Source organism: Pseudomonas sp. WS 5051, from assembly GCF_012985715.1.
Classification (GTDB): Bacteria; Pseudomonadota; Gammaproteobacteria; order Pseudomonadales; family Pseudomonadaceae; genus Aquipseudomonas; species Aquipseudomonas bubulae.
The window spans coordinates 1-228,368 of record NZ_JAAQWV010000003.1; the positions used below are offsets into that span (position 1 = coordinate 1).

Consider the following 228,368-nt stretch of genomic DNA (forward strand, 5'->3'; position numbering starts at 1 on the left):
TGCTGATAATCTTGTTGACTATCAGTCTGACTCCACAAGCACCCACACGAATTGCTTGATTCAATTGTTAAAGAGCGGTTGGTCAGCTTTCGCTGTACCGAGGCGCGCATTCTACAGCAGCCTCTGTATCTGTCAAGCGGTTATTTTAAGATGTTTTCAAAGTTTCCTCTGTAACATCAACCACTTGCGCTTTCGATCTCTCGTTAGCGGGAGGCGAATTCTACAGCGTTACACGCTGCTGTCAACACCTCATTTCCTGCTTCGATGACTTGAAGCTGACACCGCCGAAAACCATCCAACTCATTGAAACTCAAGGAGTTTTCCGTTTCGACTGCGCCGGAAGTGGGGCGAATTATAGACAGTTACAATTCCGAGTCAAGGGTTAATTGAACAAACCTATCAATTAACCCTAAACCCCAGCATTACTCGGCTTTCAGGGTGATTCGCGCGAAAGCCTTCTTACCTGCCTGACACACATGGGTGGAACCCAATGCATATATATAGGTGCGATCAACCACTTCACCATCTATACGCACACCACCCGACCCCAGCAGGTCGCGCGCCACTGCAGAGTTCTTCACCAGGCCCGCTTTATTAAGGACAGCAGCAATAGGCATATCCTCAGTAGCAGTCAGTTCAACCTCCGGCAGATCATCAGGCAGCTCGCCATCCTTCATCCGGTTACCGGCGCCACGATGCGCATTGGCAGCAGCCTCCTCACCGTGGAAGCGGGCAACAATCTCTTCAGCCAGCTTGATCTTGATGTCTCGAGGATTGGCACCGGCTTCGACTTCAGCCTTGAATGCATTGATTTCGTCCATGGAACGAAAGCTCAGCAATTCAAAGTAACGCCACATCAGAGCATCAGGAATGGAAACCAGCTTGCTGTACATCACGCCTGGCGCTTCCTGGATACCGACATAGTTACCCAGGGACTTGGACATCTTCTTGACGCCATCCAGACCTTCGAGCAAAGGCATGGTCACAATACACTGAGCTTCCTGACCGTAGCCGCGCTGCAACTCACGACCCATCAGCAAGTTGAACTTCTGATCAGTACCGCCCAACTCAACGTCTGCCTTGAGCGCAACCGAGTCATAACCCTGCACAAGCGGATAAAGGAACTCGTGAATCGCGATAGGCTGATTGGTGGTGTAGCGCTTGTCGAAGTCATCGCGCTCAAGCATGCGAGCAACGGTGTATTGAGAGGTAAGCCGAATGAAGTCGGCAGGCCCCATTTGATCCATCCAGGTGGAGTTGAATGCCACCTCGGTTTTTGCCGGATCAAGGATCTTGAACACCTGAGTCTTGTAGGTCTCGGCGTTCTCGAGCACCTGCTCACGCGTCAGCGGTGGACGGGTTGCGCTTTTGCCACTTGGATCACCGATCATCCCGGTGAAATCACCAATCAGGAAGATCACCTGATGACCCAGTTCCTGGAACTGGCGCAGCTTATTAATAAGCACGGTATGACCCAAGTGCAGATCGGGCGCCGTAGGGTCGAAGCCGGCCTTGATTCGCAACGGCTGACCGCGCTTGAGTTTCTCGACCAATTCAGACTCGACCAGTACCTCTTCGGCACCCCGCTTGATTAGCGCTAGCTGCTCTTCTACCGACTTCATATCAGACCCGTAAGGCTCAAATTCAAAGGGAACCAACGATACAAGATCAGGGACTAATTACAAGTTCCGGCAGGCATACGGCCGACTATCCGCGCGCGAATGGTTCGCAGACTTGCTTCAAGGGCGATTTGGTTATATTTTATACAGTTATTTCATATTCATTGTGTCAGTCATCTTTTCCAATTCATCCTTATCTCAAAGTCAAAATCATCTATGACCAGTCAACCGCCTAAAGCGCCACCGCTTTATCCGAAGACCCACCTGCTTGCCGCAAGTGGTATCGCCGCCCTCTTAAGTCTGGCCTTGCTGGTATTTCCCTCCAGCGAAGTAGAAGCCAAAAGAACGACCCTGAATCTGGAGCTGGAAAGCCCGGCAGAACAACTGACACAAGATCAAGACGCTGCAGATCTCGTTCAAGCCACAAATGAAGCGAATCCATCGCCATTTGCCCAGATTGAACAGCAGGACAGCGCCCCGGTAGCGACCGCCAAAGTCGAGCCAGAAGTTGCCCCTGCCCCAAGCCACCGCGAAGTGATCGTCAGCAAGGGCGATACGCTTTCAACCCTGTTCCAGAAGGTCGGCCTGCCTGCGACCTCCGTGCATGAAGTACTGGCAAGCGACAAGCAAGCCAAGCAGTTCAGCCAGCTCAAGCACGGCCAGAAACTCGAATTTGAAATGAGCCCCGACGGTCAGCAGCTGAACAAGCTGCACAGCCAGGTCAGCGACCTGGAGACCATCACCCTCAACAAAACCGCCAAAGGCTATACCTTTCGCCGCGTGACCACCCAGCCGACCATGCGTTCGGCGTATGCACACGGCGTGATCAGCAGCTCCCTGTCTGTTTCGGGTCAGCGCGCAGGCTTGCCACACAGCACCACGATGGATATGGCCAAAGTATTCGGTTACGACATCGACTTCGCCCAGGACATTCGCCCTGGCGACCAGTTTGAAGTGATCTATGAGCAAAAAGTGATCAACGGCAAAACCGTTGGCACCGGCAATATCCTCTCTGCACGCTTTACCAACCGCGGCAAAACCTTCACCGCAGTGCGCTATACCAATAAACAGGGGATCAGCAATTACTACACCGCTGATGGCAGCAGCATGCGCAAGGCATTCATCCGCACACCGGTGGACTTTGCCCGTATCAGCTCGCGCTTTTCCTCAGGCCGCAAGCACCCGATCCTGAACAAGATCCGCGCCCACAAAGGTGTGGATTACGCAGCGCCACGCGGTACTCCAATCAAGGCTACCGGTGACGGCAAAGTGCTTCTAGCCGGCCGTCGGGGAGGCTATGGCAACACCGTGATCATTCAACACGGCAACACCTACCGTACCCTTTACGGGCACATGCAAGGCTTCGCCAAGGGCGTGAAAACCGGCGGTTCGGTCAAGCAGGGCCAGGTGATTGGCTATATCGGTACTACCGGCCTTTCGACCGGCCCGCACTTGCACTACGAATTCCAGGTTAACGGCGTACACGTTGACCCGCTGGGCCAGAAACTGCCGATGGCCGACCCGATCGCCAAGGCCGAACGCACCCGCTTCCTGCAGCAGAGCCAGCCGTTGATGGCGCGCATGAACCAGGAAAAGGCCACTCTTCTGGCCTCGAGCAAGCGCTAAGCCATGGCCCTCTATATAGGCGTGATGTCCGGAACCAGCCTGGACGGTATGGACATTGCCCTTATAGAGCTGGAGGCAGGCATCAGATTGCTCGCCACCCATTACACCCCCATGCCGAAGGCCTTGCGCAGCGAGTTGCTTGGCTTGTGCGCCAGCGGCGCAGATGAAGTGGCCCGCTGTGCAATTGCCGAAAACCACTGGGTCGAGCTGGCGGCTCAGGGCGTCAACACCCTTCTCGCACAGCAACAACTCTCCCCTGCTGATATCCGCGCAATCGGCAGTCATGGTCAGACCATTCGCCACGAGCCCGCCCGGGGCTTTACCGTGCAGATCGGCAATCCGGCACTGCTGGCCGAACTGACTGACATCTGCGTCGTCGGTGATTTCCGTCGTCGCGATGTGGCTGCCGGGGGCCAGGGCGCGCCCTTGGTTCCTGCGTTCCACGAGGCCTTGTTCACAGGTGAAGGCGGCAACCGCGCGGTACTGAACGTAGGCGGCTTCAGTAATCTGAGCCTGATAACCCCCGCCCTTCCCGTTGCAGGATTCGACTGCGGCCCCGGAAACGTCTTGCTGGATGCCTGGATACAGGAAAAACGTGGCGAACTCTATGACCGCAACGGCGACTGGGCAGCCAGCGGCAAGGTTGAACCGCTGCTGCTCAACGCCCTGCTCAGCGACCCGTTCTTCCAGACCCAGGGCCCAAAAAGCACAGGCCGTGAGGTATTCAACCTCGCATGGCTGAAGCAGCACCTGTTCAATCTGCCGACCTTTCCTGCCGAAGACGTTCAAGCAACCTTGCTGGAACTCACCGCACAGACCATCGTGCAGTCGCTGCAAACAGCCCAGCCACACACGGACGAGCTGCTGGTATGCGGTGGTGGCGCCCATAACGCAGCCTTGATGGCCCGCCTTGGCGATTTGCTTGCACCCGCTCGAGTGAGCAGCACCCAGGCCAAGGGGGTTGACCCTGACTGGGTTGAAGCCATGGCCTTTGCCTGGCTTGCCCACTGCTGCCTGGAAGGCATCCCCACCAACCGCCCCAGCGTTACCGGCGCACGCGGCCTTCGCGTGCTGGGCGCCATCTACCCCGCCTGACTCCTCCGCCAAACGCCAGACAGCAAAACGCCGCGAATCGACGCGGCGTTGAGTTTAAAGCCTGTTAATGCAATCAGATCGAGAACGACGAGCCGCAACCACAGGTGGTGGTGGCATTCGGGTTCTTGATTACAAAGCGCGAGCCTTCCAGACCTTCCTGATAATCCACCTCGGCACCCGCCAGGTACTGGAAGCTCATGGGATCGACCACCAGGCTAACGCCTTCGCGCTCAACCAGGGTGTCGTCATCGGCCACTTCTTCATCGAAGGTGAAGCCATACTGAAAACCGGAACAACCGCCGCCCGTAACGAATACGCGCAACTTCAAACGATCATTACCCTCTTCATCGACCAGGCTCTTCACCTTGTGCGCAGCACCTTCGGTGAATTGCAAAGCCATGGGGGTGAAGGATTCGACGCTCATGCTGACTATCTCCCGGCGTTATGCCGCCATAATGCGTGATGACGCGCATTATCCGCTTCTCCTAGAAAAGCGGTCAACTATTCATAAGTAGCAACGGCAAGCGAAGCACTGCCCGCTTGCCGTTTGAAGCCGCAAATCTACGCTGCAGTCAAGGCAACATCCCAGCATGGGACAAGCCCAGACGCTCATCCAGACCGAACATGATGTTCATGTTCTGCACGGCCTGGCCAGACGCGCCCTTGACCAGGTTGTCGATCACCGACAACACCACCACCAGGTCGCCATCCTGCGGACGATGCACCGCAATACGGCATACGTTGGCACCGCGAACGCTACGGGTTTCAGGGTGGCTGCCAGCCGGCATCACATCGACGAAAGGTTCGTTGGCATAGCGCTTCTCGTACAAGGCCTGCAGATCAACGGAGCGATCAACCACGGTTGCGTACAGCGTGGAATGGATACCACGGATCATCGGCGTCAAATGCGGAACGAAGGTCAGCCCCACATCCTTGCCCGCTGCGCGGCGCAGACCCTGACGAATTTCTGGCAAATGACGATGACCTTTAACGGCATACGCCTTCATGCTTTCTGACGTTTCGGCATACAGCGCGCCCACACTGGCACCCCGACCGGCACCGCTCACACCTGACTTGCAGTCAGCAATCAACTGCGTCGTCTCTGCAAGACCGGCCTCCAATAGCGGCAGGAAACCCAACTGCGCCGAGGTCGGATAGCAACCTGGCACAGCGATCAAGCGGGCCTTTTTGATTTGCTCGCGGTTCACTTCCGGCAGGCCGTATACGGCTTCGTCCAGTAATTCTGGCGCACCGTGGGGCTGACCGTACCACTTGGCCCACTCTTCGGCATCCTGCAGACGGAAGTCAGCAGAGAGGTCGATAACTTTGGTGCCTGCGGCCAGCAGTTCACCCGCCAGGGCATGGGCTACGCCGTGAGGTGTAGCGAAGAACACCACATCGCACGCGCCCAGGGTTTGCGTGTCCGGCACGCTGAAGGCCAGGCCGTCATAGTGGCCGCGCAGGTTGGGATACATATCGGCAACCGGCAGGCCCGCCTCGGATCGAGAAGTGATGACTACCACTTCTGCCTGCGGATGCTGTGCCAGCAAACGCAGCAATTCGACCCCGGTGTAACCCGTGCCGCCGACAATACCGACCTTGACCATAACCTGCCCTCAACGAAACCACTGGAAAGCCTTTGATAATAGGGTCAGCGCGCCCCTGCGACAACCGCCAAGGTGACTCACAGACGCTCTACTACTACTATTTGATCTACCGTGAACCTGGGAATAACTAAAAATGCTTTATCTATGGCTAAAAGCCTTCCACATCATCAGCATTGTCTGCTGGTTTGCAGGCCTTTTTTACTTGCCCCGCCTCTTTGTTTACCACGCACAAAGCGAAGATTCCGTCAGCAAAGAACGCTTCAGCATCATGGAACGCAAGCTGTATCGCGGCATCATGGGGCCTGCAATGATTGCGACCCTGATCTTCGGCGGCTGGCTATTGTGGCTAAGCCCAGGCTTTCTCAGCCAAGGCTGGATGCACGCCAAGTTGACACTGGTGTTTCTGCTGATTGGTTATCACCATATGTGCGGCGCACAGGTAAAGCGTTTTGCCCGTGGTGAAAACAAACGCACTCACGTGTTCTACCGTTGGTTCAACGAAGTACCGGTGTTGTTCTTGCTGGCTATCGTAATTCTGGTGGTGGTCAAACCGTTTTAAACTCACATCCTGACTAGCCGAGGTTATCCAATGTCGCTGCCCGCCCTGCTTGAACAACGCTTGCGCCTGCCGGTAGTTGCTGCGCCCATGTTTCTGATTTCCAACCCGCAACTGGTGCTGGCCTGCTGTCGCAACGGGGTAGTGGGCAGCTTCCCTGCACTCAACCAGCGTGAAAGCAGCGGGTTCAAGGCCTGGCTGGAAGAGATCGAAGCCGGGCTCGCCACATTGGATAACCCTGCGCCCTACGCCGTGAACCTGATCGTGCACAACAGCAACCCACGGCTACAGGCGGACCTGGCGATCTGCATCGAGCACAAGGTACCCATCGTCATTACCAGCCTGGGCGCAGTCAAAGAGGTGGTGGATGCCGTCCACAGTTATGGCGGGCTGGTGTTCCACGATGTCACCACCCGTCGTCATGCCGAAAAAGCCGCAGAAGCCGGGGTCGACGGGCTGATTGCCGTCGCCGCCGGAGCCGGTGGCCATGCGGGCACCTGGAGCCCGTTTGCATTGCTGGCCGAAATTCGCCAGTTCTTCGACAAAACCGTATTGCTCTCGGGTTGCCTGAACCACGGCCACGAAATCCTGGCCGCGCAGATTATGGGCGCAGACCTTGCCTACCTCGGCACGCGCTTTATCGCTACACAAGAGAGCCAAGCGCCTGATGCCTACAAAGAGATGCTGCTGGCATCCCGCGCTGCCGATATCATCCACACCCCGGCAGTGTCAGGGGTACCCGCCAGCTTTATGCGCCAAAGCCTTGAAAATGCAGGTTTCGACCTTGCGGCACTCCAGGGCAAAAGCGAAGCCAGGCTCAAACCGCTGACCGATGAAGCCAAAGCATGGAAAACGGTCTGGTCTGCGGGCCAAGGCGTAGGAGAAATCCACGATCTACCCACCACCGATCAATTGATTGCACGCCTCGATGAGGAATACCGCAAGGCGCATAACCTCACTTCGACGCTGGCCCGACATTGGCCGCATCACTGACAGCACCAAGCCCGCCAATCCCGGCGGGCTTTTGTTAAACACATCCGGACAAGGAAGCCACCATGCCCGAGCTGAGCCTGGACAAAACCCCTCAAGAACACTACGCACCGCTTGACCCTTTGGGATTCAGCGGCCGGATCGGGCGTTTACGGCTACTGGCCTGGAGCATGATCATCAGCATCATCGCCATGATCACGTCACTGCTGGTGCTGCTTGCCGTCAAGGTTTCCCCCACGCTTGGCATTACCTGTGGTGCAACGCTCACATTGGCCTACTTCATCATCAGCCTGAGAATCAGCGCCCAGCGTTTACACGACATAAACTGGTCTGCCTGGATGCTGTTGCTGCATCTGGTGCCAGTGGCCAATCTGGTTCTGTCCCTCATGATGCTGCTGATGCCCGGCACGCCCGGCCCAAATAAATATGGCCCGCCGCCACCGCCCAACAGCCGGGCCGTCAACGTGCTGGCGGCAATCACGATCTTTTTGATTGGATTGGGCATTTGCGCGATGGTTGCCGTGCTGGCTTTGGGCCTGATGACTGCGGTGATCAACGCAGTGAACAGCAACAGCCTGTAGACTGCGTGCCTTAATGAACGCGTTAACGCCAGGGACATCATTGTCACCGGACTGTACCGTTGCAATGGAGAACAGCATGACCCGTTACGCTTTAATCACTGGCGCCACCAGCGGCATTGGCCTGGCCCTGGCTGAAGCCCTTGCCCGACGTGGGCGCAGCCTGATTTTGGTGGCCCGCCAACGGGATGCGCTGGAAACCATTGCCCTTGAGCTGACCCAGCGTTTCGGTATCGAGGTGTTGTTCCGCGCCTGTGATCTTGGCGAGCCCCTGCGCCTGTCCGGTTTTTTGCTCGAACTCGAAGAAGGCGATCGTCAGATCGACCTGCTGGTCAACTGCGCGGGCATAGGCACCTGCGGGCCGTTCCTGGCCCACGACTGGAGTGCCGAACAAGATCTGATCGAGCTCAATGTGCTGGCGCTCACCCGCTTGTGCCACGCCGTCGGCAATATGATGGCCGTCCAGGGCGGCGGGCAAATTCTCAATGTAGCTTCGATCGCCGCCTTCCAGCCCGGGCCCTGGCTCAGTACCTACTTTGCGAGCAAGGCCTATGTGCTGCATTTTTCCGAAGGTTTGCGCGAGGAAGTGAAAAAAACCGGCATCAAGGTTTCAGTCCTTTGCCCCGGCATCACCCGCACCCGCTTTTTTGATGCAGCCAACATGAATACCGACGCCATCAAGCAAAGTACCAGCGCCATGACCCCAGAAGAAGTTGCGCTCTACACTGTGCGCGCACTCGACAAAAACAGGGCGATCATCATTCCCGGGCGGCGCAATCGCTGGATAACTCGCTTGCCACGCCTGCTCTCACGCTGGATGACGCGAAAAATAGCCGCCTCAGTCAACAAATCCTACTGCCCTCGTTAACGAGGCTGGGCGTAACTGACTGCCCTGAGTACACTCAGACCGGACTTCACTCACGGAGACACAGCTTTGGATACTCTGTTCACCAAGATCATCAACCGCGAAATACCCGCCAAGATCATCTATGAAGACGATCAAGTGTTGGCTTTTCACGATATCGCCCCACAAGCACCGGTCCACTTTCTGGTTATCCCGAAAAAACCGATCCGCACGCTCAACGACCTGACCGAAGAAGACAAGCCGCTGGCAGGCCATATCCTGTTCACGGCACAGCGTCTGGCCAAAGAGCTGGGCTGCGAAGACGGCTTTCGCGTGGTGATGAACTGCAATGAAAAGGGCGGTCAGACCGTCTACCACATTCATATGCATGTTCTGGGTCAGCGCCAGATGAACTGGCCGCCGGGTTGATTGATCAATAACTATGACGCGTGAGCCCGATGGCTCTCGCGTTCACCCGTGATCCAACGCAAACCCCGGCTGCGGGATTGGGGTAAACTGACCGCCGTGATTTTTTCCGGAGGTAAGCATGACTACCCAACGTCACTACTCGCCGATTGACCGTCTTCTGTTACAAGCCGATACCGCCTTGCGAACACTGCTGCCGTTCAGCGGTCAGCCGCATCGGCCGTCGCCTGCCATCGTCAAACCTGAACACCCTTTGGACCCACAGGCCAAGCGTCATGTTGCCGGTCTGATGCGTATCAACCATACCGGCGAAGTCTGTGCTCAAGCCTTGTATCAAGGCCAGGCGCTGACAGCCAAGCTTCCCCATGTGCGTGAGGCGATGGAACATGCCGCGGAAGAAGAAATCGATCATCTGGCCTGGTGTGAACAACGCATCCGTCAACTGGATAGCCACCCCAGCGTGCTGAACCCGTTATTTTACGGCATGTCCTTCGGGATAGGCGCCGCTGCCGGCTTGATTAGCGACAAAGTCAGCCTGGGGTTCGTGGCAGCGACTGAAGATCAGGTGTGCAAGCATCTGAACGAGCATCTTGAGCAACTGCCGCCTGAGGATGAAAAGTCCCGGGCAATTCTTGAGCAAATGCGTATCGACGAAGAACAGCACGCAGAGTCCGCGCTCAATGCCGGCGGTTTTCGCTTCCCTGCCCCGGTGAAGTTCGGCATGAGCCTGATGGCCAAGGTCATGACCAAAAGCACCTACCGGATCTGACAGCACAGTCTTTGTGCAAGCAGGCCAGTTTGCGATTCAAGCGCCGCGGCCTTTCTGTCTAACCGTGGTCAGGCCATCGCGAGCAAGCCCGCTCCCACAGGGGTTCTGCGAAGCACAAAAAAAGGCGGCTACCGTGAGGTAGCCGCCTTTTTATATGCCGAGAATTTACGCCATGTTGCGCGCGTAGAAAATCTCGAGCATTTCGTGTTTCACCCGTTCAGTGACCTGGGCGCGCTGTTCAACCGACAGATTGCTGGTGGCATCGCCGAACAGGTAGTTATCCAGTTCGAACTCCTTGAGCAGCATCTTGGTGTGGAACAGGTTTTCCTGGTACACATTTACGTCGGTCATCTGGTAACCGTCGCGGGTGTCTTCGGAGAGGTAGTTCTGGATCGAATTGATCTCGTGATCGATAAAGTGCTTTTTGCCTTCCACGTCACGGGTGAAACCCCGTACACGGTAATCGACAGTCACGATATCCGAATCAAACTGATGGATCAGATAGTTGAGAGCTTTAAGCGGTGAAATAACGCCGCACGTCGACACGTCAATATCCACACGGAATGTTGCAATCCCATCAACCGGATGAATTTCCGGGTAGGTATGCACCGTGATATGGCTTTTGTCGAGGTGAGCCAGGATGGTCTCGGGCAGCGGGCCTGGGGACTCTTCGATCTGGCTTTCGGTAGGTATTACCGGCTGCTCGGAGATCAGAATAGTCACGCTGGCGCCTTGGGGGTCGTAATCCTGACGGGCAATGTTCAGGATGTTGGCACCAATGATATCAACCACATCTGTAAGGATCTGCGTCAGGCGCTCTGCGTCGTACTCTTGATTGATGTACTCAACATATGCCTGCTGGTCTTGCGGGGTTTCCGCATAACAGATGTCATAGATGTTGAAGCTCAAGGTCTTTGTCAGGTTATTGAACCCGTGGAGCTTGAGTTTGCTTTTCACCGTTATAAAACTCTCTATGTCGATGCGGCTCGGCCGCGTGATCCAGCATGCCCGTCAAGTGCGTGGGACGCACCTGCGTAGGACGGTTAACACCTCTTCGCGATGGCGATTTTGGTTATCTGTTCGGACATGCGGCCGGGAATCAACCCCGCCACTACCCTGAAAAAAGTGGCGCATTATGCAGACGTCAGCGACTGATCGCCAGAGTCTGCATCGCTTTTATGAAAATTGAATGTCCGCTCAGGCCAGTTCAATAATTTCATAGTCATGGCTGATGGCAACACCCGCAGCGCCGAGCATGATCGAAGCCGAACAATACTTCTCGGCCGACAGCTCGATGGCGCGCTTGACCTGGGCTTCTTTCAAACCACGACCCTTGACCACAAAGTGCAGGTGTATTTTGGTGAACACCTTTGGATCTTCGGTGGCGCGCTCAGCCTCCAGAAACGCTTCACAGCTCTCAACCGCCTGACGCGACTTCTTGAGAATGCTGACCACGTCAAAGTTGCTGCAGCCGCCGAGGCCCAACAGCAGCATTTCCATCGGACGCACGCCCAGGTTGCGACCGCCACTCTCAGGCGGGCCATCCATTACAACAACGTGGCCACTACCGGATTCGCCCAAAAACATGGCTTCGCCAGCCCATTGAATGCGTGCCTTCATCGCCCAGACTCCACTGTTTTAAAAGGGGCGCCAGCTTAGCACAGGGCCAGAAACTCATAACTCGCCGCACTGAAGCGTTTCTCCGATAAGCCACTCTGAAAATTCTACTAACCACACAGAACCTGTCTGGTAAGCTGGCGCCAAATAGCCGGCGCCAGCCAGCTAGCACTCTATATAAAAATAGATCTGACCCTTACTGTGCCAGCTTTTCGGGAAACAACCATGGTTGCTCTTACTCCCATACCCAAGATCAAAAACCTCGACAAGTTTTTGACTTTTTGCCAGCGCAAACGCTACCCCGCCAAGAGCAATATCATCTGCGCTGGCGAATCTTCACACACCCTGTTTTTCATCATCAAAGGCTCGGTAACGGTTTTGATTGAAGACGAGGAAGGTCGTGAAATGATCATTGCCTACCTCAATAGCGGCGACTTTATCGGCGAGCTGGGTCTGTTTGAACAGGCAGGCCAGGAGCAGACGCGCAGTGCATGGGTTCGAGCCAAGACCGAGTGCGAAGTTGCTGAAATCAGCTACCCAAAATTCCGAGAGTACACCCAGCAAGAACCAGAAATTCTTTACGCGATGAGTGGCCAAATCGCACAGCGCCTGCGCAACACCACACGCAAGGTCGGTGATCTTGCGTTCTTTGATGTCACCGGAAGAGTGGCTCGCTGCCTGCTGGAACTGTGCAAGCAACCGGACGCCATGACCCATCCCGATGGCATGCAAATCAAGATCACTCGGCAGGAAATCGGCAGGATTGTCGGCTGTTCGCGAGAGATGGTAGGACGCGTACTCAAAAGCTTGGAAGAACAGAACCTGGTAAGCGTCAAAGGCAAGACCATGGTGGTGTTCGGTACGCGCTAAACCTTGAGCAAGGGCGCCAGGAGCTGTTGATAACTGGCACTCAGGCGCTCAAAGAAATCCGGAGCGGCAAAGGCCTCGTGCAGCGCAATATGGCTGTCGGCCATGCAATATTGCTCCAGATCGCATAACCGATTGAATCGATTGACTGCAGCCACCATCGACTCACGTTCGTTATCCACCAGCAAGGCACCGTGCACAAGACCGACAGGGCGCTGCCCGCCTTTGCTCTGGCGCCAGCGCTGGGCGGTGCCTACCAGTTTTCGGGCATTGAGATTGACGTTGAAGCGACCATCACAAAACGCGCCTTCAACCTCCCCCAAAGACGCCTCCCCACCCAATTGCGTCAACAAATCACAGATGGGCTCGCACAAACGGCGATAAGCCGTTTCGATACGCCCATGATCGCCTTCACTGGGTAAAGGTGCGTAAACCAGGGCAATATTGACGGTCGATGCCGATTGCGGAACGGGTTCGCCACCGGTTTCACGCAGCAGGATTGGCCAGCCATTGGCAGCCAGTTCGACACTGGCCTGCTCAAAACCGGGCAGGCGACTCAAGCGCCGTGGCATGACCAGCGCCCGGTCGGTGGGCTGCCAGAACAGCACACCCGCCTCGCACTCACCAGCACACACAGATGCCAGTAAATCCTGTTCAGCCTTGAGGCCGGCTTCGACGGTGAGTTGCTGAATGGGTGTCATGGGATTCCTTATCAGACACTGAGCCCTTGTGGGAGCGGGCTTGCCCGCGATTCAGGTGCCGTGGCCTGACAGGCAAATCGCACTGATGCTATCGCGAGCAAGCCCGCTCCCACGGGGGGGGGGATTGGGTCAATCCAGGGTCGAGCCCGTCACTGCAGTAGCACGCTCAGGGAAGAACAAGCGCTGCAGTTCATTGCCCGGGTTTTCGGCACGCATAAAGGCTTCGCCCACCAGGAACGAATACACTTCGCTGATTTCCATCAACTCCACATCCGCCCGGTTGAGAATGCCGCTTTCGGTAATCACCAAGCGGTCACGGGGAACGCGCGGCAACAGGTCCAGCGTGGTTTCCAGGCTGACTTCAAAGGTGTGCAGGTTGCGGTTGTTGATACCCACCAGCGGTGTGTCGAGGGTTTTAAGCGCACGTTCAAGCTCATCGCCATCATGCACTTCCACCAGCACATCCAGCCCGACGCTTTTGGCAACAGCCGCCAGCTCGGCCATTTTTACGTCGTCCAGGGCAGAGACGATCAACAGCACACAGTCGGCGCCCAACGCCCGGGCTTCGACGATCTGGTAAGGGTCGATCATGAAGTCTTTGCGGATAACCGGCAAAGTACTCGCGGCACGTGCCTGCTGCAGGTACGCATCGGCACCCTGGAAGTAGTCGATATCGGTCAGCACTGACAGGCAGGTAGCGCCACCTGCCTGATAGCTTTTAGCAATCTCGGAAGGCACGAAGTGCTCGCGAATCACACCCTTGCTCGGCGATGCCTTTTTGATTTCAGCAATCACCGCGGGCTGTTTTTTCCTGGCCTGCGCCAGCAAGGCACTGGCAAAACCACGAACAGGATCAGCCTGAGCGGCCAAACGCTCAAGTTCAGCCAGGCTTACCCGCGCACTGCGCTCGGCAACCTCCTGAACTTTACGCGCCAGAATATTTTCCAGAACGGTTGGCACACTCATGCTTCATTCTCCTGCTTGAAAATCGCGGTAAAGGCGCCGAGCTCTTCGAGCTTTTCCCGGGCCAGCCCGGTATGCAGCGCGTCGTGGGCCAATTCCACACCTTCTTTGAGTGTGTAGGCAAGGTCCGCGGCGTACAGAGCAGCACCTGCATTGAGTACAATCATTTCAGCCGCTTTCTGGCCTGCTTCGGTTTTGCGCCGCCCCAAGGCATCACGGATCAGCTCCAGCGATTGCTCCGGGCTGTCGACCACCAGGCCAAACAGGCTTTGGCTCTTGATGCCAAGGTCTTCAGGCTGAACCCAATACTCCTTGATTTCACCTTTATGCAATTCCGCTACAAAGGTCGGTGCTGCCAGGCTGAACTCATCCAGGCCATCCTGCGAGTGCACCACCAGCACGTGCTTGCTGCCCAGACGCTGCAACACTTCAGCCAGGGGCCGGCACAGCGCCTGATTGAACACGCCGACCACTTGATGCAATACACCAGCCGGATTCGTAAGCGGGCCAAGCATATTGAACAGGGTACGCAGGCCAAGATCGCGACGAGGGATGGCCGCATGTTTCATGGCGCCATGATGGCATTGTGCGAACATAAAACCGATGCCCACGCTGTCAATGCAGCGGGCAACTTGAACCGGGGTCAGGTTCAGGTACACACCGGCCGCTTCCAGCAGGTCGGCACTGCCGCTTTTACCGGACACCGCGCGGTTGCCATGCTTGGCCACCGTGCAGCCAGCGGCCGAAATCACCAACGCCGAAGCGGTGGACACGTTGAAAATATTCGCGCCGTCGCCGCCGGTACCAACGATATCGACCACGCCGTCCAGGGTCTTGAGTTCAACCTTGTCTGCCAGCTCGCGCATCACGGTCACGGCACCGACGATTTCGTCGATGCTTTCGCTCTTCATGCGCATGCCCATCATGAACGCGCCAATCTGCGCCTCGGTGCATTGACCGGTCATGATGTCGCGCATCACATCACGCATTTCATCGGTGGTCAGGTCGAGGTGACCGACGATACGGTTCAGGGCTGTCTTGATATCCATTTGAAGTCCTTAGCGCGTGCCGCCGGTTTGTTTAAGAAAGTTGGCAAACAGTTCATGACCCTGTTCGGTCAGGATCGACTCAGGGTGAAACTGCACCCCTTCGATGTTCAGCGTCTTGTGGCGCAGGCCCATGATCTCGTCGACCGAGCCATCTTCAAGCTGGGTCCAGGCCGTCAGCTCCAGGCAATCCGGCAGGGTGTCGCGCTTGACCACCAACGAGTGGTAACGGGTCACGGTCAGCGGATTGTTCAGACCCTGGAACACTCCGGTATCGAGGTGATAAACCGGACTGGTCTTGCCGTGCATCACCTGGCGCGCGCGTACCACATCGCCGCCAAAGGCCTGGCCGATGGACTGATGGCCCAGGCACACGCCCAGGATCGGTAGTTTGCCCGCAAAGTGCTTGATGGCTTCAAGAGAGATGCCCGCCTCATTCGGCGTGCATGGACCGGGCGAGACCACAATGCGCTCGGGCTGGAGCGCTTCGATCTGGGCCACGGTCAACTCATCGTTGCGCACCACCTTGACCTCGGCACCCAACTCGCCGAGGTACTGCACAACGTTGTAAGTAAAAGAGTCGTAATTATCGATCATCAGCAACATGTTGCTAAACCTCTGAATTCACTGACATTCAAAACTGTTTTCAGAATGCATTACCCGCAGTTTCGATTGCTGGATTGAACACACCAACCGAGGGGTAGCCATTCAGGAAAACGCAGGGGGCAGGTCCGGCGAGGCCGGCAGAGAAATATTAGGCGCGCCAACGCCAACGGCCATGGGCCTTGAGAACTCGCATAAAGAGTTTGCTGATGATCAACACAGGAAGGGTCTCATTTCTACGTCATGGCACAGTAACGTAGCCTTGCAACAGGTGCAACACGGGGCAGCACATACGGGGAAAAACACCTGTTAAGTACTTTGTGACTTTGTTTTGCATGAAACATTTAATACAGATTGTCTTGCTAAGGTCTATAACCCAAATAATAAAAACAGGTCGTCACATGCGCAGGTTTTCCCTAATTATCCCCCTGGCGGGATGTATCTTGTCCGTCGTCAGTGAACGAGCAGTTGCAGCACCCTCCCCGTACTCCACCATGATTGTGTTCGGCGACAGCCTGAGCGACTCGGGGCATTATCCAGGGGTAGGCAGTGGCATGCGTTTCACCAATCTCACCGGACCGACGTACAAGGAATACCGGGGTGAGGAATATGCTGGCGTTGCGCCCACTCGGCTGGGCATAAAACTGGGTATCGCACCCGCAGATCTGCGCCCGTCCACATCGCCGGGTAACTTTCTCACCGGGGAACCCGACGGCAACAACTGGGCGGTGGGCGGCTATCGCACAGACCAGATACTCAATTCCATCAAGACCGAGTCAAAGGTCGCCTTCCCGGATGACTGGGCCTTGGTCGGCGGCTACGTCCTGCGCAGCAAGCCTGGCTACCTTGTGCAGAACAGCTTCACGGCTGACCCCAAGGCGTTGTATTTCATTTCAGGTGGCGGCAATGACTTTCTCCAAGGCAAGGTCACCAACCCCGCCGAAGCAGGCCAAGCCGCACAAAGGCTGGCGGCAAGCGCCCACACCCTGCAACAGGCAGGGGCACGCTACATCATGGTCTGGCTGCTGCCCGATCTTGGCCTCACGCCAGCCGTTTACGGTACACCCACACAGGCTGGCACCAGCGCCCTGAGCGCTCTGTTCAATCATGAGCTAACCCAGCAACTGGCGCAGATTGACGCCGAGGTGATCCCCCTCAATATCCCGCTGCTGCTGCGTGAAGCCATCGCAGACCCCACCCGTTATGGCCTGGCACTGGGGCAGGACCTTGTCGCGACCTGTTTCAACGGCGAAGAGTGTACGGAAAACCCGCAGTACGGCCTCAACAGCGCAACCCCCAACCCGGCCAAACTGCTGTTCAACGACTCGGTACACCCCACCGAGACAGGGCAACAGCTGATTGCCGACTATGCCTACTCATTGCTGGCCACCCCATGGGAGCTGACCTTGTTACCCGTCATGGCCCAAGGCTCGCTAAACGCCCATCAAGACCAACTGCGTCACCAATGGGCTGGCGATAACGGCCATTGGCAAGCCGTTGGCCAATGGAGACCCCTGCTCGCCGGTGGCGGGCAACGCCTGGAAATCGACAAGCAGGCCACGTCCGTGAGTGCCGATGGCAAAGGCTACAACCTGAACATCGGCACCAGCTACAGGCTGGATGAAACCTGGCGATTTGGCGTTGCAGGCGGGTTTTACCGGCAACGCCTGGAGACCGGAGCCAATGAATCGGACTACAAGCTCAACAGCTATATGGGCAGCGTGTTTGCCCAATACCAGCACAGTCACTGGTGGGGTGATGCCGCACTGACTTTGGGCAGGATGGATTACGACAGCCTAAAGCGTAAATTCGCGCTTGGTGTGGGTGAAGGCATGGAGCAAGGCCAGGCCGACGGACATCTGCGGGCATTAAGTACACGCCTGGGGTATGAAATCGCACAGGCTGCAGACCTGTGGCAGCTGTCGCCTTTTATCAGCGCCGACTACTCGCGGGTGGAAGTTAACCGCTATGAAGAAAAGGGCCGACGTTCGACTGCATTGAACTACGAAGAGCAGACACTGGTTTCAAAGCGCCTGGGCGCGGGTTTGCTCGCCAGTTACCAGGCCACCCCACAGACTCTGCTGTTCGGCGAAGCCGCCCATGAGCATGAGTTCCAGAGCGATACCCAGCGCCTGAATACCGCGCTCAACAGCCTGCCCAACAATCGCTTCAAACTCGAAGGCTATACGCCGCCAAGCAACCTCGGGCGTATCAGCCTGGGGGCTAGCCACAGGCTGACCGCCGACCTCAGGCTGCAGGCGACTTATAACGTAAGGAAAAGTGATGGCGTGACGCAACAGGGCGCCAATATCGGGCTAAGTCTGAATTACTAAAGCCTGTGGAAGGGAGCGGGCACGCTCGCTCCCACAAGCCGGTTGCAGGTTTTTAATCCCGCGGGGTGTGCTCGGCCAGGGCCACGGCACGGAACATTGCTCGGCGCTTGTTCAGCGTTTCTTCCCATTCCAGGGCCGGGACCGAATCAGCAACAATGCCGCCACCGGCCTGCACATGCAGCTCTCCGTCCTTGATCACTGCAGTACGGATCGCAATCGCTGTATCCATATTGCCGTTCCAGGCGAAGTAACCCACAGCCCCGCCATACACACCGCGCTTGACCGGTTCCAGTTCGTCGATGATTTCCATCGCACGAATTTTCGGTGCGCCAGACAACGTACCCGCCGGCAGAATCGCCCGCAGTGCATCCATCGCTGTCAGCCCGCTTTTAAGCTGGCCGGTGACGTTGGACACAATGTGCATGACGTTGGAATAACGCTCGATCACCATTTTCTCGGTGAGCTTGACCGAACCGACTTCAGATACACGACCCGTGTCATTACGGCCCAGGTCGATCAGCATCAGGTGCTCGGCGATTTCCTTGTCATCACTGAGCAGGTCTTCTTCAAGCGCCAGATCAGCCTCTTCGGTTGCGCCACGCGGACGCGTGCCGGCAATCGGGCGTACGGTAATCAGATTGTCTTCAACCCGTACCAGCACTTCCGGCGAGCTGCCCACAACATGGAAGTCGCCAAAGTTGAAGAAGTACATATACGGCGTAGGGTTGAAGCAGCGCAGAGCGCGATACAGGTCGATGGGCGCAGCCTTGAAGTCGATGGACATTCGCTGCGAGGGCACTACCTGCATGCAATCGCCCGCAAGGATGTAGTCCTTGATGGTATCGACGGCTTTCTCGTAATCGCCCTGGGTGAAGCTGGAGCGAAACACCGGGTCAGCCGACTGCTGCGCTGTAAAGTCCAGGCCGCGACGCGGGGTAATCGGTTGACGCAGTTGTTCAAGCAGCGCCTCAAGCCGGGCCTGGCCTTCTTCATAAGCCTCAGGCTGAGCCGGGTCGACCAGCACAATCGCGTGCATCTTGCCCGCCAGGTTGTCGAACACCACCACGGCGTCCGATACCATCAGCAAAATATCCGGCACACCCAGAGGATCGGGGTTCGGGCACTTGCCCAGGCGTTTCTCCACATAACGTACGCAGTCATAGCCGAAATAGCCCACCAGGCCACCGTTGAAACGCGGTAAGCCGGCGATGGTCGGCACGTTGTAACGGGCCTTGAACTGCTCGACGAAGGTCAGTGGATCCTCAACCTCACAGGCTTCGATCTCGACACCGTCATGGGTCACGCTGACCTGATGATCATGCACACGCAACACAGTGCGGCATGGCAAGCCAATAATCGAATAACGCCCCCACTTCTCGCCGCCCTGCACCGACTCCAGCAAATAGGAGTTGGGCTGATCGGCCAGCTTCAGGTAGATCGACAACGGCGTGTCGAAGTCAGCCAGGGTTTCGCGTGCAAGGGGGATACGGTTATAGCCGGCAGCGGCCAAACGCAGGAATTCTTCGCGGATCATGAGGTGCCTCGTGGTCTGAGGGTAAAACGGTCAGGTATGCAAACGTGCCGACTGCGCGGCCAGATTCAAGTCAGGCGCGCCAACGCCAGCGGGCCAGGGCCTTGATGACTTTCATCCAGAGTTTGCGGGTGACCACCACGATGGAATCTCTTCGAGAGGGGGAAACAGAATTGCCCAACGTTATCTCAGGCGCAGATTCTAAGCAACCGGCTATCAGCTCTTGCAGGTTACCAATCACCATATCCGGTGACTCTTCTTCAATCGGGCGACCGTGGTTGTAGCCGTAACTCAGCGCTACGCAACGAACGCCGGCAGCCTTGGCGGCCAGCACGTCATTTCGCGAATCGCCGACAAATATCGATTGCGCGGGAGTGGCGCCAGCCATTTTCATTACAAACAGTAAGGCGGCAGGGTCGGGTTTTGTCTGTGGCAGGGTGTCGCCACCGATAATCCAGCGAAAAAACCGTCCCAGTTTCAACTCATCCAGTAATGGCGCCACGAAGCGTTCGGGCTTGTTGGTGATCAGGGCCATTTCAACACCCTGCTTTTGCAGCCACTTGAGGCTTTCACGCACACCGGGGTAGACCTTGGTGTGTGCATGGCCACCGTCGTAGGCTTCCATGAAAATTTCCAGTGCCTGTTCGGCCTCTGTGTCATCAACACCACTGCCGTCCATATTCCCGGCCAGGGCACGGCGCACCAGCATGGGCGCGCCGTTACCGATCCACAGCCGTACGTTTTCACTCCCGGCGGGCGGACGACCGAGCTTGAGCAGCATGGCCTCCACGGCAACGGCCAAATCCGGTACCGAATCAATCAGGGTGCCATCCAGATCGAACATCACCAATTTTGGCAGCTGCCCCTGGAGTAGCTGCTCAAAGCGGCTCATGGGCGGGCCAACGCAAGCTCGGCACGCATTTTCTGAATCACTTCTTCATAGTTTGGCGTGTTGAAAATGGCGGAGCCGGCGACAAAGGTATCGGCACCGGCTTCAGCGATTTCACGGATATTGCCAACGTTTACGCCGCCGTCGATTTCCAGGCGAATCTCGCGACCGCTGGCATCGATCAGGGCACGGGCTTCGCGCAGTTTGTTGAGCGTGCCGGGAATGAATTTTTGCCCGCCAAAGCCCGGGTTCACGCTCATCAGCAAGATCATGTCGACCTTGTCCATCACGTACTTGAGCACATCCAGCGGGGTGGCCGGGTTGAACACCAGACCTGCCTTGCAGCCGCCTTCGCGGATCAGTTGCAGGGAGCGGTCGATGTGCTGGGTCGCTTCGGGGTGGAAGGTGATATAGGTGGCGCCGGCTTCGATAAAGTCGCCGATGATGCGATCGACCGGGCTGACCATCAGATGCGCATCAATCGGTGCGGTGACGCCGTACTTGCGCAGGGCGGCGCAGACCATCGGGCCGATGGTCAGGTTGGGTACGTAATGGTTGTCCATGACATCGAAGTGAACGATATCAGCACCCGCGGCGAGTACGTTGTCCACTTCTTCGCCGAGACGGGCGAAATCGGCGGAAAGAATCGATGGGGCAATAGCGAAGGGCTGCATGACGCACCTTTTAGTGGGCTAAACACGGTGGCGCGCATTGTATACCGCTGGCTATGTGCCGCACACCGTAGCAGCGATGATTGGCCATTTGTAGCAGCTGCCGAAGGAACGAGGCTGCGTTCGGTTGCGCAGCGACCGTAAACCCTCAACCCCGGTTTTAGATGACACACCGTGTTGCCTGTTTTTACGACGGCTTCGCCGCCGAACGCAGCCTCGTTCCTTCGGCAGCTGCTACGCAAAGTGCAATATCCGGTTAAGTGTTCACTTTGATACTTGCCGATGGCTGATCTAGCGTTAGAAAAAAACAGACCGAGGGCAAAGGATTGCCAATTTCAAACAACGCTTGTCACCTGCGCACCGGGCGCTACTCCGAACCTGGCCACATATACCTGCTCACCGCCGTCACCGAGCTACGGCGACCCGTATTTACCGACTTCCATCTAGGCCGTCTTGTGGTGAACCAACTCCGGCATGCTCACGACGACGGCATCGTCAGGTCCATCGCCTGGGTGGTCATGCCTGACCACTGCCACTGGCTCGTAGAGTTACGTACCAAAACCCTGGGCGAGTTGATGTGCCGATTCAAGTCACGCAGCAGCATTACGGTCAATAAAGCATGCCGATCCAGTGAGCGAATCTGGCAAAGGGGCTATCACGACAGGGCTGTCAGACAGGAAGAGGACATTAAAAACATCGCCCGCTACATCATCAAAAACCCGATCCGCTCTCAACTGACCTCGCGGATCGGTGATTACCCCCTGTGGGATGCCTGCTGGATCTAGACCCGAGCCGTACGCATTTTCTCGCTACGCCCACGCAACCACAGCAGGAGCCGATAACTCACAGAGAGCAAAAACATTTCATCTCAACCGTCATACCCTGACAAATACTGATCAACCCATTACGCTGCCGGTACTACTTCTGGCCTGGAATAACCGATGTTTTCTTATCGTCTGGCACTACCGGCTTTGTGCCTGTCGCTGATATTGCCGTTCGCCCTGCCAGTGCTTGCAGCCGATACCAAGCCCCAAGTCGAGCCAGAACCCGCAGTTCGCGCACCCCTGCCCGAGCGCAGTCTGGAAGATGCGGCGGCCCTTGAGCGGCAATTGCCGCAACATGAGCAACAACAACTGCAAGCACCCAATGACAGTTTTCTCGCCCTGTGGAAGCCCGCAAACAGCAGCGCCCCCGAGGGTGCGGTCATCATCATCCCCGGAGCCGGTGAAACCGCTGACTGGCCACTGACCGTCAGCCCTCTGCGCAACAAGCTGCCGGACGCCAACTGGGCCAGCCTGAGCCTGAGTCTGCCGGACATGCAAAGCGAAGCCAGCCAGCCGCGCGAAGCCGAACCAGAGAAACCTCCTGCTGCAATTGCGACAGACAGTAGCAGCAAGGCAGCCACCACCACGGCCAAACCCATCGAGCAGGCCGCCAGTGACGGCACCGAAAGCACGGAATCCGAAGCGGCTCAAACCGGGCAAGACCTGGACAAGGCCGATGCCGAGCGCATCTTCGCCCGTATTGATGCAGCGATTGCCTTTGCCCAGCACCAGAACATGCGCACTGTCGTTCTGCTCGGCCATGGTTCCGGGGCCTACTGGGCGTCGCGTTATATCAGTACCAAGCATCCTGCCCAGATCCAGAAACTGATCATGGTGTCTGCCCGCAAACCTGTGTTGGCAGAGCCGGACCTGAGCCAGTTGACCCCGGCCCTCAACGTGGCGCTGCTGGATATCTTCTATAAAGACCAACCCCTGGCCCGCGAAGCCGCCCTGCAAAGATTGCAGGCCAGCAAGCGAGCCAACGGGTCGAATTTCAAGCAGGTCGGATTGTTCGCCACCCCGGGCAACCGGGATGGTGAACAGGAGCAGTTGTTTCGCCGTGTACGCGGCTGGCTCAGCCCGCAACCTGTGGATAAGTAAACTGCGCTAAAAACCACGCCGTTCACGGATCGAGGCGTAGGCCTGGTGCAGTTCACGGGTTTTTTCCGTGGCCTCGCGCACCTGCGCCGGGCCCGCACCGCTGCCGGCAACCTTGTCCGGGTGATGACGACTGAGCAGGCGCCGATAGGCTCGCTTGATTTGCTCAGGATCACTGGCTTCGGTCACCCCCAGCAGAAGCAGCGCTTGCCGGTAGGTACCGCCACGGGTCGCCAGCGGTTTTGGCTGAGGCTCATGTTCGCCACCCAACACCAGAACCTGTTGGCGGGTCCAGCCCAGCCAGCCCCCCCAAAGCACTATCAGCTCACGTTCCTGGGGAGCCACCCGGCCATCGGCCAGGATCATTCGCCAGCAGGCACGCAATACACCTTCTGCCGCATGAGGCTGAGCCTTGAGCCGTTTCAGGTAACCGCGCAGCGAATCAGTACCGGATTTGCCACGGTTGAACGCGGCAATGGCACGCTTTTGCGCTGCAGGCTCCATATCGAGCTGACGCATTTCCAGCCGCGCCTGCTCGATATGCTTGCCCACCACCTGTCCGCCGCTTTTGGCCAGACGACCGAGCAACACAAACAACAACTCATCGTTGCGCAGCACCGGCCGGGCACCAAAACGCTCAAGCAGATCGGCCCAACTGTGCAGTTGCAAGCGCCGGTCGAGCGCCTGCCCCAGTAAAGCACCGAGCATGGCCCCCGGAATACTGGCTATGAAAAAGCCTGCTCCGGCTCCGATCAGAGTCCCTGGCCACAACATGCTAGCGCGCGTCCTTGATCAACGACTCGACCTCGGCCAGGCGCTCGTGCGTCCCTACATCCACCCAATGCCCTTGCAATCGCTCACCTGTCACTTGCCCTGCCGCCATGGCGTTACGTAATAGCGGTGCCAGTTTGAATGCACCCGCCGTACAGCCCCTGAACAGATCGGGGTGAAGCACGGCGATACCGCTGTAGGTCAGCGTATCGGCACCCGACATGCCATCTTGAACCTGTCCGCCGCTCAAGCTGAAATCACCGCTCGTGTGGTGTGCCGGGTTATCCACAAGAACCAGATGAGCCAGCCCGGTCAACGGCTGACGCAAGGCAGCAAACTCGTAATCGGTCCAGATATCACCGTTCACCACGGCAAAGGGTTCATCGCCAAGCAACGCCAGCGCCTGGAAAATTCCGCCACCGGTCTCTAGCGGTTCGCCTTCCGGGGAGTACTGGATGCTGACACCAAACTGCGAACCGTCGCCCAGATGATCTTCAATTTGCTGACCCAGCCAGGCATGGTTGATCACAATGTCGGTAAAACCTGCCGCGGCCAGCGCCCGCAAGTGGTACTCGATCAACGGCACGCCACCCACACGCACCAAGGGCTTTGGTGTATGCAGGGTCAGTGGCCGCAAGCGCTCGCCCTTACCGGCGGCCAGAATCATCGCTTTCATGCATCGACCTCGCTGACCAGCCCCAGGCTGCTGAACAACTCACCCAGCTCTGCCAGCTCGGGACGTCGCGCCAGCACAGCTTCTATATAAGAGAAGAAGCGCGGTACATCGGCCAGATAGCGTGGTTTACCATCGCGATGACAAATGCGGGCAAAAATGCCGATCACTTTCAAATGCCGCTGCACACCCATCAGGTCGCTGGCGCGCAAGAATTCTTCAAAATCGCGCTGCACCGGGATGCCCAACGGCAGCGCCAGCTTCCAGTAATCCTGCAGCCAGTTGCGCACACGCTCTTCAGGCCAGCTCAAGAAGGCGTCCTTGAACAGGCACGTAATGTCGTACGTCACCGGGCCATACACTGCGTCCTGGAAATCCAGCACCCCAGGATTGGGAATGCTGAGCATCAGGTTGCGCGGCATAAAGTCGCGGTGCACCAGCACTTTGGGCTGCGCCAGGGCACTGTCGATCAGCAGCGTACTGACCCGTTGCCAGACGGCCTGTTGCTGCTCATTGAAATCCACCCCCAGGTGAGCTCGCACGTACCACTCGGGGAACAGCTCCAGCTCGCGACGCAACAAGGCCACGTCATAGCTGGGCAAAGGCTCGGTCATCGGCAATTGCTGAAAGGCCAGCAAGGCTTCAATGGCATCCTTGAACAACTCGTCGGCGTTGCTGCTGTTGATCACGTCCAGGAAGGTCTTGTTGCCCAGATCGTTGAGCAATAGAAAGCCGCGATCAAGATCCTGAGCGTAAATTTTCGGTACGTTAATCAGGCAAGTTCGCAAAAAATCAGCAATATCGACGAAAGGTTTGCAGTTTTCCTGGGGCGGCGGCGCGTCCATGACAACAAAACTGCGGCCCTCGCCCTCCCAGCGAAAATAGCGTCTGAAGCTCGCATCGCTACTGGCAGCAGTCAACGTGGCCGGGGGCACAGCTCCCCAACCCTCATTCTCGAACACGGTTGCCAGCTGCTCATCCAGCCAAACTTTCAGGTGTTGCAGGCGTACATCTTGGTCAGGCATTACAAGGGTCTCCGACGGCGCTAGCCGTCAAGCGGGTCATGCTTTATTATCCAGAATCTTTTCCAGACCATCGATAGGCGTGCGGTCCCCCACCGCGGGCTGATGGCACGCAGGAAGCCCGGACTAATAAGATGGCATTGAAATCCCCCGCGTTTCGTAAAAAATTTCCGTTGCTGGTAACCGGCAGTTTGCTGGCCATGCAACCTCTCGCCACGCCGTTCGCGTTTGCCGAGGAGCAGTATGACTGTTCCGTGTCGGCTACGGGGGGCTGGGATTGCGCACCAAAAACCAACGTGGCGCAACTGCCACCGCGTCCTGCGCACGGTGACGGGTCTGTGGGTGCCAGCGGTGAAACCAGCGAGCAGGCCAAACAGGCCCCGCTGGTCACCGAGGCCAAAGGCCGTGGGCTCAAGGCGCGCAGTGACGATTACAGTCACCTCGACTGGGTGCCCCGGGACAAGCTGACCGCTGCCCAGTTGGCCGAAACCGGCCCGTACTGCTCCGGTTCGTACGTAGAGCCCATCCGTCCGGGCATGAACGACCCCACCAGCAAAAGCGACGCCCCGACCTTTATCGGCGCCAAAGCCTCCCGCTATGAGCAGGAAGAGCAGGTTGCGACCCTGGCCGGTGACGTAGTCATGCGCCAGGGCAGCATGCAGATCGAAGCCGACGAAGCCAGCCTGTACCAGGCTGAAAGCCGTGGCGAGCTCAACGGCAAGGTACGCCTGCGTGACAACGGCGCACTGATCGTCGGCGACCACGCCGATGTGCAACTGGACACGGGTGCGGCCAAGGTCGACAACGCCGAATATGTGCTGCACAAGTCGCGCATCCGCGGCAGTGCGCTGTATGCCAAGCGTGCCGAAGACTCGATCATCCGCCTCAAGGATGGTACCTACACCACCTGCGAGCCAAACAGCAACGCCTGGCAGCTCAAGGGCAATAACATCACGTTGAACCCGGCCACCGGTTTCGGTACGGCCACCAACGTAACGCTGCGGGTCAAGGACATTCCGGTGTTCTACACCCCGTACATCTATTTCCCGATCGACGATCGCCGCCAGTCCGGTTTCCTGCCGCCGTCCTTCAGCAGCAGCACCGACACCGGCTTTATGCTCGTGACCCCGTACTACTTCAACCTGGCACCCAACTACGATGCCACGTTGTACCCGCGCTACATGACCAAGCGCGGCCTGTTGATGGAAGGCGAGTTCCGCTACCTGACCGAATCGAGCGAAGGCCAGTTAGGTGCCGCGTACCTCAACGACGACAACGACGACCGCAAGCGCCAGACCGACTACACCGACAAGCGCTACATGCTTAACTGGCAGCACAAGGGTGGTCTCGACTCCCGTGTACTGACCGAAGTCGACTACACCAAAATCAGCGATCCGTATTACTTCCAGGACCTGGAAAGTGACCAGATCGGCGTTGAAAGCCGTGACTACCTGAACCAGCAGGGCGCCGTCAGCTACCGTGGCGATGACTACACCGCCAAGCTGAACGTGCAGGCCTATCAACTGGCTACCGTTACCCAGATCACGCCTTACGACATGTTGCCGCAGCTCACCCTCAACGGGATGCTGCCAACTCACCCAGGTGGCCTGAACTTCGCCTACAACACCGAACTGGTGCGATTCGATCGCGACTTGGAAACCGGTAAGTACACCAACGAAGACGGCACCACAGCAGATCGTCTGGACACCAACGTGAAAGGCCTGGCCCGTGCCAACGGTACGCGCATGAATCTTGCACCTAGTGTCAGCCTGCCGCTGAACTGGAGCTATGGCTTCCTGACGCCGTCCCTGAAGTACATGTACACCCAGTACGACCTGGACTTGGATGGCACCGGAAAGTCTGAGCTGCCCACTGGCCAGAAATTCGATAGCTCGGTCAACCGCAGCGTGCCAATCGCCAGCGTCGACAGCGGCCTGTACTTCGACCGCAACACCAACTGGTTCGGTACCAACTACCGCCAGACCCTCGAGCCGCGTGCGTTTTATCTGTATGTCCCAGAGAAAAATCAGGATGACATCCCGATCTTCGACACCAGCGAAAGCACCTTCAGCTATTCCTCGCTGTGGCGTGACAACCGCTTTACCGGTACTGACCGTGTAGGCGACGAGAACAAGCTGTCGCTGGGTCTGACCAGCCGCCTGATCGAAGACAACGGCTTTGAGCGTCAACGCATCAGCGTGGGCCAGGCCTACTACTTCAAGGACCGCAAAGTTCAGTTACCGGGCATTGACGCAGACCGCAAGGATGCTACATCCAGCGTGTCCCCTTATGCCCTTGAATACGCCTATCGCTTCAACCGCGACTGGCGTGCGACTGCTGACTACAACTGGGATCCGGAAACCCGCAGCCCGCGCTCAGGCAGTGCGATGATGCACTACCAGCCTGAAGACAACCCGAACAAGGTGGTCAACGCAGGCTTCCGCTACCGCAACGACCAGGTGCGCTACGACCAGTACACCGGCAAGTGGACTGTGGGCGGTGGCGACTATCTGTCCCCGGGTGATCCTGGCTACATCAAGGATTACTACAAGATCAAGCAGCACGACTTCTCGGTTATCTGGCCGATCGTGCCGCAATGGAACGCCATCAGCCGCTGGCAGTACGACTACAACCGCAACCGTACCCTGGAAGCCTTCGGTGGCTTCGAGTACGACAACTGCTGCTGGAAGCTTCGTCTGATCAGCCGTTACTGGGTATCCAACGACGAGTACACCCAGGAAGCCCCTCAAAACGAGAAGGGCGACCATGGTCTCTTCCTCCAAGTTGTGCTGAAAGGTCTCGGTGGCGTTGTTGGCACCAAAGTAGAGAGCTTCCTCGACAAAGGCATCCAAGGTTATCGTGAACGTGAAGATCAAGCTTTCTGAGTGTCTGCGCCCGCTAATGCTGGGCGCGTTGTTCCTGGGTACTGCAGCCAGCGCTGCAGTACAGCCCCTGGATAAAGTGGTGGCCATCGTCGACAACGACGTGATCATGCAGAGCCAACTGGACCAGCGTGTCCACGAAGTTCAGCAAACCATCGCCAAGCGTGGCCAGGGCGTACCGCCTGCCAGTGTTCTGGATCAGCAAGTGCTTGAGCGCCTGATCGTCGAAAACCTGCAACTGCAGATCGGCGAGCGTTCAGGCATTCGCATCACGGACGAAGAACTGAACCAGGCTATCGGCACCATTGCCCAGCGCAACAACATGACCATCGAGCAATTCCGTCAGGCCCTGGCCCATGACGGTCTGTCGTATGAAGATGCCCGTGAACAGGTGCGTCGCGAGATGATCATCAGCCGTGTGCGTCAACGCCGCGTGGCTGAGCGCATTCAGGTCACGGATCAGGAAGTGAAAAACTTCCTGGCCTCGGACCTGGGCAAATTGCAGATGTCCGAAGAGTTCCACCTGGCCAATATCCTGATCCCGACGCCTGAAAGCGCGAGCTCGGAAGCCATCCAGAACGCGGCAAAGCAAGCTGAAGAGGTCTACAACAAGCTCAAACAGGGCGCTGACTTTGCCCAAATGGCCATCGCCCGCTCCGGCAGCGACACGGCACTGGAAGGTGGCGACATGGGCTGGCGTAAAGCTGCTCAACTGCCTCCCCCTTTCGACCGCATGCTCAGTGAGATGCCTGTAGGCGACGTTACACCTCCAGTGCGCACGCCAGGCGGCTTCATCATCCTCAAGCTGAACGCGAAACGCGGCGGTGGATCAGTGGTGGTGGACGAAGTTCATGTCCGTCATATCCTGATCAAGCCAAGCGAAATTCGTACTGAAGCGCAAACCAAGGAACTGGCAGCCAAAATCTACGACCGCATTACGTCGGGCGAAGACTTTGCCACCCTGGCCAAGACTTACTCGGAAGACCCGGGCTCCGCCCTCAACGGCGGCGACCTGAACTGGGTTGACCCGAATTCGCTGGTGCCCGAGTTCCGCGAAGCCATGGCAGACACTCCGCAAGGTGTGCTGTCCAAGCCGTTCAAGACCCAATACGGCTGGCATGTTCTGGAAGTCCTTGGCCGTCGTGCCACTGACAGCACCACCCAGGCGCGCGAGCAACAGGCTATGAACGCTCTGCGTAACCGCAAATACGATGAAGAGCTGCAATCCTGGCTGCGTCAGATCCGCGACGAAGCCTATGTTGAAATCAAGCTGCCAGGCGCAACCGGTACTGACAGCGCAGGCCAGGCCGCGCAGTGAACACACAGCGTTTTGCCCTGACACCCGGCGAACCGGCAGGCATAGGTCCCGACCTGTGCCTGCTACTCGCCTCGCAACACCAGCCACACCCCCTGATCGCCATCACCAGCTGCGACCTGCTCCTTGAGCGGGCCGCGCAGCTCGGTGTGGCTGTCAGCCTGTTACCGGTCGAGCCGGGCAACTGGCCCGATCAGCCGGCTCCGGCAGGCAGCCTGTACGTGTGGGACACCCCGTTGAACGCCACGGTTACCGCCGGCAAGCTGGACAAGGCCAACGCAGCCTTTGTGCTGCAAACCCTCACACGCGCCGCCCAGGGCTGCGTGGATGGCGACTTTGCCGGCATGATCACCGCCCCGGTGCACAAGGGCGTGATCAACGAAGCGGGCATCCCGTTCTCCGGGCATACCGAATTCCTCGCCGACCTGACCCATACACCGCAGGTCGTGATGATGCTTGCCACCCGCGGACTGCGCGTGGCACTGGTCACCACTCACCTGCCCCTGCGTCAGGTCAGCGATGCAATCACCCCCGAGCGACTGATGCGGGTCACCCGCATTCTGCACGCCGACCTAAAACAAAAATTTGGCATCGCCCGGCCGCGCATCCTGGTTTGCGGGCTCAACCCCCATGCAGGTGAAGGCGGCCATTTGGGCCACGAAGAAACAGATACCATCGAACCAACCCTGGAGCGCCTGCGCAGCGAGGGCATGGACCTGCGTGGCCCGCTGCCTGCCGACACTCTGTTTACCCCCAAATATCTGGAACACTGCGACGCAGTGCTGGCGATGTACCACGACCAAGGCCTGCCCGTACTCAAGTACAAAGGGTTTGGTGCCGCAGTCAACATCACCCTGGGCTTGCCGATTATCCGCACCTCTGTCGACCACGGCACCGCCCTGGATCTGGCGGGTAGTGGCAAGATCGATACCGGCAGCCTGCAAGTCGCCCTGGAAACCGCCTACCAGATGGCCGAGACCCGTATATGAACGAGCAATACCAACACAAGGCGCGCAAGCGCTTTGGTCAGAACTTCCTGCACGATGCCGGGGTTATCGACCGCATCCTGCGCGCCATCAACGCCAAGGCTGGCGAACGCCTGCTGGAAATCGGCCCGGGCCAGGGTGCCCTCACCGAAGGCATTCTCAACAGCGGTGGCCAGCTCGACGTTGTGGAGCTCGACAAGGATCTGGTGCCGATCCTCAACCGTCAGTTTGCCGGCATGAGCAACTTCACCCTGCACCAGGGTGATGCCCTGAAGTTCGACTTCAAGAGCCTCAATGCTGCCCCTCGCACCCTGCGCGTGGTTGGTAACCTGCCGTACAACATCTCCACGCCGCTGATTTTTCACCTGCTGAAAAACGCCGAGCTGATCCGCGACATGCACTTCATGCTGCAAAAAGAAGTGGTTGAGCGCATGGCCGCCGGGCCTGGCGGTGGTGATTGGGGTCGTCTGTCGATCATGGTTCAGTACCACTGCCGCGTCGAACACTTATTCAACGTAGGCCCGGGTGCATTCAACCCGCCGCCGAAAGTTGATTCAGCGATTGTCCGTCTGGTGCCCCACGAAGTGCTGCCGCATCCGGCCAAAGACCACCGCCTGCTTGAGCGCGTGGTTCGCGAAGCCTTCAACCAGCGCCGCAAGACCCTGCGCAACACCCTCAAAGCCTTGCTCAGCAACGCTGAAATCGAAGCCGCAGGCGTCGATGGCAGCAAACGCCCGGAGCAACTCGACCTGGCCGCCTTCGTGCGCCTGGCCGACAAGCTCAGCGAGCAACCGGTCGTGGCGCCCGCCGCCGACTGATCGCCGAGAAAAAACGGGTACCCGGCCAGACGCCACGTCTAGCCGGGTACCCGCTGTTTGGCCTAGACTCAGGCATCAGTTTTATCCCGAACTGTGTCTTCGCTTTCAAGTAAGGCCTCTCGCATGCACGATCCCCGCTATCTGGTCGACGTCAGCGTCGTCACACGTTACCTGCCAGAACAATCACAGCCCGAGCATCAGCGCTTTGCCTTTGCGTACACCATCACGGTACGCAACAACGGTTCAATACCTGCCAAGCTGTTGTCACGGCACTGGGTAATCACCGACGGCGATGGTCATGTAGAAGAAGTCCGTGGCGCCGGTGTTGTAGGACTGCAACCCAAGATTGATCCCGGCAGCGAGCACACCTACAGCAGTGGGTCGGTCATCACAACCAAAGTCGGCACCATGCAGGGCAGCTACCTGATGCATGCCGATGACGGTCATGAGTTCAAAGCCATTATTGCGCCCTTTCGCCTGGCGGTACCCGGAGCCCTGCACTGATGGCGGTGTATGCCGTTGGCGACTTGCAAGGCTGCCTGAAACCGCTCAAGCGCCTGCTCGAACGCGTGGCCTTCGACCCCACCAAAGACAAGCTCTGGCTGGTGGGCGACCTGGTCAACCGCGGTCCCGAATCACTGGAAACCCTGCGCTTTCTGTATCGCATGCGCGAGTCGCTGGTGTGTGTACTGGGCAACCATGACCTGCACCTGCTGGCCGTGGGGCGCAATATCGAACGCCTGAAAAAAGGCGACACTTTGCGCGAAATTCTCCAGGCCCCCGATTGCGATGAGTTGTTGAACTGGCTGCGTCAGCAACCGCTGCTGCATTACGATGCCGAGCGTGAGGTTGCACTGGTGCATGCCGGAATACCGCCCCAGTGGACGCTGAAAAAAGCCCTCAAATGCGCCAGCGAAGTCGAACAGGCGCTGCGCGATGACAACCTTGTCGGCCCCTATCTCGACGGCATGTACGGCAACGACCCGGCCAAATGGGATAACGGACTGACCGGCGTTACCCGGTTGCGGGTTATTACCAACTATTTCACCCGTATGCGGTTCTGCACCCGGGACGGCAAGCTCGACCTGAAAAGCAAAGAAGGCGTAGGTACTGCACCGCCCGGCTTCGCTCCATGGTTCAGCTACAAAGAACGCAAAACCCAAGGCCTCAAGATCATCTTCGGGCATTGGGCAGCACTGGAAGGCAACTGCAAGGAACCCGGCATCTTCGCACTCGATACCGGCTGTGTCTGGGGCGGCGCCATGACCCTGCTCAATGTCGACACCGGCCAACGCCTGCTCTGCGATTGCGACGATCCAACACTTGCCGTACCCGGCATTGCCCCACACTCCGCACCAACTTCCCAACCCTTGGGCGCCAGCCAGCCGCGCCCGCTTTCAGGCCACAGGAATTTCCCATGACCGAATTCAAACGCATCCCGCCAGAACAGGCTCAGGCCCTGCGCGAACAAGGCGCCGTAGTCGTCGACGTGCGTGACCCGCAAGCTTTCGCCGCCAATCACATCAGCGGTTCAAAACATCTGGATAACCACTCGCTGCACGATTTCATCGCCAACGCCGACCTCGACGCCCCTCTGATCGTGGCCTGCTACCACGGCAACTCCAGCCAGAGCGCTGCGGCGTATCTTGTCGGCCAGGGCTTTAGCGAGGTCTACAGCCTGGATGGCGGCTTCGAGTTGTGGCGTACCACTTACCCGGACGAAACCGCCCAAAGCCCGGGCGAATAATATTTTTATCAGCCCCAGCCCCCGTGATCAGAGGGCTTGGGGCCTGCCTGACCAACGGTCTAAGGCAACAATTCACGCATCTGACCTTGACCTCCCGTATTACCAACTATCCTTTACCTCAGGCCATCCAAATCTGGGGAGAGCCGGTACACCGGCGAATGGATCATCGGTAGTAACTTCAAGGGGTTAGCCACCTTGATGGTGTCCTGGGGGGTACACAGCAGCTGAAATGCTGCTGCATGCCAGCACTCGAACTGACCGATCTATCGCCGACTCCACGTATCGAGCGAGGTGACGTCATGAGTATTTTTAGCCACTTCCAACAACGCTTCGAGTCCACACGCCAGGAAGAGCTTACGCTCCAGGAATATCTTGAGCTGTGCAAACAGGACAAAAGCACTTACGCCTCAGCCGCGGAACGGCTACTGCTGGCCATTGGCGAGCCGGAACTGCTGGACACCTCAACCGACTCCCGGCTGTCGAGGATTTTCTCCAACAAGGTGATTCGCCGCTACCCGGCCTTTGAAGACTTCCACGGAATGGAAGAATGCATCGACCAGATAGTTTCCTACTTCCGCCATGCCGCACAGGGCCTGGAAGAGAAAAAACAAATCCTTTACCTGCTGGGCCCGGTAGGGGGCGGCAAGTCATCCCTTGCCGAGAAGCTCAAACAGTTGATTGAAAAAGTCCCCTTCTATGCAATCAAGGGCTCACCGGTTTTCGAGTCGCCTTTGGGCCTGTTCAACGCCACCGAAGATGGCGCGATCCTCGAGGAAGACTTCGGCATTCCCAAACGCTACCTGAGCACCATCATGTCGCCGTGGGCCACCAAGCGCCTTGCCGAGTTTGGCGGTGATATCAGCCAGTTCCGCGTAGTAAAACTGTACCCGTCGATCCTCAACCAGATCGGTGTAGCCAAAACCGAACCCGGTGACGAAAACAACCAGGACATTTCGGCCCTTGTAGGTAAGGTCGATATCCGCAAACTGGAAGAATTCCCGCAGAACGATGCCGACGCCTACAGCTACTCGGGCGCTCTGTGCCGGTCCAACCAGGGCCTGATGGAGTTCGTCGAGATGTTCAAGGCACCCATCAAGGTGCTGCACCCACTGCTGACGGCTACCCAGGAAGGTAACTACAACAGTACCGAAGGCTTGGGCGCGATTCCGTTTACCGGCATCCTGCTTGCCCACTCCAACGAATCGGAATGGCATACCTTCCGCAACAACAAGAACAACGAAGCGTTTATCGACCGGATCTACATCGTCAAAGTACCGTACTGCCTGCGTGTCAGTGACGAAGTGAAAATCTACGACAAACTGCTGTTCAACAGCTCACTGGCCAAAGCCCATTGCGCACCCGACACCCTGAAGATGCTGGCCCAGTTCACCGTACTGTCGCGCCTCAAAGAACCGGAAAACTCCAACATCTACTCCAAGATGCGGGTTTATGACGGCGAGAACCTCAAGGACACCGACCCGAAAGCCAAGTCCATCCAGGAGTACCGTGACAACGCGGGTGTGGACGAAGGCATGAATGGCCTTTCGACCCGTTTTGCGTTCAAGATCCTGTCCAAGGTATTCAACTTCGACCCCCACGAAATTGCCGCCAACCCGGTGCACCTGCTTTATGTGCTCGAACAGCAGATCGAACAGGAACAATTCCAGGCCGAAACCCGCGAGCGCTACCTGCGTTTCCTCAAGGAATACCTGGCGCCGCGCTACATCGAATTTATCGGCAAGGAAATCCAGACCGCTTACCTGGAGTCCTACAGCGAATACGGGCAAAACATCTTCGACCGTTATGTGCTCTACGCCGACTTCTGGATTCAGGACCAGGAATACCGGGATCCGGAAACCGGCGAAATCCTCAACCGCGTGGCCCTCAACGAAGAGTTGGAAAAAATCGAGAAACCGGCCGGCATCAGCAATCCGAAAGATTTCCGCAACGAAATCGTCAACTTCGTACTGCGTGCCCGGGCCAACAACAACGGTAAGAATCCAACCTGGCTCAGTTACGAGAAACTGCGGGTGGTGATCGAGAAAAAAATGTTCTCCAACACCGAAGACCTGCTGCCGGTTATCAGTTTCAACGCCAAGGCAAGCAAAGAGGACCAGCAAAAACACAACGACTTTGTTACTCGAATGGTCGAACGTGGCTATACCGACAAACAAGTGCGGCTGCTCTCCGAGTGGTACCTGCGGGTCCGCAAGTCGCAGTGAGGCAGTTGTAAGCCTCAAGCCTCAAGCTGCAGGAAAAGGCATGGGTAAATGCCTGGACTTGCAGCTTGCAGCTCACAACTTGAAGCTGCCCGGAGGGCCTAATGAGCTATGTGATCGACCGACGCCTCAATGGCAAGAACAAGAGCACGGTTAACCGTCAGCGTTTTCTGCGTCGCTACCGTGACCACATTAAAAAGGCCGTAGAAGAGGCCGTGGGCCGCCGCTCCATTACGGATATGGAACATGGCGAGCAAATCAGCATCCCTGGCCGCGATATCGATGAGCCGGTGATGCATCACGGGCGTGGTGGCAAGCAAACCGTGGTTCACCCCGGCAACAAGGAGTTTACCAGCGGCGAACATATCCCCCGGCCCCAAGGTGGATCGGGAGGTGGCGGCGGCCCTGGCAAAGCGGGGAACTCCGGCGAAGGCATGGACGAATTCGTGTTCCAGATCACTCAGGAAGAGTTCCTCGAATTCATGTTCGAAGACCTCGAACTGCCCAATCTGGTCAAACGCAACCTGACCGGCACCGACACGTTCAAAACCGTACGTGCCGGTATCAGCAACGAGGGCAACCCGTCTCGTATCAACATCATTCGTACCTTGCGCTCAGCTCACGCTCGACGCATCGCGCTGTCCGGCAGCAGCCGGGCGAAACTGCGGGAAGCCAAGGCCGAACTGGAGCGATTAAAACGCGAGGAGCCCGATAACTTCGGCGATATCAAGACCATCGAGGCCGAAATCGAGAAACTCAGCGCCCGCATTCATCGCGTGCCATTTCTCGACACCTTTGACCTCAAGTACAACCTGTTGATCAAACAGCCCAACCCCAGCTCCAAAGCCGTCATGTTCTGCCTCATGGACGTTTCAGGCTCCATGACCCAAGCCACCAAAGACATTGCCAAACGCTTTTTCATCCTTCTGTACCTGTTCCTGAAGCGTAACTACGACAAGATTGACGTAGTGTTTATTCGCCATCACACCAGCGCACGAGAGGTGGACGAAGAGGAGTTTTTCTATTCCCGGGAAACCGGCGGCACTATCGTCTCCAGCGCACTCAAACTGATGCAGGAGATCATGGCCGAACGCTACCCCACCAACGAATGGAACATCTACGCAGCCCAAGCCTCTGACGGAGACAACTGGAACGACGACTCACCCATCTGCCGCGACATTCTGATCAACCAGATCATGCCATTTGTGCAGTACTACACTTATGTAGAGATCACCCCGCGCGAACACCAGGCGCTCTGGTATGAGTACGAACGCATCAGCGAGGCGTTTTCCGACACCTTCGCTCAACAGCAACTGGTCTCGGCCGGCGATATTTATCCGGTCTTCCGTGAACTCTTCCAGCGCAGGTTAGTGACATGACCGCCAAAGAGAATAAGCGCCAACCCATCTCCACCGGCTCAGAGTGGACCTTTGACCTGATCCAGGCGTATGACCGCGAAATCGGCCGCCTGGCTGGCCGCTATGCGCTGGACACTTACCCCAACCAGATTGAAGTCATCACCGCCGAACAAATGATGGATGCCTACGCATCAGTGGGCATGCCGCTGGGTTATCACCACTGGTCCTACGGCAAACACTTCCTTAGTACTGAAAAATCCTACACTCGGGGTCAGATGGGTCTGGCCTACGAAATCGTTATCAACTCAGACCCCTGCATTGCCTATCTGATGGAAGAAAACACCATCTGCATGCAGGCATTGGTGGTGGCCCACGCCTGCTATGGCCACAACAGCTTCTTCAAGGGCAACTACCTGTTCCGCACCTGGACTGACGCCAGTTCGATCATCGATTACCTGGTATTCGCCAAGCAATACATCATGCAATGTGAGGAACGCCACGGCATCGATGCGGTGGAAGACCTGCTCGATTCCTGCCATGCCTTGATGAACTACGGTGTGGACCGCTACAAAAGGCCTGACCCGATCTCTGCCGAGGAGGAGCGCCGTCGACAAAAGGAACGCGAAGAGCACCTGCAAAAACAGATCAACGACCTGTGGCGCACCATCCCCAAAAGCGCAGACAAGCTCAGCGAGAAGGACAACGCCCGTTTCCCCGAAGAGCCTCAGGAAAACATCCTCTACTTCCTGGAAAAACACGCCCCGCTGCTGGAGCCCTGGCAGCGCGAAGTTGTACGTATCGTGCGCAAAATAGCCCAGTACTTTTATCCGCAGCGGCAAACACAAGTGATGAACGAGGGGTGGGCGACTTTCTGGCATTACACCTTGATGAACGACCTGTACGACGAGGGCCTGGTGACCGAGGGCTTTATGATGGAGTTCCTCATTTCCCACACCAGCGTGGTGTTCCAGCCCGGCTTTGACAGCCCTTACTACAGCGGTATCAACCCCTACGCGCTTGGGTTTGCGATGTATTGCGATATCCGGCGCATATGCGAACACCCGACCGAGGAGGATCGTTACTGGTTCCCGGACCTTGCGGGCAGCGACTGGCTGTCGAGCATCAAATTCGCCATGAGCAGCTTCAAGGACGAGAGTTTTATCCTGCAATACCTCTCACCCAAAGTGATCCGTGACCTGAAGCTGTTCAGCATCATGGACGACGATCAAAAAGACGACCTGCTGGTGCCAGCCATCCACGACGAAAATGGCTACCGCATCATTCGCGAAACCCTGGCCGCGCAATACAACCTGGGCAATCGCGAACCCAATATCCAGATCTGGAGCATCGACCGCCGGGGCGACCGTTCACTGACCCTGCGTCACCAGCAACATGACCGCAAACCCCTGGGCGACTCCACCGAAGAAGTTCTCAAGCACTTACACCGCTTGTGGGGCTTCGACATCCACCTGGAAACACTGCAAGGCGACCAGGTCATGAAGGTCCACCATGTCCCGCCAAAAGGCGACCACGGCGAGATTGACCGCGGTCGCCTGGATATGGGAGCCATTCACCTGTAAAGCAGGCCTCCGTTAGCACGGCACACGCGCTATCCTGTCGCGCTAACGGAGGTTTTTTATGAAGATCTATAAAGTTGGCGGCGCAGTGCGCGATCGCCTGCTGGGCAAGCCTGTCACCGATATTGACTGGGTGGTGGTGGGCGCAACAGCCGAACAAATGCAGGCCTTGGGCTATCGCCCTGTTGGTTCTGACTTCCCGGTATTTCTTCACCCCAAGACGGGTGACGAATATGCACTGGCCCGCACCGAACGCAAAAGCGGGCATGGTTATGGGGGCTTTGTTTTTCACGCCAGCCCCGACGTCACCCTCGAAGAAGACCTGATCCGTCGCGACCTGACCATCAATGCGATGGCAGAGGACGAGGCTGGCAACGTAACCGACCCTTACCATGGCCAGCGCGACCTTGAAGCCCGCATTTTGCGCCACGTTTCCCCCGCATTCGCCGAAGATCCCCTAAGAGTACTGCGCGTAGCCCGATTCGCTGCGCGCTACGCCAGCCTGGGCTTCAGCATCGCTCCCGAGACTCTGGAGCTGATGCGCCAACTGTCCCGGTCCGGCGAATTGCAAGCCTTGACCCCGGAACGCTGCTGGAAGGAAATTTCCCGCGCCCTGATGGAAGATCAGCCTCAGGTTTTTATCGAAGTGCTGCGCAGCTGCGACGCTCTTGAAGTACTGCTACCCGAAGTGAACGCCCTGTTCGGCGTCCCTCAGCCCCCCGCCCATCACCCGGAAATCGACAGTGGTGTACATACCCTCAGCGTGCTGGAGCAATCGGCGCTGCACAAGCAACCGCTGACGGTTCGCTGGGCTTGTTTACTGCACGATCTGGGCAAGGGGCTTACGCCAGAGAAAGACTGGCCAAGGCATATTGCCCACGAACACAAGGGACTGCGCCTGATCAAGGCGGTCAATGAACGCTATAAGGTGCCGAGGGACTGTCAGGAGCTGGCATTGCTGGTAGGCGAATACCACACCCACGGCCATCGCGCCCTTGAGCTCAAGGCTTCGACGCTACTGGAATTGCTGCAGCGCTTCGACGTATACCGTCGGCCACAGCGGTTCGAGGAGTTTATCGTAGCGTGCGAGATGGACGCCAAAGGCCGCCTGGGCCTGGAAGACCGACCCTACCCGCAGGCCGACTACCTGCGCGGCGCGGCGCGGGCCGCCCTTTCGGTAGCGGTGCAGCCGTTACTGGAGCAGGGTTACAAGGGCCCCGAACTGGGCGAAGCACTCAAGCGCGAACGGCTCAAGGCACTACAAGCTTACAAGGATGCGGCGTAGTGCAAACCTTGTGGGAGCGGGCTTGCTCGTGATTAGGGCACCACGGTCTTACACTCAGACCGCATCGACGCCATCGCGAGCAAGCCCGCTCCCACAAAAAAGCAGCAACCTGCAGCCCATTCAATCGACTCTCAGCCCGCCAGCATCTCCAGCGGCGTCAAGGACTCCCCCCGCCACTCGAAGGCTGCAGGCGCAAGCACCTGCTCGATCTGCGCCTCGGCCCAAATCTGCGCAAGCGTCTTGCCCACACCGGGATGAACTTTGTCTGGGGCAATCAAAGACAGCGGCCACAACACAAAAGCGTTCTTGAGGATTTCGGCACGGGGCAAGGTCAAACCGTCAAAGTTGCCCACCAGATCGCCAAAGAACAACACGTCGATATCCAGCGGCAAACCTTTGCGATCTTGAGCGTAACGCCCGTTATCAGCTTCGATCAGCTTCAAACGACGACTTAACTCAACCAGTGGAAAATCGGTTTTTGCCGACACCACGAGGTTGAAAAACGGCCCGCTCTTGATACCCACCGGCTGGCTTTCAAACACCGCCGAACAGCGCATCTCCTGCAAGAATCCGCTCAGCGCTTCCAGCCCTGCCAGCAAGTGCTTTTCACGCTCGACATTACTGCCCAGCCCGAGATAAACCTGAGTTAGCGACATCCGCGCTCAATCTCCACGCCCACCCCAGTGGCCGCCGCAACTGCGCCGGGCTTGGTCAGCTTGAGGTGCAGCCAGGGGATAGTGAACTCACTCATCAACACTTCGGCCAGTCGCTCTGCAAAGGTCTCCACCAGCTGGAATTGAGCCTGCTCGGCGAACGCCTGAATTCGCGACGAAACGCTCGCATAATCCAGCGCCAACGTCAGATCATCGCCAGCCGCAGCTGGACGGTTATCCCACGCAAAACTCAGATCAAGGCGCAGACACTGACGGATGCCACGTTCCCAGTCATAAGCACCGATTACGGTGTCAACTTCCAGGCCTTCGATAAACACTCTGTCCAAGCACTCTTCTCCGCAGCACGACAAGGGCGCAAAGCGCCGTTAGAATCAGGGCGTCCTCGCCCGGAATAGTTAGCATGTTTTGGTTACTGGCGATCCTCGCCTACCTGCTCGGCTCTCTGTCCTTTGCCATTTTGCTCAGCCGCCTGACGGGAACCCCCGACCCGCGAATGAGTGGCTCCGGCAATGCCGGCGCAACCAACATGTTGCGTCTGGCCGGCAAAAAACTTGCCGTCCTGACCTTGCTCGGTGACCTGTGCAAGGGGCTTTTGCCCGTCCTGCTGGCCAACCAACTGGATCTCTCGCTCCAGGACCAGGCCTGGATCGGCGGCTGCGCCGTTGTAGGTCACATGTACCCTGCCTACTTCCGCTTTCGCGGCGGCAAGGGTGTCGCCACGGCGGCCGGCATGCTGCTGGGACTGTATCCCCCTGCTGCACTGTTGGCAGTCGCCGCATGGCTGCTGACCTTCCAGCTGACCCGTACCAGCTCACTGGCGGCGTTGATCGCCACTCCCCTGACCCTGCCATTGCTGGCCTGGCAAGAGCCTGCCGCGCTACTGCCAATGAGCGCCTTGACGGCGCTGATTGTATGGCGCCATCGCGGCAATTTACGCGACCTGATGGCCGGGCGCGAACGGCATTTCTGAATCTTGCCCGTGAAAAATCTTCACGCCGGCTCCAGCCCCCATTCTCACAGGGGCTGCAGCTGCTCCATCGGCCAGCGTGCCTGCACGCTGATCGCCAATGATTCGTGCTGACCGGCCTGCAAGCGCTGACAACCCGCAAACGCAATCATCGCGCCATTATCCGTGCAAAATTCCGGACGGGCGTAATACACATTGCCCTTCATCTCACCGAGCATTTTCTCAAGGGAAACGCGCAGCGCCTTGTTGGCACTCACCCCGCCTGCAATCACCAGGCGCTTCATGCCTGCATGCTTCAAGGCACGCTTGCACTTGATGGTCAGCGTTTCAACCACGGCCTGCTGGAACGCCAGGGAGATATCGCAACGGGTCTGCTCAGTGTCGTCGCCCTCTGCCACACAACGCTGCCAGGTGTTCAGGGCAAACGTCTTGAGGCCGCTGAAGCTGAATTGCAGGCCCGGACGGTCTGTCATGGGCCTGGGGAAGACAAAGCGTCCTGCAACGCCCTGGGCGGCCAACCGCGCGATCTCAGGGCCACCCGGATAGTTAAGCCCCATCATCTTCGCGGTCTTGTCGAACGCTTCACCCGCGGCGTCATCCAGTGTCTCGCCCAGCAACTCGTATTGGCCGATGCCATCAACGCGAACCAGCTGCGTATGACCGCCCGAGACCAACAAAGCGACGAACGGAAATTCCGGAGGTTGCTCTTCCAGCATAGGGGCCAGTAAATGGCCTTCCATGTGATGCACGCCAAGGGCCGGAATGCCCCAGGCAAACGCCAGCGCCTGAGCGCAAGAAGCCCCAACCAGCAGGGCTCCAACCAATCCCGGGCCCGCCGTATAGGCAATTGCGTCGATCTCGGTAGGCACACAGTCGGCCTCGGCCAGCACCTGACGAATCAACGGCAGCATTCGCTTGACGTGATCTCTGGAAGCCAGCTCCGGTACCACACCGCCATAGGCGCGGTGAAGGTCGATCTGACTGAACAGTGCATCGGCCAAAAGCCCGCGTTCACTGTCGTATAGCGCGACGCCGGTTTCGTCGCAGGAGGTTTCTAATCCCAGTACTAGCATGGGTTTACGCCTTGTAGAGGCTAAATTCGAAGGCGCGCATAATAGTCGCCACTCCCGCCCCCGGCCAGCGGTTTTCGATCAGAGGCTTTGCATTCCGGGCGATGAGGGGTTAACATCCGCAACCCTTAAAAACCGACGTCTTCCAACGCGATTTTGCCTTGAGACGTTGACCCCGGTAATGAATGAAGGTAGCTCTGGATGCCAGCCGTCAAAGTAAAAGAGAACGAACCCTTCGACGTAGCTCTGCGTCGTTTCAAGCGCTCCTGCGAAAAAGCCGGTGTTCTGGCTGAAGTTCGCAGCCGCGAATTTTACGAGAAGCCGACTTCTGAGCGTAAGCGTAAAGCAGCAGCTGCTGTTAAGCGTCACGCGAAGAAAGTTCAGCGCGAGCAGCGCCGCGCCGTTCGTCTGTACTAATACACAGACGTTCGTTGCACGCTTCTGCCAAGCCCGGCCTAAAGCCGGGCCGTAGGCAGTTGTTGCAAGTTACATGCTTTATCGTCAAGGCCGCAGATGCGACCGCGACAAGCGTTACAACACGTCAGACCTGGCCTAATAGCCAGCGGTGCACGTCTTTACTGACGAGCCTTCCAAGGCTACCGACGAGCACACCTCTCTGATTATCCTTAAAGACGATCAGCCCAAGGCACCTCTCCAGTGCCTGCTTATGAGCTATCCGAGACCAGCCATTGGTCAGTGCCGGACTCAGAGCGTGACATTTATCGATCCCGTCGACTCTGATTAATATGAGTAGAGCGGATTTCGACAGATACACTTCCCCGAGATAATTGAGCAGACGCCCCACGATCGAGCAGAGCTTTTGCCTGCACGCACGATGACCAAGCTCTTTATTCGGACCCAATTCTGCGCAGTGATGACGAGAACGCCATGGCCGGGTTAATCCCCCAGAGCTTTATTGACGACCTTCTGAACCGTACCGATATCGTCGATGTCGTCAGCTCGCGCGTGCAAATGAAGAAAGCTGGCAAGAACTACACCGCCTGCTGCCCCTTCCACAAAGAAAAAACCCCGTCGTTCAGCGTCAGCCCGGACAAGCAGTTCTATTACTGCTTTGGCTGCGGCGCTGGCGGTAACGCCCTCGGCTTCATCATGGACCATGACAACCTGGACTTCCCCCAAGCTGTCGAAGAACTGGCCAAAGCTGCCGGGATGGAAATCCCACGGGAAGAAAGCGGCCGGGCGCACAAACCTCGGCAACCGACTGACTCCCCGCTATACCCGCTTCTTACTGCAGCTGCTGACTTTTATCGCCAGGCCTTGAAAAGCCATCCGGCACGAAAAGCAGCGGTGGACTACCTGAAAGGCCGAGGCCTGACCGGCGAAATCGCTCGCGACTTCGGCTTGGGCTTTGCGCCACCAGGCTGGGACAACCTCTACAAACACCTGAGCAGTGACACGCTGCAACAAAAAGCCATGATCGACGCTGGCCTGCTGGTCGAAAACGCCGAGACCGGCAAGCGTTACGACCGCTTTCGCGACCGGGTAATGTTTCCGATCCGCGACAGCCGTGGCCGCATCATCGCTTTTGGTGGCCGGGTGCTCGGCGACGACAAGCCCAAATACCTGAACTCCCCGGAAACCCCGGTCTTTCACAAAGGCCAGGAACTGTACGGGCTGTTCGAAGCACGCAAGTTCAATCGCAGCCTCGACGAAATCATCGTGGTTGAAGGCTATATGGACGTCATTGCCCTGGCCCAGCAAGGCCTGCGCAATGCTGTCGCGACACTGGGCACCGCTACCAGCGAAGAGCACATGAAGCGCCTGTTTCGTGTGGTGCCCAGCGTGCTGTTCTGTTTTGACGGCGACCAGGCCGGCCGCAATGCGGCATGGCGCGCACTTGAAGCCACGCTGCCCTGCCTGCAGGACGGGCGCCGCGCACGCTTCCTGTTTTTGCCCGAAGGTGAAGACCCGGACACCCTGGTGCGCTCTGAAGGCACCGATGCCTTCAAGGCCCGTATCAACCAGCATGCCCAGCCGCTGGCAGACTACTTCTTCCAGCAATTGACCGAAGAAGCCGACCCTCGCTCGCTCGAAGGCAAGGCCCATATGGCCACGCTGGCAGCACCGCTGATCGACAAAGTCCCGGGCGCCAACCTGCGGACCCTGATGCGTCAGCGCCTGAGCGAAATAACCGGCCTTACCAGCGAAACCGTCAGCCAGCTGGCACAAAATACGCCCGCAAAAATCCAGGCACAGCCAACCTATGACCCGGGCATTGATTACGATGCAATGCCCGACTACAGCGACTTCCAGCAACCGGACATGTACATCCCCCAACAGGAATGGACCCCGAAAAAGACCGGCGCTGGCGGCAAAAAGTGGGAAAACAAACCCTGGGACAAAAAAGGCAAGCGCGGCGCCGAACGCGAGCAGGCCTGGATCCCGGTAGGTGTTGAACCCCCGACCCTGACAGCCCTGCGCACCCTGCTGCATCACCCGCAACTGGCCAAAAAAGTTGAGGACGCCGGGCACTTTGCTGCAGAAGACCAGACTAATAATCAACTACTGATTGCTCTGGTCGAGGCTGTACAGAAAAATCCTAAGCTAAGCTCTATTCAGCTACTGTCCCGCTGGCACGGCACTGAACAGGGCCGTTTGCTGCAAAGACTGCTGGAAAAGGAATGGCTAATTGATGCCGATAACCTTGAACAACAGTTTTTCGACACCATAACTAGCCTGTCAGCTCGCCAACGCGAGCGAAATCTAGAGCAACTTCTTCGAAAAGCACGTCAAGGCGAGCTAAGTAGCGAGGAAAAAAATCAGTTACGCGACCTTTTAAGTCGCAATAATCCTGCATCAAACCCGACCTCAACTGGCGCGTGAGGTCATAGCTAAGGTATAATCCTCGGCTTGTTTTTTGCCCGCCAAGACCTTCAGTGGATAGGGTGTTATGTCCGGAAAAGCGCAACAGCAGTCTCGTATCAAAGAGTTGATCACCCTCGGCCGTGAGCAGAAGTATCTGACTTACGCAGAGGTCAACGACCACCTGCCCGAAGATATTTCAGATCCGGAGCAAGTGGAAGACATCATCCGCATGATTAATGACATGGGGATCCCCGTACACGAGAGTGCTCCGGATGCGGACGCCCTTATGTTGGCCGATGCCGACACCGACGAAGCAGCAGCTGAAGAAGCGGCTGCAGCGTTGGCGGCAGTAGAGACCGACATTGGTCGTACTACCGACCCTGTGCGCATGTATATGCGTGAAATGGGCACGGTAGAACTGCTGACACGTGAAGGCGAAATCGAAATCGCCAAGCGTATCGAAGAAGGCATCCGTGAAGTGATGGGCGCAATCGCGCACTTCCCTGGCACGGTTGACCATATTCTCTCCGAGTACACTCGCGTCACCACCGAAGGTGGCCGCCTGTCCGACGTTCTGAGCGGTTATATCGACCCGGACGACGGTATTGCGCCGCCCGCAGCCGAAGTACCTCCTCCTGTCGACACCAAGGTGAAAGCCGAAGGTGATGACGAAGAGGACGACAAGGAAGATTCCGGCGAAGACGAGGAAGAGGTCGAAAGCGGCCCTGATCCGATCATCGCGGCCCAGCGCTTTGGCGCTGTTTCCGATCAGATGGAAATCGCTCGCAAGGCCCTGAAAAAGCACGGTCGCGGCAGCAAGCAGGCAATTGCCGAGCTGGTTGCACTGGCTGAGCTGTTCATGCCGATCAAACTGGTTCCGAAGCAATTCGAAGGCCTGGTTGAGCGTGTTCGCAGCGCCCTGGAGCGTCTGCGTGCACAAGAGCGCGCAATCATGCAGCTGTGTGTACGTGATGCACGCATGCCGCGCACCGATTTCCTGCGCCTGTTCCCGGGCAACGAAGTCGACGAAAGCTGGAGCGATGCGCTGGCCAAAGGCAAAAGCAAATATGCTGAAGCCATTGGTCGCCTGCAACCGGACATCATCCGTTGCCAGCAAAAGCTCTCTGCTCTGGAAGCAGAAACCGGCTTGAAGATTGCCGAGATCAAGGACATCAACCGTCGCATGTCGATCGGCGAGGCCAAGGCCCGCCGCGCGAAGAAAGAAATGGTTGAAGCCAACTTGCGTCTGGTGATCTCCATCGCCAAGAAGTACACCAACCGTGGCCTGCAGTTCCTCGATCTGATCCAGGAAGGCAACATCGGCTTGATGAAAGCGGTAGACAAGTTTGAATACCGCCGCGGCTACAAATTCTCGACTTATGCCACCTGGTGGATCCGTCAGGCGATCACTCGCTCGATCGCCGACCAGGCCCGCACCATCCGTATTCCGGTGCACATGATCGAGACGATCAACAAGCTCAACCGTATTTCCCGTCAGATGTTGCAGGAAATGGGCCGTGAACCGACCCCGGAAGAGCTGGGCGAACGCATGGAAATGCCTGAGGATAAAATCCGCAAGGTATTGAAGATCGCTAAAGAGCCGATCTCCATGGAAACCCCGATCGGTGATGACGAAGACTCCCATCTGGGTGACTTCATCGAAGACTCGACCATGCAGTCGCCAATCGATGTTGCTACCGTTGAGAGCCTTAAAGAAGCGACACGCGACGTACTCGGCGGCCTCACAGCCCGTGAAGCCAAGGTACTGCGCATGCGTTTCGGTATCGACATGAATACCGACCACACCCTTGAGGAGGTTGGTAAACAGTTCGACGTTACCCGTGAGCGGATTCGTCAGATCGAAGCCAAGGCGCTGCGCAAGCTGCGCCACCCGACGAGAAGCGAGCATTTGCGCTCCTTCCTCGACGAGTGACAACAAAACCCCCGGCCCTGCCGGGGGTTTTGCTTTACAGCTAAAAACCTCCTGCTCCCTCCCCTCTGCCACAGCCCGACTACACTGGATGCATCCAGGTGTATTGAAGGGATGCGTATGTCACGCTTGCTGGCTACCCTGCTTCTGTCACTTCTCGTTTGGACCTCTGGCGCCCAAGCCCTGACGTTCACCGATGAAGAACAGCAATGGCTCAAAGAGCACCCCGAACTGCTCCTCGGCATCGATACCACATGGCCGCCTTTTGAGTTCCTCAACGCACAGGGCACCTATACAGGCCTCGCTGCCGACTATGTAAACCTGATCACCAACCAGTTGGGCGTAAGCGTCAAGCAAGTCGCTGCGTCAAGCTGGAGCGAAGTCCTGGAGCAAACCAAGGAAGGCAAACTCGACTGGTTACCCGGCGTCATGTCGACCCCCGAGCGGCAAAAACGCCTGGCATTTACCCGGCCCTATCTGGACTTCCCCATTGTCATCCTCGCCCACAAGGGCGGCGCGGCGCCTAAAAATATCCAGGAACTCTACGGCCTCAGAGTGGGTGTAATTGAAAACTACGCCCCCCACGAATTACTGCGCGCTCAACACCCTGACCTCAACATCGTCGCCCTGCCCAACGTCAGCTCGGCGTTGCAGGCTCTGGCCACGGACCAGGTGGATGCCATGGTGGGTGATCTGGCTTCCAGCGTATGGAGCTTGCGCCAGCTCAAGCTCGATGGCCTGTACGTCAGCGGGGAAACCCCGTATCGCTTTCAATTGGCCATGGCCGTTCCTAAAAACCAGACCGTTCTGCTAGGACTGCTGGACAAGGTGCTGGCCAATATAAGCCCGAGTGAAACCCAGCGCATTCAGCAGCACTGGGTAGGCGATATCAACGATTACCGACCCCTGTGGCGCACCCTGCTGCTCTATGTCCTGCCTGGCATACTGCTGCTGATCATCATTTTGTTCGTAGTCATCCGCATCAACCGACGCCTGAGCTCCGAGATTTCCCGGCGAACCACCCTCGAACAGGAACTGCGCAGCAGCGAGGATCACTACAAGGGGTTGATTGAAAGCCTTTCGGCTATTGCCTGGGAAGCACAGCTGGACAACGACACCTATACCTATGTCTCCCCCCAGGCCGAAGCCTTGCTCGGCTATCCAGTCTCTGACTGGCTAAGCCCGGGGTTCTGGAAACGGGTCGTTCACCCCGATGACCTGCCCAGAATCCAGGCCTGGCGTAAAAAAGAGATCAGCGCAGGCCACGATCACAGCTTGGACTATCGGGTGATCACCGCAGAGGGCAACATCCTCTGGCTACGGGACATTGCCAGTATCACGACCCACAATCAGCAAGCCGTGGTTCGCGGCTTGCTGATCAATATCAGCGAAACCAAGCAGACTGAAGAAGCCTTGCTTCTTTCCGAAGAAAAGTTTGCCAAAGCTTTTCATGCATCGCTGGACGGCCTTTTGCTGAGCCGTCAAAGCGATGGCCTGATACTCGAGATAAACGAAGGTTTCAGCCGGGTCATCGGCTATGACAGTGCCAGTGCCTTGTACCACTCAACCCTGGAACTGCAATTGTGGGTCGACCCCCATGAGCGCCGTGAATTGCTTGCGGTCCTGGAAAAAAACGGCTTTGTGCGCGACTTCACCTGCCATATCCGACACAAGGACGGGCAAGTTCGCCTCTGTGAAATCTCCAGCTACCCGTTGCTGATCGGCGCCGACGACTGCATTTTGACCATCGTCCACGACATTACCGAACGGCATCAGATGCAGGAAAAACTTCTGCAAACAGCCACCGTGTTCGAGAGCACGGCCGAAGGCATCATCTTTACCGATCCCGAGCAAAAAATTACCGCGGTCAACCGGGCCTTCGGCGAAATCACCGGTTACTCCGAAAGTGAAGTCCTGGGCCAGACGCCGCGCATGCTGGGGTCTGGCCGACACGACAAACTGTTCTTTGCAACCATGTGGTACCAGCTATCGACCGCTGACAACTGGCAGGGCGAAATCTTCAACAGACGCAAAAACGGTGAAATCTACCCCAGCTGGATGACCATCAGCGCCGTGCGCAACAACAATGATGTGGTGACACATTTCGTCGCCGTATTTTCTGATATTTCCACCCTCAAACTGGCCCAGGAACGCCTTGATCACCAGGCCCACCACGACCCGCTGACCAACCTTCCCAACCGTTTGCTGTTTGAAAGCCGGGTGCGCCAGGTACTCTCCGATCAGCGGCGCAATGATCAACATAGCGCGGTGCTGTTTCTGGACCTTGATCGCTTCAAGAACATCAATGACAGCCTCGGGCACCCTGTGGGCGATCAGTTGCTGAGGGGCATCGCAGCCCGCCTCACCGAACAATTGCGCGACATCGACACGGTCGCCCGTCTTGGCGGCGATGAATTTATCGTCCTGCTGCCTGGGCTCAAACACCCGGAAGATGCACAGAAGATTGCCGAAAAGCTGCTGAACAGCTTCAACGAACCCTTTCTGACCGACGAAAGCGAACTGTTTATCAGCGCCAGCGTCGGTATCAGCATCTACCCGGATGATGGCGACGACGTGGCCACACTGATCAAAAATGCCGATATCGCGATGTACCACTCCAAACTCAAAGGGCGCAATCGCGTCGAACGTTACAGCCACGACCTTAACTCCCAGACCAGTGCCCGCATCCTTCTGGGCCAGGAACTGCGCCGCGCCCTGGAGCGAGGCCAGGTCTCACTGCTGTATCAGCCCAAAGTCCGGTTGCGCGACCATACGCTGGCTGGCGCCGAAGCACTGTTGCATTGGAACCACCCTCTACTCGGAGGAATCTCACATGAGCGCTTGATTCATCTGGCAGAAGAAAACGGCATGATCATTCAAATTGGTGACTGGATGCTCGAGCGTGCGTGCCAGCAACTGTGCTCATGGAATCAACTGTACAAGCCCTTTGGACCCATCTCGGTCAACCTTGCCAGCGCCCAATTACACCAGCCGGGGCTGATGGCGCACATTCAGCAACTGCTCGAAACCTGCAAGCTCAAACCCGAGAGCCTGAAACTGAAAATCACCGAAACTTTTCTCACCGGCCAGACCGAAGCGGCATTTGATGCCCTGCATCGGCTCAAACAACTGGGAGTAAAACTGTCCATCGACAATTTTGGTACTGGCAACTCGTCCCTCAGTTACCTGAAGCGCTTGCCGTTGGACACGTTGAAAATCGACCCGTCATTTGTACATGGCTTGCCCGACGACCCCCATGATGCTGCCATCGTGCATGCCATCATCGCGCTGGGGCACAGCATGCACTTCACCATCATTGCCGACGGTGTTCAAAACCGGGAACAACAGATTTTCCTGGCGCAGGCAGGTTGCGAACTGATCCAGGGCGAGATCGTCAGCCCGCCGTTACTTCCCGAAAAATTTGCAGCAACTTTCCTTCACCTGGCAATTTCAGATCTTTCGGATAGCACTACTTAGAAACCATCGTTATAATCCGCGACCTACTGAGGGCCTATAGCTCAGTTGGTTAGAGCAGGGGACTCATAAGTGCGCCGTAAGATGGCGCAAAAACGTTGTGGTTAATAGCCACCCCCTTGTGACAATAGGGGTAAAGCAGCGGCTTACCGGAAGGGGAAACCCCGCAAGGGACAAGAGCATGCCGTGAAAAGGCTTCCTGCGGAGGATCTCAACTCCAATAGAGGGGGTCAGCTAGGGCAGGTCATGGTTAAGGCTGGATTGCTTGAAGCCAAGGTGAAGCGTGGGTAGGTCGTAACTGGGGTGGCACTGAGATTGACGCCACTCCCTTCGGTTGCGGGAGGACGATTATGAGTCTCCTGCATGTCACACCGGAGGCGCTAGCACAGGTAGTGTGAAAGACAACCGAAATGGCAACCTAAAACCTGAGCACGTTTTTTGCGTTAACTGCGGGATCACCTAAAGGGAGTAATCCCCATGGTGACGGAAGGCTCGTAGTACCCGATAGACCTGGGCCGGTAGCATAACGGTTAATGCAGCGGACTCATAATCCGTTGAGTGGGGGTTCAAATCCCCCCCGGCCCACCACTTTTAGTGATTGGCTCATGACATCGCCACGCCGCCGCACCCGGATCTCATGCGACCGACTAATCCTCGGTGAAGGGGAAGGGGCCTAGGATATTTAGTCTCTAGGATCGTGGAGGTATGCGTGATGCAGTTAAAAAGCTTCACGAGAATCGAGGCAATCAGGAAGGCGAACGCCGACCCTACCTACGTGAATGATCGACTTTACCGCCTGATGTTCAAGGAAGACTTGTACATCGCGGCCTACGAGAAGATCAAGAGCAAACCGGGCAACATGACGCCGGGTGTGGATAAAACGACCCTCGACCAGTTCTCGACCACTACAGTCAAGAATATGATCGAGAAAATGAAGAACGAAAGTTTTTCATTCAGGGGCGCCAGACGGGTACTCATCCCTAAGGCCAATGGCAAAACACGAGCATTATCTGTTGCGCCACCCACCGACAAAGTCGTTCAAGAGGTCATGCGAATGATCTTGGAGGCCATATTCGAACCAACGTTTAGTAGTAACAGCCACGGATTTCGGTCGGGAAGGAGTTGTCACACCGCTCTAAAGCAAATCCGCGACACGTGGTCGGGAGTAACCTGGATAATCGAGGGAGACATTAAAGGCTGCTTCGACAACATTCAGCATGACCTCCTAATCAACGCGCTACGGACACGCATTAAAGACGAGAGATTCATCACTCTGATAAGGAAAGCGCTGAACGCGGGCTACTTTGATAACGGGGTCTTTTTCTCTGGTTCACTCGGGACGCCTCAGGGGAGCATTATCTCTCCCATGCTGGCCAACGTGTTCCTGCACCAGCTTGACCAGAAAGTGGAAGAGCTGATCAAAGAACACAACATCGGGGAAGAAGATAGAAAGGCAAGAAACCCGGAATATCGTCGCCTAGTATCGAGACGCGAATTCCTACAGAAGAAGGCAGACACGGCTCAGGGAGCCGAACGTGATCTGTTGATCGAGCAAATCCGCGAGATCAAAAAGGCCACATTGAAACTCCCTCCAACACTTGTGTCTCGCAATGGATTCATTAGAGTGAAGTACGTTCGGTACGCCGACGATTGGGTCGTAGGCATCAACGGGCCGAGGGAACTAGCTGACCGACTGCGTGTGGAGATTGGTGATTACCTTCAAAATCTGGGACTCGAACTCAGCATGGAGAAGACCCATATCAGGCATGCGAAATCGGAGCCGGCAAGATTCCTAGGAACCTCCTTCAGGGTAGGCTCCACAAGTCCGAAGATCATGCGGGTCAAGCGAAACGGCAAATGGTTCACCAAACGGGTGGCAGGTTGGACACCATTGATGTACGCCCCTGTGACGGACATCGTGGCAAAACTCAGCTTGAAAGGATTCTGCAATCCTCAGGGCGAGCCTACTACCATCAATAAGTGGATCTATCTGGACGACTACCAAATCGTTGAGCAGGTGGGGAGTGTGTGGAGAGGTATCTGTAACTATTATTCCTTCGTGGACAGGTTCAGTAACCTAAGTAGAATCCAGTACATTCTGCAACACGCAGCAGCCAAAACCCTGGCAACCAAACATAGGTCGTCAAGGAGTAAAATCTTTTCGAAGCACGGGGCGAAACTCCGAGTAAGAGTGATGAATGCGGCTGGCGAGGAAGTGAAACAAGTGGCAATGCCGCTCGTGAGAAGTTGGAACGCAAAACCAAACCGATTTATGATCGGCGAAGTGGACACCAACTTCCTGGAGAGGAACCTACGCTTGCGAACGCGATCCAAATTAGGATCACCTTGTGTTATCTGCGATAGCGACGACAGAGTAGCAATGCACCACGTGAAACATATTAGGAAGCTGGGAAGCAAGGTGGCGGGGTTCACAAGGGTCATGGCCGTCCTTAACCGGAAGCAGATCCCTGTATGTCATGAGTGTCACCACAAGATCCACCGTGGCGAATACGACGGCATATCCCTATCCAGCTTTGCGCACCCACACGTGGCAGCAGCCTGACGAATATCTGGAGAGCGCAGTGCTTGGAAACCTGCACGCTGCGTTCGGAGGAAGCTAGTTGATGTCCATGAGTTTCGATGACCTCAACATCGTGGCTCCGGGATCCGGTTAGCCATCCTACTCCCTTGGTCGTAGGTTCGAGTCCTACTGGGCCCACCAAACTCAAAGCCGCGCACTGCGCGGCTTTTGTGTTTCCGGGGTTTGGGATTTTGCTTTTCAAAACGCCCAGAAAACCGGTTTGCGTCCACAAAACGTCCACAGGCCAGCTCTATAGTCCTTTCGTCGGCTTACCCTGCATCCCAGGTTAGACAGTGAGCCGATTAGCCGGCATTATCGGCTCACTATATGAGCCGAATATATTCATTAATCGGCTCATAGACGAGTAAAGCCCATGAACGATTCCCCCTGGATCTGGCAACAGCCCGGCTGGCCAAACTTTAGCTGGCAAGCTGAGATGCTTAACCCGCTATTGCGTGCCTGTACCCAGGCTCAGGGCCGTTTGCTGGGGATGATTGGCGCTGTCGGAAGTGATAATGAAGCGCTCAACAGCCTGGACACCATGCTGCAAAACATCGTTACCTCATCAGCCATTGAGGGCGAACAGCTGAATGCAGGCTCTGTACGTTCATCCCTGGCTCGCCGCATGGGGCTGACCGGAACAGGTCGCACAACTGCACGCTCCGAAGGCTTGGCACAATTGTTGTTCGATGCCACAAGTGCGCATCAACGCTTGCTGGATCTTGAACGCCTCTATAAGTGGCACTGCTGGCTGTTCCCCGGCGAGGACAAGCTGTTGGCCCGCCCACTGCACACTGGCACGCTGCGCGGCGAAGAACCCATGCAGGTAGTATCCGGGCCCCTCCACCACCCCACCGTGCATTTTGAAGCACCACCACGTGCCGGGCTGGAAGAGCAACTGGGCGACTTCCTCACTTGGTTCGAGAGCAGCAGAATCGATGTCAGCCTTGATCCTTTACTACGTGCTGGCATTGCCCACTTTTGGTTCGTTACCTTGCATCCGTTCGATGACGGCAACGGCCGCCTCACTCGCACGCTCACCGATTTGGCATTGGCCCAGAGTGAGCAGCAATCCATCCGCTTCTATGCCATGTCAGCCAGCATTCTTGATGACCGCACCGGTTATTACCGAATTCTGGAGTCCAGCCAGAAAGGCACACTGGATATCACTCCTTGGTTGCAGTGGTTTCTAGCCACGCTGCTTAAAAGCCTGGAGCAAGCCCTTGCCCGGATTGAACGAGTATTGAGCAAGGCCCGTTTCTGGCAACTACACCGCGACCAGGCCCTGCTAGCCGAACAGCTCAAGGTGCTGAACCACCTGCTCGACGGTGGCGAACGCGGCTTCGAGAACGGTATAAACGCCGCTCAATACCAAGCCGTGACCAAAGTCTCCAAGGCTACCGCGACCCGCCACCTAGGTGACCTGCTTGCGAAAGGCTGCATCACTCGCCTGCCTGGCAGTGGGCGCAGCACACGCTACCAAATTCAGTACGGCGTCAGCCTCCAAGGTGACCAGACACTGAGTAGCAAACTCGACTAAGACCAACAATCACGCAGCCCCTGGAGCCACCCTTGCCTGACACCCGCCCCCCTGCACTGGATGAAATCGACCGTCAATTGATCGCGGCCTTGCAGCTCAATGCCCGGGAAAGCGTGGCAATGCTGGCACGCCAATTGGGGATTGCCCGCACCACCGTGACATCACGCCTGGCGCGGCTGGAGAAAACCGGGGTGATTACCGGCTACGGGGTTCGCTTGGGCCAGCGCCTGATTGATGGCGGCCTGCAGGCCTATGTCGGGATTACCGTGCAGCCACGCTCCGGCAAGGACGTGGTGCGACGCTTGAGTGCGATGGCCCAGGTGCAGCAACTGTGCGCAGTCAGTGGCGAATTCGATTACGTGGCTTGGCTGCGCAGCGATTCACCCGAGCAGCTGGACCAGTTGCTCGATCAGATCGGCAGTGTCGAAGGCGTCGAGAAAACCACCACCTCAATCATCCTCAGCAGCAAAGTTGATCGCGGATAAGTCACATCGACTAGCCGCTTCGTCATATTGACTAAATAAAAGTCATAACGACGACAGTTTGCGTCTTATTTACGTGTTCTGCGCTGCCTATCATGGTGCCTGTCTTTTTCTATACTCAAGGTAAAGCTTGGGTCGCCAGCAAGGTCAGCCATGAACAAGAATAATCGTCACCCTGTCGACGGTAAAAAACCCGTCACCATCTTCGGCCCGGACTTCCCGTTTGCCTTCGATGACTGGATCGAACACCCCGCTGGCCTGGGCAGTATTCCCACACATAAACTTGGCGCTGAGGTAGCGATTGTCGGTGCTGGCATGGCCGGGATGGTGGCGGCCTACGAGTTGATGAAGCTGGGCCTCAAACCCGTGGTATATGAAGCCTCGAAAATGGGTGGGCGCCTGCGCTCGCAAGCCTTTGAGGGCAGTGAAGGGGTGATTGCCGAGCTCGGCGGCATGCGCTTTCCGGTGTCTTCAACAGCGTTTTACCACTATGTCGACAAGCTGGGGCTGGAGACCAAACCCTTCCCCAACCCGCTGACCCCAGCTTCCGGCAGTACGGTTATCGACCTCGAAGGCCAAACCTTCTACGCACAAAAACTGGCGGATCTGCCTGCCCTGTTTCAGGAAGTGGCCGACGCCTGGGCCGATGCGCTGGAGGAAGGTTCGCGCTTTGGCGATATTCAGCAAGCCATCCGTGACCGCGACGTCCCTCGCCTCAAAGAGCTGTGGAACACGCTGGTTCCTCTGTGGGACGACCGCACGTTCTACGACTTCGTCGCGACCTCCAAGGCCTTTGCCAAACTGTCATTCCAGCACCGCGAAGTGTTTGGCCAGGTGGGTTTCGGTACTGGCGGATGGGATTCGGACTTCCCCAACTCGATGCTGGAAATCTTCAGGGTGGTGATGACCAACTGCGACGACCATCAGCATCTGGTCGTTGGCGGTGTCGAGCAAGTGCCACTGGGAATCTGGCGCCACGCCCCCGAACGCTGTGCCCATTGGCCTACAGGCACCAGCCTGAGTTCGCTGCACAACGGCGCACCTCGCACCGGGGTCAAGGCGATCTCTCGCACACAAGATGGGATGTTTTCCGTCACTGACATTCTCGGAGTCACACGCCCCTACGAAGCCGTGCTGGTCACATGTCAAAGCTGGCTACTGACCACCCAGATCGAATGCGAAGAGTCGCTGTTCTCACAGAAGCTGTGGATGGCCCTTGACCGTACGCGCTACATGCAATCATCGAAAACCTTTGTCATGGTCGACCGCCCGTTCTGGAAGGACAAAGACCCGGAAACCGGCCGCGACCTGATGAGCATGACCCTCACCGACCGCCTGACCCGTGGTACCTACCTGTTCGACAACGGCGACGACAAGCCGGGGGTGATATGCCTGTCGTACTCGTGGATGAGCGATGCGCTGAAAATGCTCCCGCACCCTGTGGAAAAGCGCGTGAAGCTGGCCCTCGACTCGCTGAAAAAGATTTATCCGAAGGTGGATATCGCCAGCCGCATCATCGGCGACCCGATCACCATTTCATGGGAGGCAGACCCGCATTTCCTGGGCGCCTTCAAGGGTGCACTGCCGGGGCATTACCGCTACAACCAGCGGATGTATGCGCACTTCATGCAACAGGACATGCCTGCAGAACAACGCGGGATCTTTATTGCCGGCGATGACGTGTCGTGGACCCCGGCCTGGGTTGAGGGCGCGGTGCAGACTTCATTGAACGCGGTCTGGGGCATCATGCATCACTTTGGCGGCAGCACCCATGCGGCCAACCCGGGGCCGGGAGATGTGTTCCACGAAATTGGCCCGATTGCGCTGCCGGATTGACCCCGCAGGGTGAATTGATTCCAGTGGGAGCGGGCTTGCTCGCGATTCAGGCAACGCGGTGCATCAGGCATATCGGGTGGATGATATCGCGAGCACGCCCGCTCCCACACCAACAGTCAACACCAGGAGAACCCCATGCGCATTGCCCTTTACCAATGCCCGCCTCTGCCCTTGGATGTTGCGGGCAATCTGCAGCGTTTGCGTGAAACAGCCCAGCAAGCCGATAACATTGACCTGCTGGTGTTGCCCGAAATGTTCCTCACCGGCTACAACATCGGCGCGCAAGCCGTAGCCGAACTCGCACAAGCCCACGACGGCGACGCCGCACAGCAAATTGCCAAACTGGCCAAAGCCACGGGCATGGCCATTGTGTACGGCTACCCCGAGCGCGGTGCAGACGGACATATCTACAACAGTGCACAGTTGATCGACGCACACGGCAAAAGTCTGTGCAACTACCGCAAGACTCACCTGTTCGGCGAACTCGATCACTCGATGTTCAGCCAGGGCCCCGACTCATTCCCGGTCATTGAACTCAACGGCTGGAAGCTCGGCCTGCTGATCTGCTACGACCTCGAGTTTCCGGAAAACACCCGCAGGCTGGCCCTGGCCGGAGCTGACGTGATTGTGGTACCCACCGCGAATATGGTGCCCTTCGAGTTCATCGCCGATGTCACCGTGCGTTGCCGCGCTTTCGAAAACCACTGCTATGTAGCCTACGCCAACTACTGTGGCCATGAAGGCGAGATCCATTACTGCGGCCAAAGCAGCATCGCCGCACCCAACGGCAAACAGATTGCCCTGGCCGAACAGGATGAGACCCTGCTGGTGGCAACGTTGCAACGCCAACAGCTGACTGATGCAAAAAGCGGCAACTTTTACCTCGCAGACCGTCGGCCCGAGCTATATGGCGAGCTGAGCAAGGGCTAAATCCGCTAGCATGAGCGCTTCTCTGTTCCGGAAGTGCCCATGCCTGCGCTGAACCACCCTCACACCCAACGTCTGACCCTTGAAAACGGCCTGACCCTCTGCTTGCGCCACGAGCCGCGCCTCAAGCGCTGCGCGGCCGTTTTAAGGGTCGCCGCAGGCAGCCATGATGTGCCTGCGGCCTGGCCGGGCCTGGCGCACTTCCTTGAACACTTGCTGTTTCTGGGCACCGCACGCTTCCCGGCGGCAGACAACCTGATGGCCTGGGTACAGCGCCACGGCGGTCAGGTCAATGCCAGAACCTGCGAGCGACATACCGACTTTTTTTTCGAACTGCCCATGGGTGCTTTCGAAGGGGGTCTTGAACGCTTGTGCGACATGCTCGCCCATCCGCGCATGACTCTGCCTGACCAACTGCGTGAACGTGAAGTGCTACATGCCGAATTTATTGCCTGGGCCCGTGAGCCTTCGGCACAGCGTGAGATCAAACTGTTCCAGCCATTGAACCCGGCCCATCCACTGCGCGCATTCCATGCCGGTAACCGTTATAGCCTGCCAGTACCTCGCGCGGGTTTTCAGCAAGCCCTGAAAGGTTTCTACCAGACCTTTTATCAGGCCGGACAAATGACCTTGAGCCTGAGCGGCCCGTCGGCAATCCGTGAACTGAGCACCCTGGCCGAGCGCTGCAGCACTGTGTTGCGCCCCGGCAAAGCCGTGCAACAGGCCGATGCACCCGCCTTGATGACCGGTCAGCAGCGACATTATCAACACATTGACGGCTCGCGCCTGAGCCTGATGTTTGCCCTGGAACAGCTGCCGCCGGAGTCTGACAAGGCGCTGGAGTTCCTGTGCAACTGGATCAATGCCGACAAAGCCGGCGGTCTGTTCGCACAGTTACGCCAGCAGCAACTGATCGACACCCTTAAGGCCACGTCGCTCTACTGTTTCAAAGACCAGGCACTGCTACAGATTGAGTTCACTGCAACCAACGCCATTGCCCAACATGCCACGCTAATCAGTGACACCTTCCATGACTGGCTGGGGTTCTTCCGCGCACAACAGGACTGGCCTGCGTTACGTGAAGAGTTCTGTCTGCTGCAACAACGCCAGCAAGACATCAGTGGCGCACTGGAGCTTGCTCGAAGTGACTGCAAGCAACATGTGCCCGGCTTATCGGATCAAGGCGTAACAACCCTCAAGGTCGTACTGGGGCAGCTGCAGCCAGAGGCAATGCAGTTATCGCACCATGCCTGGCAACTGCCAGCGCCCAATCCATTTCTGCAAGCAGCGAAGGAGCCGGTGAGTGCCGGCCTGATTCGCGGGCAAACCAGCGCTCACCGTGGTTTGCGCACCTTTGCCCAGGATCGTTTGCGCAGTCGCCGCGACGTGTCTGCCATGAGTTTCAGCACGGCAATACCCAACCTCAGCGGCGAAGCAGCGATTTACCTGCGCTGGCGTTTGCCCGCTACACCTGCCGACAACCCGATGCCTGCGCTGCAGAACAGCCTGCGCCCGTTGATCCAGGATGCTCGTGACGCTGGTGTCGAACTTTCGCTCAACGCTTTGGGCAATGACTGGCTGCTGAAGATGTACGGTTACCACGAGCCGATGCCCGCCATTCTGGAAAGCGCCCTGCGTACGCTCGCCAGCCCGTGCACCGGGCAATCAGCCGGCACGCCCCCTGAGGCGACGTTGATGCCCATTCGCCAACTGCTCAAGCGCCTGCCCGAACTGTGCCCGCCCGCTGGCGAAAGTGACGGGGCCCACAATTGGTCAGAAACACGCTGGGACGGGCTGGCAGTCGGCCTGCCATCTGCCACACAGGCCTTGATTGGCCCCGTGCTGAACAAGGTGCCTGGTACCCCGGATGCGCAACTGACGCTTCAGTCCGGGCATCCTGTCGAGCGCCATTGGCACACAGTACCCTGTGATTCCAGCGAACACGCACTGCTGCTGTTTTGCCCGGCCGCCGAGGCCACAGTGGCGGGCGAAGCTGCCTGGCGTCTGCTTGCCCAAGTGGCGCAAACCCCGTTCTATCAACGCCTGCGGGTTGAACTGCAATTGGGATACGCGGTGTTCAGTGGCTTGCGCCAAATCAATGGCCAAACCGGCCTGCTGTTTGGTGTGCAATCGCCCCACGCGAGCACGGCACAAATCTTTGAGCACATCCGTAACTTCCTCGTAGATTTGCCAAATCTGGTCTCGGCACTGGATGAAACATCTTTCACCCAGGCCCGCGCCGCCCTGGCACAGCAATTCTCAAGTGAGGCCCTGGGCGTGTCCCAGGCCAGCGAATTGCTATGGCAAAGCAAGCTGGCAGGCCACCCGTCGGATTACCTGACAGCCCTCTACACTGCGCTTATGGCGCTGGATCAAGACACTACACTCAAGGCTGCGCAGCAAACCACACAACCTGACAGCCGCTGGTTATGTGTGGCTACCGGTCCTGTAACTGAAACGTTTTATCCAGGAAGAAGCTGATAATTACCAACCCTGCAAAGGGCTTTCTTCGACATTGGGCGTTCAAAAAGCGTCAAATTTAGTAACATAGCCACCTAAGCTTTTGAACATCTCCTTCGGGAGCTGGACTAATCAAGAGACACTACTCACCCACCCGCTGAAGGAGTCATGTTATGGCTTGGACTAAACCTGCTTACACCGACCTGCGTATTGGCTTTGAAGTCACCATGTACTTCGCTAGCCGTTGATCTGCTTCTTCACTGAGCAGAGCAACCCAACGCCTCGGTTCGCCGGGGCGTTTTTATTTCCAGATTTGCAAGAGAACACGCCATGTTTGTCCAGATTCTAGGTTCCGCCGCTGGCGGTGGTTTCCCGCAGTGGAACTGCAACTGCGTCAACTGCGCGGGTTTTCGTGATGGTTCGTTAAACGCCAAGGCACGTACCCAATCGTCGATTGCGATCTCCGACGACGGCGTGAACTGGGTGCTGTGCAACACCTCGCCCGACATTCGCGCGCAACTCCAGGACTTCGCCCCGATGCAACCGGGCCGTGCCCTGCGTGATACCGGGATCAGCGCCATCATTCTGATGGACAGCCAGATCGACCACACCACCGGCCTGCTGAGCCTGCGCGAAGGCTGCCCCCACGAAGTCTGGTGCACTGACATGGTCCACGAAGACCTGAGCACCGGTTTCCCGCTGTTCACCATGCTTAAGCACTGGAATGGTGGCCTGAACTGGAACCGCATCGAGCTGGAAGGTTCGTTCACCATCCCGGCCTGCCCCAACCTGCGTTTCAGCCCGCTGCCCCTGCGCAGTGCCGCGCCGCCGTATTCGCCGCATCGCTTCGACCCGCACCCGGGCGACAACATCGGCCTGATCGTCGAAGACCTGCGCACCGGCGGCAAACTGTTCTACGCCCCCGGCCTGGGCAAGGTTGACGCACCCTTGCTGGAAATCATGGCGGGCAGCGACTGCCTGCTGGTAGATGGCACCATGTGGGACGACGACGAAATGCAGCGCCGCGGCGTAGGCACCCGTACCGGCCGCGAAATGGGCCATCTGGCGCAAAACGGCCCCGGTGGCATGCTCGAAGTGCTTGAGCAACTGCCCGAGCAGCGCAAAGTGCTTATCCACATCAACAACACCAACCCGATTCTCGACGAAGACTCCGCCGAGCGTGCCGAACTGGTTCGCCGGGGGGTTGAAGTGGCCTTTGATGGCATGAGTATCGAATTGTAAAAGCTGAATCTGTAGCAGCTGCCGAACGCAGCCTTCGGCAGCTGCTACAAAGGCATCACATTTTTTTGGAGGCACCAGATGACCCAAGCCCCACTCTCTACCACCGAATTCGAGGCCGCCCTGCGGGCCAAAGGCGCGTATTACCACATCTACCACCCCTATCAGGTGGCAATGTACGAAGGCCGCGCGACTCGCGAGCAGATCCAGGGCTGGGTCGCCAACCGTTACTACTACCAGGTCAATATCCCGCTTAAGGATGCCGCGATCCTGGCCAACTGCCCTGACCGTGAAGTGCGCCGCGAGTGGATTCAACGCATGATCGACCACGACGGCGCGCCCGGTGAAGACGGCGGCATCGAAGCCTGGCTGCGCCTCGGTCAAGCGGTTGGCCTGGACCCGGATCAACTGCGCTCTCAAGAGCTGGTCCTGCCCGGCGTTCGTTTTGCCGTGGATGCCTACGTCAACTTCGCCCGCCGCGCTACATGGGAAGAAGCCGCCAGCAGCTCGCTGACCGAAATGTTTGCGCCGCAAATCCATCAGTCGCGCCTGGACAGCTGGCCCCAGCATTACCCGTGGATCGACCCCGCCGGCTACGAATACTTCCGCACCCGGTTGGGCCAGGCCCGACGCGACGTGGAGCACGGGCTGGCAATCACCCTGCAGCACTACACTACTTATGAAGGCCAGCAGCGCATGCTGGAAATCCTGCAGTTCAAACTCGATATCCTGTGGAGCATGCTCGATGCCATGACCATGGCCTACGAGCTGGACCGCCCGCCCTATCACAGCGTGACCAGCCAACGTGTCTGGCACAAAGGAATCACCCTATGAGCTTTGATCGCAGCAGAATCCCGACCTGGCGCACCGGCTATCGTTACCAGTACGAGCCCGCGCAAAAAGGCCATGTGTTGCTGTACCCCGAAGGCATGATCAAGCTCAATGACAGCGCGGCCCTGATCGGCGGCCTGATCGACGGCCAGCGCGACGTCGCGGCCATTATTGGCGAACTGGACAAACAGTTCCCCGGCGTACCCGAGCTCGGCGCAGATATCGAGCAATTTATGGAGGTCGCTCGTGCAGAGCACTGGATCGAACTTGCCTGACAGCCGTATCCCGCCCAAGCCTGAAGTCGGCCTGCCGCTGTGGCTGCTGGCTGAATTGACCTACCGCTGCCCGTTACAATGTCCGTATTGCTCCAACCCTCTGGACTTCGCCCAGCAGGGCAAAGAACTGAGCACCGAACAGTGGATCAAGGTGTTTCGCGAGGCGCGGGAGATGGGTGCAGCGCAACTGGGGTTCTCCGGTGGCGAGCCACTGGTGCGCCAGGATCTGGCAGAGTTGATTGGCGAAGCGCGCAAGCTGGGTTTCTATACCAACTTGATCACCTCGGGCATCGGCCTGACCGAGCAAAAGATCAGCGACTTCAAAAAAGCCGGGCTGGACCATATCCAGATCAGCTTCCAGGCCAGCGACGAGCAGGTCAACAACCTGCTGGCCGGCTCGAAAAAAGCCTTCGCGCAAAAGCTCGAAATGGCCAGGGCCGTCAAGGCCCACGGCTACCCGATGGTGCTGAACTTCGTCACCCATCGGCACAACATCGACAAAATCGACCGCATCATCGAGCTGTGCATCGCCCTTGAAGCCGACTTTGTTGAGCTGGCCACCTGTCAGTTCTACGGCTGGGCCCAGCTCAACCGTGTCGGCCTGCTGCCGACCAAGGAGCAACTGGTACGGGCTGAGCGCATCACCAACGAATACCGGGCCAAACTGGAAGCAGAGGGTCACCCCTGCAAGCTGATCTTCGTGACGCCGGACTATTACGAAGAACGCCCAAAAGCCTGCATGAACGGCTGGGGCAGCATCTTTTTGACCGTCACACCTGACGGCACGGCCCTGCCGTGTCATGGTGCCCGACAAATGCCGGTCGAGTTCCCCAATGTGCGTGACCACAGCATGCAGCACATCTGGTACGACTCGTTTGGCTTCAACCGTTTTCGTGGTTATGACTGGATGCCCGAGCCCTGCCGCTCGTGCGACGAGAAAGAAAAGGACTTCGGCGGCTGCCGTTGCCAGGCCTTTATGCTCACCGGGGACGCCAGCAATGCGGACCCGGTGTGCAGCAAATCGCCCCAACACAACCTGATTCTCAAGGCGCGCGAAGAAGCCGAGCACGCCACCCAGACCATCGAACAATTGGCCTTCCGAAATGAACGAAACTCACGTCTTATCGCCAAAAGCTGAGCCCTTCAGCGCCGCACTCGCCGTAGCCGCCGGGGTTGATTTCGCAGAATTGCGAGTCGGCCCGCAAGGCCTGTTCTGGAACGAATATCGTCCACAGGATGCGGCCTCGCGCATCTGGCACTGGCGCGATGGCCAGGCCCACTGCCTGACGCCCGCTGGTTTCAGCGCACGCAGCCGGGTCTATGAGTACGGCGGTGGCGGGTTTTGCCTGAGCGATAACGCCGTGGTGTTCGTCAACGAAACCGATCAGCAGCTGTATCTGCAACCTCTGGAAGGTAGCGCCCCGCAGGCACTGACCCAGGGTGAATGCCGCTACGGCGGCGTGCAGTTTGCCGGCGGGCAGGTGCTGGCAGTCGAAGAAACCGGCGACCAACACCGACTGGTCAGCATCGACCTGGGCACCCTTGAACGTCAGATCCTGGCTGAAGGTGCCGACTTCTACGGCGCACCGGCGCTGAGCCCTGACGGCCAGCGCCTGGCCTGGGTCGAATGGAGCCGCCCACACCAACCGTGGACCTCTACCCGTTTGATGCTGGCCGATGGCCAAACCGCCGGGCGCTGGAACACCGCGCAGTGCCTGGCCGGTGATCTTGATGAGGAATCGCTGCAACAGCCGCGTTTCGACGAACATAACCGGCTCCATTGCCTGACCGACCGCGCAGGTTTCTGGCAGCCCTGGGCCGAGTCTGGCGAAGGCCTGGTACCCGCGCCCAGCGCGCGCGCCGATCACGCCCCGGCCCCTTGGCAACTGGGCACCAGCACCTTTGTGCCGCTGGGAGAGCAGGCCTATCTGGCCAGTTGGACCGAGGACGGCTTCGGGCGACTGGGCATCCGCACAGCTGACGGCAACCTCGAAGACTTCACCGGTGACTACAGCCATTTTCGCAGCCTGGCATGGGATGAGGCATTTATCTACTGCATCGCAGCATCGCCGATACGCCCTTCAGCCGTGATCCGTATCTGCCGTGCCGAGCATAAGGTGGAGGTACTGGCAGGTGGCATTGCACCGCTGCCCCCCGAACGTATCAGCCGCCCGAGAACTCTGCGTTATCCCTCTGGAACGGGCCATGCCCACGGTTTTTTCTACCCGGCTATGAACGGCGAAAAAAAACCGCCCCTGCTGGTATTTATCCACGGCGGTCCGACTTCGGCCTGTTACCCGATGCTCGACCCGCGCATTCAATACTGGACCCAGCGCGGCTTTGCCGTGGCTGACCTCAACTATCGCGGCAGCACCGGCTATGGCCGTGAGTATCGTCAAGCCTTGCATTTGAATTGGGGCGTGGTGGATGTCGAAGATGCCTGCGCGGTGGTCAGTTATCTCACCGAACAAGATCTGATTGCTCCCCGCCGTGCGTTTATTCGTGGCGGCAGCGCGGGGGGTTACACCACCTTATGCGCGCTGGCATTCCATAAAGTGTTCCGGGCGGGTGCCAGCCTGTACGGGGTCAGCGACCCAATTGCGCTGACGCGGTCCACCCACAAGTTTGAAGGTGACTACCTTGACTGGCTGATTGGCGATCCGGAGCGCGACGCTGAACGCTATGCAGCGCGCACTCCGTTGCTGTACGCCAACCAGATCAGCGTGCCGGTTATTTTCTTCCAGGGTGAGCTGGACGCTGTAGTGGTGCCGCAACAAACCCGCGACATGCTCCAGGCCCTGCAATACAACGGCATCCCGGCCCAGGCCCATTACTACCCGGACGAACGCCACGGCTTTCGCAAGGCCAGTAACCAGGCCCATGCACTGGAACAGGAATGGTTGTTTTATAGCCAGGTGATGCAGGCCGATACATAACTGTAGTCGCTGCCTGGTTACCGCTTGGCGATAATCCACACCGCATGCACGATGCCCGGGATATAGCCGCACAGGGTCAGCAGAATATTCAGCCAGAACGCACCGGCAAAACCCACCTGCATAAACACACCCAGCGGTGGAAGCAGAATGGCAAAGATGATTTTAATAAGATCCATATGCGCAGCTCCCTGATAGTGGCGGGCCAGAAATGGCCCTGCTTCTAATCGACTCCAGGCGCAAGCCAAAGGTTCAGACTGAACTTATCCACAGACAAAAAAAACGCCCCGTACCGAAGAAATCAGGCACGGGGCGATGCGTTATACCGCGAGACGGTTCTTTAAATTCTGTGTAACGGCTGCAATCAGACGGCAACCCCGCGACGGCACTGCAATTGCGCCGTTCGAACCCGGGAAAACGCCCGGGCCAGACGCAGCAGCATTTCATCGATATTGCCCTTGCTCACACACAGGGCCGGGGTAAAACGCAGGCAGTCGGGCTGCGGGGCGCTGATCAGCAAGCCCTCATACAACGCCGCCTTGACCACAGCGTCTGCCGAGTTATCCGACAAGGTCAGACCCCAAAGCAGACCCTGGCCGCGTAATTCGCCCTGTGCATAACTATTTGCCAACCTGCCCAAACCCTCGCGCAGGTGTTGCCCCGCGTCGCGAACCTGCTGCAGAAAGCCCTTGTCCAGCACGGTATCCAGCACCGCCAACCCCGCTGCGCTCATCAAGGCATTGCCATGATGGGTACCGCCCAGCTCGCCGGGCTCCAGGCAACAGGCCTTGCCCCGAGCCAGCAATGCGGCCACTGGTACACCGCCGCCCAGGCCCTTGCCTAACGTAATGATGTCGGCGCGAATGGCGTAATTCTGTTCTGCCAGCAAGGTGCCGCAACGCCCCACGCCGGTCTGCACTTCATCCAGGATCAGCAAAATGCCCAGCTCGCGACACAAGCGCTCAACACCCTTGAGGTAGTGCTCAGTCGCCGGAATCACCCCGGCTTCGCTTTGTACCGGTTCCAGCATGATGGCCACGGTCTGCGCATCGACTGCCGCATGCAGCGCCGGCAAATCGTTGAACGGCACATTGATAAAACCCGGCAACTGCGGCTCGAAGCGGTTATCCACAGATGCGCTGCCCGAAGCCGACATCGCGCCAAAGCTGCGACCGTGGCAGCTGCGGCTGGCCGTGATGATCCGATGGGCGCCACCGCGATGCAGCTGGCCCCATTTGCGTGCCAGCTTGATCGCACCTTCATTGGCCTCAGCGCCGGTGTTGAGCAAATGCACCTGATCACTACCGGTGCTTTCACACAAGCGCTGCGCCAGGTTCAACATCCCGCGGTTTAAAAAACCTGCACCCGGGTTTAGCAACGATTGCGCCTGCTCGGTCATTGCCTTGACCAGCACCGCCGGGCTGTGGCCCAGGCTGTTGGCCGCACTGCCCTGGATAAAATCCAGATATGCACGGCTGTCGCTGTCCCACATCCATGAGCCCTGGCCGCGCACAAACACTTGGGCTTCACGCTCAACGCAGGGCATCAGGCAGTCTCGGGACGGGTGGTTGCCAGCTTTGGATGGCGCAGAGTGGGCGGCCATTTCTTCGAGGCTGGGGGAATGGCGACGCAGGTTAAACAGGTTCATGCACGCGGACCTTGTGACCATAAACAGATTCGATTTGCAACCGCCGACGCTTCATGGGAAAGGTAAACCTCTGCTCGGGTTTATTGTCCTGCCTATGTAAAACGCCGTTGCCTATCAGCATCTCTGGCTCGATGAGCCTTGTGGAATGGGCGTAGACTAGGCGCCGGCAGGCCGTTGAGCCATTTCGTTTTTTAAGCATTTTCGATAAGTATTACTTATGGATTTCAAGCAACTGCGTTATTTCGTCGCGGTCTATGAAGAAGGCCATGTGGGCCGTGCCGCCGAGCGGCTTTGCATCTCGCAGCCAGCCCTCTCCCAGCAGATCCGTCAGCTCGAACACAACCTTGATGTGAGCCTGTTCGAGCGCAGCAGCAAGCGCCTGCTGCCTACTTTGGCAGCACACACGCTGTACAACCACGCGCTGCCCTTGCTCGACGGATTGCAGCGAGCCAAAGAGGCTCTGCACAACTTTCAGGGCCAGGCCCTGCGCACCATTGCCATCGGTGTATTGCAAACTGTGCATACCAGCCTGGTGCCGCAGATGCTGGAGCGTGTACGTCAGGCCCAACCCCATTTGGTGGTACAGATCTACGAGCTCACGGGCATAGAGATCGAACGGCGCCTGCTGAATGGTTCACTCGACATTGGCATCAGTTACCTGCCGCCACGCCAGCCTGGGCTGCACGCCATGATGCTTTACGAAGACGAACTGCAACTGGTGATCCCGGCGGATCATCCGTTGCGCGAATTCAAGAAAGTGTCCTTGAGCCAGGCGGCAGAGCTGCCGATGTTGCTGCTGGGGGAAGAGTTTCAGGTGCGCCAGATCTGGCAAGCCCAGCTTGCCAATCTGGGCCGTCGCCCGCAGGTGCAGGCCGAGCTCAACACCATGGCGGGGATCCTCGACAGCCTGCCCCATAGCAAGCTGGCCACTGTCTTGCCAGGGCGCTCGCGTCATCAACACGACGACAAGGCGCTGCTGTGGAAGCCGCTGAGCGAGCCACGGGTACCGCTGCAAGTGGGGCTGGTGTGTCGCGATGTGCAACGCCAGCAAGCCACTTTGGGACTGCTGCGCACGTTGCTTGAAGATGTGATGCAGGGCGATGAAGGGGCGCTGTAGCTGGCCACCTTGTGGGAGCGGGCTTGCTCGCGATTCAGGCGACTCGGTGCTCCAGGAAGACCGTGGTGATGCGATCGCGAGCGAGCCCGCTCCCACAGGAACTGGGAAATCGAGAAAATTCTGACGCACAAAAAAGAAAACCCCGCCGAGGCGGGGTTTTGCAGACTGTTTCCCTGACATCCTTTTCACTCCGCCATCCTGGCAGAATCCTACGTGTCCGTGTTGTTGCTTTGAGCTTCCTGCTCTACGTCCATGGAAAGTAGATTACCCCTGGATCCAATCTGCCGATATGGGAGATTGTCAGCATGTAATGTAAGCAAATGCTTACAAAACACTAAACAGGTTAAAAGTGTGCTTCGTCCAGCAGGTAAAGCGACTCGCTACCCGCCTTGACCGACGCGCTCAGCGAGTGGATACGCGGCAGCAAACGGGCGAAATAGAAGCGTGCCGTGCCCAGCTTGCTGGCATAGAAGGCTTCATCGGCCTCTTTACCCAACGCGGCCCTGGCCATCAACGCCCACATGTACGCATACGTTGTGTAACCAAAAACCTGCAGGTACTCAACGGAGGCTGCGCCGATCTCGTTCGGGTTGTTTTGCGAACGGTCCAGTACCCAGGCTGTCAACTGGTCAAGTGTGTCCAAAGCCGCCGCCAGTGGCTGGGTAAACTCGTTCAGGTCGCTGTTGGCGGTGGCGATGAACTGACGGATTTCATCAGCAAACTGGCGGTAGTAAGCCCCGTGGTTGCCAACGATCTTGCGCCCCACCAGATCCAGCGCCTGGATACCGTTGGTGCCTTCGTAGATTTGCGTGATGCGCACATCACGCACCAACTGCTCCTGGCCCCACTCGCGAATATAGCCGTGGCCGCCGAACACCTGTTGGCCATGCACGGTGGTTTCCAGGCCCAGATCAGTCAGGAAGGCCTTGGCCACCGGGGTCAGCAAAGCCACCAGGCCATCGGCGCGCTCACGCGCTGCCGGGTCTTCACTGAACTTGGCGATATCCAGCTGGTTGGCAACATAAGTAGAGAAGGCCCGACCGCCTTCGTTCGAGGCCTTCATGGTCAGCAGCATGCGTCGGACGTCGGCGTGAACGATGATCGGGTCCGCCACTTTATCCTTGGCCACTGCGCCTGTTGCAGCGCGTCCCTGCAAGCGATCGCGGGCATATTCCACGGCGTTCTGATACGAACGCTCACCCGAAGCCAGGCCCTGGATGCCAACGCCCAGACGCTCATAGTTCATCATGGTGAACATGGCGGCCAAGCCACGGTTGGGCTCTCCCACCAGGTAGCCGACAGCTTCATCGAAGTTCATCACACAGGTGGCCGAAGCCTGAATACCCATCTTGTGCTCGATAGAGCCGCAGGTCACCGGGTTGCGCTCACCCAGGCTGCCATCGGCATTGACCATGAACTTGGGCACCAGAAACAGCGAGATGCCTTTAGGCCCCGCAGGCGCGTCCGGCAATTTGGCCAGTACCAGATGGATAATGTTTTCGGTCAGGTCGTGCTCACCACCGGTGATGAAAATCTTGGTGCCGCTGACTTTGTAGGAACCATCCACCTGAGGCTCGGCTTTTGTCCGAATAATCCCCAGATCAGTACCCGCATGGGGCTCGGTCAAACACATGGAACCCGCCCACACACCCGAGTACATATTCGGCAAATAGGTCGTTTTCAATGCTTCGCTGGCGTGCGCGTTGATCGACACACAGGCGCCGGCGGTCAACATCGGGTACAGGCCGAACGACAGGCTGGAGGAGTTGATCATCTCTTCGACCTGGGCCGACACAGCCTTGGGCATGCCCATGCCGCCGAACTGCGGGTCGCCGCCCACACCCACCCAACCGCCTTCGGCGTAGGTGCGATAGGCATCGACAAAACCGGCCGGGGTGGTCACTGCACCATTGTCCCAGTGGCAGCCTTCCTCATCACCACTGCGGCTCAGCGGCGCGATGCTTTTCGCGGTGACCTTACCCGCTTCTTCGAGAATGGCTTCAACCGTTTCAGCATCTACGGTCTCTGCCAACGCAGGCAATTGCGCCCAGAGCTTGGCGACCTCAAAGACTTCATTGAGGACGAAGCGCATATCGCGCAGGGGCGCTTTGTAGTCAGCCATGGCAAACCTCGTAATCTGTAAACGGCGATTATTAATGTAGGACCCAGTCTAGCTTAACGACGATAGCGATACATAGGGTCATGCTGTGACTAATGTACATGTTTTGGTCGAGAGCATATCTGATGTGGGAGCGAGCCTGCTCGCGAGGGCTTTCGCGAGCAGGCTCGCTCCCACAGAAAGTTAAGGCGCACCAAAACTAAAAAAGCCGCCTCCCCAAAAGGAGAAGCGGCTTTGCAAGATGACCCGCCGAGGCTTAGTAGCCCAGGTCGAAGTCTTCTTCTTTCATGTCCATCAGGTTGGCAGCGCCCGACAGCATGGTGGCAACGTGCGCGCGGGTACGCGGCAGGATGCGCTGGAAGTAGAAGCGGGCCGTTTGCAGCTTGGCTTTATAGAACGCTTCTTCGGACGTGCCGGCCGCCAGCTTTTCAGCTGCCAGGCGCGCCATGTCAGCCCAGAAGTAAGCCAGGCAGGCATAACCGGAGTACATCAGGTAGTCGACCGAGGCCGCACCCACTTCTTCACGGTCTTTCATCGCGGCCATACCGACCTTCATGGTCAGCTCGCCCCATTCCTTGTTCAGCGCAGCCAGTGGCGTGACGAACTCGTTGAGTACGTCGTTGCCTTCGTTGCTCTGGCAGAACTTGTGCACGATCTTGGTGAAGCCCTTGAGCGCCTCGCCCTGGGTCATCAGCACTTTACGGCCCAGCAGGTCGAGTGCCTGGATGCCGGTGGTGCCTTCGTACAGCATCGAAATGCGGCTGTCGCGAACGTTCTGCTCCATGCCCCACTCGGCGATAAAGCCGTGGCCGCCGTAGATTTGCACGCCGTGGTTGGCGGACTCAAAACCGACTTCAGTCATAAAGGCTTTGGCGATCGGTGTCATGAAGGCCAGCAGTGCGTCAGCTTTCTTCTTCTCTTCTTCATCAACGCCGTATTTGACGATGTCGACTTGCTTGGCGGTGAAGTACACCATCGCACGGTTGCCTTCGGCGAATGCCTTGGTGGTCAACAGCATGCGACGTACGTCCGGGTGAACGATGATCGGGTCAGCCGCCTTTTCAGGCGCCTTCGGGCCGGTCAACGAACGCATCTGCAGACGGTCACGAGCGTATTTCAGGCCGCCCTGGAAGGCGATTTCAGCGTGGGACAGGCCTTGCAGCGCGGTGCCCAGACGTGCGGTGTTCATAAAGGTGAACATGCAGTTCAGGCCTTTGTTCGGCGGGCCGATCAGGTAGCCGGTGGCGCCGTCGAAGTTCATCACGCAGGTGGCGTTACCGTGGATGCCCATTTTGTGCTCAAGCGAGCCACAGGACACGGCGTTGCGCTCACCGATGCTGCCATCGGCGTTGGCGTTGAACTTGGGCACGATAAACAGCGAAATGCCTTTGGTGCCAGCCGGTGCATCCGGCAGGCGAGCCAGCACGATGTGCACGATGTTATCGGCCATATCGTGTTCACCGGCCGAGATAAAGATCTTGGTGCCGGAAATCTTGTAGGAACCGTCAGCCTGAGGTTCAGCCTTGGTGCGCAGCAGGCCCAGGTCAGTACCGCAGTGCGATTCGGTCAGGCACATGGTGCCGGTCCATTCGCCGGTCACCAGCTTGGTCAGGTAGGTCTCTTGCTGCTCGGGGGTGCCGTGCTCGGAGATGGTGTTCATCGCACCATGGGACAGGCCAGGGTACATGCCCCACGACCAGTTGGCTGCACCGACCATTTCGCTCACGGCCAGGCCCAGCGATTCCGGCAGGCCTTGACCACCGTGCTCTACGTCGTGAGCCAGGCTCGGCCAGCCGCCTTCAACGAATTGTTTGTAGGCTTCTTTGAAGCCTGTAGGGGTTTTAACCCCGGTTTCGCTCCAGGTGCAGCCTTCGATGTCACCCACGCGGTTCAGAGGTGCCAGCACCTGCTCACAAAACTTGGCGCCTTCTTCAAGAATGGCGTCAACCATATCTGGAGTGGCGTCCTGGCAAGCCGGCAGGCTCTGATAGTGCGCTTCGTAACCGAGCAGTTCGTCACGAACGAAGCGAATATCACGCAAGGGGGCCTTGTAGTCAGGCATAGCGATAAACCTCTGCTGATGAAACCGGGGATGAACAACCGCGTGGATTTGTTATGGCGGTCAAACAGGTGTTTGAAACATACGTTTACGCCTATTTATTGTCAAGCAGCGCGAAGCCGCCGTTCGTCTTGGGTCGGATTTGTCTGATCAAGGGAGGGGATATTTTTGGGGTGGGCTTGCTCGCAATACAGCCGGTTCGGACAGTCAGGCAGACCGAGGCGAGGCCATCGCGAGCAAGCCCGCTCCCACAGATTAAAGCGGTGTATCAGTCCAGCAAATCCAGTTGCAGGTATTCAGCCACGGACTGCGCCGACGCTGATTTGAGTTTAGGCACACGCCCAAGGCAAGGCGCGGGCAATCGCTCCGCCAGGGTGGCGAGGTTTTCTTCCAGGCGTGAGGTTTTCGGGCCAATGATATTGGCGACCCAGCCAGCCAGCTGCAGGCCATCACGGGCAATCGCCTCGGCGGTCAACAGTGCATGGCTGATACAGCCCAGACGCACGCCCACCACCAGGATTACCGGCAGGTCCAGCGCCTGTGCCAACTCCGACAAACTGTCCTGACCGGACAACGGCACGCGCCAGCCGCCGGCGCCTTCAATCAGGGTGAAGTCGGCCTTTTGACCCAGAATGTGCTGCATCGGCTCCAGCAGCGAGCGCACCGTCAGTACCACCCCGGCTTCACGCGCCGCAATATGCGGGGCGATGGCCGGCTCGAACGCCACCGGGTTGACCTCGTCATAACTCAACTTGATCGAGCTCTCGGCCATCAATGCCAGTGCGTCAGCATTGCGCAATCCCTGGGGAGTGACTTCACAACCCGAGGCAACCGGCTTGCCCGCGGCCGTACTCAGCCCGGCCGTGCGCGCGGCATACAGAAAACCTGCCGCCACCGTGGTTTTGCCTACATCTGTGTCCGTACCGGTGATGAAGTACGCTGGGCTCATCGCGCTTTCTCCAGAATGCCGTAGACCGCCTGATAAGTCGCCGGTAACCCCAGCGGCTGACGAAACTGCTCGTAGGCGCCAACCAGCCCCTGAACCCGCGCCCTGCCGGTCAGCCCCTCAGGACGTCCCGGGTTGAGATTATGTGCACCGAGCGCTTTAAGCTCATGGGTCAACTGGCGTACTTGCGGGTAGTGCAGCACATGCGGCTGATTCTGCAAGCCGAGTACCTGCAGACCGCTGTCGGCGCAAAGCTGCTGATAGGCCGTGAACTCACGAAAACGATTGACGTGAGCCTGGCCGTCGACTGCCCGCCAGCTATCACGCAGCTCATTCAAGGTGCCCACGCACAAACTGGTAAAGGCCAGGACCCCACCGGGTTTGAGCACACGCTGCGCCTCATTCAGCACCGCGCGAAAATCAGCACACCATTGCAGCGCCAGGCTGGAGAAAATCAGATCACAACTGTTTGATTGCAGCGGCAGGTTTTCGGCATCGCCAGCGATAAAATGCTGTGCCCCGCCCAAAGGCCGGGCATACGCCAGCATGCCTTGGGCAATATCCAGTGCCACCCCCTGACTATGGGTAAAGCGCTGACCCAGCACGCGGCTGAAATAACCTGTGCCACTGCCCAGATCCAGCCAGCGCTGCGGGCTCAAATCCTGCGGTAAACGGGCCATCAGCTCATGGCCAACGTCACGCTGCAATTGGGCGACGCTGTCGTAACTGGCGGCCGCACGGGAAAACGAGACAGCCACTTGACGCTTGTTCGGCAAGCTGGCCGCAAGCATCGCAATACTCAAATCATTCATCGCCCGACTCGTGTAAAAAAGCCTGAATCGCCGCCGCCAGTTCGTGCGGGGCTTCCAGTAAAAATGCATGACAGGCCTGTTCAATCAGACCCACTTCGACATCGGGTAACAGCGCCAGCACATCACTTGCCGCCTGCTCCGGAACCAGCGCATCAAGCCCCGCAAACAGGTGCAATTGCGGCCCGTTGAAACGCTGCAAGGCTGCCCGCGTATCCAGCCTGCAGAGCAATTCAAGGCCGGCCGACAAGGCATCGGGCTGAGCATTGGGTGCGCCGGCCAGCAGCAGGCTGGCAAGCGCCCGCGGCTCATCCGAGCCCTGGCTGCAGAGCAGGCAAAAACGTTTGAGCGTGGTATTCGGCGCATCACCAAAACCGCTCAGGAACGGCTCGAACGTGGAGACAGGCATGGCGCCTGGCCAATCCGCGCGACTGACAAAGCTCGGGTTGCTGGCCAAGGTAACCAGCCCGCAGCAGCGATCGCCGCGACGCGCAGCCAGCTCGCTGGCAAGCATCCCGCCCAGCGACCATCCACCCAGCCAGACGTTGTCGGGCAGGGTCGCGTCGAGTTCATCGAGCCAGTCGTCAAGAGCGGTGGACAGCAGCACCGGTAGCGGTTCGATTTCGACCCGCAAGTGCTCGTCCAGCCCGCGCAAGGCCTCGGCCAGAGGCTCCAGAGGTGAAACCCCCAGGCCCCAGCCCGGCAGCAGAATCAAACGATCACGCATGAGCAGGCTCCAACGTACGCCAACAGTCGTCGAGTGCCGTTAACAATAGCTGTACCTGTGCTTCTGTGTGGGCGGCCGACAGTGTCACGCGCAAACGGGCGCTGCCTGCGGGGACAGTGGGCGGGCGGATTGCAGTCACCAGCAAGCCGCGCTCGCGCAGCCTCTGCGACAGGCGAAGGGCTTGGCCACTGTCACCGATCATGATCGGCTGGATCGGCGTAAAGCTGTCCATCAACTGCAGGCCAATTTGCTCGGCACCAAGGCGAAACTGAGCAATCAACTTGTTCAGATGCTCACGGCGCCAATGCTCGGTGCGCAGCAGCTCAAGGCTTTTGAGCGTCGCACAGGCCAGCGCCGGAGGCTGGCTGGTGGTGTAGATGTAAGGTCGGGCGAACTGGATCAGGCTTTCGATCAGTTCTTCGCTGCCCGCGACAAATGCACCGCTGGTGCCAAATGCCTTGCCCAGCGTTCCTACCAGTACCGGCACATCGTCAGCACTCAGGCCAAAATGTTCGGCAATCCCGCCGCCATTGGCGCCCAACGGACCAAAACCGTGGGCATCGTCTACCATCAACCAGGCACCCTTGGCCCTGGTTTCACGGGCCAGAGCGGGGAGGTCGGCCAGATCGCCGTCCATGCTGAATACGCCATCGGTGACCACCAGCGTACTGCCGCTGGCTTTTTCCAGACGCTTGGCAAGGCTACTTGCATCGTTATGCAGGTAGCGGTTGAAGCGCGCCCCGCTCAACAAACCGGCATCCAGCAGGGAGGCATGGTTGAGGCGGTCTTCCAGCACCGTATCGCCTTGCCCGACCAACGCGGTGACGGCTCCCATGTTGGCCATGTATCCGTTACTGAACAGCAGCGCACGCGGGCGACCGGTGAACTCGGCCAGGGCCTCCTCCAGTGCGTGGTGCGGGGTGCTGTGACCGATGACCAGATGCGACGCACCGCCGCCTACGCCCCAGCGCGATGCTCCCGCTTGCCAGGCTTCAATCACTTGCGGGTGACTGGCCAGGCCCAGGTAGTCGTTATTGCAGAAGGCGAGCAGAGGCTTGCCATCGACCACCACCTGCGGCCCTTGCGGGCTTTCTAGCAACGGGCGCTGGCGATACAGGTTATCGGCGCGGCGTGCGGCCAGCCGGGAGCGTAGATCGAATGACATGCTGACTATAATCCCTTGTAGCCGCTGGCGCAGGCTGCGATGGGCAGCGAAGCGGCCCCGGCTTCGGTATTGAAAGCGAAGGTCCTGCGGACCTTATCGCAGCCTGCGGCAACGACTACAGGCCTGCACGGTGGTTAAACCACAGCGTTATAGAACTGCTCGCTGGACTTCTGATCCCTAAGCGCGTGCTCTATCGCCGCCTGATGCACCTCGTCGGCGTGATCTTTACCCTCCTCCGGCAGAATGCCCAAACGGCTGAACAGCCGCATGTCCTTGTCTGCCTGCGGGTTGGCCGTGGTCAGCAGTTTGTCGCCGTAAAAGATAGAGTTGGCCCCGGCAAAGAACGCCAGCGCCTGCATTTGTTCGTTCATTGCCTCACGACCTGCCGACAGGCGTACATGGCTCAGAGGCATCATGATCCGCGCTACTGCCAGCATGCGGATGAAATCAAAGGGGTCGATGTCTTCGGCGTTCTCCATCGGCGTGCCGGCCACTTTCACCAGCATGTTGATGGGCACCGATTCCGGGTGCTCAGGCAGATTGGCCAGCTGGATCAGCAGGTTGGCGCGGTCGTCCAGCGACTCGCCCATGCCCAGGATGCCACCGGAGCAGATTTTCATCCCGCTGTCGCGCACGTAACTCAGGGTTTGCAGGCGTTCGCTGTAGGTCCGCGTGGTGATGATGCTGGTGTAGAACTCGGGCGAGGTGTCGAGGTTGTGGTTGTAGTAGTCGAGACCGGCATGGGCCAGTGCAGCGGTCTGCTCCTGATCAAGCTTGCCCAGGGTCATGCAGGTTTCCAGGCCCATGGCCTTCACCCCTTTGACCATTTCCAACACGTAGGGCATGTCTTTGGCCGAAGGGTGCTTCCAGGCTGCGCCCATGCAAAAACGGGTGGCACCGATGTCCTTGGCCCGCTGTGCTTCTTCAAGCACCTTCTGCACCTGCATCAGCTTCTCTTTGGCCAGGCCGGTGTTGTAGTGGCCCGACTGCGGACAATATTTGCAATCTTCCGGGCAGGCCCCGGTCTTGATCGATAACAGCGTCGAAACTTGAACCCGGTTGGCATTGAAATGCTTGCGGTGAACGGTCTGCGCCTCGAAAAGCAGGTCGTTGAAAGGCTGGGTGAACATCGCCCGGACTTCGGCTAATGACCAATCATGTCGCAAGTTGGCAAGGCTGCTGGCGCTCATCGGCGTTTCTCTTGTTTATGCTTTGACTAGAACCCGAGGCAAAAAACCCAGGCACGGCACGGATATCGGCATGTTTAAGGATGTGACATGAACTGTCAACCACTATGGATTCGATTGGTTTACAATTGGTTAATAAACAACCAGTCATGTTTGTTGTGTGACGAGCGCGCCCGTACAGAGCAGGCCCTGTGCGTCGCCTGCGAACTGGAACTGCCCTGGCTGGGTGACCGTTGCCAGCGCTGCGCTTTGCCGCTGCCCATGGCGGGGCTGGTTTGCGGCCATTGCATCAGACAGCCACCCGCCTTCGAACGTGTTCATGCACCTTGGGTGTATGGCTTTCCGATCGACAGCCTGATCGTGCGCTTCAAGCACCACAGCAAATGGCCCTACGGCCGCCTTTTGGCCGAAATTCTTGGGCAATCACTGCTTGATAGCTTCAACATGGGTGAACCTCAACCTGACGCCCTGCTGCCGGTACCCCTGTCCACCAAACGCTTGCGTGAGCGTGGCTATAACCAGGCCGGGATGCTGGGGGATTGGCTCGGCAAGCAGTTGTGCATCCCCTGCCAGCCGCACTGGCTGCTGCGTTCGCGGAACACCGCTGCGCAACAGGATCTGGACGCCAAAACCCGCAAACGCAACCTGCGCCACGCATTCAGCCTCGCGCCAGGGGTGCAGGTGAATGGCTTGCATCTGGCCCTGATCGATGACGTGCTGACCACCGGCGCCACGGCAGAAAGCCTGGCGCGCCTGTTGCTCAAGGGTGGGGCGCGGCGGGTCGATGTGTATTGCCTGGCGCGCACGCCAAAACCTGATGGGCTTGCTTGACGTCTCCCCGTGGAGCAGGCACTTTTCGGGCACTCCCCGTCTTGCGAACCTGTCTTCATGCACCTGCCTGCCCTGCTTGCCCAGCATATTGTCCACCGCCCGCAACGTATTGCCCTGTTGCAACACATCGCCGAGCAGGGCTCGATCACGGCTGCCGCCAAAAGTGCGGGCATCAGCTACAAGGCTGCGTGGGATGCCATCGATGAGCTGAACAACCTGGCGCAAACCCCCTTGGTGCAGCGCAGCATTGGCGGCAAGGGCGGAGGCGGCGCCCGGTTGTCCGTGGCCGGTGAGCGGGTGCTGCGCCTTTATCAGCGCTTGCAGGCATTACAGGCTCAGGTGCTGGACGCCGCCGAAGACGCCCGGGATCTCGACCTGCTCGGCCGCCTGATGTTGCGTACCAGCGCCCGTAACCAGTTGCACGGTACCGTGATTGCCATCCACAGGCATGGTCACAACGATCTGATTGACCTTGAGTTGCCCGGTGGCCTGACCTTGCAGGCGCAAATCACCCACGACAGCACCCAGCACCTGGAACTGGCGATCAATAGCCCGGCGGTGGCACTGATTAAAGCGGGCTGGCTGCAGTTGATCGACGTCGCACAAGTGCCCAGCCCCGAACACAATCACCTGCACGGGCAGATCCAACAGATCCTGCACATCGCCGACGGCCCCAGTGAAGTACGCATCAGCCTGCCTGGCGGCCAGACGCTGTGTGCGCTGACCGAACCGCAACACCTTGAAACACTTGGACTGGCCGTGGGCAGTACGGCACAGGTGCAGTTTGCGCCGACGCTGGTGTTGCTGGGCACAGCGCTCTAAACCGCTGCCCTCATCCCAATCTTCTCCAGGAGGGAGAGGGGCTTTTCAAACAAAAACTGAAACATCCCTGTCATACCCGCTGCTTATGGTGTCTGCCAAAACCGTTGCCAGACGAGCCAGCCATGAGCCTATTAGAAGAAAACCAATCCACCGACCTTGAGCAGATCATCGGCCTGAGCCGTCGGGGCTTTATCAGTGCGGGCGCCTTGTGTGGTGCGGCGATGTTCCTCGGCGGCGGCCTGCTTGGTCGCAGCGCCCTGGCGGCCGGGGTCAGCGCCGCCAACAGCAACCTGCTGGGGTTCGACAGCATCAACGCAGCCACCACCGACACCATCAGCCTGCCGCCCGGCTACCGTTCCTCGGTGCTCATCAGCTGGGGTCAGCCGCTGCAGGCCAAAGGCCCGGCGTTTGACCCTTCCGGTAAAGGCACCGCCAGCGAGCAGGAAGTGCAATTTGGCGACAACAATGACGGCATGAGCCTGTTCGCCTTCCCCGATGACCCGAACCGGGCCCTCATGGCGATCAACAACGAATACACCAACTACCGCTACCTCTACCCTCACGGTGGCTCGCCCACTTCCCTTGAAGAAGTGCGCAAGGCCCTGGCCAGTGAAGGCGTGTCGGTGATCGAAATCCAGCGCAAGGGCGACAGCTGGCAGTTTGTTCAGGGCTCACCCTTTAACCGGCGCATCCACGGCAACACGCCGATCCGCCTCAGCGGTCCCGCGGCGGGCCACGAACTGCTGCGCACCCGGGCCGATGCCACCGGCAGCCGTGCCCTGGGCACGTTCCAGAACTGCGCCAACGGCAAAACCCCGTGGGGCACTTATCTGACGTGCGAAGAAAACTTCACTGATTGTTTCGGCAGCTCTGATGCCAAGCAAACCTTCGACACCGCGCAAAAGCGCTATGGTGCCGTGGCGGCCAGCAAGGATATCAACTGGCACCAACACGACCCGCGCTTCGACCTGGCACTCAACCCCAACGAACTCAACCGTCACGGCTGGGTAGTGGAAATCGACCCGTTCGACCCGCTTTCAACACCGGTCAAACGCACCGCCCTGGGCCGTTTCAAACACGAAAACGCCGCCCTGGCCGAAACCGGCGACGGTCGTGCCGTGGTCTATATGGGCGACGATGAACGCGGCGAGTTCATCTACAAATTTATCAGCCGCGACAAGATCGACCACCAGAACCCCAAGGCCAATCGCGACCTGCTCGACCACGGCACGCTTTATGTGGCGCGCTTTGACAATGGCGACAGCAACCCTGATCGCCCCAAGGGCCAGGGCCAGTGGCTTGAACTGAGTCACGGCAAAAACGGCATTGATGCCGACCATGGTTTCGCCAGCCAGGCCGATACCCTGATCCATGCCCGCCTGGCAGGCAGCACAGTCGGCGCCACACGCATGGACCGCCCGGAATGGATAGTGGTCAGCCCCAAAGACGGCCAGGTTTATTGCACCCTGACCAACAACGTCAAACGTGGCGAGGATGGACAACCGGCTGGCGGACCCAACCCACGTGAGAAAAACGTCTACGGACAAATCCTGCGCTGGAACGCCCATAAGGGTGATCACGGCTCGGACACCTTTGACTGGGACCTGTTCGTGGTGGCCGGCAACCCGGCAGTGCACGGCAAAACGGCCAAAGGTGGCTCGGCCAACATCACCCCGCAAAACATGTTCAACAGCCCCGACGGCCTGGGTTTCGACGACGCAGGGCGCTTGTGGATCCTCACCGACGGCGATGCCAGTAACAGCGGTGACTTTGCCGGCATGGGCAATAACCAGATGCTCTGCGCCGACCCGGCCAGCGGTGAAATCCGCCGCTTCATGGTCGGGCCGATTGGCTGTGAAGTCACCGGCATCAGCTTCTCGCCCGACCACAAAACCCTGTTCGTTGGTATTCAGCACCCCGGCGAAAACGGCGGATCCACCTTCCCCGAGCATCTGCCCAACGGCAAACCGCGTTCTTCGGTCATGGCCATCAGCCGTGAAGACGGCGGTATCGTCGGCGCCTGACCCTTTCGGTGTGGGAGCGGTCTTGCTCGCGATCGGGTTGGTGCGATTTAACTGACAGACCGCAGCGCCTGCATCGTGAGCAAGCCCGCTCCCACAGCGGATTAAGTCGCCTTCCGGGCCCCGGTCTGCGCTAACATGCATGGCCGGACGCGGCAGCCTGCTGCGCGCAGGAGTCAGCATGTCTCATCCGTTTGCAACACTTACCCCTGATCTGGTGCTCGACGCCGTCGAGAGCATCGGTTTCCTGAGCGATGCCCGCGTGTTGGCGCTCAACAGCTACGAAAACCGCGTGTATCAGGTCGGTATCGAAGACTCGCAGCCGCTGATCGCCAAGTTCTATCGCCCTCAGCGCTGGACCAACGAAGCGATCCTCGAAGAGCACCGCTTCACCTTCGAACTGGCCGACTGCGAAGTCCCGGTCGTGGCCCCGATGATTCACAACGGCCAAAGCCTGTTCGAGCACCAGGGCTTTCGCTTTACCTTGTTCCCACGCCGTGGTGGCCGTGCGCCAGAGCCGGGAAACCTCGACCAGCTGTATCGTCTCGGGCAACTGCTCGGCCGCCTGCATGCCGTAGGCGCAACCAAGCCGTTCGAACACCGCGAAGCACTGGGCGTGAAAAACTTCGGTCACGACTCACTGACCACTCTGCTCGAAGGCAACTTCATACCGCGCAGCCTGCTCCCGGCCTACGAGTCCGTCGCCCGCGACCTGCTCAAGCGCGTTGAAGACGTCTACGCCGCCACCCCGCACACCAACATCCGCATGCATGGTGATTGCCACCCCGGCAACATGATGTGCCGCGACGAAGTGTTCCATATCGTCGACCTCGATGACTGCCGCATGGGCCCTGCGGTGCAGGATTTGTGGATGATGCTCGCCGGTGATCGCCAGGAATGCCTGGGCCAGCTGTCAGAGTTGATGGACGGCTACAGCGAATTTCATGACTTCAACCCCCGCGAACTAGCGTTGATCGAGCCGCTGCGCGCTTTGCGCCTGATGCACTACAGTGCCTGGCTGGCGCGACGCTGGGACGACCCGGCCTTCCCCCACAGCTTCCCGTGGTTTGGTACCGAACGCTACTGGGGCGACCAGATCCTGGCATTGCGTGAACAGCTTTCAGCACTCAATGAGGAGCCGCTGAAATTGTTCTGACGCCATGTATGTGGCTCTTGCAGGAGCGGGCTTGCTCGCGATTGGCTCGATGCGGTTTAACTGTCAGACCGCAGCGCCCGCATCGCGAGCAAGCCCGCTCCCACAGAAAATCCGGGACCGCTGCTGGTGCAAAAACAACTGTCTGCCTTGCAAATCTCCTGCACGACACGCCTGCAAAACCTGCTTACAATCCTGACTTCTTCCGTGTCTGTTAGTTGCCTAAGCAAGGATTCTGCATGCAAGCCGCCAACCCGCGCCGCGGGTATATTTTAGGCCTCACGGCCTATGTCATCTGGGGCATCTTCCCGCTCTACTTCAAACTGCTGGCCAGCGTTCCGGCGGCCGAAATCATCGTCAACCGGGTGCTTTGGTCGGCCTTGTTCGGCTCGTTGCTGCTGCTGGTGTGGAAGCACCCCGGCTGGTGGCAGGAACTGCGCGACAACCCCAAACGCCTGGGCGTGCTGACCATCAGCGGCCTGCTGATTGCCGCCAACTGGCTGACCTATGTATGGGCCGTAAATAACGACCGCATGGTCGAAGCCAGCCTGGGCTATTACATCAACCCGCTGGTAAACGTATTGCTCGGCATGTTGCTGCTGGGCGAACGCCTGCGCCGCTTGCAGTGGATTGCCGTAGGCCTGGCAGCTGCGGGCGTGGCACAACAAGTGTGGCAAGTGGGCAGCCTGCCGTGGGTATCGCTGGTGCTGGCGCTGACGTTTGGCTTTTACGGGCTGATTCGCAAGCAAGCACCGGTCAAGGCGCTGCCGGGGCTGGTGGTAGAAACCTGGATCCTGGTCCCGGTTGCCATCGGCTGGCTGTTGCTGCATCCGGAAGCCAACAGCGCCCACGTTGACTTCTGGAGTACCTCAGAGGCCTGGCTGCTGGTATTTGCCGGCCCGGCCACGCTGATACCCTTGGTCAGTTTCAACGCCGCCGCACGACATCTGCCCTACACGACCCTGGGCTTTATGCAGTACATCGCGCCGACGCTGGTGCTGATCCTGGCGGTCTGGGTGTATGGCGAACACCTGTCCGAAAGCACCTTGATCGCCTTTGCGTTTATCTGGGCCGGGCTGGTGGTGTACAGCCTCGATGCCTGGTTCAGCCTGCGCCAGCGCAGCTGAACCGGCGCAGTTACTCTTCGGTGCTGAACTTGAGGTCTACCAGCAGTTCATCGGCCAGGGTTTCCAGACGCTTTTGCAGCACGTCGAGCGATAAGGTCAGGGGCACAGCCAGAATGGCCTCGGCATGAAACAGCGGCTCGTTGCTCATGGGCGCGGGCCGCACATCGGTCACCAGCCGCTCCAGGCTCACCCCCTGCTCCGTCAGCACCCGGGTGATATCGCGCACAATGCCGGGGCGGTCGTTGCCCACCAGCTCCATGGCGATGGGCTTCCAGGTGCAGGACTGCTCGATCCCGCTTTCAGCGATCAATACCCGAATCCCTTCCTTGCCCAACCGCTGCAGCGCATCGACCAGCTCATCGTGGGCTTCGGCAGGCACGCCGACACGCAGGATCCCGGCAAATTGCCCGGCCATACGCGACATGCGACTCTCCAGCCAGTTACCTCCATGCTCGGCGATGCACTGGGCAATACGCTCGACCTGCCCGGCCTTGTCCTGGGCAAAGACGGTGATAACAAGATGATTCATGGCGGGACTCTCTTATTAGGGGGTCGATTGAGTATAGGCAACACCCTTCCCTGTGGGAGCGGGCTTGCTCGCGATGGTCTCGCCACGGTTTGCCTGACAGACCGCGTCGCCCGAATCACGAGCAAGCCTGCTCCACAGATGCCTTCAAAATCACAAATTGTGTACTGTTTTTAGAATTATCTGGAACAACCTGCCTGTTTCTTGAGAACATCCCGTTCTTCTGAGTGACCGTTCGCGTAAAAATGGTCGCAGAACGACGTGATCAGTCTGATTTTCACATCTGCAATTGATCATGTAGTATGCCTCGGCGACCACTACATAACTTGCAACATGGTCTGCCAAAGCGTCTGCAATCCCCGTACAAACCCGCTCTGGCGGTGTTTTGAGAAGCGCTCCAGGCTTTAAATAAAAATGAGTGAGGCAAGCAATGACTGAACACGTTCACGTCGGTGGCCTGCAGGTCGCCAAAGTCCTGTTCGACTTCGTCAACAACGAAGCTATCCCCGGTACCGGCCTCACCGCCGATCAGTTCTGGGCCGGTGCCGACAAGGTCATCAACGACCTGGCACCCAAGAACAAAGCACTGCTCGCCAAACGCGATGATTTGCAGGCGCGCATCGACGCCTGGCACCAGGCGCAGGCCGGCAAGGCCCATGACGCCGTGGCTTATAAGGCCTTCCTCCAGGATATCGGGTATCTGCAGCCAGAAGCTGCGGATTTCCAGGCAACGACGCAAAACGTCGATGACGAAATCGCCCGCATGGCCGGCCCGCAATTGGTGGTGCCGGTGATGAATGCGCGCTTTGCCCTCAACGCCTCTAACGCCCGTTGGGGCTCGCTGTACGACGCGCTTTACGGCACCGACGCCATCAGCGAAGCCGACGGCGCCGAAAAGGGCAAAGGCTACAACAAGGTTCGCGGCGACAAGGTCATCGCCTTCGCCCGCGCCTTCCTCGACGAAGCTGCACCTCTGGCCAGCGGCTCCCACGTTGATTCCAGCGGCTACGCCATTGTTGACGGCGCCTTGCAGGTCACCCTCAAGGGCGGCGCCAGCACCGGCCTGCGCGACACCGCGCAGTTGATCGGTTACCACGGCACGGCCGCAGCGCCGACGGCCGTGCTGCTCAAGCACAACGGCCTGCATTTCGAAATCCAGGTCGACGCGGCCAGCCCCGTCGGCCAGACCGATGCTGCAGGCGTCAAAGACGTGCTGATGGAAGCCGCCCTGACCACCATCATGGACTGCGAAGACTCGGTCGCTGCGGTCGATGCCGATGACAAGGTGGTGATCTACCGCAACTGGCTCGGCCTGATGAAGGGTGACCTCAGCGAGCAAGTATCCAAGGGCGGCCAGACCTTTACCCGCACCATGAACCCGGATCGCGAGTACACCGCGCCAAACGGCGGCACCGTCAGCCTCCACGGCCGCTCGCTGTTGTTCGTGCGCAACGTCGGCCACCTGATGACCATCGATGCGATCCTCGACAAAGACGGCAACGAAGTGCCCGAAGGCATCCTCGACGGCCTGCTCACCAGCCTGGCGGCTATCCACAGCCTCAATGGCCAGACCACGCGCAGCAACAGCCGCACCGGCTCGGTGTATATCGTCAAGCCGAAGATGCACGGGGCTGAAGAAGCCGCGTTCACCAACGAGCTGTTCGGCCGCATCGAAGACGTGCTCAAGCTGCCACGCAACACGCTCAAGGTCGGAATCATGGACGAAGAGCGCCGTACCACGATCAACCTCAAGGCCTGCATCAAGGCCGCCAGCGAGCGAGTGGTGTTTATCAACACCGGCTTCCTGGACCGTACCGGCGACGAGATTCACACGTCGATGGAAGCCGGCCCGGTCGTACGCAAGGCCGACATGAAAGCTCAGAAGTGGATTTCGGCCTACGAAAACAACAACGTCGATGTCGGCTTGAGCACTGGCCTGCAAGGTCGTGCACAAATCGGTAAAGGCATGTGGGCCATGCCCGATCTGATGGCCGCCATGCTGGAGCAGAAAATCGCTCACCCGCTGGCCGGTGCCAACACTGCCTGGGTGCCGTCACCGACCGCCGCCGCCCTGCACGCGCTGCATTACCACAAGGTTGACGTGTTCGCCCGTCAGGCCGAACTGGCCAAGCGCGCTCCGGCTTCGGTGGACGACATCCTGACCATCCCGCTGGCGGTGAACCCGCAGTGGACCCCGGAACAGATCCAGAACGAACTGGACAACAACTCCCAGGGCATCCTGGGCTACGTTGTGCGCTGGATCGACCAGGGCGTGGGGTGCTCCAAGGTGCCGGACATCAACGACATCGGCCTGATGGAAGACCGTGCCACGCTGCGTATCTCCAGCCAGCACATCGCCAACTGGCTGCGTCACGGCATCGTCAACGAAGAGCAGGTCATGGCAAGCCTCAAGCGCATGGCACCGGTGGTTGACCGCCAGAACGCCAACGACGCGCTGTACCGTCCGCTGGCGCCGGACTTCGACAGCAATATCGCCTTCCAGGCGGCGGTCGAACTGGTCATCGAAGGCACCAAACAGCCTAACGGCTACACCGAGCCGGTACTGCACCGTCGTCGGCGCGAGTTCAAGGCCAGAAACGGCCTGTAACCCGCAGCAATAAATAAAGCCCCGAACATTCGGGGCTTTTTTTTGACACGGTGGCAGACCAACCTTACATCCCCAACTCCTCACGGATCAGCTTGAGCAACCTGTCGGTATCAATCGGCTTGAGCAAAAAGTCCACCACGCTCAAATGCATGGCATCGATGGCATCCCGTACATTCGCATCCCCCGACATGATGATAACCGGCAAGGCCGCCCGCTCGGATTCACGCACTTTGCGGATCAGATGCAAGCCATCATGGGGCAGCATGCGCAAATCGGTGAGCATCAGGTTGATCGGCTGGCCCGATGCCAATAGCGCCAGCGCTTCTTCTTCATTGCTGGCCTGGAGGCACTCAATGGCATTGAGTTCAAGAAACTCCGCCAACAACTCCCGAGCCAAAACATCATCTTCGACAATCAACACACATGACGAGACCGAAGCAGGTGTCTGCATGACCTCTTGTAAGGCCTCTCTTTCGGCGTCAGTCAAAATGTCGTGTTCGGTCATAGGCTTCTCGGAAGCTGACTTGCAGGCGAAATATCCTAATAGCGTAGTCGGTTATCCATTACTGGGTGTAAATGTGCGCTCACATTCCGGTATTTCCAAGCCTGCCAGCACAAGAAATATCTGAAACCAATGTGCGATGTTTTTAAAACAGCAGCACAACGCTGCCCCATAGACTTACGTCCAATGGGCACCCGCGCGCAGACCACCGAGCATGAGGGATAGAAATACACCTTGGGGCGATGCCCTGTCCGGTCATAACAACAACGGCTCACAACCAACGACGCGGTATCAGTAATGAGTAAATCGGATGCGTTTCTCCAGGCAGGGAAAACCGCGGTGTTGCAGAACATTCACGGCACCATGCAATTCTTGCAGCGATTCCCGCCCTTCAACCAAATGGAAAACACTCACCTGGCGTACCTGGTCGAGCAGTGCCAACTGCGCTTCTATGCCCCGGGCGAAAGCATCATCCGACCCACCGACGGGCCGGTGGAGCACTTCTATATCGTCAAGCAGGGCCGAGTGGTGGGCGAGCGCACCCACGCCGGTCGCGAAGAAGCCCAGACCACCTTCGAGATCACCGCCGGCGAATGCTTCCCCCTGGCCGCGCTGCTGGGCGAGCGCGCCACCCGCACCGAACACCGGGCCGCCGAAGATACGTTCTGCCTGCAACTGAACAAAACCGCGTTTATCAAACTGTTTGGCCTGTCCGACGAATTTCGCGACTTTGCCTTGCGCGGCGTCAGCAGCCTGCTGGACAAGGTCAATCAGCAGGTGCAGCAAAAAGCCGCTGAAACCCTCGGCACCCAGTACTCGCTCAACACCCGCCTGGGTGAACTGGCCATGCGTCATCCCGTGACCTGCGCGCCTCAGGTTGCACTGCGTGAAGCCGTGCGTCTGATGCACGAACAGCAGGTGGGCAGCATTGTGGTGGTCGACGAGCTCAAGGCCCCGCTGGGGATTTTCACCCTGCGCGACCTGCGTCAGGTCGTTGCCAATGGCATTGAGGATTTCGACCAGGCCATCGACCTGCACATGACCCCCGGGCCGTTCTACCTGAGCCCCGATCACAGCGCTTTCGACGCTGCAATCGCCATGACCCAGCGGCATATTGCCCACGTGTGCCTGGTTAAAGATCAACGCCTGTGTGGGGTTGTTTCCGAGCGTGACCTGTTTTCGCTGCAACGGGTCGACCTGGTGCATCTGGCACGTACCATTCGCCATGCTCCACGGCTGGAAACCCTGATCAGCCTGCGCGGCGAAATCGGCCAGCTGGTTGAGCGCATGCTGGCCCACGGCGCATCTTCCACGCAAATCACCCATATCATCACCCAACTGAACGATCACACCGTCTGCCGGGTGATTGAGCTGGTGCTGGCCGACAAGGGTGACCCCGGCGTGCCGTTTACCTGGCTGTGTTTTGGCAGCGAAGGACGGAGCGAACAAACCCTGCACACCGACCAGGACAACGGCATCCTGTTCGAGGCCAGGGACGCTGCCGAGGCCGCCGACATTCGCCAGCGCCTGCTGCCCATCGCCCAGCAGATCAACCAGCACCTGGCGGCCTGCGGCTTTACCCTGTGCAAGGGCAATATCATGGCCGGCAACCCCGACCTGTGCTTGTCCCGTACCGAATGGGCGCGGCGCTTTGCGGCGTTTATTCGTGAAGCGACCCCGGAAAATCTGCTGGCCTCCACCATCTACTTCGACCTGCGCGTGGTCTGGGGCGATGAACAGGGCTGCGCGCAACTACGTCGCGGCATCCTTGAGCAAGTGGCCGACAACCGCCTGTTCCAGCGCATGATGGCCGACAACGCCCTGCGTCACCGGCCGCCGGTGGGGCGCTTTCGCGAGTTTGTGCTGGAGCGCAAAGGCAGTGACAAGGCCACCCTCGACCTCAAGGTGCAGGGCCTTACGCCCTTTGTCGACGGGGCTCGCTTGCTGGCACTGGCCAACGGTGTAGAAGCCAACAATACCCTTGAGCGCTTGCGCCAACTGGTTGCTCTCGACGTGATCGAACCGCTGGACGGCGGTGCCTACGAGGAGGCTTACCACTTTATCCAGCAAACCCGCATGCAGCAGCACCAGTTGCAAACCCGGGAAAACCGCCCGTACTCCAATCGCGTCGACCCGGACAACCTCAACCAGCTGGATCGCCGTATCCTGCGTGAAGCCCTGCGCCAGGCCCAGCGCCTGCAAAGCAGCCTGGCCCTGCGGTATCAGCTATGAGCCTGTTGTCCTGGCTGTTACCCCGCAAAAAACCGCTGCTAAGCCTTGAGCAACAGCAACGCCTGCTGCAATTGCCGTCCGCCACCGCCTTGAGCAATGTGCCATTGCGCAGTCAGCGTTGGGTGGTGGTAGACCTGGAAACCAGCGGTCTTAATCTCAACCGCGATCAAGTGTTGTCGATTGGTGCAGTAGTGATTGAAGACGGCGCCATTGACTTGAGCCAGGCCTTTGAGCGCACCCTGCTGCGCCCCGACCACCCCCTGAGCCCCAGCATGCTGCTGCATGAACTGGGACCTGCCGCCATTGCCGCTGGCAGCGACCCGGTGGATGCGCTGCTGGATTTCATGGACTTTGTCGGCGATAGCCCGGTACTGGCCTTCCATGCACCATTTGACCAGCACATGCTCACCCGAGCCCTCAAGGACAGCCTGGGCTATCGGTTGCAGCATCCGTTTATGGATGTGGCCGCACTGGCACCGATGCTCTGCCCGCAATTCAACCCGCGCCAGGCAGGGCTTGATCACTGGATCAACCACTTCAACCTGCAGGTTGAAGACCGTCACAACGCCAGTGCAGACGCGCTGGCCACGGCCGAGCTGGCACTGATCCTGTTCAGCCGTGCCAGCGTCCAGGGCATCGACAGCCCCCTGGCCTTGCAACAGCGGCTTAACCAGTGGCAGCGACGCAAGCAGATTCACGGTTTTTAATCTGTGGGAGGGGTCTTGCTCGCTATTCATGCGACGCGGCTCATCAGGCGAAACGCGGCGATCCCATCGCGAGCAAGCCCGCTCCCACAATAACGACCCTCCCCCGCTTATATGTCATCCGATGAGCGTCAATTGCGTAGGATCACTCCCTCTGCCACAATCGCGAATAATTATCGTTAGTTAAAACTTGCAGTCGGTGATGCTCTTGTCGTCAGTCCAAACCCCCCACAGTGAGCTGGTTGGAGCGCTTTATCGCGACCATCGCGGCTGGCTGCTGGCGTGGTTACGGCGCAACGTAGCCTGCCCGCAGCGGGCAGAGGACCTCAGCCAGGACACTTTTGTACGCCTGCTTGGCCGTACCGAACTGCAAGCCCCGCGCGAACCCCGGGCCTTTCTGGCGGCCATCGCCAAAGGCCTGCTGTTCGACTATTTTCGCCGCGCCGCCCTGGAGCAGGCCTGGCTCAACGAGTTGATGCTGATCCCCGAAGCCGAGCACCCCTCGCCCGAGGCCCAGCAGTTGATCCTCGAAGACCTGCGAGCCATCGACCGCATGTTGGCCAAACTGTCGAGCAAGTCGCGTGCGGCCTTCCTGCACAGTCGGCTCGACGGCATGACCCATGCCGAAATCGCCGAACGCCTGGGCGTGTCGGTGCCCCGTGTACGTCAATACCTGGCCCAGGGCATCCGCCAGTGCTACATCGCCCTGTATGGTGAGCCGACATGAGCCAGGCCAACGGCAAACCGGTCTCGGCCCAGGTGCTGGACGCCGCCATCGCCTGGCAACTGTGCCTGGATTGCGGCAACGGCAGCGCCGTGGAACAGGCCGAGTTCGCCAAGTGGTACAGCGCCAGCGAAGAACACGCCCGGGCCTGGTTACAACTGGGCATGCTCGACCAGCGCTTCAGCAATACCGGCATCCCGGCACGCAACGCCCTGCTCAATGCGCGCAATGGCGTGCAGCAGCAGGCGCGCAAGATCGGCAGCGGCCTGGCGAGTATCGCCCTGGTGTGCGGGCTGGCCCTGTTTGCCGGCAAGAACTACTTGCCCATCGATTACTGGATGGCCGACCAGCGCACTGCCACCGGTGAACAGCGCCAGATGCGCCTGGCCGACGGCACGTTGCTCAACCTCAATACCCACAGTGCAGTCGATGTACGTTTTGACAACAGCACCCGGCGCATCATCCTGCAAGAAGGCGAGATCATGGTCGAAACCGGCCACGGCGACCCTCGCCCGTTTATCGTACAAACCCGCGATGGCAGCTTGCTGGCCCTTGGCACCCGGTTCATGGTTAAACGCGAAGACGACGGCACGCGCCTGAGCGTGCTGCAATCGCGTGTCCAGGCCCATCCAGAAGATAGCGTCGAACAGACCATCTACAGCGAAGGCCAGCAAGTGCTGATGCACCGTGACCGTCTGGGCCAGATGTATGCAGTGAGTCCCGGGGCCGACGCCTGGACACGGGGCATGCTGGTACTGGACAACGTGCGCCTGGGCGACATGGTTGGCGAACTCAACCGCTATCACCGTGGCCACCTGGGTGTAGCCCCCGAAGTGGCCGACCTGCGCATCACTGGCAGCTTCCCGCTGAACAACGTCGAACTGGCGCTCAACGCCCTGTTGCCGACCTTGCCGGTGCAAATCGAACAGCGCACCCCGTGGTGGGTCACTGTCAGCGCCAGGCCTGCGGCGAACTGAATCTAAATTATTTTCAATAAGCCCTATCACTTTTCAAATCTCGTGCGGCAGATAGGCATTGAGAAACATTTCCATTCAGGAACCCGCCGAATGTCCCGCACCCTCGACACGTTTTTGCGCCCCAGCCTGTTGGCTGTTGCCATTGCCCTTGGCGCTCCGCTGGCCAGCACCACGCTGATTGCCGCCGAACAGGCATCCTCTGCGCGCAGCTACAACCTGCCCGCTGGCCCATTGGCGGCCACCCTGAACCAGATCGCCAGCCAGGCTGGCATTACCCTGGCCATCGACTCGTCCTTGCTGGCAGGCAAAACCTCGGCACCGGTCAACGGCACATTTGAAGCCACGACTGCGTTGCGTGAGGCGTTGCAGGGGAGCGGTTTGCAGCTGCAAAGCAGTGGTAACGGTGCTTTCACCCTGATGCCTGTCGTTGAAGGCGCCCTGACTCTGGGCGACGTCAATATCAACGGCGCTGCTGTTGCCGAGGGCTCGGAAGCGGCGGGTTACGTCAGCGAAAATTTGAATAATGTCGGTGCACTGGGCGGGATGAAACTGCAAGACACGCCCTACTCCATGAGCGTTACCTCTCAGGCATTGCTCAAAAACATCCAGGCCACCTCACTGGATGACGTGTTCAAGCGCAACCCGTTCACCCAGATGTTCTCGCCGACCGGCGCGGGATATGCCAGCGCAGTCAACATTCGCGGTTTCAGCGGCGCGGGCAACCTGAATATCGCGAATGACGGGTTGCGTTTCAGCACCCTGGCCGATGCGGGCAACTTTCTGGAAGAAACCGAGCAACTGGAAGTCATCACCGGTCTCACCGGCTTTCTGTATGGCCCCGCTACGCCCGGAGGCCTGGCCAACTATGTTCTGAAGCGGCCAACTTACGAGAACTATCGCAGCGTTACTTTGGGCAATGCGGGTGGCGAAAACTATTACCTGCATGGCGACTTTGGCGGCAAGATCGACGACGAAGGCAAATTTGCCTATCGCCTGAACCTGCTCACCCAGGATGGCGAAACTGCCATCGACATGCAGAAACGCCGTCGCGAGCTGATCAGCCTGGCCGTGGACTGGAATGTCAGCGACGACCTGCAAATCCAGTTCGATGCATCGCACAAGAAAACCGAAATCCGCGGGTTGACCAGCTACTGGTACTTCGGAGATCAGGCCCTGCGGCCACGCGCCTCGCAGCTCGACAACGACAAGCTGTACAGCCAGAAGTGGTCATTTTCGGATAACGAAACCGACAAGGGTGGCGTGCGGGCCAAGTGGCGCCTGAACGACACCTTCACCCTGCGCGGTGCCTTTGCTACCCAGAAGTTCACCGAAGAAAACACCTACACCGGTCCAACCGTGTATAGCCCGGGGGTCTACACCCAACCGCTGTACGCCTTTGCTCCCATTGAGCACGTAGAAAACTCGGCCTACCTGTTTCTGGATGCCGCGTTCGCGACCGGCTCAATTGGCCACAAGATGACCATGGGTTATCAGGGTAATGACTCGCGCATCCGTCAGTACGAAGACCATGTACCCAGCTCTCCGCCGCAATACGTCGACGTAGGCGGCGGCGCATTGCCGTTTGGCAGCAGCGAACAGGTCGGCAAACCCAGCTACTCGATTGGCAATGGCAACCAGCGCTTGGCAGGTACCTCCCAGTCCAATAATTTCCTGATCGGCGATGTCATCACCTTCAACGATCAATGGTCGAGCATCCTCGGTGTGACCCGCACCCAGATCAAGTCTTACGCCAATGACTTCATCTACTCCAACCCGGCTAAGAAAACCCGCTACGACGAGAGTAAAACCTCGCCCAGCGTTTCGCTTATCTACAAGCCCGTACCTTGGCTGACCACCTATGCCACTTACATCGAAGGCCTGCAAGCAGGCGGAACAGCGCCGTACAACGCAGTCAACGCCGGGCAAATCTTCGCGCCGCAAGTCAGCAAGCAATATGAAATCGGCGCCAAAGCCACTGTAGGCGACGCGCTGCTGACCCTGGCCCTGTTCAACATTGAAAAACCTAACGGCTTTCTCAGCGAAGGATTGATTTACACCGAGAGTGGCAAACAGGTTAACAACGGCCTGGAATTCAGCGTGACCGGAAAAGTCACACCGGAGCTGACCGTAGTGGGCGGTTTCACCCTGCTTGATCCAAAGGTCAAAGACGCCGACAACAAGGCCAACGACGGCAATGCCCCGGTCGACGTTGCCAAGCAACTGGCCAAGGTTTACGCCGAGTACGACATAAATGCCTTGCCTGGTTTGGCCCTGACCGGCGGGGCGTTCTACACCGGCAGACAGTACACCGACGTGAGCAACGACTACGAATTGCCATCGTTCACCACCTTTGATGCCGGTGCGCGCTACCGCATGAAAGTGTCGGAAAACGACCTGACCCTGCGCATGAACGTCAGCAACCTGGCCAACAAGGATTACTGGCTCAACAGCCACTATCTGGGCGATCCGCGCACCGTGCAGTTCTCGGCGCAGCTGGAGTTCTAACCCGCTTGTATTGAAAAATACTCCCCCTGTGGGAGCGGGCTTGCCCGCGATGCAGACAACTCGGTGCAACTGCAAAAACGAGTTGATGCCATCGCGAGCAAGCCCGCTCCCACAGGGGGTTTACGCATTCAGGATTTTCATGAAAAGCAAAACCATCCGCCGCTGGTCCTTTATCCACACCTGGACCAGCCTGATTTGCACTGCGTTCTTGCTGATGCTGGCACTGACCGGCCTGCCGTTGATTTTTCATCATGAAATCGACCATCTGCTAGGCGATGCGCCGCAGGTCAAAACCCTGCCTGCCGATACCCCAACCCTCGACCTGCAACAACTGGTGCGCGCCGCCGAAGCTCATCGCCCGGGCGAGGTCATGCAGTATTTCGGCTGGGACGAAGACGAAGCCAATGCCGTCCTGACCATCATGGCACCCACCGCCGGCACCGAACCCAATTCCTCCCACACCTTTATGCTCGATGCGCGCACCGGCGAAGCCATAGAGGTGCCGTCAGCCAATGGCGGACTCATGATGGTCATGCTGCGCCTGCATGTGGACATGTTCGCCGGGCTGCCCGGCAAGCTGCTACTGGCCTTTATGGGCCTGCTGTTTGTATTGGCCATCATCTCCGGCACAGTGCTGTACCTGCCTTTTATGCGCCGCCATGAATTCGCTACCGTGCGCACCGACAAATCCAAACGCCTGCGCTGGCTCGACCTGCACAACCTGATTGGCGCCGTGACCCTGACCTGGGCCCTGGTGGTAGGGGTGACCGGCGTTATCAGCGCCTGTGCTGACCTGATCATTGCCGCATGGCGCAATGACAGCCTCAGCGCCATGATCGAACCCTACCGCGATGCTCCGCCACTGACCCGTCTTGCCCCGGCCAGCCAGTTGCTGGAGATCGCAGCCAAAGCCGCACCCGGCATGCGCCCGGACTTTATCGCCTTCCCCGGTACACGGTTCTCCAGCGAGCACCATTACGCGGTCTTTATGAAAGGCAGCACGCACCTGACTTCCCACCTGCTGACCCCGGTATTGATCGATGCCAGTACCCTGGATGTCACCGCAGTGGCCGGGCGCCCGTGGTACATGGACGCTATGGGCATGTCGCAACCGCTGCACTTCGGCGATTACGGCGGCATGCCGATGAAAATTCTCTGGGCGGCTCTCGACGTGCTGACCATTGTGGTGCTCGGCAGCGGACTCTACCTGTGGTGGGTGCGCCGCCGAGCGGCCAGGGAGAGCGCACGATGAGGCCCCGTCAGTCGAACTTCTGGAAAGTGTTTTCCATCCCGCTGGCGATTGGCCTGGTCAGCGTGATGGGCTTGTTCAGTGCGCTATTGGGTGACGAGGCGTGGGATGTATTGAGCTGGATTGGCTTGGGTATTCCTGTGTGGATCAGTGTGCGCGGGTTGCTCAAGTGACCCTCACCCTAGCCCTCTCCCGGAGGGAGAGGGCTGCAACTGACACCCACAAAAAAGCCCGCATCGCTGCGGGCTTTTTAGTACGCGCCGGTCTTAGTTGACCTTGGCGTTCAGCTCACCTTTGAGGTAACGCTGGTACATGGCTTCGAGGGAGATCGGCTTGATCTTCGAAGCATTACCGGCAGTACCGAAGGCTTCGTAACGGGCAATACACACGTCACGCATGGCCGTTACAGTGGCGCCGAAGAACTTGCGCGGGTCAAACTCGCTCGGGTTGGTTGCCATCAGGCGACGCATCGCGCCAGTCGATGCCAGACGCAGGTCGGTGTCGATGTTGACCTTGCGCACGCCGTGCTTGATGCCTTCAACGATTTCTTCTACCGGCACACCGTAGGTTTCTTTGATGTCGCCGCCGAACTCGTTGATGATCGCCAGCCACTCTTGTGGAACAGAGGACGAACCGTGCATCACCAGGTGAGTGTTCGGAATGCGCTTGTGGATCTCTTTGATACGGTCGATTGCCAGTACGTCGCCAGTCGGTGGCTTGGTGAACTTGTAAGCGCCGTGGGAAGTACCGATGGCAATTGCCAGGGCATCTACCTGGGTGCGCTTGACGAAGTCAGCCGCTTCTTCCGGGTCGGTCAGCATCTGGCTGTGATCCAGAACGCCTTCTGCACCGATGCCGTCTTCTTCGCCAGCCATACCGGTTTCCAGCGAACCCAGGCAGCCCAGCTCGCCTTCAACCGATACGCCGCAAGCGTGCGCCAGGGCAACGGTTTGCTGAGTCACGCGAACGTTGTAGTCGTAGTCGGTCGGGGTCTTGCCGTCTTCACCCAGCGAGCCGTCCATCATCACCGAGCTGAAGCCCAGCTGGATCGAGCGCTGGCACACGTCAGGGCTGGTGCCGTGGTCCTGGTGCATGCACACCGGGATATGCGGAAATTCTTCGATTGCAGCCAGGATCAGGTGACGCAGGAAAGGAGCACCCGCGTACTTGCGCGCACCGGCCGAGGCCTGAACGATCACCGGGGAGTCGGTCTTGTCAGCGGCTTCCATAATGGCGCGCATCTGCTCAAGGTTGTTTACGTTGAAGGCTGGAACGCCGTAGCCGAATTCGGCGGCGTGGTCCAACATCTGGCGCATGCTGATAAGTGCCATTGTGTGTGTCTCTCCCGGACAAGGGTCGTTAATCGTGCAAGCCTGCCGTAGCGGCGGCTGCTATTCAAGTTATTGCAGATCGGGGGTTTGCCCCGATATGGCCAATGCGATTTAGCTGAAACGTTACAGCTTCAGCTATAGCTATGCGGCCCATTGGGTGGGCCGCATTTCAAATCATGGGCACCCGCGCTCTTGTGAAGGCTTGGGCGACTCGTATTTTTCCAGCGCCTCGGGCCCTGAGCGTTTATTGACCAGCGGCACGCTTTGCGCCTGCCAGTCAGCCTGGTAACAACCACTCTCTTCAGGGGTTGCAGCCTCGGGCACCGACTCGCTCGAGCCGGCGCAACCGGCCAAAAAGCCCGCGATCATCAACAGCGGTAACAACTTGACCATGTCCATGCTTCCTTTCAGGGCCTGAAACACCTTCAGGCTTTGGCGCGGCTTTCCAGGATTTCAACGGCAGGCAGTACCTTGCCTTCGACGAACTCCAGGAATGCACCACCGCCGGTGGAGATGTAGGAGATTTGATCAGCAATGCCGTATTTGTCGATCGCCGCCAGAGTGTCGCCGCCACCCGCAATCGAGAACGCTGCGCTGTCGGCAATGGCCCGGGCCAGAACCTTGGTGCCGTTGCCGAACTGGTCGAACTCGAACACGCCAACCGGACCGTTCCACAGGATAGTCTTCGAAGACTTGAGCAGCTCGGCGAAATGCGCAGCAGTTTGCGGGCCGATATCCAGGATCATGTCGTCAGCAGCCACGTCGGCAATCAGCTTGACGGTGGCAGCGGCACTTTCAGCGAACTCTTTGGCCACGACTACGTCGGTAGGCAGGGGCACGTTGACCTTGGCAGCAATGGCGCGGGCAGTTTCCAGCAGGTCGGGCTCGTACAGCGACTTGCCCACCGGGTGACCGGCAGCGGCCAGGAAAGTGTTGGCGATACCGCCACCCACGATCAGCAGATCGCAGATCTGGCTCAGGCTGTTGAGCACTTCAAGCTTGGTCGACACCTTGGAGCCGGCAACAATGGCCGCCATTGGCTTGGCCGGGGCGCCCAGGGCCTTGCCCAGTGCTTCCAGTTCAGCAGCCAGCAGAGGGCCTGCCGCAGCAACCTTGGCAAACTTGGCCACGCCGTGGGTCGAACCTTCGGCGCGGTGAGCGGTGCCGAAAGCGTCCATCACAAACACGTCGCACAGTGCTGCGTATTGCTTGGCCAGTTCGTCGGCGTTTTTCTTTTCGCCCTTGTTGAAGCGCACGTTCTCGAACAGCACGATGTCGCCGGCTTTGACGTCGACACCATTGAGGTAATCGCTGACCAGCGGCACTTCACGGCCCAGGGCCTTGCTCAGGTACTCGGCTACAGGCTTGAGGCTGTTTTCAGCCGAGAACTCGCCTTCAGTCGGACGTCCCAGGTGCGAGCAGACCATAACCGCCGCGCCTTTTTCCAACGCCAGCTTGATGGTCGGCAGCGAAGCGAGGATACGCGCATCGCTGGTGACTACACCGTCCTTGACTGGGACGTTGAGGTCTTCGCGGATCAGTACGCGTTTACCTTGCAGATCGAGGTCGGTCATCTTCAACACGGTCATGGGTCGCAATTCCTGAGTTTCTAATGTTAGAGAACGGATTTTGGGTGGGTAACGTGCAAGTAGTGCTCTGCCACATCGATCATTCGATTGGCAAAACCCCATTCGTTATCGAACCAGGCCAGCAGGTTCACCAGCCGGGGGCCGGAAACGCGGGTTTGGCTGGCATCGACAATGGCCGAATGAGGGTCATGATTGAAATCACAGCTGGCGTGCGGCAGCTCGGTGTAGGCCAGCAAGCCTTTGAGCGGGCCGCTGGTGGCAGCCTCGCGCAGCAGGCGGTTCACTTCTGCGGCATCGGTATCCCGGGCCGTGGTCAGGGTGATGTCCAGGCACGACACGTTCAAGGTCGGCACCCGTACTGCTTTGGCCTGAATTCGGCCGGCAAGTTCCGGCAACAGGCGCTCAATGCCTTTGGCCAGGCCGGTCGATACCGGAATCACCGACTGAAAGGCCGAGCGAGTACGTCGCAGGTCTTCATGATGGTAGGCATCGATGACCGGCTGATCGTTCATCGCCGAGTGAATCGTGGTGATCGACACGTACTCCAGGCCAAGCGCCTGATCCAGCAGACGCAACAGCGGTACGCCGCAATTGGTGGTGCAGGAAGCGTTGGACACCAGGCGCTCTTCGCCCGTCAGGCTGTGCTGGTTGACGCCGTAGACAATGGTGGCGTCGACATCGGCGTCGCTGGCCATCGGTTGCGAAAAAAGTACGCCGGGAGCCCCGGCATCCAGAAAGCGCTGGCCGTCGGCACGGGTGTTGTAGACACCGGAGCATTCCAGCACCAGGTCAATGCCCAGCGCGGCCCAGTCGATCCCTTCGGGGGTGGCACTGCGGAACACTTTCACGCAGTCGCCATTGATATGCAGGCAGTCGCCTTCGATCCGTATCTCGCCGGGAAACCGGCCATGGGTGGAGTCGAAGCGCGTCAAATATTCGAGACTGGCCATATCGGCCAAATCATTGAGTGCAACAATTTCAAACCCGGCAGAAGCCCCTCGCTCGAACAACGCACGCAAGACACAACGACCAATCCGGCCGTAGCCGTTGAGTGCAACTTTGTAGGGACGCGGTTGAGGCATGGGGTTCTCGATTACCAAGGTGAATCCTTCACCACTACTATTTCGCGAGCAGGCTCGCTGCCACAGGGATCTACATAGCCCATGTGGGAGCGAGCCTGCTCGCGAATAAGGCAGCCACTTTGTTACTTAGTCTTCCAGCAGCTCGTCAGCCTGACCCAGGATGTTTTCCAGGGTGAAGCCGAACTCCTCGAACAAGGCAGGCGCAGGCGCCGACTCGCCGTAGGTGGTCATGCCGATCACGCGGCCTTCCAGGCCCACGTACTTGTACCAGTAGTCAGCGTGGGAGGCTTCAATGGCGATACGGGCGCTCACCTGCAGCGGCAGAACCGACTGCTTGTAGCCCGCATCTTGAGCTTCGTACACGCTGGTGCATGGCATCGACACCACACGAACCTTGCGGCCCTGTTCGGTCAGTTTTTCCCAGGCCTGAACAGCCAGGCCCACTTCGGAACCGGCCGAGATCAGGATCAGCTCAGGCTCGCCTGCGCAGTCCTTGAGCACGTAGCCACCACGGTTGATATCGGCAATCTGGCCGGCATCACGGTTCTGGTGGTTGAGGTTCTGACGCGAGAAGATCAACGCGGACGGGCCGTCGTTGCGCTCCAGGGCGTATTTCCAGGCAGCTGCGGATTCCACCGCATCAGCAGGGCGCCAGGTGTCCAGGTTCGGCGTGGTACGCAGGCTGGTCAGCTGTTCGATCGGCTGGTGAGTCGGGCCGTCTTCGCCCAGACCGATGGAGTCGTGGGTGAACACATAGATCACGCGCTGTTTCATCAGGGCCGACATGCGGATGGCGTTGCGGGCGTATTCCATGAACATCAGGAAGGTTGCACCGTAAGGCACCAGGCCGCCGTGCAGGGCAACGCCGTTCATGATGGCGCTCATGCCGAACTCACGTACACCGTAGTACACGTAGTTGCCGCTGGCGTCTTCAGCCGAAACACCTTTGCAACCTTTCCACAGGGTCAGGTTGGAGCCGGCCAGGTCAGCGGAGCCGCCCAGCAATTCAGGCAGCAACGGGCCGAAGGCATTCAGCGCGTTCTGGCTGGCTTTACGGCTGGCGATGGTTTCGCCTTTGGCCGCGACTTCAGCGATGTAGGCGTTGGCCTTGGCATCGAAATCAGCTGGCAGCTTGCCGCTCAGGCGACGGGACAGCTCGGCGGCCAGCTCAGGGAACTCGGCAGCGTAGGCAGCGAAGCGCTTGTCCCACTCGGACTCAACCGCAGCACCGACTTCCTTGGCATCCCATTCGGCGTAGATATCAGCCGGGATTTCAAATGGACCGTGGTTCCAGTTCAGGGCCTTGCGGGTCAGGGCGATTTCATCGTTGCCCAGTGGAGCACCGTGGCAGTCTTCCTTGCCCTGCTTGTTCGGCGAACCGAAACCGATGGTGGTCTTGCAGCAGATCAGCGTTGGCTGGTCGCTTTTGCGTGCGGTTTCGATCGCGGTCTTGATTTCTTCCGGGTCGTGACCGTCAACGTTACGGATCACTTGCCAGTTGTAGGCTTCGAAACGCTTTGGCGTGTCGTCGGTAAACCAGCCTTCAACTTCGCCATCGATGGAGATGCCGTTGTCATCGTAGAAAGCGATCAGTTTGCTCAGGCCCAGGGTGCCGGCCAGCGAGCCAACTTCGTGGGAAATGCCTTCCATCATGCAGCCATCACCCAGGAACACGTAGGTGTGGTGATCGACAACGTTATGGCCAGGACGGTTGAACTGCGCGCCCATGACTTTTTCGGCCAGGGCAAAGCCCACAGCGTTGGCCAGGCCCTGACCCAACGGGCCAGTGGTGGTTTCAACGCCCGGCGTGTAGCCCAGCTCCGGGTGGCCCGGGGTGCGGCTGTGCAGCTGGCGGAAGTTTTTCAGGTCGTCGATCGACAGGTCATAGCCGGTCAGGTGCAACAACGAGTAGATCAGCATCGAACCGTGGCCGTTGGACAGCACGAAGCGGTCACGGTCAGCGAACGAAGGATTGCTCGGGTTGTGCTTCAGATAATCGCGCCACAGTACTTCGGCGATATCCGCCATACCCATAGGGGCACCTGGATGACCGCTGTTGGCTTTTTGCACGGCATCCATGCTGAGTGCACGAATGGCGTTGGCACGCTCACGACGGCTGGGCATCGCTGTTCTCCTGGGTATTGGAAGTTAAATCGAAACGGAAAAAAGGCGAGCATTTTCCCTCACCCACCCCCTCGGGGCAATGACAGATAGTCAGCTGAAACGTTTTTCCTTTGTTCAGGCAGGCAATCTGTTAAGGATCGGACATTTCATTTCGTTAATAAGCACATTCCACCCGACAAACGTGCCATTTATCGACCAATATCAAAAAGTTTTGATATTGAACTTGCGGGGGCTTGAGCGGGTAACTAGACTGCGGCCCCATGAACTTACGCGTGCCTTCAATCCGCCATGACGATTGCGACGAGCTCTCCGCCCTGTGCAAGGCTGGAGGCGATCCGCTGCGACTCAATGTGCTGCGCGCGTTGGCCAATGATTCGTTTGGTGTGCTGGAACTGACACAGATTTTCGCCACCGGGCAGTCCGGCATGAGCCACCACCTCAAGGTGCTGTCCCAGGCACGGCTGGTTGCAACCCGGCGTGAAGGCAACGCGATTTTTTATCGCCGCGCCCTGCCCCATACCGAACAACTGGGCGGCAAATTGCATGCAGCACTGCTGGAAGAGGTCGATAACCTGGCCTTGCCCGCCGATGTACAGGCGCGCATCAGCGCCGTACACGGCCAACGTGCAGCCGCCAGTCAGGACTTTTTCTCACGCATAGCCGAGAAATTTCGCGCTCAACAGGATTTGATCGCCGGCTTGCCGCAATACCGTGACAGTGTTTTAACCCTGCTCGACAAACTGAGCTTCGGCCCGGGGGCCACAGCCCTGGAAGTCGGCCCCGGCGATGGCAGCTTCTTGCCCGACCTGGCCCGTCGTTTCCATCAGGTCACGGCGCTGGACAACAGCCCGGTGATGCTGGAGCTGGCCCGCCAGTTGTGTGAACGCGAGTCACTGAACAACGTCAGCCTGATCCTGGCCGACGCGCTGCATGAAGCACCGATCCAGGTCGATTGCGTGGTCGTGAACATGGTCTTGCACCATTTCGCTGCACCGGCCGAAGCACTCAGGCAACTGGCGACCTTGCTGCAACCGGGCGGTAGCCTGCTGGTAACAGAGTTGTGCAGCCATAATCAGGCGTGGGCCCGCGAGGCCTGCGGTGATTTATGGCTGGGTTTTGAACAAGATGATCTGGCCCGTTGGGCCACCGCTGCGGGACTCGTTCCCGGGGAAAGCCTCTATGTAGGCTTACGTAATGGTTTCCAGCTTCAGGTCCGCCACTTTCAGCGGCCAGCTGGCGACACTCACCATCGGTAAATATTAGGAAACCGTCGAGATGAGCGAATACTCCCTTTTCACCTCCGAGTCCGTGTCTGAAGGGCATCCGGACAAAATCGCCGACCAGATTTCTGACGCGGTGCTGGACGCCATCATTGCTGAAGACAAGTTCGCCCGTGTGGCGTGCGAGACTCTGGTGAAAACCGGCGTAGCAATCATCGCCGGCGAAGTCACCACTTCGGCCTGGGTTGACCTGGAGCAGATCGTTCGTGACGTGATCACCGACATCGGTTACACCAGCTCCGACGTCGGCTTCGACGGTGCTACCTGCGGCGTGATGAACATCATCGGCAAGCAGTCTCCTGACATCAACCAGGGTGTAGACCGCGCCAAGCCTGAAGATCAGGGCGCCGGCGACCAGGGCCTGATGTTCGGCTACGCCAGCAACGAAACCGACGTGCTGATGCCGGCACCGATCACCTTCTCTCACCAGTTGGTACAGCGCCAGGCAGAAGCCCGCAAATCCGGCCTGCTGCCGTGGCTGCGCCCGGACGCCAAGTCCCAGGTCACTTGCCGTTACGAAGGCGGCAAGGTTGTGGCCATCGACGCCATCGTGCTGTCGACCCAGCACAACCCGGAAGTGTCGAACAAAGACCTGCGCGAAGGCGTCATGGAGCTGATCGTCAAGCACGTGCTGCCTGCTGATCTGTTGCACAAAGACACCCAGTTCCACATCAACCCTACTGGCCAGTTCATCATCGGTGGCCCGGTTGGCGACTGCGGCCTGACCGGTCGCAAGATCATCGTTGACACCTACGGCGGCATGGCCCGTCACGGCGGCGGCGCGTTCTCGGGTAAAGATCCATCCAAGGTTGACCGTTCGGCGGCCTACGCCGGTCGTTACGTGGCCAAGAACATCGTGGCTGCCGGCCTGGCTGAGCGTTGCGAGATCCAGGTTTCCTACGCAATCGGCGTCGCTCAACCGACTTCGATTTCGTTGAATACTTTCGGCACTGGCAAAATTTCCGACGACAAGATCATCAAGCTGGTGCGTGAGGTGTTCGACTTGCGTCCATACGCCATCACCAAGATGCTTGATCTGCTGCACCCGATGTACCAGGAAACTGCAGCATACGGTCACTTCGGCCGTATCCCGCAGACCAAAACGGTTGGCGACGATACCTTCACCACGTTCACGTGGGAGCGTACCGACCGCGCTGAAGAACTGCGTACTGCCGCTGGTTTGTAAGTAAGCCTGCTGCACCAAAAGCCCCGGACAGGCGACTGTTCGGGGCTTTTTGCTGCTGGCGGGCATCGCGCAACGGATTGCTTGCGTACGGATGCTGCTAACATCCACGGTTTCGAACCGCCGAACGACGCTTGTGCAGCGTTCTTTCGACCTTATTTAATTGTCATCTTTGGTCATGGAGCTATTTATGAAATTACTTTCACCGCTCGCCCTGTTTACTGTCTGCGGCCTGTTGGCTGCCCCGCTGATGGCCGCCGACACAGCGCCTGAACTGACCGGCTGTGCTGCCAAGAAGCAGGCCATCACCCTGCAACTTGAGCAAGCGCGTGCCCACGGCAACAGCAACCAGGTAGCAGGCCTGGAAAAAGCCCTGAGCGAAGTTGAAGCCCATTGCACCGACGCGGGCCTGCGCAAGGAACGCGAAAACAAGGTGCTGGAAGCCAAGCACGAAGTCAGCAAGCGCCAGGCAGATCTGGACAAGGCCATGAAGAAAGGCGATCCGGAAAAAATCGACAAGCGCAAAAACAAGCTGGCCGAATCGCGCAAGGAACTGCAGGAAGCGCTGGATCAGCTGGACAAGTAATTCGCCCTGTGGGAGCGGGCTTGCTCGCGATGGGATCGCTGCGGTCTGCCTGACAGATCGCGTCGCCTGCATCGCGAGCAAGCCCGCTCCCACAGCAGGTGGGTACCGGCTCAACTTTACTCAGTGATTCCTGAATGCCTTGTGGCACGCACTGCAGGTGTCTTCGACCTTCTGCACCGCAGGCATCAGGTTACTGGCCTTGTAGGGTTGCACCTGGCTGGCGATAACCAGCTCACCCGTAGCAGCCTCCAACTGCCGCGCCAACTCCTGAAAACGTGCCTGCTTTTGCCAGACGTCATCAGTAGCGCTGGTTTGATCGCTCTCCTTTACTTGAGGGAAATGCTTCCACGGCTCGTAAGCCAACGCATCCAACTTGATAGCGCCTTCGGTAAAGCGCGGACCATCGAACGGAATTCGACCCCGCAACATGCCGCCCAGATCTTCACTGGTCTTTAGCATTTGCTTGAAAATCGCTTTACGCTGGCCCAGCGGCGAATCGGGATCAACCCCGCCACACGCCGTCAGCGTCAGGCAGGCCAGCACTACAACAGTCAATCGTTTAAGAATCATGGTGGCTTCAGGTCACGGAAATCGGCCGCCAGTATCCTCGTGTCACCCGCAAAGACCAATACCCTTATTAAATATACGGGTTGCCTTGAAGGCCATCAGACCTCGGCAGCCGTTAAGGAACAGCGTCAATGAACATATTTTTCAAACCACTGGCCTGGGCGCTGCCCGTTGTCATGCTCCTGGCCGGGTGCAACGGCACCGACAAGGACGCGGACAAAAATGCCGCAAAACCTGAACCTCACACGACCTACAGCAAAACCGACTGGAGTGCGCTGCCTGAAGTGACAGGCAATGACCTGCAAAGCGGCTTCGCTTCATGGCGCAGCGCCTGCACCCGTCTCAAGGCCGACGCCAACTGGGGGCCGGTATGCAGCGACGCTGCGGCCCTGCCTGCCAGCCCCAGCGTGGCTGAAATCAGCAACTTCCTGCAAACCCACCTCGACGTCTACAGCTTGCGTTCGGCCGAAGGCAGCAGCGACGGCCTGATCACCGGTTACTACGAACCCGTTTACCCGGGCAGCCTCAAGCCCACCCAGGCGGCCAATGTGCCGATCTACGGCGTACCGTCTGATCTTATCGTGGTCAACCTGGACAGCATTTACCCCGAGCTCAAAGGCAAGCGCCTGCGCGGTCGCCTCGATGGCCGTGTACTCAAACCTTACGACACCGCTGAAACCATCAACAGCAAAGGCCTGAATGCTCCGGTGCTGGCGTGGCTGACCGACCCGATGGACCTGCAATTCCTGCAAATCCAGGGCTCTGGCCGGGTCCAGCTCGACAATGGCCGTCAACTGCGCATTGGCTATGCCGACCAGAACGGCCACCCGTACAAACCGATTGGCCGCTGGCTGGTCGAGCAAGGCGAATTGAAGAAAGAAGACGTGACCATGGGCACCATTCACGCCTGGGCCATGGCCAACCCGCAACGCGTCCACGAGATGCTGGCCAGCAACCCGAGCTACGTGTTCTTCACTCAGAACCCCGACAGCAACGAAGGCCCGCGCGGCTCGCTGAACGTGCCGCTGACGGCCGGTTACAGCGTGGCCGTGGACCGCAAGGTAATCCCGCTGGGCAGCCTGTTGTGGTTATCGACCACCCAGGCCGACGGCCAGCCCATCGTGCGCCCGGTTGCCGCCCAGGACACCGGCGGCGCCATTGCCGGCGAAGTGCGGGCCGACTTCTTTGTCGGTACGGGCCCCGAGGCAGGGCAAATTGCAGGTGACATGAAACAGAAGGGCAATATCTGGCTGCTGTGGCCTAAAGGGGCGGCGTTGCCGTTGTAACTGCCCTTGTGGGAGCGAGCCTGCTCGCGATGGCATCACTGCGGCGCATCAGGTAAACCGCATCGCCGACATCGCGAGCAAGCCCGCTCCCACAGGCAGCGTGGTGATTGCGTTACATCGACACAAAAAAGAAGCTGACCACCAGCCCCATGCCGATAAACCACACGATGGAACGCAGCATCGCCCAGTCAGCCAGGTAGCAGATGATGTAGAGCATGCGACTGGTAATAAACAGCACCGCCAGCACGTCAATGGTCACCGGCTGGGCGTTGCCGACGATATCGGCAATGATCACCGCCGCGGCAAACGCCGGGGTCACTTCAAAGCTGTTGAGCTGGGCACTGTGGGCACGCTTGGCAAACCCTTGCAGGCCGTCAAGAAACGTACGCGGATCATGGTTTTGCCTGGGCCCGAACTTGCCGTCACTGAACTTGGCAAAGGCGGTACACACATAGGTCAAACAGAAGGCAATCAGCACACACCAGAAAGCAACCGTCATTGGAATTTCCTTTTTAGAGTTTCATCACGAGCATGCCGATCAGCACCAGCCCACAGGCTAAGAGCCTCGGTCCGCCGAAAGGTTCTTTGAGGTAACGCATACCGAACAGCACCACCAGAATCACACTGACTTCACGCAGCGCCGCCGCCTCGGCAATCGAGCCCAGTTGCATGGCCCACAGCACCAGCGCATAGCTGGCCAGCACGCAAACCCCCACCGCCACGCCCAATCGCCATTGTGTACGCCAGAACAGCGCAAACGCGGCACGCTTGCGGGTAACCGCCAGCAACGGAAACGGCCAGGCGCTGAGCAGCGTGACCCACACCAGGTAATCCAGCGGGTGCGACCAGCGGCGGATTGCCTGGCCATCCAGGAAGGTATAGCAACCGATACACAGGCCGATCAGCGCCACGACCGGCAGCATCGACCAGGGCAGACGATCACCGCCACCGCCCTGCCACAACAGGCAGGCCATGCCGCACGGGATCAGCAAAATACCGATAATCTGCTGCCCGGTCAGCACTTCTCCGGCAAAGGTCAGGGTCAGCGCCAGCACCACCAATGGCGACAGCCCACGCATCAGCGGGTACACCAGACCCAGATCCCCCACCCGATAGGCGCGGATCAGCAGCACCCGATACACCAGCTCGAAAAATACCGACGCCAGGATCCACGGCCAGATATCCGCCGGTGGCCATTGCGCAAACCCCACCAGCACCGCCACCACCACCAGCGCCACCGTGTCCATGCAGGCGATCACCAGCAAACGCTCACCGCTGAACTTGATCAGGGTGTTCCAGATCGCGTGCAATACCGCCGCGACCAACACCAACACCGTTGCCAGCACCGCAGACTCCTTATTGTTATCAACCTGCGACTGCCGCAAGCGCCACCATGCAACCTCAGTGCAGCATTGTGGTCAATGACCTCGCACTTCGCGTCCGTTTGCCACACCCCCGGGATGTGCCCCTGACGCCCGTTTTTGCATCCAAACATGACCCGAACCCATCGGATTTCCATTCACTCTCGCCACCACAGGATCCCGGATGCTTGAGCTTGTTGCTGCGTTTATCTGCCTGACCTCACTACTGACTTATGTGAACTTCCGCTTTATCGGCCTGCCGCCGACGATTGGCGTGATGGTCACCGCCCTGATGTTTTCCCTGCTGTTGCAAGGCTTGAGCTTTCTCGGTTACCCCGGGCTGGAAGAGCGCGTGCAAGAGCTGATCGGCCAGATCGACTTCGGCGACCTGCTGATGAACTGGATGCTGTCGTTCCTGCTGTTTGCCGGCGCCCTGCATGTGAATTTCAACGACGTGCGCAGCTATCGCTGGCCCATTGGCTTGCTGGCCACGGTCGGCGTATTGATCGCCACTACGGTGATCGGCAGCCTCGCGTACTGGATTTTCGGCCTGTTCGGCTGGCATATCAGCTTCCTGTACTGCCTGCTGTTCGGTGCACTGATCTCCCCCACCGACCCGATTGCCGTGCTCGGCGTGCTGCGTACAGCCAATGCCTCCAAGCCACTGAAAACCACCATCGTCGGTGAGTCGCTGTTCAATGACGGCACCGCCGTTGTGGTGTTCACCGTGCTGTTGGGCATCGTGCAACTGGGCGAAACACCTAGCCTGAGCGCCACGGCCATGCTGTTCGCCCACGAAGCCATTGGCGGCGTGGTGTTCGGCGGCCTGATCGGTTACCTGGTGTACTGCATGATCAAGAGCATCGAGCAATACCAGATCGAAGTGATGCTGACCCTGGCCCTGGTGATTGGCGGCTCGGCCATGGCCAGTGAGCTGCATGTATCGGCACCGATTGCGATGGTGGTCGCCGGTTTGATCATCGGCAACCTGGGCCGCAACAAGGCCATGAACGAGATGACCCGTCGCTACATGGACGGTTTTTGGGAGCTGCTGGATGACATGCTCAATGCGCTGCTGTTTGCGCTGATCGGCATGGAACTCTTGCTGCTGCCGTTCTCGTGGCTGCATCTGCTGGCTGCCAGTGGTTTGGCCGTGGCCATTTTGCTGTCGCGCCTGCTGACTGTGGCCCCGGCCATTGTCTTGCTGCGCCGCTGGCGCACCGTGCCGCGCGGCACTATCCGTATCCTCACCTGGGGCGGCTTGCGCGGTGGTGTTTCGGTGGCGCTGGCCCTGGCCTTACCGCTGGGCCCGGAGCGCGACCTGATCCTGAGTATCACTTATATCGTGGTGCTGTCCTCGATCCTGTTCCAGGGCCTGACCATCGGCAAACTGGTCAAGCATGTGACCAAGGATGCGCCGGTGGAGGCTGAGCAGGCGCACTGACACTCACATTTCCTGTGGGAGCGGGCTTGCCCGCGATGGCATCTACTCGGTCTGTCAAAGAGACCGAGCCGCCTGTATCGCGAGCAAGCCCGCTCCCACAAAGATTGCTGCCGCTTGCATCCTCCCGGCGATTTCCTCCGCCTTGGCTACACTCACTTTCCGTGATGCCCTCGGGCATGAATCGCTAAGGAGAAAGGGATGAGTACTTCTGCAGCCTACGCACCGCCCAGGCGCCAACTGGGTGCCCATATCATGATCATCGCGGCTCTGGCTGCCCTGGCCATTACGGCAGGGCGGTTCTTTATGCCATTGTCCGGTGTGACGGGTTCCGGCGGGGCAATGACCACTATGTTTGCCGAACTGGTGCTGTTTGTCCTGGGCGTACTGCTGCTCAAGACCGGGGCAGGAGGCTTGCGCAACTTCGTCCTGTTTCTGGGCTGGGCCGGTGCGATAGGCACCATTTTTGCCGCCAGCCTGCTGCATGGTTGGTGGACAGTGATTGCCCTGCTGGTCTACGCCGTGGGTGTTGTCATTGAAACCTTTGGCCCCAAGCCAGCAAGGAGCGCGATATGAACGGGATCAAGAAGCACATTTTGACAGCACCGGCGCTGTGCCTGCTCGCCGGGGTATCCAACGCTTACGCCCAGGACACCTACACCGTACCGCCACCGTTGCTGGCACCGTCGAGCGTCTCTGCCGAAGACGCCAGAATCCCGATCCCCAGCGGCAAGGAATGGGACAGCTTCCACGGCCAGCTCAGCTCGCAGAAGTACTCGCCCCTCACCCAGATCAACAAGGACAACGTCGGTAAACTGACCAAAGTCTGGCAGTACTTCACCGGCGACATGTCCACCGGCACCGGCAAAATTCCGCCATCGGTATGGTCCGCCACGCCCATTTTCGCCAATGACACACTCTACGTCGGCACGCCGTTCTACCGGATCATTGCCCTTGAGCCCGAGACCGGCAAAGAGAAGTGGACCTACGACACCAAATCGCCCCTGGTGGCCGAAACCCAGCCCGCGCTTAAATCACGCGGTGTGGCCTACTGGCAGGAAAAAAACCCGCAAGCGGGCGTGGCCTGCCAGAAGGTCGTGTACCTGGGCAATATGACCGCACAGCTGTACGCGGTGGATGCCGATACCGGTAAACCCTGCGAAGGCTTCGGTAAAAATGGCGTGGTGGACGTCAACCAGTGGAACAAGGTCAACGCCAAGTGGCCACTTTCCCAGCTGCAACCCCCCACCGTTATTGGCGACAAGCTGATCGTGGGCTGGGCCGGCAAAGACTGGGAATACGAAGTTGAATCACCGGGCTCGCTGTTTGCCCTCAATGCCCGCACCGGTGAGCTGGAATGGGAATTCAAGCCGATCCCGGATGAAGAAGCTGGCAAAACCGGTACCGCTAACATCTGGACCGCGATGTCTTATGACCCGGCTCTGGGCTTGCTGTACATCCCCGTGTCCTCACCGTCACCCAACTACTGGGGCGGCAACCGGACCAAACCGATTCCTCTGGGAACCTCCACCACTGCGCTGGATATCAATACCGGCAAGGTCGTCTGGTCTCGTCAGTGGGTTCACCATGACTTGTGGGACTACGACATCAACTCGGCGCCAACGCTGATGGATATCACCGTCGATGGCAAGCCTGTAGCGGCATTGGTACAAGCGACCAAAATGGGCTTCCTGTTTACCGTCGACCGCCGTACCGGTGAAGACGTGTGGCCGATCGAAGAGCGCCCCGTACCCAAAGGCGACGCCGACGGCGAAGTCTACTCACCGACCCAACCGTTCCCGACCAAACCTGCGCCGCTGCTGGATCAGTCGAAAAAACCAGCCATCTGGAAAATCGCCGATATCGTCGGTTTCGGCCAGTGCAGCAAAATGTGGGATGGCCTGGAATACAACGGCATGTACTCACCGCCTTCGACCAAAGGCAACGGCGTCCTGGCTTACCCGGACAGCGCCGGTGGGGTGCAATGGGGCGGTGTCGCGTTTGACCCGGTGAGCCAGGTGGCCATTGTGAACACCTCGCACATCGTGCAGATGATCAAGCTGTGGGATCGCGCTTCCTACGACAAGCAGCCTAAAGACTCCGGCAACGAAAACGGCTTCTACCCACAGATCGGCGCGCCTTACGGCATGAGTTTGCTGAACGCGCAAAACTGGGCAGGCATGCCGTGCTGGGCACCGCCTTTCGGTGAAATCGTGGCAATCAACATGAACACCGGTGACGTGAAATGGCGCCGGCCGATGGGTGCCGTGCAGCAATGGGGCTGGTACATGCCTGAAAGCATGGGCTCACCGACCATTGGTGGCCCGGCAGTAACGGCCGGTGGCGTGGTGTTTATCGGTGCCTCGATGGATGCCAAGGTGCGCGCCTACTCCCTGGATGACGGCAAGGAATTGTGGTCGGACATCGTCATGGCCCCTGCCGTGGCCAACCCCGCGATCTATGAATACAAGGGCCGTCAGTATGTGGCGTTTGTAGCGGGGGGCAACTCGATCTTGAAAGATCAGGTAGGTGATCAGGTGGTGGTGTACGCCTTGCCGAAGTAACCCCCACCCTGTGGGAGCGGGCTTGCTCGCGATGGTAGCGCCGTGGTCACTCAGACAAATCGCGCGGCCATTATCGCGAGCAAGCCCGCTCCCACACTGTTAAATCGCGTTATCAACCCGCCAACCGCTGCAACTGTTCGCTGGCACGCTCTGCGAACAGTTGCAGCAACCCTTCCAGCGTATGTACCGGGGCCTCATCGGCCCGGGTCAGCGCATACAGCGTAATCGGTAGTGCGGGGCTCAGAGGCCGGATCACGGTACTCGCCCGCGACGCTCCCAGCGCCGTAAACGGATCGATCACCGCCAACCCGGCCCCCGCCTCCACCATCGCCCGCGCCAGTGAATAGGTTTGTACCGCAATGCTGATACGTGGCGGCGGCTCAACCGATTGCAGGTAGCTGTCCAGCCGTGCAAACAACGGATCGGCACTGCTCAGGCCGATCAAAGGCGCATCCGCCAGTTCATCCAGCGCCAGTGGCACACCTTCACTTGCATCAGGCCAGAACCCCCGCGGAGCCAGTGCCACCAATACGCCGTGGGCCAACGCCTGGGCCTTGAGGCCCGGGTGGTCGGGCAGTTTGAAGGTCAGGGCTACGTCCAGTTCGCGCATCAACAGGTTCTGGATCAATTCACGTGTATGAGCACTGACCAGTTCACAGTTGATGTCCGGATATCGGTGCTTCCACTCGCTGATCACGGGCGGCAGTAGCGCCAATGCCAAGGCTGGCGTACTGCCAATGCGCAAACGATGCCCCGGCGTACGCCGCAGGCTTTGCGCCAGACGCTGCACCCCTTGCAGGCTCTCGGTCACCTTGTCGACTTCGCGCTCGAGCAATAGCGCTTCCGGGGTGGGCTGCAATTTGCCGCGTACCCGCAGAAACAACGGGAACCCCAGCCGCTGCTCAGCGTGTTGCAGCACCTTGCTCACCGCAGGCTGCGACACATGCAGCAACTGCGCCGCCGCACTGACAGAACCGGTTTGGCGAATCGCCTGAAACACTTCGATATGACGCAAGCGCATGGCAGTAGTCCATAACCTTTGTTTATGGGATGACCATCTTTATTCATTGTTCGCCGCCTGTCACCTGCCCCTAATCTGAAGCCCGAACAGCAAGGGTGAGGACTGACATGGCACAGCGAGTTTGCATCATCGGCGGGGGCGTAATCGGGCTGGCTACAGCGTATGCCCTGGTGCGCGACGGCTTTGAAGTGACGGTGATCGAGGCCCGCCCGACTTTGGGCAGCCAGACCAGCTTTGCCAATGGTGGCCAGCTCTCCTACCGCTATGTAGCACCGCTGGCCGATGCCGGCGTGCCGTGGCAAGCGATGGGCTGGATGTTGCGCGGCGACTCGCCCCTCAAGCTGCGCCCGCGCATGGACCCGGCCCAATGGCGCTGGCTGGCCTCGTTTGTGGCTGCCTGCCGTGGCTCGGTGAACCAGCGCAATGGCGCGCATTTGCTGCGCCTGGCATTGCTCAGCCAGGCCACGCTGCAGCAGTGGCGCGAAGAAGATCAGCTCGACGGCTTCGCCTGGCAGCGCAACGGCAAGCTGGTGGCGTTCCGTGAGCGCGGCAACTTTGAAAAGGCCCGGAAAAAAGTTATCCACAGCTCATTTCAACAAGCACTGACTGCCGGCGAGTGCGCCAGCCTGGAACCCGGGCTGCAAGGCTCGGCATTCGTCGGCGGTATTTATACCCCCAGCGAAGAGGTCGGGGATTGCCACGGATTCTGTCAGCAACTGGCCGCCCGCTTGCAGGCCAGTGGCCGTTGCACCTTTATGCTGGGCAAGACCGTCACCCGGCTTCGCCACGCCAACGGGGCGGTACAGGCAGTGGAAATGGGCGACGAGGTTCTGGCCGTGGACCAACTGGTGCTCGCCGCCGGGCACAACAGCCCGGCCCTGCGCCTGCCGGGGCTACACCTGCCGTTGTACCCGCTCAAGGGTTACAGCCTTACGCTGGCCCTGACCGACCCGCAAAAGGCACCACAAGTGAGCATTACCGACTACGACCGCAAAATTGTCTACGCGCGTATCGGCGAGCAACTGCGCATCGCCGCGATGGTCGATATCGTCGGCTTCGACCCTGCCCCGGACCCCAAGCGCCTGGCGCAAATGCGTCAACTGGCCAGCAGCACTTTCCCGGATGCGGGCAACTATCAAACCGCCATCGAATGGGCTGGCATGCGCCCTGCAACCCCCAGCGGCGTACCCATCCTGGGTGCCAGCGGTTATCGCAACCTGTGGCTCAACCTGGGCCACGGCGCCCTGGGCTTCACCCTGGCCTGCGGCAGCGGGCGCTTGCTCAGCGAACTGATTGCACAACGCAAAACCTCCATTGACATGCAAGGCCTGGCCGCCTGAGTGCGCCATCCCGTCCACAAGGAAAGCCCTATGACCATTCAACGCATCAACAGCAATGACCGTTTGAGCGCCGCCGCGACGTTTGAAGCCCTGGTGTTTCTGTCGGGACAGGTGCCTACGCAAAGCGAGGACATTACCGCGCAAACGCAAGAAGTGTTGAGCAAGATCGACGCCCTGTTGGCCGAAGCTGGCAGCGATAAAGACCACATCGTTAACGCCACCCTTTACCTGCAAAACATCCAGCGCGACTTTGCGGCCATGAATGCCGTGTGGTCAGCCTGGCTGTCGGCAGGCAAGGCGCCCACCCGCACCACCCTGCAGGCGGAGCTGGCACGGCCTGAGGTATTGGTGGAAATCAGCGTGATTGCAGTTCGTCATTAATCTGTGTGAGGGGAAAACAACAATGAAAAAATTTGCCTTGATCAGTTGCACGCTGGGCCTGTTAATCAGCCATGCCGTACAAGCCAACGAAGCCCCGTTGCAGGGCACACTGAAAAAAATCGCCGACTCGGGAAGTATTACCCTGGGTTATCGCGATGCATCGGTGCCGTTCTCCTATGTCGGCGATAACAGCGGCAAGCCCATGGGCTATTCGGTGGAGCTGGCCAATAAAATCGTCGAGCGCATCCAGCAGCAAGTGGGCAGCAAACCGCTGAAGGTCAAATACAACCTGGTGACCTCGCAAACCCGCATCCCGCTGGTGCAGAACGGCACCGTAGACCTGGAATGCGGCTCAACCGGCGTGACCGCCGAACGGCAAAAACAGGTGGCATTTTCCTATGGGTTTATTTACGTCAAAGGCCAACTGCTGACCGCCAAGGACAGCGGCATCAAGGGCTTTGATGATTTGCGCGACAAAAACGTGGTGACAACGGCAGGCACCACCAACGAACGCTTTATCAAAAGCTACAGCGCCGACCACAAAATGGGCATGAACGTGATCAGTGCCAAAGATCATGGTGAAGCCTTCAAGATGCTCGAAACCGGCCGCGCCGTTGCGTTTTATATGGACGATGCGCTGCTCTACGGCGAACGTGCCAAAGCTCGTGATCCGCACAAATGGGTGGTTGTAGGGGATGAGCAATCCCGTGAAATCTACAGCTGCATGGTGCGCAAGGACGACCCGCAGTTCCTGGCGGTGGTGAACAAGACCCTGGCCGACCTGTATCAGTCCGGGGAAATCACCAGCATTTACCAGCGCTGGTTCGAACAACCGATCCCGCCCAACGGCCTGAACCTGGAGTTCCCGATGACCGCCGAGCTAAAACAGATCATCGCCAAGCCGGTGAGTGACCCGGTGGAGTAAGGGCGTCAAAAAAAGTCTTCCGTTACACCCTCACCTTCAAACCAGCTGCCCCAAAACGCGCCTGCTGCACTCAGGCGCGTGCTGCTTCAGTGCGTTGCCAGCGTATCCAGCGACTTGTCGACATAACCCTTGGCCAGCTCCACCAAGTGCATGACCGACAACACCAAAACGAACGGGTGGCAGCCGTACGCAGGTTAGTAGACCGGTGAGCTCGGAAACCGGCGCGCCCGAGGGCGCCCTGCGCACGGCCACCATAAAGCGGGGCCGAAAAAAAGCGCCTCACTAAGGTGGCGCCTTGCGCCTTGCTCATCTACCAGGCTACTAAACCCGACCGCTGATTTGCAGCGATGGGCCGAGACTATTCCCCGATTTGAACAGGCGCAAGCGAGCGGAATCTTCTCGGATGATTCACGAGAATGAAAGCGAAACGTCGTACGAAACGACTGAAATTGAAGGCCACGCCTTTGTGGGAGCGGGCTTGCTCGCGATGCAGGCGCCGCGGTAGGTCTAGATAATCGCGTCGATCCCATCGCGCGCAAGCCAGCTCCCACAAAAGCAAAAAAGCAGGCCCTGACTTAGAAATCACCCCACAACTGCTGCGCCACGGCCAGGGCTACAACCGGCGCAGTTTCGGTACGCAGCACCCGTGGGCCAAGGCGTGCAGGCTGGTAGCCGGCGGCCTGGGCCAGGTCGATTTCGTTATCGGTCAGGCCGCCTTCGGGGCCGATCAAAAACGCCAGGCGCGAAGGTTTCGCGTGGCTGGCCAAGGGTTCTGACACCGGGTGCAGCACCAGCTTGAGGTCGGCTTCAGTGGTTTTGATCCAGTCGCTGAGCAACACCGGCGGATGGATAACGGGCACCCGCGAACGGCCGCATTGCTCACAGGCGCTGATCGCCACCTGCCGCCAGTGGGCCAGACGTTTGTCGGCGCGTTCGTCCTTGAGCCGCACTTCGCAGCGCTCGCTCATGATCGGGGTGATTTCAGTCACGCCCAGCTCGGTGGCCTTTTGAATAGCCCAGTCCATACGCTCGCCACGGGACAGGCCCTGACCGAGGTGAATGGCCAATGGCGATTCAACTTGCCCTGCGAAGGTTTCGTCCAGCAGCACGCGTACGCGCTTTTTGCCGACTTCCAGCAAGCGTCCCAGAAACTCCTGGCCCGAGCCGTCGAACACTTGCAAGGCATCGCCCTCGGCCATACGCAGCACGCGGCCAATGTAATGCGCCTGAGCCTCAGGCAATTCATGCTCACCAAGGCTCAAAGGAGCGTCGATAAAAAAGCGGGACAATCTCATTTAAATTCTCTGAAAATTCGGGTGCTAATGTGGGAGCAGGCCCGCTCCCACAGGAGATACAGTACGGCCCGGTTTAACCCGGGTCACGGAAGTCCGGGTGAAAATTCGATGGCACGGCCACGCTGATGTCGCTGCGGGTCGCGATATCGATCCCTTCACTGGCCACTTCAGCCAAAAAGTCGATCTGCTCGGGGGTGATCACGTAAGGCGGCAAGAAATACACCACGCTACCCAGTGGGCGCAACAACGCACCCCGCTCCAGGGCGTGTTGGAAGACTTTAAGCCCCCGACGCTCCTGCCACGGGTAAGCGGTTTTGCTGGCCTTGTCCTGAACCATTTCAATGGCCAGCACCATACCGGTCTGACGCACTTCCGAGACATGAGGATGATCAACCAGATGGGCAGTCGCCAGGGCCATACGTTGAGCCAGGGCCTTGTTGTTCTCGATAACGTTGTCTTCTTCGAAGATATCCAGCGTCGCCAACGCTGCGGCACAGGCCAGCGGATTACCCGTATAGCTGTGGGAATGCAGGAAGGCGCGCAGGGTCGGGTAATCGTCGTAGAACGCGCTGTACACCTCATCCGTGGTCATGCAGGCCGCCAACGGCAAATAGCCACCGGTCAACGCTTTGGACAGACACAGGAAGTCCGGCGTGATGCCCGCCTGTTCGCAGGCGAACATGGTACCGGTGCGGCCAAAGCCCACGGCAATTTCATCAAGGATCAAGTGCACGCCGTAACGGTCACAGGCCTCGCGCAGCAGTGTGAGGTACACCGGGTGGTACATGCGCATGCCACCCGCGCCCTGAATCAGCGGCTCGACGATAACCGCAGCCACGGTTTGATGATTTTCGGCGAGAGTCTGCTCCATCGCCAAAAACATCGTGCGCGAATGCGCTTCCCAGCTCACGCCTTCAGGGCGCAGGTAGCAGTCGGGGCTCGGCACCTTGATGGTGTCGAGCAGCAACGCCTTGTAGGTTTCAGTGAACAACGGCACATCGCCCACGGCCATCGCGGCCATGGTTTCACCGTGATAGCTGTTGGTCAGGGTAACGAAGCGTTTTTTGTCTGGCTGTTCACGGTTGAGCCAGTAGTGAAAGCTCATCTTCAGCGCAACTTCGATGCACGACGAGCCGTTATCGGCATAGAAGCAACGGGTCAGGCCTTCAGGTGTCATCTTGACCAGCCGCTCGGACAGTTCGATCACCGGCTGATGGCTGAAGCCTGCAAGGATCACGTGCTCCAACTGATCGACCTGATCCTTGATGCGCTGGTTGATTCGCGGGTTGCAGTGGCCAAACACATTGACCCACCAGGAACTCACGGCATCGAGGTAGCGCTTGCCTTCAAAGTCTTCCAGCCACACGCCTTCGCCGCGCTTGATAGGGATCAAGGGCAGTTGTTCATGGTCTTTCATTTGGGTGCAGGGATGCCACAACACGGCAAGGTCGCGTTGCATCCACTGGTTATTCAGGCCCATTTTCACTCTCCTGGCGCTGGCTCCCGGCGTGTGCGGGCAAACAAGAGTGCAAGCCTATGCAATGCGCAGGCGTGTAACAACCTATTACGTTTACTCCGTATTCAAAGACGGCCTTGGACACCCACAGGCAACACAAATATTGTTAACGTTTGCTTAACGTTTGACTCTCAGGCTTCAGATCGTATTTATCGATAGCTTGCAGCAATAAAATGCGCTTTCAATCGATAGGTAAACCATTAGTCTTAGACCCAAGTTCCTACAGGATGTTGGTCATGCAGCTACGTAACTCTTCTTCTCGCTATGGTGCCGTCAGCATCTTCATGCACTGGTCTGTTGCGTTGGTGGTGTTCGGGTTGTTCGCTCTGGGGTTGTGGATGGTCGGTCTGGACTATTACAGCCCTTGGCGCAAAGAGGCGCCTGACCTGCATAAAAGCATTGGTCTGACGCTATTCGCTGTAATGCTGCTACGCGTTGTATGGATCTGGTTCAGCCCGGCACCACCGGCACTGGCCAGTTACAGCCGTGCAACACGAATCGGTGCCAAACTCGGGCATGGTTTTTTGTATCTGGGTTTGTTTGCCGTGATGATCGCCGGCTACCTGATTTCCACCTCTGAGGGCGTGGGTATTCCGGTTTTCGGCCTGTTTGAAGTCCCTGCACTGATTTCCAACCTGCCTGACCAGGCTGATGTAGCGGGTGTCGTGCATCTTTACCTGGCATGGGCCGTGGTCATTTTTGCAGGGCTTCATGGTCTGGTTGCTTTGAAACACCACTTTATCGATCGTGATGCGACCCTGAACCGTATGCTGGGGCGCAAAGCCTGATGCTCAACCTCAACTCAAAAGGAATAGAACGCATGTTGAAAAAGACCCTCGCTGCGCTGGCTCTCGGAACCGCAATGCTGACCGCAGGTCAGGCCATGGCGGCTGACTACACCATCGACAAAGAAGGCCAGCACGCCTTCATCGACTGGAAAGTCAGCCACCTGGGCTTCAGCTTCATTCACGGTACTTTCAAGGACTGGAGCGGTACGTTCTCGTGGGACGCAGCCAAACCTGCCGACAGCAAGATTGACGTGACCCTGAAAACCGCCAGCCTGTTTTCCAACCACGCCGAACGTGACAAGCATATCGCCAGCAAAGATTTCCTGGACGTGAGCAAGTACCCGGAAGCGACCTTCAAGTCGACCAAGGTTGTGCCGACTGGCGACAACACAGCTGACGTAACCGGTGACCTGACCCTGCACGGTGTGACCAAGCCTGTAACCTTCAAGGCAACGTTCAACGGCGAAGGCAAGGATCCGTGGGGCGGCGAACGTGCTGGTTTCAACGCGACCACCACCATCAACCTGCAGGATTTCGGCATCAAGTCCCCAAGCAAGGACCAGACCCTGAGCCTGGATATCTCGCTGGAAGGCGTAAAGGCCAAGTAATAGCGCTTTTAAACGGCTAAAAAAAACGCCCCGGCTTGTGAGAGCCGGGGCGTTTTTTTGTGTGCTGTCGTAGGAGCGGGCTTGCTCGCGATTGGATTGCCTCGGTGCAGCCGTTAACCCGAAGTACCTGAATCGCGAGCAAGCCCGCTGCCACAATTTTTAGCGGTTACGCGTCAGCAGCGCTGGCTTCTCGCCACGCGGGCGGTTCGGCAATTGATCGAGCTGCTCAGGCGTCGGGAAGCGATCGCTTTTCGACTCTTTGTGCATGATCTTCGGCTGGTTCTCGCGTGGGCCTTTAACCGCTGGCTCTTGACGGGCATCGTCACGGGCCGGGCGGTTTTCGCGACGGGCCTGGCCGTCACGCGGAGCGCCACTGCGTGGACCGCTGCGCTTGGCAGGCGGAGTGCCAGTGCTGGCACCGCTACCGGTACGCGGACCGTTCTGACGGCCACCGGTACGACCCGCTGGCGCAGCGCCAGTGCCTGCGCCCTGGGCCGGAGCCCCCGGACGACGGCCACGGCTCTGGTTGTTCTTGTTCTGGTACGGGCTGACGTAATCAGCGCGGTTACCAAAGTTATCCACATCGTCATCACGGAACTCGTCCGGCGCACGATTGGCGTCGGCACGCGGGGTTGGCTGACGCTGTTCACGGGCAGGCTGAGCTTCGCGCGGCTTTTGCTCACGAGCTGGACGCTCGCTGCGAGCAGCTGCCGGCTTTTCTTTGCTCTTTTCCTTGCCCTTGTCTTTACGACCGCCGCCACCGCCCGGGTTACCCGGACCGTCGCCACGCGGGCCGCGCGGCGGGTTGCGCGGGTTACGCACATCCGGACGCTCGCGTACTTCAGGCTTTTCAGCTTCAACCGTGCTCGAGTCAAAACCCATCAGGTCGCCATCGGCGATTTTCTGTTTGGTCATGCGCTCGATGCTTTTCAGCAGTTTTTCTTCGTCCGGCGCTACCAGCGAGATCGCCTCGCCCGAACGACCGGCACGGCCAGTACGGCCGATACGGTGAACGTAATCTTCGTCGACGTTTGGCAGCTCGAAGTTGACCACATGCGGCAGCTGGTCGATGTCCAGGCCACGAGCGGCAATGTCGGTCGCTACCAGAATGCGTACGGTACCGGCCTTGAAGTCGGCCAGGGCTTTGGTGCGCGCGTTCTGGCTCTTGTTACCGTGGATGGCCACAGCGCTGAGGCCGTGCTTGTCCAGGTACTCGGCCAGGCGGTTTGCACCGTGCTTGGTACGGGTGAAGACCAGAACCTGTTCCCAGGCGCCAGCGGTGATCAGGTGCGCCAGCAAGGCACGCTTGTGCGTGGCAGGCAGACGGAACACGCGTTGCTCGATACGCTCGACCGTGGTGTTCGGTGGCGTTACTTCGATGCGTTCCGGGTTGCGCAGCAGCTTGCCGGCCAGATCGGTGATGTCCTTGGAGAACGTCGCCGAAAACAGCAGGTTTTGACGCTTGGCCGGCAGACGAGCGAGGACTTTTTTCACGTCATGGACAAAGCCCATGTCGAGCATACGGTCGGCTTCGTCGAGTACCAGGATTTCAACGTGGGACAGGTCAACACTGCCTTGACCGGCCAGGTCGAGCAAACGACCGGGGCAGGCAACCAGTACGTCAACACCACGGGCCAGGGCCTGAACCTGCGGGTTGGTGCCCACACCGCCAAAAACACAGGCGCTCACGAACTTCAGGTCGCGGGCATAGAGCTTGAAGCTCTCATGCACCTGGGCGGCGAGTTCGCGGGTAGGCGTCAGGACCAGCACGCGTGGTTGGCGTGGGCCGTGGCGCTGGGATTTGTCCGGGTGGCCATTGGGAAACAGCTTTTCCAGAATCGGAAGAGCGAAGCCACCGGTTTTACCAGTACCTGTCTGTGCCGCAACCATCAGGTCGCGACCTTGCAACACGGCGGGAATGGCCCGCTGTTGCACCGGAGTAGGCTCGGTATAGCCCGCAGCTTCAATGGCGCGGACTAAAGCCTCGGAGAGACCGAGGGAAGCAAAGGACATGAGAAATCCTGTTCTAGTTAGGGCTTGGCCCAAAGGGATAGTCTTGCCTGGCGTGAATGGCGTTTAAGATGACGCAATCCCGTCCGGTCCTGCTCCAGTCCTGAAGGCCCATTCATGCCGCTCGCGCTGGCTGAGAGCTGCGCCGTAACGGGAGGTTGAATGCCTTGTACAAGGACGAGCGGCCGGGCGTAAGCCTGGCGGAAAAACCGGAGTATAACAGAGCAATCACGACGCGCCGATTTCATGCTGCCCAACGGCTTTAAACCCATGTGGGAGCGGGCTTGCTCGCGATGCATACGACGCGCATCCCTTGACGGACCGCAGCGATGCCATCGCGGGCAAGCCCGCTCCCACAAAGGCAGATCAGCGCGGCAGCTTGAGGTTGTTCCAGATCGCCAGGCTCGGATCAGCCTGGTTCAGGGTGTAGAAGTGCAACCCCGGGGCGCCGCCGTCGAGCAGGCGTTCGCACATTTCGCTGATGACCTGCTCACCAAATGCCTGGATGCTCTGCGTGTCGTCGCCGTAGGCTTCAAGTTGCTTGCGGATCCAGCGCGGGATTTCAGCGCCACAGGCGTCAGAGAACCGCGCCAGCTTGCTGTAATTGGTGATCGGCATGATGCCCGGCACCACAGGAATCATCACTCCCGCTGCTTGTACGCGCTCGACAAAACGGAAGTAACTGTCGGCGTTGAAGAAGTACTGGGTGATGGCACTGTCAGCGCCAGCATGGGCCTTGCGCACGAAGTTGTTGATATCGTCTTCGAAGTTGCGCGCTTGCGGGTGCATTTCCGGGTAAGCCGCCACTTCGATATGGAAGTGGTCACCGGTTTCTTCACGAATGAAGCTCACCAGGTCATTGGCATAGCGCAGTTCGCCGCTGGCCATGCCCATGCCCGAAGGCAGGTCGCCACGCAGCGCAACGATGCGCTTGATCCCCGCGGCCTTGTACTGGGCCAGCAGGCCGCGCAAATCGGCCTTGCTGTCACCCACGCACGACAGGTGCGGAGCAGCAGGTACTTTTACTTCGCTCTCCAGTTGCAGCACGGTATTGATCGTGCGGTCACGGGTCGAGCCACCGGCACCGTAGGTGCAGGAAAAGAAATCCGGGTTGTAGGTCGCCAGCTGGCGAGCCGTGTTCATCAGTTTTTCATGTCCAGCATCGGTCTTGGTCGGGAAGAACTCGAAGCTGTAACGACGGTCTTGAGACATGGGAATACCCTGGCGTGCGCGAGGGGGGCATGGACAACCCCTGACGCTGAACTTTCACACAAAAAAAAGGCGGTCAGTGCAAGCCTGACCGCCTTTCTTTAATCAGTAACGGTAGGTTTCTGGCTTGAACGGGCCTTCGACGGTGACGCCGATGTAGTCAGCCTGTTGCTTGGTCAGTTGCGTTACAACGCCACCAAAACCACGAACCATTTCCAGGGCCACTTCTTCGTCCAGCTTCTTCGGCAGCACTTCTACGGTCAGACGCTCGGCTTGAAGCTCGGCTGGCAGGTCAGCGTACTTCTGGGCGAACAGGAAGATCTGCGCCAGCACCTGGTTGGCGAACGAACCGTCCATGATGCGGCTTGGGTGACCTGTGGCGTTGCCCAGGTTAACCAGACGGCCTTCAGCCAGCAGGATCAGGTAGTCATCGTTCTGTGGGTCGAATTCGCCCAGGCCAGTACGGTGAACCTTGTGAACCTGTGGCTTCACTTCTTCCCATGCCCAGTTTTTGCGCATGAAAGCGGTGTCGATTTCGTTGTCGAAGTGACCGATGTTGCACACCACAGCGCGTTTTTTCAGCGCGGCCAGCATGTTCTTGTCGCACACGTTGACGTTACCGGTGGTGGTCACGATCAGGTCGATCTTGCCCAGCAGCGCAGCGTCGATGCTGGCAGCGGTGCCATCGTTCTGGCCGTTGATGAACGGCGAAACCACTTCAAAACCGTCCATGCAGGCTTGCATGGCGCAGATCGGGTCAACTTCGGACACTTTAACGATCATGCCTTCCTGACGCAGGGACTGGGACGAACCCTTGCCCACGTCACCGTAGCCGATAACCAGCGCCTGCTTGCCGGACAGCAGGTGGTCAGTACCACGCTTGATGGCATCGTTCAGGCTGTGACGGCAGCCGTACTTGTTGTCGTTTTTGCTTTTGGTGACCGAGTCGTTCACGTTGATCGCAGGGATCATCAGCTCGCCTTTGGCCAGCATGTCCAGCAGACGGTGAACACCGGTGGTGGTTTCTTCAGTCACGCCGTGGATCTTTTTCAGCATGGCCGGGTATTTCTTGTGCAGCAGCTCGGTCAGGTCGCCGCCGTCGTCGAGGATCATGTTGGCATCCCATGGCTCGCCATCTTTAAGGATGGTTTGCTCCAGGCACCACTCGTACTCTTCTTCGGTTTCGCCTTTCCAGGCGAAAACCGGGATACCGGCAGCAGCGATAGCGGCAGCAGCCTGATCCTGAGTCGAGAAGATGTTGCACGACGACCAACGCACTTCGGCACCCAGGGCAACCAGGGTTTCGATCAGTACGGCAGTCTGGATGGTCATGTGGATGCAACCCAGAATCTTCGCGCCCTTGAGCGGTTGTTCTGCTGCATAACGGCGACGCAGGCCCATCAGGGCAGGCATTTCGGACTCGGCGATAAAGGTTTCGCGGCGGCCCCATTGGGCGAGGGACATATCGGCGACTTTAAAGTCGTTAAAACCTGCAGGCGTGTTTACAGCGCTCATCAAGAGCCTCCATTCGTTTAATCGCGAATGGGCGCCGTTGTGCGTTTAGTGCCTGCCCAGGGAGCCCTGAACAAACAACGCCCCATCCGAGCCTGACAGGTTGAACCTGCTGCAGCGCCCCTCGGACAGGTGGCGGGAACGGTACCGGGTAAAAATGACCGTTTTGAAGCGAGGGGCATTATAGCCATCCGCGCCGATGTTCCCAAGGATTTATCCACGGCATTTTGATTTGCCTAATCGAGACCATAGTCGAAGCTTAATAGAGCTGAGTGCCGTGGTCTGACATCATGGTCGGCATCTAAGGCAAGACGGTCAGGAGCGAATATGAATTTTCACACCCGCAAATGGGTTAAACCCGAAGACCTCAACCCCAACGGCACCCTGTTCGGTGGCAGCCTGCTGCGCTGGATCGACGAAGAAGCCGCGATTTACGCCATCGTCCAGCTGGGCAACCAGCGTGTGGTGACCAAGTACATCTCCGAAATCAACTTCGTCAGTGCCTCGCGCCAGGGCGACATCATCGAACTGGGCATCACCGCCACCGAGTTTGGTCGCACCTCGATCACCCTGACCTGCGAAGTGCGCAACAAGATCACCCGCAAAAGCATCCTGACTGTGGACAAGATGGTTTTCGTCAACCTGGGTGAAGACGGCCTGCCGGCGCCGCACGGGCGTACCGAGATCAAATACGTCAAGGACCAGTTCCAGGATGACAGCCAGGCTTGATGCCTGGCTCCCGTAGCAGCTGCCGAAGGTCTGAAGGGAATTTTAACTGTGGGAGCGAGCCTGCTCGCGAACGACTTTCGCGAGCAGGCTCGCTCCCACAGGGAGGGTTGACCGGCAACAGAGTATCTACAGGTCAAGAGTGAACAGCTACAGTCCATGCGTGTCGTACCTTCACACGCCTTCGGTTCTGGAGCCTTATGGACACTCAAAATTCAGGCAAAACCCCCAACCTGACGGCTGAAGAAAAGCACGAGGTCAGCAAAAACCAGCCACCGCGCGCCGCGGTGCTGCACGAAATCATCCGCCAGCAGGGCGATCTGGAACTGGAGCGCAGCATCGCCGCCCTGTTCTGGTCGGCACTGGCCGCCGGGCTGACCATGGGCCTGTCCCTTATGGCCATGGGCCTGCTCAACTCACGCCTGCCCGACGGCGACGGGTTCAAGGTCATCGCCAGCTTCGGTTATTGCGCAGGTTTTCTGGCGGTCATTCTCTCTCGCCAGCAACTGTTCACCGAAAACACCCTGACTGCCGTTCTGCCGATCATGAGCAAACCCACACTCAACAATTTCGGGCGGCTGCTGCGGCTGTGGGCGGTGGTGCTGGTGGGCAACCTGATGGGCACCCTGCTGGTGGCCTATGTGATGCTGCATTTGCCGATTTTCGACACGCAGACCGACAAGGCCTTTCTGGAAATCGGCCGCAAGGTCATGGAAAACGACGCCAGCCAGATGTTCGCCAAAGGCATTATCTCGGGCTGGATGATTGCCACCATGGTGTGGATGATCCCGTCCATGGAAAGCGCCAAGATGTGGATCATCATCCTCATCACCTACCTGATGGCCCTGGGTGACTTCACCCATATCGTGGTCGGTACGGCCGAGGTGTCGTATCTGGTGTTTGCTGGCGAGTTGCCCTGGAAGGACTTCTGGCTGATCTTTGCCGGCCCCACCCTGGCCGGCAATATCATTGGTGGCAGTTTTATCTTCGCCCTGATCAGCCACGCGCAGATCCGCAGCGACACCCAGAAGCCCAAGCAGGAGGTTCAGTAGCCCCGAGTCAGATCACATAATGGGCGATGGCCACAAAGTGCAGCAGGCTGCCGGCGATCACAAACAGGTGCCAGATGCCGTGGGCATGGCGCAGACGGTGGTCGAGGGCAAAAAAGATGATCCCCACGGTGTACATCACCCCGCCGGTGGCCAGCCATACAAAGCCTGCGGTACCCAGCGCTGCCAGCAAGGGCTTGACGGCCACCAGTACAATCCAGCCCATGACCGCGTAGATAACGATGGACAGGATGCGGGCTTCGGAGCGCGGTTTGATCTCTTGCAGCATGCCGATCACCGCCATTCCCCACACGATGCCAAACAACGACCAGCCCCAGGGGCCGTGCAGCGTGACCAGGCAAAACGGCGTGTAACTGCCGGCGATCAGCAGGTAAATGGAGAGATGATCGAACTTCTGCATGATCACCTTGGAGCGCCCGCGCACGCTGTGGTACACGGTGGATACGCTGTACAACAGCACCAGCGTGACACCATAAATGGCCACACTGACAATCTTCTGCGGGCTACCGTCCAGGCAGGCCATTACCAACAACCAGATACTGCCTATTGCTGCCGCCACGGCACCCACCAGATGGGTCCAGGCGTTGAGTTTTTCCCCGTGATACATGTGCAAGATCCTCAAGAGCCGATAGTGCGACTGTGTCACCTGGTTATGAGATAAGGGTCAGGGTTGCGAGGTTAAAGGGCAATGCGGCGTTCGTCGAGCAGGGCAACCTGCACCCCCGCTGTGGGAGCGGGCTTGCTCGCGATAGCAGCACCGTGGTTTAACTGACTGAGCGCATCGCCTGCTCGCGAGCAAGCCAGCTCCCACACGTGCTGCTTAATCCGCGCTGCCCCGCACCAACCGTTCCAGCGCCAGCAAGTCCGGGATTTTCGCCACATGATCGCCCACCTGTACCGCCGCGCGCTCCAGCGGGCACAGCGGCACGTCGACAAAGCTCAACTGGCTGTCGACCTTGTAGGAGCGCGGGATGCCCTGAATCACCATGGCCATGAATTTGAAATCCGGGTCACCACCCAGCGTGTTGAGGATGACGATCCGCGCCCGCTCACCGATCACCAGTGGCCCGCCGCATGCCGCTTCAAAGCTGATCAACGGCAGTTGGTGGTCGCGCCAGGTAATCTGGCGCAGGTGCCAGGGCGGGGAGTCGCTGCTGGGCTCGCCGCGCTGCCAGCCGATAAGCTCGGCAATGGCCACATTGGGCAGCAACAGATAGCGATCTGCTAGCGGCAGCAGCAAGCCGGTCAAGCTGCCCACGCGATGGTCAAGCATGGAAGTTGCTCCAGTAGGCAATGCGCTCCAGCAGCACGGACTCTTGATAAGGTTTGCCCAGGTAGTCGTTGACGCCAATGGCCATCGCCCGGTTCTGGTGTTTTTGCCCGGTGCGCGAAGTGATCATGATGATCGGCAGGTCCTTGAGGCGCGGGTCGTTACGCACGCGGGTAGCCACTTCGAAGCCGTCCATGCGCGGCATTTCAATGTCCAGCAGCATCAGGTCAGGGGTGTGCTCTTCCAGTACGCTCATGGCGTCGACCCCGTCCTTGGCCGTGATGACGTTCATGCCGTTGCGCTCCAGCAGGCGGCTGGTGACTTTGCGCACGGTGACCGAGTCGTCCACCACCAGTACCAGCGGCGGGCGCACGGCCGGGGTGAATTCCAGGGCGCCCACCGCCTCGTGCTGCGCCCGCTGCAACGGCTGACGCGCCTGATGGGCACGGATATAGGCCGGCAGGTCGAGGATCAGCACCACCCGCCCGTCCCCCAGAATGGTCGCGCCCGACAGGCCCTGTACCCCGGTAAATTGCGGGCCGAGGCTCTTGACCACAATCTCCCGCGAACCCAACAGCGCATCCACCTGCAACGCCACGCGCTGGTCCTGGCAATGCACCAGCAGCACCGGCAGCGAATGGCTTTCGCCCACCAGCTTGGGTTTGCCCACGGTTTGCAGCAACTCGCCCAGGTAACGCAGCTCGTAGGTTTGCCCACCGTAGTGATAAAGCGGCGGGTTGAGCTGGTAGTAGCCTTCCAGCTCGTTGGGCATGACGCGCACCACACCTTCAACGGTGTCGAGGGCAATGGCGTATTGTTCGTCTGCGCACTGCACCATCAGGGCCCGGTTGAGCGACACGCTGAAGGGCAGGCGAATCTGAAAATGCACGCCCTGGCCCGCCACCGAATCGATGGTCATGCTGCCGCCCAACTGGCGCACCTCTTCATGTACCACGTCCATGCCGACGCCACGCCCGGAAATCTGGGTGATTTTTTCGGCCGTGGAAAACCCGGGCTGCAGGATGAACTGCAGCACCTCACGGTCGCTGATGCTTGCTTCAGGGTTCAGCAAGCCACGCAGGATGGCTTTGCGGCGCACGGCTTCCAGCGGCACTCCCGCGCCATCGTCGTGCATGTCGAATACTACGTCGCCGCCTTCATAGGACAGTTCCAGGCTGATCAGCCCCTGCTCCGGCTTGCCGCTGGCATGGCGCACGTCGGCCGGTTCCAGGCCATGGTCGACGGCATTGCGCAGCATATGCTCCAGGGGCGCAACCATGCGTTCCAGAACGTTGCGATCGATCTCGGCTTCGGCATTGATCACGCTGAATTCAACCTGCTTGCCCAGCTCGCTGGCAACCTGGCGCACCACCCGCTTGAGGCGCGGCAATACGCGCTCGAACGGCACCATGCGCGTGCCCATCAGGCCCTCTTGCAATTGCGTGTTCACCCGCGCCTGTTTTTGCAGCAGCCCGTGGGCGTCCTGGTAGCGGGCCGTCAGGGTCGCCTTGAGGTCGAGCAGATCGGAAGCTGATTCGAACAGGGCTCGGGACAGCTGCTGCAGCAGGGAATGGCGGTCCATTTCCAGCGGGTCGAATTCGTCGTAGGCCACGCCATCGGCTTCGGTGTGCGCGCGGTTGTGCAGGCGACCCTGGGTTTCGATGTCGAGGCGCCGCAGTTGATCCTGCATCCGCTCAAGGGTGGTCTGCATCTCGTTGAGGGCGACCTGACCGTCGTTGACCTGCTGTTCCACACGCCCCCGAATGATCGAGGCTTCACCCGCCAGGTTAACCAGGTCTTCGAGCAGCTCGGCCGGAACCTTGAGGGTGTCCAGCCCGGTGCGCTCACCTTCGGGCACCGGTGCAGGCGCAGGCTCGGGCTTGACCGGGGTGGCAGGTGTCGGCCGGGCGTTACGCTCAATCTGGCGGATTTTCTCGATCAGCACCTGGGGCGAAGGCAGCGCCTGACCACTGCGCAGCGCGTCAAGCATTTGCGCAAGCTGGTCGTGGCAACGCTGCAGCAACACAAAGAGCCCATCACTGGGCGTGATGGCACCTACCGAAATATCCTCGAAAAGGGTTTCAAGCTCATGGGAAAAATCGCCAATCGCGGCGACCTCCACCATCCGCGCCCCGCCCTTGAGGGTATGCAGGTCGCGCAGCAGGTTTTCCACTTCAAGGTGGCTTTGCGGCTCGGCTTGCCAACGCGCCAGGGCCGCACCCGAGCTTTCGAGAATATCGAAGGCTTCTTCGAGGAAGATTTCCTGTAACTGCGGATCTTCATTGCTCGGTGGCGCTTGCGGGGCAACGCTGCCAGCATCAGGCAGGGCTGCACTGTAAAGACGAAAGCCGCGAATGGCCTCGATCAGTTCATAAGGCTCGCTCAACGTTTGCTTGTGCAGCAATTTTTCAAGCATCAGCGCCAGTTGCTCGTGGCTGCGCTCCAGCAGGCGAGCCAGTGCCGGACTGTCACTCAGGCGCCGGTCCAGCAAGCCTTCATACAAGTGTTCAAGCTCATGGGCCAGTTCAGCGATCGGTTCAATACCGGCCATGCGCGCCCCACCCTTGAGGGTGTGCAAATCGCGCTGCAAGGACGACAGCGACGCCAGGCTGTCGGGTGCACTGAGCCAGCGCTGCAAGGCCTGCGCGGCACTCTCGAGGATGTCCACCGCCTCTTCGAGAAAAATCTCGACGATTTCATCATCGATGTCCTCGTCCTGGCCTCCACCCAATTGCCTGGTGGCGGCCCCCAGCTCGGTAACCCGCCCGCCATCACCGCGAATCAGCCCTGTGGCGTCAGGCGCGAGCCCTTCGTGCAGCAGCGCGTGCAGGGTCTGGACCAACTGCGGCTGCGGGGTGATTTCCTGCCCTGCCGCCAACTGGTCGAGCATGTTGATCAGGGCTTCCTGGGCATCATCGGCCGCTTCGAAAAAACGCTCGCTGGGTGCCAGGCTGCTTTCTTCGACCGCGCCATAGAGGTCAAGCAGGGCTTCGCACAGCGCATCCATGGGCTGCAAGTCCAGCAGGTGGGCAGACTCACCCAGGGTGGTCAGCTGATCCAGCAGGCTGTCCAGGCCATCGCGTTCATGGGGGTTCTGGTGCCAGGTTTTAAGCAGCTCCTGGGCATCGAACAGAATGTCCATGCTCTCGGCCAGAAACTCGGCAATGCGCTGCGGGTCACGCCTGGCCACCCAACTGCTTGCAGGGCTATTGAGCAGGGTATCCAGGCGGCTGGCGATCAGTTGCTCGGTGCGCTCGATCAGTGAGCGCGCACCCTGGATCTCGGCCAGCGGGTCGCTATCCAGTTGCTTGAGCCCCGCATGCAGCAGGGTGTCAGCTTCCAGCAGCAGGTCGATTTCATCCTCCCCCAGGGCAAGCGTGTGCGCCTTGTATTCACGCACCAGATGGTCCAACGGCGCGGCCAGTTCAGCCATGGGCATCACGCCTGCCATATGTGCGCTGCCTTTGAGGGTGTGCACGGCCAGTTGCAAATCGTCACTGGCCTGCAGCGGCATGTGTGCACGGGCCTGGTTCAGAAAACGGTCAAGGCGCTCAAGGTGGGCTTGTGCTTCCTGACGGAAGATATCCAGCAACTGTGGATCGAAACTGCCGGCGTCCTGGGTAATCAACAGTGGTTGCGGCTCGCCTTGGGCCAGGTGCTGCGCGCGTGCGGCCAGTTGGTCGACGTCTTCGCGTTGACGCTGGCTTTGTTCGGCAAAGGCCTGAATCAGTTCGGGCAGCATGGCCATAACGTCTTCAAGCAGTTGGAAGATCTGCGCAGACGGCGCCACGCTACGCTCAATCACCCGGTTGAGCAGGTTTTCGACCGCCCACGCCAGCTCTGCCAGCACCAGCGCACGCACCATGCGCCCGCTGCCCTTGAGGGTATGGAAGCCGCGCCGCAACTCGGCCAGCGCAACACTGTCCGCCGGGTTGGCGACCCATTGCGGCAGGCTGTCGTGCAGGCTGATCAGGACTTCGTCCGTTTCTTCGAGAAAGACTTCCAGCAGTTCTTCGTCCAGCGGCGCTTCATCCACGGGTGGCGGTAGCAAACTGGCAGGCATGTGTTGCGCCGGAGGATTGAGCGCCGACAGCGGGCTGGCCAGTACATCGGCCAGGCCAGGCGCCTGCAGGTCCGGCATCAGCGATTGCTCTTGGCCGCCAGGCCTATCATCGGACAATGGCACGGGATGCGTCGCCGGCGCGTAACCCAGTGCAGCCAGGCTGTTTTCGGCCCGATCCAGCACCTGCTCGCTCGAAGCACCAGGGTCCTGGGCCAGGCGTTCCAGGTAATACTCAATGCTGATCAACGCATCGGCCAAGTGATCAAGTTGCTCGTGCGCGGGGTGATCAGACCCTTGCAGCACGCGCTCACGCAAATATTCATTGCAGGCTTGCAGCAAACTGGCCGCGCGATTCAGGGGAATCATCGCCAGCGCCCCGCGGATTTGCGTCAACAGCGCAGGCACGGACTGCAAGTGCTGGCGGTCGTACTCGGCCGCCAGATAATCGCCGATCAGGTCTTTGACTTCTTCAAGGCCGATGCGGGCTTCCTTGATCACCAACTGGTGAATCTGCATCAGGTCAGTGGTGGGCAACCGGCTTTCTTCACGCAGCGAGGGCTCGACGCTGCCGACCATACCGGCCAGGGTGGCCTCGACATAAAGCAGGGCCGAAGCCACATCCATCAACACCGCATCGGTGGGTTCGCGCTGGCCCTGGGCCAGGCTTTGCAACACCGCCAGTTGATCAATGATGACTTTACGCGGTTGCCCGAACCCCAGTACGGCCAGGGTGTCAGCGATCTGACGCAGTGGCGCCATCAGGCTGCTCAGTTCCGAGACATGCAGGCGATCACTGCGCACAAACAGGTCGAGGCGTTCCTTGACCCGCACCAGTTCTTCGCACAACGCCGCCACCACCGAGCGCATGGCATCCCGGTCAGGGCCGGCCAACCGCGCCCGCTCCTCGTCGACCATCGCCGCATCGGGCATGGCCTGATCCAGTTCGTAGTGGTTTTTCAGCGCGAGCATTTTCGTGGTCGGATGCTCGGCCTTGGCAATATAAAACAGCAGGCTGGTCAGCAGGTCTTCGGGGGCAGGATGGTTGATGGCCTCGATGCCCTGTGCCAGCAGGCGCTTGAGTTCCTTGTCGGATTTTTTCAGCAGGCTGCGCAGGGCCGGGCTGTTGGGCACCCGACCTTTAAGCATGCCGTCGACCAGTGCAGCGGCAATTTTCCACAAGGCGTTGAGCGGTGCTCCCTGGCAAATGCCTTGCAGTTGCGCGAACACCGCGGCCATTTTTTCCAGGTTGGCCTGCACCGCTTCACCGCGGCGCAAAGCCAGGAACGCGGCCTGCAGGGTGTGGCGCATCACGCGCAGCTGGCTCGGCAAGTCAGCAGGTGCCAGCCGGGCCAGGGCGGCCTCATCCAGGGCGGGCAACACCTGCAAGGGCGGGCTGAACAGGCTGGTTTCCGAGAGCAGGGCCTGGCCACGGGCGCTGCGCAAATCGTTGAGCAACGGCAACACCACCAGGGGCCAGTCGCGCCGGGCACTGTGGACGCGGTCCAGATACAACGGCAATTGGCTGAACGCTTGCTGCAGCAGGCGCAGGGCTTCATCGAGCTGGCTGACGCGGCCCTCCTGCAGGGCAATCACCAGTTGCTCCATCTCTTCGGCCAGCAAAGCCGCGCCATAGAATTCCACCATCAGCAAACTGCCATGCACCTGATGAATGCAATCCAGGCACTGTTCCAGCACGTCGGCGGCTGGCCGCTGGGCATAGGCGTCCAGCGCCACTCGGGCCTGTTTCAGGGTATGGGCAATTTCGCCTTTGACCCATTCAAGGGCCACATAGTCGTGCCGGTCAACCATAACGACTCCAGTCAGAATTGCAGCGCATTACTGTGGCTCATGGTCTTTGGACGGAGCAGGCAAAGTAAAACCGGACACCGAGCGCCGCAGCTGGCTGGCCATTTTGGCCAGATTGCCGATGCTTTCGGCGGTCGCCGTGGAGCCGGACGAGGTCTGATTGGTGATTTGCTGAATGACACTCATGGTCAGGGAAATCTGCGCCGCCGAAGTGGTCTGCTTTTGTGCGGCATTGGAGATACTTTGAATCAGGTCTGCCAGGTTTTGCGACACCCCTTCGATCTCTTCCAGCGCCACGCCAGCGTCATGGGCCAGACGGGCACCGCGCACCACTTCGGTAGTGGTTTGCTCCATCGAAATCACGGCCTCGTTGGTATCGGCCTGAATGGCCCGCACCAGGGTTTCGATTTGCCGCGTCGCCGCCGATGAGCGCTCGGCCAGGCGCTGCACTTCGTCGGCCACCACGGCAAAGCCGCGCCCGGCATCACCGGCCATCGAGGCCTGAATGGCCGCATTGAGCGCCAAAATATTGGTCTGATCGGCAATATCATCAATCAGGCTGACGATATCGCCGATTTCCTGTGAAGACTCGCCAAGGCGCTTGATTCGCTTGGCGGTGTCCTGGATCTGATCGCGAATATTGTCCATGCCGCGAATGGTGTTATGAACCACTTCATTGCCCTTGTTGGCAATCGCTACGGAACGCTCGGCAACCGCCGAAGATTCGGAAGCGTTGGCCGATACCTCGTCGATCGAATGGGCCATTTCCTGGATCGCCCCGGAGGCCTCGGCAATCTGCTGGGCCTGATGCTCGGAAGCTTCGGCAAGCTGCATGGCGGTGGCCTGGGTTTCCTGTACCGCTGCCGCCACCTGGCCTGCTGTCAGGTTGATGGTGGCCACCAGTTCACGCAGCTGGTCGATGGAGTAATTGATCGAGTCGGCGATGGCACCGGTGAAATCTTCGGTCACCGAGGCGGTCACCGTCAGGTCGCCGTCCGCCAGATCGGCAATCTCGTCAAGCAAGCGCATGATCGCGTTCTGGTTTCGCTCGTTCTTTTCCGCCGTCTCGCGCAATTGGCGATTGGTTTCGCGCACCATCACCAGGCCGATCAAGATAATCGATGCCAGTGCCAGCAAGCCCAGAACATAACCGCCGATGATATCCAGCGAGCGCCCGCTGGCGAGGTTTTCAAAACCATTGGCCAGGGTCGAGGCTTCATCGAGGAGGGTTTGCGACAGGCTGAAAATGTTGTTTGCCGCTTCGCGCACATGGAACAGTTGCGGCGAGGTTTCAAGGATTTCATCCACCGTACCGGACACAAACTGGAACAGCTCGGAAATCTCCTGCAAGCGGGCGCGGGCATCCTTGTCTTCAACCTGGGTAATTCTCATCCCTTCATTGCCTTCGAGCATGCCGTTGAGCACCAGCCCGAAGCGGTTGGCATCACGGCCAAAGGCACCGGCGGCCTGGGCAGCGTTTTCGTCACCGGCCAGCACGGTATTGACCGCACCCAGAATACGCTCGGCCAACAAGGACTGGCGCTGGGCCAGGGCTACCTGGCTGGCAGGGGCGCCTCGCTGCAAAAGGATTTCGACGACTTTTTCGTATTCAACCTGCAACTGCGGCACGGTCTCGGCCAGGGTTGCAGCCACCTGATGCAGCGACAGCACGGTTTGTTCGCTGGCCAGAATGGCGTTGACGTTGTTGAGCAGCAGCTCCCAGTCACGTTGCACCGCCTGCATTTCTTTATGTACGGCTGCAGGAGCAGGAGGCAGGCCGGTGGCCGGGTCGCCTTTTCTCAGATAACCCCAGCGCTGGCTGAAATCATTGCGCGCATCAATCAGCAACTTGAATGCGGCGGCTTTGCCGGCAGCGGCCTCGGTGGCGTTTTTGGCGATACGCTGGGACAGCACCCGCAACTCACCTGCGTGGCTGATGTACTGCTTGTCGTAGTTGGACTGGGTATTGAGGTAAGCAAAGTTGGCGAATAACAGCATGATGAACACGATCAGGGCGATAAAAAGCACGATGATCTGCGAACGACTGCGCGACCCTTCCAGTGGTTTAGCGGTATTGGCTGTGGTCATCGATCAGGTCCCGAAATCCCGTTTTAAAGCTGAAAGCCTGCTCATACGGCCACCGCCCAGAACTGTGGCGCCCGGGCCAGGGCAAACGGGCTGAACACCCACCACAGGTGCTCAGCGGCAAAGTGCCCTTGCACATAAGGTGCAAATACCGGGTGGGGCAAGGTTTGCGTATCCGTATTGAGGTCGGCATGGGCGAAGTGCTGCATGCCCTGCACTTCATCGACCTGCAAGCCGACAAACACGTCTTTGTATTCCAGCACCAATACACGGCGCTGTTTACGCAAGGGTGACAGCTCGACCCCGAAAAAACCGCACAAATCCATGATCGGCAGCAGTTGCCCACGCAAATTGGCCACGCCCTTGACCCAGGGTTTTACCCCGGGCAGCAGGGTGAACCGTGGTTCATGCAGGATCTCGGCAATTTCGCCCATCGGCGCCACAAAACAATGCTCGCCGATGCGAAAACCAATACCGCTCCAGGTGTCGAGCTGCGCCTGTGCAGGCGCCAGACCCGCCGCCAGCGAGCGACAACGCTGGTCGATCTCAAGCAGCAGTTCGAAGGCTGTCAGTGCGCCGGGCATAGGATGACCGTCATTTAGGAGGGTTTTCTTCCAGGATTTGTTTCACCTTGAGGATCAGTTGCTCTTCATCCACCGGTTTGGTCAGGTAGCCCTTGGCACCCTGGCGCTGGGCCCAGACCATGTCGGTTTCCTGATCCTTGGTCGTCACGACGATCACCGGGATGTTGCCGGTTTCCGGATCTTTTGTGAGCTGACGCGTCGCCTGAAAGCCGTTGAGGCCCGGCATCACAATGTCCATCAAGACCACATCGGGCTTTTCCTGACGCGCCAGGGCAACACCGTCTGCGCCGTTTTCGGCCTTGAGCACTACATGGCCGTGCTTTTCGAGCATGCCGGTCAATTTGTACATTTCAGTCGGCGAATCATCGACGATCAGAATGCGAGCCATGGTGTTCCCCATTTATCAGGTGGTTGGCCGGCTGGCCGGTGTTATTGGGCACTTTGGGTGATAGTGAAGGCTGGCACATGTGCCTTGATTGCGCTCAGCAGTTCGTCGCGACTGAAGGGCTTGGTCAAAAATTGATCAGAGCCAACAATCCGCCCCTTGGCCTTGTCGAACAGACCGTCCTTGGACGACAACATGATCACCGGGATCGACTTGAAAGCCCGGTTGCTCTTGATCAGGGCGCAGGTCTGATAGCCATCCAGGCGCGGCATCATGATGTCGACAAAGATAATGTGCGGGTGGTGGTCGACAATCTTGGCCAGCGCATCAAAGCCATCGATGGCGGTAATCACCTCGCAGCCCACGTTTTTCAAGAGTGTTTCGGCGGTGCGGCGAATGGTTTTCGAATCGTCGATCACCATCACCTTCAAGGCGCTGGAATGCTTTTCCATATCTGCTCTACCATCGCCAAGGCGACCCGTTTTGTTACAACTGTACGGCCTGAAACCCCAACTCCTTGATGGACAAGGGCTGCAAGCACTGTGCGAGCCTTTTTAGCACAGTCACGACCTTCAATCTATCGAAGGGCTGCGGGCTGACTGGAGCAGGCGGTTTTTCCTTGACCGGGGCCACACTCAGCGCCACTCTGGCGCCACTTTTCAAAGCCTTTGCGCCCACTATTTATTTGAGGAATTTGCCATGAGCGTTCGAGTCGGGATTGTCATGGACCCCATTGCGGGCATCTCCTATAAAAAGGACAGCTCGCTGGCCATGTTGCTGGCAGCCCAGGACCGTGGCTGGACCCTGTTCTACATGGAGCAGCAAGACCTTTACCTGAATGAAGGCAAGGCCCGGGCCCGCATGAAGCCGCTGAAGGTGTTCGCCAACCCGCAAAAGTGGTTTGAGCTGGACGCCGAGACCGACACGGCCCTGAGCGATCTGGACGTGATCCTGATGCGCAAGGACCCGCCCTTCGACATGGAGTTTGTGTACTCCACCTACCTGCTGGAACAGGCCGAGCGCGATGGCGTACTGATCGTCAACAAACCGCAGAGCCTGCGCGACTGTAACGAAAAACTGTTCGCCACCCAGTTCACCCAATGCACGCCGCCAACCGTGGTCAGCCGCCGCGCCGACGTGCTGCGTGAATTTGCTGCCTTGCACGGTGACGTGATCCTCAAACCGCTGGACGGCATGGGCGGCACCTCGATTTTCCGCCACCGAGTGGGCGACCCGAACCTGTCGGTGATTCTCGAAACCCTGACCAACAACGGCACTCAGCAGATCATGGCGCAGGGCTATTTGCCGGCGATCAAGGATGGCGACAAACGCATCCTGATGATTGACGGCGAGCCGGTAGATTACTGCCTGGCGCGTATTCCGGCGCAAGGTGAGACCCGCGGCAACCTCGCCGCAGGCGGTCGTGGCGAAGCCCGCCCGTTGAGCGAAAAGGACCGCTGGATTGCAGCTCAGGTCGGCCCGACGCTGCGTGAAAAGGGTCTGCTATTTGTAGGTCTGGACGTAATCGGTGAGCACCTGACTGAAATCAACGTTACCAGCCCGACCTGCATCCGCGAGATCGATAATGCGTTCGGCACCAATATCGGCGCCCTGTTGATGGATGCGATAGAGCGCAAGCTCGCTGCACGCTGATCTGCAAGCCCTATAAAAGACCAACATTGCGCTATCATGGGCACCCCGTGAAACCCGCGATGTTGGTCTTTTTGCCATGACACCTCCCAACGACCTGCCCCCCGAACTCGGCCATAAAGGCGTGCGTGCGGCCGATCGCCTCGGATTTACCCTGTTTGTCGCGGCACTGCTGCATATTGCAGTGATCGTCGGCGTGGGGTTCAACATGGAAGCGCCCAAACAGATCAGCAAAACCCTGGAAATCACCCTGTCCACGTTCAAAAGCGAAAAAGCGCCGGAAAAAGCCGACTTTTTAGCCCAGGACAACCAGCAGGGCAGCGGCACGCTGGACAAGAAAGCCGTGCCCAAGACGACGGAAATCGCCCCTTTCCAGGACAACAGCGTCAAGAAGGTCACCCCGCCGCCTGCCGCCAAACCCGAACAGACCCAGGCCGCACCCAAGGCCGCCGTGACTACCGTGGCGCCCACGGCAAAAAAAGCCCCGAGCCAGCCGCAGAAGGTCAAGACCGAAGCGGCACCCAAGGCCAGCATTCCAACGTTCGACAGTTCCCAGCTGTCCAGCGAGATTTCCAGCCTCGAAGCCGAACTGGCCAACGAGCAGCAGCTGTACGCCAAGCGCCCGAAGATCTACCGCATGAGCGCGGCTTCGACCATGCGCGACAAGGGCGCCTGGTATAAAGAAGACTGGCGCAAGAAGATTGAACGCATCGGCAACCTCAACTACCCCGAGCAGGCACGCCGGGAAAAGATCTACGGCAAACTGCGCCTGCTGGTGTCGATCAACCGCGACGGTTCGCTGCATGAAGTGCTGGTGCTTGAATCGTCGGGCCAGCCGCTGCTGGACCAGGCGGCACAACGCATCGTGCGCCTGGCGGCACCTTTTGCCCCCTTTACCGGTGATCTGGCGGACATCGACCGGCTGGAGATCATCCGCACCTGGAAATTCGCCGAAGGCGACCGCCTGTCCAGCAACTGAAGCACTGTGGGAGCGGGCTTGCTCGCGATTGGATCGCTGCGTTTTAACGTTAAACCGCGCCGCCTGTATCGCGAGCAAGCCCGCTCCCACAAAGACCCAGGAATCTTGAGCTGCAAACTTGTCAGTTCACGCTGCCAGCGCCACACTAAGACTCATGAAAAAACACGCGCCGACTTACCTCAAGCATCAATTCCTGATCGCCATGCCCCATATGGCCGACCCGAACTTTGCCCACTCCTTGACCTACATCGTCGAGCACACGGCCAATGGTGCCATGGGGTTGATGATCAACCGTCCGCTGGAACTGAACCTGGCGGATGTTCTTGAGCAGTTGCGCCCGGAAAAACTTTCTTCACCCCTGTGCCAGCACGTGCCGGTCTTCGGTGGCGGGCCTGTCATGATCGACCGTGGCTTTGTCCTGCATCCGGCCAGCATGAACTTTGACGCTACAGTCGAACTCGACGACGGGCTGGCCCTGAGTACCTCTGCCGATGTGTTGTTCAGCATTGCCGACGGCCGCGGCCCGAACCGCAGCCTGATCTGCCTGGGCTATGCCGGCTGGGATGCTGGCCAGCTGGAGGCCGAATTGGCCGACAACGCCTGGCTGACCTGCCCCTATTCTGCTCATATCCTGTTTGATACCCCAAGCGAGCTGCGCCTCGACGCAGCCGCCAAACACCTCGGAGTGAACCTCAATTTGTTAAGCACCCAAGCAGGCCATTGCTGATGGCCAGCCTTCGTTTACTGCTGGGCTTCGACTACGGCACCCGCTCCATCGGCGTGGCTGTGGGCCAGATGATTACTGGCCAGGCCCGCGAACTGTGCAACCTGAAAGCCGAGAATGGCATCCCCAAGTGGGAAGAAATCGAAAAGCTGATCAAGGAGTGGCAGCCCGACGCAATGGTGGTCGGCATGCCCCTGAACATGGACGGCACCCCGAGCGACTTCTGCGCCCGGGCGCAGAAATTTGCCAATCGTCTGAATGGCCGCTTCAATTTGCCGGTTTTTACCCATGATGAACGCCTGACCACCTTCGAGGCCAAGGGCGAGCGCCGGGCCCAGGGCGGCCAGCGCGGCAGCTACCGCGACAACCCCGTTGATGCCATCGCCGCCAAACTGGTGCTGCAAGGCTGGCTCGACGAAAACCCGGCGCACTCTCAAGACTGACCCGGCGCTTGTACAATTGACCCGCCTCATTGTTTGCGCCCGCCGCCGCACGTTCTGCTGCGCGGGCCTTTTAAGGAGCCACCATGATCCTGCCTGTTCCCGCTGAACTGATCTCCCAGATGGCCCTTGATCTCAAGGCCCACCTGGCCCGTCGCGGTATCACCGAACCACGTTACATCGGTATCCGCACCGGCGGCATCTGGGTTGCCCAGGCGCTGCTCAAGGCGCTGAACAGCGACGCCCCGCTGGGCACGCTGGACGTGTCGTTCTACCGCGATGATTTCAGCCAGAACGGCCTGCACCCGCAAGTGCGGCCTTCCGAATTGCCATTCGAAATTGAAGGCCAGCACCTGGTGCTGATCGACGATGTGCTGATGAGCGGTCGGACCATTCGCGCAGCGCTGAACGAGCTGTTCGACTATGGTCGTCCGGCCAGCGTGACCCTAGTCAGCCTGCTGGACCTGGACGCCGCCGAGCTGCCGATCCGTCCGGATGTGGTGGGCGCGACCTTGTCGCTCAAGCCGAGCGAGCGGGTAAAATTGTCCGGCCCCGCGCCACTGACACTCGAACTTCAAGACCTAGCCCTCTAAGAGACCATTGCGATGACGCCTACAGACGCCAAGCGCCCGCTGCAGCTCAATGATCAGGGCCAGCTGCGCCACTTTCTGTCGCTCGACGGTTTGCCCCGTGAACTGCTGACAGAAATCCTCGACACCGCCGACTCGTTCCTTGAAGTCGGCGCCCGAGCCGTGAAAAAAGTCCCGTTGTTGCGCGGCAAGACCGTGTGCAACGTGTTCTTCGAAAACTCCACCCGCACCCGCACCACCTTTGAAATGGCCGCCCAGCGCCTGTCGGCCGACGTGATCACGCTGAACGTGTCGACCTCGTCGGCGAGCAAGGGCGAAACCCTGCTCGACACCCTGCGCAACCTAGAAGCCATGGCCGCCGACATGTTTGTGGTGCGCCACGGTGACTCCGGCGCCGCGCACTTCATTGCCGAGCACGTGTGCCCGCAGGTGGCAATCATCAACGGCGGCGACGGCCGCCATGCCCACCCGACCCAGGGCATGCTCGACATGCTGACCATCCGTCGGCACAAGGGCGGCTTCGAAAACCTGTCGGTGGCCATCGTCGGTGACATCCTGCACTCGCGGGTGGCACGTTCGAACATGATCGCCCTCAAGACCCTGGGTTGTAAGGACATTCGCGTTATCGCGCCGAAGACCCTGTTGCCGATCGGCATCGAGCAGTACGGCGTGAAGGTCTACACCGACATGACCGAAGGCCTGAAAGACGTGGATGTGGTGATCATGCTGCGCCTGCAGCGCGAGCGCATGTCCGGTGGCCTGCTGCCGAGCGAAGGCGAGTTCTACCGCCTGTTCGGCCTGACCACCGCCCGCCTGGCCGGGGCCAAGCCTGATTGCATCGTGATGCACCCGGGGCCGATCAACCGGGGGGTCGAGATTGAATCCGCGGTGGCCGATGGCCCGCACTCGGTGATCCTCAACCAGGTGACCTACGGCATTGCCGTGCGCATGGCGGTGTTGTCCATGACCATGAGCGGGCAAACCGCCCAGCGCCAATTCGAACAGGAGAACGCCCAGTGAAGCTCAGCATTCTCGGCGCCCGTGTAATTGATCCGACCAGCCAGCTGGATCAAGTGACTGACCTGCACCTGGAGGCCGGCAAGATCGTTGCCATTGGCGCAGCGCCAGCCGGTTTCACCCCGACGCAAACCATCGAAGCCAAAGGCCTGGTGGCCGCCCCCGGGCTGGTTGACCTCAACGTTGCCCTGCGTGAACCGGGCTACAGCCGCAAAGGCACCATCGCCAGCGAGACCCGCGCGGCTGCGGCCGGTGGCGTCACCAGCCTGTGCTGCCCACCGCACACCAAGCCGGTGCTGGACACCTCGGCCGTTGCCGAGCTGATCCTTGACCGCGCCCGCGAAGCCGGTAACTGCAAGGTGTTCCCGATCGGTGCATTGAGCAAAGGCCTGGACGGCGAGCAACTGGCCGAACTGATCGCCCTGCGCGACGCGGGCTGTGTGGCATTTGGCAACGGCCTCAACAGTTTCAGCAACACCCGCACCCTGTGCCGGGCACTGGAGTACGCCGCCACGTTCGACCTGACGGTGATCTTCCACTCCCAGGATCGTGATCTGGCCGAAGGCGGGATTGCCCACGACGGTGCAATGGCTGCGTTCCGAGGCTTGCCGGGCATTCCGGAAACCGCCGAAACCGTAGCCCTGGCCCGCGACCTGCTGCTGGTTGAACAAAGTGGCGTGCGCGCACACTTCAGCCAGCTGACCAGCGCCCGTGGCGTGGCCCTGATCGCTCAGGCCCAGGCTCGTGGCCTGAAAGTCACTGCGGATGTAGCCTTGTATCAGTTGATTCTGACTGACGAAGCGCTGGTGGATTTTTCCAGCGTTTACCATGTGCAACCGCCACTGCGCACCCGCGCCGACCGTGACGGCCTGCGCGAAGCTGTGAAGTCGGGCGTGGTGCAAGCCATCTCCAGCCATCACCAGCCCCACGAACGCGATGCCAAACTGGCACCATTCGGCGCGACCGAACCGGGCATGAGCAGTGTTGAAGTGCTTCTGCCGCTGGCGATGACATTGGTGGAAGACGGCTTGCTCGACCTGCCGACGCTGCTCAACCGCCTGAGCGCTGGCCCGGCTGACGCCTTGCGCCTGCCAGCCGGCAAGCTGGCAGTGGGTTCGGCGGCAGACCTGGTGCTGTTTGACACGGCGGCCTCGACCCTGGTCGGTGAACAATGGCACTCCAAAGGCGACAACTGCCCGTTCCTCGGCCATTGCCTACCGAGTGCCGTGCGTTACACGCTGGTAGATGGGCGGATCAGTTACGAAGGCTAACGCGCTACCAATAACCTGTAGTCGTGGGAGCGAGCCTGCTCGCGAAGATCATTCGCGAGCAGGCTCGCTCCCACATAGGCAGGATTTGTGTCTTAACGACGCTCTGCGTTCTTGATCGAAATCTGATCGTTCAGAGTCCAGAAGTCATACAGGACGCCGATCAGGAAAAAACCGCCGGTGAACAGGTAAATGATCCCTGTGATCCATTTGCCCATGTACATCCGATGTACGCCCAAGACGCCCAGAAACGTCAGCAGAATCCAGGCCACGCTGTAGTCAGTATTACCTGCGGTAAACCGCAAGTCGGCTTCACGGTCCATGCTCGGGATCAGGAACAAGTCGATCAACCAGCCAATACCCAACAAGCCCAGGGTGAAAAACCAGATCGTCCCGGTTACCGGCTTGCCGTAATAAAAGCGGTGCGCGCCCAGGAAACCAAAAATCCACAGCAAATAGCCCAGCACTTTGCTGTGAGTATCGCGCTGAACATCGTCTCGATAGCCGCTCATAAATGCCCTCTTTGCTGCTGATAGAAAAATATTGTGAAGTTTTTTGTGACTTTTTTACTGTCGTGCAAAAGGTAAAAGTGTCTTACAGAAATTGGCGCAAAGCCTTGTGTTACCTGACCTGCACCCTCGCCATGCGACAATTTGCCATCATCGTTACGGAAATTGACCCTACAGTCCACCTGACAAATGGCCTGAGAAAGGACAAAAAAGCTGTTATAAAGTTTCGCGTTTATAACCATTGAGCCCTGCCGAATGCGTCCTATATTCAAGACATGGCTAACCATTTGCCTATTATTGCCACTGGCCGCCCACGCCACCAATCGTGAGCAACACCTTCCTTCGGGCTTCACCGGCTACACCGCAAAGTCATCTGCGAGTGCGCCTTATGTTGCCTCTACCAGCAAGACCGTAGCACGTCCTGCCTCCAGTAAAGCCCACCGCAAGGCCCCGGGCAAAATTGCGGCCGCTTCCCTGGCCGCCGCCAACAAGCAGAGCAGCACGGTGCTGAGCCGCGCCGTCAACGTGCTGGGCACCCCTTATCGTTGGGGCGGCAGCAGCCCAAGTAAAGGGTTCGACTGCAGCGGGCTGGTCAAATACGCCTTTAATGACGTGGCCGCCGTTGATTTGCCACGCACCTCCAGCGAAATGGCCAGCGGCCATGGCCAAAAGGTCGAGCGCAAGGACTTGAAGCCTGGCGACTTGCTGTTTTTCAACATCAAGAGCCGCAAGGTCAACCACGTTGCCATCTACCTGGGCAACGACCGCTTTATCCACGCTCCGCGTCGCGGCAAGTCGGTGACTATCGACACGCTGCAAAAGCCTTACTGGCAGAACCACTATGTGGTTGCCAAGCGTGTGCTGCCTAAAGAGAAAGGCGCGCTGCAGGTTGTGCAACGCTAAGCGCAGGCAAATCATGCAGCCGCTTCCAGCGGCTGCATGCCAACCAGGTCAGCGATATCCATCCCCCCTCCCAATTCCAGTAGAATGCCGCTGACTTTCACAACAGCGGGCTTACACGAATGTCCACGATAGCAGGCAACATTGCCCGGGTTGAGGCGCGCATCCGTGCAGCCGCACTGGCTGTGCAACGTGATGTAACGAGCATTCATCTACTCGCTGTCAGCAAGACCAAACCTGCTGGCGCGCTGCGTGAAGCCCATGCCGCGGGCATTCGCGACTTTGGCGAAAACTACCTGCAGGAAGCCCGCGCCAAACAGCTCGAATTAGCCGACCTGCCCTTGTGTTGGCACTTCATCGGCCCCATTCAATCGAACAAGACGCGCGACATCGCCGAGCATTTTGCGTGGGTGCATTCCGTTGACCGGCTCAAAATTGCCCAGCGCCTGTCTGAACAGCGCCCGGCAAACCTGCCGCCGCTCAATATCTGCATTCAGGTCAATGTCAGCGGTGAGGCCAGCAAGTCGGGCTGTACCCCGGCAGACCTTCCTGCGCTGGCGGCCGCCATCAGCGCCCTGCCACGCTTGAAACTGCGCGGCCTGATGGCGATACCCGAGCCCACGGAGGACCGCGCCGAGCAGGACGCAGCCTTTGCGACAGTACGCACATTGCAAGAAAGCCTGAACATGGGCCTTGATACGCTTTCAATGGGCATGAGCCATGACCTGGAGTCTGCGATTGCCCAAGGCGCCACCTGGGTACGCATCGGCACTGCATTATTTGGCGCCCGCGACTACGGCCAGGCCTGAAACGGCCTGTCTCATTTTTTATAAGGATCGGTTATGAGCAAAATGCGTATTGCCTTTATCGGCGCCGGCAACATGGCTTCCAGCTTGATCGGCGGCCTGTTGGCCAAAGGCCTGGATGCAGCACAGATCCGCGCCAGCGATCCGGGTGCCGAGACGCGGGCCAAAGTGGCCGCCGAGCATGGCATCGAACTGTTTGCCGATAACGCGCAAGCCATTCAGGACGCCGATGTGATCGTGATCGCGGTCAAGCCACAGGCCATGAAAGCCGTGTGCCAGGACCTGCGCCCGCACCTCAAGCCCCATCAATTGCTGGTATCCATTGCCGCCGGCATTACCTGCGCCAGCCTGCTTGACTGGCTGGGCAACCAGCCGCTGGTACGCTGCATGCCCAACACCCCGGCCCTGCTGGGCAAGGGCGTAAGTGGCCTGTTTGCCACCGCCGATGTTACCGCCGAGCAACGCCAGCAAGCTGAACAACTGCTAAGTGCCGTGGGCATTGTGGTGTGGGTGGACAGCGAAGCGCAGATCGATGCCGTGACTGCCGTGTCCGGCAGCGGCCCGGCGTACTTCTTCCTGTTGATCGAAGCCATGACCGATGCCGGCGTCAAGCTCGGCCTGCCCCGTGACGTGGCCAAGCAGCTTGCCGAGCAGACTGCACTGGGTGCCGCGCACATGGCCGTGGCCAGCGATGTCGATGCTGCCGAGCTGCGCCGCCGCGTGACCTCGCCTGCCGGTACTACTGAAGCAGCGATCAAGTCATTCCAGGCCGACGGCTTTGCCGCCACGGTCGAAAAAGCATTGAGTGCCGCCGCGCACCGCTCGGCCGAAATGGCCGAACAACTGGGTCAATAAAGGAGCACATGATGTCCGGACTTAATGGCGCTGCCATTTTCGTGATTCAAACCCTGGGTAGCCTCTACCTGCTGATCGTACTGCTGCGGTTTATCCTGCAACTGGTGCGGGCGAACTTCTACAACCCGCTGTGCCAGTTCATCGTCAAGGCCACCCAGCCGCTGCTCAAGCCGCTGCGCCGGGTGATCCCGAGCCTGTTCGGCCTGGACATGTCATCGCTGGTACTGGCGATCATCGTGCAGATGGTGATCTTCGCCGTGGTCCTGACGCTCAGCTACATGTCGTTCAACGTCTTTGGCCTGCTGCTCTGGGCGATCATTGGCGTGACTGCGCTGTTTTTGAAAGTGTTCTTCTTCGCCATGATCATCAGCGTGATCCTGTCGTGGGTGGCACCCGGCAGCACCAGCCCTGGCGCTGAACTGGTCAACCAGATCACCGAACCTGCCCTGGCCCCGTTCCGCCGCTTCCTGCCAAGCATGGGCGGCCTGGATATCTCGCCCATCCTGGCGTTTATGGTGATCCAGCTGATCCAGAGCTTCGTGATCCCGCCATTGGCCATGTACGTCGGCATGCCGGTCATCTTGTTCGGCCTGATCTGATGAGCTACTACCGTTGGGACGGCGAGGACCTGATTCTCGACTGTCACCTGCAACCCAAGGCCAGCAGCGACGAGTTCGCCGGCCTGCACGGTGACCGCCTGAAAATCCGTCTCACCGCCCCACCGGTAGAGGGCAAGGCCAACGCCCACCTGATGGCCTTTCTGGCCAAGGCGTTCGGCATAGCCAAAAGTCAGGTCAGCCTGGTGAGCGGCGAGCTTAACCGGCAGAAACGCGTGCGCTTGCATGCACCCAAAAAACTGCCGGACTTGCCGGGGCTGGCCAGGCCCTGAACCTGTGGGAGCGGGCTTGCTCGCGATACTGGCACCGCGCTCGGTCGACAAACTGCGGTGATGCAATCGCGAGCAAGCCCGCTCCCACAGAGTTTGGCTACAGGTCATAAAATCAGCCCAGACCATTGCTTGCTGCTACGCCCCCCGCTCATTAGACTTACGCCTCATTTAAATGAGAGCAGGGTCGATGCCAGCTGCCTTTCCCCCCGATTCCGTTGGTCTGGTCGTGCCGCAAACAGCGCACTTCAACGAGCCCCTGGCGCTAGCCTGCGGTCGCTCACTGCCTGCCTATGATCTGATCTACGAAACCTACGGCCAGCTCAATGCCTCGGCCAGCAACGCCGTACTCATCTGTCACGCACTGTCAGGGCACCATCACGCGGCGGGCTACCACAGCGCCGATGATCGCAAGCCCGGCTGGTGGGACAGTTGCATCGGTCCCGGCAAGCCAATCGACACCAACAAGTTCTTCGTCGTCAGCCTCAACAACCTGGGCGGCTGCAACGGTTCTACCGGCCCAAGCAGCATGAACCCTGAAACCGGCCGGCCGTTTGGCGCCGAGTTCCCGGTGTTGACCGTTGAAGATTGGGTCCACAGTCAGGCTCGCCTGGCGGACCGGCTGGGCATCAGCCAATGGGCCGCCGTGATCGGCGGCAGCCTGGGTGGCATGCAGGCGCTGCAGTGGAGCATCAGTTACCCTGATCGCCTGCGCCATTGCCTGGCGATTGCCTCGGCGCCCAAATTGTCCGCGCAAAATATCGCGTTCAACGAAGTCGCTCGTCAGGCCATCCTTACCGACCCCGAGTTCCACGGCGGTTCGTTCCAGGAAAAAGGCGTGATTCCCAAGCGCGGCCTGATGCTGGCACGCATGGTCGGGCATATCACCTACCTGTCCGATGACTCGATGGGCGAAAAATTCGGCCGTGGCCTGAAGAACGAAAACCTCAACTACGACTTCCACAGCGTCGAGTTCCAGGTCGAGAGCTACCTGCGTTATCAGGGCGAAGAGTTCTCCGGGCGTTTCGACGCCAACACTTACCTGTTGATGACCAAGGCGCTGGACTACTTCGACCCGGCGGCCAACTTTGACGACGACCTGGCCAAAACCTTTGCCGGGGCCAAGGCACGCTTCTGCGTGATGTCGTTCACCACCGACTGGCGCTTCTCGCCGGCCCGCTCGCGGGAGCTGGTGGATGCATTGATGGCCGCGAAAAAAGACGTCTGCTACCTGGAAATCGACGCTCCGCAAGGCCATGACGCCTTTCTGATCCCGATTCCGCGCTACCTGCAAGCCTTCAGCAATTACATGAACCGCATAGAACTGTGAGAACGCCATGAGAGCCGACCTGGAAATCATCCAAGACTGGATCCCCGCCGGCAGCCGCGTGCTCGACCTTGGTTGTGGTGATGGCGAACTGCTGAGCTGGCTGCGCGACAACAAGCAAGTCACCGGTTACGGCCTGGAAAACGACCCGGACAACATTGCCGAATGTGTGGCCAAGGGCATCAACGTCATCGAGCAAGACCTCGACAAGGGCCTGGGCAACTTCGCCAGCAACAGCTTTGATATCGTGGTCATGACCCAGGCGCTGCAAGCCGTGCACTACCCCGACCGGATCCTCGATGAAATGCTGCGCGTCGGTCGCCAGTGCATCATCACCTTTCCGAACTTCGGCCACTGGCGTTGCCGCTGGTACCTGGCCAGCAAGGGGCGGATGCCGGTCTCCGAATTCCTGCCTTACACCTGGTACAACACGCCGAACATTCACTTCTGTACTTTCGAAGACTTCGAGGCGCTGTGCCGCGAGCGCGAAGCACAAGTGATCAACCGCCTTGCCGTAGATCAACAACACCGACACGGGTGGGCGAGCAAGATATGGCCTAACCTGTTGGGCGAGATTGGCATTTATCGTGTCAGCAGTCCCGGCCTTCAGGATCATCAGGTCGCGGTCTAAACCAGCAAGTTCTAAGGAGAGTGACAATGGGTCGTATTGGATTACTACTGCTTTCGATGTGTTTTGGCATGCAGGCTTTTGCCGGTGACGGCACATCTGCCCAGCGTCAACAGACGTTTGGCGACACAACGGTGTATTACAACGCGTTCCCGTCGACTTTCCTGACGCCGGAAATCGCCAACGAATTTGAAGTCACCCGCAGCAAAACCAATGCGGTGCTCAACATCACCCTGAACAAGGGCGGCAAGAACATTGCCGCCAACGTTCAAGGCACGGTCCGGACGGGCGATGCCAAGCCGATACCCTTGACCTTCCGTCAGGTGGGCAAGAACGGCGAAATCAATTATCTGGCCCAGTTCCCGGTGGCCGGGCCGCAGACCTTCACCTTCAAAGTGGATGTGAAGGCAGGCGGCGCTACCTCTGAAACCATCCAATTTTCTCAAATGGTCGCTCCAATCGAATGATGAACCTCACGCAACTGGTACTGGCTAGCCACAACGCCGGCAAACTCAAAGAACTTCAGGCCATGCTCGGCGAGTCGGTGCAGTTGCGCTCGATTGGAGAATTCAGCAGCGTTGAGCCGGAAGAAACCGGCTTGTCGTTTGTTGAGAACGCAATTCTTAAAGCCCGCAATGCCGCACGCCTCTCGGGCTTGCCGGCACTGGCCGACGACTCGGGGCTGGCCGTGGACTTTCTCGGCGGCGCGCCGGGCATTTATTCGGCACGTTATGCAGACGGCAAAGGCGACGCGGCCAACAACGCCAAGCTGCTCGACGCCCTCAAAGACGTGCCCGAGGCAGAGCGCGGTGCACAGTTTGTCTGCGTGCTGGCACTGGTACGCCACGCCGACGACCCGCTGCCGATCATCTGTGAAGGCCTGTGGCACGGGCGCATCCTGCCTGCAGCCAGCGGCGAACACGGTTTCGGCTATGACCCGCTGTTCTGGGTACCGGAGCGCAACTGCTCCAGCGCCGAACTCAGCCCCACGGAGAAAAACCAGCTGAGCCACCGTGCGCGCGCCATGGTTTTGCTGCGTCAGCGTTTGGGCCTGAAATGACCCACGACACACCTCCACAGCCGCTCTATCTGGGCGCGGCTGGCTTTACCCAGCAGGCGCCGCGCGCGCCGCTGAGCCAATTGCCCCCTCTGTCGCTGTATATCCATATTCCGTGGTGCGTGCGCAAATGCCCGTATTGCGACTTCAACTCCCACACCGCCAGCCCGGTGCTGCCCGAAGACGAATACGTCGACGCGCTGCTGGCCGACCTCGATCAGGACCTGCACGCTGTTTATGGTCGCGAGCTCAGCTCGATCTTCTTCGGCGGCGGCACACCGAGCCTGTTCAGCGCACACGCTCTGGGGCGCCTGCTAAAAGGCGTTGAAGCGCGCATCCCGTTTGCCAGTGATATCGAAATCACCCTGGAAGCCAACCCGGGCACATTCGAGCAGGAAAAGTTCGTGGCTTACCGCAAGCTGGGCATCAATCGCCTGTCGATCGGTATCCAGAGCTTCCAGCAAGAGAAGCTGCAGGCCCTGGGTCGCATCCACAACGGCGATGAAGCTGTGCGTGCAGCCTCAATGGCGCGACTGGCGGGCTTTGACAACTTCAACCTGGACCTGATGCACGGCTTGCCCGATCAGTCCCTGGAGGACGCCCTGAGCGACCTGCGCCAGGCTATTGCGCTCAAGCCGACGCATCTGTCGTGGTATCAGCTGACCCTGGAGCCCAACACGGTGTTCTGGAACCAGCCCCCCGTGCTGCCGGAAGACGACACCCTGTGGGACATTCAGGAAGCCGGTCAAGCGCTGCTCGCCGAGCACGGCTACACCCAGTACGAAGTGTCGGCCTACGCCCAGCCCGGCCGGCCGGCGCGGCACAATCTCAATTACTGGAGTTTCGGCGACTTTATCGGCATCGGCGCTGGCGCCCACGGCAAACTGAGCCATCCTGATGGCCGTATCGTGCGCACCTGGAAAACTCGTCTGCCAAAGGACTACCTGAATCCAGCGAAATCCTTTCAAGCAGGAGAGAAAGCTCTTACAGCAGAAGAGCTGCCATTTGAGTTTCTAATGAACGCCTTGCGCCTGACCGACGGCGTTGACTCGGCGCTCTACCCTCAGCGCACGGGGTTACCACTGGACAGCTTGAGCACTGGACGCAAAGCAGCCGAACAAAGTGGCTTATTGCAGGTCGAACCGTCACGCCTGGCGGCAACTGCCCGGGGCCAGCTGTTTCTCAATGACCTGTTGCAGCACTTTTTGACCTAAGGAAATCGAATGGACTTGGTACTCGACCTGCTTGCCAACGTATCGCGCTGGAGCCGCAGTCACCTCTCGGAGATCGCTCTGGCCTTGATTGGCTGTGTACTGGTGCTGTTCGGTGCCGACTTCAAGGGCTGGGTCGAACAACGTCTGGGCAGCATTGCGGGCGCCCTGCGCGTGCCGCTGATGGCCCTGCTTTGCCTGATCGGCAGCGGTGCGGCCCTGATCTACGCCACGCCCTGGGTCGAACGCGGGTTGAGCCAGTTCAACAACTACAGCCTGGCACCGGTGCTGTTGGTGGTGCTGGTATTGATCGGGGTGGTGGCGGATCGGCGCTGAAGAACACCCAGGATATCGTGTGGGAGCGGGCTTGCTCGCGATACAGGCTACGCGGTGCATCTGATTCACCGCTGTGATGCCATCGCGAGCAAGCCCGCTCCCACAGATTTCGTACGAACTTCACCGACCCCAAAGCAGGGTGGGGCCGGTGATTGAAAAACCGCTTAAGCCAGTTTTTCGAACTTCAAATCCCACACGCCGTGCCCAAGACGTTCGCCGCGGCGTTCGAACTTGGTCACCGGGCGCTCAGGCGGACGTGGCACGCACTTGCCGTCTTCAGCCAGGTTGCGGTAACCCGGGGCGACGTTCATCACTTCCAGCATGTATTCAGCATACGGTTCCCAGTCGGTAGCCATGTGCAACACGCCGCCAACCTTGAGCTTGGAGCGCACCAGTTCGGCGAAGGACGCTTGCACGATCCGGCGCTTGTGGTGACGGCTCTTGTGCCAAGGGTCCGGGAAGAACAGCAGCAGGCGATCAAGGCTGTTGTCTGCCACGCAGCGGGTCAGGACTTCGATTGCATCGCAATCGTATACCCGCAAGTTGGTCAGGCCCTGGGTCAACACGCCGTTAAGCAGCGCGCCCACACCCGGACGGTGAACCTCTACGCCGATAAAGTCCTGTTCAGGCGAAGCCGCTGCCATTTCCAGCAGGGAATGGCCCATGCCAAAACCGATCTCCAGGGTGCGCGGCGCAGAGCGACCAAACACCTGGTCGAAATCGACCGGCGCGTCAGCCAGTGGCAGTACATACAGCGGCGTGCCTTGGTCGAGGCCGCGTTGCTGGCCTTCGGTCATGCGCCCGGCGCGCATCACAAAACTCTTGATGCGACGGTGTTGGCGATCGTCGCCTTCTTCCGGGATTGGGGTGTCTAGTGATTCAGTCATCAGTGGCTCTTACTTGATCAGACCATCCAGCGGCGAAGAGGCGCTGGCATAGAGTTTTTTCGGCATGCGCCCGGCCAGGTACGCCAGGCGGCCCGCCACAATGGCGTGTTTCATGGCTTCGGCCATGATGATCGGATGCTGGGCATTGGCGATGGCCGAGTTCATCAGCACCGCTTCGCAGCCCATTTCCATGGCGATGGTCGCGTCGGAGGCAGTGCCCACACCCGCATCGACCAGTACCGGAATTTTCGCTTCTTCAAGAATGATGCGCAGGTTATAGGGATTGCAGATCCCCAGACCGGTGCCAATCAGGCCAGCCAACGGCATCACGGCAATACAGCCCATGGCTTCCAGCTCGCGGGCAATGATCGGATCATCGCTGGTGTATACCATTACGTCGAAACCGTCCTTGACCAGAATCTCGGCGGCCTTGAGGGTTTCGATCACGTTGGGGAACAGGGTTTTCTGGTCGGCCAGCACTTCAAGCTTGACCAGCTTGTGGCCATCGAGCAGTTCACGGGCCAGGCGGCAGGTACGTACGGCTTCAACCGCGTCATAGCAGCCTGCAGTGTTGGGCAGGATGGTGTAGCGATCCGGCGGCAACACATCGAGCAGGTTCGGCTCGCCCGGGTTCTGACCGATGTTGGTGCGGCGTACGGCGACGGTGACGATCTCGGCACCCGAGGCTTCAATGGCCAGGCGGGTTTCTTCAAGGTCACGGTACTTGCCGGTGCCCACCAGCAGGCGCGACTGGTAGGTACGGCCGGCCAGGGTAAAAGGCTTGTCGCTGCGAACGTTGCTCATCGGGAATCCTCTTTAATTATGTGCACTTGCGGGTCGAGCATGATGGGCAGGGCAAAAACCTAGCCGCCACCGATGGCATGCACCACTTCGACCTGGTCACCGGCTTTGAGTACCGTCTCGGCATGCTGGCTGCGCGGGACAATGTCCAGGTTCAGCTCGACCGCAACCCTGCGGCCGGTCAGTTCCTGACGGGCCAGCAAGTCGGCGACGGTCTCGCCGTCGGGTAGTTCAAAGGATTCACCGTTCAACTGAATGAGCATGCGCGACGCTGCCTTCATTTTAAGGGGCCAGCATTCTAGCCCGATCAGTCAGGCCGACCCAAGCCATTCATCTTGCAGGCTCAGCTCAGGCGCCAGGCGGCCAGCCCTAAACACAGCCAGCCGGCCAGAAATGCCAGGCCGCCGAAGGGCGTGATGATCCCCAGCTTGCTGATGCCGGTCATGGTCAGCACATACAGGCTGCCGGAAAACAGCACAATGCCGACAGCAAAACAGACACCTGCCCAGGTCACCAGGCGCCCGGGCAGATGAGTGGCCAGCAAGGCCACGCCAAACAGGGCCAGGGTGTGGACCAACTGGTAGGTCACGCCTGTATGAAAAATAGCCAGATACTGTTCAGTCAGGCGGCCTTTAAGGCCATGGGCCGCGAAAGCACCCAAAGCAACACCGGTAAAGCCGAAGAATGCGGCCAGCATCAAAAAAACGCGCAGCATGGGGTTACTCCAGTCAGGATCATGGAATGGCGCAGGGTCTGTATAATGGCCCGCTCAACGGGTTCGGCCAAGTCATCCATGCTGCGTTTTCTTGTTCATCGCTTTCTCAAGGTCCTGCTCTGGTTCGCAGTGGGCAGCGCATTGCTGGTGCTGGTTTTTCGCTGGGTGCCGCTTCCCGGCACGGCGCTGATGGTCGAACGCAAGGTCGAGTCATGGCTTGACGGCCAGCCGATTGACCTGCAGCGCAGTTGGCGGCCGTGGGATGAAATATCCGACGAACTGAAAGTTGCGGTCATGGCAGGTGAGGATCAGAAATTCCCCGAGCACTGGGGTTTTGACTTCGGCGCGATCAGGGCTGCGCTGATCCACAACGAACAAGGCGGAACGCTGCGCGGTGCCAGTACGCTGAGCCAGCAAGTGTCGAAGAACCTGTTTTTGTGGTCCGGTCGCAGCTGGCTGCGCAAAGGCCTGGAAGCCTGGTTTACCGCGTTGATCGAGGTGTTGTGGCCCAAGCAGCGGATTCTTGAGGTGTACCTCAATAGTGCGGAGTGGGATGAAGGCGTGTTCGGCGCCGAGGCCGCAGCGCAGCATCACTTTGGCGTGAGTGCCAAAAACCTTACGCGCCAGCAGGCCAGTTATCTGGCGGCCGTACTGCCCAGCCCGCTGAACTGGAGTGCAAGCCACCCCAGCACCTATGTCAGCCGCCGCGCCGGGTGGATTCGTCAGCAGATGAGCCAGTTGGGGGGCGACAGCTATCTCACCACACTGAACAACTCACGCAAGGCGCCTTGGGCGGGCTAACCTGAAAATCTGCAAGCCCCTCACCCCAGCCCTCTCCCAAAGGGAGAGGGGGCCGATCTCCAGCGAATTCAAAATCCACGTCAACCCCGATCAAGCGGCTGGGGTAAGGGCCAAGCACTCACTCAGCAATCCGGTTTGTCCGCTGTATAGCGCCGCGCCGGGTTTACCGCCGCACCAAACTCACGCAGTGCCTTGGCGCCAATCAACAGCGGGTAGTTGAAGCTGCTCCGGTCGGTGAGGTTGACCTCCACCGTGCGTTTGACATCACCCAGGCACATTTCCAGATCGACCACCGGGCGCTTGGCGCTTTCGGGGGTTTCTCGGTCTTCATCTTCATCGGCGCGGCTTTTGATCTTGCTGATGCGCGCCACCTTATGTTCATACACTTTGCTGCTGGCACCTTCGGTGGCCAGCTGGAAGCGCACCCACTCTTCACCGTCACGGGTAAAGGTCTGGATATTTTTGGCCGATAGCGACGCGGTCAAGGCACCCGTGTCCATCTTGGCTTTAAGAGTCTCGCCGATTTCTGGCAACTTGATGTACTCGTAACGCCCGTAAAGGGTCGGCTCGGCGGCCATCACCGGCAGCGCCAATACAGACAGCAACGCAAGAACAGACTTCATGCAGGCATTTCCTTTGAAAAAGTAAGAGTTAGACCACTTATCCACAGTAGGTTCACACTGGGTGTGTGGGAGCGAGCAGGCTCGCTCCCACAAGGTCCATGGATTTGGCGTTCAGCACCAGTCTGCTTATCATGGCCAGTCCTTAAACGTTCAAGAGTTGCTTATGCGCCGCCTGCTCACCGGCTGTCTGGTTACCCTGCTGTTGCTGTGCAACACCCTGATCCTGTTCGGGCCGTTGATGCTGTTTGCCCTGCTCAAACTGGCATCATCGGGGCGCCTGCGCGATTACAATTCGCGGGCGGTGATGTGGATTGCCGAAACCTGGTCCGAAATCGACAAACGCATTTTTGCCCTGTGCCTGCCCACCCAATGGGATATTCGCGGCGCCGAAGGTCTGAGCCGCGATACCTCGTATCTGGTGATCAGCAACCACCAGTCGTGGGTCGATATCCCCGCGTTAATGCAGGGCCTGAACCGGCGCACGCCATTCTTCAAATTCTTCCTGAAAAAAGAACTGATCTGGGTCCCCTTTCTGGGCCTGGCATGGTGGGCGCTCGACTACCCGTTCATGAAGCGCTATTCCAAGGCCTTTCTGGCCAAACATCCGCAGCTCAAAGGCGAAGACCTGAAGATCACCCGGGCTGCCTGCGAACTGTTCAAGCGCCAGCCGGTGACGATCGTCAATTACCTCGAGGGCACGCGCTTTACCCCGGCCAAACACGCGCAACAACATTCACCCTATACCTGGCTGCTCAAGCCCAAGGCAGGCGGGGTGGCGTTTGTGCTGGCGGCGATGGGCGAACAGCTGGATGCCGTGCTCGACGTGACCGTGGTGTATCCACAGGCAAAGATTCCGGGCTTTTGGCAGTTGATCAGCGGGCAGGTGCCCAAGGTGATTGTCGATATACAGACCCGCGAACTGGATCCGGCATTGTGGCAGGGGGATTACGAAAACGACCCGGTGTTTCGTGAGCAGGTCCAGAGCTGGGTCAACCAGCTCTGGACCCTGAAAGACCAGCGTATCAGCACCTTGCGTGCCGAGCGCGGCTAGCCTTTAAACGCCCCAGGCGCTGCCCAGCTTGCTCAGCAGCGAAGTGCTGACGTTCTGGCCCTTGAAGTAGTCCAGCAGTACCGGAGCAAACTTGGCAACCATACCGTCCTGCATGCCCAGCGCCGTGAATGCGGCGTTCAGCTGGTCAGTGTTGGCCACGTTGCTGACAGCGCTGGTCGCGGTCTCGGAAACACCGCTGGATTTGCCCAGCAGGCCGCCCAACTGGCTCAACTGACCCAGGGCACCGGCGCCAGCCAGCTTGTTCACGCCCGGCACTTGCTGGGTCAGTTCGGAGTAGTCGCTGGAGGTCAGCTGGTTTTTCGCCAGGCTCAACATCGCGCCAATACCGCCCGCTGCCTGCTCAGGCTTGACGCCCAGCTCGTTGACCTTGGTCAGCATCTGCACGGCCTGGGCCGATTTGTCCGTGGTGGCGCCATTACCGTTGCCACCCTGAACCTGCGCGGCCACGTTGGCTACGTCGCTCAGGCTGAAACCTGCGAACACCGGGCTCGCTGCCACGGTCATCAATGTTGCCAGTGCCACGCCGCTCAACTTTTTCATCGCTTCAACCTCTAGAACCAAAAAGCCGCCCGCCAGGGAGCGGTAAAACTATGGGTAAGACCCAAAAACCGGGCAGATGTTCCCAAGTGCCACTATCGGGTCGAACAGTCTGTAATCTTAATTGAAAACGAGTGCATCCGCTGAGCCCTTGCCTGCGTATACAGAGCAGCGAGGTAACTCACATGATTGGAACAACCCTATACCCTGAACTACCCTCAACCGACAACTGGTCTGAAGTCCTGGCTTTTTTTGAGGGGAGAACAGCTATTTTAACCGCCAATACCGATTACCTTGAAAAGCTGTTGGCCCAATGTTCATTGGGTAATCGACGCGCCTTTGAAACCCTCTACCGCAGCGTGGCCCCGCGCTTGTACAGCGTGGCCTTGCGCTGCATGGGCCGACGCGACCTGGCAGAGGATGTGGTGCAGGAAAGTTTTGTGCGTATCTGGCACAGCGCCTCACGTTACGAAGCCCATTTGTCGGCACCGCTGACCTGGATGATCACCATCACCCGCAACCAGGCCATCGACCAGTTGCGCAAACACCGTGAATTGCCCTTGAGTGACCAGCAGCAAGACAACGTGGCCGATGACAGTCCCAGCGCCCTCGACCAACTGGGCAGCGCCCGTGAAGCCTGCGCCCTCAACCAGTGCCTGGAACAACTCGAAGGCATGCAACTCCAGAGCATCACCAGCGCCTACTTCCATGGGCTGAGCGCCAGCGAGCTGGCACAGCAACTGGCTGCACCCCTCGGTTCGGTCAAATCCTGGATTCGCCGGGGTATGCAGCGACTGCGCAGGTGCCTCGAATCATGAACTATCAAACACCCGAGTTACGCCGTGCGCTGACCGCCGATTACGCCATCGGGCTGATGCCGCCCACGGCCCGCAGGCGTTTTGAGCACCTGCTGCAGGGCGACGCGCTCCTGCGCGCCGAACTGGCCCGCTGGCTGGAACACCTCAACCTGCTGACCGAGCCACTGATCGAGCAACCCGTACCGGATCGCGTGTGGCGGGCCATCGTGGCCCGTATCGAGCCGCAAACCCTGCATGTGCCGGCAAAGCGTCCGTTCTGGAACTGGCTGCGTTTGAGTGCACTTGCCTGCTCAATGCTGATCGTCGTGACTGCCGGCCTGCTCTACAACCGCGACAGCGTGCAATACAAAGCCACCCTGCTCAGCGGCACTGCGCAGCCCGGCCTGAGCATCGAGGCCCACAGCGATTATCTGAAAGTAAAACCGCTGGAGCTGTCGGCGGTGGATGGGGGCAGCAGCCTGGAGCTGTGGGCGATACCGGTTGAAGGCAAACCGGTGTCCCTTGGACTGATCCCCCGCGATGGCGATGGCCGCATAACCCTTAGCCAAAGTCAGCAGCAACTCATCAGGGTGCCGGTGGTGCTCGCCGTGAGCCTGGAACCGCAAGGCGGCTCGCCAACCGGTCAGCCGACGGGCCCCGTGCTGTATCAGGGGCCGCTGGCCAGCCTGTAAAAACAATCCACGCAGTTGTGGGAGCGGGCTTGCTCGCGATGCAGACAACTCGGTACATCTCAATAACCGAGGTGCTGCAATCGCGGGCAAGCCCGCTCCCACAGGGTTGGCGCTGGTGTTTATGCCTTGCTGAACATCCGGTGCGGGTCGATCACGAACTTCTTCGGCACACCGGCATCGAACTCGCCATAGCCCCGCGGCGCGTCGTCCAGGCTGATCACTTCAACACCTACGATGTCAGCGATCTTGATTCGGTCCCACATGATCGCCTGCATCAGCTGGCGGTTGTATTTCATCACTGGCGTCTGCCCGGTGTGGAAGCTGTGGGACTTGGCCCAGCCCAACCCGAAGCGGATGCTCAGGCTGCCCTTCTTCGCCGCCGCGTCTACCGCACCCGGGTCTTCGGTCACATACAGGCCCGGAATGCCGATCTTGCCCGCCACCCGCACCACGCCCATCAGCGAGTTGAGCACCGTGGCCGGTGCTTCATGCTTGACCCCGTCATGGCCGTGCCCGCGAGCTTCAAAACCCACTGCATCCACCGCACAATCCACTTCCGGCTCGCCCAGCAGTTCGGCGATCTGTTCGTGCAGGGGCGTATCTTTGGACAGGTCGGCAATTTCAAAACCCTGCGCCTTGGCGTGGGCCAGACGAATCGGATTAACGTCACCGACAATCACCACCGCCGCACCCAGCAAGCGCGCCGAAGCCGCAGCCGCCAGCCCCACCGGGCCAGCACCGGCGATATACACCGTGCTGCCAGGGCCAACGCCAGCAGTGACGGCGCCGTGATAGCCGGTGGGCAGGATGTCGGAGAGGCAGGTCAGGTCGCGGATTTTTTCCATCGCTGCATCGCGATTCGGCAGCTTGAGCAGGTTGAAATCGGCGTAAGGCACCAATACATATTCAGCCTGACCGCCAACCCAGTCGCCCATGTCCACGTAACCATATGCGCCGCCGGGACGGGCCGGGTTGACGGTCAGGCACACGCCGGTGTTCTGTTCCTTGCAGCTGCGGCAGCGGCCGCACGCCACGTTGAACGGCACCGAAACCAGGTCGCCGACTTTCAGGTGTTCCACATCACGCCCGGCCTCGATCACCTCGCCGGTGATCTCATGACCCAGCACCAGCCCGGTTTGCGCCGTGGTGCGGCCACGCACCATATGCTGGTCGGAGCCGCAGATATTGGTCGACACTACCCGCAGGATTACGCCGTGGTGGATGGGCTTGCCCTGAGGGTTCTGCATCTTGGGGAAAGGAATGCTTTGCACTTCAACCTGGCCGTTGCCCAGGTACACCACACCGCGATTGTCAGCCATCGTATTCACCCTTAGTTGTTATTGGCGGGATTAACTTGCTGCTTGCAGCTTAGAAGGTGGCGCGGGCTCACAGCACCACGGTACGACCTCCATTTAGGAAAACGCGCCGCTCAATGTGATAGCCCACGCCTCGCGCCAGGGTTTGCGCTTCGATATCACGGCCCTTGGCGATCAGGTCTTCGGGGTAGTGGCTGTGGTCTACCACCTCGACGCCCTGGGCAATGATCGGGCCTTCGTCGAGGTCGTTGTTGATGTAATGGGCGGTAGCACCGACCAGTTTGACGCCCTTCTCGTAGGCCTGATGATAGGGCTTGGCGCCCTTGAAGCCGGGCAGCAGGGAGTGGTGAATATTGATCGCCTTGCCGTCGAGCTTGCGACACAGCTCGGGGGACAGCACTTGCATGTAGCGGGCGAGGATCACCAGCTCGGCGCCGGTGTCTTCGATCACCTGCCAAACCTTGGCCTCCTGCGCAGGCTTGTTGGCCGGGTCGAGGGCGAAGTGGTGGTAGGGGATGCCGTGCCACTGCGCCAGAGGCTCCAGATCGGGGTGATTGGAGACCACGGCCACCACGTCCATCGACAACTGGCCAATGCGCTGGCGATAGAGCAGGTCGTTGAGGCAGTGGTCAGCCTTGGACACCATAATCAGCACTTTGGGCCGATGGTGTGGCGGTGTCAGTTCGAACGTCATGCCAAAGGCCTGGCCGCGCTCGGCCAGGCCGGCGCGAAATTCGTGTTCATCGAAGCCGTCGGGCTGGCGGAACTCAACGCGGATAAAAAAACGCGCCGAACGCTGATCGTCGAAGGAATGGTGTTCGGTGACGTAGCAGCGGTGCTCAAACAGATAACGCGTCACCGCGTCGACGGTACCCAGCAGGCTCGGGCAGTCGGCGGTGAGGATCCAGGTGTCGGGGGCGCGGCTCATGGCGGGAGTCCTTGGTTGTTGTTGGAATGCGCACGTACAGGTGTGGGAGCGGGCTTGCCCGCGATGCAAACAACTCGGTGCATCCGGTTGACCGAGGGGCTGCCATCGCGAGCAAGCCCGCTCCCACAGGGGACAGCAGGCGGGTTTACGCCTCCACGCTCAACCCGTATTCAGCCGCCGCATCCTGCAACCATAACCACCAGTAATCCGAAAAACTGCGGCGGATCAGCAGTTCCCAGGTGTCTTCGCCGGTATGACGAATCACCAGCTGCGACTTGGCGAAGACCGTGCCCACCGCCTTGCCCACCGGGAAATTGTCGGGGTGTACGTCATAACTGGTGGACTTCATCAGCACCTCGCGCACCTTCGGCCCGCTAAGCTCCAGCAACTGCTGCCCGCCACTGACGTTGACCACCGAAATATGCAGCCCCGCCAGCGCCGCCCGCAGGGCTTGCTCCACGGCGAACTCCTGGCCACCGGGGACGATCAGCAGCCACTCATCCGGCCCCATCCATTGCAGCGAGGTATCAGCGTTGGCCACCAGGCTCAGGGCCACGGGCAGTTCCAGGCCCAGGGCCTTGTGCACGCCTTCGGCAAAGGCCGGGTCTTTGGCGTCACCGCGCAGGGTCAGGTGGCCCAGCAGTTTTTTCTCGCGTACGGTCACGCCAGGGTTTTTCCGGCCCTTGCCGATCAGGCCGGCCAGGCTGGCATGGTGCAGCGAGGATTCGGCTTTGGCGCCCGACTCCGGGCGCTGTTGGTATACGTTGGCTGTGGTCATGAGATCACCCATTCAAATATTCTGCCGGTCGCCTTTCGGGTCGAAGAACACCGAAGACACAATTTCAGCCTCGATCACGCTGCCGTCGACCTGGGGCGAGAACACCCGTTCGCCGATACGCTTCAAGCCGCCCTTGACCACACCCATGGCAAATGAATAACCCAGTGAGTTGTGGGCATAACTCGACGTCACGTGGCCGACCATGGTCATCGGGATCGACTGCTTGGCATCGAACACCAGTTGCGCGCCTTCGGGCAGCCATTGGGTCGGGTTGATGGGCTTGAGCCCCACCAGTTGCTTGCGCTGGTCACGTACGCAGTCTTCACGGTTCATGCCGCGCCAGCCGATCCACGAGAATGGTTTGGTGCGGCCCACGCACCAGCCCATGTTCAGGTCGTCGGGGGTCATGGAACCGTCAGTGTCCTGACCAACGATGATGAAGCCCTTCTCGGCCCGCAACACGTGCATGGTCTCGGTGCCATAAGGGGTGAGGTTGTACTGCTTGCCCGCCTCGACGATTTTTTCCAGCACGCCCATGGCGTAGTCAGCCTGGATATTGACCTCGTAGGACAGCTCGCCGGTAAACGAGATACGGAACACCCGCGCCGGTACACCGCCCACCAGGCCTTCTTTCCAGGTCATGAACGGGAACGCCTCGCGATCCAGATCAATGTCGGTCACTTCGCTCAGCAACTTGCGGCTATTGGGGCCGGACAAGGTCAGGGTCGCGTAGTGGTCGGTGACCGAGGTGAAGTAGACCTTCAGCTCGGGCCATTCGGTCTGCTGGTAAATTTCCAGCCACTGCAACACACGGGCCGCGCCGCCGGTAGTGGTGGTCATGACGAAATGATTGTCGGCCAGGCAGGCCGTCACGCCGTCGTCGAAGACCATGCCGTCTTCCTTGCACATCAGCCCGTAGCGGGCCTTGCCCTCATCAAGTTTGGTCCAGGCATTGGTGTAGATACGGTTGAGAAACTCGCGGGCATCCGGGCCCTGAATGTCGATCTTGCCCAGGGTAGAGGCATCGAGAATGCCGACGCTGTCACGCACCGCTTTGCATTCGCGCTTGACCGCCGCATGCATGTCTTCGCCGTTACGCGGGAAGTACCACGGCCGTTTCCACTGGCCGACGTCTTCAAATTCAGCGCCTTGCTTGACGTGCCAGGCTTGCAGCGCGGTGTAGCGCACCGGCTCGAAAATATGCCCGCAATGGCGCCCCGCCACCGCGCCGAAGGTCACCGGCGTGTAGTTGGGGCGGAACATGGTGGTGCCCATCTGCGGGATGGTCACGTTCAGCGAGCGGGCGGCAATGGCCAGGCCGTTGACGTTGCCCAACTTGCCTTGATCCGTGCCGAAGCCCAGCGCGGTATAGCGTTTGACGTGCTCAACCGACTCGAACCCTTCACGGGTCGCCAGTTCGATGGCCGCAGCAGTGACGTCGTTTTGCAGGTCGACAAATTGCTTCGGTGCCCGCGCCGTACCTTTTTCGTGGGGCACATGGAACAGCGCCAGGGTCGGTTCCTGCAGCTGATTCAGGGCTTTGGGCAACACCCCTTCCACGGCCTTGAAACCGGCTTCGCTGGCCGCACGTGCGCCGCCTTCAAAACCATCGGCCAGGCTGTCGCCCAGCGGGTAGACACCATTGATACCGCCCACACATACGCGCTTTTGCGGTGCTTCGCCGGGGACGAAACCGAGAATATCTTCACGCCAGGTCGGCTTGCCGCCCAGGTGCGAGGCCAAGTGAACCACCGGGCTGTAGCCGCCCGAAGTGGCCAGCAAATCGCACTCCAGCCACTCGCCGGGGCTGGCAACGCTGAGAGCCTTGACGTCGATCGCCGCCACTCGTGCACCCGTTACATGCTTGCTGCCACGGGCTTCGATCACCGCACTCCCGGTGAGGATGCGAATCCCTTTGGCCCGAGCTTCTTCGACCAGCGCACCACGGGGGTTGCTGCGTGCATCGGCAACAGCAACCACTTGCTGGCCGGCGTCGAGCCAGTCCAGGGCTACGCGGTAGGCATGATCGTTGTTGGTACTGAGCACCAGTTTTTTGCCCGGTGCCACGCCATAGCGGCGCACATAGGTGGACACGGCTCCGGCGAGCATATTGCCCGGTACGTCGTTGTTACCGTACACCAACGGCCGCTCGCAGGCACCGGTGGCCAATACCACGCGCTTGGCCCGGACCCGGTGAATACGCTGGCGTACCTGACCGATAGGGGCGCGATCGCCGAGGTGGTCGGTGATACGTTCGTGAATAGTCAGGAAGTTGTGGTCGTGATAGCCGTTCACCGTCGCGCGGGGCAACAGGATCACGTCGGGTAGCGTCTTGAGTTCGGCGATCACCTTGGCCACCCACTCCATGGCCGGTTTGCCGTCCAGGCTTTCGCGGCTGTCGAGCAGGCTGCCGCCGAATTCTTCCTGTTCATCGGCGATGATCACCCGCGCACCGCTGCGCGCTGCTGCCAGTGCCGCGGCCAGACCTGCAGGGCCTGCGCCGACAATCAGCACGTCGCAGTGGTGGTTCATATAGTCGTAGGTGTCGGGATCGTTCTGGGTCGGCGAGCGACCCAGGCCTGCGGCTTTGCGGATGTACTTCTCGTAAGTCATCCAGAACGACTGCGGGTACATAAAAGTTTTGTAGTAAAAGCCCGGCGGCATCAGCTTGCCGCCGACCTTGCCGAGGATGCCCATCACATCATTGTTGACGTTGGGCCAGCCGTTGGTGCTGGTGGCCACCAGGCCCTGGTACAAAGCCTGCTGCGTGGCGCGCACGTTGGGGATTTGCGTGGCCTCGGTGGCACCGATCTGCAACACCGCGTTGGGCTCTTCAGCACCGGCGGCGTAAATGCCTCGGGGCCGGGAATATTTGAAACTGCGGCCAATCACGTCAACGCCGTTGGCCAGCAAAGCGGCCGCCAGGCTGTCGCCCTCGTAGCCTTTGTATTGTTGACCGTTGAATGTGAAGCTCAGCACCTTGGTGCGGTCAACGCGGCCGCCATTGGGCAAGCGATGGGTCTGGCTCATACTTTTTCTCCCAGCTCGCGGGTGGCCGTGGTGGCCGCAGGTACTGCCTGCTCAGTGAACTGCGGCTTGCTGCCGATCAGGTAGGTTTCAAGAATTTCGTAGGTCACGGTATTGCGCGTGGCATTGAAAAACTGCCGGCAACCGGCGACGTGGTTCCACAGTTCGTGGTGCAGGCCACGGGGGTTGTCGCGAAAGAACAGGTAGTCGCCCCATTCTGCGTCGGTGCAACTGCCAGGGTCGAGCGGGCGCGGGATATGCGCCTGGCCGCTGGCGTGGAATTCCTCTTCGGAGCGAAGCTCGCCGCAATGGGGACAGAAGATATGCAACATGGGTATTTCTCCTGTTAGTGGGCGACAGCGGCAGCGCCGTGTTCGTCGATCAGGGCACCGGTGTGGAACCGGTCAATGGAAAACGGCGCGGCCAGCGGGTGCATCTCGCCCTTGGCCAGGCTGGCAGCAAACACGTTGCCCGAACCCGGCGTGGCCTTGAATCCACCCGTGCCCCAGCCGCAGTTAAAGAACAGATTGGGCACCGGGGTTTTCGAGATGATCGGGCAGGCGTCGGGTGTGGTGTCGACGATGCCGCCCCACTGACGGTTCATGCGCACGCGGGACAACACAGGGAACATTTCCACAATCGCCTGGATCGTGTGCTCGATCACCGGGTACGAACCGCGCTGGCCGTAGCCGACCCAGCCGTCGATACCCGCGCCGATCACCAGGTCGCCCTTGTCGGACTGGCTGATATAGCCGTGTACGGCGTTGGACATGATCACGCTGTCGATAATCGGCTTGATCGGCTCCGACACCAGCGCTTGCAGCGGGTGGGATTCGATCGGCAGGCGAAAGCCGGCCTGACGCGCCATATGCCCCGAGTTGCCAGCCGTGACCACACCGACGCGCTTGGCGCCGATAAAGCCCTTGCTGGTTTCGACGCCGATGCACACGCCGTTTTCCTTGCGAAAGCCGAGCACTTCGGTTTGCTGGATCAGGTCTACGCCCAGAGCATCGGCGGCACGGGCAAAGCCCCAGGCCACGGCATCATGGCGGGCCACGCCGCCACGCCGTTGTACGGTGGCGCCGATGATCGGGTAGCGGGTGTTCTTCGAGCAATCGAGGTAGGGAATCTCGTCCGCTACTTGTTTGCCGTTGAGCAGTTCACCGTCCACACCATTGAGGCGGTTGGCGCTGACCCGACGCTCGGAGTCACGCATGTCCTGCAGGGTGTGGCACAGGTTATAGACGCCGCGCTGGGAGAACATCACGTTGTAGTTCAAGTCCTGGGACAAACCTTCCCATAGCTTCATCGCGTGTTCGTACAGGTGTGCCGACTCGTCCCACAAATAGTTGGAGCGCACGATGGTGGTGTTGCGTGCCGTGTTACCGCCACCCAACCAGCCTTTTTCAACCACGGCCACGTTGGTGATGCCGTGTTCCTTGGCCAGATAGTAAGCAGTTGCCAGACCATGGCCGCCGCCGCCGACGATGACCACGTCATAGACCTTTTTCGGGGTCGGCGTGCGCCACATCTTCTGCCAGTTTTCGTGGTGGCTGAGGGAGTGCTTGAAGAGGCCGAAGCCTGAATACCGTTGCATAGGATCTACTCCAAAAACGCGCTCAGCGATAAACCGGGAAGTCTTGGCACAGCGAAGTCACCTGGCGGGCCACATCGGCCTCGATATCGGCATCGCCGAGGTGATCGAGAACGTCGCAGATCCAGCCTGCCAGCTCCGTGCATTGCGCCACTTTGAAACCACGGGTGGTCACCGCCGGGGTGCCGATACGCAGGCCCGAGGTCACAAACGGTGATTGCGGGTCGTTAGGCACGGCATTCTTGTTGACCGTGATATGGGCGCGGCCCAGGGCGGCGTCGGCGTCCTTGCCGGTCAATCCCTGGCGGATCAGGCTGAGCAGGAACAGATGATTGTCGGTACCACCCGAGACTACGTCATAGCCACGCTTGATAAACACCTCGGCCATGGCCTGGGCGTTGTCGATGACCTGCTTTTGATAGGTTTTGAAACCCGGTTCAAGCGCTTCCTTGAAGCACACTGCCTTGGCCGCGATCACGTGCATCAAGGGCCCGCCCTGACCGCCGGGGAACACCGCCGAATTGAGTTTCTTTTCCAGGGCTTCGTTGGCCTTGGCCAGAATCAGGCCGCCACGGGGGCCGCGCAGGGTTTTGTGGGTGGTGGTGGTCACCACATCGGCATACGGCAGCGGGTTGGGGTACAACCCGGCAGCGACCAGACCGGCAACGTGGGCCATGTCGACAAACAGGTAGGCTCCCACCTTGTCTGCAATCTGACGAAAGCGTGGGAAGTCGAGGAATTTTGAGTAGGCCGAGAACCCGGCAATGATCATTTTGGGTTGATGTTCAACAGCCAGACGCTCGACTTCGTCGTAGTCGATCAAGCCGGTGCTGGTGTCGATGCCGTACTGCACAGCGTTGTACAGCTTGCCCGAAAAGCTGACGCTGGCCCCATGGGTCAAGTGACCGCCATGGGCCAGGCTCATGCCCAGCACGGTGTCACCGGCGTTGAGCAATGCCAGGTAGACGGCTGCGTTGGCCTGGCTGCCGGAATGCGGCTGCACGTTGGCGTAATCGGCGCCGAACAACTGTTTGGCGCGGTCGATGGCCAACTGCTCAACTTTATCCACATGTTCGCAGCCGCCGTAATAGCGTTTGCCTGGGTAGCCTTCGGCGTACTTGTTGGTCAGACCGCTGCCCTGGGCTTCCATCACCCGCTGGCTGGTGTAGTTTTCGGAGGCGATCAGTTCGATGTGATCTTCCTGGCGCTGATCTTCAGCATTCATGGCCGCCAACAAGGCGTCATCGTAACCCTGGATCTGATCCTGCTTGCTGAACATCGCGTTCTCCCAGCGCCAGCGCGCCTTTTGGTCTCGGTGGGGCTAATGCCCTTTGAGCCAGATGGTAGAGCTGGCGCAGGCAGACCAAATGCCCATGGACGCCACGCAATGGTGCGTTTACGACATGGTTTCCCGTAACCCTGTGGGAGCGGGCTTGCTCGCGATACTGGCTGCGAGGTTTGTCTGGCGAAACCGGGAGATGCCATCGCGGGCAAGCCCGCTCCCACATTTTGTTACAGGCCTTTGGGTTATTCTTTTGTAGGGCATTTCCGCACTTTAAGTCGCGCCTGTGCACCTGCCAGATTCTTGGATAAAGTGCACAACACTATTCGACCATGGAACCGGGAAATGACTGACAAGAGCCAACAATTCGCCAGCGACAACTACTCCGGTATCTGCCCTGAAGTCTGGTCCGCCATGGAAAAAGCCAACCACGGCCACCAGCGCTCTTACGGCGACGACGAATGGACGCTGCGCGCCTCGAACGATTTTCGCAAACTGTTCGAAACCGACTGCGAAGTGTATTTCGCCTTTAACGGCACGGCGGCCAACTCCCTGGCGCTGTCGTCCCTGTGCCAGAGCTTTCACAGCGTGATCTGCTCCGAGACCGCCCACGTCGAGACGGACGAATGTGGCGCTCCGGAATTTTTTTCCAACGGCTCCAAGCTGCTGATCGCCCGCACTGAAAACGGCAAGATCACCCCCGAGTCAATCCGCGAGATCGCCCTCAAGCGCAAAGATATCCACTATCCAAAACCGCGGGTGGTCACCATCACCCAGGCCACTGAAGTCGGCAGCGTGTACCGCCCTGAAGAAATCCGCGCGATCAGCGACACCTGCAAGGAGTTGGGCCTGTTGTTGCACATGGACGGCGCGCGGTTCTCCAATGCCTGCGCATTTCTGGGCTGCACGCCCGCCGAACTGAGCTGGAAAGCCGGGGTGGATGTGCTGTGCTTTGGCGGCACCAAGAACGGTATGGCGGTGGGCGAGGCGATTCTGTTTTTCGACCACGCCTTGTCAGTGGATTTTGACTACCGCTGCAAACAGGCCGGGCAACTGGCTTCGAAAATGCGCTTTCTGTCTGCGCCCTGGGTCGGCCTGCTGGAAAACGACGCCTGGCTCAAACACTCGCGCCACGCCAACCACTGCGCGCAGTTGCTGAGCCAACTGGTGAGTGACATTCCGGGGGTCGAGCTGATGTTTCCGGTGGAAGCCAATGGCGTGTTCCTGCAACTGTCGGAACCGGCCGTAGCGGCACTGACCGCCAGGGGCTGGCGCTTCTATACCTTTATCGGCAAGGGCGGGGCACGCTTCATGTGCTCGTGGGATACCGAGGAAGCACGGGTGCGGGAACTTGCGGCGGATATTCGCGAAGTGATGTCCGCTTAAAGCGCACGTAACATCAATAACACTGTGGGAGCGGGCTTGCTCGCGATGGCATCAGCGCGGTCGTGCAGACAAACCGCGTTGCCTGAATCGCGAGCAAGCCCGCTCCCACAGGGGGTGATTGGTTTGCGAACCGTCAGGATTGCCCCAGGGTTCGCTCAATCACATCGACCGTGGCGCTGACTTGCTCTTGATAACGGTCGAGTTCCTGTTTGTGGCTCAGTTGCAACTCAATCTGTTTTGAACACAGATTCAGTGCTGCCAGCACCAGCAGCTTGTCCCCGATCAGGCTCGGGTACTTTCTTTTCGTTTCGGCCAGGGCGGCTTTCAACATGACCGTGGCCGCCATAAGGGTTTTCTGCTCCCCCTCCGGCGCCTTGATCGTGTAGTCGTTACCCAAAATCGAGACGACATTTACTCCGTCTCTGTCAAGGCTCATGCGCTGACAGGGCTCGCGCGCTCAACCAGTGCCTGGATGCGGGCTGCGGTCGCGCCTTGCTTTTCTTCCTGTTCCATCAGGGTCAGTTGCAGGCTTTCGTTCTCGTCACGGGCCTGGGCCAGTTCGGTGTTCAGTTGCTCGTTGGCATCCAGCAGTTCTTGTTTTTGCTGTACCAGGTCGCTGACCAGTTGTTCCAGTTTGCTAAGGGATGACTCAATCATGGTGATGTTCTCAAGCAGTTTCGAAGGGCGCGTACGATAAAGAAAAGTCAGCGGCTAAGCTAGCGGCAACCTTGCTTTCAGACCCCTAAAGACTGTGGTTTGCAACCTTTGTTCCCTGCCAGGGTTCTGGAGCCACGAAAGCCCGTCAAAACTCAATCCGCACATCCCCTTTCGGTACGCTGCAGCACGACAGGATATAACCCTCGGCCACATCTTCGTCGGTAATGCCGCCGTTGTGCTCCATGTCCACCTCCCCCCCCAGTTTCAACACCTTGCATGTCCCGCAAATGCCCATGCCGCAGGCCTTGGGGATCATCAGTCCGAGTTTGGCCGCTGCCGCATGCACGGTCTCGGCCGGTCCCACACGAATGCTCTTGCCGGACGCAGTGAATTCCACCTGGTTCAAATCCGCCAGGTCCGGCTCCGGTGCATCTGCCGCCTGCTCGGCCTGTTCTACCGCTTCAGCCCGCACTTCAGGCGGCGTCGCGCCAAAGGATTCTTCGTGGTAACGGCTCATGTCAAAACCGTTGCTTTCCAGCAGGCGCTTGACCGCGTTCATGTAAGGCGTCGGCCCGCAGCAAAACACCTCGCGCTCCATGAAGTCGGGGGCCATCAGGTCGAGCATCTTATGATTCAGATAACCGCGATACCCGGCCCAGGGTTCGCCCAGCCCGTGCTTCTCGCAGATCAGGTGCAGGCTGAAGTTGTCGATACGCGAGGCCATATGCTCCAGCTCGCGGTGATAAATGATGTCCTTGGGCGAGCGGGCGCTGTGGATAAACACCATGTCGACATTGGCGTTGGTGTCGTAAAACCAGCGTGCCATCGACATTACCGGGGTTATACCGACACCGCCGCTCAGATAGAGCACTTTGGGGCTCGGCGCGTCGATGGCGTTAAACAGTCCCACCGGCCCGTGCACGGCCAGCTCCTGGCCTTCGCTCAAGGTGTCGTGCAGCCAGTTGGAAACCCGGCCACCGGGCACCCGCTTGATGGTCACCGAAAAGCTGTACGGCACCGAGGGTGAGCTGGAAATAGTGTACGAGCGCATCACCGGGTCACCGTCGATTTCCAGCTCCAGGGTCACGAATTGCCCCGGTTTGAAAAAGAACAGGATCGGCTGGTCGGCCATAAAACAGAAGGTGCGCACATCCCAGGTTTCCTGAATCACTTTGACGCATCGCACGATGTGTCGGCCATTGGCCCAGGTCTGGGTGGTTACCGGGTTCAGAAAGCTATTGGACATGCGCTTCTCCACGGCCGACAGCCGGCCTCTTGCTGGCGATTCTGCGCATGCCCCGAAGCGGCCATTTATCCATTCGCGACATCCACATACTTATCGCGACCAGCCCCTGAAAACAGCACCTTCAGCGTCGGGAACAGATTGGGCCATGTCGCCCGTAGATATGGCTGCGGCGCACTTCGAACGCACACTCAGCGCCACTACCACTTGTATTGCTTTGCCTTGCGTCGAACCCCTGATCAGCCATTTTTAGGCCACATCCGATGGCCATGAGGACTACAACGATGGACGTCACCGCAAACTTGAGCCTGGGCGATCCACTGGAACCCGCACGCAAGGCCACCGCCGAGATGCTGCAGAACCGCGAGCGGACATTTTCGCTGCCACAGCCGTTTTACAACGACGAGCGCCTGTTCGAAATCGATATGCAGGAGATCTTCCAGAAGGAGTGGTTGATTGCAGGCATGACTTGCGAGATACCGACCAAGGGCAACTTCCTGACCCTGCAGGTGGGCAAGAACCCGATTATCGTGATTCGCGGCGCAGAAGGTCAGGTGCATGCCTTTCATAACGTGTGCCGCCATCGTGGTTCACGACTGTGCACCAGCGAAAAAGGCAAGGTCGCCAAACTGGTGTGTCATTACCACCAGTGGACCTATGAGCTGGACGGGCGCTTGCTGTTTGCCGGCACCGAGATGGGTGCGGACTTCGACATGAAGCAATACGGCCTCAAGCCGGTGAACGTCAAAACCGCGGGCGGCTATATCTTTATCAGCCTGGCCGAGAACCCTCCCGCCATCGATGAGTTCCTCGCCACACTGAACCACTATATGGAACCTTACGACATGGAAAACACCAAGGTGGCGATTCAAACCACCCTGGTGGAAAAGGCCAACTGGAAACTGGTGCTGGAAAACAACCGCGAGTGCTACCACTGCAACGCGTCACACCCCGAGTTGCTCAAGACCCTGCTCGAATGGGACGACGTCACCGACCCGCGCGCCGACCAGGCATTCAAGGATCACGTCGCCGCCTCAGCAGCCGCCTGGGACGCCGAGAAAATTCCTTATGCCCACGCCAGCTTCGGCCTGCGTAACCGCATCGTGCGCATGCCACTGCTCAAGGGCACGGTCTCGATGACCCTGGACGGCAAGCAAGGCTGTGCAAAACTGATGGGGCGCATCAAAAACCCGGACCTGGGCTCAATGCGCATCCTGCACTTGCCGCATTCGTGGAACCACTGCATGGGCGACCATATCATCGTATTTACCGTATGGCCGATCAGCGCGCAGGAAACCGTGGTCAGCACCAAATGGCTGGTGCACAAGGATGCGGTAGAAGGCGTGGACTACGACGTGGAGCGCATGCGCAAGGTCTGGGACGCCACCAACGACCAGGATCGCCGGCTGGCTGAAGAAAACCAGCGCGGCATCAACTCGGTCGCCTACCAGCCAGGGCCGTACTCGCAAACCTACGAGTTTGGCGTGGTCAACTTTGTCGACTGGTACAGCGAGCGGCTGCTGAACAACCTGGGGGCAGCGCCTGCGGCGTATCTCAAGGGTGTGGTTGCCCAGTAAACCTGCATCTGCGCAGGGGGCGTTTAACTGGGAAGTGGACAATGCATCAAATACGCCTCACCCGTTACGCGGATCAGCGGGTGGGGCGTTATCTGGCAGGTTTTGACGATCTCAAAACCATGGCGCTCATAAAATCGACGGGCACCTGTGTTCGCCGCATAGTCGATCAGGCTCAAACCGGTCAGCCCCAGTTCGCCGCAACGCGCCTTGGCATGCAGCAAGAACCTGGCGCCCAACCCGAGGTTTCGCCAGCCCTTATGCAAAGCCAGGCTTGAGATATACAGCGTGTCCGGGATTTCCATATCCGCATAAGGTGCCAGCACCGGGTCAGTCTCAGGCTGGGCATCCGGGTCGTCGCGCATCACAAAGCTGTGCATCATGCCGATCACCAGGCCCTCGGCCTCGGCAATCCAGCAGTTTTCATACGAAAATATGACCCCCGCACGGGCATAACGCATCTCCCCGACGTCCAGTAGTTGCTGACCCGGCTGCGCCATCTGACTCCAGATGTAATCGGCGCAGCCTTCGGACGATATCTGAAAAAGACGTGCAATTTCGCGTGCATCGGCACGCACTGCTGGACGAAATGAAACGCTCATTCGTTTTACTCCACGGGGGCACAGGACTCTTTTTAGCTCAAACCGATTCAACTCAACAACACGCAACCCTGGCCTCATTTATGTCGATGTATTGCATGCTAATGATCGTTTTTTAACCACTCCCCTCTAGCCCATGCAGTCAAAGGGCTACAGCCCTTCACCAACATCTTGTCCACAGGCACACCCACAGCAACTGTGGGGAAGTCATGGATCACTACCAGGGCAGACATCTGTACATTTTTTGTGCAAACCTGCACAAGCCACGGTTTTAAAGGCCTGCAGATAACCACACCCACCTTATCCACAGTTTGACCAACTGAATATGTGCGCAACTTTATCCACCCTGTTGAAAACTCCCTTAGCCCTTGTATTGGCTGGTTTTATCCCATCAAAAGACGATGCCAACGTGGATTGAACATTTTTTGATCATCACCTTGGAGCCCTTTAATATAAAGGCCTGCAGGATAGAGCGAACAACTTATCCACACCTTCACCAACAGAGTTTGTGGGTAAATAGAGCAAGCGCTGTGCAAGTGTGATTTCCTGGCAGCGATCATTTTTTGTACAAACCTGCAGGAGCCACGTCAGCCGGGCCCTGCAAGCAAATACAGACAGGTTACCCACAGGCAGGCACACAGAAACCCGGGGTAACTTTGCGCAGATGTCTGGCAGTACCTTGCCTACTAAAATGCTGTCCGCAAACTCGCTCGCGAAGGCAGTGATATCAGACGTTAAAAACACTGGATCGATCACCATCATCTGCCACGTTTCTTAGACTTTTTAGAGATTTGGCATCACGCCAAACATTATATCAATTTCAGCCTGCAAGCCCCCTCCCCCCTATTAAACAACTCTAAACACTCACAAAATGAACAACCCAACAAAAAGATAACCAACTCACTATTAGCCGGTTCATTTCAATGGATCCAATTTTGATTGCAGGATAATTGCCATCAATCGAATAAGTCCTATATTTATTTTTATGCAGCCTGTTCGCTACCCTGTTTATACAGGCACTCAACCACCTACAAAAACTGCAGGTAACACGCCCCTAAAACCCGCCAATACTTATAGTTTAAACGTGAAAATTTTGTGATCTTGCGCGCCACACTTAACACTGCGGATTCCTTATTAATTATCAATAAAACCGTGTAGATTCAACAGGATAAAACAATCTATCGATTAGATTGGCACCTCTGCTTTATCCGTTATCTGAAACGGCGAGGTCTTGATATGAAACATTCATTTTTGATTATACTTGTCATATGTGCCGGACTAACACCGACCTTCGCTCATGCCAATTGCTGGCAGGATGCAGGCAACCGCTATGACATTGATCCGTTGCTGTTACATGCCATTGCCCAAGTTGAATCGAAAATGAATCCGGCCGCACGCAACGTCAATAAAGACGGGACTTACGATATAGGTTTGATGCAAGTCAACAGTCGCCATTTGAAACACCTTGCCACTTTTGGCATTAGTGAATATCAACTACAGACTCAACCCTGCACCAGTGTCATGGCCGGTGCCTGGATCCTCGCCAAATTTGTCAAACAACTGGGTTACAGCTGGGACGCCGTGGGCGCCTATAACGCCGGAACAAAGCCAAATCGTGAACATCTGCGCAATCGCTACGCCCTTCGCGTCAAGGGGTACTACGGGCAGTTAGTCAGCCAGCGCGAGCAAAGACTTCAGGCTAGCGCCCGTAAATCTCAGGCCATATTTGCATCTGGCGGCGAGCGCAAATTCAAATGATGTCGCTGACTCAGGTTCCGGCCGCAAACGCTAGCGCACAACGCCTTCTTCGATCAGGAGCTTGAGAATCACCTCGGCTCCCGCTTGAGCACTGAGCCCTTTGTGAACTTGCCCGGAACCCCCAGCCGCCTTGGCGGTAGCTGCTTTCATGCGATCTGCGCCACTTTTGGCCCTTATCACCTTCAAGCGCTTGGGCCGTGGTCGGGCAGGTTGCAATACGCCGGTTGTGGATAACTCATCGGCAACGATTTCAACTACTTCGGCGTTAACCACACCCCGCGTGGCGGGGCCGTAGGCGCTTTGGCGCGCCTTGGGAGCAGCGTTATCCACAGTAACCATAAATGGCAGTCGCACTTGCAGCCTGCGCCGCTGCCCCCGGGGCAAGGCTTGCAGCACCTGGGCCACGCCATTGTGGATAGATTCGATCTGCGCCACACCTACCAGCAGTGGCCAGCCCAGCTCTTCGGCCAACAGGTACGGCAGCATGCCCGAACCCTCACCGGTTTCGGCCTGGCTGCCGGTGAGCACCAGTTGCACGCCCGCTTCACGGATGTAATCGCGCAACGCTGGCACGGCATCGGCGCCGTCGGGTTGCTCCAGCACATGCAACTCCTCCAGCCCCATGCCCAGATAGGCGCGCAAGGCCGGCTCCCGGGGGTTACCCGCGTGCAGCACGTGCAGGCTCTCTCCGGCAAGTTGCAGGCCCAGTTCGACGGCACGGGCGTCCTGTTCGGCGCGACGGGCGCGGCCTGAAGCAGGATGGGCGCCGATTGAAACCAGTGCAACGGTGGCGATGGTCATTTGCAAATCTCCAGACTGAACTCAATCCTGTGGGAGCGGGCTTGCTCGCGATGGAATCACTGCGGTATATCAGGCTGACCGGGTCGCCCGAATTGCGGGCAAGCCCGCTCCCACAGAGGTTGCGCTGCGCCAGTTATCCACAGCCTCGATCAGTGCCTCAAGCACCGCCGTACCGTCACCAATCACCGACACATCCGCGCGTTTGACCATGTCGCAGCCAGGGTCAAGGTTGATCGCCACCACCTTGTCACAGGCACCAATCCCTTGCAGATGCTGGATCGCCCCGCTGATCCCGACCGCCACATACACCCGCGCCGTGACCCATACCCCGCTGGCCCCCACCTGACGCTCGCGACCCATAAAGCCATCGTCCACCGCCACTCGTGATGCACCTTCGGTGGCGCCAAGGGCAGTGGCAGCCCTGTGGAAAAGTCCCCAGTCCTTGATCCCGTTACCACCGCTGAGGATAAATTCGGCTTCAGCCATGGGAATCGCAGCGGGGTCAACTTCAACCGCGCCCAGATCCTCAATACGCGGCAAACAGCTGGCAGCTGCTGTGGATAACTGCACCTCCAGCGCTTCATGCCGGGTTTCACTGACCGGCTCGGCACACTCGGCCGCTGCCAGAATCAACCGCCGCAACGGCTGGACGACATCTTGCTGACCTGCCCCGGCACGGCCGATGCAAACGCCATCCTTGAGTTGCCACACCCGCGTGGCCGGGCGTTCTCCCAGGCTGGCGGCAAAGCGCCGGCCCAATTCACCGCCACCACTGCGGCTGTCAGGCAATAGCCAGTGGCGTGGCGTGAACTGGTTATCCACAGCCCGTAAACCCAGCACCTGGTGCTCCGGTGCATAACCTTCACTGTCGAGCATCAACAGCCGATCAACCCCGGCCGTGGCAAAGGCGGTCTCCCTGGACTCGCCGAATACCACCGCCAGCACCGCTCCGTCGCTGCCCGCCAATTGGTGGGCCAGCCCCAGCAGATCGCGGTCGTGGCTGCTCAGGCGGCCCCCGACCATATCCGGCACCACGGCGATATAAAACGCCGGGGCCGCGACCTGATGCAGCGGTAATTGCACCTCGACGCTGGCCGCGCGCCTGCTGGTCCCGCCCTGCTGCGCGCCGCTGCGGTCTATGCGCTTGATGCCGTTGGGCCCGATAAAACCTGCACCATGGACATTTTTGCGCACTACGCCATTGGGCCCCATCCAGCTCTGCTGCACGGGTTGCATGGCCGCGTGCAACGGATGCAGACGGTTACGGGCGATCCACTCGGCCCGTGGGTCGCGGCGGATAATGTCACTCATGCGATCACCTCCGATTCTGGCCGTCGGACAGGTTTGGCCACGACGTCTTCAATCAGCGCATCGGCCACCAGTTCGGCAATGTCCTTGATTTGCGGACGGGGTTCGACCACCCCTTCGAGCATCGCCGTGCATTGCGGGCAACCCACCGCCACACGCTCGGCGCCCGTCTCACGGATATCGTCCATGCGCATGTCGGGGATCCTCTGCTTGCCGGGGATGTCGGTAATCGGCGCGCCGCCACCGCCACCACAGCAACGGGAACGAAAGCCCGAACGCTGCATCTCCTTGACCTCGATGCCCAAGGCGCGCAGTACCGCACGCGGCGCCTCGTATTCGCCGTTATAGCGGCCCAGGTAGCAGGGGTCGTGATAGGTCACGCTGCCGCCCGCATCCGCGGCAAGATTGAGCAGGCCGGCATCGATCAACTCGGCCATATAAGTGCTGTGATGTTGCACAAGGTAGTCGCCGCCAAAGGCGCCGTATTCGTTTTTCAGCACATGAAAACTGTGCGGATCGCAGGTGACGATGCGCTGGAAGCTGTACTGCGCCAGGGTCTGGATATTGCGCTTAGCCAGCGCCTGAAAGGTCGCTTCATCCCCCAGACGCCGGGCCACGTCGCCACTGTCGCGCTCTTCCAGGCCCAACACGGCAAAGTTGACCCGGGCGGCCTTGAGCACTTTGACAAAGGCACGCAAGGTGCGCTGGTTACGCATGTCGAAAGCCCCGTCACCGACCCAGAACAACACGTCCACGGCGGGCTTGTCGCGCATCAGGTCGAGGTTCAGGTCCGCTGCCCAGTTCATCCGCCCGCCGGGGGCAAAACCGCCGGGGTTATCGGTGGCGATCAGGTTGTCCAGCACCTGCGCGCCATTGTTCGGTGTCGCACCTTTTTCCAGGGTCAGGAAACGGCGCATATCGACGATGGCGTCCACATGCTCGATCATCATCGGGCACTCTTCAACGCAGGCGCGGCAAGTGGTGCAGGACCACAGCGTGTCGGCATCGACCAGCCCGTTGACGATCGGCTGATGCGGGTTGCCGCCATGCTCACCAATAGGTTTGCCGGGATAGGGACTGCCAGCAAAGTGAGCATCGGTGCCGCCCGCGAGGCCGACCACCATGTCCTGAATCAGTTTCTTTGGATTGAGCGGCTGGCCGGCGGCGAAAGCCGGGCAGGCGGCTTCGCATTTGCCGCATTGCACGCAGGCGTCAAACCCCAGCAATTGGTTCCAGGTGAAATCCTTGGGTTTTTCCACGCCCAGGGGCGCACTGCGATCGTTTAAATCCAGCGGTTTCAGCCCTGTTGAACGGCCGCCGCCAAAGCGCTCGGCGCGGCGGTGCCAGGCCAGATGCAATGCGCCCGCGAAGGCGTGCTTCATCGGCCCGCCCCAGGTCATGCCGAAAAATAATTCCGACACACCCCACGCCACGCCCACGCTTAAAACCGCCGCCAGCATCCAACCGCCGAAGCCTTCGGGCAACAGCCCTGCAACCGGCAAGGTGAGGATGAAAAAACTGGCGGAAAACACCAGCAAGCTTTTCGGCAGGCGCATCCACGGGCCTTTGGACAGGCGCGAGGGTGGGTTCAGGCGACGCTTGAACACGAACACAGCACCGATAAACATCAACGCGGTGGCGAACAGCAAGGCATAGCCGAGGATGCGGTTATGCAGGCCCAGGCCATGCACCAGGATCGCCAGCACGGCCGCCAGCACAAAGCCGCCAGCAGTGGCGACGTGGGTGTTGGCCATGTATTTGTCGCGGGCGACCACGTGGTGCAGATCGACCATGTAGCGCCGGGGCATGGCCAGCAGCCCGCCAAGCAGATCGACCTTGGCCGGGCGACCACGGCGCCACATGTTCATGCGCCGAATGGCGCCCGCAATCGCCAGGACGAGGGCGGCGAACAGCAGGATGGGAAGAACGATATTGAGCATGGTGAAGCTCCCAAAGACCACGCAGGTCTGATGTGAGAGCGGGCTTGCTCGCGATTCAGGCGACGCGGTGCATCAGCAACACCGCGTGATCGTTTATCGCGAGCGAGCCCGCTCCCACATTGGTTCGGTGTCGGGTCAAAAATCCTTGCACAACCGCAGCGCGTCATAGATCGCTGCATGCACGTTGCGCTGGGCCACACAGTCACCGATACGAAACAGCAGGTAGCCGTCCCCCGCCTCGCTCAAGCACGGTTGCGGCTTGATCGCGAACAGCGCTTCGACGTCGATCTGGCCCTTGTTGCGCGAATCCGGCTTGAGCCCGTAATACAGCTCTTCATCCGGTCGCACACCGTTTTCGATGATTACCTGATCGACCACCCGCTCTTCTTTGACACCGGTGTATTCGTTCTCCAGCACAGCAATCACCTTGTCACCCTCGCGGTAGACCTTCTCCAGCATCATGTCGCCGGTCATGACCACTTCCTTGGGATACAGGCTGCGGTAATACGTGGGGAATGACGTGCCGCCAATGGCCACACCGGGCTTGGTGTCGTCGGTCACGATCTCGACCTGCGCTCCCTTGTCCGCCGCAAAATCGGCCACCGACATACCGGTAAATTCGCAAATGGTGTCGTACACCAGCACGTTTTTACCGGGCGCCACTTTGCCGTCGAGTACATCCCAGCTGCTGACCACCAGCCCTTCGGCCGCGCCCCAGTGTTCGTTCTGCTCTACAAACGGGTGCCCGCCCACCGCCAGCACCACAATGTCCGGCCGCAAGTCCATGATCGTCGCCGCATCCGCTGCGGTGCCCAGGCGCAGGTCAACTTTCAGGCGCGCCAGTTCCAGTTGAAACCAGCGGGTGATGCCTGCCATCTGGTCACGCTGGGGCGCTTTGGAGGCGGTGGTGATCTGCCCGCCGATGGCGTCCTTTTTCTCGAACAGGGTCACGTCATGACCGCGCTCGGCAGCTACACGTGCCGCCTCCATCCCTGCTGGCCCGGCGCCGACAATCACCACCTTGCGTTTGGCCCCGGTGGATTTTTCGATGATATGCGGCACGCCCATATATTCCCGGGAGGTGGCCGCGTTCTGGATGCACAGCACGTCCAGCCCCTGGTACTGACGGTCAATGCAGTAGTTGGCACCCACGCATTGTTTAATCTGGTCGACCTGGCCCATCTTGATCTTGGCGATCAGGTGCGGATCGGCGATATGGGCACGGGTCATGCCCACCATGTCGACATAACCCCCCTCCAGAATCCGCGTGGCCTGGTTCGGATCCTTGATGTTCTGCGCATGCAGCACCGGGGCCTTGACCACTTCCTTGATCCCGGCGGCCAGGTGCAAAAACGGCTCCGGCGGAAAGCTCATGTTGGGGATTACGTTGGCCAGGGTGTTGTGGGTGTCACATCCCGAGCCGACCACGCCGATAAAGTCGAGCATGCCGGTGTCGTCGTAGTACTTGGCGATTTGTTTCATGTCCTCATGGCTCAGGCCATCAGGGTGAAACTCATCCCCGCACAGGCGGATGCCCACGCAGAAATCCGGGCCGACTTCAGCGCGCACGGCCTTGAGCACTTCGAGGCCGAAACGCATGCGATTTTCAAAACTGCCGCCCCATTCATCGGTGCGTTTGTTGACACGCGGGCTCCAGAACTGGTCGATCATGTGCTGGTGCACCGCCGACAGCTCAACCCCGTCCAGTCCACCGGCTTTGGCCCGGCCTGCGGCACTGGCGTAGTTACCGATGATCCGCCTGATTTCTTCAGGCTCGATGGTTTTGCATGTGGCCCGGTGCACCGGCTCACGTACACCGGAAGGTGACATCAGGGTCGGCCAGTTGAAGCCGTCCCAGCGCGAGCGGCGGCCCATGTGGGTAATCTGGATCATGATCTTGGCGCCATGCTTGTGCATGGCATCGGCCAGGTTCTGGAAGTGCGGGATAATGCGGTCAGTGCTCAGGTTGACCGAACTCCACCACTCTTGTGGACTGTCGATGGCCACCACCGAAGAGCCGCCGCAAATCGCCAGGCCGATACCGCCCTTGGCCTTTTCTTCGTAGTACTGCACATAACGCTCGGTGGTCATGCCGCCATCGGTGGCATACACCTCGGCATGGGCGGTGCTCAGCACACGGTTGCGGATGGTCAGCTTGCCGATTTGAATCGGCTCAAACATTGCTTCGAACGCCATATCCCGATCCTCGACTTACAACGGCTTGACGATAAACAGGCCGTGGTCGTGGCCTTCTTCCGATCCGCTATAAACCTGTTCTGCCACGGTCCGGATGTTGCTGCCACGGGCGTGCAGAATCTGGTCCATGGCGCCGGCAAACCAGCCGGTGAACATGTAGTCGACCTTGCGCCCGACCTTGCCGTACACGTACACAAAGCAGGAGTGTTCCAGCTTGATGGTGGCAGTGCCTTTGTCGAGATCGATGTCCTGGATCTTGAACAGGCCCCAGCCGCGCTGGGACAGGCGTTTCATGTAGTGTTCGAACACCGCGACGCCTTCGATGCCGTGGCATTCGGCTTCTTTTTCGCACCAGTGCCAGGCGGATTTGTAGCCGGCCTTGTAAAGAATGTCGGCGTAGGTATCAGCGCCAAGGACTTCTTCAATGCCCATGTGGTTGTTGACGAAAAAGTGGCGCGGCACATAGAGCATCGGCAAAGCGTCGGAAGTCCAGACGCCGGTTTCGCTGTCGACTTCGATGGGTAATTGCGGGGCGATTTTGGCCATGGGTAGCGCTCCAAAAGATGATGAAGTCCCGTGCAGCTGTCGAAGGCTGCGTTCGAGCGCGAAGCGGTCGCAAAACCGCTCACTGCGCCCTGACAGGAAAAATGTGCAATATGGGTTTACGACTGCTTCGCAGCCGGACGCAGCCTTCGGCAGCTGCTACGCAACAAATACGGTGCGGTTACTCGCCCCAGACATCCTTGAGCACGTTGACCCAGTTCTCGCCCATGATCTTGCGCACCACGCGCTCGTTGTGGCCGCGCTTGAGCAGGGTTTCGGTCAGGTTGGGGAACTCGCCCACGGTGCGGATGCCCAGCGGGTTGATGATCTTGCCGAAGCTGGTCAGGCGGCGGGCGTAGCCCTTGTCGTGGGTCAGCATTTCGAAAAAGTCCTGACCGTGGCCCTGGGTAAAGTCAGTGCCGATACCGATCGAATCTTCGCCGACAATATTCATGGTGTATTCGATCGCTTCGGCGTAGTCGTCGATGGTCGAATCAATACCCTTGGCCAGAAACGGCGCGAACATGGTCACCCCGACAAAACCGCCATGGTCGGCAATGAACTTGAGCTCGGCGTCGGATTTGTTGCGTGGATGTTCCTTGAGGCCGGAAGGCAGGCAGTGGGAATAGCAGACCGGTTTTTTCGATTCCAGAATCACCTCTTCCGAGGTTTTCGAACCCACGTGGGACAGGTCGCACATGATCCCGACACGGTTCATTTCAGCCACTACTTCACGGCCAAACCCCGAGAGCCCGCCATCGCGTTCATAGCAGCCGGTGCCCACCAGGTTCTGGGTGTTGTAGCACATCTGCACCACGCCAACGCCGAGCTGCTTGAAGATCTCGATATAGCCCAGCTGGTCTTCAAAGGCATGGGCATTCTGGAAGCCGAAGATGATCCCGGTCTTGCCCTGTTCCTTGGCGCGACGGATATCGGCAGTGGTCTTGACCGCAAGCACCAGGTCGCTGTTGTCGCGGATCAGGGTCTGGCTGGCGACGATGTTGTTGATCGTGGCCTGGAAGCCCTCCCATACCGACACAGTGCAGTTGGCAGCGGTGAGGCCGCCCTTGCGCATGTCTTCAAACAGTTCGCGGTTCCATTTGGCAATGATCAGCCCGTCGATAACGATACTGTCTGCGTGCAACTCGGTTGGGCTCATCAGGCGTCCCCTTATTGGCGTTTGTTGCGCCGAATCGTCTGCCGGCGCTATTGGGGCCAGCATAGGCCCGGGGTCAAAACCAGCCGGGTGCAAAAGCGACAGCGCAATTGCCGAAAGCGTCAACACGCGACAAAGCCGCCGACAGCAATGTCATGAGCTATCTGTTCTTTGGCTCACGCATAAGCCAGAATCGGCCCCAACTATGGATTAGGAAGCGGCAATGAAATCGATTCTCCTGGCCTTGGCATTGTTCACCGGCGGCGCTCATGCAGCTGAAAATGCCGACTACAACCCGTGCGACGCGGTAGAAAACGACCGCCAAACCCTGGCGTGCTCGGTGTTCAGCAAGAATGCTGCCGAACAATTGCTGAGCGAAAACTACGAAGCCCTGCAGGAACGCATGACTTCGCTGTACGGCAGTAACGCGACGCAACTCAATAACATCCTGAGCAAGATAAAGACCGCCCAGGCCCTGTGGTTGCACCAGCGCGACGCCGATTGCGCAATTGCCGTGTTCCCCGCCACCGCTGGCACCGAAGCGTTCAACATTGCCCAGAACGATTGCATGGCGCGTATCAGCGATGACCGTTCAGAGTTTCTGGAATCGATCGGGCAGGACTGATCTTCATATTGAATAAACCAGGGTTTTTATGACTATTTGCGGTATCGAGATCAAAGGCAGCGAAGCCATTTTTGCAATGGCAGCCCAAGGCGCCAATGGCCTTGAACACAGGGCCAATGCCACCAAGAAAATCGCCCTGGACGACGATGACGAGAGCGTCAACGTCAAAGCCTTCGCCATGCAAATAGCGGCCTTTGTGAAAGCCAACGGCATCACCCGCATTGCAATCAAGAAGCGCAGCAAAAAGGGTGAATTTGCCGGTGGCCCGACTACCTTCAAGATCGAGGGCATCATCCAGTTGCTGGACGATTGCGAGGTGCAGTTGCTGTCGCCACAGACCCTCAATGCGCAATACAAGAAACACGCCTTCGACTTGCCCGCCTCGCTGAACAAGTATCAGCATGAGGCCTACAAGGCGGCGTGTGCGGCGTTGCTCAAGGGTTAGTAGCGGCAACCCGATCCTGCCTCGGCGCACAGGTAAACCGCGCCCGGTAGCTGCGGGTGAAATACGACGGTGACTCAAAGCCGCAGGCAATGCTGATGTCCAGCACGCTCATGTCGGTCTGACGCAGCAGTTGCCGGGCCTTTTCCAGGCGCAGGCCCAGATAGAAGTTGCGCGGGGTGTCGTTCAGGTGCAAACGGAACAGACGCTCCAGCTGGCGCCGCGTAACGTTGATGCCAAGCGCCAGTTGCGCAGTGCTCAGTGGCGGCTCGCTGTGCTGTTCCATCTCGCCAATCACCTGCACCAATTTCTTGTTATGAATGCCATAACGGCTGGCGACCTGCATGCGCTGGTGGTCTTTGCGCTGACGGATACGGCCAAGCACGAATTGCTCGGACACCTGAATCGCCAACTCAGGCCCATAAGCCTGGGCTATCAGGTCGAGCATCAGGTCGATGGAGGCTGTACCGCCCGCACAGGTGATGCGCTGGCGGTCAATCTCAAACAGCTCTTGAGTCACCTGCAGCCTGGGGTATGACTCCTTGAACGCTTCCAGCGCCTCCCAATGCAAGGTCAGGCGATAGCCGTCGAGCAAACCTGCCTGCGCCAGTACCACGCTACCCGTGTCGATGCCACCCAAGGTGACGCCGTCGTTGTCCAGGCGACGCAGCCACTGAATCAGCGCCGGGGTCACGTGGGTCAGCGGATCAAAGCCGGCCACCACCAACAACGTCGCCCCGGCTTCAAGTGCCTCAAACCCGCCTTCGGCATTGACCGACATACCGTTGCTCGCCAACACGGCGCCACCCCCGCAACTGAGCACATGCCAGCGGTACAGCTCACCGCGAAAACGGTTGGCCACCCGCAGCGGCTCGATGGCCGAAATAAAGCCCATTGAGGAAAAGCCGGGCAGCAGAAGGAAGTAGAAATCCTGGGCCATAGGGGGCGCTCTCACGTCGGTTCAGCGGATTGAACCACAGTCAGGTCGCTGCAGTGCAAATCCACGTCGCCCCAGTGCGGTTGCGCAGCACGCCGCCTGCGTACCTTGGTATCACGGTGCACAAAGACGCCGATCCCCCAATAACAACCTGCCGAGGCCCTCCCCATGAAACGACTGATCAGCTGTTGCCTGCTGGTACTGAGCCCCTACGCGTTGGCGGCTGAAGATGCTTCGTGCAAGAACGTACGCATGGGCGTGGTCAATTGGACCGATGTAATCGCCACCAGCGCCATGGCGCAAACCCTGCTCGACGGTCTGGGCTATAAAACCAAACAGACCAGTGCCTCACAGCAAATTATTTTCGCCGGCTTGCGTGACAAGCGGCTGGACATGTTTCTGGGTTACTGGAACCCGATCATGAACCAGAGCATTACCCCGTTTGTGGACGCCAAACAGGTCACGGTACTGGCCGAACCGAGCCTTAAAGACGCCAAGGCCATGCTTGCCGTTCCAACCTATATGGCTGACAAGGGGCTCAAAAGCTTTGCTGACATTGCCACATTCGAGAAAGAACTGGGCGGCAGGATTTACGGGATCGAACCGGGCTCCGGCGCCAATACCCAGATCAAGGCCATGATCGAGAAAAACCAGTTTGGCCTGGGCAAGTTCCAGTTGGTGGAGTCCAGTGAAGCCGGCATGCTCTCGGCGGTGACCCGCGCAGTAAAACGCAATGAGCCGATTGTGTTCTTCGGCTGGACCCCGCACCCGATGAATATTAATCAGGACATGACCTACCTGACGGGCAGTGAAGATGCCCTTGGCCCCGATGAAGGCCGGGCCACGGTGTGGACGGTCACTGCCCCGGACTACGCCAGCCGCTGCCCGAACGTCAGCCGTTTGCTCAGCAACCTGACCTTCAGCGCCGAAGACGAGAGCCGCATGATGCAGCCGCTGCTTGATCACAAGGATGCTCAAGCCTCCGCCCGGCAGTGGCTCAAGGACCACCCGCAAGACCAGCAGCGCTGGCTTGAAGGGGTGACCACGGTAGACGGCAAACCCGCTGCCGGGAACCTGAAACTCAGCGCTAAATAATTCAACACCGAGCCCGCCCTGCGCAGCCTGCAATGGCTGCGGTGTGGCGCTCTACGCCCCAAGGAAATGCCCCATGAACCACGACGTCATCATCACCTGCGCACTCACCGGTGCCGGCGACACCAGCGGCCGCAGCCCTTTGGTACCGGTCACCCCCAAGCAAATTGCCGAAGCTGCCGTGGAAGCGGCCAAGGCCGGAGCCACAGTGGTGCATTGCCATGTACGTGATCCAAAGACCGGACAGTTCAGCCGCGATGTAGCGCTGTACCGCGAACTGATGGAGCGCATCCGCGAGGCGGACATCGACATCATCGTCAACCTCACCGCCGGGATGGGGGGGGACTTGCATATCGGCCCGGGCGAGAACCCGATGGAGTTTGGTCCCAACACCGACCTGGTCGGCCCGCTGACCCGTCTGGCTCACGTCGAGGAGCTGTTGCCGGAAATTTGCACCCTGGACTGCGGCACCCTGAACTTTGGCGACGGCGACACGATTTACGTGTCCACCCCGGCACAGCTGCGAGCGGGCGCCAAGCGCATCCAGGAACTTGGCGTTAAAGCCGAACTGGAAATTTTCGACACCGGCCATTTGTGGTTCGCCAAACAGATGATCAAGGAAGGCCTGCTGGATGACCCGCTGTTTCAACTATGCCTGGGTATCCCGTGGGGCGCTCCGGCAGACACCACCAGCATGAAAGCCATGGTCGACAATTTGCCGCCTGATGCGGTGTGGGCCGGTTTCGGCATTGGTCGCATGCAAATGCCGATGGCCGCGCAGGCGGTGCTGCTGGGCGGCAACGTGCGGGTCGGGCTTGAGGACAATTTATGGCTGGACCGAGGAGTGCTGGCCACCAACGGGCAACTGGTGGAGCGCGCCACAGAGATCCTCAGCCGCCTGGGCGCACGGGTGCTGAGCCCGGCAGAAGGCCGGGTGAAGATGGGCCTTAAAGAACGCCGCTAAGCAACTACGCAGCAGCATTGCCTGTGGGAGCGAGCCTGCTCGCGAAGGTCGTCAACGATAACGCCTGTTGACTGAGTTATCGCGGTGCCCTTGGGGCCTTCGCGAGCAGGCTCGCTCCCACGCAATCTCATTATTTTTATCCAGGAGCACGCCATGACCTTTATCACCGAGATTAAAACCTTCGCCGCCCTGGGCAGCGGTGTCATTGGCAGCGGCTGGGTTGCTCGCGCCCTCGCCCACGGCCTGGACGTGGTGGCCTGGGATCCGGCCCCCGGTGCCGAAGCGGCCCTGCGCAAACGCGTCGCCAAAGCCTGGCCCGCACTGGAAAAAAGCGGCCTTGCGGAAGGCGCATCCCAACACCGGTTGCGGTTTGTCAGCACCATTGATGAATGCGTGCGCGATGCCGATTTTATTCAGGAAAGCGCCCCGGAGCGGCTCGACCTGAAGCTTGAACTGCACAGCAAAATCAGCGCCGCCGCCAAACCCGATGCATTGATCGGCTCCAGCACCTCGGGCCTGCTGCCCAGCGAATTTTATAAAACCTCCACACACCCCGAGCGCTGCATTGTCGGGCACCCGTTCAACCCGGTTTACCTGTTGCCATTGGTCGAGGTGGTGGGCGGGCAAAAAACCGCTCCCGAAGCCATTCAGGCGGCAATCAAGGTTTATCAATCCCTGGGCATGCGCCCCCTGCATGTGCGCAAGGAAGTGCCCGGGTTTATTGCCGACCGTCTGCTCGAAGCCTTGTGGCGCGAGGCGCTGCACCTGGTCAATGACGGGGTGGCCAGCACCGGTGAAATTGACGACGCCATTCGCTTTGGCGCAGGGTTGCGCTGGTCGTTCATGGGTACCTTTTTGACCTACACCCTGGCCGGTGGCGATGCCGGAATGCGACATTTCATGAACCAGTTCGGCCCGGCGCTGCAACTGCCGTGGACGTATTTGCCCGCTCCGGAACTGAGCGAAAAACTGATCGACGATGTGGTGGAAGGCACCACTGAACAACTCGGCCAGCACAGCATTGCCGCGCTGGAAAGCTATCGGGATGACTGCCTGCTGGCGGTGATGGAAGCGGTGAACGCAACCAGACTCAAACATGGCATGACCATCAACGACTGATCGAACCGCGAGGTACAGCATGCCCACCCTCACCACCTACACCACGCCCATTCTTGAAGAATGGGTCGATTACAACGGCCACTTGCGCGACGCCTTTTATCTGCTGATTTTCAGCTACGCCACGGATGCCCTGATGGACCGCCTGGGGCTGGACAGCCAGGGCCGCGAAGCCAGCGGTCATTCACTGTTCACCTTGGAGGTGCATCTTAATTACCTGCACGAGGTGAAGCTCGGCGCCCACGTTGAAGTGCGTACCCAGCTCATCGGCCACGACAAAAAACGCCTGCATGTCTATCACAGCCTGCACCTGACAGGTGATGGGCGAGCCCTCGCGGGCAATGAGCAAATGCTGCTGCACGTTGACTTGGCAGGCCCGCGTTCCGCACCCTTTGGCGAGCACACGCTGGCCGTATTGCAGGCCATCGGGGAGCAACAGCGTGATCTGCCGAGACCCGAGTATGTGAGTCGGGTGATTGCCTTGCCTGTGCCTTAAAACGACCTGTTCTTAGGCATATCAGACATATCATCAAACCGCCCTTGCCCACTGGCTAAAGCCCTACCAGAATCAGACTTCGATCGCGCTTTGTAGAAGGATAAAAAGTCATGATGCACGCGGATTTGATTGATGAGCAGGATCTGGTTGGCCAACTGCGCTCGCTGGGCTTTGAAGTGTCAGGTACGGCGGAGCAGGCCTGCACAACGGCAGTCTGTGGGCTGAACGAAACCAATGCCCGCGCCCTCAAGGGGTTGGTCGAAAAGCTCTACACCGGCAGCGCAACCATTTTGCCTGCAGTGCGCGAGGCCATTGACCGGCAGTTGCTGCCGGGCTTGGCGCAGTTCAAGCAGAGCAAGGTCGGGTAAGGCAAAAGCGCCCTCACCCTAGCCCTCTCCCGAAGGGAGGGGGACTAAAAGCAAAAGCAGTTTTGCGCCTCGATACAGATCAAGCGCCCTCCCCACCCCGGGTGAGGGCGCTTTTGATTGTTAAATCCTCACACTGGCAAACGTCGACTCATTGCGCGCCTGATTCAACGCCGACATCGGCCCGGCCAGCGGCGCCAGCAACAGGGACTGCGGGATCTGCACCAGGGTGGTCTGCTGCGCAGTGTTGGAACCCACCCGCTCATCCCGTGGCGGAATGCCGAAGTATTCGCGGTAGCACTTGGAAAAATGCGGCGTGGACACAAAGCCGCACACCGCCGCCACTTCAATAATCGACATCGGTGTTTGCTTGAGCAACTGCCGCGCCCGCACCAGCCGCAACTTCAGGTAATAGCGCGACGGCGAACAATGCAGGTACTTCTGGAACAAGCGCTCGAGCTGGCGCCGCGACACAGTCACATACACCGCCAGCTCATCAAGGTCGATGGGCTCTTCGAGGTTGGCTTCCATCAACGCGACAATTTCCTGCAGCTTGGGCTGGTTGGTGCCGAGCATGTGCTTGAGCGGCACCCGCTGGTGGTCCTGCTCGTTGCGGATACGTTCATACACAAACATTTCCGAAATCGCCGCCGACAGTTCACGGCCATGATCGCGGCTGATCAGGTGCAGCATCATGTCCAGCGGTGCCGTGCCGCCCGAGCTGGTAAAACGGCTGCGGTCGAGGGTAAACAGCCGCGTGCTCATGGCCACGCGCGGGAAGGCTTCCTGCATCGAGGCCAGGCATTCCCAGTGCACGCTGCAATCAAAACCGTCGAGCAAGCCGGCATAGGCCAGTGCCCAGCTGCCGGTGCACACGGCACCCAGGCGACGGGACTGGCGCGCCTGACTCTGCAACCAGGACACATGCTCACGGGTCACGGTGCGCTGAATGCCGATACCACCACACACGATGACCATGTCCAGCGCCGGAGCCTTGTGCATGCTGGCGTCGGGGGTCACCTGCAGACCGTCACTGGCCCAGACCTGACTGCCATCGGCGCTGAGGGTGCTCCAGCGATACAACTCACGGCCCGACAACTGGTTGGCCATGCGCAAAGGTTCTATCGCGGAAGCCAGGGAAATGAGCGTGAAATTGTCCAGCAGCAGAAAGCCGATGGATTGAGGCGTACGGTTCTGGGGTTGGACCCCGGAGTTGAACGACGTCATCGCGGTATCTCCTCACACAAAGCGGGTGATGGCCTCAGGCACAGGCTCTTGTTATTACCCTCGTTTCACGGGGCTTTGAAATGACAACGCAAATGCCATGCCTAAACTTGAATGGCTATTCAACAAAGTCTGAAAACGACGTCGCAATGTGTCTGGCAGGGTGATGGGAAATGACGGTTAAACACGGATACACAGGTGCTGACCGAGGCTGTTGAGCACATCGGTAGCACTTGTGGGAAGGGTGTAGGAGCTGCTCGGTTACAGAATGTCACCGAAAGTACGAGTGCGCCAAAACGGGTCGGTGTGCGCTGAAAAAGCGCCGAGGCTGTAGGAGCAAGCCCGCTCCCAGAGGTGTTTGGGGGCTCAACATTCCACCGCACTGACCGCCAGGCCGCCGCGCGAGGTTTCCTTGTATTTGTCGTGCATGTCGGCACCGGTGTCGCGCATGGTGCGGATCACCCGGTCCAGGGAAATAAAGTGCTGGCCGTCACCGCGCAAGGCCATCTGCGCCGCATTGATCGCCTTGACTGCGGCAATGGCATTGCGCTCGATGCAGGGTACTTGAACCAACCCGCCCACCGGGTCACAGGTCAGGCCCAGGTTATGCTCCAGACCAATTTCAGCGGCGTTGCACAGTTGCTCCGGGGTGGCGCCGAGGATTTGCGCCAGCCCGGCAGCCGCCATCGCGCAGGCCGAGCCGACTTCGCCCTGGCAGCCCACTTCAGCCCCGGAAATCGACGCATTCTTTTTGCACAAAATGCCGATCGCCGCGGCGCTCAGCAGGTAGTCGACCACATGCGCTTCGCTGACTTCATCGCTGAATTTCATAAAGTAGTGCAACACTGCCGGGATGATCCCTGCCGCACCATTGGTGGGCGCCGTGACCATGCGCCCGCCGGCTGCGTTTTCTTCGTTGACCGCCAGGGCGAACAGGTTGACCCATTCCATCGCGCTCAGGGTCGAGCCGATCACATTGGGCTTGCCCAGTTCCAGCAGGCTGCGGTGCAGGCGCGCAGCACGCCGACGTACATTGAGGCCGCCGGGCAGGATGCCTTCATGTTTCAGGCCTTGCTCCACGCAGTCCTGCATGGCGCGCCAAAGTTTGATCAGACCGCAGCGGATTTCATCTTCGCTGCGCCAGATGCGTTCGTTGGCCATCATCAATGCCGCCACGCTCAGGTGATGTGTGCGGCACAGGTCCAGCAGTTCGACGGCACTATTAAAATCGTAAGGCAGCTCGGTGCGATCCATGTCCAATACGCCACTGGCCGCTTGCGCCGCATCCACTACAAAGCCACCGCCAACCGAGTAATAAGTATCGCCATGCAATATGCCGTGCCCGCTGTGCGCTACCAGGGTCATGGCATTGGGATGAAATGCCAGGTTCTCGTCTATCAGGCGCATATCCTGCGCCCAGTCGAACGGAATCGGTACATGGCCGTCGAGTAACAGGGTGCGGCTTTCGCGCAGCTGCGCGATACGCGAACCAATGCAGGACGGATCAATCGCATCCGGCCACTCCCCCATCAAACCCATGATGACCGCGTTGTCACTGCCATGACCGATACCGGTGGCCGACAGCGAGCCATAGAGCTGCACTTCGATACGGCTTACCTGTTGCAGTTGATCGCGTTCACGCAAGCCCTGCACAAACAGCGCCGCCGCCCGCATCGGGCCCACGGTGTGGGAACTGGAAGGGCCGATACCGATCTTGAACAGGTCAAACACGCTGATAGCCATGAGCACGAACCTCGGGGGTGAATGCCTTGCATCATGGGGTGTTTGCAGTCGGCAAAAACGTCCAGCTACGACCCGCCTTTGCCTGCCAGCGCCCCCGACGTTTTATAGGGCGCAGAGGTATGAAAAAGACAGTTTTCAAGCCTCATTCGTCCAGATACGACCTCGCAGGTACTAGATACGACCCTGCCTGTACTGGATGCGACGCCCCCTGTAGGCGTTTGATTTTCGCTGTTACATGATCGGTTCTGACTCGATTGCAAGATGCGCTGGCAACACGCCTGCCGGGCATCGCCCGACCGCAACTGATATGTGCGGCTTTTCGATCGAAAACCGCAACCCGGACACACAGGAGTCGCTCCATGACACATTCCTCATCGTTGTTGCTGGCTGCATTGCTGAGTCTGCCCGTCATCGCCCAGGCAGCAGAACCGGCGCAATGCAGTACCGTCAATTTTTCGGATGTCGGCTGGACCGACATCACCGTCACCACCGCCGTTACCAGCGAAGTGCTCAAGGGCCTGGGCTACAAAACCAAAACCACCATGATTTCCGTGCCGGTTACCTACAAGTCGCTGGCCGATGGCAAGAACATGGACGTGTTTCTCGGCAACTGGATGCCGACCATGGAAAACGACATCAAGGCCTACCGCGACGCGGGCACCGTCGAGACAGTGCGCGCCAACCTGGAGAACGCCAAATACACCCTTGCCGTACCCGAAGCCCTCTATGAGAAGGGCCTCAAGGACTTCTCCGACCTGCCCAAATTCAGCAAGGAACTGGACGGCAAGATCTACGGCATCGAGCCGGGCAACGACGGCAACCGCATGATCCAGACCATGATCGACAAAAACGCCTTCGGCCTGAAGGACGCCGACTTCAAGGTGGTGGAATCCAGCGAAGCGGGGATGCTGTCGCAGGTTGACCGCGCCCAGCGTCGTGGCACAGAGGTGGTGTTCCTGGGCTGGGAACCCCACCCGATGAACACTCGCTTCAAAATGAAATACCTCACCGGTGGCGATGAGTTCTTCGGCCCCAACTATGGTCAGGCGACCATCTACACCAACACCCGCAAGGGCTACACCGAAGAATGCAGCAACGTGGGTCAGTTACTGAAGAATCTGGTGTTTACCCTGGACATGGAAAGCACCCTGATGGGCAAGGTGCTGGACGACAAGATCAAACCCGACGCGGCCGCCAAAGCCTGGCTCAAACAAAACCCGCAAGTGCTTGAAAGCTGGCTCGCGGGTGTTACCACGGTGGATGGCAAGCCCGGGCTTGAGGCCGTTAAAGCCAGCCTTGCGAAGTAATCGCGGGCGTCGGGCGGCAACTGCGCCCGGCTCCGTTTCAATTCCCCTGCATGCGGACGTTCACTACCATGCTGATTGATCAAAAAATCCCTCTGGGCGATTACATTGCAAACTTCGTCGACTGGCTGACCCAGCACGGCGCCAGCACCTTCGATGCCATCGCCAGCACGCTGGAAGCCATGATCCACGCCGTGACCTTTGCCCTGACCTGGTTCAATCCCTTTGTGTTTATCGGGCTGATTGCACTGTTTGCCCACTTTATCCAGCGCAAGTGGGGGCTCACGGTTTTTGTGGCGCTGTCGTTTCTGCTGATCCTTAACCTGGGGTATTGGCAAGAAACCATGGAAACCCTGGCCCAGGTGCTGTTCGCTACATTTGTATGCGTGATCATCGGCGTGCCGCTAGGAATTCTCGCGGCGCACAAACCCATGTTCTACACCTTTATGCGTCCTGTTCTCGACCTGATGCAGACCGTTCCTACCTTCGTTTACCTGATCCCGACCCTGACCCTGTTCGGGCTGGGCGTGGTGCCGGGGCTGATTTCCACAGTGGTATTTGCCATTGCCGCGCCGATCCGCCTGACTTACCTGGGCATCCGCGATGTCCCCCATGAGTTGCTTGATGCGGGCAAGGCCTTTGGCTGCTCCCGTCGCCAGTTGCTCACCCGTATCGAGCTTCCCCACGCCATGCCGAGCATCGCCGCCGGGATTACCCAATGCATCATGCTGTCATTGTCGATGGTGGTGATCGCCGCCCTGGTGGGTGCCGATGGTCTGGGCAAACCGGTGGTCAATGCCCTCAACACTGCCGATATCGCCTTGGGCTTTGAAGCCGGGCTGGCGATCGTGCTGCTGGCCATCATGCTCGACCGTATCTGCAAGCAGCCGGACGCCAAAGCAGGAGCCGACGCATGAGTATTATCCGTTTCGATAATGTTGACGTGATCTTCGCCAAAGACCCCCGCGCAGCACTCGGCCTTCTGGACCAGGGCTTGTCGCGGGATCAGATCCTGAAAAAAACCGGGCAGATTGTTGGCGTGGAAAAGGCCAGCCTGGACATCGAAAAAGGTGAAATCTGCGTACTGATGGGTTTGTCAGGCTCGGGGAAATCCAGCTTGCTGCGCTGCATCAACGGGCTCAATACGGTCAGTCGCGGCCAGTTGTATGTAGAGCACGAAGGCAAGCAGATAGACATTGCCTCGTGCACCCCTGCGGAACTGAAGATGATGCGCACCAAGCGCATCGCCATGGTGTTTCAGAAATTCGCCCTGATGCCCTGGCTGACGGTACGCGAAAACATCAGCTTCGGGCTGGAGATGCAGGGCCGTCCCGAAAAGGAACGCCGCACCCTGGTGGATGAAAAACTTGAGCTGGTAGGTCTGACCCAATGGCGCAATAAAAAGCCCGATGAGTTGAGCGGCGGCATGCAGCAGCGGGTTGGCCTGGCGCGGGCACTGGCGATGGACGCCGATATCCTGCTGATGGACGAACCCTTTTCGGCACTTGACCCGTTGATCCGCCAGGGCTTGCAGGATGAGCTGCTGGAACTGCAACACAAGCTGAACAAGACCATTGTGTTTGTCAGCCATGACCTGGACGAAGCACTCAAGCTGGGCAGCCGCATTGCGATCATGAAAGACGGCAAGATCGTGCAGTACAGCAAGCCTGAAGAAATCGTGCTCAACCCCGCCGATGACTATGTACGCACCTTTGTTGCCCATACCAACCCGCTCAACGTGCTGTGCGGACGCAGCCTGATGCGCACACTGGACAACTGCAAACGCATCAATGGCTCGGTGTGCATCGACCCGGGGGATGACTCGTGGATTGATCTGGCGGAGGGCAACACCATAAAAGGCGTGCGCCAGGGTGCTGCTGTGGTGGACCTGCAACACTGGAAAAGCGGTCAGGCGGTAGAAGGCCTGGGGCGTGGGCCAACCCTGGTGGACAGTGGCATCGGCATGCGCGATGCACTACAGATCCGTTACCAGACCGGCAACAAACTGGTGCTGCACGACGATCACAAAGTGGTAGGGATACTGGGGGATACAGAGCTGTATCACGCGCTGCTGGGCAAGAATCTGGGGTAGGCATTACCCTCACCCCAACCCTCTCCCGGAGGGAGAGGGTGAGGGTGAGGGGCTTTTGCAGTTCTTAGCTATATACGCGGCCAAGGAGTTGGCGATGGCTTTCAAACTGATCGAGCACGTCACGGCTGATCTGCTCCTGGGTGAAGCCCATCAAGTCGTACTCCTGGTTACCGTTGTGCAAGTACACCTCAGCGCGGTAATAACGGCTGCGCACTTCGTCTTCACCCGACTCGCTCGGTGCGGCCAGGTAGCCATCCAGGCTGACTTCGTAGACAAACGGGTTGCCTTCTTCCATTTCAACCCGCACGCCCATGCAACGCTTGGCGCTGCCCAGCAGGGTCTGCACATCAAGCCCCTGACTACGCAATTGTACCGCCGCATCTTCCAGTGCCGGGGTCACGTGTTTGTCCATAAAACGCTGCACCACGGCTTGAGTCGGTTGCAGGTCCTGTGCAGTCAGCCGCTCGCTGAAACCACGACGGCCACGGGCAGCCAGCTCGGCTTGTTCCTGTTCAACCAGAGTGTCCTGGCGCATCGCCTTGTGCAGGCCAAACATAAACAGGATCAATACCACCGAAAACGGCAAACCGGCCAGTACCACCATGGTTTGCATCGCCGCAAAGTTACCGGCAAACAGCAGGCCGATAGTCACCAGCGTGATTACCGCCGACCAGAAGATCCGCAGCCAGTGCGGCGCATCTTCGTCCACATCACCGCCTTTGCACGACAGGTTGGCCATCATCACCGCGCCGGAGTCGGCCGGGGTCAGGAACAGCACAAAGCCGACAAAGATCGAGACACCGATAACAACTTTCGACGCAGGGTAATGCTCAAGCAGTTGATAAATCGCCATCGACGGCTGCTCAAGCGCCGTTTTACCCAGTTCCACGGCACCGTGGTTAACCACCAGGTCCAGCGCCGAGTTACCGAAGATCGACAACCAGGCCAAGGTGAAGCCCAGCGGAATCAACAGCACGCCCGCCACCAGTTCACGCACCGTGCGACCACGGGAAATACGCGCGATAAACATCCCGACAAATGGGGCCCAGGAAATCCACCAGGCCCAGTAGAACAGAGTCCACAGGCCCAGCCAGCCTTCGGTTTTCCTGCTGTCGCCTTCGTACACGTACAGGTCGAAGGTTTTCATCACGATACCGTTGAGGTAGTCGCCGGTGTTTTGCACAAAACCGTTGAGCAGGTGCAGGGTCGGACCGAACAGCAGCACGAAAATCAGCAGGCCACTGAACAGGATAATGTTCAGGTTGGACAGTCGGCGGATGCCGTTCTCAACACCCGAGACTGCAGCAATGGTCGCCACGGTGCTCATCACGATGATCACGATCAACAGGTTGGTGTTGCTGTGTTCCATGCCGAACAGGTTCTCAAGCCCCGACGACACCTGCATCGAACCAATGCCCAGGTTGGTCACCAGGCCCAGCAGTGTCACGAACATACCGAAGCCATCCACCGCATGGCCCGCAGCACCTTTGACCCAGCGCTCGCCCATCAACGGATACAGCGCCGAACGCAACGCCAGCGGCTGGTTGTGACGGTAGGCAAAATAGGCCACGGCCAGACCGACCAGTGCGTAAATCGCCCAGCCATGCAGGCCCCAGTGTAGGAAAGTCAGTTGCAACGCCTGGCGCGCTGCTTCATGGCTGCCCGACACGCCTTCAGGCGGGTTGAAGTAGTGATCCAGCGGCTCGGATGCGCCGAAGTACAGCAGCGAAATACCGATACCGGACGAGAACAGCATCCCGGCCCAGGCGCCATAGCTGAAATCCGGGGTGTCCTGTTTCGTTCCCAGTTTCAATTTTCCGTAGGACGAAAACGCCAACCCGACCACAAAGATCAGATAAGCAGCGATGACTACCATGTAGTACCAGCCGAAGCTGCGCGACAGCCATTCCTGGGCCACACCCAGGATACGGCCCGCTTCTTCGGGGGCAATGATCAGGATGGCAGTCAGCAAAAGTATCAAGGCAGTGGAGGTGTAAAACACCCAACCGTTGACCGTCACCTTTTGCGGTGGGGTCTTTATAAGAGAGGCAGAACTCATTGCACGGATGCTCCAGGGAGTGCGAGACAAGGACTTAAGGCAACGCACCACACGACCATTCGCCTAGATAGCGACCAACGGTCGAGTGATATAAAGACACCGCTAAAAAACCGGACCCGCCCAGACCGCGTTCAAAACCTGTGTGCGTCCCCTTGAAATCAAGGGCTGCCCCGCGCGGTCTGATGCGTTGTGCCTGTTTGGATCTCCCGTCAGCGCCTGCGAAAGCCTGCTTCTGCTTGGGTTCCATGGGAATTTACCGTGTCGATTTGCGCCATTCATGCGTAGGAAAACGACATAAATCGCGACGATTTGTCGCAGAGCTTATTCTTTGTTGATTGAACGTTCAATCAAAACAAAATAGACTGGCTGCCGTTCAGTGATGTTTTTGCACTGACCGCCGGCCCAAGGAGATTTGCGAAATGCCCAAGGTCGGTATGCAACCCATACGCCGCCAGCAGTTGATCGAAGCCACATTGACGGCTGTCGATCAGGTCGGGATGGCAGATGCCAGCATTGCGCTGATTGCCCGTCTGGCCGGTGTGTCCAACGGCATCATCAGTCACTACTTCAAAGACAAGAACGGTCTGATTGCCGCCACCATGCGGTACTTGATGAACGTCTTGATCGACAACGTCACCGAGCGCCGCCAGGCGTTGGGCGACGACAGCCCGCGGGCTCATTTACAGGTCATCGTCGAGGGCAACTTCGACGCCAGCCAGGTCAATGGCCCGGCAATGAAAACCTGGCTGGCCTTTTGGGCGGCCAGCATGCACCAACCGTCGTTGCACAGATTGCAGCGGATCAACGACCACCGCTTGTACTCCAATCTGTGCTGCCAGTTCCGCCGGGTGTTGCCCCAGGCCCAGGCCCGCAATGCAGCACGAGGCCTGGCAGCGCTCATCGATGGTCTATGGTTGCGGGGTGCCCTTTCCGGTGACGGCTTCGACACCGACCAGGCACAACGCATCTGCTACGAATATATGGATCTACAACTGGCGAAACAGGTGAGTTAGGCCCAATTAACGCTTAACCCCTGAACTGTCGTGAATCTGCGGTGCCACAGCTAGAGGGCACCCGACTCACGATTAACGCCCACCACTTGTCTGCACTTGCGAGGATTTTATGGCCCGTTTCGAACTGCAAAAACTCTACATCGACGGCGGCTACACCGACGCCGGTAGCGACGCTACTTTCGATGCCATCAACCCGGCTAACGGCGAAGTCCTCGCGCAAGTGCAACGCGCTACCAAAGAAGACGTCGAGCGCGCTGTAGTCAGCGCCGAAAAAGGCCAGAAAATCTGGGCCGCCATGACGTCCATGGAGCGTTCGCGAATCCTGCGGCGCGCCGTGGAAATCCTGCGCGAGCGCAACGATGAACTGGCCGCCCTGGAAACCCTGGACACCGGCAAGTCGTACTCCGAAACCCGTTATGTCGACATCGTCACCGGCGCCGACGTACTGGAGTACTACGCTGGCCTGGCGCCCGCCATCGAAGGCGAGCAAATCCCGCTGCGCGACACTTCGTTCGTGTACACCCGTCGCGAGCCGTTGGGCGTTGTGGCCGGTATCGGCGCGTGGAACTACCCGATCCAGATCGCCCTGTGGAAATCCGCACCGGCCCTGGCTGCCGGCAACGCAATGATCTTCAAGCCAAGTGAAGTCACTTCCCTGACTACCCTGAAGCTCGCCGAAGTCTTCACCGCAGCGGGCCTGCCGGACGGCGTATTCAACGTTCTAACTGGCAGCGGCCGTGAAGTGGGCACCTGGCTGACCGAGCACCCGCGCATCGCGAAAATCTCGTTCACCGGCGGCACCGATACCGGCAAGAAAGTCACCGCCAGTGCTACCCAGTCGTCGCTCAAAGACGTGACCATGGAACTGGGCGGCAAATCACCGCTGATCATTTTCGACGACGCCGACCTGGATCGCGCCGCGGATACCGCGATGATGGCTAACTTCTACAGCTCGGGCCAGGTGTGCACCAACGGCACCCGCGTATTTATCCCGACGGCCATGAAAGCGGCGTTTGAAGCCAAGATTCTGGAGCGCGTAGCGCGCATCCGTATCGGCAACCCGCAAGACGAAAACACCAACTTCGGCCCGCTGGTCAGCTTTGCTCACATGGAAAGCGTGCTGGGCTACATTGCCAAGGGCAAAGAAGAAGGCGCCCGCCTGCTGTGCGGCGGTGAACGCCTGACCGAAGGTGATCTGGCCAAGGGCGCATTCGTGGCACCGACCGTGTTCACCGACTGCACCGATGACATGACCATCGTCAAAGAAGAAATCTTCGGCCCGGTCATGAGCATCCTCACTTACGACAGCGAAGAAGAAGTGATCCGCCGCGCCAACGACACCGAGTTCGGCCTGGCTGCCGGCGTCGTGACCAAGGACCTGAACCGCGCTCACCGCGTGATTCATCAGCTGGAAGCGGGCATTTGCTGGATCAACGCCTGGGGTGAGTCCGACGCAAAAATGCCGGTGGGCGGCTACAAGCAATCGGGCATTGGCCGTGAAAACGGTATCAGCTCGCTGGCTCAGTACACCCAGATCAAATCGGTACAGGTAGAGCTGGGCGACTACGTTTCGGTGTTCTAAACCGACAGGCCCGCATAAACCCTGTGGGAGCGGGCTTGCTCGCGATACAGGCGACGCGGTGCATCAGTTGCACCGCGCTGATGCAATCGCGAGCAGGCTCGCTCCCACAAGCTCTGCCACAACTTCAAAGAGGGTGCATTTATGTCCCAAGAATTCGATTACATCATCATTGGTGCCGGCTCTGCCGGTAACACCCTGGCGACCCGTCTGACTGAAGACCAAGGCGTCACCGTGCTGCTGCTTGAAGCAGGCGGCCCGGACTACCGTTTCGACTTCCGCACGCAGATGCCTGCGGCGCTGGCATTCCCGCTGCAAGGGCGTCGCTACAACTGGGCCTTCGAGACCGATCCAGAGCCACACATGGATAACCGTCGCATGGAATGTGGCCGCGGCAAGGGCCTGGGCGGTTCGTCCCTGATCAACGGCATGTGCTACATCCGCGGTAACGCGATGGACTACGACGGCTGGGCGAAATACCCGGGCCTCGAAGACTGGTCGTACCTGGACTGCCTGCCGTACTTCCGCAAAGCCGAAACCCGCGATATCGGCCCCAACGACTACCACGGTGGCGATGGTCCGGTCAGCGTGACCACGCCCAAAGCCGGGAACAACGTGTTGTTCCACGCCATGGTTGAAGCCGGTGTACAGGCCGGTTACCCGCGCACCGAAGACCTGAACGGCTATCAGCAGGAAGGTTTCGGCCCGATGGACCGTACCGTGACGCCGAACGGCCGTCGCGCCAGTACCGCCCGCGGCTACCTGGACACGGCCAAGCAGCGTTCGACCCTGAAAATCGTCACCCACGCCCTGACCGACAAGATCCTGTTTGAAGGTAAACGCGCCGTTGGCGTTTCCTATATGGTCGGCGACAGCGACACCCGCATCCAGGCCAAGGCCCGCAAGGAAGTGCTGCTGTGCAGCGGCGCAATCGGCTCGCCAACCGTGCTGCAACGCTCCGGCGTCGGCCCGGCCGAACTGCTCAACAGCCTCGATATCCCGGTGGTGCACGACCTCCCGGGCGTGGGCCAGAACCTGCAGGATCACCTTGAGTTGTACCTGCAATACGCCTGCACCCAGCCGGTGTCGCTGTACCCGTCGCTGCTTTGGTACAACCAGCCGGCCATTGGTGCCGAGTGGCTGTTCCTGGGCAAAGGCATCGGTGCCAGCAACCAGTTTGAAGCCGGTGGTTTTATCCGCACCCGCGAAGATTTCGAATGGCCGAACATCCAGTACCACTTCCTGCCGGTAGCGATTAACTACAACGGCAGCAACGGGGTGAAAGAGCACGGTTTCCAGGCGCACATGGGCTCCATGCGTTCGCCGAGCCGTGGCCGGATCAATGTGAAGTCCAAGGACCCGCGCGAGTATCCGAGCATCCTGTTCAACTACATGGCCAGCGAGCAGGACTGGCAGGAATTCCGCGACGGCATCCGCCTGACCCGTGAAATCATGCAGCAGCCAGCACTGGATGCATTCCGTGGCCGTGAAATCAGCCCGGGCATCGACAAGCAGACCGACGAAGAGCTGGATACCTTTATCCGCGAACACGCCGAGACCGCGTTCCACCCGTCCTGCTCGTGCAAAATGGGCACCGACGAAATGGCTGTAGTCGACGGCGAAGGCCGTGTGCATGGCATGCAGGGCCTGCGTGTGGTCGATGCCTCGATCATGCCGCTGATCACCACCGGCAACCTCAATGCACCGACGATCATGATCGCCGAGAAAATTGCCGACAAGATCCGTGGCCGCCAGCCGGAGCCGCGCAGCACTGCCGACTACTACGTCGCAGGCGACGCGCCGGTACGCGGCAAGCCGCTGCGTGAAGTGAGCCGTACTGCGCAGTAAGCACTATCCGTAGCAGTTGACGAGCGGAGCGAGGCTACGTCCGGCGGCACAGCCGTCGTAAATTCAGGTTATGCGGTTCTTCTGATGAATCGCGTCATCTGGTTTCACGGTCGCTTCGCAACCGGACGCAGCCTCGTTCCTTCGGCAGCTGCTACGAATTTTGTGTAACTCTTGAGTTTCATCTTGCCCCGCTTGCCCCCGCTTCAGCGCAGGCCTAATCTAGTGCCTCGCTTCGCGCCACACCCCCCCGCCCCACCCGACATGCCAGCCTTGCCTGGCCAAGAGGTTTTCTATGTTTGATGTTGTCTCTTCGAGCAAATGGCCGACCGGCTTCCTGATTAATCCAAACGCAGAACCTCTCGATCCAAAATGGCTCACCGAATTCAGCAAGATCCCCGCAGCCGCAGTCAGTGACTGTCTGGGCCGCAACGTGGGTGGCCTGGGCCTCAAGCCGTTCCACGGTACCCGCCCGATGCTGGGCAGCGCGCTGACCGTCCGTGTACGCCCGGGCGACAACCTGATGATCCTCAAAGCCATGCAAATGGCCCGCCCCGGCGATGTGCTGGTGATCGACGGCAGTGCCGACCTGACCCGTGCCGTGTTCGGCGGCATCATGCGTGCCATGGCCCTCAAGGCCGGGATTGTCGGCGTGGTGATCAACGGCGCCTTGCGCGACCTCGACGAGTGGCAGACCGGTGAACTGCCCGCCTATGCCATCGGCGGCGTACATCGCGGCCCGAGCACTGACGGCGGCGGCGAAATCAACGTCCCCATCTCGTGTGCCGGTATGCTGGTAATGCCAGGCGACCTGATGATCGGCGACGGTGACGGCGTGGTTGCGGCTTCGCGCAGTGAACTGCCGGAATTGCTGATCCGTTGCCACGATCTGCTGGCCCGTGAACAGGCAACGCTCAAGGCAATCAAAGAAGGCACCCTGGACCCGGACCGTTTTGACGCCATCCTGCGCGCCAAGGGTTGCCCGGTTTAACACGCTACGCGCGCCCCTGTGGGAGCGGGCTTGCTCGCGATGGCATCACCGCGGTCCAGCGGGTTAACCGCACTGCCTGCATCGTGAGCAAGCCCGCTCCCACAGACCCACCAAGTCCAAGGAGGTCTGTGCATGTTCGATTTCTACCCTCAGCTCAAGCAGCGCTTTGCCGCGCTGCGCACCCGGGCCGAGTTCTTTTCGTTACGCTATGTACGCGAGTCCGGGCAATACCTGTCGGTACGCAAGAACGTCGCAGAGCCTCCCTCATTCAGTCACGACCAGGGCGCCATGCTCACCGTGCGGTTGCGCGGTATCGAAGCCTACGCCGCCACCAACGACCTGTCCCAGACCGGCCTGCAGGCGGCCCTCGACCGCGCCGAAGCCCAGGCCCAGCTGATCGCCGGGCATGCCCTGCTCAACCTGAGCCAGGAGCCGGTGTGCCATGAGCGCGCCGATTTTTTCTCTCCCGACCTCGACCAGGCCTTCCCGTCACTGAGTGAGTGCTTCGAGCTACTGAGCGCCGAGTCGGCCGCCGTGCCCAAAGACGAGCGGCTGGTGAGCTGGGTGGTTTCACTGGGCCTCAATCACGTCGAGCAAATTTACCTGAACAGCGCCGGCGCCGAGCTGCGCCGGGCGCAGCGCTTTGTTTACCCGGGCATGAGTGTCACTGCCTATGACGGCAACGACAGTCAAAGCCGTAGCCTGGGCCGCGAAAACTTCGGCCAGCAAGGTGGCGCCGATGTGATCAGCCGCTGCGGGCTGATCGGTGCCGCACCCCAGGTCGCCGATCAGGCCCTGCAATTGCTGCTGGCACCCAATGCTCCGGTCGGCAAACGCGATCTGCTGCTGATGCCCGACCAGATGATCCTGCAAATCCATGAGTCCATCGGACACCCGCTGGAACTGGATCGCATTCTCGGTGACGAGCGCAATTACGCCGGTACCAGCTTCGTCAAGGCCAGCGACTTCGGCAGCCTGCAATATGGCTCAAAGCTGCTGAACGTGACCTTCGACCCAACCATCCCCGAGGAGCTCGCCAGCTACCGCTTCGACGACGACGGCACCCCGGCCTACAAGGAGTTCCTGATCCGCGAAGGCTTGCTGCTACGCCCGCTGGGTGGCGCACTGTCACAGTTCCGCTCGGGCCTCGAAGGCGTGGCCAACAGCCGCGCCTGCGGCTGGAACCGGCCACCGATTGACCGTATGGCCAACCTCAATATCGAGCCAGGCGATCAGTCGCTTGAGCAAATGATCGGCGGTATCGAAAGCGGCATTCTGATGGCCACCAACCGGTCCTGGTCGATCGACGACGCGCGCAACAAGTTCCAGTTCGGTTGCGAGTGGGGCCAGTTGATCGAGGAGGGTGAACTCAAGGGCGTGGTCAAGAACCCCAACTACCGGGGCATTTCCGATCAGTTCTGGCGCAACCTCAGCGCCGTGGGCGACGCCAGCACCTTCAAGGTGCTGGGCACCCCGAACTGCGGCAAGGGCGAACCCAACCAGGTGATCCGCGTGGGCCATGCGTCCCCCGCCTGCGTGTTCAGTCAAATCGATGTGTTTGGAGGTGATGCCTGATGAGTACCCCATTGAGTCAGGCCGAGCAGTTCAAGGGGTTGGTCGAGTGGTTGGGCAAAGCGATCCTTGCGCCTGAGCAGTTCACCCTGGGCTATAACGGCGAAGCGTCGGAATTTATCCGTTTCAACAAGGGCAAGGTGCGTCAGGCCGGACAGGTGCAACAGGCCAGCCTGAGCCTGAAGCTGATCCACGACGGCCGCCACGCCGATGTGAACCTCACCCTGGCTGGCGAGCCTAATGTCGACAAACAGCGCCTGGCCGATGCCCTGCGGCAACTGCGCGACACCTTGCCATTGTTGCCCGCCGATCCGTATTTACTGCTCAACCCGCAGCCGTGGAACAGCCATAACGTGCAGAACCAGCCCCTGCCGGACACGGCCCGGGTTCTGGAAGAAATCCGCAGTGCATCCAAAGGCGTAGATCTGGTCGGATTTTATGCCAGTGGCCCGATCAGCTACGGCTATGCCAGCTCCGAGGGCGCGTTTGGCTGGCATCAGGCCAATAGCTTCAATTTCGACTGGAGTTTGTTCCACAGCAACGGTCAGGCGGTCAAGGCCAGCTACGCCGGCGCCGACTGGGACAGCGAACGTTTCGCCCGGCGCATGCAACTGGCCCGCGAGCAACTGGGTTTCCTCGATCGCCCGCTGCATGCCCTGGCGCCCGGTGAGTACCGAGCCTACCTGGCGCCGGCGGCGCTGGAAGAAGTGATGAGCATGCTGTGCTGGGGCGGTTTTTCGGCCCAGGCACTGGCCAGCAAATCCAGCCCGCTGCAAAAGCTCTACGCGGGCGATGCGCAACTGAGCCCGCTGGTGTCGTTTGACGAGCAGGTCAGCCAGTCCCTGAGCCCGGCGTTTTCCGGCGAGGGGTACCCGCGTCAGGACTTGTCGCTGGTCAAACACGGCAAGGCCGAACAGCAACTGGTGAGTTCTCGCAGTGCCGCCGAGTATGGCCTTGAGGTCAACGGCGCACCGGAGGGCGAAGCCCCGAGCGCACTGGCGATGGCGGCAGGGAGCCTGGTGCAGGCCGACATCCTCAAGCAGTTGGGCACCGGGTTGTATATCAGCAACCTGTGGTACCTGAACTACTCGGACCAACCGGCCGCCCGCCTGACCGGCATGACCCGCTTTGCCACTTTCTGGGTGGAAAACGGCGAGATAAAGGCCCCGGTCAACACCATGCGCTTTGATGACAGCGTCTATAGTCTGCTGGGTTCACAACTGGAAGCGCTGACAGCCGAGCGTGAGTTGTTGCTGTCGGCCAGCACCTACGACCAGCGCCAGACGGCGTCGAATCTGCTGCCGGGGGCATTGGTCAAAAAGCTCACGCTGACGCTGTAACACCTGTGGGAGCGGGCTTGCTCGCGATTGCGTCGCTGCGGTTTACCTGAAAAAACCCGGGCCTCTGCATCGCGAGCAAGCCCGCTCCCACAGAGGATTATCGACAGTCCATAAAAAGAGGTCCTATGCCCGTACGCCCGGTTCTAAGCCCTGAAACCCTGCGCTGGTTGCCGTGGGTGGTGGCCATCGCGTTTTTCATGCAGTCACTCGACGGCACCATCCTCAACACCGCCCTGCCCGACATGGCCCGCGACCTCGACGAAAACCCGCTGCGCATGCAAGGTGTGATCGTTGCCTACATGCTCACCGTTGCCTTGCTGATCCCGGCCTCGGGGTGGATCGCCGACCGCTTCGGCACCAAAAAAATCTTTTTCAGCGCCATCCTGCTGTTCAGTTTCGGCTCGTTGCTCTGCGCCCTGTCCGGCACTCTCAACGAGCTGATCGGCGCACGGATCGTCCAGGGCCTGGGTGGTGCCCTGATGCTGCCCATCGGCCGGCTGGTGGTGCTCAAGGCCTATCCGCGCTCGGAGCTGGTGCGGATCATGGGTTTTATCACCATTCCCGGCCTGCTCGGCCCGCTGATAGGCCCCACGATGGGCGGCTGGATGGTGCAGTACCTGAGCTGGCACTGGATTTTCCTGATCAACCTGCCCGTGGGCGTTCTCGGTTGCTGGGCCGTCTGGCACTTCATTCCGGATTTGCGCGGCAGCGAGCGCACCCGTTTTGACGGGTTGGGTTTTGTGCTGTTTGGCGCGGCGATGGTGTTTATCACCATTGCCATGGAAGGCCTGGGCGAGCTGCATATGCCGCACCTGCGGGTGATGTTGCTGCTGTTTGCGGGCATGGCCTGTCTGGCAGCGTACTGGTTACGCGCGGGCAATATCAGCAACCCGCTGTTCTCCCCGGTGCTGTTCAAAACCAAGACCTTCGCAGTGGGCATCCTCGGTAACCTGTTCGCCCGCCTGGGCAGCGGCGCCCTGCCGTTTCTGGTGCCCTTGCTGTTGCAGGTCGCGCTGGGCTATTCCCCGTCACAGGCCGGGATGAGCATGCTGCCACTGGCCGCGGCCGCCATGCTGGCCAAATGGGTGGCCAGGCCATTGATCGAGCGCGTGGGATACCGCACCGTGCTGACGGCCAACACCTTCGCCCTGGGCCTGATGCTGGCCAGCATGGGGCTGGTTACCGAACACACGCCATACCCGTTGTTGCTGTCAATGCTGGCCGTTTTGGGAGCGATCAACTCATTGCAGTTCACCGCCATGAACACCGTCACCCTGATCGATCTCGACGACGCCAGCGCCAGCAGCGGCAACAGTTTGCTGTCGGTGGTGGCGCAACTGTCCCTGAGCCTGGGCGTGGCTTGCGCCGGGGCATTGCTTGGCGGCTTTACCGGGGATGGCGGCAACGATGGGGTGGACACGGTGCTGGGCGCGTTCCAGCTGACCTTCCTCACAGTAGGGATCATGGCGATGCTGGCAGCGGCGATATTCCTGCAACTGTCACCCCAGGATGGCCGCAAACCCAAGGCCAACTCGGAACATGAGCTGGAACATTAAGCTACTTTTCGCCAAGAACTGGATGACATCTCGTCCAGAATGTTCAGGCAAAGGGCATGGGACTGGTACACTGCGCGACATTTTGTTTTGCAGGCCAGTCCCGTGACCACCATTGCCACCGCTTTTAACACTCTGCCTCTGTCCGCCGCCATGCTGGCTAACCTCGACTCCCTCGGTTATGCCCAGATGACGCCGATTCAGGCGCAGAGCTTGCCGGTGATCCTCAAAGGCATGGACCTGATCGCCCAGGCCAAGACCGGTAGTGGCAAAACTGCCGCCTTCGGCATCGGCCTGCTGAACCCGATCAACCCGCGCTTCTTCGGCTGCCAGGCCCTTGTGATCTGCCCGACCCGCGAACTGGCTGACCAGGTCGCCAAGGAAATCCGCCGCCTGGCCCGCGCCGAAGACAACATCAAGGTCCTGACCCTGTGTGGCGGCGTGTCGTTCGGCCCGCAGATCGGTTCGCTGGAGCACGGCGCGCACATCATCGTCGGCACTCCGGGGCGTATCCAGCAACACTTGCGCAAAGGCTCGCTGGTACTGGACGGTCTGAACACCCTGGTACTGGACGAAGCTGACCGCATGCTGGACATGGGCTTCTATGACGCCATCGAAGACATCATTGTCAAAACCCCGGAGCGTCGCCAGACCTTGCTGTTCTCGGCCACTTACCCGGCCGGTATCAAGCAGCTGTCGTCCAAGTTCATGCGCAACCCTCAGCAGGTAAAAGCAGAGGCGCTGCACACTGACAGCCAAATCGAGCAGCGTTTCTACGAAATCTCGCCTGAAGAGCGCATGAGCGCCGTGACCAAGGTACTGGGCCACTTCCGCCCGCAGTCTTGCGTGGCGTTCTGCTTCACCAAGCAGCAGGTGCAGGAAACCGTTGATCACCTGACCTCCAAGGGCATTTCGGCCGTCGGCCTGCACGGCGACCTGGAGCAGCGCGACCGTGACCAGGTACTGGCCATGTTTGCCAACCGTTCGACTTCGGTACTGGTTGCCACCGACGTAGCCGCCCGTGGTCTGGACATCGACGCGCTGGACATGGTGCTCAACGTTGAGCTGGCCCGCGATTCGGAAATCCATATTCACCGTGTTGGCCGTACCGGCCGTGCGGGCGAAAAAGGCGTGGCCATCAGCCTGGTTGCACCGTCCGAAGCGCACCGCGCCCAGGCCATCGAGCAGTTGCAGAAAGCTCCGCTGAACTGGGAAACCCTGGACACCCTCACCTCTCAGGGCGGCGCACCGTTGCTGCCGGCCATGAGCACACTGGTGATCGGCGCAGGTCGTAAAGACAAGGTTCGCCCAGGCGATATCCTTGGCGCACTGACCGGCGACGCAGGCATCCCGGGGGCCCAGGTTGGCAAGATCGCCATCTTTGACTTCCAGGCCTACGTGGCGGTTGACCGCACCATTGCCAAGCAGGCTGCACAGCGCCTGAGCGAAGGCAAAATCAAAGGCCGCGTATTGCGCGTACGGGTTTTGTAAGACGCTTCAAGAGCCCCCTCACCCCAACCCTCTCCCGGAGGGAGAGGGGGCAGATTTGCATAGAATTCGAAATCACCCTGGTCCAGCTCCCTCTCCCTCAGGGAGAGGGCTGGGGTGAGGGCTGCTTTTACCGAGGACACCGCTTTGCGCTCTACCGACGTTGTGATTATTGGCGCTGGCGCCGCAGGCCTGATGTGCGCACTGACCGCCGCCAACCGTGGGCGCAAGGTGATGCTGATCGACCACGCCAACAAGGCAGGTAAAAAGATCCTGATGTCGGGCGGTGGCCGCTGCAACTTCACCAACATGTACACCGAGCCCAACAATTTCCTGTCGCAGAACCCGCACTTTTGCAAGTCGGCCCTGGCCCGCTACACCCAGTGGGACTTTATCGAGATGGTCGCCAAACACGGCGTGCCCTACCACGAGAAAAAACTCGGCCAGCTGTTTTGCGACAACAAATCCAGCGACATCCTCGAAATGCTCCTCGACGAGTGCAAACAGGCCGGCGTCAGCCTGCACCTGGACACTTCAGTCGAACAGATCGAAAAAACCGACAACGGCTACAGCCTCAATACAACGCTGGGGCCGGTTGACTGCCAGTCTCTGGTGGTCGCCACCGGCGGGCTGTCGATCCCGACCCTGGGCGCCACAGGCTTCGGCTATCAAATCGCCAAACAGTTCGGCCACACCTTGCTGCCAACCCGGGCAGGCCTGGTGCCGTTCACCATCACCGATCAGCTCAAAGAGATCTGCACCGAGCTGTCGGGCACGTCGGTGGATTGCCTGGTGAGCTGCAACGACCAGAGCTTTCGCGAAAATATCCTGTTCACCCACCGTGGTTTGAGCGGGCCGGCGATCTTGCAGATTTCCTCGTTCTGGAACCCCGGCGATACGGTTGAGATCAATCTGCTGCCCGACCTCGACGCCCTGAGCTGGCTGCAAACACAGCAGGTTGAGCGCCCCAACAGCGAGTTGAAAACCCTGCTGGGTGAAATCTTCACCAAGAAGATGGCCAATCTGCTGGCCGAGCACTGGTTCGAGTCCAAGCCAATGAAGCAGTACACCCCGGCGGAGCTGGCGCAGGTGGCGGACAAACTGGCGTGCTGGAAGGTGGTCCCCGCGGGAACCGAAGGTTATCGCACCGCTGAAGTGACCCTGGGTGGGGTCGATACCCGCGAAGTGTCGTCCAAGACCATGGAATCGCTGAAAAGCCCCGGCCTGTATTTTGTCGGCGAAGTGCTGGATGTAAGCGGCCATCTTGGCGGCTTCAACTTCCAGTGGGCGTGGGCTTCGGGGTATGCAGCGGCGCAGTACGTCTGACCTGCCCCCCTGCAGTCGCTGCTGCAACCTGCAGCAGCGACTGCAGGGGCGCATGAAAAATATTTTTGGTTCGATGTGACAGCCCCATTGCACTGTCGTCTTATCTGGCTCAAGTTAGCGAATCACGAGCCAGGCACCGCCACTTCATGTCATCGAAAAGCTTTCAGCATTCCCTGCGCCGCCTGTGGGCACTGGACAAGTTCAGTTACAGCGTGCGGGTATTTGTCGCCCTGACCGGCAGCATGGCTTTTTGCTGGTATCAGGATGAGATGTCACTGCTGATCCCGTTGTTTCTGGGGGTTATCGCCAGTGCGCTGTCTGAAACCGATGACAGCTGGCAAGGCCGTCTCAACGCCTTGCTGGTGACGCTGGTGTGTTTCACCGCCTCGGCCCTGAGTGTCGAGCTGCTTTTCCCCTACCCCTGGCTGATGGTCTGCGCGCTGGCCCTGGCCAGTTTCGGCCTGACCATGCTCGGCGCGCTGGGCGAGCGCTACGGGGCGATTGCTTCAGCCACACTGATTCTGGCCGTGTACACCATGATCGGCGTGGATCAGCGCGGCGGCGAAGTCACCAACTTCTGGCATGAACCCTTGCTACTGGTGGCCGGTGCCGCCTGGTACGGGATACTGTCGGTGCTGTGGCAGGCGCTGTTTTCCAATCAGCCGGTGCAACAGAGCCTGGCCCGGTTGTTCTGGGAACTTGGCCTGTACCTGAAAATCAAGTCGGCGCTGTTCGAGCCCATCCGCAAACTGGACGTGGAAGCGGGCCGGCTGGAACTGGCCCGGCAAAACGGCAGGGTGGTAGCGGCGCTGAACACCGCCAAGGAAATCATCCTGCACCGGGTCGGCAATACTCGGCCAGGCTCCAAACTCAGCCGCTACCTCAAGCTGTATTTCCTCGCCCAAGACATCCACGAACGTGCCAGCTCTTCGCACTACCCGTACAACGCCCTGGCCGACGCCTTCTTCCACAGTGATGTGATGTTCCGCTGCCAACGTCTGCTGCGCCAGCAAGGCGTGGCCTGCCAGCGCCTGTCGGAGTCGATCAAGCTGCGCCAGCCATTCGTCTATGACGACAGCTTTGCCGAGGCTCTGGGAGACCTGCATGCCTCCCTCGAACACTTGCGCATCCAGAGCAACCCGGCCTGGCGCGGACTTTTGCGCTCACTGCGGGCACTGGCCGCCAACCTCGGCACCCTCGACCGCCTGCTGAGCGATGCAAGCAACCCCGACACCCTGGCCGATGCCACCGATAGCAGCCTGCTCGACCGTTCGCCACGCAACCTCAAAGATGTCTGGTCACGCCTGCGCCAGCATCTGACACCCACCTCGCTGATCTTCCGCCACGCCTTGCGCCTGCCCCTGGCTCTGAGTATCGGTTTTGCGATGGTGCACTGGATTCACCCAAGCCAGGGGTACTGGATCATCCTCACCACGCTGTTCGTGTGCCAGCCAAGCTACGGCGCCACGCGGCGCAAGTTCAGCCAGCGGATTATCGGCACGGCCATCGGCCTGGCCGTGGGCTGGGCGTTGTTCGATCTGTTCCCCAACCCGCTGGTGCAGTCGATGTTTGCCGTCGTGGCCGGGGTGGTGTTCTTTATCAACCGCACCACGCGCTACACCCTGAGCACGGCGGCCATCACCCTGATGATTCTGTTTTGCTTCAATCAGGTGGGCGATGGTTACGGACTGTTCCTGCCGCGCCTGTTCGACACCCTGGTGGGTAGCGTGATCGCGGCAGCGGCGGTGTTCCTGTTCTTGCCTGACTGGCAGGGTCGTCGCCTGAACCAGGTGCTGGCCAATACCCTGAGCTGCAACAGCCAGTACCTGCGCCAGATCATGCAGCAATATGCCCAGGGTAAAAGCGACAGCCTGGCCTATCGGTTGGCACGGCGTAACGCACATAACGCCGATGCGGCGCTGTCGACCACCCTGGCCAATATGCTGATGGAACCCGGGCATTTCCGTAAGGATGCAGACATGGGCTTCCGCTTTTTGGTGCTGTCCCACACTTTGCTCAGTTACCTCTCTGGCCTGGGCGCCCACCGCGACACCCAATTGCCTGCCGAAGTGCGCGAGCAGTTGATTGAAGGGGCCGGGGGCAAGATTGCCGACAGCATCGACCAGATTGCCCAGGGCCTGGCCACCAAGCAGGCGGTTGCAGTGCAAAGTGATGAGGAAGAGGCCCTGGCCGGCGAACTTGAACAAATGCCCGATGAAATAGATGAAAACCAGAGGCTGGTACAAACCCAACTGGCGCTGATTTGCCGCCAGCTCGGGCCACTGCGCACCCTGGCCGCGCATTTGGTCAAGGCACCTTAGGCCTTGGCGCCAGTCGGCATCACGCCTACTATCGAGACATGAACTCGCCAACAAGGACAAGATCGTGACCACCGACTGGCTCTGCAAACACCACAACGACCTGGGCAAGGAACAGCTCTACGCAATCCTCGAATTGCGCTCAAAAGTATTTGTCGCCGAGCAGAAATGCGCCTATCAGGACGTCGACGGGCAAGACCTGACGGGCGATACGCTGCATGTGATGGGCTGGCAAGACGACCAGCTGGTGGCCTACGCCCGCATCCTCGACCCCGAGTCCCAGGGAGGTGACGTAGTGATCGGCCGCGTAATCGTTGCCGTCGAAGGCCGCGGGCAAAAGCTTGGGCATACCCTGCTTGAACAGGCCCTGAAAAATATCGAAGAGTACTGGGCGGGGCAGCCCGTATTCCTGTCCGCCCAAGCGCACCTGCAACCCTTTTACGAGCAACACGGGTTCAACACCCAGGGCGAGATCTACCTAGAAGACAACATCCCGCACATCGGCATGCGCCTGACATCTCAGGGGTAACCCAGCACCTGCTTGATCTGCACCAGATGCCCAGCGACCCAGTTTTTGTCCACCGGCCCCCAGTTGCGGATCAGGTAGCGTCCGGCATGGTTGCGGGCGCCATCCTGCTGTTCAAATTCGCAGATGATGTCCAGATCGGCCAGGGCAGCAATGGTGTCCTGGGCGGTACGACGCGGCATGCCGGTGACTTCGGTCAAGGCAGGCACGCTGCTGGCGATCTGGCTATCGATCAACCAGGCCACATACAAGCGCCGGTAAAAGCTGCTTTTGGTTTTGCTGACTTCCATTCAGAACTCCTGCCCGTCTATACGGGTCCGCTCCCACACATAAAGTAAGTGTCAGGTTTTGCCCTGCATATCCCGCCACGTGAGGTACACCCGCAGGTCGAACTCCAGTTGGTGATAACCCGGCAACATGTGCTCACACAGCTTGTAGAACGCCTTGTTGTGGTCTGACTCTTTCAAGTGGGCCAGCTCGTGGACCACGATCATCTTCAAAAACTCGGGCGCCGCTTCCTTGAACAACGAGGCCACGCGCAGTTCCTTTTTAGCCTTGAGCTTGCCGCCCTGAACCCGTGAAATAGCAGTATGCAAACCCAGCGCACGGTGGGTCAGGTCGAGCCTGTTATCAAACAGCACCTTGTCAAAGGATGGCGCATTGCGCAGGTATTCCTGTTTGAGCTCCTGAGCGTAGGCATACAGGGCCTTGTCGCTTTGCACGGCATGACGCTGTGGATAACGCTCGCTCAGGTAAATGCCCAGCTGGTTGCGCTCGATCAATTGGCGCACCTGCTCTTGCAAGGTCTGGGGGTAAGCCTGGAGGTATTTGAGCACAGTCATGGGGCGCCAACGCACAGCGTAAAAGTGCGCCAGTGTAGCGAATTCGATCCCCGGGCGCCCACGTCAGACTTTTACGCTGCCAAAAGGCAGACGCTTCCGAGAAAACACGATGCACACAAGCGCTGCTTGCGACCCGCAAACTCACAGGGCTATCTTCACCAGTCGCCGATGCTCCCCCGTGGAAGAAACATGAAAAAGCCGACGCCCGACGATCCCAAAGCCATTCACACTCCCCGGGATGATCATCAGCACGATGAAACCACCCGGCTTATTCTCGACGCCCTGCTTCAGGCCCCGCCCGTTTGCCTGGAAAACCTCAAACCCACCCGTGCACTAAGGGCAGGCAAGCAATCACCCTTTGCCGTGCTGCCTGATATCCGTGCAATCGAAGCGCTGTCCCATGTGTCGCTGATGCTCAAAAGCGCAGAAGAGGTCTCGGATGAAATCACCGCATACGCCAGCGGCATAGAGCGTGGGCTGGTGTGGTCGCTGGTGCATTCGGTGGAGATGTCCCGATCACTGGTGGACTCACTGCTCAGGGCCAATGGTGTTGATCCAGAGTTGCTAAAGGCACAACCGTCAAACTGGCCCTGCGCGAAGCAGGCTGGCAAGGGGGGGCTTTAATTCCTCCAAAAAAAAAACGCCCCGATCAGATCGAGGCGTTTTTTGGTCGGGCCGGTCAGGCGGCAATCGACAGTTTGAGCTTGTTCATCGCGCTTTTTTCCAGCTGACGAATCCGCTCGGCTGACACGTTGTACTTCTGCGCCAGGTCGTGCAGCGTGGCTTTTTCTTCAGCCAGCCAGCGCTGATACAGAATGTCACGGCTGCGGTCGTCCAGCACTTCCAGCGCTTCGTGAAGGTTGCTGGTGGAGTTGTCGGTCCAGTCAGCATCTTCCAGTTGGCGTGCCGGGTCATACCGGTGGTCTTCCAGGTAGTTGGCTGGCGACTGGAACGCACTGTCGTCGTCAGCTTCGGCTGCCGGGTCGAACGCCATATCATGACCGGTCAGGCGGCTTTCCATCTCGCGCACTTCGCGAGGCTCTACGCCGAGGCTTTCAGCCACACGATGCACTTCATCGTTGTTCAACCAGGCCAGACGTTTTTTCTGGCTGCGCAGGTTGAAGAACAATTTGCGCTGAGCCTTGGTGGTCGCGACTTTCACGATCCGCCAGTTGCGCAGGATAAATTCGTGGATCTCTGCCTTGATCCAGTGCACCGCAAAAGACACCAGACGCACACCCATTTCAGGGTTGAAGCGTTTGACCGCCTTCATCAGGCCGACGTTGCCTTCCTGGATCAGGTCAGCCTGAGCCAGGCCATAGCCCGAATAACTACGGGCAATGTGTACAACAAAACGCAGGTGGGCGAGCACCATCTGCCGAGCCGCCCCCAAATCCTGCTCATAATAGAGACTCTCGGCCAGTTCACGCTCCTGCTCCGGTGTCAGCAATGGAATGCTGTTCACCGTATTGACATAGGCCTCGAGGTTCGCACCAGGGACCAACGCATACGCAGGTTGCAAAGAAGTGGTCATACGAAAAAACCTCCGTCTCACATAACTCGTGCAGTTCAGCACTGCGAAAGTTGACCGGAAACCTGGAAAAAAGTTCCCAAAAAAAGCTGAAAAGGTCAACAGGCAAAAAGAAAACTATTTAGGCGAAAGCTCACGTAAGTGACGCGCAACTGCAATCCATGCACCGATATACCCTAACAGCACCGCGCCAAGCAAGAGAGACAGACCATCGGCTACCGGCACACCCGCCAAGGCAAAATTGCTGCCGTACAAGCCAGCCAGCCCCACCACCGCGTCGTTAAGCCAGTTCAGGCCGAATGCCAAAACGCCCCAGGATAAAACTCCCGCACCAAAGCCATAGAGCGCACCCATATAAAGAAAGGGCCTGCGCACATAGCTGTCAGTACCGCCGACCAGCTTGATGACTTCGATTTCGATGCGACGATTCTCGATATGCAAACGAATCGTATTACCGATAACCAGCAGCAAAGCTGAAACCAGCAACACCGTCAAGCCAAACACAAAACGGTCACCCAATTTCAGGATTGCCGCCAGACGTTCGACCCAGACTAGATCAAGTTGCGCCTGTTGCACCTTCGGCAACTGCGCAAGGCGTTCGCGAAGGGCTTCAAGCGTCGCTTTATCGACTTCTGCCGGGGTTACCAGGACCACACCGGGCAACGGGTTATCGGGTAACTCTTTAAGCGCTTCGCCCAGCCCTGACTGCTGCTGGAACTCTTCGAGTGCCTTTTCGCGGCTGATAAATTCCGCGTCAGCCACCCCTGCCATACCTTTTATCTGATCGCTGAGATTTTCACCCTGCTGGCTGCTGGCATCCATCTGCAGATACAGCGAAATCTGTGCTGCACGCTGCCAGGAACCACCCAGGCGCTCGACGTTGTTAAGCAACAACGACAGGCCCATCGGCAGACTCAAGGCAACCGCCATCACCAGGCAGGTAAAAAAGCTACCAATCGGCTGCTTGCCAAGGCGCTTCAGGCTGTCGAGCAGACTGGCCCGGTGAGCCTCAACCCAGGCGTGAAACAACATGGCGAAGGTCGGGCCATCGTCATCATCGTGTTTTTTCTTCGGCGGCTGCGGGTCGGCAGCCTTTGGAGCTACGCGCTCGGATACTTTGGAACTGCGGGTGGCACTCATTGCGCGGCCTCCCCGTCACCGATCAGGCGTCCGCGCTGCAAGGTCAGCATGCGATGGCGCATGCGTGCGATCAGCGCCAGGTCATGACTGGCAATCAGTACGCTGGTGCCCAAGCGGTTGATGTCTTCAAATACGCCCATGATTTCCGCCGCCAGACGCGGGTCGAGGTTACCGGTGGGTTCATCGGCCAGCAGCAAGGCCGGGCGATGCACGATGGCGCGGGCAATGCCTACACGCTGTTGCTGACCCGTGGATAAGTCACCCGGGTACAGGTCGGTCTTGTCCGACAGCGCTACGCGCTCCAGCGCCGAGTCGACACGCTTGGCGACTTCAGCCTTGGACAGGCCGAGAATTTGCAGCGGCAGGGCGACGTTGTTGAACACTGTGCGGTCAAACAGCAACTGGTGGTTCTGGAAAACCACACCGATCTGGCGACGTAAAAAAGGGATCTGCGCGTTGCTGATTTGCCCCAAGTCCTGCCCCGCCAGTAGCAATTTGCCGCTGGTCGGGCGTTCCATCGCCAGCAACAGGCGCAACAGCGTGCTTTTACCTGCGCCGGAGTGGCCGGTCACAAAAAGGAATTCGCCTCGACGGACCCGAAAGCTCAGCTCGTGCAGGCCCACGTGTCCATTTGGATAGCGCTTACCGACCTGCTCGAAACGAATCATGGACGCTCCCGCTCCGCAAACAGAGCCTGGACAAAGGGTTCGGACTCAAAATCACGCAAATCATCGATGCCTTCACCCACACCGATAAAGCGGATAGGAATATTGAATTGCTTGGCCAGGGCGAAAATCACCCCGCCTTTGGCCGTACCATCGAGCTTGGTCAGTGCCAGACCCGTGAGGGCAACGGTCTGATCAAACTGCTTGGTCTGGTTGATAGCGTTCTGCCCGGTACCGGCATCGAGTACCAACAGCACTTCGTGGGGAGCATCTTCGTCAAGCTTGCCCATGACCCGGCGAACTTTCTTGAGTTCTTCCATCAGGTTGTCTTTGGTATGCAGGCGACCGGCGGTATCGGCGATCAATACGTCGATGCCACGGGCCTTGGCAGCTTGCACAGCGTCAAAAATCACCGACGCCGAATCCGCGCCAGTGTGCTGGGCAATGACCGGGATATGGTTGCGCTCGCCCCACACTTGCAGCTGCTCGACGGCGGCCGCACGGAAGGTATCACCGGCAGCCAGCATGACTTTCTTGCCTTCAAGCTGCAGTTTTTTCGCCAGTTTGCCGATGGTGGTGGTTTTACCCGCGCCGTTGACGCCTACCACCAGAATCACGAATGGCTTGTTTTGCGATTCGATTTTCAGCGGTTGCTCCACCGGCTTGAGCATGGCCGCCAGCTCGTCCTGCAGCGACTTGTAGAGTGCATCGGCATCGGTCAGTTGCTTGCGCGCGACCTTCTGCGTCAGGTTCTTGATGATCACCGAGGTTGCTTCAACACCCACGTCGGCGGTCAACAGTCGGGTTTCGATCTCTTCGAGCAGATCGTCATCAATGGCTTTTTTGCCCAGAAACAGGCTGGCCATGCCTTCACCAATGCTGGCGCTGGTCTTGGACAAGCCTTGCTTGAGACGAGCGAAAAAGCCTGTTTTTTGCTCGGGGGGCGCAACTGGCGCGGGGGCCGGGGCCTCGACCAACGGGGCTGGGGCAGCCACCACAGGCGCAGGTGCAGGTGCAGGAGCGACTACAGGCGCGACGACGGCAACTGGCTCTGGCTCTGGCTCTGGCTCTGGCTCAACAACAGTCTCGACCACCGCAAGCGCTTCAACAACAGGCTCGGGCTCGGGGATCGGCGGCACGATATGCGGTGCCTGCACATCCTCGACAAGCGCCACCGGTTCTTCGGCGACAGGCAAGTGCGGCCACGGTGCCGGCTCGGGGGCCAATTCAACCGCAGGCTCGGCGGCAACCACGACCACTTCGGGCGCGGCCTCGACCTCCACCGGAGTGGCCTCAACCAGCGTCTCAGGGATGATTTCGGGCGCAGGCGCGGGTTGTTCCACGACGGTTTCCTGCGGCTTTCTGCGCAGCCATCCGAACAGGCCTTTTTTCTCGCCAGCCGCAGCTGGGGTCTTCTTGTCGTCGTTGGAACCAAACATGGAGGACGGCTATCTCATCGTAGCGACGCGCCACTGTGGCGCCCCGGCAAATAATATTCGGTGTGAAACAGACTGTAATTTTGTCAGCTTGTTCGCACGCAACTGTATTCAGAGGGTAAAACACACCTCGTAAACTTCGTCTTAACTCGGGTCTGTCACGGGAAAGTCGGCAAAAATGCGAAATTTACCGGTATACATCCACACTTCCAAGCGGGCTCCTATACTGCCCGATCAAACGTCGTCTGATCGTCAAAGGCCTGATAGGCGTGGCCGCCAGTAAAACGGATCAGTATCCTAGCACCTCCTCACCCGCAGACGCTAAGGCCGAGCGGGTAGCCCAACAGGTTAAAAAACGAATGAATCTAGCCCGCCGCGCTGCTGGCCTGTTGCTCAGCACAGTTTTATTACCGCTTTCGGCCCTGGCGGCCGAACCGCAGCCCACCCACGAGTTCCGCCTGGACAACGGCCTCAAGGTCATCGTGCGCGAAGACCATCGCGCCCCGGTGGTGGTCTCCCAGGTCTGGTACAAAGTGGGTTCCAGCTACGAAACCCCTGGCAAGACCGGCCTGTCCCACGCGCTTGAGCACATGATGTTCAAGGGCAGCAACAAGGTCGGTCCCGGCGAAGCCTCGTTGATCCTGCGCGACCTTGGCGCCCAGGAAAACGCCTTCACCAGCGACGACTACACCGCCTACTACCAGGTACTGGCCCGTGACCGCCTGGGCGTGGCCTTTGAGCTTGAGGCCGACCGCATGGCCAGCCTTCGCTTGCCGCCCGAAGAATTCAAGCGCGAGATCGAAGTCATCAAGGAAGAGCGCCGCCTGCGCACCGACGACCAGCCCATGAGCAAAGCCTACGAGCTGTTCAGCGCCATGGCCTTCCCTTCCAGCGGCTACCACACCCCGACCATCGGCTGGATGGTCGACCTGGAGCGCATGAGCGTTGGCGAACTGCGCGCATGGTATGAAGAGTGGTATGCCCCCAACAACGCCACTTTGGTGGTGGTCGGTGACGTCACCCCGGATGAAGTCAAAGCCCTGGCCCAGCGTTACTTTGGCAAGGTGCAAAAACGCGAGATACCTGTCGCCAAAATCCCGCTGGAACTGCCGACCCCTGGCGAACGCCTGCTCAAGATCCACGTCCAGACCCAACTGCCAAGCTTGATGCTGGGCTTTAACGTGCCCAGCGTTGCCACGGCCAAGGACCCGATCACCGCCAATGCCCTGCGCCTGATTTCCGCGCTCCTGGACGGCGGCTACAGCGCACGCATGCCGACACAGCTGGAGCGGGGCGAAGAACTGGTCTCCGGTGCATCGTCCAGCTACAACGCCTTCACCCGTGGTGACAGCCTGTTCATGCTTTCGGCGATGCCCAACAGCCAGAAGAAAGTCACCATGGCCCAGGCCGAGGCAGGCTTGTGGCGCTTGCTCGATGACCTGAAAAAGACCCCGCCGACCACTGAAGAGCTTGAACGTGTGCGTGCCCAGGTAATTGCCGGACTGGTCTACGAGCGCGACTCGATCACCAGCCAGGCCACTTCGATCGGCCAGCTGGAAACCGTCGGCCTGTCGTGGAAGCTGATGGACTCCGAACTGGCCGACCTGCAAAAGGTCACCCCGGCCGATATCCAGCAGGCTGCCCGCACCTATTTCACTCGCGACCGTCTCAGCGTTGCCCATGTACTGCCCGAGGAGAAAACCCATGAGTGAGCGTAAAGGCCCCCGCTACGCCCTGCTTGGTCTGAGCGCCGCCATACTGGTGGGTGCACTCGGCTACTTTTTTACCAACCCGCAGCAATCGGTCGCCAGCCAGGCACTGGACCAGGCCAAGAGCGAGCACAAGCTCGAATCCCTGGCTGAGCTGGACGGCAAGGCGCCCAGCCACCGTGCGCTGAACGTGCAAACCTGGAAAACCGCCAAAGGCTCCAAAGTGCTGTTCGTCGAAGCACGGCAATTGCCGATGTTCGACCTGCGCCTGACCTTCGCCGCTGGCAGCAGCCAGGACGAAAACACCCCGGGCCTGGCCCTGCTGACCAACGCCATGCTCAACGAAGGTGTAGCGGGTAAAGATGTGGGCGCCATCGCCCAGGGCTTTGAAGGCCTGGGCGCGGACTTCGGCAATGGCGCATATCGCGACATGGCCGTGGCCTCGCTGCGCAGCCTGAGCGATGTAGATAAACGCACACCTGCGCTCAACCTGTTCGCCGAGGTGGTGGGCAAACCCACCTTCCCGGCCGACTCCCTGGCGCGGATCAAGAACCAGTTGCTCGCCAGCTTCGAGTTTCAGAAACAAAACCCCGGCAAACTGGCCAGCGACGAACTGTTCAAGCGCCTGTACGGTAACCACCCGTATGCTCATGCCAGTGATGGCAATGCCCAAAGCATCACCTCGATCACCATTGACCAGCTCAAGGCCTTCCACAACAAGGCCTACACCGCAGGCAACGCCGTGATTGCGATTGTTGGCGACCTGTCGCGTGCCGAAGCCGAAGCCATTGCAGCCCAGGTATCTGCCGCACTGCCCAAAGGCCCGGCAGTGGCCAAGACCGTGCAACCAAGCGAGCCCAAGGCTGGCCAAACCCATATCGAGTTCCCGTCCAAACAAACCCACCTGCTGCTGTCGCAGCTGGGCATTGACCGTGACGATCCCGACTATGCCGCACTGGCATTGGGCAACAGCATTCTGGGCGGTGGCGGTTTCGGTACGCGCCTGATGACCGAAGTGCGTGAAAAGCGCGGCCTGACCTACGGCGTGTACTCCGGCTTCAGCCCGATGCAGGCTCGCGGCCCGTTCATGATCAACCTGCAAACCCGCGCCGAACTGAGCGAAGGTACGCTCAAACTGGTGCAAGACATTTTGGCCGACTACCTGAAAAATGGTCCGACGCAAAAAGAACTCGACGATGCCAAGCGTGAACTGGCTGGCAGCTTCCCGCTGTCCACGGCCAGCAACGCCGCCATCGTCGGCCAACTTGGCGCAATGGGCTTTTATGATTTGCCCCTGGATTACCTGGAAACCTTCATGCAGAAGTCCCAGGACCTGACCACCGAACAGGTCAAGGACGCCATGAACAAGCACCTGAGCGCCGACAAAATGGTCGTAGTGACCGCCGGCCCGACCGTGCCGCAAAAACCACTGCCACCTCCTACCGACAAACCTTCAGAGCAACCTCTTGGGGTTCCGGAGCATTAATGGCAAAGCCAAAAAACACATCGCACTCAGGTGCTGGTCAGTTACGCATCATTGGCGGGGAATGGCGCAGCCGCAAGCTGGACTTCCCCCATGTAGAGGGCCTGCGCCCGACGCCAGATCGCGTGCGTGAAACCCTGTTCAACTGGTTGGCCCCCTATATCGGCGGCGCCAGGGTACTGGACGTTTTCGCCGGCAGCGGCGCACTGTTCCTTGAAGCCATGTCCCGCGGCGCAGCCAAGGGCGTGGCACTGGACAGCAACCGCGATGCGATCTCCAACATCCGCGAGAACATGGGCATTCTGCGCTGCACTGTCGGCGAAGTTCAGCAGACTGACGCCCTGCGTTATCTGGACACCACGCCAAGCACAACCTTTGATGTGGTATTCCTCGACCCGCCGTTCAACAAGGACCTGCTCAAACCTGCTTGTGATCTGCTCGAGCAACGCGGCTGGCTGGCTGAAGACGCCTGGGTTTACACCGAAAGCGAGTTGCGCCCGTCAGAGCTGGGCTTGCCTGCCAACTGGCGCCTGCACCGCGAGCAAAAAGCCGGCGGCGTGAACTACGCCCTGTGGCAACGCGAAGCCACTCAAGCCTGATGAACCTGTAGTCGCTGCCGCAGGCTGCGATCAAGCCCGGAGGGGTCGCTTTTTCAAAAGCGAAGGCCCTTCGGTCCTTATCGCAGCCTGCGGCAGCGGCTACAGATTTTTGCGGTACAAGGTATCTATGTACCGCCCGCCTCTCCCCTCTCAAGCCCAATCTGTTCTGACGATAAACAGTCAGGACACCCACCATGAAACACCCCCTTGCCGGGCTGGCTCTCGGCTTTATGTTGCAACCGCTGATGGCCCTGGCCAGCAGCCAACCCTCCACTCAACATTTCACCCTGGATAACGGCCTCAAGGTTATCGTTCACGAAGACCACCGTGCAGCCGTGGTTCACTCACAGCTCTGGTATCGGGTCGGCTCAAGCTATGAGCCCCCAGGCCAATCCGGGTTGTCCCACGCCCTTGAACACATGATTTTCAAAGGCAGCAGCAAACTTTGTCCGGCCGAGTCAGACCACATCTTTCAAAGCCTGGGCGCAACGGACAATGCGGCGACGCAAAATGACGCCACCATTTTCTTTCAAACCCTGCCCCCCCATGCCCTGGCAGTCGCACTTGAAGTGATGGCAGACCAGATGAGCACTGCACACCTGTCCGCTGCTCATTGGGCCGGTGAGCGCGAAGTCATCAAAAGCGAACGCAGCGAAAGCGTCGACAACGACCCCCATCAGCGCGCACTTGAACTGCCACGTCGCCTGGCATTCCTGACCAGCGCTTCCGGCAGCCCGGTCATCGGCTGGATGCACGACCTCGAACGCATGCACATCGATGAACTCAAGCACTGGTATAGAAGCTGGTATGCGCCCAATAACGCCACCCTGATCATCGTCGGCGATATCGACACCGAGCAGGTCAAGGCCCTGGCCACACGCTACTTCGGCCCGATTGCCTCACGCGAGCTACCTGTGATCAAGGCCCCGCTCGAACTGGCAGCTCCCGGTGAGCGCACCATGACTCAGTACATCGATCATCAAATCCCGAACCTGAGCATGACGTTCAACGTTCCAAGCCTGCACACCCAGACCGACCCGCGTTCAGCTCCAGCACTGGAGCTGCTCAGCGAGTTGCTCGGTGGCGGCGACAGTTCAGAACTCAAAAGCAGATTGTGGCGCGGCGAGGAATTGCTGATCAGCGTCGGCTCACATTACAGCAGCATCAGCCGCGGTGATGAGCTGTTCAGCATCGACGCCACCCTCAACCTTAAAAAGATGAAACCGCTGAGCGAGGTTCAAGAACGGATTTGGGCCGTGATCGACTCAGTGAAAAAAACACCCCCCTCCGGCAGTGACCTTGAACGCGCCCGTACGCGGATCATTGCACGGCATGTTTTCAGCCGTGATGACCTGCAAAGCCTGGCTCTGTATCTCGGTGAACTGGACATTGCGGGCTTGTCGCCAGAGGACGACGAAAAGCGCATGCAGATATTGGCGAAAATCACCCCTGAAGATATCCAGCTCGCCGCTCAAACGTTCCTGACCCACGACCGCTTGACCCTCAGCTATGTACTGCCCAAGGAGGCGCGCCATGAATAAGCCTCACGCAATCGCAGCCAGCCGCGCCTTGCGCGTCGCTACGCTGCTGTTCACCCTTGCCTGTGTCTGCGTGCAAGCCCGAGCACAAGAACCACAAGCACGACTGCAATCGCTGCTTGAGTTGAGCACTGCCGTGCCTGCCACCCGCCTGCCGACAATCAAGGCCTGGAAACTGAGCCAAAACACCAAAGTCCTGTTTGTCGAAAGCCACACCTTGCCCATGATCGATGTGCAAATCACCTTTGCCGCGGGCAGCAATCAGGATGGCGATACACCCGGCCTGGCAGCGACTGTACTGAGCCTGTTTAACGAAGGCTCGACGCTCAAGGACGCCAACGCACTGGCCAAGGGGTTTGATAGCCTGGGCGTGGATCTGGGTAACGGTATCGATAACGAGCGGAGTTTCTTCACCCTGCGCAGCTTGAGCGCCCCGCACATCCGCGAACCCGCCATGCAGTTGTTCACCGAGATGCTCGCCCAACCGGGCTTTACCGTCGAAGGCCAGCGACGGGTCAAAAACGAACTGTTCACCAAACTCAAAATAAACCACGAAGACCCACACGCTCTTGCACGGATGCAGATCTACAACGAACTCTATCCGGGGCAACCTTACACCCGCTCCGACTACGGCTCGGTCGAGAGCCTGGAGCGCATAGATGAATCACAGCTAAGGGCCTTTTACCGTCGCGCCTACACTGCTGCCAATGCACAGATCGTGATCGTCGGCGACCTGACCCTGCAACAGGCGCAGAGCCTCAGCCGCTCACTGGCCAATGCCTTGCCCGCCGGACCAGCACTCGCTGAAAAACACTCGGTGCCTGCCCCGCTGCCCCATGGCAAAACCCTGCATATCGAAGATGAAGCAACCCATACCGTGCTGATGCTGGCACAGAATGCCTTGCCCAATCAGCACCCTGACGGGGTAGCGATCCGGGCCGGGCATATTATTTTCAGCCATATCCTCAACAGGCAGTTAAGGGAGGAGCGCAGCATCACCTATGGCGTGCTATCGCAAATTCCCCATGCGCAGGGAGCAACCCCCTGGATCATCAGCCTCAATACCCCCTCGCGCTACAGCCAAAGTGCCCTGGTTCATATCAAAGCCCTGTTTGCCCAGTACCTGCAGGACGGACCCAGCGAAACCGAACTGGACGACATCAAGCAGTTCCTGATGCGGGCGCTGCCACAGCTCACGGCCAGCAACCTGGATATGCGCAACGAACTGTCCATCATCAACCGCTTTAACCAGCCCCTGGCCTTCAACTACAAGATCCAACAGATTCAAGCCTTGACCAGTGAGCAGATCAAAGCGGCGATGAACCGTCACTTCACGGCTGACGGCTGGGTCGGCGTAACCGTCGGCCCCAGTGTTGCTCAGCTGCCCCTGCCCAAGGTGATGGTGCCAGAAACGACGATGGCACAAAGTTGTATGCCTGCCATCAGATAACCCCGGCACCCGCACGCAACACTTGGGTGTCGGGCCCTGATGTGGCAATTTAGACATCCGCCGTACCTGTTACTCGATGAGAACCTCCGTGCCTTTTCCAGCCAGTCATGCTTCACCCCTCAAGCCTTTTACTCCGGCTACGGGTCTGGGCAACCCCCATGTCCAGACGCTATGGGGGCCGTTGTGGCGTACCAAGCCTGCCATTGAACATCGACGTGAACGTATCTGGCTAAAGGATGGCGATTTTCTCGATCTGGACTGGCACGGCACACCCTCAGACCATGCGCCGGTGGTACTGGTGCTGCACGGCCTGACCGGCTCGTCGGGCTCTCACTATGTACTGGGGCTGCAAACCGCCCTCGCCGCACGCGGCTGGACCAGCGCCGCACTGAACTGGCGAGGGTGCTCGGGCGAACCCAATTTACTGGCCCGCAGTTATCACTCAGGGGCCAGCGAAGACCTAGCCGAGGCAGTGGCCCATTTACGTGCCGCACATCCGCTGGCCCCCTTGTATGCCGTAGGCTATTCGCTGGGGGGCAATGTGCTGCTCAAGTATCTGGGCGAAAGCGGCAGCGACAGCGGGTTGCACGGCGCTGTCGCGGTATCGGTGCCGTTCCGGCTTGACCAGTGTGCCGACCGGATCGGTATGGGATTTTCCAGGGTCTATCAAGCTCACTTCATGCGCGAGATGCTGGCTTACGTCAAAGACAAAAAACATCGATTCCAGCTCGATGCCCAACACGAAGGTCTGGCCAGCCTGACCAGGCTTGGCTCGGTCGAAGCCCTGAGCAAAATGCGCACCTTCTGGGAGTTCGATGACCGCGTAACGGCACCTCTTAACGGCTATCTGAATGTCGATGACTACTACCGTCGCGCCTCCAGCCGATACTTCCTCGGCGCCATCCACACGCCGACGCTGATTATCCAGGCCATGGACGATCCGTTCGTGTTCAAGCACAGCATCCCCGACACCAGCGAGCTGTCAGCCTGCACGCAACTGGAGTTGCACACCAGGGGCGGGCATGTCGGATTTCTGGAGGGCTCCCCAAGAAAACCGGGCTATTACCTTGAACGAAGAATTCCGCAATGGCTGGCCGCACTGCGGCTTGAATCTGCGTAATGGACGTAGAACAGGGTGAGTCGATCCGTTTCTGGCAAACACCCCCCCTGACGGGTGTCGAACTGCTGACGGCACGTTATATCGAACATCGCTTTGTGCCCCATGTGCATGATGGTTTTGTGATCGGCATGATCCTCGAAGGCGCCCAGCGCTATCGCTATCGCGGCGCCGAGCATCTGGCTGCCACCGGTACGCTGGTGCTGATCAACCCGGACGAAGTCCATAACGGTCACAAAGGTCATGATGCGGGCTGGCGTTACCGGGCTTTTTACCCGGACAACGTGCAAATTCAGCAGTTGCTGGAAGAACTGGAACTGCCCGCCACCCACTTGCCGACCTTCAATGACACATTGCTGTACGACTGCGACCTGTTTCGCGGGTTATTCCAGCTACATCAATTGCTCGAAGGGCCGGAGACTGCGCTGCAGCAGCAAACCGCATGGCGTCAGATGATGCTTGCCCTGCTCAACCGCCATGCCCGCCTGCCACTACCAGCCAAGCCCGGGGTCGAACACCGCGCTGTAAGCCGTGCCAAGGAAGTACTGCAAGCCCGGCTGGCAGAGCCACCATCACTGGAAGAACTCGCCGCCGCAGTCAATCTGTCGCCATTCCACTTTGCCCGCGTATTTCAGCGCGCCACCGGCATGCCACCGCACACCTGGTTGATGCAACAGCGTATCGCCCATGCCAGAGCCTTGCTGCAACAAGGCTGTTTGCCACTCCAGGTGGCGACGCAACTGGGCTTTGCCGACCAGAGCCACCTGAACCGGCAATTCAAGAAAGTCTATGGTGTTGGCCCCGGTGCATACCGGTTGGCCAGTGTCGGCACCCCTTAAGCCAACTGGCTCAATCGCCAGTAGCAATGCCCCGCGCAGGATCATTGATCCACTCGCTCCACGAACCCGCATAAAGCTTGCCTAGCGGATAACCCGCCAAGCCCAATGCAAAAAGGTTGTGACACGCCGTCACCCCGGAGCCGCAATAGGCAACCAGCTCCTCGGGAGAGCGGCCGGCAAGTTTTTCGGCAAAGCGCTGCTTGAGCTGCGCCGCAGGCAAAAAGCGCCCCGTAGGATCCAGGTTTTCGCTGAAGGCGGCACATTGCGCGCCCGGAATATGCCCGGCGATCGGGTCAATCGGCTCGACCTCACCTCGAAAACGCGGCTGGGCACGGGCATCGATCAGGGTCAGTCCCGGCTTGGTCAGGCGCTTTTGCAATTGTTCGGCGCTCAGCAGCATATGGCTGTCGGGTTTGCCTTCGAAAGTGCCACGCAAGGTCGGTGACGCATCCAGGCTCAGCGGGAAGCCCGCGGCATGCCAGGCCTTGAGACCACCATCAAGGATAAATACACCCTCGCGCTTGCCCAGCCAGGTCAGCAACCACCATGCCCGGGCCGCAAAAGCACCCGGGCCGTCGTCATACAACACCACATCGCTGTCGGCATTGATGCCCCAGGCCTGCAGACGCTCAACCAGAGTACGTGGATCGGGCAATGGATGACGACCGGTCACACCTTTGATTACAGGCCCGCTCAGGTCGCGTTCGAGGTCGGCAAATTGCGCGCCGGCAATATGCCCCTCGGCATAACTGCAACGGCCGTAGTCCGGGTCTTCGAGGGCAAAGCGGCAATCCAGGATAACCAGGCCGGGCTGCGCCTGACGTTCATTCAGGGCATGAGGGCTGATCAGTTGCGCAACGGGCATAGTGAACTCCTGTGAGGGGGTGAAATGCAGTTATTGAACGTACAACGCGTGTTCCAGAGGGACGTAGTATTCCTTGATCAACTCATCGATGGCTTCACGTGCCTGGTCGGTAACAAAACCTGATTCCAGCACCAGCAGTTGGTACACACCGCGCTTGATGGCCTGCTCGCTGAGCTGGTCACTGTTTTCACGGGTGGCGCATAAAAAACCTACCCAGGAGGTGAGAATAATCCATGCATTCAGGCTCAGGGAT

The 228,368-nt window shown here is 59.1% G+C and carries 208 protein-coding genes, 1 tRNA gene and 1 riboswitch (1 of these 210 running past the window's edge); of the genes, 123 read left to right on the top strand and 86 right to left on the bottom strand.

Features of this window, described 5'->3' with window-relative positions; translation table 11 throughout:
* Positions 1 to 422: 422 nt before the first annotated feature.
* Entirely contained in the window at positions 423 to 1,622 is a 1,200-nt protein-coding gene (tyrS, locus tag HBN79_RS04770) for a tyrosine--tRNA ligase (protein ID WP_094999963.1), read from the bottom strand.
* Between the two features lie 213 nt (positions 1,623 to 1,835).
* On the opposite strand from tyrS, the gene HBN79_RS04775 reads away from it, so the two are divergent.
* Together HBN79_RS04775 and HBN79_RS04780 are read left to right on the top strand one after the other, a co-directional pair.
* Positions 1,836 to 3,245 carry a peptidoglycan DD-metalloendopeptidase family protein gene (locus HBN79_RS04775; protein WP_094999962.1) on the top strand — a complete coding sequence of 470 codons (1,410 nt, stop codon included), beginning with the start codon at positions 1,836 to 1,838 and terminating at the stop codon, positions 3,243 to 3,245.
* 3 nt (positions 3,246 to 3,248) lie between these two features.
* Positions 3,249 to 4,340, top strand: a complete 1,092-nt coding sequence (locus HBN79_RS04780; protein WP_095019510.1) for an anhydro-N-acetylmuramic acid kinase — start codon at positions 3,249 to 3,251, stop codon at positions 4,338 to 4,340.
* Positions 4,341 to 4,413: 73 nt separating this feature from the next.
* On the opposite strand, the gene erpA is transcribed toward HBN79_RS04780, so the two are convergent.
* Together erpA and argC are read right to left on the bottom strand one after the other, a co-directional pair.
* The gene (erpA, locus tag HBN79_RS04785) at positions 4,414 to 4,764 is read right to left on the bottom strand and encodes an iron-sulfur cluster insertion protein ErpA (RefSeq protein ID WP_016782396.1); all 351 of its coding nucleotides are present in this window, start codon (positions 4,762 to 4,764) and stop codon (positions 4,414 to 4,416) included.
* Between the two features lie 148 nt (positions 4,765 to 4,912).
* Complete coding sequence (gene argC, locus HBN79_RS04790) at positions 4,913 to 5,947, bottom strand: N-acetyl-gamma-glutamyl-phosphate reductase (protein ID WP_095020428.1); 1,035 nt, start codon at positions 5,945 to 5,947, stop codon at positions 4,913 to 4,915.
* Between the two features lie 133 nt (positions 5,948 to 6,080).
* Here argC and hemJ point away from each other — a divergent pair, with 133 nt between their 5' ends.
* The 6 genes from hemJ to coq7 all read left to right on the top strand — a co-directional run bounded on the left by hemJ (position 6,081) and on the right by coq7 (position 10,110).
* Positions 6,081 to 6,506, top strand: coding sequence for a protoporphyrinogen oxidase HemJ (gene hemJ, locus HBN79_RS04795; protein WP_094999959.1), 426 nt, complete (start codon positions 6,081 to 6,083; stop codon positions 6,504 to 6,506).
* Positions 6,507 to 6,536: 30 nt separating this feature from the next.
* Positions 6,537 to 7,496, top strand: a complete 960-nt coding sequence (locus tag HBN79_RS04800; RefSeq protein WP_094999958.1) for a nitronate monooxygenase family protein — start codon at positions 6,537 to 6,539, stop codon at positions 7,494 to 7,496.
* 62 nt (positions 7,497 to 7,558) lie between these two features.
* Positions 7,559 to 8,074, top strand: a complete 516-nt coding sequence (locus HBN79_RS04805) for a DUF805 domain-containing protein (protein WP_094999957.1) — start codon at positions 7,559 to 7,561, stop codon at positions 8,072 to 8,074.
* A 76-nt stretch (positions 8,075 to 8,150) separates the two neighbouring features.
* Positions 8,151 to 8,939 carry an SDR family oxidoreductase gene (locus HBN79_RS04810; protein ID WP_095019508.1) on the top strand — a complete coding sequence of 263 codons (789 nt, stop codon included), beginning with the start codon at positions 8,151 to 8,153 and terminating at the stop codon, positions 8,937 to 8,939.
* A 66-nt stretch (positions 8,940 to 9,005) separates the two neighbouring features.
* Complete coding sequence (locus HBN79_RS04815; RefSeq protein WP_094999955.1) at positions 9,006 to 9,344, top strand: histidine triad nucleotide-binding protein; 339 nt, start codon at positions 9,006 to 9,008, stop codon at positions 9,342 to 9,344.
* 118 nt (positions 9,345 to 9,462) lie between these two features.
* Entirely contained in the window at positions 9,463 to 10,110 is a 648-nt protein-coding gene (gene coq7 / locus HBN79_RS04820) for a 2-polyprenyl-3-methyl-6-methoxy-1,4-benzoquinone monooxygenase (protein WP_094999954.1), read from the top strand.
* A gap of 165 nt (positions 10,111 to 10,275) precedes the next feature.
* Here coq7 and speD read toward each other — a convergent pair whose 3' ends face one another.
* Both speD and HBN79_RS04830 read right to left on the bottom strand, forming a co-directional pair.
* Positions 10,276 to 11,067 (bottom strand): adenosylmethionine decarboxylase, encoded by a 792-nt coding sequence (gene speD, locus HBN79_RS04825; RefSeq protein ID WP_016782404.1) that lies wholly within the window; start codon positions 11,065 to 11,067, stop codon positions 10,276 to 10,278.
* A 240-nt stretch (positions 11,068 to 11,307) separates the two neighbouring features.
* Positions 11,308 to 11,730 (bottom strand): OsmC family protein, encoded by a 423-nt coding sequence (locus HBN79_RS04830; RefSeq protein WP_016782405.1) that lies wholly within the window; start codon positions 11,728 to 11,730, stop codon positions 11,308 to 11,310.
* 222 nt (positions 11,731 to 11,952) lie between these two features.
* On the opposite strand from HBN79_RS04830, the gene crp reads away from it, so the two are divergent.
* Complete coding sequence (gene crp / locus HBN79_RS04835; RefSeq protein WP_094999953.1) at positions 11,953 to 12,597, top strand: cAMP-activated global transcriptional regulator CRP; 645 nt, start codon at positions 11,953 to 11,955, stop codon at positions 12,595 to 12,597.
* Here the strand turns inward: crp and HBN79_RS04840 are convergent.
* The 4 genes from HBN79_RS04840 to HBN79_RS04855 all read right to left on the bottom strand — a co-directional run bounded on the left by HBN79_RS04840 (position 12,594) and on the right by HBN79_RS04855 (position 15,910).
* Positions 12,594 to 13,295 carry a lipoate--protein ligase family protein gene (locus HBN79_RS04840; RefSeq protein WP_169916411.1) on the bottom strand — a complete coding sequence of 234 codons (702 nt, stop codon included), beginning with the start codon at positions 13,293 to 13,295 and terminating at the stop codon, positions 12,594 to 12,596. The genes crp and HBN79_RS04840 overlap by 4 nt on opposite strands.
* Before the next feature lie 129 nt (positions 13,296 to 13,424).
* Positions 13,425 to 14,261 carry an indole-3-glycerol phosphate synthase TrpC gene (trpC, locus tag HBN79_RS04845; RefSeq protein ID WP_169916412.1) on the bottom strand — a complete coding sequence of 279 codons (837 nt, stop codon included), beginning with the start codon at positions 14,259 to 14,261 and terminating at the stop codon, positions 13,425 to 13,427.
* Positions 14,258 to 15,307 (bottom strand): anthranilate phosphoribosyltransferase, encoded by a 1,050-nt coding sequence (gene trpD / locus HBN79_RS04850; protein WP_094999950.1) that lies wholly within the window; start codon positions 15,305 to 15,307, stop codon positions 14,258 to 14,260. Before trpD ends, trpC begins: the two co-directional genes overlap by 4 nt.
* A 9-nt stretch (positions 15,308 to 15,316) precedes the next feature.
* Positions 15,317 to 15,910 carry an aminodeoxychorismate/anthranilate synthase component II gene (locus HBN79_RS04855; RefSeq protein ID WP_094999949.1) on the bottom strand — a complete coding sequence of 198 codons (594 nt, stop codon included), beginning with the start codon at positions 15,908 to 15,910 and terminating at the stop codon, positions 15,317 to 15,319.
* A 398-nt stretch (positions 15,911 to 16,308) separates the two neighbouring features.
* Between HBN79_RS04855 and estP the strand changes: the two genes are divergently transcribed.
* Positions 16,309 to 18,240: an esterase EstP gene (gene estP / locus HBN79_RS04860; protein WP_169916413.1), complete on the top strand. Its 1,932-nt coding sequence runs from the start codon at positions 16,309 to 16,311 to the stop codon at positions 18,238 to 18,240.
* 52 nt (positions 18,241 to 18,292) lie between these two features.
* Here estP and trpE read toward each other — a convergent pair whose 3' ends face one another.
* From trpE to rpe, 3 genes are all read right to left on the bottom strand, one after another.
* The gene (gene trpE, locus HBN79_RS04865) at positions 18,293 to 19,774 is read right to left on the bottom strand and encodes an anthranilate synthase component I (protein ID WP_095019503.1); all 1,482 of its coding nucleotides are present in this window, start codon (positions 19,772 to 19,774) and stop codon (positions 18,293 to 18,295) included.
* Between the two features lie 70 nt (positions 19,775 to 19,844).
* Complete coding sequence (locus HBN79_RS04870; protein WP_169916414.1) at positions 19,845 to 20,663, bottom strand: phosphoglycolate phosphatase; 819 nt, start codon at positions 20,661 to 20,663, stop codon at positions 19,845 to 19,847.
* Positions 20,660 to 21,334: a ribulose-phosphate 3-epimerase gene (gene rpe, locus HBN79_RS04875; RefSeq protein ID WP_016782414.1), complete on the bottom strand. Its 675-nt coding sequence runs from the start codon at positions 21,332 to 21,334 to the stop codon at positions 20,660 to 20,662. The genes HBN79_RS04870 and rpe overlap by 4 nt, the downstream gene beginning before the upstream one ends.
* Before the next feature lie 323 nt (positions 21,335 to 21,657).
* Between rpe and HBN79_RS04880 the strand changes: the two genes are divergently transcribed.
* Positions 21,658 to 22,116, top strand: a complete 459-nt coding sequence (locus HBN79_RS04880) for a transposase (RefSeq protein WP_095020431.1) — start codon at positions 21,658 to 21,660, stop codon at positions 22,114 to 22,116.
* Positions 22,117 to 22,272: 156 nt separating this feature from the next.
* The gene (locus HBN79_RS04885; protein WP_169916415.1) at positions 22,273 to 23,256 is read left to right on the top strand and encodes an alpha/beta hydrolase family protein; all 984 of its coding nucleotides are present in this window, start codon (positions 22,273 to 22,275) and stop codon (positions 23,254 to 23,256) included.
* A 6-nt stretch (positions 23,257 to 23,262) separates the two neighbouring features.
* On the opposite strand, the gene HBN79_RS04890 is transcribed toward HBN79_RS04885, so the two are convergent.
* Genes HBN79_RS04890 through HBN79_RS04900 form a run of 3 tightly spaced genes read right to left on the bottom strand, consistent with a single transcriptional unit; the run spans position 23,263 to position 25,722 of the window.
* A complete protein-coding gene (locus tag HBN79_RS04890) occupies positions 23,263 to 24,027 on the bottom strand; it encodes a DnaJ domain-containing protein (RefSeq protein ID WP_094999942.1) in 765 nt (254 codons plus the stop codon).
* Between the two features lies 1 nt (position 24,028).
* Positions 24,029 to 24,700, bottom strand: coding sequence for an N-acetylmuramate alpha-1-phosphate uridylyltransferase MurU (murU, locus tag HBN79_RS04895; protein ID WP_153327912.1), 672 nt, complete (start codon positions 24,698 to 24,700; stop codon positions 24,029 to 24,031).
* A complete protein-coding gene (locus HBN79_RS04900) occupies positions 24,697 to 25,722 on the bottom strand; it encodes a phosphotransferase (protein WP_094999940.1) in 1,026 nt (341 codons plus the stop codon). The genes murU and HBN79_RS04900 overlap by 4 nt, the downstream gene beginning before the upstream one ends.
* A 131-nt stretch (positions 25,723 to 25,853) precedes the next feature.
* Here HBN79_RS04900 and HBN79_RS04905 point away from each other — a divergent pair, with 131 nt between their 5' ends.
* The 11 genes from HBN79_RS04905 (at position 25,854) to HBN79_RS04955 (ending at position 39,906) form a co-directional block, all read left to right on the top strand.
* Positions 25,854 to 28,604 carry an LPS-assembly protein LptD gene (locus HBN79_RS04905; protein ID WP_095019499.1) on the top strand — a complete coding sequence of 917 codons (2,751 nt, stop codon included), beginning with the start codon at positions 25,854 to 25,856 and terminating at the stop codon, positions 28,602 to 28,604.
* Positions 28,579 to 29,919: a peptidylprolyl isomerase SurA gene (gene surA, locus HBN79_RS04910; protein WP_169916416.1), complete on the top strand. Its 1,341-nt coding sequence runs from the start codon at positions 28,579 to 28,581 to the stop codon at positions 29,917 to 29,919. The genes HBN79_RS04905 and surA overlap by 26 nt, the downstream gene beginning before the upstream one ends.
* The gene (gene pdxA, locus HBN79_RS04915; RefSeq protein ID WP_169916417.1) at positions 29,916 to 30,905 is read left to right on the top strand and encodes a 4-hydroxythreonine-4-phosphate dehydrogenase PdxA; all 990 of its coding nucleotides are present in this window, start codon (positions 29,916 to 29,918) and stop codon (positions 30,903 to 30,905) included. The genes surA and pdxA overlap by 4 nt, the downstream gene beginning before the upstream one ends.
* The gene (gene rsmA / locus HBN79_RS04920) at positions 30,902 to 31,720 is read left to right on the top strand and encodes a 16S rRNA (adenine(1518)-N(6)/adenine(1519)-N(6))-dimethyltransferase RsmA (protein WP_094999936.1); all 819 of its coding nucleotides are present in this window, start codon (positions 30,902 to 30,904) and stop codon (positions 31,718 to 31,720) included. Before pdxA ends, rsmA begins: the two co-directional genes overlap by 4 nt.
* 123 nt (positions 31,721 to 31,843) lie before the next feature.
* The gene (apaG, locus tag HBN79_RS04925; RefSeq protein WP_094999935.1) at positions 31,844 to 32,224 is read left to right on the top strand and encodes a Co2+/Mg2+ efflux protein ApaG; all 381 of its coding nucleotides are present in this window, start codon (positions 31,844 to 31,846) and stop codon (positions 32,222 to 32,224) included.
* Positions 32,224 to 33,141, top strand: a complete 918-nt coding sequence (locus HBN79_RS04930; protein WP_094999934.1) for a symmetrical bis(5'-nucleosyl)-tetraphosphatase — start codon at positions 32,224 to 32,226, stop codon at positions 33,139 to 33,141. Before apaG ends, HBN79_RS04930 begins: the two co-directional genes overlap by 1 nt.
* Entirely contained in the window at positions 33,138 to 33,467 is a 330-nt protein-coding gene (gene glpE / locus HBN79_RS04935; protein ID WP_094999933.1) for a thiosulfate sulfurtransferase GlpE, read from the top strand. The genes HBN79_RS04930 and glpE overlap by 4 nt, the downstream gene beginning before the upstream one ends.
* 299 nt (positions 33,468 to 33,766) lie before the next feature.
* Positions 33,767 to 35,689 (top strand): PrkA family serine protein kinase, encoded by a 1,923-nt coding sequence (locus HBN79_RS04940; RefSeq protein ID WP_016782433.1) that lies wholly within the window; start codon positions 33,767 to 33,769, stop codon positions 35,687 to 35,689.
* 101 nt (positions 35,690 to 35,790) lie between these two features.
* A complete protein-coding gene (locus tag HBN79_RS04945) occupies positions 35,791 to 37,065 on the top strand; it encodes a YeaH/YhbH family protein (RefSeq protein ID WP_094999932.1) in 1,275 nt (424 codons plus the stop codon).
* Positions 37,062 to 38,624 carry a SpoVR family protein gene (locus tag HBN79_RS04950; protein ID WP_094999931.1) on the top strand — a complete coding sequence of 521 codons (1,563 nt, stop codon included), beginning with the start codon at positions 37,062 to 37,064 and terminating at the stop codon, positions 38,622 to 38,624. The genes HBN79_RS04945 and HBN79_RS04950 overlap by 4 nt, the downstream gene beginning before the upstream one ends.
* Positions 38,625 to 38,682: 58 nt before the next feature.
* On the top strand, positions 38,683 to 39,906 hold the full coding sequence (locus HBN79_RS04955; RefSeq protein ID WP_094999930.1) for a multifunctional CCA addition/repair protein: 1,224 nt from the start codon (positions 38,683 to 38,685) through the stop codon (positions 39,904 to 39,906).
* 131 nt (positions 39,907 to 40,037) lie between these two features.
* Here the strand turns inward: HBN79_RS04955 and folK are convergent, their stop codons facing one another.
* Both folK and folB read right to left on the bottom strand, forming a co-directional pair.
* A complete protein-coding gene (folK, locus tag HBN79_RS04960) occupies positions 40,038 to 40,562 on the bottom strand; it encodes a 2-amino-4-hydroxy-6-hydroxymethyldihydropteridine diphosphokinase (protein WP_095019497.1) in 525 nt (174 codons plus the stop codon).
* On the bottom strand, positions 40,553 to 40,906 hold the full coding sequence (gene folB, locus HBN79_RS04965) for a dihydroneopterin aldolase (protein ID WP_094999928.1): 354 nt from the start codon (positions 40,904 to 40,906) through the stop codon (positions 40,553 to 40,555). Before folB ends, folK begins: the two co-directional genes overlap by 10 nt.
* Positions 40,907 to 40,980: 74 nt before the next feature.
* Here folB and plsY point away from each other — a divergent pair, with 74 nt between their 5' ends.
* Positions 40,981 to 41,550 carry a glycerol-3-phosphate 1-O-acyltransferase PlsY gene (gene plsY, locus HBN79_RS04970; RefSeq protein ID WP_094999927.1) on the top strand — a complete coding sequence of 190 codons (570 nt, stop codon included), beginning with the start codon at positions 40,981 to 40,983 and terminating at the stop codon, positions 41,548 to 41,550.
* A gap of 44 nt (positions 41,551 to 41,594) precedes the next feature.
* Here the strand turns inward: plsY and tsaD are convergent, their stop codons facing one another.
* Complete coding sequence (gene tsaD, locus HBN79_RS04975) at positions 41,595 to 42,620, bottom strand: tRNA (adenosine(37)-N6)-threonylcarbamoyltransferase complex transferase subunit TsaD (protein ID WP_094999926.1); 1,026 nt, start codon at positions 42,618 to 42,620, stop codon at positions 41,595 to 41,597.
* A 198-nt stretch (positions 42,621 to 42,818) separates the two neighbouring features.
* On the opposite strand from tsaD, the gene rpsU reads away from it, so the two are divergent.
* The 17 genes from rpsU to HBN79_RS05060 all read left to right on the top strand — a co-directional run bounded on the left by rpsU (position 42,819) and on the right by HBN79_RS05060 (position 65,954).
* Positions 42,819 to 43,034 (top strand): 30S ribosomal protein S21, encoded by a 216-nt coding sequence (gene rpsU, locus HBN79_RS04980; RefSeq protein ID WP_002551877.1) that lies wholly within the window; start codon positions 42,819 to 42,821, stop codon positions 43,032 to 43,034.
* Between the two features lie 471 nt (positions 43,035 to 43,505).
* Positions 43,506 to 45,461 (top strand): DNA primase, encoded by a 1,956-nt coding sequence (dnaG, locus tag HBN79_RS04985; RefSeq protein WP_094999925.1) that lies wholly within the window; start codon positions 43,506 to 43,508, stop codon positions 45,459 to 45,461.
* Positions 45,462 to 45,528: 67 nt separating this feature from the next.
* The gene (gene rpoD, locus HBN79_RS04990) at positions 45,529 to 47,376 is read left to right on the top strand and encodes an RNA polymerase sigma factor RpoD (RefSeq protein WP_094999924.1); all 1,848 of its coding nucleotides are present in this window, start codon (positions 45,529 to 45,531) and stop codon (positions 47,374 to 47,376) included.
* A 117-nt stretch (positions 47,377 to 47,493) separates the two neighbouring features.
* The gene (locus tag HBN79_RS04995) at positions 47,494 to 50,850 is read left to right on the top strand and encodes an EAL domain-containing protein (RefSeq protein ID WP_094999984.1); all 3,357 of its coding nucleotides are present in this window, start codon (positions 47,494 to 47,496) and stop codon (positions 50,848 to 50,850) included.
* A 509-nt stretch (positions 50,851 to 51,359) separates the two neighbouring features.
* Positions 51,360 to 51,435: transfer RNA gene (locus HBN79_RS05000), tRNA-Ile, on the top strand.
* A gap of 124 nt (positions 51,436 to 51,559) precedes the next feature.
* Positions 51,560 to 53,410, top strand: a complete 1,851-nt coding sequence (locus tag HBN79_RS05005) for a reverse transcriptase/maturase family protein (protein ID WP_095037225.1) — start codon at positions 51,560 to 51,562, stop codon at positions 53,408 to 53,410.
* Between the two features lie 391 nt (positions 53,411 to 53,801).
* Entirely contained in the window at positions 53,802 to 54,968 is a 1,167-nt protein-coding gene (locus tag HBN79_RS05010) for a Fic family protein (RefSeq protein WP_095020441.1), read from the top strand.
* Positions 54,969 to 55,000: 32 nt separating this feature from the next.
* A complete protein-coding gene (locus HBN79_RS05015; protein WP_016782458.1) occupies positions 55,001 to 55,453 on the top strand; it encodes an Lrp/AsnC family transcriptional regulator in 453 nt (150 codons plus the stop codon).
* A gap of 150 nt (positions 55,454 to 55,603) precedes the next feature.
* A complete protein-coding gene (locus HBN79_RS05020) occupies positions 55,604 to 57,286 on the top strand; it encodes an NAD(P)/FAD-dependent oxidoreductase (protein WP_095025313.1) in 1,683 nt (560 codons plus the stop codon).
* A 135-nt stretch (positions 57,287 to 57,421) separates the two neighbouring features.
* Entirely contained in the window at positions 57,422 to 58,216 is a 795-nt protein-coding gene (locus HBN79_RS05025; RefSeq protein ID WP_169916419.1) for a carbon-nitrogen hydrolase family protein, read from the top strand.
* 39 nt (positions 58,217 to 58,255) lie between these two features.
* On the top strand, positions 58,256 to 60,694 hold the full coding sequence (gene pqqF / locus HBN79_RS05030; RefSeq protein ID WP_169916420.1) for a pyrroloquinoline quinone biosynthesis protein PqqF: 2,439 nt from the start codon (positions 58,256 to 58,258) through the stop codon (positions 60,692 to 60,694).
* 152 nt (positions 60,695 to 60,846) lie between these two features.
* Positions 60,847 to 60,921 (top strand): pyrroloquinoline quinone precursor peptide PqqA, encoded by a 75-nt coding sequence (gene pqqA / locus HBN79_RS05035; protein ID WP_003444522.1) that lies wholly within the window; start codon positions 60,847 to 60,849, stop codon positions 60,919 to 60,921.
* Positions 60,922 to 61,003: 82 nt separating this feature from the next.
* The gene (pqqB, locus tag HBN79_RS05040) at positions 61,004 to 61,915 is read left to right on the top strand and encodes a pyrroloquinoline quinone biosynthesis protein PqqB (protein WP_048361138.1); all 912 of its coding nucleotides are present in this window, start codon (positions 61,004 to 61,006) and stop codon (positions 61,913 to 61,915) included.
* A 78-nt stretch (positions 61,916 to 61,993) separates the two neighbouring features.
* Positions 61,994 to 62,746, top strand: coding sequence for a pyrroloquinoline-quinone synthase PqqC (pqqC, locus tag HBN79_RS05045; RefSeq protein ID WP_169916421.1), 753 nt, complete (start codon positions 61,994 to 61,996; stop codon positions 62,744 to 62,746).
* A complete protein-coding gene (gene pqqD / locus HBN79_RS05050) occupies positions 62,743 to 63,018 on the top strand; it encodes a pyrroloquinoline quinone biosynthesis peptide chaperone PqqD (protein WP_169916422.1) in 276 nt (91 codons plus the stop codon). Before pqqC ends, pqqD begins: the two co-directional genes overlap by 4 nt.
* On the top strand, positions 62,990 to 64,156 hold the full coding sequence (pqqE, locus tag HBN79_RS05055) for a pyrroloquinoline quinone biosynthesis protein PqqE (RefSeq protein WP_094999918.1): 1,167 nt from the start codon (positions 62,990 to 62,992) through the stop codon (positions 64,154 to 64,156). Before pqqD ends, pqqE begins: the two co-directional genes overlap by 29 nt.
* Positions 64,122 to 65,954 carry a S9 family peptidase gene (locus tag HBN79_RS05060; protein ID WP_169916423.1) on the top strand — a complete coding sequence of 611 codons (1,833 nt, stop codon included), beginning with the start codon at positions 64,122 to 64,124 and terminating at the stop codon, positions 65,952 to 65,954. Before pqqE ends, HBN79_RS05060 begins: the two co-directional genes overlap by 35 nt.
* 17 nt (positions 65,955 to 65,971) lie before the next feature.
* Here HBN79_RS05060 and HBN79_RS05065 read toward each other — a convergent pair whose 3' ends face one another.
* Together HBN79_RS05065 and HBN79_RS05070 are read right to left on the bottom strand one after the other, a co-directional pair.
* The gene (locus HBN79_RS05065) at positions 65,972 to 66,130 is read right to left on the bottom strand and encodes a YqaE/Pmp3 family membrane protein (RefSeq protein WP_004419451.1); all 159 of its coding nucleotides are present in this window, start codon (positions 66,128 to 66,130) and stop codon (positions 65,972 to 65,974) included.
* A gap of 185 nt (positions 66,131 to 66,315) precedes the next feature.
* Entirely contained in the window at positions 66,316 to 67,599 is a 1,284-nt protein-coding gene (locus tag HBN79_RS05070) for an aminotransferase class III-fold pyridoxal phosphate-dependent enzyme (RefSeq protein WP_169916424.1), read from the bottom strand.
* Between the two features lie 217 nt (positions 67,600 to 67,816).
* On the opposite strand from HBN79_RS05070, the gene HBN79_RS05075 reads away from it, so the two are divergent.
* A complete protein-coding gene (locus HBN79_RS05075; protein WP_094999915.1) occupies positions 67,817 to 68,716 on the top strand; it encodes a LysR substrate-binding domain-containing protein in 900 nt (299 codons plus the stop codon).
* 343 nt (positions 68,717 to 69,059) lie between these two features.
* On the opposite strand, the gene HBN79_RS05080 is transcribed toward HBN79_RS05075, so the two are convergent.
* The 7 genes from HBN79_RS05080 to bioB all read right to left on the bottom strand — a co-directional run bounded on the left by HBN79_RS05080 (position 69,060) and on the right by bioB (position 77,731).
* Positions 69,060 to 70,838: an acyl-CoA dehydrogenase C-terminal domain-containing protein gene (locus tag HBN79_RS05080; protein ID WP_094999914.1), complete on the bottom strand. Its 1,779-nt coding sequence runs from the start codon at positions 70,836 to 70,838 to the stop codon at positions 69,060 to 69,062.
* 253 nt (positions 70,839 to 71,091) lie between these two features.
* A complete protein-coding gene (locus HBN79_RS05085) occupies positions 71,092 to 72,897 on the bottom strand; it encodes a phenylacyl-CoA dehydrogenase (RefSeq protein WP_094999913.1) in 1,806 nt (601 codons plus the stop codon).
* Between the two features lie 265 nt (positions 72,898 to 73,162).
* Complete coding sequence (gene bioD, locus HBN79_RS05090; protein ID WP_094999912.1) at positions 73,163 to 73,843, bottom strand: dethiobiotin synthase; 681 nt, start codon at positions 73,841 to 73,843, stop codon at positions 73,163 to 73,165.
* Entirely contained in the window at positions 73,840 to 74,652 is an 813-nt protein-coding gene (gene bioC, locus HBN79_RS05095) for a malonyl-ACP O-methyltransferase BioC (protein ID WP_169916425.1), read from the bottom strand. The genes bioD and bioC overlap by 4 nt, the downstream gene beginning before the upstream one ends.
* Positions 74,645 to 75,376, bottom strand: a complete 732-nt coding sequence (locus HBN79_RS05100) for an alpha/beta fold hydrolase (protein WP_169916426.1) — start codon at positions 75,374 to 75,376, stop codon at positions 74,645 to 74,647. Before HBN79_RS05100 ends, bioC begins: the two co-directional genes overlap by 8 nt.
* Positions 75,369 to 76,541 (bottom strand): 8-amino-7-oxononanoate synthase, encoded by a 1,173-nt coding sequence (gene bioF / locus HBN79_RS05105; RefSeq protein WP_095026652.1) that lies wholly within the window; start codon positions 76,539 to 76,541, stop codon positions 75,369 to 75,371. The genes HBN79_RS05100 and bioF overlap by 8 nt, the downstream gene beginning before the upstream one ends.
* A gap of 134 nt (positions 76,542 to 76,675) precedes the next feature.
* Positions 76,676 to 77,731: a biotin synthase BioB gene (bioB, locus tag HBN79_RS05110; RefSeq protein ID WP_094999908.1), complete on the bottom strand. Its 1,056-nt coding sequence runs from the start codon at positions 77,729 to 77,731 to the stop codon at positions 76,676 to 76,678.
* Between the two features lie 87 nt (positions 77,732 to 77,818).
* Here bioB and HBN79_RS05115 point away from each other — a divergent pair, with 87 nt between their 5' ends.
* From HBN79_RS05115 to rarD, 5 genes are all read left to right on the top strand, one after another.
* Positions 77,819 to 78,559 (top strand): ComF family protein, encoded by a 741-nt coding sequence (locus tag HBN79_RS05115; protein WP_169916427.1) that lies wholly within the window; start codon positions 77,819 to 77,821, stop codon positions 78,557 to 78,559.
* A 57-nt stretch (positions 78,560 to 78,616) separates the two neighbouring features.
* Positions 78,617 to 79,381 carry a TOBE domain-containing protein gene (locus tag HBN79_RS05120; protein ID WP_094999906.1) on the top strand — a complete coding sequence of 255 codons (765 nt, stop codon included), beginning with the start codon at positions 78,617 to 78,619 and terminating at the stop codon, positions 79,379 to 79,381.
* Positions 79,382 to 79,503: 122 nt separating this feature from the next.
* Positions 79,504 to 81,405: a PhoX family phosphatase gene (locus HBN79_RS05125; protein ID WP_094999905.1), complete on the top strand. Its 1,902-nt coding sequence runs from the start codon at positions 79,504 to 79,506 to the stop codon at positions 81,403 to 81,405.
* Between the two features lie 178 nt (positions 81,406 to 81,583).
* Positions 81,584 to 82,558, top strand: coding sequence for a serine/threonine protein kinase (locus tag HBN79_RS05130; protein WP_094999904.1), 975 nt, complete (start codon positions 81,584 to 81,586; stop codon positions 82,556 to 82,558).
* 236 nt (positions 82,559 to 82,794) lie between these two features.
* A complete protein-coding gene (rarD, locus tag HBN79_RS05135) occupies positions 82,795 to 83,682 on the top strand; it encodes an EamA family transporter RarD (RefSeq protein WP_094999903.1) in 888 nt (295 codons plus the stop codon).
* A 10-nt stretch (positions 83,683 to 83,692) separates the two neighbouring features.
* Here the strand turns inward: rarD and HBN79_RS05140 are convergent, their stop codons facing one another.
* Positions 83,693 to 84,211: an ACT domain-containing protein gene (locus HBN79_RS05140; RefSeq protein ID WP_016782481.1), complete on the bottom strand. Its 519-nt coding sequence runs from the start codon at positions 84,209 to 84,211 to the stop codon at positions 83,693 to 83,695.
* 427 nt (positions 84,212 to 84,638) lie between these two features.
* Between HBN79_RS05140 and HBN79_RS05145 the strand changes: the two genes are divergently transcribed.
* Complete coding sequence (locus HBN79_RS05145; protein WP_094999902.1) at positions 84,639 to 86,816, top strand: malate synthase G; 2,178 nt, start codon at positions 84,639 to 84,641, stop codon at positions 86,814 to 86,816.
* A gap of 64 nt (positions 86,817 to 86,880) precedes the next feature.
* On the opposite strand, the gene HBN79_RS05150 is transcribed toward HBN79_RS05145, so the two are convergent.
* Positions 86,881 to 87,321, bottom strand: a complete 441-nt coding sequence (locus HBN79_RS05150; RefSeq protein ID WP_094999901.1) for a response regulator — start codon at positions 87,319 to 87,321, stop codon at positions 86,881 to 86,883.
* A gap of 294 nt (positions 87,322 to 87,615) precedes the next feature.
* Here HBN79_RS05150 and HBN79_RS05155 point away from each other — a divergent pair, with 294 nt between their 5' ends.
* The 7 genes from HBN79_RS05155 to HBN79_RS05185 all read left to right on the top strand — a co-directional run bounded on the left by HBN79_RS05155 (position 87,616) and on the right by HBN79_RS05185 (position 95,882).
* Positions 87,616 to 89,550, top strand: coding sequence for a putative nucleotidyltransferase substrate binding domain-containing protein (locus HBN79_RS05155; RefSeq protein ID WP_095025304.1), 1,935 nt, complete (start codon positions 87,616 to 87,618; stop codon positions 89,548 to 89,550).
* Positions 89,547 to 90,257, top strand: a complete 711-nt coding sequence (locus HBN79_RS05160) for a 3'-5' exonuclease (RefSeq protein WP_094999899.1) — start codon at positions 89,547 to 89,549, stop codon at positions 90,255 to 90,257. Before HBN79_RS05155 ends, HBN79_RS05160 begins: the two co-directional genes overlap by 4 nt.
* 199 nt (positions 90,258 to 90,456) lie before the next feature.
* On the top strand, positions 90,457 to 90,981 hold the full coding sequence (locus HBN79_RS05165) for an RNA polymerase sigma factor (protein ID WP_165484554.1): 525 nt from the start codon (positions 90,457 to 90,459) through the stop codon (positions 90,979 to 90,981).
* The gene (locus tag HBN79_RS05170; protein WP_094999898.1) at positions 90,978 to 91,955 is read left to right on the top strand and encodes a FecR family protein; all 978 of its coding nucleotides are present in this window, start codon (positions 90,978 to 90,980) and stop codon (positions 91,953 to 91,955) included. Before HBN79_RS05165 ends, HBN79_RS05170 begins: the two co-directional genes overlap by 4 nt.
* A 90-nt stretch (positions 91,956 to 92,045) precedes the next feature.
* Positions 92,046 to 94,460 carry a TonB-dependent receptor gene (locus HBN79_RS05175; RefSeq protein ID WP_169916428.1) on the top strand — a complete coding sequence of 805 codons (2,415 nt, stop codon included), beginning with the start codon at positions 92,046 to 92,048 and terminating at the stop codon, positions 94,458 to 94,460.
* 139 nt (positions 94,461 to 94,599) lie between these two features.
* Positions 94,600 to 95,712: a PepSY-associated TM helix domain-containing protein gene (locus HBN79_RS05180; RefSeq protein WP_169916429.1), complete on the top strand. Its 1,113-nt coding sequence runs from the start codon at positions 94,600 to 94,602 to the stop codon at positions 95,710 to 95,712.
* Positions 95,709 to 95,882, top strand: coding sequence for a hypothetical protein (locus HBN79_RS05185; RefSeq protein ID WP_094999895.1), 174 nt, complete (start codon positions 95,709 to 95,711; stop codon positions 95,880 to 95,882). Before HBN79_RS05180 ends, HBN79_RS05185 begins: the two co-directional genes overlap by 4 nt.
* A gap of 93 nt (positions 95,883 to 95,975) precedes the next feature.
* Here HBN79_RS05185 and fba read toward each other — a convergent pair whose 3' ends face one another.
* The 5 genes from fba to tkt form a co-directional block, all read right to left on the bottom strand.
* Positions 95,976 to 97,040, bottom strand: a complete 1,065-nt coding sequence (gene fba / locus HBN79_RS05190; RefSeq protein WP_004419605.1) for a class II fructose-bisphosphate aldolase — start codon at positions 97,038 to 97,040, stop codon at positions 95,976 to 95,978.
* Positions 97,041 to 97,214: 174 nt separating this feature from the next.
* Positions 97,215 to 97,433 (bottom strand): hypothetical protein, encoded by a 219-nt coding sequence (locus HBN79_RS05195; protein ID WP_094999894.1) that lies wholly within the window; start codon positions 97,431 to 97,433, stop codon positions 97,215 to 97,217.
* A 32-nt stretch (positions 97,434 to 97,465) separates the two neighbouring features.
* Positions 97,466 to 98,629, bottom strand: coding sequence for a phosphoglycerate kinase (locus tag HBN79_RS05200; RefSeq protein ID WP_094999893.1), 1,164 nt, complete (start codon positions 98,627 to 98,629; stop codon positions 97,466 to 97,468).
* Positions 98,630 to 98,655: 26 nt separating this feature from the next.
* Positions 98,656 to 99,711 carry an erythrose-4-phosphate dehydrogenase gene (gene epd, locus HBN79_RS05205; protein ID WP_095019480.1) on the bottom strand — a complete coding sequence of 352 codons (1,056 nt, stop codon included), beginning with the start codon at positions 99,709 to 99,711 and terminating at the stop codon, positions 98,656 to 98,658.
* A gap of 126 nt (positions 99,712 to 99,837) precedes the next feature.
* Positions 99,838 to 101,835 (bottom strand): transketolase, encoded by a 1,998-nt coding sequence (tkt, locus tag HBN79_RS05210; protein WP_095025301.1) that lies wholly within the window; start codon positions 101,833 to 101,835, stop codon positions 99,838 to 99,840.
* 260 nt (positions 101,836 to 102,095) lie between these two features.
* On the opposite strand from tkt, the gene HBN79_RS05215 reads away from it, so the two are divergent.
* The 3 genes from HBN79_RS05215 to HBN79_RS05225 all read left to right on the top strand — a co-directional run bounded on the left by HBN79_RS05215 (position 102,096) and on the right by HBN79_RS05225 (position 104,884).
* A complete protein-coding gene (locus tag HBN79_RS05215; protein WP_094999890.1) occupies positions 102,096 to 103,091 on the top strand; it encodes a metalloregulator ArsR/SmtB family transcription factor in 996 nt (331 codons plus the stop codon).
* Positions 103,092 to 103,110: 19 nt separating this feature from the next.
* Positions 103,111 to 104,301: a methionine adenosyltransferase gene (gene metK, locus HBN79_RS05220; RefSeq protein ID WP_094999889.1), complete on the top strand. Its 1,191-nt coding sequence runs from the start codon at positions 103,111 to 103,113 to the stop codon at positions 104,299 to 104,301.
* A 187-nt stretch (positions 104,302 to 104,488) separates the two neighbouring features.
* On the top strand, positions 104,489 to 104,884 hold the full coding sequence (locus HBN79_RS05225) for a DUF1090 domain-containing protein (RefSeq protein WP_094999888.1): 396 nt from the start codon (positions 104,489 to 104,491) through the stop codon (positions 104,882 to 104,884).
* Positions 104,885 to 105,004: 120 nt separating this feature from the next.
* On the opposite strand, the gene HBN79_RS05230 is transcribed toward HBN79_RS05225, so the two are convergent.
* Positions 105,005 to 105,454 carry a cytochrome c gene (locus tag HBN79_RS05230; RefSeq protein ID WP_095020453.1) on the bottom strand — a complete coding sequence of 150 codons (450 nt, stop codon included), beginning with the start codon at positions 105,452 to 105,454 and terminating at the stop codon, positions 105,005 to 105,007.
* Positions 105,455 to 105,582: 128 nt separating this feature from the next.
* On the opposite strand from HBN79_RS05230, the gene HBN79_RS05235 reads away from it, so the two are divergent.
* Positions 105,583 to 106,737 (top strand): MltA domain-containing protein, encoded by a 1,155-nt coding sequence (locus tag HBN79_RS05235; RefSeq protein WP_169916430.1) that lies wholly within the window; start codon positions 105,583 to 105,585, stop codon positions 106,735 to 106,737.
* Between the two features lie 112 nt (positions 106,738 to 106,849).
* On the opposite strand, the gene HBN79_RS05240 is transcribed toward HBN79_RS05235, so the two are convergent.
* Positions 106,850 to 107,236: an MAPEG family protein gene (locus HBN79_RS05240; RefSeq protein ID WP_095019477.1), complete on the bottom strand. Its 387-nt coding sequence runs from the start codon at positions 107,234 to 107,236 to the stop codon at positions 106,850 to 106,852.
* A 13-nt stretch (positions 107,237 to 107,249) separates the two neighbouring features.
* Positions 107,250 to 108,083 (bottom strand): DMT family transporter, encoded by an 834-nt coding sequence (locus tag HBN79_RS05245; protein WP_130872146.1) that lies wholly within the window; start codon positions 108,081 to 108,083, stop codon positions 107,250 to 107,252.
* Between the two features lie 199 nt (positions 108,084 to 108,282).
* On the opposite strand from HBN79_RS05245, the gene HBN79_RS05250 reads away from it, so the two are divergent.
* From HBN79_RS05250 to HBN79_RS05260, 3 genes are all read left to right on the top strand, one after another.
* Positions 108,283 to 109,542 (top strand): sodium:proton antiporter, encoded by a 1,260-nt coding sequence (locus tag HBN79_RS05250; RefSeq protein ID WP_169916431.1) that lies wholly within the window; start codon positions 108,283 to 108,285, stop codon positions 109,540 to 109,542.
* A 198-nt stretch (positions 109,543 to 109,740) separates the two neighbouring features.
* Positions 109,741 to 110,115, top strand: a complete 375-nt coding sequence (locus HBN79_RS05255) for a hypothetical protein (protein ID WP_094999883.1) — start codon at positions 109,741 to 109,743, stop codon at positions 110,113 to 110,115.
* On the top strand, positions 110,112 to 112,103 hold the full coding sequence (locus HBN79_RS05260; RefSeq protein ID WP_150628468.1) for a pyrroloquinoline quinone-dependent dehydrogenase: 1,992 nt from the start codon (positions 110,112 to 110,114) through the stop codon (positions 112,101 to 112,103). The genes HBN79_RS05255 and HBN79_RS05260 overlap by 4 nt, the downstream gene beginning before the upstream one ends.
* A gap of 112 nt (positions 112,104 to 112,215) precedes the next feature.
* On the opposite strand, the gene HBN79_RS05265 is transcribed toward HBN79_RS05260, so the two are convergent.
* The gene (locus HBN79_RS05265; RefSeq protein ID WP_095025296.1) at positions 112,216 to 113,124 is read right to left on the bottom strand and encodes a LysR substrate-binding domain-containing protein; all 909 of its coding nucleotides are present in this window, start codon (positions 113,122 to 113,124) and stop codon (positions 112,216 to 112,218) included.
* Between the two features lie 107 nt (positions 113,125 to 113,231).
* On the opposite strand from HBN79_RS05265, the gene HBN79_RS05270 reads away from it, so the two are divergent.
* From HBN79_RS05270 to HBN79_RS05280, 3 genes are read left to right on the top strand one after another with little or no spacing between them, the layout of a single operon-like run.
* Positions 113,232 to 114,464: a D-amino acid dehydrogenase gene (locus HBN79_RS05270; protein WP_094999880.1), complete on the top strand. Its 1,233-nt coding sequence runs from the start codon at positions 113,232 to 113,234 to the stop codon at positions 114,462 to 114,464.
* A gap of 30 nt (positions 114,465 to 114,494) precedes the next feature.
* On the top strand, positions 114,495 to 114,845 hold the full coding sequence (locus tag HBN79_RS05275; RefSeq protein ID WP_094999879.1) for a RidA family protein: 351 nt from the start codon (positions 114,495 to 114,497) through the stop codon (positions 114,843 to 114,845).
* Between the two features lie 22 nt (positions 114,846 to 114,867).
* Positions 114,868 to 115,770 (top strand): transporter substrate-binding domain-containing protein, encoded by a 903-nt coding sequence (locus tag HBN79_RS05280; protein ID WP_095020458.1) that lies wholly within the window; start codon positions 114,868 to 114,870, stop codon positions 115,768 to 115,770.
* Positions 115,771 to 116,345: 575 nt separating this feature from the next.
* Here the strand turns inward: HBN79_RS05280 and HBN79_RS05285 are convergent.
* The gene (locus tag HBN79_RS05285) at positions 116,346 to 117,065 is read right to left on the bottom strand and encodes a 16S rRNA (uracil(1498)-N(3))-methyltransferase (protein ID WP_094999877.1); all 720 of its coding nucleotides are present in this window, start codon (positions 117,063 to 117,065) and stop codon (positions 116,346 to 116,348) included.
* Between the two features lie 73 nt (positions 117,066 to 117,138).
* Entirely contained in the window at positions 117,139 to 118,545 is a 1,407-nt protein-coding gene (locus HBN79_RS05290; protein ID WP_095020460.1) for an adenosylmethionine--8-amino-7-oxononanoate transaminase, read from the bottom strand.
* A gap of 272 nt (positions 118,546 to 118,817) precedes the next feature.
* Between HBN79_RS05290 and HBN79_RS05295 the strand changes: the two genes are divergently transcribed.
* Both HBN79_RS05295 and HBN79_RS05300 read left to right on the top strand, forming a co-directional pair.
* On the top strand, positions 118,818 to 119,369 hold the full coding sequence (locus HBN79_RS05295; protein ID WP_095025292.1) for a cytochrome b: 552 nt from the start codon (positions 118,818 to 118,820) through the stop codon (positions 119,367 to 119,369).
* Between the two features lie 32 nt (positions 119,370 to 119,401).
* Positions 119,402 to 119,977 (top strand): YceI family protein, encoded by a 576-nt coding sequence (locus HBN79_RS05300; protein WP_094999874.1) that lies wholly within the window; start codon positions 119,402 to 119,404, stop codon positions 119,975 to 119,977.
* A 159-nt stretch (positions 119,978 to 120,136) separates the two neighbouring features.
* On the opposite strand, the gene HBN79_RS05305 is transcribed toward HBN79_RS05300, so the two are convergent.
* From HBN79_RS05305 to ahcY, 3 genes are all read right to left on the bottom strand, one after another.
* Complete coding sequence (locus HBN79_RS05305) at positions 120,137 to 121,990, bottom strand: DEAD/DEAH box helicase (protein WP_094999873.1); 1,854 nt, start codon at positions 121,988 to 121,990, stop codon at positions 120,137 to 120,139.
* 363 nt (positions 121,991 to 122,353) lie between these two features.
* Positions 122,354 to 123,199, bottom strand: coding sequence for a methylenetetrahydrofolate reductase [NAD(P)H] (metF, locus tag HBN79_RS05310; RefSeq protein WP_094999872.1), 846 nt, complete (start codon positions 123,197 to 123,199; stop codon positions 122,354 to 122,356).
* 102 nt (positions 123,200 to 123,301) lie between these two features.
* Positions 123,302 to 124,711 carry an adenosylhomocysteinase gene (gene ahcY, locus HBN79_RS05315; RefSeq protein ID WP_088378781.1) on the bottom strand — a complete coding sequence of 470 codons (1,410 nt, stop codon included), beginning with the start codon at positions 124,709 to 124,711 and terminating at the stop codon, positions 123,302 to 123,304.
* A gap of 22 nt (positions 124,712 to 124,733) precedes the next feature.
* Positions 124,734 to 124,840: riboswitch (S-adenosyl-L-homocysteine riboswitch) on the bottom strand.
* A gap of 195 nt (positions 124,841 to 125,035) precedes the next feature.
* Here ahcY and HBN79_RS05320 point away from each other — a divergent pair.
* A complete protein-coding gene (locus HBN79_RS05320; protein WP_016782518.1) occupies positions 125,036 to 125,437 on the top strand; it encodes a hotdog domain-containing protein in 402 nt (133 codons plus the stop codon).
* Positions 125,438 to 125,634: 197 nt separating this feature from the next.
* Positions 125,635 to 126,486, top strand: coding sequence for a formate/nitrite transporter family protein (locus HBN79_RS05325; protein WP_094999871.1), 852 nt, complete (start codon positions 125,635 to 125,637; stop codon positions 126,484 to 126,486).
* A 7-nt stretch (positions 126,487 to 126,493) separates the two neighbouring features.
* On the opposite strand, the gene HBN79_RS05330 is transcribed toward HBN79_RS05325, so the two are convergent.
* The 7 genes from HBN79_RS05330 to pilG form a co-directional block, all read right to left on the bottom strand.
* Complete coding sequence (locus HBN79_RS05330; RefSeq protein WP_094999870.1) at positions 126,494 to 127,111, bottom strand: hemolysin III family protein; 618 nt, start codon at positions 127,109 to 127,111, stop codon at positions 126,494 to 126,496.
* Between the two features lie 213 nt (positions 127,112 to 127,324).
* Positions 127,325 to 127,777, bottom strand: a complete 453-nt coding sequence (locus HBN79_RS05335; protein ID WP_094999869.1) for a chemotaxis protein CheW — start codon at positions 127,775 to 127,777, stop codon at positions 127,325 to 127,327.
* Positions 127,770 to 133,646 carry an Hpt domain-containing protein gene (locus HBN79_RS05340; RefSeq protein ID WP_169916432.1) on the bottom strand — a complete coding sequence of 1,959 codons (5,877 nt, stop codon included), beginning with the start codon at positions 133,644 to 133,646 and terminating at the stop codon, positions 127,770 to 127,772. Before HBN79_RS05340 ends, HBN79_RS05335 begins: the two co-directional genes overlap by 8 nt.
* A 27-nt stretch (positions 133,647 to 133,673) precedes the next feature.
* Positions 133,674 to 135,731 carry a methyl-accepting chemotaxis protein gene (locus HBN79_RS05345; protein WP_094999867.1) on the bottom strand — a complete coding sequence of 686 codons (2,058 nt, stop codon included), beginning with the start codon at positions 135,729 to 135,731 and terminating at the stop codon, positions 133,674 to 133,676.
* A 41-nt stretch (positions 135,732 to 135,772) separates the two neighbouring features.
* Positions 135,773 to 136,312 (bottom strand): chemotaxis protein CheW, encoded by a 540-nt coding sequence (locus tag HBN79_RS05350; protein ID WP_094999866.1) that lies wholly within the window; start codon positions 136,310 to 136,312, stop codon positions 135,773 to 135,775.
* 10 nt (positions 136,313 to 136,322) lie between these two features.
* The gene (gene pilH, locus HBN79_RS05355) at positions 136,323 to 136,700 is read right to left on the bottom strand and encodes a twitching motility response regulator PilH (RefSeq protein ID WP_095019611.1); all 378 of its coding nucleotides are present in this window, start codon (positions 136,698 to 136,700) and stop codon (positions 136,323 to 136,325) included.
* A 41-nt stretch (positions 136,701 to 136,741) separates the two neighbouring features.
* Positions 136,742 to 137,149 carry a twitching motility response regulator PilG gene (gene pilG / locus HBN79_RS05360; protein ID WP_095019610.1) on the bottom strand — a complete coding sequence of 136 codons (408 nt, stop codon included), beginning with the start codon at positions 137,147 to 137,149 and terminating at the stop codon, positions 136,742 to 136,744.
* Positions 137,150 to 137,396: 247 nt separating this feature from the next.
* Here pilG and gshB point away from each other — a divergent pair, with 247 nt between their 5' ends.
* The 7 genes from gshB (at position 137,397) to HBN79_RS05395 (ending at position 143,368) form a co-directional block, all read left to right on the top strand.
* Positions 137,397 to 138,350, top strand: coding sequence for a glutathione synthase (gshB, locus tag HBN79_RS05365; protein ID WP_094999863.1), 954 nt, complete (start codon positions 137,397 to 137,399; stop codon positions 138,348 to 138,350).
* 76 nt (positions 138,351 to 138,426) lie between these two features.
* Positions 138,427 to 139,326 (top strand): energy transducer TonB, encoded by a 900-nt coding sequence (locus tag HBN79_RS05370; protein WP_094999862.1) that lies wholly within the window; start codon positions 138,427 to 138,429, stop codon positions 139,324 to 139,326.
* Between the two features lie 154 nt (positions 139,327 to 139,480).
* A complete protein-coding gene (locus HBN79_RS05375; RefSeq protein ID WP_094999861.1) occupies positions 139,481 to 140,053 on the top strand; it encodes a YqgE/AlgH family protein in 573 nt (190 codons plus the stop codon).
* Positions 140,053 to 140,493, top strand: a complete 441-nt coding sequence (ruvX, locus tag HBN79_RS05380) for a Holliday junction resolvase RuvX (RefSeq protein WP_088378774.1) — start codon at positions 140,053 to 140,055, stop codon at positions 140,491 to 140,493. The genes HBN79_RS05375 and ruvX overlap by 1 nt, the downstream gene beginning before the upstream one ends.
* 83 nt (positions 140,494 to 140,576) lie before the next feature.
* Positions 140,577 to 141,083, top strand: coding sequence for a bifunctional pyr operon transcriptional regulator/uracil phosphoribosyltransferase PyrR (gene pyrR / locus HBN79_RS05385; RefSeq protein ID WP_095023228.1), 507 nt, complete (start codon positions 140,577 to 140,579; stop codon positions 141,081 to 141,083).
* Positions 141,084 to 141,095: 12 nt separating this feature from the next.
* Positions 141,096 to 142,100 (top strand): aspartate carbamoyltransferase catalytic subunit, encoded by a 1,005-nt coding sequence (locus HBN79_RS05390; RefSeq protein ID WP_094999859.1) that lies wholly within the window; start codon positions 141,096 to 141,098, stop codon positions 142,098 to 142,100.
* The gene (locus HBN79_RS05395) at positions 142,097 to 143,368 is read left to right on the top strand and encodes a dihydroorotase (protein WP_169916433.1); all 1,272 of its coding nucleotides are present in this window, start codon (positions 142,097 to 142,099) and stop codon (positions 143,366 to 143,368) included. Before HBN79_RS05390 ends, HBN79_RS05395 begins: the two co-directional genes overlap by 4 nt.
* A 92-nt stretch (positions 143,369 to 143,460) precedes the next feature.
* Here HBN79_RS05395 and HBN79_RS05400 read toward each other — a convergent pair whose 3' ends face one another.
* Positions 143,461 to 143,877 carry a TM2 domain-containing protein gene (locus tag HBN79_RS05400; RefSeq protein ID WP_094999857.1) on the bottom strand — a complete coding sequence of 139 codons (417 nt, stop codon included), beginning with the start codon at positions 143,875 to 143,877 and terminating at the stop codon, positions 143,461 to 143,463.
* 252 nt (positions 143,878 to 144,129) lie between these two features.
* On the opposite strand from HBN79_RS05400, the gene HBN79_RS05405 reads away from it, so the two are divergent.
* From HBN79_RS05405 to HBN79_RS05455, 11 genes are all read left to right on the top strand, one after another.
* Entirely contained in the window at positions 144,130 to 144,777 is a 648-nt protein-coding gene (locus tag HBN79_RS05405; RefSeq protein WP_094999855.1) for a C40 family peptidase, read from the top strand.
* 119 nt (positions 144,778 to 144,896) lie between these two features.
* The gene (locus HBN79_RS05410) at positions 144,897 to 145,583 is read left to right on the top strand and encodes a YggS family pyridoxal phosphate-dependent enzyme (RefSeq protein WP_095019608.1); all 687 of its coding nucleotides are present in this window, start codon (positions 144,897 to 144,899) and stop codon (positions 145,581 to 145,583) included.
* A gap of 33 nt (positions 145,584 to 145,616) precedes the next feature.
* Complete coding sequence (gene proC / locus HBN79_RS05415) at positions 145,617 to 146,435, top strand: pyrroline-5-carboxylate reductase (protein ID WP_094999853.1); 819 nt, start codon at positions 145,617 to 145,619, stop codon at positions 146,433 to 146,435.
* Between the two features lie 11 nt (positions 146,436 to 146,446).
* Positions 146,447 to 147,034, top strand: coding sequence for a YggT family protein (locus HBN79_RS05420; RefSeq protein ID WP_094999852.1), 588 nt, complete (start codon positions 146,447 to 146,449; stop codon positions 147,032 to 147,034).
* Positions 147,034 to 147,324 (top strand): DUF167 domain-containing protein, encoded by a 291-nt coding sequence (locus tag HBN79_RS05425; RefSeq protein ID WP_095019607.1) that lies wholly within the window; start codon positions 147,034 to 147,036, stop codon positions 147,322 to 147,324. The genes HBN79_RS05420 and HBN79_RS05425 overlap by 1 nt, the downstream gene beginning before the upstream one ends.
* A gap of 187 nt (positions 147,325 to 147,511) precedes the next feature.
* On the top strand, positions 147,512 to 148,651 hold the full coding sequence (locus HBN79_RS05430; RefSeq protein ID WP_094999850.1) for a homoserine O-acetyltransferase: 1,140 nt from the start codon (positions 147,512 to 147,514) through the stop codon (positions 148,649 to 148,651).
* A 7-nt stretch (positions 148,652 to 148,658) separates the two neighbouring features.
* The gene (gene metW / locus HBN79_RS05435; protein WP_016782543.1) at positions 148,659 to 149,279 is read left to right on the top strand and encodes a methionine biosynthesis protein MetW; all 621 of its coding nucleotides are present in this window, start codon (positions 148,659 to 148,661) and stop codon (positions 149,277 to 149,279) included.
* Positions 149,280 to 149,305: 26 nt separating this feature from the next.
* Positions 149,306 to 149,743, top strand: a complete 438-nt coding sequence (locus HBN79_RS05440; RefSeq protein ID WP_094999849.1) for a DUF4426 domain-containing protein — start codon at positions 149,306 to 149,308, stop codon at positions 149,741 to 149,743.
* Positions 149,740 to 150,336 (top strand): RdgB/HAM1 family non-canonical purine NTP pyrophosphatase, encoded by a 597-nt coding sequence (gene rdgB, locus HBN79_RS05445; protein WP_094999848.1) that lies wholly within the window; start codon positions 149,740 to 149,742, stop codon positions 150,334 to 150,336. The genes HBN79_RS05440 and rdgB overlap by 4 nt, the downstream gene beginning before the upstream one ends.
* Positions 150,333 to 151,547: a radical SAM family heme chaperone HemW gene (hemW, locus tag HBN79_RS05450; protein ID WP_094999847.1), complete on the top strand. Its 1,215-nt coding sequence runs from the start codon at positions 150,333 to 150,335 to the stop codon at positions 151,545 to 151,547. Before rdgB ends, hemW begins: the two co-directional genes overlap by 4 nt.
* A 9-nt stretch (positions 151,548 to 151,556) precedes the next feature.
* Positions 151,557 to 151,880 (top strand): DUF3392 domain-containing protein, encoded by a 324-nt coding sequence (locus tag HBN79_RS05455; RefSeq protein WP_016782547.1) that lies wholly within the window; start codon positions 151,557 to 151,559, stop codon positions 151,878 to 151,880.
* A gap of 164 nt (positions 151,881 to 152,044) precedes the next feature.
* Here the strand turns inward: HBN79_RS05455 and trmB are convergent, their stop codons facing one another.
* From trmB to HBN79_RS05475, 4 genes are all read right to left on the bottom strand, one after another.
* Positions 152,045 to 152,767 carry a tRNA (guanosine(46)-N7)-methyltransferase TrmB gene (gene trmB / locus HBN79_RS05460; RefSeq protein WP_094999846.1) on the bottom strand — a complete coding sequence of 241 codons (723 nt, stop codon included), beginning with the start codon at positions 152,765 to 152,767 and terminating at the stop codon, positions 152,045 to 152,047.
* A gap of 9 nt (positions 152,768 to 152,776) precedes the next feature.
* Positions 152,777 to 153,571, bottom strand: a complete 795-nt coding sequence (locus HBN79_RS05465; RefSeq protein ID WP_019828053.1) for a thiazole synthase — start codon at positions 153,569 to 153,571, stop codon at positions 152,777 to 152,779.
* Between the two features lie 59 nt (positions 153,572 to 153,630).
* Positions 153,631 to 153,831, bottom strand: a complete 201-nt coding sequence (gene thiS / locus HBN79_RS05470; RefSeq protein WP_016782550.1) for a sulfur carrier protein ThiS — start codon at positions 153,829 to 153,831, stop codon at positions 153,631 to 153,633.
* Between the two features lie 80 nt (positions 153,832 to 153,911).
* Positions 153,912 to 154,283, bottom strand: coding sequence for a DUF423 domain-containing protein (locus tag HBN79_RS05475; RefSeq protein ID WP_094999845.1), 372 nt, complete (start codon positions 154,281 to 154,283; stop codon positions 153,912 to 153,914).
* Positions 154,284 to 154,361: 78 nt separating this feature from the next.
* On the opposite strand from HBN79_RS05475, the gene mtgA reads away from it, so the two are divergent.
* Positions 154,362 to 155,084, top strand: a complete 723-nt coding sequence (gene mtgA, locus HBN79_RS05480; protein WP_095019618.1) for a monofunctional biosynthetic peptidoglycan transglycosylase — start codon at positions 154,362 to 154,364, stop codon at positions 155,082 to 155,084.
* Between the two features lie 122 nt (positions 155,085 to 155,206).
* Here the strand turns inward: mtgA and HBN79_RS05485 are convergent, their stop codons facing one another.
* On the bottom strand, positions 155,207 to 155,707 hold the full coding sequence (locus HBN79_RS05485; protein WP_095019604.1) for an ATP-dependent zinc protease: 501 nt from the start codon (positions 155,705 to 155,707) through the stop codon (positions 155,207 to 155,209).
* Between the two features lie 163 nt (positions 155,708 to 155,870).
* Here HBN79_RS05485 and HBN79_RS05490 point away from each other — a divergent pair, with 163 nt between their 5' ends.
* Positions 155,871 to 156,758 (top strand): acyltransferase, encoded by an 888-nt coding sequence (locus tag HBN79_RS05490; protein ID WP_094999843.1) that lies wholly within the window; start codon positions 155,871 to 155,873, stop codon positions 156,756 to 156,758.
* A 3-nt stretch (positions 156,759 to 156,761) separates the two neighbouring features.
* On the opposite strand, the gene HBN79_RS05495 is transcribed toward HBN79_RS05490, so the two are convergent.
* On the bottom strand, positions 156,762 to 157,319 hold the full coding sequence (locus HBN79_RS05495; RefSeq protein WP_094999842.1) for a DUF2780 domain-containing protein: 558 nt from the start codon (positions 157,317 to 157,319) through the stop codon (positions 156,762 to 156,764).
* A gap of 182 nt (positions 157,320 to 157,501) precedes the next feature.
* Between HBN79_RS05495 and HBN79_RS05500 the strand changes: the two genes are divergently transcribed.
* Together HBN79_RS05500 and HBN79_RS05505 are read left to right on the top strand one after the other, a co-directional pair.
* Positions 157,502 to 158,134, top strand: coding sequence for a sigma-70 family RNA polymerase sigma factor (locus HBN79_RS05500; RefSeq protein WP_232527652.1), 633 nt, complete (start codon positions 157,502 to 157,504; stop codon positions 158,132 to 158,134).
* Positions 158,131 to 158,805 (top strand): anti-sigma factor, encoded by a 675-nt coding sequence (locus tag HBN79_RS05505; RefSeq protein WP_095031815.1) that lies wholly within the window; start codon positions 158,131 to 158,133, stop codon positions 158,803 to 158,805. Before HBN79_RS05500 ends, HBN79_RS05505 begins: the two co-directional genes overlap by 4 nt.
* 119 nt (positions 158,806 to 158,924) lie before the next feature.
* On the opposite strand, the gene fdhA is transcribed toward HBN79_RS05505, so the two are convergent.
* The 7 genes from fdhA to glyA form a co-directional block, all read right to left on the bottom strand.
* Positions 158,925 to 160,124 (bottom strand): formaldehyde dehydrogenase, glutathione-independent, encoded by a 1,200-nt coding sequence (gene fdhA / locus HBN79_RS05510; RefSeq protein WP_094999840.1) that lies wholly within the window; start codon positions 160,122 to 160,124, stop codon positions 158,925 to 158,927.
* A 67-nt stretch (positions 160,125 to 160,191) separates the two neighbouring features.
* Positions 160,192 to 161,049, bottom strand: coding sequence for a formyltetrahydrofolate deformylase (gene purU / locus HBN79_RS05515; protein WP_016782559.1), 858 nt, complete (start codon positions 161,047 to 161,049; stop codon positions 160,192 to 160,194).
* A gap of 145 nt (positions 161,050 to 161,194) precedes the next feature.
* Positions 161,195 to 161,827 carry a sarcosine oxidase subunit gamma family protein gene (gene soxG, locus HBN79_RS05520; protein WP_094999980.1) on the bottom strand — a complete coding sequence of 211 codons (633 nt, stop codon included), beginning with the start codon at positions 161,825 to 161,827 and terminating at the stop codon, positions 161,195 to 161,197.
* A 12-nt stretch (positions 161,828 to 161,839) separates the two neighbouring features.
* A complete protein-coding gene (locus tag HBN79_RS05525) occupies positions 161,840 to 164,857 on the bottom strand; it encodes a sarcosine oxidase subunit alpha (RefSeq protein WP_169916434.1) in 3,018 nt (1,005 codons plus the stop codon).
* On the bottom strand, positions 164,854 to 165,186 hold the full coding sequence (locus HBN79_RS05530; RefSeq protein WP_094999838.1) for a sarcosine oxidase subunit delta: 333 nt from the start codon (positions 165,184 to 165,186) through the stop codon (positions 164,854 to 164,856). The genes HBN79_RS05525 and HBN79_RS05530 overlap by 4 nt, the downstream gene beginning before the upstream one ends.
* Positions 165,187 to 165,200: 14 nt before the next feature.
* Positions 165,201 to 166,451: a sarcosine oxidase subunit beta family protein gene (locus HBN79_RS05535; protein WP_016782563.1), complete on the bottom strand. Its 1,251-nt coding sequence runs from the start codon at positions 166,449 to 166,451 to the stop codon at positions 165,201 to 165,203.
* Positions 166,452 to 166,473: 22 nt separating this feature from the next.
* Positions 166,474 to 167,727 (bottom strand): serine hydroxymethyltransferase, encoded by a 1,254-nt coding sequence (gene glyA, locus HBN79_RS05540; protein WP_094999837.1) that lies wholly within the window; start codon positions 167,725 to 167,727, stop codon positions 166,474 to 166,476.
* A gap of 348 nt (positions 167,728 to 168,075) precedes the next feature.
* On the opposite strand from glyA, the gene HBN79_RS05545 reads away from it, so the two are divergent.
* Positions 168,076 to 169,116 (top strand): low specificity L-threonine aldolase, encoded by a 1,041-nt coding sequence (locus HBN79_RS05545; RefSeq protein WP_094999835.1) that lies wholly within the window; start codon positions 168,076 to 168,078, stop codon positions 169,114 to 169,116.
* 133 nt (positions 169,117 to 169,249) lie between these two features.
* Here the strand turns inward: HBN79_RS05545 and HBN79_RS05550 are convergent, their stop codons facing one another.
* From HBN79_RS05550 to gbcB, 3 genes are all read right to left on the bottom strand, one after another.
* Positions 169,250 to 169,552: a cell division protein ZapA gene (locus tag HBN79_RS05550; RefSeq protein WP_094999834.1), complete on the bottom strand. Its 303-nt coding sequence runs from the start codon at positions 169,550 to 169,552 to the stop codon at positions 169,250 to 169,252.
* The gene (locus HBN79_RS05555; RefSeq protein WP_016782568.1) at positions 169,549 to 169,773 is read right to left on the bottom strand and encodes a hypothetical protein; all 225 of its coding nucleotides are present in this window, start codon (positions 169,771 to 169,773) and stop codon (positions 169,549 to 169,551) included. The genes HBN79_RS05550 and HBN79_RS05555 overlap by 4 nt, the downstream gene beginning before the upstream one ends.
* Positions 169,774 to 169,918: 145 nt before the next feature.
* Entirely contained in the window at positions 169,919 to 171,019 is a 1,101-nt protein-coding gene (gene gbcB / locus HBN79_RS05560) for a glycine-betaine demethylase subunit GbcB (protein WP_095020470.1), read from the bottom strand.
* A 281-nt stretch (positions 171,020 to 171,300) separates the two neighbouring features.
* On the opposite strand from gbcB, the gene gbcA reads away from it, so the two are divergent.
* On the top strand, positions 171,301 to 172,593 hold the full coding sequence (gene gbcA / locus HBN79_RS05565; protein WP_095031812.1) for a glycine-betaine demethylase subunit GbcA: 1,293 nt from the start codon (positions 171,301 to 171,303) through the stop codon (positions 172,591 to 172,593).
* A 23-nt stretch (positions 172,594 to 172,616) separates the two neighbouring features.
* Here gbcA and HBN79_RS05570 read toward each other — a convergent pair whose 3' ends face one another.
* Positions 172,617 to 173,192 carry a GNAT family N-acetyltransferase gene (locus HBN79_RS05570; protein WP_094999831.1) on the bottom strand — a complete coding sequence of 192 codons (576 nt, stop codon included), beginning with the start codon at positions 173,190 to 173,192 and terminating at the stop codon, positions 172,617 to 172,619.
* 1,233 nt (positions 173,193 to 174,425) lie between these two features.
* Here HBN79_RS05570 and HBN79_RS05575 point away from each other — a divergent pair.
* Positions 174,426 to 174,947 carry a transglycosylase SLT domain-containing protein gene (locus HBN79_RS05575; RefSeq protein WP_094999830.1) on the top strand — a complete coding sequence of 174 codons (522 nt, stop codon included), beginning with the start codon at positions 174,426 to 174,428 and terminating at the stop codon, positions 174,945 to 174,947.
* 30 nt (positions 174,948 to 174,977) lie between these two features.
* On the opposite strand, the gene HBN79_RS05580 is transcribed toward HBN79_RS05575, so the two are convergent.
* The 6 genes from HBN79_RS05580 to HBN79_RS05605 form a co-directional block, all read right to left on the bottom strand.
* Positions 174,978 to 175,748: an electron transfer flavoprotein subunit beta gene (locus tag HBN79_RS05580; protein WP_095031811.1), complete on the bottom strand. Its 771-nt coding sequence runs from the start codon at positions 175,746 to 175,748 to the stop codon at positions 174,978 to 174,980.
* A 69-nt stretch (positions 175,749 to 175,817) separates the two neighbouring features.
* Positions 175,818 to 177,059, bottom strand: coding sequence for an electron transfer flavoprotein subunit alpha/FixB family protein (locus HBN79_RS05585; RefSeq protein WP_169916435.1), 1,242 nt, complete (start codon positions 177,057 to 177,059; stop codon positions 175,818 to 175,820).
* Complete coding sequence (dgcB, locus tag HBN79_RS05590; protein ID WP_095023222.1) at positions 177,056 to 178,996, bottom strand: dimethylglycine demethylation protein DgcB; 1,941 nt, start codon at positions 178,994 to 178,996, stop codon at positions 177,056 to 177,058. The genes HBN79_RS05585 and dgcB overlap by 4 nt, the downstream gene beginning before the upstream one ends.
* 135 nt (positions 178,997 to 179,131) lie before the next feature.
* Positions 179,132 to 181,192, bottom strand: coding sequence for a dimethylglycine demethylation protein DgcA (dgcA, locus tag HBN79_RS05595; protein WP_095023221.1), 2,061 nt, complete (start codon positions 181,190 to 181,192; stop codon positions 179,132 to 179,134).
* Positions 181,193 to 181,207: 15 nt separating this feature from the next.
* Complete coding sequence (locus tag HBN79_RS05600; protein WP_094999825.1) at positions 181,208 to 181,738, bottom strand: 4-vinyl reductase; 531 nt, start codon at positions 181,736 to 181,738, stop codon at positions 181,208 to 181,210.
* A 178-nt stretch (positions 181,739 to 181,916) separates the two neighbouring features.
* Entirely contained in the window at positions 181,917 to 182,894 is a 978-nt protein-coding gene (locus HBN79_RS05605) for a dipeptidase (protein ID WP_094999824.1), read from the bottom strand.
* Positions 182,895 to 183,114: 220 nt separating this feature from the next.
* Here HBN79_RS05605 and HBN79_RS05610 point away from each other — a divergent pair, with 220 nt between their 5' ends.
* Both HBN79_RS05610 and HBN79_RS05615 read left to right on the top strand, forming a co-directional pair.
* On the top strand, positions 183,115 to 183,516 hold the full coding sequence (locus HBN79_RS05610) for a lysozyme inhibitor LprI family protein (RefSeq protein ID WP_094999823.1): 402 nt from the start codon (positions 183,115 to 183,117) through the stop codon (positions 183,514 to 183,516).
* Positions 183,517 to 183,544: 28 nt separating this feature from the next.
* A complete protein-coding gene (locus HBN79_RS05615; protein ID WP_094999822.1) occupies positions 183,545 to 183,961 on the top strand; it encodes a DUF3010 family protein in 417 nt (138 codons plus the stop codon).
* On the opposite strand, the gene HBN79_RS05620 is transcribed toward HBN79_RS05615, so the two are convergent.
* Positions 183,951 to 184,898 carry a GlxA family transcriptional regulator gene (locus HBN79_RS05620; RefSeq protein ID WP_169916436.1) on the bottom strand — a complete coding sequence of 316 codons (948 nt, stop codon included), beginning with the start codon at positions 184,896 to 184,898 and terminating at the stop codon, positions 183,951 to 183,953. The two genes, HBN79_RS05615 and HBN79_RS05620, sit on opposite strands and share 11 nt — an antisense overlap.
* 165 nt (positions 184,899 to 185,063) lie before the next feature.
* On the opposite strand from HBN79_RS05620, the gene choX reads away from it, so the two are divergent.
* The 5 genes from choX (at position 185,064) to HBN79_RS05645 (ending at position 188,931) form a co-directional block, all read left to right on the top strand.
* The gene (gene choX / locus HBN79_RS05625) at positions 185,064 to 185,990 is read left to right on the top strand and encodes a choline ABC transporter substrate-binding protein (RefSeq protein WP_094999820.1); all 927 of its coding nucleotides are present in this window, start codon (positions 185,064 to 185,066) and stop codon (positions 185,988 to 185,990) included.
* A gap of 73 nt (positions 185,991 to 186,063) precedes the next feature.
* Complete coding sequence (locus HBN79_RS05630; RefSeq protein ID WP_094999819.1) at positions 186,064 to 186,951, top strand: 3-keto-5-aminohexanoate cleavage protein; 888 nt, start codon at positions 186,064 to 186,066, stop codon at positions 186,949 to 186,951.
* Positions 186,952 to 187,104: 153 nt separating this feature from the next.
* The gene (locus tag HBN79_RS05635) at positions 187,105 to 188,070 is read left to right on the top strand and encodes an L-carnitine dehydrogenase (RefSeq protein WP_130872157.1); all 966 of its coding nucleotides are present in this window, start codon (positions 187,105 to 187,107) and stop codon (positions 188,068 to 188,070) included.
* 19 nt (positions 188,071 to 188,089) lie between these two features.
* Positions 188,090 to 188,563 (top strand): thioesterase family protein, encoded by a 474-nt coding sequence (locus HBN79_RS05640; RefSeq protein ID WP_130872158.1) that lies wholly within the window; start codon positions 188,090 to 188,092, stop codon positions 188,561 to 188,563.
* Between the two features lie 110 nt (positions 188,564 to 188,673).
* The gene (locus tag HBN79_RS05645) at positions 188,674 to 188,931 is read left to right on the top strand and encodes a hypothetical protein (RefSeq protein ID WP_094999816.1); all 258 of its coding nucleotides are present in this window, start codon (positions 188,674 to 188,676) and stop codon (positions 188,929 to 188,931) included.
* A gap of 120 nt (positions 188,932 to 189,051) precedes the next feature.
* On the opposite strand, the gene HBN79_RS05650 is transcribed toward HBN79_RS05645, so the two are convergent.
* Together HBN79_RS05650 and HBN79_RS05655 are read right to left on the bottom strand one after the other, a co-directional pair.
* Positions 189,052 to 190,155 (bottom strand): GlxA family transcriptional regulator, encoded by a 1,104-nt coding sequence (locus HBN79_RS05650; RefSeq protein WP_088378748.1) that lies wholly within the window; start codon positions 190,153 to 190,155, stop codon positions 189,052 to 189,054.
* 363 nt (positions 190,156 to 190,518) lie between these two features.
* On the bottom strand, positions 190,519 to 191,895 hold the full coding sequence (locus HBN79_RS05655) for an L-serine ammonia-lyase (RefSeq protein WP_095019591.1): 1,377 nt from the start codon (positions 191,893 to 191,895) through the stop codon (positions 190,519 to 190,521).
* Positions 191,896 to 192,254: 359 nt separating this feature from the next.
* Here HBN79_RS05655 and HBN79_RS05660 point away from each other — a divergent pair, with 359 nt between their 5' ends.
* The 3 genes from HBN79_RS05660 (at position 192,255) to choV (ending at position 195,291) form a co-directional block, all read left to right on the top strand.
* The gene (locus HBN79_RS05660; protein ID WP_169916437.1) at positions 192,255 to 193,202 is read left to right on the top strand and encodes a choline ABC transporter substrate-binding protein; all 948 of its coding nucleotides are present in this window, start codon (positions 192,255 to 192,257) and stop codon (positions 193,200 to 193,202) included.
* 68 nt (positions 193,203 to 193,270) lie between these two features.
* Positions 193,271 to 194,116, top strand: a complete 846-nt coding sequence (gene choW, locus HBN79_RS05665) for a choline ABC transporter permease subunit (protein WP_094999813.1) — start codon at positions 193,271 to 193,273, stop codon at positions 194,114 to 194,116.
* Entirely contained in the window at positions 194,113 to 195,291 is a 1,179-nt protein-coding gene (choV, locus tag HBN79_RS05670) for a choline ABC transporter ATP-binding protein (protein WP_094999812.1), read from the top strand. The genes choW and choV overlap by 4 nt, the downstream gene beginning before the upstream one ends.
* Before the next feature lie 64 nt (positions 195,292 to 195,355).
* On the opposite strand, the gene HBN79_RS05675 is transcribed toward choV, so the two are convergent.
* On the bottom strand, positions 195,356 to 197,293 hold the full coding sequence (locus tag HBN79_RS05675) for a BCCT family transporter (protein WP_232527653.1): 1,938 nt from the start codon (positions 197,291 to 197,293) through the stop codon (positions 195,356 to 195,358).
* Between the two features lie 476 nt (positions 197,294 to 197,769).
* On the opposite strand from HBN79_RS05675, the gene betI reads away from it, so the two are divergent.
* From betI to HBN79_RS05730, 11 genes are all read left to right on the top strand, one after another.
* Positions 197,770 to 198,363: a transcriptional regulator BetI gene (betI, locus tag HBN79_RS05680; RefSeq protein WP_094999810.1), complete on the top strand. Its 594-nt coding sequence runs from the start codon at positions 197,770 to 197,772 to the stop codon at positions 198,361 to 198,363.
* A 109-nt stretch (positions 198,364 to 198,472) separates the two neighbouring features.
* Positions 198,473 to 199,945 (top strand): betaine-aldehyde dehydrogenase, encoded by a 1,473-nt coding sequence (gene betB, locus HBN79_RS05685; RefSeq protein WP_094999809.1) that lies wholly within the window; start codon positions 198,473 to 198,475, stop codon positions 199,943 to 199,945.
* Positions 199,946 to 200,086: 141 nt separating this feature from the next.
* A complete protein-coding gene (gene betA / locus HBN79_RS05690) occupies positions 200,087 to 201,790 on the top strand; it encodes a choline dehydrogenase (protein ID WP_169916438.1) in 1,704 nt (567 codons plus the stop codon).
* A 292-nt stretch (positions 201,791 to 202,082) separates the two neighbouring features.
* Positions 202,083 to 202,778, top strand: coding sequence for an RraA family protein (locus HBN79_RS05695; protein WP_094999807.1), 696 nt, complete (start codon positions 202,083 to 202,085; stop codon positions 202,776 to 202,778).
* A 132-nt stretch (positions 202,779 to 202,910) separates the two neighbouring features.
* Positions 202,911 to 204,353, top strand: a complete 1,443-nt coding sequence (locus HBN79_RS05700) for a TldD/PmbA family protein (protein ID WP_095025278.1) — start codon at positions 202,911 to 202,913, stop codon at positions 204,351 to 204,353.
* Entirely contained in the window at positions 204,353 to 205,690 is a 1,338-nt protein-coding gene (locus tag HBN79_RS05705) for a TldD/PmbA family protein (RefSeq protein WP_095020478.1), read from the top strand. Before HBN79_RS05700 ends, HBN79_RS05705 begins: the two co-directional genes overlap by 1 nt.
* Positions 205,691 to 205,815: 125 nt before the next feature.
* Positions 205,816 to 207,246 (top strand): multidrug transporter subunit MdtD, encoded by a 1,431-nt coding sequence (mdtD, locus tag HBN79_RS05710; RefSeq protein ID WP_095017825.1) that lies wholly within the window; start codon positions 205,816 to 205,818, stop codon positions 207,244 to 207,246.
* A gap of 150 nt (positions 207,247 to 207,396) precedes the next feature.
* Positions 207,397 to 208,734 (top strand): ATP-dependent RNA helicase DbpA, encoded by a 1,338-nt coding sequence (gene dbpA / locus HBN79_RS05715; protein WP_228795946.1) that lies wholly within the window; start codon positions 207,397 to 207,399, stop codon positions 208,732 to 208,734.
* Between the two features lie 144 nt (positions 208,735 to 208,878).
* A complete protein-coding gene (locus HBN79_RS05720) occupies positions 208,879 to 210,057 on the top strand; it encodes an NAD(P)/FAD-dependent oxidoreductase (protein ID WP_095017962.1) in 1,179 nt (392 codons plus the stop codon).
* A gap of 146 nt (positions 210,058 to 210,203) precedes the next feature.
* Positions 210,204 to 212,378 (top strand): YccS family putative transporter, encoded by a 2,175-nt coding sequence (gene yccS, locus HBN79_RS05725; protein ID WP_094999803.1) that lies wholly within the window; start codon positions 210,204 to 210,206, stop codon positions 212,376 to 212,378.
* Positions 212,379 to 212,442: 64 nt separating this feature from the next.
* The gene (locus tag HBN79_RS05730; RefSeq protein WP_094999802.1) at positions 212,443 to 212,904 is read left to right on the top strand and encodes a GNAT family N-acetyltransferase; all 462 of its coding nucleotides are present in this window, start codon (positions 212,443 to 212,445) and stop codon (positions 212,902 to 212,904) included.
* Here the strand turns inward: HBN79_RS05730 and HBN79_RS05735 are convergent.
* Positions 212,895 to 213,191, bottom strand: a complete 297-nt coding sequence (locus HBN79_RS05735; protein ID WP_094999801.1) for a winged helix-turn-helix domain-containing protein — start codon at positions 213,189 to 213,191, stop codon at positions 212,895 to 212,897. The two genes, HBN79_RS05730 and HBN79_RS05735, sit on opposite strands and share 10 nt — an antisense overlap.
* 51 nt (positions 213,192 to 213,242) lie before the next feature.
* On the bottom strand, positions 213,243 to 213,743 hold the full coding sequence (locus HBN79_RS05740; RefSeq protein ID WP_094999800.1) for a M48 family metallopeptidase: 501 nt from the start codon (positions 213,741 to 213,743) through the stop codon (positions 213,243 to 213,245).
* Positions 213,744 to 213,932: 189 nt separating this feature from the next.
* Between HBN79_RS05740 and HBN79_RS05745 the strand changes: the two genes are divergently transcribed.
* Entirely contained in the window at positions 213,933 to 214,367 is a 435-nt protein-coding gene (locus HBN79_RS05745; protein WP_094999799.1) for a hypothetical protein, read from the top strand.
* A 55-nt stretch (positions 214,368 to 214,422) separates the two neighbouring features.
* Here the strand turns inward: HBN79_RS05745 and rpoH are convergent, their stop codons facing one another.
* From rpoH to ftsY, 4 genes are all read right to left on the bottom strand, one after another.
* Positions 214,423 to 215,277 (bottom strand): RNA polymerase sigma factor RpoH, encoded by an 855-nt coding sequence (gene rpoH / locus HBN79_RS05750; protein ID WP_004419731.1) that lies wholly within the window; start codon positions 215,275 to 215,277, stop codon positions 214,423 to 214,425.
* A 114-nt stretch (positions 215,278 to 215,391) separates the two neighbouring features.
* Complete coding sequence (gene ftsX, locus HBN79_RS05755) at positions 215,392 to 216,414, bottom strand: permease-like cell division protein FtsX (RefSeq protein WP_094999798.1); 1,023 nt, start codon at positions 216,412 to 216,414, stop codon at positions 215,392 to 215,394.
* A complete protein-coding gene (ftsE, locus tag HBN79_RS05760) occupies positions 216,411 to 217,082 on the bottom strand; it encodes a cell division ATP-binding protein FtsE (RefSeq protein ID WP_016782600.1) in 672 nt (223 codons plus the stop codon). The genes ftsX and ftsE overlap by 4 nt, the downstream gene beginning before the upstream one ends.
* Positions 217,079 to 218,518 carry a signal recognition particle-docking protein FtsY gene (gene ftsY / locus HBN79_RS05765; protein WP_169916439.1) on the bottom strand — a complete coding sequence of 480 codons (1,440 nt, stop codon included), beginning with the start codon at positions 218,516 to 218,518 and terminating at the stop codon, positions 217,079 to 217,081. The genes ftsE and ftsY overlap by 4 nt, the downstream gene beginning before the upstream one ends.
* 356 nt (positions 218,519 to 218,874) lie before the next feature.
* Here ftsY and HBN79_RS05770 point away from each other — a divergent pair, with 356 nt between their 5' ends.
* The 7 genes from HBN79_RS05770 (at position 218,875) to HBN79_RS05800 (ending at position 227,250) form a co-directional block, all read left to right on the top strand.
* Positions 218,875 to 220,227 carry a pitrilysin family protein gene (locus HBN79_RS05770; protein ID WP_094999796.1) on the top strand — a complete coding sequence of 451 codons (1,353 nt, stop codon included), beginning with the start codon at positions 218,875 to 218,877 and terminating at the stop codon, positions 220,225 to 220,227.
* Positions 220,220 to 221,710, top strand: coding sequence for a pitrilysin family protein (locus tag HBN79_RS05775; RefSeq protein WP_169916440.1), 1,491 nt, complete (start codon positions 220,220 to 220,222; stop codon positions 221,708 to 221,710). The genes HBN79_RS05770 and HBN79_RS05775 overlap by 8 nt, the downstream gene beginning before the upstream one ends.
* Positions 221,710 to 222,306, top strand: a complete 597-nt coding sequence (rsmD, locus tag HBN79_RS05780; RefSeq protein WP_094999794.1) for a 16S rRNA (guanine(966)-N(2))-methyltransferase RsmD — start codon at positions 221,710 to 221,712, stop codon at positions 222,304 to 222,306. Before HBN79_RS05775 ends, rsmD begins: the two co-directional genes overlap by 1 nt.
* Positions 222,307 to 222,500: 194 nt before the next feature.
* On the top strand, positions 222,501 to 223,847 hold the full coding sequence (locus HBN79_RS05785; RefSeq protein WP_095020483.1) for a pitrilysin family protein: 1,347 nt from the start codon (positions 222,501 to 222,503) through the stop codon (positions 223,845 to 223,847).
* On the top strand, positions 223,840 to 225,294 hold the full coding sequence (locus tag HBN79_RS05790; protein WP_169916441.1) for a pitrilysin family protein: 1,455 nt from the start codon (positions 223,840 to 223,842) through the stop codon (positions 225,292 to 225,294). The genes HBN79_RS05785 and HBN79_RS05790 overlap by 8 nt, the downstream gene beginning before the upstream one ends.
* A 76-nt stretch (positions 225,295 to 225,370) precedes the next feature.
* A complete protein-coding gene (locus HBN79_RS05795; RefSeq protein ID WP_153326900.1) occupies positions 225,371 to 226,414 on the top strand; it encodes a hydrolase in 1,044 nt (347 codons plus the stop codon).
* A complete protein-coding gene (locus HBN79_RS05800) occupies positions 226,414 to 227,250 on the top strand; it encodes an AraC family transcriptional regulator (RefSeq protein ID WP_095020485.1) in 837 nt (278 codons plus the stop codon). The genes HBN79_RS05795 and HBN79_RS05800 overlap by 1 nt, the downstream gene beginning before the upstream one ends.
* Positions 227,251 to 227,260: 10 nt before the next feature.
* Here the strand turns inward: HBN79_RS05800 and HBN79_RS05805 are convergent, their stop codons facing one another.
* Positions 227,261 to 228,115, bottom strand: coding sequence for a sulfurtransferase (locus HBN79_RS05805; protein ID WP_095017833.1), 855 nt, complete (start codon positions 228,113 to 228,115; stop codon positions 227,261 to 227,263).
* Between the two features lie 30 nt (positions 228,116 to 228,145).
* On the bottom strand, positions 228,146 to 228,368 hold the final stretch of the coding sequence (locus tag HBN79_RS05810; protein ID WP_094999788.1) for a TetR/AcrR family transcriptional regulator. The gene runs 446 nt beyond the window's last position; the window shows 223 of its 669 coding nt (coding positions 447-669); its start codon lies beyond the right edge, outside the window; the stop codon is at positions 228,146 to 228,148.

Excerpts from the sequence above, each read along its gene's own strand:
- HBN79_RS05020 (WP_095025313.1), top strand. The coding sequence starts at position 55,604 with ATGAACAAGAATAATCGTCACCCTGTCGACGGTAAAAAACCCGTCACC.
- HBN79_RS05170 (WP_094999898.1), top strand. The coding sequence starts at position 90,978 with ATGAGCCAGGCCAACGGCAAACCGGTCTCGGCCCAGGTGCTGGACGCC.
- HBN79_RS05140 (WP_016782481.1), bottom strand. The coding sequence starts at position 84,211 with ATGAATCATCTTGTTATCACCGTCTTTGCCCAGGACAAGGCCGGGCAG.
- folK (WP_095019497.1), bottom strand. The coding sequence starts at position 40,562 with ATGTCGCTAACTCAGGTTTATCTCGGGCTGGGCAGTAATGTCGAGCGT.
- HBN79_RS05130 (WP_094999904.1), top strand. The coding sequence starts at position 81,584 with ATGTCTCATCCGTTTGCAACACTTACCCCTGATCTGGTGCTCGACGCC.
- murU (WP_153327912.1), bottom strand. The coding sequence starts at position 24,700 with ATGAAAGCGATGATTCTGGCCGCCGGTAAGGGCGAGCGCTTGCGGCCA.
- HBN79_RS05605 (WP_094999824.1), bottom strand. The coding sequence starts at position 182,894 with ATGAGCCCAACCGAGTTGCACGCAGACAGTATCGTTATCGACGGGCTG.
- HBN79_RS04945 (WP_094999932.1), top strand. The coding sequence starts at position 35,791 with ATGAGCTATGTGATCGACCGACGCCTCAATGGCAAGAACAAGAGCACG.
- HBN79_RS05735 (WP_094999801.1), bottom strand. The coding sequence starts at position 213,191 with ATGGAAGTCAGCAAAACCAAAAGCAGCTTTTACCGGCGCTTGTATGTG.
- bioD (WP_094999912.1), bottom strand. The coding sequence starts at position 73,843 with ATGAGCCCAGCGTACTTCATCACCGGTACGGACACAGATGTAGGCAAA.
- HBN79_RS05080 (WP_094999914.1), bottom strand. The coding sequence starts at position 70,838 with ATGGCTGACTACAAAGCGCCCCTGCGCGATATGCGCTTCGTCCTCAAT.
- HBN79_RS05775 (WP_169916440.1), top strand. The coding sequence starts at position 220,220 with ATGAGTGAGCGTAAAGGCCCCCGCTACGCCCTGCTTGGTCTGAGCGCC.
- HBN79_RS05620 (WP_169916436.1), bottom strand. The coding sequence starts at position 184,898 with ATGGCCCAGGATTTCTACTTCCTTCTGCTGCCCGGCTTTTCCTCAATG.
- HBN79_RS05465 (WP_019828053.1), bottom strand. The coding sequence starts at position 153,571 with ATGAGCAACGTTCGCAGCGACAAGCCTTTTACCCTGGCCGGCCGTACC.
- dnaG (WP_094999925.1), top strand. The coding sequence starts at position 43,506 with ATGGCCGGGTTAATCCCCCAGAGCTTTATTGACGACCTTCTGAACCGT.
- HBN79_RS05260 (WP_150628468.1), top strand. The coding sequence starts at position 110,112 with ATGAACGGGATCAAGAAGCACATTTTGACAGCACCGGCGCTGTGCCTG.
- pyrR (WP_095023228.1), top strand. The coding sequence starts at position 140,577 with ATGATCCTGCCTGTTCCCGCTGAACTGATCTCCCAGATGGCCCTTGAT.
- pqqD (WP_169916422.1), top strand. The coding sequence starts at position 62,743 with ATGAGCTTTGATCGCAGCAGAATCCCGACCTGGCGCACCGGCTATCGT.
- pilG (WP_095019610.1), bottom strand. The coding sequence starts at position 137,149 with ATGGAAAAGCATTCCAGCGCCTTGAAGGTGATGGTGATCGACGATTCG.
- HBN79_RS05805 (WP_095017833.1), bottom strand. The coding sequence starts at position 228,115 with ATGCCCGTTGCGCAACTGATCAGCCCTCATGCCCTGAATGAACGTCAG.
- erpA (WP_016782396.1), bottom strand. The coding sequence starts at position 4,764 with ATGAGCGTCGAATCCTTCACCCCCATGGCTTTGCAATTCACCGAAGGT.
- HBN79_RS05100 (WP_169916426.1), bottom strand. The coding sequence starts at position 75,376 with ATGCGTGATCGTTTGATTCTGCTGCCGGGCTGGGGCCTGGGGGTTTCA.
- HBN79_RS04855 (WP_094999949.1), bottom strand. The coding sequence starts at position 15,910 with ATGTTGCTGATGATCGATAATTACGACTCTTTTACTTACAACGTTGTG.
- HBN79_RS04805 (WP_094999957.1), top strand. The coding sequence starts at position 7,559 with ATGCCCGAGCTGAGCCTGGACAAAACCCCTCAAGAACACTACGCACCG.
- pqqC (WP_169916421.1), top strand. The coding sequence starts at position 61,994 with ATGACCCAAGCCCCACTCTCTACCACCGAATTCGAGGCCGCCCTGCGG.
- hemW (WP_094999847.1), top strand. The coding sequence starts at position 150,333 with ATGACCCACGACACACCTCCACAGCCGCTCTATCTGGGCGCGGCTGGC.
- HBN79_RS05505 (WP_095031815.1), top strand. The coding sequence starts at position 158,131 with ATGAACTATCAAACACCCGAGTTACGCCGTGCGCTGACCGCCGATTAC.
- HBN79_RS05280 (WP_095020458.1), top strand. The coding sequence starts at position 114,868 with ATGAAAAAATTTGCCTTGATCAGTTGCACGCTGGGCCTGTTAATCAGC.
- HBN79_RS05525 (WP_169916434.1), bottom strand. The coding sequence starts at position 164,857 with ATGAGCCAGACCCATCGCTTGCCCAATGGCGGCCGCGTTGACCGCACC.
- HBN79_RS05275 (WP_094999879.1), top strand. The coding sequence starts at position 114,495 with ATGACCATTCAACGCATCAACAGCAATGACCGTTTGAGCGCCGCCGCG.
- HBN79_RS05655 (WP_095019591.1), bottom strand. The coding sequence starts at position 191,895 with ATGGCTATCAGCGTGTTTGACCTGTTCAAGATCGGTATCGGCCCTTCC.
- HBN79_RS05370 (WP_094999862.1), top strand. The coding sequence starts at position 138,427 with ATGACACCTCCCAACGACCTGCCCCCCGAACTCGGCCATAAAGGCGTG.
- proC (WP_094999853.1), top strand. The coding sequence starts at position 145,617 with ATGAGCAAAATGCGTATTGCCTTTATCGGCGCCGGCAACATGGCTTCC.
- HBN79_RS04950 (WP_094999931.1), top strand. The coding sequence starts at position 37,062 with ATGACCGCCAAAGAGAATAAGCGCCAACCCATCTCCACCGGCTCAGAG.
- gbcB (WP_095020470.1), bottom strand. The coding sequence starts at position 171,019 with ATGTCCAATAGCTTTCTGAACCCGGTAACCACCCAGACCTGGGCCAAT.
- plsY (WP_094999927.1), top strand. The coding sequence starts at position 40,981 with ATGTTTTGGTTACTGGCGATCCTCGCCTACCTGCTCGGCTCTCTGTCC.
- rsmA (WP_094999936.1), top strand. The coding sequence starts at position 30,902 with ATGAACGAGCAATACCAACACAAGGCGCGCAAGCGCTTTGGTCAGAAC.
- HBN79_RS05390 (WP_094999859.1), top strand. The coding sequence starts at position 141,096 with ATGACGCCTACAGACGCCAAGCGCCCGCTGCAGCTCAATGATCAGGGC.
- dgcB (WP_095023222.1), bottom strand. The coding sequence starts at position 178,996 with ATGCTCAATATCGTTCTTCCCATCCTGCTGTTCGCCGCCCTCGTCCTG.
- HBN79_RS05635 (WP_130872157.1), top strand. The coding sequence starts at position 187,105 with ATGACCTTTATCACCGAGATTAAAACCTTCGCCGCCCTGGGCAGCGGT.
- ahcY (WP_088378781.1), bottom strand. The coding sequence starts at position 124,711 with ATGAGCGCTGTAAACACGCCTGCAGGTTTTAACGACTTTAAAGTCGCC.
- HBN79_RS05270 (WP_094999880.1), top strand. The coding sequence starts at position 113,232 with ATGGCACAGCGAGTTTGCATCATCGGCGGGGGCGTAATCGGGCTGGCT.
- metW (WP_016782543.1), top strand. The coding sequence starts at position 148,659 with ATGAGAGCCGACCTGGAAATCATCCAAGACTGGATCCCCGCCGGCAGC.
- HBN79_RS05065 (WP_004419451.1), bottom strand. The coding sequence starts at position 66,130 with ATGGATCTTATTAAAATCATCTTTGCCATTCTGCTTCCACCGCTGGGT.
- tkt (WP_095025301.1), bottom strand. The coding sequence starts at position 101,835 with ATGCCCAGCCGTCGTGAGCGTGCCAACGCCATTCGTGCACTCAGCATG.
- HBN79_RS05085 (WP_094999913.1), bottom strand. The coding sequence starts at position 72,897 with ATGCCTGACTACAAGGCCCCCTTGCGTGATATTCGCTTCGTTCGTGAC.
- HBN79_RS05255 (WP_094999883.1), top strand. The coding sequence starts at position 109,741 with ATGAGTACTTCTGCAGCCTACGCACCGCCCAGGCGCCAACTGGGTGCC.
- epd (WP_095019480.1), bottom strand. The coding sequence starts at position 99,711 with ATGCCTCAACCGCGTCCCTACAAAGTTGCACTCAACGGCTACGGCCGG.
- rpoD (WP_094999924.1), top strand. The coding sequence starts at position 45,529 with ATGTCCGGAAAAGCGCAACAGCAGTCTCGTATCAAAGAGTTGATCACC.
- HBN79_RS05060 (WP_169916423.1), top strand. The coding sequence starts at position 64,122 with ATGAACGAAACTCACGTCTTATCGCCAAAAGCTGAGCCCTTCAGCGCC.
- rdgB (WP_094999848.1), top strand. The coding sequence starts at position 149,740 with ATGATGAACCTCACGCAACTGGTACTGGCTAGCCACAACGCCGGCAAA.
- HBN79_RS05740 (WP_094999800.1), bottom strand. The coding sequence starts at position 213,743 with ATGACTGTGCTCAAATACCTCCAGGCTTACCCCCAGACCTTGCAAGAG.
- HBN79_RS05570 (WP_094999831.1), bottom strand. The coding sequence starts at position 173,192 with ATGAGCGTTTCATTTCGTCCAGCAGTGCGTGCCGATGCACGCGAAATT.
- HBN79_RS05660 (WP_169916437.1), top strand. The coding sequence starts at position 192,255 with ATGACACATTCCTCATCGTTGTTGCTGGCTGCATTGCTGAGTCTGCCC.
- HBN79_RS05010 (WP_095020441.1), top strand. The coding sequence starts at position 53,802 with ATGAACGATTCCCCCTGGATCTGGCAACAGCCCGGCTGGCCAAACTTT.
- HBN79_RS05745 (WP_094999799.1), top strand. The coding sequence starts at position 213,933 with ATGAAAAAGCCGACGCCCGACGATCCCAAAGCCATTCACACTCCCCGG.
- HBN79_RS05155 (WP_095025304.1), top strand. The coding sequence starts at position 87,616 with ATGAGTAAATCGGATGCGTTTCTCCAGGCAGGGAAAACCGCGGTGTTG.
- HBN79_RS04780 (WP_095019510.1), top strand. The coding sequence starts at position 3,249 with ATGGCCCTCTATATAGGCGTGATGTCCGGAACCAGCCTGGACGGTATG.
- glyA (WP_094999837.1), bottom strand. The coding sequence starts at position 167,727 with ATGTTCAGCAAGCAGGATCAGATCCAGGGTTACGATGACGCCTTGTTG.
- choV (WP_094999812.1), top strand. The coding sequence starts at position 194,113 with ATGAGTATTATCCGTTTCGATAATGTTGACGTGATCTTCGCCAAAGAC.
- pqqF (WP_169916420.1), top strand. The coding sequence starts at position 58,256 with ATGCCTGCGCTGAACCACCCTCACACCCAACGTCTGACCCTTGAAAAC.
- HBN79_RS05125 (WP_094999905.1), top strand. The coding sequence starts at position 79,504 with ATGAGCCTATTAGAAGAAAACCAATCCACCGACCTTGAGCAGATCATC.
- thiS (WP_016782550.1), bottom strand. The coding sequence starts at position 153,831 with ATGCTCATTCAGTTGAACGGTGAATCCTTTGAACTACCCGACGGCGAG.
- metF (WP_094999872.1), bottom strand. The coding sequence starts at position 123,199 with ATGTCTCAAGACCGTCGTTACAGCTTCGAGTTCTTCCCGACCAAGACC.
- betI (WP_094999810.1), top strand. The coding sequence starts at position 197,770 with ATGCCCAAGGTCGGTATGCAACCCATACGCCGCCAGCAGTTGATCGAA.
- HBN79_RS05375 (WP_094999861.1), top strand. The coding sequence starts at position 139,481 with ATGAAAAAACACGCGCCGACTTACCTCAAGCATCAATTCCTGATCGCC.
- HBN79_RS05580 (WP_095031811.1), bottom strand. The coding sequence starts at position 175,748 with ATGACCATCGCCACCGTTGCACTGGTTTCAATCGGCGCCCATCCTGCT.
- HBN79_RS05600 (WP_094999825.1), bottom strand. The coding sequence starts at position 181,738 with ATGGCCAAAATCGCCCCGCAATTACCCATCGAAGTCGACAGCGAAACC.
- soxG (WP_094999980.1), bottom strand. The coding sequence starts at position 161,827 with ATGACCACAGCCAACGTATACCAACAGCGCCCGGAGTCGGGCGCCAAA.
- bioF (WP_095026652.1), bottom strand. The coding sequence starts at position 76,541 with ATGTCATTCGATCTACGCTCCCGGCTGGCCGCACGCCGCGCCGATAAC.
- HBN79_RS05475 (WP_094999845.1), bottom strand. The coding sequence starts at position 154,283 with ATGCTGCGCGTTTTTTTGATGCTGGCCGCATTCTTCGGCTTTACCGGT.
- HBN79_RS05285 (WP_094999877.1), bottom strand. The coding sequence starts at position 117,065 with ATGAGATTGTCCCGCTTTTTTATCGACGCTCCTTTGAGCCTTGGTGAG.
- HBN79_RS05200 (WP_094999893.1), bottom strand. The coding sequence starts at position 98,629 with ATGACCGTGTTGAAGATGACCGACCTCGATCTGCAAGGTAAACGCGTA.
- HBN79_RS04810 (WP_095019508.1), top strand. The coding sequence starts at position 8,151 with ATGACCCGTTACGCTTTAATCACTGGCGCCACCAGCGGCATTGGCCTG.
- HBN79_RS05180 (WP_169916429.1), top strand. The coding sequence starts at position 94,600 with ATGAAAAGCAAAACCATCCGCCGCTGGTCCTTTATCCACACCTGGACC.
- HBN79_RS05400 (WP_094999857.1), bottom strand. The coding sequence starts at position 143,877 with ATGAGCGGCTATCGAGACGATGTTCAGCGCGATACTCACAGCAAAGTG.
- HBN79_RS05290 (WP_095020460.1), bottom strand. The coding sequence starts at position 118,545 with ATGGGCCTGAATAACCAGTGGATGCAACGCGACCTTGCCGTGTTGTGG.
- HBN79_RS05530 (WP_094999838.1), bottom strand. The coding sequence starts at position 165,186 with ATGTTGCATATCTTCTGTCCCCATTGCGGCGAGCTTCGCTCCGAAGAG.
- HBN79_RS05695 (WP_094999807.1), top strand. The coding sequence starts at position 202,083 with ATGTTTGATGTTGTCTCTTCGAGCAAATGGCCGACCGGCTTCCTGATT.
- HBN79_RS04930 (WP_094999934.1), top strand. The coding sequence starts at position 32,224 with ATGGCGGTGTATGCCGTTGGCGACTTGCAAGGCTGCCTGAAACCGCTC.
- HBN79_RS05575 (WP_094999830.1), top strand. The coding sequence starts at position 174,426 with ATGAAACATTCATTTTTGATTATACTTGTCATATGTGCCGGACTAACA.
- HBN79_RS05300 (WP_094999874.1), top strand. The coding sequence starts at position 119,402 with ATGTTGAAAAAGACCCTCGCTGCGCTGGCTCTCGGAACCGCAATGCTG.
- HBN79_RS04870 (WP_169916414.1), bottom strand. The coding sequence starts at position 20,663 with ATGAGCCGCTTTGAGCAGCTACTCCAGGGGCAGCTGCCAAAATTGGTG.
- glpE (WP_094999933.1), top strand. The coding sequence starts at position 33,138 with ATGACCGAATTCAAACGCATCCCGCCAGAACAGGCTCAGGCCCTGCGC.
- HBN79_RS05495 (WP_094999842.1), bottom strand. The coding sequence starts at position 157,319 with ATGAAAAAGTTGAGCGGCGTGGCACTGGCAACATTGATGACCGTGGCA.
- HBN79_RS04995 (WP_094999984.1), top strand. The coding sequence starts at position 47,494 with ATGTCACGCTTGCTGGCTACCCTGCTTCTGTCACTTCTCGTTTGGACC.
- HBN79_RS05770 (WP_094999796.1), top strand. The coding sequence starts at position 218,875 with ATGAATCTAGCCCGCCGCGCTGCTGGCCTGTTGCTCAGCACAGTTTTA.
- HBN79_RS05075 (WP_094999915.1), top strand. The coding sequence starts at position 67,817 with ATGGATTTCAAGCAACTGCGTTATTTCGTCGCGGTCTATGAAGAAGGC.
- HBN79_RS05230 (WP_095020453.1), bottom strand. The coding sequence starts at position 105,454 with ATGATTCTTAAACGATTGACTGTTGTAGTGCTGGCCTGCCTGACGCTG.
- HBN79_RS05615 (WP_094999822.1), top strand. The coding sequence starts at position 183,545 with ATGACTATTTGCGGTATCGAGATCAAAGGCAGCGAAGCCATTTTTGCA.
- HBN79_RS05500 (WP_232527652.1), top strand. The coding sequence starts at position 157,502 with ATGATTGGAACAACCCTATACCCTGAACTACCCTCAACCGACAACTGG.
- trmB (WP_094999846.1), bottom strand. The coding sequence starts at position 152,767 with ATGACTGAATCACTAGACACCCCAATCCCGGAAGAAGGCGACGATCGC.
- tyrS (WP_094999963.1), bottom strand. The coding sequence starts at position 1,622 with ATGAAGTCGGTAGAAGAGCAGCTAGCGCTAATCAAGCGGGGTGCCGAA.
- HBN79_RS05235 (WP_169916430.1), top strand. The coding sequence starts at position 105,583 with ATGAACATATTTTTCAAACCACTGGCCTGGGCGCTGCCCGTTGTCATG.
- HBN79_RS05195 (WP_094999894.1), bottom strand. The coding sequence starts at position 97,433 with ATGGTCAAGTTGTTACCGCTGTTGATGATCGCGGGCTTTTTGGCCGGT.
- trpC (WP_169916412.1), bottom strand. The coding sequence starts at position 14,261 with ATGAGTGTGCCAACCGTTCTGGAAAATATTCTGGCGCGTAAAGTTCAG.
- HBN79_RS05645 (WP_094999816.1), top strand. The coding sequence starts at position 188,674 with ATGATGCACGCGGATTTGATTGATGAGCAGGATCTGGTTGGCCAACTG.
- estP (WP_169916413.1), top strand. The coding sequence starts at position 16,309 with ATGCGCAGGTTTTCCCTAATTATCCCCCTGGCGGGATGTATCTTGTCC.
- HBN79_RS05800 (WP_095020485.1), top strand. The coding sequence starts at position 226,414 with ATGGACGTAGAACAGGGTGAGTCGATCCGTTTCTGGCAAACACCCCCC.
- HBN79_RS05585 (WP_169916435.1), bottom strand. The coding sequence starts at position 177,059 with ATGAGTGACATTATCCGCCGCGACCCACGGGCCGAGTGGATCGCCCGT.
- HBN79_RS05555 (WP_016782568.1), bottom strand. The coding sequence starts at position 169,773 with ATGATTGAGTCATCCCTTAGCAAACTGGAACAACTGGTCAGCGACCTG.
- HBN79_RS05795 (WP_153326900.1), top strand. The coding sequence starts at position 225,371 with ATGAGAACCTCCGTGCCTTTTCCAGCCAGTCATGCTTCACCCCTCAAG.
- HBN79_RS05340 (WP_169916432.1), bottom strand. The coding sequence starts at position 133,646 with ATGGTTGACCGGCACGACTATGTGGCCCTTGAATGGGTCAAAGGCGAA.
- choX (WP_094999820.1), top strand. The coding sequence starts at position 185,064 with ATGAAACGACTGATCAGCTGTTGCCTGCTGGTACTGAGCCCCTACGCG.
- HBN79_RS05410 (WP_095019608.1), top strand. The coding sequence starts at position 144,897 with ATGTCCACGATAGCAGGCAACATTGCCCGGGTTGAGGCGCGCATCCGT.
- argC (WP_095020428.1), bottom strand. The coding sequence starts at position 5,947 with ATGGTCAAGGTCGGTATTGTCGGCGGCACGGGTTACACCGGGGTCGAA.
- gbcA (WP_095031812.1), top strand. The coding sequence starts at position 171,301 with ATGGACGTCACCGCAAACTTGAGCCTGGGCGATCCACTGGAACCCGCA.
- pilH (WP_095019611.1), bottom strand. The coding sequence starts at position 136,700 with ATGGCTCGCATTCTGATCGTCGATGATTCGCCGACTGAAATGTACAAA.
- apaG (WP_094999935.1), top strand. The coding sequence starts at position 31,844 with ATGCACGATCCCCGCTATCTGGTCGACGTCAGCGTCGTCACACGTTAC.
- ftsY (WP_169916439.1), bottom strand. The coding sequence starts at position 218,518 with ATGTTTGGTTCCAACGACGACAAGAAGACCCCAGCTGCGGCTGGCGAG.
- HBN79_RS05265 (WP_095025296.1), bottom strand. The coding sequence starts at position 113,124 with ATGCGCTTGCGTCATATCGAAGTGTTTCAGGCGATTCGCCAAACCGGT.
- HBN79_RS05405 (WP_094999855.1), top strand. The coding sequence starts at position 144,130 with ATGCGTCCTATATTCAAGACATGGCTAACCATTTGCCTATTATTGCCA.
- HBN79_RS05550 (WP_094999834.1), bottom strand. The coding sequence starts at position 169,552 with ATGAGCCTTGACAGAGACGGAGTAAATGTCGTCTCGATTTTGGGTAAC.
- HBN79_RS05005 (WP_095037225.1), top strand. The coding sequence starts at position 51,560 with ATGCAGTTAAAAAGCTTCACGAGAATCGAGGCAATCAGGAAGGCGAAC.
- HBN79_RS04800 (WP_094999958.1), top strand. The coding sequence starts at position 6,537 with ATGTCGCTGCCCGCCCTGCTTGAACAACGCTTGCGCCTGCCGGTAGTT.
- choW (WP_094999813.1), top strand. The coding sequence starts at position 193,271 with ATGCTGATTGATCAAAAAATCCCTCTGGGCGATTACATTGCAAACTTC.
- HBN79_RS04905 (WP_095019499.1), top strand. The coding sequence starts at position 25,854 with ATGGCATTGAAATCCCCCGCGTTTCGTAAAAAATTTCCGTTGCTGGTA.
- HBN79_RS05425 (WP_095019607.1), top strand. The coding sequence starts at position 147,034 with ATGAGCTACTACCGTTGGGACGGCGAGGACCTGATTCTCGACTGTCAC.
- HBN79_RS04940 (WP_016782433.1), top strand. The coding sequence starts at position 33,767 with ATGAGTATTTTTAGCCACTTCCAACAACGCTTCGAGTCCACACGCCAG.
- pqqB (WP_048361138.1), top strand. The coding sequence starts at position 61,004 with ATGTTTGTCCAGATTCTAGGTTCCGCCGCTGGCGGTGGTTTCCCGCAG.
- HBN79_RS05335 (WP_094999869.1), bottom strand. The coding sequence starts at position 127,777 with ATGCTTGACCATCGCGTGGGCAGCTTGACCGGCTTGCTGCTGCCGCTA.
- trpD (WP_094999950.1), bottom strand. The coding sequence starts at position 15,307 with ATGGATATCAAGACAGCCCTGAACCGTATCGTCGGTCACCTCGACCTG.
- HBN79_RS05350 (WP_094999866.1), bottom strand. The coding sequence starts at position 136,312 with ATGCCCGGCGCACTGACAGCCTTCGAACTGCTGCTTGAGATCGACCAG.
- fba (WP_004419605.1), bottom strand. The coding sequence starts at position 97,040 with ATGGCACTTATCAGCATGCGCCAGATGTTGGACCACGCCGCCGAATTC.
- HBN79_RS05070 (WP_169916424.1), bottom strand. The coding sequence starts at position 67,599 with ATGAACCTGTTTAACCTGCGTCGCCATTCCCCCAGCCTCGAAGAAATG.
- hemJ (WP_094999959.1), top strand. The coding sequence starts at position 6,081 with ATGCTTTATCTATGGCTAAAAGCCTTCCACATCATCAGCATTGTCTGC.
- HBN79_RS05455 (WP_016782547.1), top strand. The coding sequence starts at position 151,557 with ATGGACTTGGTACTCGACCTGCTTGCCAACGTATCGCGCTGGAGCCGC.
- HBN79_RS05420 (WP_094999852.1), top strand. The coding sequence starts at position 146,447 with ATGTCCGGACTTAATGGCGCTGCCATTTTCGTGATTCAAACCCTGGGT.
- HBN79_RS05145 (WP_094999902.1), top strand. The coding sequence starts at position 84,639 with ATGACTGAACACGTTCACGTCGGTGGCCTGCAGGTCGCCAAAGTCCTG.
- HBN79_RS05705 (WP_095020478.1), top strand. The coding sequence starts at position 204,353 with ATGAGTACCCCATTGAGTCAGGCCGAGCAGTTCAAGGGGTTGGTCGAG.
- HBN79_RS05700 (WP_095025278.1), top strand. The coding sequence starts at position 202,911 with ATGTTCGATTTCTACCCTCAGCTCAAGCAGCGCTTTGCCGCGCTGCGC.
- ruvX (WP_088378774.1), top strand. The coding sequence starts at position 140,053 with ATGGCCAGCCTTCGTTTACTGCTGGGCTTCGACTACGGCACCCGCTCC.
- HBN79_RS05345 (WP_094999867.1), bottom strand. The coding sequence starts at position 135,731 with ATGACCACAGCCAATACCGCTAAACCACTGGAAGGGTCGCGCAGTCGT.
- coq7 (WP_094999954.1), top strand. The coding sequence starts at position 9,463 with ATGACTACCCAACGTCACTACTCGCCGATTGACCGTCTTCTGTTACAA.
- HBN79_RS05160 (WP_094999899.1), top strand. The coding sequence starts at position 89,547 with ATGAGCCTGTTGTCCTGGCTGTTACCCCGCAAAAAACCGCTGCTAAGC.
- HBN79_RS05630 (WP_094999819.1), top strand. The coding sequence starts at position 186,064 with ATGAACCACGACGTCATCATCACCTGCGCACTCACCGGTGCCGGCGAC.
- tsaD (WP_094999926.1), bottom strand. The coding sequence starts at position 42,620 with ATGCTAGTACTGGGATTAGAAACCTCCTGCGACGAAACCGGCGTCGCG.
- HBN79_RS05610 (WP_094999823.1), top strand. The coding sequence starts at position 183,115 with ATGAAATCGATTCTCCTGGCCTTGGCATTGTTCACCGGCGGCGCTCAT.
- HBN79_RS05175 (WP_169916428.1), top strand. The coding sequence starts at position 92,046 with ATGTCCCGCACCCTCGACACGTTTTTGCGCCCCAGCCTGTTGGCTGTT.
- HBN79_RS05150 (WP_094999901.1), bottom strand. The coding sequence starts at position 87,321 with ATGACCGAACACGACATTTTGACTGACGCCGAAAGAGAGGCCTTACAA.
- betB (WP_094999809.1), top strand. The coding sequence starts at position 198,473 with ATGGCCCGTTTCGAACTGCAAAAACTCTACATCGACGGCGGCTACACC.
- rpe (WP_016782414.1), bottom strand. The coding sequence starts at position 21,334 with ATGCAGCCCTTCGCTATTGCCCCATCGATTCTTTCCGCCGATTTCGCC.
- HBN79_RS04830 (WP_016782405.1), bottom strand. The coding sequence starts at position 11,730 with ATGAAGGCACGCATTCAATGGGCTGGCGAAGCCATGTTTTTGGGCGAA.
- HBN79_RS05240 (WP_095019477.1), bottom strand. The coding sequence starts at position 107,236 with ATGACGGTTGCTTTCTGGTGTGTGCTGATTGCCTTCTGTTTGACCTAT.
- bioC (WP_169916425.1), bottom strand. The coding sequence starts at position 74,652 with ATGAATGATTTGAGTATTGCGATGCTTGCGGCCAGCTTGCCGAACAAG.
- HBN79_RS05440 (WP_094999849.1), top strand. The coding sequence starts at position 149,306 with ATGGGTCGTATTGGATTACTACTGCTTTCGATGTGTTTTGGCATGCAG.
- trpE (WP_095019503.1), bottom strand. The coding sequence starts at position 19,774 with ATGATCCGCGAAGAATTCCTGCGTTTGGCCGCTGCCGGCTATAACCGT.
- HBN79_RS04885 (WP_169916415.1), top strand. The coding sequence starts at position 22,273 with ATGTTTTCTTATCGTCTGGCACTACCGGCTTTGTGCCTGTCGCTGATA.
- HBN79_RS05330 (WP_094999870.1), bottom strand. The coding sequence starts at position 127,111 with ATGTATCACGGGGAAAAACTCAACGCCTGGACCCATCTGGTGGGTGCC.
- HBN79_RS04890 (WP_094999942.1), bottom strand. The coding sequence starts at position 24,027 with ATGTTGTGGCCAGGGACTCTGATCGGAGCCGGAGCAGGCTTTTTCATA.
- HBN79_RS05295 (WP_095025292.1), top strand. The coding sequence starts at position 118,818 with ATGCAGCTACGTAACTCTTCTTCTCGCTATGGTGCCGTCAGCATCTTC.
- rsmD (WP_094999794.1), top strand. The coding sequence starts at position 221,710 with ATGGCAAAGCCAAAAAACACATCGCACTCAGGTGCTGGTCAGTTACGC.
- HBN79_RS05545 (WP_094999835.1), top strand. The coding sequence starts at position 168,076 with ATGACTGACAAGAGCCAACAATTCGCCAGCGACAACTACTCCGGTATC.
- HBN79_RS05485 (WP_095019604.1), bottom strand. The coding sequence starts at position 155,707 with ATGAAGTCTGTTCTTGCGTTGCTGTCTGTATTGGCGCTGCCGGTGATG.
- HBN79_RS05325 (WP_094999871.1), top strand. The coding sequence starts at position 125,635 with ATGGACACTCAAAATTCAGGCAAAACCCCCAACCTGACGGCTGAAGAA.
- purU (WP_016782559.1), bottom strand. The coding sequence starts at position 161,049 with ATGAGCCGCGCCCCCGACACCTGGATCCTCACCGCCGACTGCCCGAGC.
- rpsU (WP_002551877.1), top strand. The coding sequence starts at position 42,819 with ATGCCAGCCGTCAAAGTAAAAGAGAACGAACCCTTCGACGTAGCTCTG.
- ftsE (WP_016782600.1), bottom strand. The coding sequence starts at position 217,082 with ATGATTCGTTTCGAGCAGGTCGGTAAGCGCTATCCAAATGGACACGTG.
- metK (WP_094999889.1), top strand. The coding sequence starts at position 103,111 with ATGAGCGAATACTCCCTTTTCACCTCCGAGTCCGTGTCTGAAGGGCAT.
- ftsX (WP_094999798.1), bottom strand. The coding sequence starts at position 216,414 with ATGAGTGCCACCCGCAGTTCCAAAGTATCCGAGCGCGTAGCTCCAAAG.
- HBN79_RS04900 (WP_094999940.1), bottom strand. The coding sequence starts at position 25,722 with ATGCCTGACCAAGATGTACGCCTGCAACACCTGAAAGTTTGGCTGGAT.
- yccS (WP_094999803.1), top strand. The coding sequence starts at position 210,204 with ATGTCATCGAAAAGCTTTCAGCATTCCCTGCGCCGCCTGTGGGCACTG.
- HBN79_RS05640 (WP_130872158.1), top strand. The coding sequence starts at position 188,090 with ATGCCCACCCTCACCACCTACACCACGCCCATTCTTGAAGAATGGGTC.
- dgcA (WP_095023221.1), bottom strand. The coding sequence starts at position 181,192 with ATGGCGTTCGAAGCAATGTTTGAGCCGATTCAAATCGGCAAGCTGACC.
- dbpA (WP_228795946.1), top strand. The coding sequence starts at position 207,397 with ATGCTGGCTAACCTCGACTCCCTCGGTTATGCCCAGATGACGCCGATT.
- HBN79_RS05430 (WP_094999850.1), top strand. The coding sequence starts at position 147,512 with ATGCCAGCTGCCTTTCCCCCCGATTCCGTTGGTCTGGTCGTGCCGCAA.
- HBN79_RS05790 (WP_169916441.1), top strand. The coding sequence starts at position 223,840 with ATGAATAAGCCTCACGCAATCGCAGCCAGCCGCGCCTTGCGCGTCGCT.
- HBN79_RS05185 (WP_094999895.1), top strand. The coding sequence starts at position 95,709 with ATGAGGCCCCGTCAGTCGAACTTCTGGAAAGTGTTTTCCATCCCGCTG.
- HBN79_RS05650 (WP_088378748.1), bottom strand. The coding sequence starts at position 190,155 with ATGACGTCGTTCAACTCCGGGGTCCAACCCCAGAACCGTACGCCTCAA.
- HBN79_RS05250 (WP_169916431.1), top strand. The coding sequence starts at position 108,283 with ATGCTTGAGCTTGTTGCTGCGTTTATCTGCCTGACCTCACTACTGACT.
- fdhA (WP_094999840.1), bottom strand. The coding sequence starts at position 160,124 with ATGGCTGACAATCGCGGTGTGGTGTACCTGGGCAACGGCCAGGTTGAA.
- HBN79_RS05215 (WP_094999890.1), top strand. The coding sequence starts at position 102,096 with ATGAACTTACGCGTGCCTTCAATCCGCCATGACGATTGCGACGAGCTC.
- HBN79_RS05305 (WP_094999873.1), bottom strand. The coding sequence starts at position 121,990 with ATGTCCTTTGCTTCCCTCGGTCTCTCCGAGGCTTTAGTCCGCGCCATT.
- HBN79_RS05225 (WP_094999888.1), top strand. The coding sequence starts at position 104,489 with ATGAAATTACTTTCACCGCTCGCCCTGTTTACTGTCTGCGGCCTGTTG.
- HBN79_RS05120 (WP_094999906.1), top strand. The coding sequence starts at position 78,617 with ATGCACCTGCCTGCCCTGCTTGCCCAGCATATTGTCCACCGCCCGCAA.
- HBN79_RS05115 (WP_169916427.1), top strand. The coding sequence starts at position 77,819 with ATGAACTGTCAACCACTATGGATTCGATTGGTTTACAATTGGTTAATA.
- HBN79_RS05320 (WP_016782518.1), top strand. The coding sequence starts at position 125,036 with ATGAATTTTCACACCCGCAAATGGGTTAAACCCGAAGACCTCAACCCC.
- HBN79_RS04775 (WP_094999962.1), top strand. The coding sequence starts at position 1,836 with ATGACCAGTCAACCGCCTAAAGCGCCACCGCTTTATCCGAAGACCCAC.
- HBN79_RS04840 (WP_169916411.1), bottom strand. The coding sequence starts at position 13,295 with ATGACACCCATTCAGCAACTCACCGTCGAAGCCGGCCTCAAGGCTGAA.
- HBN79_RS04955 (WP_094999930.1), top strand. The coding sequence starts at position 38,683 with ATGAAGATCTATAAAGTTGGCGGCGCAGTGCGCGATCGCCTGCTGGGC.
- crp (WP_094999953.1), top strand. The coding sequence starts at position 11,953 with ATGGTTGCTCTTACTCCCATACCCAAGATCAAAAACCTCGACAAGTTT.
- HBN79_RS05785 (WP_095020483.1), top strand. The coding sequence starts at position 222,501 with ATGAAACACCCCCTTGCCGGGCTGGCTCTCGGCTTTATGTTGCAACCG.
- bioB (WP_094999908.1), bottom strand. The coding sequence starts at position 77,731 with ATGAGCGCCAGCAGCCTTGCCAACTTGCGACATGATTGGTCATTAGCC.
- gshB (WP_094999863.1), top strand. The coding sequence starts at position 137,397 with ATGAGCGTTCGAGTCGGGATTGTCATGGACCCCATTGCGGGCATCTCC.
- HBN79_RS05535 (WP_016782563.1), bottom strand. The coding sequence starts at position 166,451 with ATGCAACGGTATTCAGGCTTCGGCCTCTTCAAGCACTCCCTCAGCCAC.
- HBN79_RS05165 (WP_165484554.1), top strand. The coding sequence starts at position 90,457 with ATGCTCTTGTCGTCAGTCCAAACCCCCCACAGTGAGCTGGTTGGAGCG.
- HBN79_RS05025 (WP_169916419.1), top strand. The coding sequence starts at position 57,422 with ATGCGCATTGCCCTTTACCAATGCCCGCCTCTGCCCTTGGATGTTGCG.
- HBN79_RS05490 (WP_094999843.1), top strand. The coding sequence starts at position 155,871 with ATGCGCCGCCTGCTCACCGGCTGTCTGGTTACCCTGCTGTTGCTGTGC.
- rarD (WP_094999903.1), top strand. The coding sequence starts at position 82,795 with ATGCAAGCCGCCAACCCGCGCCGCGGGTATATTTTAGGCCTCACGGCC.
- betA (WP_169916438.1), top strand. The coding sequence starts at position 200,087 with ATGTCCCAAGAATTCGATTACATCATCATTGGTGCCGGCTCTGCCGGT.
- mtgA (WP_095019618.1), top strand. The coding sequence starts at position 154,362 with ATGCTGCGTTTTCTTGTTCATCGCTTTCTCAAGGTCCTGCTCTGGTTC.
- mdtD (WP_095017825.1), top strand. The coding sequence starts at position 205,816 with ATGCCCGTACGCCCGGTTCTAAGCCCTGAAACCCTGCGCTGGTTGCCG.
- rpoH (WP_004419731.1), bottom strand. The coding sequence starts at position 215,277 with ATGACCACTTCTTTGCAACCTGCGTATGCGTTGGTCCCTGGTGCGAAC.